General features: G+C 71.4%; 149 protein-coding genes and 1 pseudogene (1 of these 150 only partly in view). 80 read left to right on the top strand and 70 right to left on the bottom strand.

Annotation, left to right across the window (positions count from 1 at the left end):
- Positions 1 to 193: 193 nt before the first annotated feature.
- On the bottom strand, positions 194 to 883 hold the full coding sequence (locus tag BT98_RS24045) for a TVP38/TMEM64 family protein (protein ID WP_019460958.1): 690 nt from the start codon (positions 881 to 883) through the stop codon (positions 194 to 196).
- Positions 880 to 1,758, bottom strand: coding sequence for a glycosyltransferase family 2 protein (locus BT98_RS24040; protein WP_019460959.1), 879 nt, complete (start codon positions 1,756 to 1,758; stop codon positions 880 to 882). The genes BT98_RS24045 and BT98_RS24040 overlap by 4 nt, the downstream gene beginning before the upstream one ends.
- 93 nt (positions 1,759 to 1,851) lie before the next feature.
- Between BT98_RS24040 and BT98_RS0110910 the strand changes: the two genes are divergently transcribed.
- The 7 genes and pseudogenes from BT98_RS0110910 to BT98_RS0110885 all read left to right on the top strand — a co-directional run bounded on the left by BT98_RS0110910 (position 1,852) and on the right by BT98_RS0110885 (position 11,107).
- The gene (locus BT98_RS0110910) at positions 1,852 to 3,039 is read left to right on the top strand and encodes a COX15/CtaA family protein (RefSeq protein ID WP_019460960.1); all 1,188 of its coding nucleotides are present in this window, start codon (positions 1,852 to 1,854) and stop codon (positions 3,037 to 3,039) included.
- Positions 3,039 to 3,410: pseudogene (locus tag BT98_RS28595) on the top strand (PAS-domain containing protein); the annotation flags it as partial. The gene BT98_RS0110910 and the pseudogene BT98_RS28595, both read left to right, overlap by 1 nt.
- 82 nt (positions 3,411 to 3,492) lie before the next feature.
- Positions 3,493 to 5,493, top strand: coding sequence for a PAS-domain containing protein (locus tag BT98_RS26105; RefSeq protein WP_026033154.1), 2,001 nt, complete (start codon positions 3,493 to 3,495; stop codon positions 5,491 to 5,493).
- Positions 5,490 to 6,929, top strand: coding sequence for a metalloprotease TldD (gene tldD, locus BT98_RS0110900; RefSeq protein WP_019460961.1), 1,440 nt, complete (start codon positions 5,490 to 5,492; stop codon positions 6,927 to 6,929). The genes BT98_RS26105 and tldD overlap by 4 nt, the downstream gene beginning before the upstream one ends.
- Before the next feature lie 447 nt (positions 6,930 to 7,376).
- Complete coding sequence (locus BT98_RS0110895) at positions 7,377 to 9,707, top strand: FdhF/YdeP family oxidoreductase (protein ID WP_019460962.1); 2,331 nt, start codon at positions 7,377 to 7,379, stop codon at positions 9,705 to 9,707.
- Positions 9,708 to 9,750: 43 nt separating this feature from the next.
- On the top strand, positions 9,751 to 10,212 hold the full coding sequence (locus BT98_RS0110890; protein ID WP_019460963.1) for a GNAT family N-acetyltransferase: 462 nt from the start codon (positions 9,751 to 9,753) through the stop codon (positions 10,210 to 10,212).
- 70 nt (positions 10,213 to 10,282) lie between these two features.
- The gene (locus BT98_RS0110885; protein ID WP_019460964.1) at positions 10,283 to 11,107 is read left to right on the top strand and encodes an alpha/beta fold hydrolase; all 825 of its coding nucleotides are present in this window, start codon (positions 10,283 to 10,285) and stop codon (positions 11,105 to 11,107) included.
- 402 nt (positions 11,108 to 11,509) lie between these two features.
- Here the strand turns inward: BT98_RS0110885 and BT98_RS24030 are convergent, their stop codons facing one another.
- Positions 11,510 to 13,495 carry an AI-2E family transporter gene (locus tag BT98_RS24030; protein ID WP_051544272.1) on the bottom strand — a complete coding sequence of 662 codons (1,986 nt, stop codon included), beginning with the start codon at positions 13,493 to 13,495 and terminating at the stop codon, positions 11,510 to 11,512.
- A 238-nt stretch (positions 13,496 to 13,733) separates the two neighbouring features.
- Between BT98_RS24030 and accD the strand changes: the two genes are divergently transcribed.
- Both accD and BT98_RS0110870 read left to right on the top strand, forming a co-directional pair.
- Positions 13,734 to 14,717 carry an acetyl-CoA carboxylase, carboxyltransferase subunit beta gene (gene accD, locus BT98_RS0110875; protein ID WP_019462836.1) on the top strand — a complete coding sequence of 328 codons (984 nt, stop codon included), beginning with the start codon at positions 13,734 to 13,736 and terminating at the stop codon, positions 14,715 to 14,717.
- Positions 14,718 to 14,767: 50 nt separating this feature from the next.
- Positions 14,768 to 16,111: a bifunctional folylpolyglutamate synthase/dihydrofolate synthase gene (locus BT98_RS0110870; protein ID WP_115359318.1), complete on the top strand. Its 1,344-nt coding sequence runs from the start codon at positions 14,768 to 14,770 to the stop codon at positions 16,109 to 16,111.
- Positions 16,112 to 16,133: 22 nt separating this feature from the next.
- Here BT98_RS0110870 and BT98_RS0110865 read toward each other — a convergent pair whose 3' ends face one another.
- Together BT98_RS0110865 and trxA are read right to left on the bottom strand one after the other, a co-directional pair.
- Positions 16,134 to 16,367, bottom strand: a complete 234-nt coding sequence (locus tag BT98_RS0110865) for a hypothetical protein (protein ID WP_019462838.1) — start codon at positions 16,365 to 16,367, stop codon at positions 16,134 to 16,136.
- A gap of 25 nt (positions 16,368 to 16,392) precedes the next feature.
- Positions 16,393 to 16,722 carry a thioredoxin TrxA gene (gene trxA, locus BT98_RS0110860; RefSeq protein ID WP_026033517.1) on the bottom strand — a complete coding sequence of 110 codons (330 nt, stop codon included), beginning with the start codon at positions 16,720 to 16,722 and terminating at the stop codon, positions 16,393 to 16,395.
- A gap of 194 nt (positions 16,723 to 16,916) precedes the next feature.
- On the opposite strand from trxA, the gene BT98_RS0110855 reads away from it, so the two are divergent.
- The 5 genes from BT98_RS0110855 (at position 16,917) to BT98_RS27260 (ending at position 21,081) form a co-directional block, all read left to right on the top strand.
- A complete protein-coding gene (locus BT98_RS0110855) occupies positions 16,917 to 17,270 on the top strand; it encodes an ArsR/SmtB family transcription factor (RefSeq protein WP_037250496.1) in 354 nt (117 codons plus the stop codon).
- 289 nt (positions 17,271 to 17,559) lie between these two features.
- Positions 17,560 to 18,348 carry a cytochrome c oxidase subunit II gene (gene coxB, locus BT98_RS0110850; RefSeq protein ID WP_314209667.1) on the top strand — a complete coding sequence of 263 codons (789 nt, stop codon included), beginning with the start codon at positions 17,560 to 17,562 and terminating at the stop codon, positions 18,346 to 18,348.
- A gap of 25 nt (positions 18,349 to 18,373) precedes the next feature.
- On the top strand, positions 18,374 to 19,972 hold the full coding sequence (gene ctaD, locus BT98_RS0110845) for a cytochrome c oxidase subunit I (RefSeq protein ID WP_019462842.1): 1,599 nt from the start codon (positions 18,374 to 18,376) through the stop codon (positions 19,970 to 19,972).
- Between the two features lie 10 nt (positions 19,973 to 19,982).
- Entirely contained in the window at positions 19,983 to 20,933 is a 951-nt protein-coding gene (locus BT98_RS0110840; protein ID WP_019462843.1) for a heme o synthase, read from the top strand.
- On the top strand, positions 20,926 to 21,081 hold the full coding sequence (locus tag BT98_RS27260) for a hypothetical protein (protein WP_155985200.1): 156 nt from the start codon (positions 20,926 to 20,928) through the stop codon (positions 21,079 to 21,081). Before BT98_RS0110840 ends, BT98_RS27260 begins: the two co-directional genes overlap by 8 nt.
- A 341-nt stretch (positions 21,082 to 21,422) precedes the next feature.
- Here BT98_RS27260 and BT98_RS27255 read toward each other — a convergent pair whose 3' ends face one another.
- On the bottom strand, positions 21,423 to 22,235 hold the full coding sequence (locus tag BT98_RS27255; RefSeq protein ID WP_027297214.1) for an OmpA family protein: 813 nt from the start codon (positions 22,233 to 22,235) through the stop codon (positions 21,423 to 21,425).
- Positions 22,236 to 22,815: 580 nt separating this feature from the next.
- Between BT98_RS27255 and BT98_RS0110825 the strand changes: the two genes are divergently transcribed.
- The 3 genes from BT98_RS0110825 (at position 22,816) to BT98_RS0110815 (ending at position 25,015) form a co-directional block, all read left to right on the top strand.
- Positions 22,816 to 23,463 (top strand): cytochrome c oxidase assembly protein, encoded by a 648-nt coding sequence (locus tag BT98_RS0110825; protein WP_019461710.1) that lies wholly within the window; start codon positions 22,816 to 22,818, stop codon positions 23,461 to 23,463.
- Positions 23,464 to 23,589: 126 nt separating this feature from the next.
- Positions 23,590 to 24,462 (top strand): cytochrome c oxidase subunit 3, encoded by an 873-nt coding sequence (locus tag BT98_RS0110820; RefSeq protein ID WP_019461711.1) that lies wholly within the window; start codon positions 23,590 to 23,592, stop codon positions 24,460 to 24,462.
- A gap of 106 nt (positions 24,463 to 24,568) precedes the next feature.
- On the top strand, positions 24,569 to 25,015 hold the full coding sequence (locus tag BT98_RS0110815; RefSeq protein ID WP_019461712.1) for a pyridoxamine 5'-phosphate oxidase family protein: 447 nt from the start codon (positions 24,569 to 24,571) through the stop codon (positions 25,013 to 25,015).
- Positions 25,016 to 25,206: 191 nt separating this feature from the next.
- On the opposite strand, the gene BT98_RS0110810 is transcribed toward BT98_RS0110815, so the two are convergent.
- Positions 25,207 to 26,286, bottom strand: a complete 1,080-nt coding sequence (locus BT98_RS0110810; protein ID WP_019461713.1) for a class I SAM-dependent methyltransferase — start codon at positions 26,284 to 26,286, stop codon at positions 25,207 to 25,209.
- A gap of 166 nt (positions 26,287 to 26,452) precedes the next feature.
- Between BT98_RS0110810 and BT98_RS0110805 the strand changes: the two genes are divergently transcribed.
- A complete protein-coding gene (locus tag BT98_RS0110805; protein WP_019461714.1) occupies positions 26,453 to 27,268 on the top strand; it encodes an SURF1 family protein in 816 nt (271 codons plus the stop codon).
- Complete coding sequence (locus tag BT98_RS0110800) at positions 27,265 to 28,761, top strand: carboxypeptidase M32 (protein ID WP_019461715.1); 1,497 nt, start codon at positions 27,265 to 27,267, stop codon at positions 28,759 to 28,761. Before BT98_RS0110805 ends, BT98_RS0110800 begins: the two co-directional genes overlap by 4 nt.
- Positions 28,762 to 29,001: 240 nt before the next feature.
- Here BT98_RS0110800 and BT98_RS0110790 read toward each other — a convergent pair whose 3' ends face one another.
- The 4 genes from BT98_RS0110790 to BT98_RS0110775 all read right to left on the bottom strand — a co-directional run bounded on the left by BT98_RS0110790 (position 29,002) and on the right by BT98_RS0110775 (position 33,011).
- Positions 29,002 to 29,724 (bottom strand): acid phosphatase, encoded by a 723-nt coding sequence (locus BT98_RS0110790; RefSeq protein WP_019461716.1) that lies wholly within the window; start codon positions 29,722 to 29,724, stop codon positions 29,002 to 29,004.
- Positions 29,725 to 29,896: 172 nt separating this feature from the next.
- Entirely contained in the window at positions 29,897 to 30,886 is a 990-nt protein-coding gene (gene lpxK / locus BT98_RS0110785) for a tetraacyldisaccharide 4'-kinase (RefSeq protein ID WP_019461717.1), read from the bottom strand.
- 8 nt (positions 30,887 to 30,894) lie between these two features.
- Complete coding sequence (locus BT98_RS0110780; RefSeq protein WP_019461718.1) at positions 30,895 to 32,223, bottom strand: 3-deoxy-D-manno-octulosonic acid transferase; 1,329 nt, start codon at positions 32,221 to 32,223, stop codon at positions 30,895 to 30,897.
- Positions 32,220 to 33,011 (bottom strand): lysophospholipid acyltransferase family protein, encoded by a 792-nt coding sequence (locus tag BT98_RS0110775; protein ID WP_019461719.1) that lies wholly within the window; start codon positions 33,009 to 33,011, stop codon positions 32,220 to 32,222. The genes BT98_RS0110780 and BT98_RS0110775 overlap by 4 nt, the downstream gene beginning before the upstream one ends.
- 214 nt (positions 33,012 to 33,225) lie before the next feature.
- On the opposite strand from BT98_RS0110775, the gene ilvD reads away from it, so the two are divergent.
- Positions 33,226 to 35,064 (top strand): dihydroxy-acid dehydratase, encoded by a 1,839-nt coding sequence (gene ilvD / locus BT98_RS0110770; protein ID WP_019461720.1) that lies wholly within the window; start codon positions 33,226 to 33,228, stop codon positions 35,062 to 35,064.
- A 116-nt stretch (positions 35,065 to 35,180) separates the two neighbouring features.
- Here ilvD and BT98_RS0110765 read toward each other — a convergent pair whose 3' ends face one another.
- Complete coding sequence (locus tag BT98_RS0110765) at positions 35,181 to 36,206, bottom strand: Tim44 domain-containing protein (protein WP_019461721.1); 1,026 nt, start codon at positions 36,204 to 36,206, stop codon at positions 35,181 to 35,183.
- A gap of 327 nt (positions 36,207 to 36,533) precedes the next feature.
- On the opposite strand from BT98_RS0110765, the gene BT98_RS0110760 reads away from it, so the two are divergent.
- Positions 36,534 to 38,639, top strand: a complete 2,106-nt coding sequence (locus BT98_RS0110760; RefSeq protein WP_019461722.1) for a prolyl oligopeptidase family serine peptidase — start codon at positions 36,534 to 36,536, stop codon at positions 38,637 to 38,639.
- Between the two features lie 371 nt (positions 38,640 to 39,010).
- Here the strand turns inward: BT98_RS0110760 and BT98_RS0110755 are convergent, their stop codons facing one another.
- Positions 39,011 to 39,922 (bottom strand): bestrophin family protein, encoded by a 912-nt coding sequence (locus BT98_RS0110755; protein ID WP_019460745.1) that lies wholly within the window; start codon positions 39,920 to 39,922, stop codon positions 39,011 to 39,013.
- 17 nt (positions 39,923 to 39,939) lie between these two features.
- On the bottom strand, positions 39,940 to 40,488 hold the full coding sequence (ddpX, locus tag BT98_RS0110750) for a D-alanyl-D-alanine dipeptidase (protein WP_026033118.1): 549 nt from the start codon (positions 40,486 to 40,488) through the stop codon (positions 39,940 to 39,942).
- 115 nt (positions 40,489 to 40,603) lie between these two features.
- On the opposite strand from ddpX, the gene BT98_RS0110745 reads away from it, so the two are divergent.
- Positions 40,604 to 41,095: a hypothetical protein gene (locus tag BT98_RS0110745; protein ID WP_019460747.1), complete on the top strand. Its 492-nt coding sequence runs from the start codon at positions 40,604 to 40,606 to the stop codon at positions 41,093 to 41,095.
- 148 nt (positions 41,096 to 41,243) lie between these two features.
- Here the strand turns inward: BT98_RS0110745 and BT98_RS0110740 are convergent, their stop codons facing one another.
- Positions 41,244 to 42,323 carry a YeiH family protein gene (locus BT98_RS0110740; RefSeq protein WP_019460748.1) on the bottom strand — a complete coding sequence of 360 codons (1,080 nt, stop codon included), beginning with the start codon at positions 42,321 to 42,323 and terminating at the stop codon, positions 41,244 to 41,246.
- A gap of 128 nt (positions 42,324 to 42,451) precedes the next feature.
- Here BT98_RS0110740 and BT98_RS0110735 point away from each other — a divergent pair, with 128 nt between their 5' ends.
- The gene (locus BT98_RS0110735; protein WP_027297213.1) at positions 42,452 to 43,729 is read left to right on the top strand and encodes a NupC/NupG family nucleoside CNT transporter; all 1,278 of its coding nucleotides are present in this window, start codon (positions 42,452 to 42,454) and stop codon (positions 43,727 to 43,729) included.
- A gap of 126 nt (positions 43,730 to 43,855) precedes the next feature.
- Here BT98_RS0110735 and BT98_RS24020 read toward each other — a convergent pair whose 3' ends face one another.
- The 3 genes from BT98_RS24020 to BT98_RS0110720 all read right to left on the bottom strand — a co-directional run bounded on the left by BT98_RS24020 (position 43,856) and on the right by BT98_RS0110720 (position 46,252).
- Positions 43,856 to 44,254, bottom strand: a complete 399-nt coding sequence (locus BT98_RS24020) for a hypothetical protein (protein WP_019460750.1) — start codon at positions 44,252 to 44,254, stop codon at positions 43,856 to 43,858.
- A 111-nt stretch (positions 44,255 to 44,365) separates the two neighbouring features.
- On the bottom strand, positions 44,366 to 45,079 hold the full coding sequence (locus BT98_RS24015; RefSeq protein WP_019460751.1) for a ParA family protein: 714 nt from the start codon (positions 45,077 to 45,079) through the stop codon (positions 44,366 to 44,368).
- A 105-nt stretch (positions 45,080 to 45,184) separates the two neighbouring features.
- Positions 45,185 to 46,252, bottom strand: a complete 1,068-nt coding sequence (locus tag BT98_RS0110720) for an alpha/beta fold hydrolase (RefSeq protein WP_027297212.1) — start codon at positions 46,250 to 46,252, stop codon at positions 45,185 to 45,187.
- Between the two features lie 350 nt (positions 46,253 to 46,602).
- On the opposite strand from BT98_RS0110720, the gene BT98_RS0110715 reads away from it, so the two are divergent.
- The 7 genes from BT98_RS0110715 (at position 46,603) to BT98_RS0110685 (ending at position 55,364) form a co-directional block, all read left to right on the top strand.
- Entirely contained in the window at positions 46,603 to 48,258 is a 1,656-nt protein-coding gene (locus BT98_RS0110715; protein WP_027297211.1) for an amidohydrolase, read from the top strand.
- Between the two features lie 61 nt (positions 48,259 to 48,319).
- Positions 48,320 to 49,261, top strand: a complete 942-nt coding sequence (locus BT98_RS0110710; protein ID WP_019460754.1) for an ABC transporter permease — start codon at positions 48,320 to 48,322, stop codon at positions 49,259 to 49,261.
- A complete protein-coding gene (locus BT98_RS0110705; RefSeq protein WP_019460755.1) occupies positions 49,258 to 50,169 on the top strand; it encodes an ABC transporter permease in 912 nt (303 codons plus the stop codon). Before BT98_RS0110710 ends, BT98_RS0110705 begins: the two co-directional genes overlap by 4 nt.
- 35 nt (positions 50,170 to 50,204) lie before the next feature.
- Complete coding sequence (locus BT98_RS0110700) at positions 50,205 to 51,809, top strand: ABC transporter substrate-binding protein (RefSeq protein ID WP_019460756.1); 1,605 nt, start codon at positions 50,205 to 50,207, stop codon at positions 51,807 to 51,809.
- A gap of 13 nt (positions 51,810 to 51,822) precedes the next feature.
- Positions 51,823 to 53,256, top strand: coding sequence for an amidohydrolase family protein (locus BT98_RS0110695; protein ID WP_019460757.1), 1,434 nt, complete (start codon positions 51,823 to 51,825; stop codon positions 53,254 to 53,256).
- A gap of 9 nt (positions 53,257 to 53,265) precedes the next feature.
- On the top strand, positions 53,266 to 54,276 hold the full coding sequence (locus BT98_RS0110690) for an ABC transporter ATP-binding protein (RefSeq protein WP_019460758.1): 1,011 nt from the start codon (positions 53,266 to 53,268) through the stop codon (positions 54,274 to 54,276).
- Positions 54,273 to 55,364, top strand: coding sequence for an ABC transporter ATP-binding protein (locus tag BT98_RS0110685; RefSeq protein WP_019460759.1), 1,092 nt, complete (start codon positions 54,273 to 54,275; stop codon positions 55,362 to 55,364). Before BT98_RS0110690 ends, BT98_RS0110685 begins: the two co-directional genes overlap by 4 nt.
- A 167-nt stretch (positions 55,365 to 55,531) precedes the next feature.
- Here BT98_RS0110685 and BT98_RS0110675 read toward each other — a convergent pair whose 3' ends face one another.
- Positions 55,532 to 56,164: a glutathione S-transferase family protein gene (locus BT98_RS0110675; RefSeq protein ID WP_019460761.1), complete on the bottom strand. Its 633-nt coding sequence runs from the start codon at positions 56,162 to 56,164 to the stop codon at positions 55,532 to 55,534.
- A gap of 165 nt (positions 56,165 to 56,329) precedes the next feature.
- Here BT98_RS0110675 and BT98_RS0110670 point away from each other — a divergent pair, with 165 nt between their 5' ends.
- Positions 56,330 to 56,788, top strand: coding sequence for a DUF3237 domain-containing protein (locus BT98_RS0110670; protein ID WP_019460762.1), 459 nt, complete (start codon positions 56,330 to 56,332; stop codon positions 56,786 to 56,788).
- Between the two features lie 111 nt (positions 56,789 to 56,899).
- The gene (locus BT98_RS0110665) at positions 56,900 to 58,189 is read left to right on the top strand and encodes an MFS transporter (RefSeq protein WP_019460763.1); all 1,290 of its coding nucleotides are present in this window, start codon (positions 56,900 to 56,902) and stop codon (positions 58,187 to 58,189) included.
- Between the two features lie 126 nt (positions 58,190 to 58,315).
- Here BT98_RS0110665 and BT98_RS0110660 read toward each other — a convergent pair whose 3' ends face one another.
- The 3 genes from BT98_RS0110660 to mutS all read right to left on the bottom strand — a co-directional run bounded on the left by BT98_RS0110660 (position 58,316) and on the right by mutS (position 64,194).
- The gene (locus BT98_RS0110660; RefSeq protein ID WP_019460764.1) at positions 58,316 to 58,582 is read right to left on the bottom strand and encodes a hypothetical protein; all 267 of its coding nucleotides are present in this window, start codon (positions 58,580 to 58,582) and stop codon (positions 58,316 to 58,318) included.
- 63 nt (positions 58,583 to 58,645) lie between these two features.
- Positions 58,646 to 61,396, bottom strand: coding sequence for a [protein-PII] uridylyltransferase (locus BT98_RS24010; RefSeq protein ID WP_019460765.1), 2,751 nt, complete (start codon positions 61,394 to 61,396; stop codon positions 58,646 to 58,648).
- 53 nt (positions 61,397 to 61,449) lie between these two features.
- Positions 61,450 to 64,194: a DNA mismatch repair protein MutS gene (mutS, locus tag BT98_RS0110650; protein WP_019460766.1), complete on the bottom strand. Its 2,745-nt coding sequence runs from the start codon at positions 64,192 to 64,194 to the stop codon at positions 61,450 to 61,452.
- A 138-nt stretch (positions 64,195 to 64,332) separates the two neighbouring features.
- On the opposite strand from mutS, the gene BT98_RS0110645 reads away from it, so the two are divergent.
- Positions 64,333 to 65,925 carry an ABC transporter substrate-binding protein gene (locus tag BT98_RS0110645; protein ID WP_019460767.1) on the top strand — a complete coding sequence of 531 codons (1,593 nt, stop codon included), beginning with the start codon at positions 64,333 to 64,335 and terminating at the stop codon, positions 65,923 to 65,925.
- 67 nt (positions 65,926 to 65,992) lie between these two features.
- Here BT98_RS0110645 and BT98_RS0110640 read toward each other — a convergent pair whose 3' ends face one another.
- From BT98_RS0110640 to BT98_RS0110630, 3 genes are read right to left on the bottom strand one after another with little or no spacing between them, the layout of a single operon-like run.
- Positions 65,993 to 68,251, bottom strand: coding sequence for a xanthine dehydrogenase family protein molybdopterin-binding subunit (locus tag BT98_RS0110640; RefSeq protein ID WP_019460768.1), 2,259 nt, complete (start codon positions 68,249 to 68,251; stop codon positions 65,993 to 65,995).
- A gap of 13 nt (positions 68,252 to 68,264) precedes the next feature.
- Positions 68,265 to 69,278, bottom strand: a complete 1,014-nt coding sequence (locus BT98_RS0110635) for an FAD binding domain-containing protein (RefSeq protein WP_019460769.1) — start codon at positions 69,276 to 69,278, stop codon at positions 68,265 to 68,267.
- Positions 69,275 to 69,736, bottom strand: a complete 462-nt coding sequence (locus BT98_RS0110630) for a (2Fe-2S)-binding protein (RefSeq protein WP_019460770.1) — start codon at positions 69,734 to 69,736, stop codon at positions 69,275 to 69,277. The genes BT98_RS0110635 and BT98_RS0110630 overlap by 4 nt, the downstream gene beginning before the upstream one ends.
- Before the next feature lie 558 nt (positions 69,737 to 70,294).
- On the opposite strand from BT98_RS0110630, the gene BT98_RS0110625 reads away from it, so the two are divergent.
- A complete protein-coding gene (locus BT98_RS0110625) occupies positions 70,295 to 72,775 on the top strand; it encodes a recombinase (protein WP_115359209.1) in 2,481 nt (826 codons plus the stop codon).
- A gap of 436 nt (positions 72,776 to 73,211) precedes the next feature.
- Positions 73,212 to 74,234, top strand: a complete 1,023-nt coding sequence (locus BT98_RS0110620; protein ID WP_019460772.1) for an amidohydrolase family protein — start codon at positions 73,212 to 73,214, stop codon at positions 74,232 to 74,234.
- A gap of 169 nt (positions 74,235 to 74,403) precedes the next feature.
- On the opposite strand, the gene BT98_RS0110615 is transcribed toward BT98_RS0110620, so the two are convergent.
- The gene (locus BT98_RS0110615) at positions 74,404 to 74,862 is read right to left on the bottom strand and encodes a MaoC family dehydratase (RefSeq protein ID WP_019460773.1); all 459 of its coding nucleotides are present in this window, start codon (positions 74,860 to 74,862) and stop codon (positions 74,404 to 74,406) included.
- A gap of 210 nt (positions 74,863 to 75,072) precedes the next feature.
- Between BT98_RS0110615 and BT98_RS0110610 the strand changes: the two genes are divergently transcribed.
- The 4 genes from BT98_RS0110610 (at position 75,073) to BT98_RS0110595 (ending at position 79,812) form a co-directional block, all read left to right on the top strand.
- Entirely contained in the window at positions 75,073 to 75,828 is a 756-nt protein-coding gene (locus BT98_RS0110610; RefSeq protein ID WP_019460774.1) for a GntR family transcriptional regulator, read from the top strand.
- A 2-nt stretch (positions 75,829 to 75,830) separates the two neighbouring features.
- Complete coding sequence (locus BT98_RS0110605; RefSeq protein WP_019460775.1) at positions 75,831 to 76,754, top strand: NAD(P)-dependent oxidoreductase; 924 nt, start codon at positions 75,831 to 75,833, stop codon at positions 76,752 to 76,754.
- A complete protein-coding gene (locus tag BT98_RS0110600) occupies positions 76,751 to 78,403 on the top strand; it encodes a thiamine pyrophosphate-binding protein (protein ID WP_019460776.1) in 1,653 nt (550 codons plus the stop codon). Before BT98_RS0110605 ends, BT98_RS0110600 begins: the two co-directional genes overlap by 4 nt.
- Before the next feature lie 146 nt (positions 78,404 to 78,549).
- On the top strand, positions 78,550 to 79,812 hold the full coding sequence (locus BT98_RS0110595; RefSeq protein ID WP_026033122.1) for an NAD(P)/FAD-dependent oxidoreductase: 1,263 nt from the start codon (positions 78,550 to 78,552) through the stop codon (positions 79,810 to 79,812).
- A 60-nt stretch (positions 79,813 to 79,872) separates the two neighbouring features.
- On the opposite strand, the gene BT98_RS0110590 is transcribed toward BT98_RS0110595, so the two are convergent.
- A complete protein-coding gene (locus BT98_RS0110590) occupies positions 79,873 to 80,088 on the bottom strand; it encodes a hypothetical protein (RefSeq protein WP_019460778.1) in 216 nt (71 codons plus the stop codon).
- 77 nt (positions 80,089 to 80,165) lie between these two features.
- Positions 80,166 to 80,642 carry a TlpA family protein disulfide reductase gene (locus tag BT98_RS24005; protein ID WP_019460779.1) on the bottom strand — a complete coding sequence of 159 codons (477 nt, stop codon included), beginning with the start codon at positions 80,640 to 80,642 and terminating at the stop codon, positions 80,166 to 80,168.
- 136 nt (positions 80,643 to 80,778) lie between these two features.
- Here BT98_RS24005 and argH point away from each other — a divergent pair, with 136 nt between their 5' ends.
- The 4 genes from argH (at position 80,779) to BT98_RS24000 (ending at position 84,081) form a co-directional block, all read left to right on the top strand.
- The gene (argH, locus tag BT98_RS0110580) at positions 80,779 to 82,167 is read left to right on the top strand and encodes an argininosuccinate lyase (protein WP_019460780.1); all 1,389 of its coding nucleotides are present in this window, start codon (positions 80,779 to 80,781) and stop codon (positions 82,165 to 82,167) included.
- Positions 82,164 to 82,292: an LPS translocon maturation chaperone LptM gene (gene lptM / locus BT98_RS28040; RefSeq protein ID WP_019460781.1), complete on the top strand. Its 129-nt coding sequence runs from the start codon at positions 82,164 to 82,166 to the stop codon at positions 82,290 to 82,292. Before argH ends, lptM begins: the two co-directional genes overlap by 4 nt.
- Before the next feature lie 241 nt (positions 82,293 to 82,533).
- Positions 82,534 to 83,517: an SAM-dependent methyltransferase gene (locus BT98_RS0110570; RefSeq protein ID WP_126281895.1), complete on the top strand. Its 984-nt coding sequence runs from the start codon at positions 82,534 to 82,536 to the stop codon at positions 83,515 to 83,517.
- Between the two features lie 213 nt (positions 83,518 to 83,730).
- Complete coding sequence (locus BT98_RS24000; RefSeq protein WP_051544271.1) at positions 83,731 to 84,081, top strand: septal ring lytic transglycosylase RlpA family protein; 351 nt, start codon at positions 83,731 to 83,733, stop codon at positions 84,079 to 84,081.
- A 139-nt stretch (positions 84,082 to 84,220) separates the two neighbouring features.
- Here BT98_RS24000 and BT98_RS0110560 read toward each other — a convergent pair whose 3' ends face one another.
- A complete protein-coding gene (locus BT98_RS0110560) occupies positions 84,221 to 86,527 on the bottom strand; it encodes an NADP-dependent malic enzyme (protein WP_019460784.1) in 2,307 nt (768 codons plus the stop codon).
- 379 nt (positions 86,528 to 86,906) lie between these two features.
- Between BT98_RS0110560 and pncA the strand changes: the two genes are divergently transcribed.
- Positions 86,907 to 87,569, top strand: coding sequence for a bifunctional nicotinamidase/pyrazinamidase (gene pncA / locus BT98_RS0110550; protein WP_019460786.1), 663 nt, complete (start codon positions 86,907 to 86,909; stop codon positions 87,567 to 87,569).
- A gap of 171 nt (positions 87,570 to 87,740) precedes the next feature.
- Here pncA and BT98_RS0110545 read toward each other — a convergent pair whose 3' ends face one another.
- Positions 87,741 to 88,907 carry an MFS transporter gene (locus BT98_RS0110545; RefSeq protein WP_019460787.1) on the bottom strand — a complete coding sequence of 389 codons (1,167 nt, stop codon included), beginning with the start codon at positions 88,905 to 88,907 and terminating at the stop codon, positions 87,741 to 87,743.
- Positions 88,908 to 89,006: 99 nt separating this feature from the next.
- On the opposite strand from BT98_RS0110545, the gene BT98_RS0110540 reads away from it, so the two are divergent.
- Positions 89,007 to 89,918, top strand: coding sequence for a LysR family transcriptional regulator (locus BT98_RS0110540; RefSeq protein ID WP_026033124.1), 912 nt, complete (start codon positions 89,007 to 89,009; stop codon positions 89,916 to 89,918).
- Positions 89,919 to 90,441: 523 nt separating this feature from the next.
- Here BT98_RS0110540 and BT98_RS0110535 read toward each other — a convergent pair.
- From BT98_RS0110535 to BT98_RS0110485, 11 genes are all read right to left on the bottom strand, one after another.
- A complete protein-coding gene (locus tag BT98_RS0110535; RefSeq protein WP_019460789.1) occupies positions 90,442 to 91,431 on the bottom strand; it encodes a branched-chain amino acid ABC transporter permease in 990 nt (329 codons plus the stop codon).
- A gap of 3 nt (positions 91,432 to 91,434) precedes the next feature.
- Complete coding sequence (locus BT98_RS0110530) at positions 91,435 to 92,319, bottom strand: branched-chain amino acid ABC transporter permease (RefSeq protein ID WP_075821363.1); 885 nt, start codon at positions 92,317 to 92,319, stop codon at positions 91,435 to 91,437.
- 75 nt (positions 92,320 to 92,394) lie between these two features.
- The gene (locus tag BT98_RS0110525; RefSeq protein ID WP_019460791.1) at positions 92,395 to 93,633 is read right to left on the bottom strand and encodes an ABC transporter substrate-binding protein; all 1,239 of its coding nucleotides are present in this window, start codon (positions 93,631 to 93,633) and stop codon (positions 92,395 to 92,397) included.
- A 91-nt stretch (positions 93,634 to 93,724) separates the two neighbouring features.
- Positions 93,725 to 94,474 carry an ABC transporter ATP-binding protein gene (locus tag BT98_RS0110520; RefSeq protein WP_019460792.1) on the bottom strand — a complete coding sequence of 250 codons (750 nt, stop codon included), beginning with the start codon at positions 94,472 to 94,474 and terminating at the stop codon, positions 93,725 to 93,727.
- The gene (locus BT98_RS0110515) at positions 94,464 to 95,243 is read right to left on the bottom strand and encodes an ABC transporter ATP-binding protein (protein ID WP_019460793.1); all 780 of its coding nucleotides are present in this window, start codon (positions 95,241 to 95,243) and stop codon (positions 94,464 to 94,466) included. The genes BT98_RS0110520 and BT98_RS0110515 overlap by 11 nt, the downstream gene beginning before the upstream one ends.
- A 106-nt stretch (positions 95,244 to 95,349) precedes the next feature.
- A complete protein-coding gene (locus tag BT98_RS0110510) occupies positions 95,350 to 97,056 on the bottom strand; it encodes an AMP-binding protein (RefSeq protein ID WP_019460794.1) in 1,707 nt (568 codons plus the stop codon).
- Between the two features lie 72 nt (positions 97,057 to 97,128).
- A complete protein-coding gene (locus BT98_RS23995; protein WP_019460795.1) occupies positions 97,129 to 98,067 on the bottom strand; it encodes a hydroxymethylglutaryl-CoA lyase in 939 nt (312 codons plus the stop codon).
- Complete coding sequence (locus tag BT98_RS0110500) at positions 98,067 to 100,073, bottom strand: acetyl-CoA carboxylase biotin carboxylase subunit (RefSeq protein ID WP_019460796.1); 2,007 nt, start codon at positions 100,071 to 100,073, stop codon at positions 98,067 to 98,069. Before BT98_RS0110500 ends, BT98_RS23995 begins: the two co-directional genes overlap by 1 nt.
- 10 nt (positions 100,074 to 100,083) lie before the next feature.
- Complete coding sequence (locus BT98_RS23990) at positions 100,084 to 100,899, bottom strand: enoyl-CoA hydratase/isomerase family protein (protein ID WP_019460797.1); 816 nt, start codon at positions 100,897 to 100,899, stop codon at positions 100,084 to 100,086.
- An 8-nt stretch (positions 100,900 to 100,907) separates the two neighbouring features.
- Positions 100,908 to 102,515, bottom strand: coding sequence for a carboxyl transferase domain-containing protein (locus BT98_RS0110490; RefSeq protein ID WP_019460798.1), 1,608 nt, complete (start codon positions 102,513 to 102,515; stop codon positions 100,908 to 100,910).
- A gap of 10 nt (positions 102,516 to 102,525) precedes the next feature.
- Positions 102,526 to 103,695, bottom strand: coding sequence for an isovaleryl-CoA dehydrogenase (locus tag BT98_RS0110485; protein ID WP_019460799.1), 1,170 nt, complete (start codon positions 103,693 to 103,695; stop codon positions 102,526 to 102,528).
- Positions 103,696 to 103,803: 108 nt separating this feature from the next.
- On the opposite strand from BT98_RS0110485, the gene BT98_RS0110480 reads away from it, so the two are divergent.
- A complete protein-coding gene (locus BT98_RS0110480; protein WP_019460800.1) occupies positions 103,804 to 104,418 on the top strand; it encodes a TetR/AcrR family transcriptional regulator in 615 nt (204 codons plus the stop codon).
- Positions 104,419 to 104,652: 234 nt separating this feature from the next.
- Positions 104,653 to 105,183 (top strand): DsrE family protein, encoded by a 531-nt coding sequence (locus BT98_RS0110475; RefSeq protein WP_019460801.1) that lies wholly within the window; start codon positions 104,653 to 104,655, stop codon positions 105,181 to 105,183.
- A gap of 26 nt (positions 105,184 to 105,209) precedes the next feature.
- On the opposite strand, the gene BT98_RS0110470 is transcribed toward BT98_RS0110475, so the two are convergent.
- Entirely contained in the window at positions 105,210 to 106,559 is a 1,350-nt protein-coding gene (locus BT98_RS0110470; protein WP_019460802.1) for an amidohydrolase, read from the bottom strand.
- A 191-nt stretch (positions 106,560 to 106,750) separates the two neighbouring features.
- On the opposite strand from BT98_RS0110470, the gene BT98_RS0110465 reads away from it, so the two are divergent.
- The 3 genes from BT98_RS0110465 (at position 106,751) to BT98_RS0110455 (ending at position 109,880) form a co-directional block, all read left to right on the top strand.
- Positions 106,751 to 107,542 carry a class II aldolase/adducin family protein gene (locus tag BT98_RS0110465; RefSeq protein ID WP_019460803.1) on the top strand — a complete coding sequence of 264 codons (792 nt, stop codon included), beginning with the start codon at positions 106,751 to 106,753 and terminating at the stop codon, positions 107,540 to 107,542.
- A 150-nt stretch (positions 107,543 to 107,692) separates the two neighbouring features.
- The gene (locus BT98_RS0110460; protein ID WP_019460804.1) at positions 107,693 to 108,538 is read left to right on the top strand and encodes a creatininase family protein; all 846 of its coding nucleotides are present in this window, start codon (positions 107,693 to 107,695) and stop codon (positions 108,536 to 108,538) included.
- 169 nt (positions 108,539 to 108,707) lie between these two features.
- Positions 108,708 to 109,880, top strand: a complete 1,173-nt coding sequence (locus BT98_RS0110455; RefSeq protein WP_019460805.1) for a YncE family protein — start codon at positions 108,708 to 108,710, stop codon at positions 109,878 to 109,880.
- A gap of 1,057 nt (positions 109,881 to 110,937) precedes the next feature.
- On the opposite strand, the gene eutC is transcribed toward BT98_RS0110455, so the two are convergent.
- Positions 110,938 to 111,666 (bottom strand): ethanolamine ammonia-lyase subunit EutC, encoded by a 729-nt coding sequence (gene eutC / locus BT98_RS0110445; RefSeq protein WP_019460807.1) that lies wholly within the window; start codon positions 111,664 to 111,666, stop codon positions 110,938 to 110,940.
- 2 nt (positions 111,667 to 111,668) lie between these two features.
- Positions 111,669 to 113,078 (bottom strand): ethanolamine ammonia-lyase subunit EutB, encoded by a 1,410-nt coding sequence (locus BT98_RS0110440; RefSeq protein ID WP_019460808.1) that lies wholly within the window; start codon positions 113,076 to 113,078, stop codon positions 111,669 to 111,671.
- Positions 113,079 to 113,649: 571 nt separating this feature from the next.
- On the opposite strand from BT98_RS0110440, the gene BT98_RS0110435 reads away from it, so the two are divergent.
- The 4 genes from BT98_RS0110435 to BT98_RS0110420 all read left to right on the top strand — a co-directional run bounded on the left by BT98_RS0110435 (position 113,650) and on the right by BT98_RS0110420 (position 118,376).
- The gene (locus tag BT98_RS0110435) at positions 113,650 to 115,419 is read left to right on the top strand and encodes an IlvD/Edd family dehydratase (protein WP_019460809.1); all 1,770 of its coding nucleotides are present in this window, start codon (positions 113,650 to 113,652) and stop codon (positions 115,417 to 115,419) included.
- A gap of 89 nt (positions 115,420 to 115,508) precedes the next feature.
- On the top strand, positions 115,509 to 116,273 hold the full coding sequence (locus tag BT98_RS0110430) for a 2-keto-4-pentenoate hydratase (protein ID WP_019460810.1): 765 nt from the start codon (positions 115,509 to 115,511) through the stop codon (positions 116,271 to 116,273).
- A gap of 257 nt (positions 116,274 to 116,530) precedes the next feature.
- The gene (locus tag BT98_RS0110425; protein WP_019460811.1) at positions 116,531 to 117,478 is read left to right on the top strand and encodes a 2-hydroxyacid dehydrogenase; all 948 of its coding nucleotides are present in this window, start codon (positions 116,531 to 116,533) and stop codon (positions 117,476 to 117,478) included.
- Positions 117,479 to 117,581: 103 nt separating this feature from the next.
- A complete protein-coding gene (locus BT98_RS0110420; RefSeq protein ID WP_019460812.1) occupies positions 117,582 to 118,376 on the top strand; it encodes a YdcF family protein in 795 nt (264 codons plus the stop codon).
- Positions 118,377 to 118,391: 15 nt separating this feature from the next.
- On the opposite strand, the gene BT98_RS28415 is transcribed toward BT98_RS0110420, so the two are convergent.
- Positions 118,392 to 118,778, bottom strand: coding sequence for a MucR family transcriptional regulator (locus BT98_RS28415; protein ID WP_058389965.1), 387 nt, complete (start codon positions 118,776 to 118,778; stop codon positions 118,392 to 118,394).
- Positions 118,779 to 119,171: 393 nt separating this feature from the next.
- On the opposite strand from BT98_RS28415, the gene BT98_RS27240 reads away from it, so the two are divergent.
- Positions 119,172 to 119,369, top strand: a complete 198-nt coding sequence (locus BT98_RS27240; RefSeq protein WP_155985199.1) for a hypothetical protein — start codon at positions 119,172 to 119,174, stop codon at positions 119,367 to 119,369.
- Positions 119,370 to 119,930: 561 nt separating this feature from the next.
- Here BT98_RS27240 and BT98_RS0110410 read toward each other — a convergent pair.
- Together BT98_RS0110410 and BT98_RS0110405 are read right to left on the bottom strand one after the other, a co-directional pair.
- Positions 119,931 to 120,683: a glucose 1-dehydrogenase gene (locus BT98_RS0110410; RefSeq protein ID WP_019460813.1), complete on the bottom strand. Its 753-nt coding sequence runs from the start codon at positions 120,681 to 120,683 to the stop codon at positions 119,931 to 119,933.
- A gap of 18 nt (positions 120,684 to 120,701) precedes the next feature.
- Positions 120,702 to 122,138, bottom strand: coding sequence for an aldehyde dehydrogenase family protein (locus tag BT98_RS0110405; protein ID WP_019460814.1), 1,437 nt, complete (start codon positions 122,136 to 122,138; stop codon positions 120,702 to 120,704).
- Between the two features lie 330 nt (positions 122,139 to 122,468).
- Between BT98_RS0110405 and BT98_RS0110400 the strand changes: the two genes are divergently transcribed.
- A complete protein-coding gene (locus BT98_RS0110400) occupies positions 122,469 to 123,164 on the top strand; it encodes a winged helix-turn-helix domain-containing protein (protein ID WP_026033129.1) in 696 nt (231 codons plus the stop codon).
- 40 nt (positions 123,165 to 123,204) lie between these two features.
- Here BT98_RS0110400 and BT98_RS0110395 read toward each other — a convergent pair whose 3' ends face one another.
- On the bottom strand, positions 123,205 to 124,260 hold the full coding sequence (locus BT98_RS0110395) for an Ldh family oxidoreductase (RefSeq protein WP_019460816.1): 1,056 nt from the start codon (positions 124,258 to 124,260) through the stop codon (positions 123,205 to 123,207).
- A gap of 414 nt (positions 124,261 to 124,674) precedes the next feature.
- On the opposite strand from BT98_RS0110395, the gene BT98_RS23985 reads away from it, so the two are divergent.
- The 4 genes from BT98_RS23985 (at position 124,675) to zwf (ending at position 131,140) form a co-directional block, all read left to right on the top strand.
- Positions 124,675 to 126,036, top strand: coding sequence for a sensor histidine kinase (locus BT98_RS23985; RefSeq protein ID WP_019460817.1), 1,362 nt, complete (start codon positions 124,675 to 124,677; stop codon positions 126,034 to 126,036).
- Between the two features lie 105 nt (positions 126,037 to 126,141).
- On the top strand, positions 126,142 to 127,686 hold the full coding sequence (locus BT98_RS23980) for a DegQ family serine endoprotease (RefSeq protein ID WP_019460818.1): 1,545 nt from the start codon (positions 126,142 to 126,144) through the stop codon (positions 127,684 to 127,686).
- A gap of 143 nt (positions 127,687 to 127,829) precedes the next feature.
- A complete protein-coding gene (gene edd, locus BT98_RS0110380; RefSeq protein WP_019460819.1) occupies positions 127,830 to 129,641 on the top strand; it encodes a phosphogluconate dehydratase in 1,812 nt (603 codons plus the stop codon).
- Between the two features lie 35 nt (positions 129,642 to 129,676).
- Positions 129,677 to 131,140: a glucose-6-phosphate dehydrogenase gene (zwf, locus tag BT98_RS0110375; RefSeq protein WP_019460820.1), complete on the top strand. Its 1,464-nt coding sequence runs from the start codon at positions 129,677 to 129,679 to the stop codon at positions 131,138 to 131,140.
- 25 nt (positions 131,141 to 131,165) lie between these two features.
- On the opposite strand, the gene BT98_RS27235 is transcribed toward zwf, so the two are convergent.
- On the bottom strand, positions 131,166 to 131,861 hold the full coding sequence (locus tag BT98_RS27235; RefSeq protein WP_019460821.1) for a GntR family transcriptional regulator: 696 nt from the start codon (positions 131,859 to 131,861) through the stop codon (positions 131,166 to 131,168).
- 155 nt (positions 131,862 to 132,016) lie between these two features.
- Between BT98_RS27235 and BT98_RS0110365 the strand changes: the two genes are divergently transcribed.
- From BT98_RS0110365 to BT98_RS0110355, 3 genes are all read left to right on the top strand, one after another.
- Positions 132,017 to 132,859, top strand: a complete 843-nt coding sequence (locus BT98_RS0110365) for a fumarylacetoacetate hydrolase family protein (protein ID WP_019460822.1) — start codon at positions 132,017 to 132,019, stop codon at positions 132,857 to 132,859.
- Between the two features lie 127 nt (positions 132,860 to 132,986).
- The gene (gene kdgT, locus BT98_RS0110360) at positions 132,987 to 134,000 is read left to right on the top strand and encodes a 2-keto-3-deoxygluconate transporter (RefSeq protein ID WP_019460823.1); all 1,014 of its coding nucleotides are present in this window, start codon (positions 132,987 to 132,989) and stop codon (positions 133,998 to 134,000) included.
- Positions 134,001 to 134,132: 132 nt separating this feature from the next.
- On the top strand, positions 134,133 to 134,864 hold the full coding sequence (locus BT98_RS0110355; protein WP_019460824.1) for an SDR family oxidoreductase: 732 nt from the start codon (positions 134,133 to 134,135) through the stop codon (positions 134,862 to 134,864).
- A gap of 333 nt (positions 134,865 to 135,197) precedes the next feature.
- Here the strand turns inward: BT98_RS0110355 and hrcA are convergent, their stop codons facing one another.
- The gene (hrcA, locus tag BT98_RS0110350; protein ID WP_019460825.1) at positions 135,198 to 136,244 is read right to left on the bottom strand and encodes a heat-inducible transcriptional repressor HrcA; all 1,047 of its coding nucleotides are present in this window, start codon (positions 136,242 to 136,244) and stop codon (positions 135,198 to 135,200) included.
- A gap of 606 nt (positions 136,245 to 136,850) precedes the next feature.
- On the opposite strand from hrcA, the gene aspT reads away from it, so the two are divergent.
- Both aspT and BT98_RS0110340 read left to right on the top strand, forming a co-directional pair.
- On the top strand, positions 136,851 to 138,542 hold the full coding sequence (gene aspT / locus BT98_RS0110345) for an aspartate-alanine antiporter (RefSeq protein WP_019460826.1): 1,692 nt from the start codon (positions 136,851 to 136,853) through the stop codon (positions 138,540 to 138,542).
- Between the two features lie 49 nt (positions 138,543 to 138,591).
- Positions 138,592 to 140,310 carry a bifunctional aspartate transaminase/aspartate 4-decarboxylase gene (locus BT98_RS0110340; protein ID WP_019460827.1) on the top strand — a complete coding sequence of 573 codons (1,719 nt, stop codon included), beginning with the start codon at positions 138,592 to 138,594 and terminating at the stop codon, positions 140,308 to 140,310.
- Between the two features lie 47 nt (positions 140,311 to 140,357).
- Here the strand turns inward: BT98_RS0110340 and BT98_RS0110335 are convergent, their stop codons facing one another.
- The 4 genes from BT98_RS0110335 to BT98_RS0110320 form a co-directional block, all read right to left on the bottom strand.
- The gene (locus BT98_RS0110335) at positions 140,358 to 141,974 is read right to left on the bottom strand and encodes a M20/M25/M40 family metallo-hydrolase (protein ID WP_019460828.1); all 1,617 of its coding nucleotides are present in this window, start codon (positions 141,972 to 141,974) and stop codon (positions 140,358 to 140,360) included.
- An 11-nt stretch (positions 141,975 to 141,985) separates the two neighbouring features.
- The gene (locus tag BT98_RS0110330) at positions 141,986 to 143,584 is read right to left on the bottom strand and encodes an ABC transporter substrate-binding protein (RefSeq protein ID WP_019460829.1); all 1,599 of its coding nucleotides are present in this window, start codon (positions 143,582 to 143,584) and stop codon (positions 141,986 to 141,988) included.
- A gap of 163 nt (positions 143,585 to 143,747) precedes the next feature.
- The gene (locus BT98_RS0110325) at positions 143,748 to 145,028 is read right to left on the bottom strand and encodes an ArgE/DapE family deacylase (RefSeq protein WP_019460830.1); all 1,281 of its coding nucleotides are present in this window, start codon (positions 145,026 to 145,028) and stop codon (positions 143,748 to 143,750) included.
- A 60-nt stretch (positions 145,029 to 145,088) separates the two neighbouring features.
- The gene (locus tag BT98_RS0110320) at positions 145,089 to 146,009 is read right to left on the bottom strand and encodes a LysR family transcriptional regulator (protein ID WP_019460831.1); all 921 of its coding nucleotides are present in this window, start codon (positions 146,007 to 146,009) and stop codon (positions 145,089 to 145,091) included.
- Between the two features lie 152 nt (positions 146,010 to 146,161).
- Here BT98_RS0110320 and BT98_RS0110315 point away from each other — a divergent pair, with 152 nt between their 5' ends.
- Complete coding sequence (locus BT98_RS0110315; protein WP_019460832.1) at positions 146,162 to 147,721, top strand: ABC transporter substrate-binding protein; 1,560 nt, start codon at positions 146,162 to 146,164, stop codon at positions 147,719 to 147,721.
- Positions 147,721 to 148,437, top strand: coding sequence for a glycerophosphodiester phosphodiesterase (locus BT98_RS0110310; RefSeq protein WP_019460833.1), 717 nt, complete (start codon positions 147,721 to 147,723; stop codon positions 148,435 to 148,437). The genes BT98_RS0110315 and BT98_RS0110310 overlap by 1 nt, the downstream gene beginning before the upstream one ends.
- 55 nt (positions 148,438 to 148,492) lie before the next feature.
- Here BT98_RS0110310 and BT98_RS0110305 read toward each other — a convergent pair whose 3' ends face one another.
- Positions 148,493 to 151,600, bottom strand: coding sequence for an efflux RND transporter permease subunit (locus tag BT98_RS0110305; protein ID WP_019460834.1), 3,108 nt, complete (start codon positions 151,598 to 151,600; stop codon positions 148,493 to 148,495).
- The gene (locus BT98_RS23970) at positions 151,597 to 152,844 is read right to left on the bottom strand and encodes an efflux RND transporter periplasmic adaptor subunit (protein ID WP_226945948.1); all 1,248 of its coding nucleotides are present in this window, start codon (positions 152,842 to 152,844) and stop codon (positions 151,597 to 151,599) included. Before BT98_RS23970 ends, BT98_RS0110305 begins: the two co-directional genes overlap by 4 nt.
- A 445-nt stretch (positions 152,845 to 153,289) precedes the next feature.
- On the opposite strand from BT98_RS23970, the gene BT98_RS0110295 reads away from it, so the two are divergent.
- The 10 genes from BT98_RS0110295 to BT98_RS27230 all read left to right on the top strand — a co-directional run bounded on the left by BT98_RS0110295 (position 153,290) and on the right by BT98_RS27230 (position 160,321).
- Positions 153,290 to 154,171, top strand: a complete 882-nt coding sequence (locus BT98_RS0110295) for an urease accessory protein UreD (protein ID WP_019460836.1) — start codon at positions 153,290 to 153,292, stop codon at positions 154,169 to 154,171.
- Positions 154,172 to 154,286: 115 nt separating this feature from the next.
- A complete protein-coding gene (locus tag BT98_RS0110290; protein WP_019460837.1) occupies positions 154,287 to 154,778 on the top strand; it encodes a GNAT family N-acetyltransferase in 492 nt (163 codons plus the stop codon).
- 94 nt (positions 154,779 to 154,872) lie between these two features.
- Entirely contained in the window at positions 154,873 to 155,175 is a 303-nt protein-coding gene (locus tag BT98_RS0110285) for an urease subunit gamma (RefSeq protein WP_019460838.1), read from the top strand.
- Between the two features lie 12 nt (positions 155,176 to 155,187).
- Positions 155,188 to 155,493 carry an urease subunit beta gene (locus BT98_RS0110280; protein WP_019460839.1) on the top strand — a complete coding sequence of 102 codons (306 nt, stop codon included), beginning with the start codon at positions 155,188 to 155,190 and terminating at the stop codon, positions 155,491 to 155,493.
- A gap of 2 nt (positions 155,494 to 155,495) precedes the next feature.
- Positions 155,496 to 157,208, top strand: coding sequence for an urease subunit alpha (ureC, locus tag BT98_RS0110275; RefSeq protein ID WP_019460840.1), 1,713 nt, complete (start codon positions 155,496 to 155,498; stop codon positions 157,206 to 157,208).
- 9 nt (positions 157,209 to 157,217) lie between these two features.
- On the top strand, positions 157,218 to 157,820 hold the full coding sequence (locus BT98_RS0110270; protein WP_019460841.1) for an urease accessory protein UreE: 603 nt from the start codon (positions 157,218 to 157,220) through the stop codon (positions 157,818 to 157,820).
- Entirely contained in the window at positions 157,720 to 158,499 is a 780-nt protein-coding gene (locus tag BT98_RS0110265) for an urease accessory protein UreF (RefSeq protein ID WP_314209527.1), read from the top strand. Before BT98_RS0110270 ends, BT98_RS0110265 begins: the two co-directional genes overlap by 101 nt.
- Positions 158,496 to 159,209 (top strand): urease accessory protein UreG, encoded by a 714-nt coding sequence (ureG, locus tag BT98_RS0110260; RefSeq protein WP_019460843.1) that lies wholly within the window; start codon positions 158,496 to 158,498, stop codon positions 159,207 to 159,209. Before BT98_RS0110265 ends, ureG begins: the two co-directional genes overlap by 4 nt.
- The gene (locus BT98_RS0110255; protein WP_019460844.1) at positions 159,209 to 159,781 is read left to right on the top strand and encodes a HupE/UreJ family protein; all 573 of its coding nucleotides are present in this window, start codon (positions 159,209 to 159,211) and stop codon (positions 159,779 to 159,781) included. The genes ureG and BT98_RS0110255 overlap by 1 nt, the downstream gene beginning before the upstream one ends.
- A gap of 372 nt (positions 159,782 to 160,153) precedes the next feature.
- Positions 160,154 to 160,321: a hypothetical protein gene (locus BT98_RS27230; protein WP_019460845.1), complete on the top strand. Its 168-nt coding sequence runs from the start codon at positions 160,154 to 160,156 to the stop codon at positions 160,319 to 160,321.
- Between the two features lie 10 nt (positions 160,322 to 160,331).
- Here BT98_RS27230 and BT98_RS0110245 read toward each other — a convergent pair whose 3' ends face one another.
- The 6 genes from BT98_RS0110245 to BT98_RS0110220 form a co-directional block, all read right to left on the bottom strand.
- On the bottom strand, positions 160,332 to 161,060 hold the full coding sequence (locus tag BT98_RS0110245; protein WP_226945946.1) for a Crp/Fnr family transcriptional regulator: 729 nt from the start codon (positions 161,058 to 161,060) through the stop codon (positions 160,332 to 160,334).
- Between the two features lie 272 nt (positions 161,061 to 161,332).
- The gene (locus tag BT98_RS0110240; protein ID WP_026033134.1) at positions 161,333 to 161,914 is read right to left on the bottom strand and encodes a hypothetical protein; all 582 of its coding nucleotides are present in this window, start codon (positions 161,912 to 161,914) and stop codon (positions 161,333 to 161,335) included.
- A 66-nt stretch (positions 161,915 to 161,980) separates the two neighbouring features.
- Positions 161,981 to 163,381 carry a gluzincin family metallopeptidase gene (locus BT98_RS23965; RefSeq protein WP_019460847.1) on the bottom strand — a complete coding sequence of 467 codons (1,401 nt, stop codon included), beginning with the start codon at positions 163,379 to 163,381 and terminating at the stop codon, positions 161,981 to 161,983.
- A gap of 3 nt (positions 163,382 to 163,384) precedes the next feature.
- The gene (locus BT98_RS23960; RefSeq protein ID WP_019460848.1) at positions 163,385 to 164,779 is read right to left on the bottom strand and encodes a TfuA-like protein; all 1,395 of its coding nucleotides are present in this window, start codon (positions 164,777 to 164,779) and stop codon (positions 163,385 to 163,387) included.
- Positions 164,776 to 166,017 (bottom strand): YcaO-like family protein, encoded by a 1,242-nt coding sequence (locus BT98_RS27605; protein ID WP_027297209.1) that lies wholly within the window; start codon positions 166,015 to 166,017, stop codon positions 164,776 to 164,778. The genes BT98_RS23960 and BT98_RS27605 overlap by 4 nt, the downstream gene beginning before the upstream one ends.
- 23 nt (positions 166,018 to 166,040) lie before the next feature.
- Positions 166,041 to 169,370, bottom strand: coding sequence for an AAA family ATPase (locus BT98_RS0110220; protein WP_019460850.1), 3,330 nt, complete (start codon positions 169,368 to 169,370; stop codon positions 166,041 to 166,043).
- A 254-nt stretch (positions 169,371 to 169,624) separates the two neighbouring features.
- Here BT98_RS0110220 and BT98_RS0110215 point away from each other — a divergent pair, with 254 nt between their 5' ends.
- On the top strand, positions 169,625 to 171,007 hold the full coding sequence (locus tag BT98_RS0110215) for a helix-turn-helix transcriptional regulator (protein WP_085977405.1): 1,383 nt from the start codon (positions 169,625 to 169,627) through the stop codon (positions 171,005 to 171,007).
- Positions 171,008 to 171,020: 13 nt separating this feature from the next.
- On the opposite strand, the gene mutL is transcribed toward BT98_RS0110215, so the two are convergent.
- From mutL to BT98_RS0110175, 8 genes are all read right to left on the bottom strand, one after another.
- Positions 171,021 to 172,952: a DNA mismatch repair endonuclease MutL gene (gene mutL / locus BT98_RS0110210; protein ID WP_019460852.1), complete on the bottom strand. Its 1,932-nt coding sequence runs from the start codon at positions 172,950 to 172,952 to the stop codon at positions 171,021 to 171,023.
- Positions 172,953 to 173,055: 103 nt separating this feature from the next.
- Complete coding sequence (locus BT98_RS0110205; protein WP_019460853.1) at positions 173,056 to 173,301, bottom strand: DUF2171 domain-containing protein; 246 nt, start codon at positions 173,299 to 173,301, stop codon at positions 173,056 to 173,058.
- Positions 173,302 to 173,435: 134 nt separating this feature from the next.
- A complete protein-coding gene (locus tag BT98_RS0110200; RefSeq protein WP_019460854.1) occupies positions 173,436 to 174,218 on the bottom strand; it encodes a succinate dehydrogenase iron-sulfur subunit in 783 nt (260 codons plus the stop codon).
- 17 nt (positions 174,219 to 174,235) lie between these two features.
- Positions 174,236 to 176,050 carry a succinate dehydrogenase flavoprotein subunit gene (gene sdhA, locus BT98_RS0110195; RefSeq protein ID WP_019460855.1) on the bottom strand — a complete coding sequence of 605 codons (1,815 nt, stop codon included), beginning with the start codon at positions 176,048 to 176,050 and terminating at the stop codon, positions 174,236 to 174,238.
- Between the two features lie 202 nt (positions 176,051 to 176,252).
- Positions 176,253 to 176,648 carry a succinate dehydrogenase, hydrophobic membrane anchor protein gene (gene sdhD, locus BT98_RS0110190; RefSeq protein ID WP_019460856.1) on the bottom strand — a complete coding sequence of 132 codons (396 nt, stop codon included), beginning with the start codon at positions 176,646 to 176,648 and terminating at the stop codon, positions 176,253 to 176,255.
- A 19-nt stretch (positions 176,649 to 176,667) separates the two neighbouring features.
- Positions 176,668 to 177,117, bottom strand: coding sequence for a succinate dehydrogenase, cytochrome b556 subunit (sdhC, locus tag BT98_RS0110185; protein WP_027297208.1), 450 nt, complete (start codon positions 177,115 to 177,117; stop codon positions 176,668 to 176,670).
- A 212-nt stretch (positions 177,118 to 177,329) separates the two neighbouring features.
- Entirely contained in the window at positions 177,330 to 177,602 is a 273-nt protein-coding gene (locus BT98_RS23955; protein WP_037250410.1) for a hypothetical protein, read from the bottom strand.
- A gap of 217 nt (positions 177,603 to 177,819) precedes the next feature.
- Positions 177,820 to 178,851, bottom strand: a complete 1,032-nt coding sequence (locus BT98_RS0110175; protein ID WP_019460859.1) for an aspartate-semialdehyde dehydrogenase — start codon at positions 178,849 to 178,851, stop codon at positions 177,820 to 177,822.
- A 131-nt stretch (positions 178,852 to 178,982) separates the two neighbouring features.
- Between BT98_RS0110175 and BT98_RS0110170 the strand changes: the two genes are divergently transcribed.
- On the top strand, positions 178,983 to 180,398 hold the full coding sequence (locus BT98_RS0110170) for a M16 family metallopeptidase (RefSeq protein WP_019460860.1): 1,416 nt from the start codon (positions 178,983 to 178,985) through the stop codon (positions 180,396 to 180,398).
- Positions 180,395 to 180,944 carry the beginning of a M16 family metallopeptidase gene (locus tag BT98_RS0110165; protein WP_019460861.1) on the top strand. Its footprint extends 770 nt past the window's final position, so only the first 550 of its 1,320 coding nucleotides appear in the window; it begins with the start codon at positions 180,395 to 180,397; its stop codon lies beyond the right edge, outside the window. Before BT98_RS0110170 ends, BT98_RS0110165 begins: the two co-directional genes overlap by 4 nt.

Raw genomic sequence — 180,944 nt, 5'->3', positions numbered from 1 at the left:
GGGAGCAGGTGGAAGCGCGGGGCTCCCGGAAAGAAGAAAAGCAACGTGTCCGCGCTGGCGGCACCCGCGATCCGGCATCAGTGAGCGCCAACGAACGGGAGGTCCAGGACCCTCAGGGTCCTGGCGGATAGGGGGTCCGGGGGAAAGGCGGCGCCTTTCACCCGGGGCAGCGCAACGGCAAGCCGTTCCCGGATCAGCCCTCGATCGCCCGGCCAGCGCGGTGGCGGCGCAGGAGCCACCAGCCGAGCAGGGCGGAGAGTGCGAAGAGCGCCACGCCGAGGGCGATCTGGGTGGACTGGTTCACCGCCACGCCTTCGCCCAGCAGCACGAAGACCGCTGTCTGCGGCACGTAGCCGATGGCCGAGCCGAGCAGGAAGGGGCCCGCCGCGACGCCGGACAGGCCGGCGAGGAGATTGAGGGCGAGGTTGTTGCCGACGGGCAGCAGGCGCAGCGCCAGGGTGGCGCCGAAGGGGGAGCCGGCGAGGACGTCGTGCATGGGCTTGAGGCGCCGGCCGAAGCGCCCGGCGAGGCGGCGGGCGGCCCATTCGCGCCCGATCAGCCGGGCCCAGCCATAGCCCAGGGCGCAGCCCAGCACCTGGGCCAGCATGGAAAGGCCGCCGCCGGCCAGGGCGCCGAAGGCGCTGCCGCCAAGGAAGGCCACCGCCTGGCGCGGCGCGCCGACGGCGGTGGCGGCGGCGCCGACCAGCACGAAGAGGGCTTCCGCCCAGAGGCCGCCACCGCGCATCTGGGCGCTCATGAAGGCGATGCCGTGGTCCTCGCCCAGTTCGCGCAGCACCCAGCCGGCCAGGGCAAGTCCCAGGGCCAGCAGCAGCAGGCGGAGGATGGAGCGCAGCGCGCCGCGCGAACGGTCGGGCAGCGTCACGGCTGCGCGGGGGCGCCCGGGGGCGTGACGGCAGGCGTGATGACAGGCGTGGCGGCGGGTGGTGGCGGGGGGGCGGCGTAGGCCAGCCGGGGCCGCTTCCAGCGCCGTTGCAGCCACATCACGCCCAGCAGGTCCACGATCCCCACCGCGAGGCGGTCCAGCGTGCCGTAGTTGGAGACGCCGCGCGTGCGGGGGCGGTGGTTCACCGGCTCGCTCACCACGCGGCCGCCCTGGCGGATGGTCAGGGCGGGCAGGAAGCGGTGCATGTGGTCGAAGGGCGGCAGCTCCAGGAAGAGCGCGCGGGGGAAGACCTTCAGCCCGCAGCCGGTGTCGGGCGTGGCGTCGCCCAGCAGGCGGGCGCGGACGCGGTTGGCGACGCGGCTGCTCAGCCGCTTCACCGCCGTGTCCTTGCGCGTGGTGCGCCAGCCGGCGACCAGCACGGCCTGCCCCGGGGCGCCTTCCGCCGGGTTCTCCTGCCGCGCCCTGGCCCAGAGCCTGGGGATGTCGGCCGGGTCGTTCTGGCCGTCGCCGTCCAGCGTGGCGATCCAGGGGGCGCGGGCATGGCGCACGCCGGTCACCACCCCGGCGGACTGGCCGCAGGAGCGGGCATGGCTGAGCCGCCGTACCGCGAGGCCGGAGGCGGCGGCGGCGTCGATCCGGGCCGCCGTGTCGTCGGAGGAGCCGTCGTCCACGCAGAGGATCTCGTGCGGCACCCCGGCGAGGGCGGCGGCGATCTCGGCCGCCAGAGGGGCGACGTTCGGCCCCTCGTTGCGCATGGGGACCACCACGGAGATCACGGGGGCCGGGCCCGCCGGGAAGCCCATGGGAAGGTCCAGGGGGAGGCCGTTCGGCGCGGCGGGGGGGCTGGCGGTCATGGCGGGGGCGGCCCTGGGATTGGCGTGTTGAGCCGGGGACATGGGGGCTGCGGCCTAGCAGGGGGTCGGCACGCGGTCCAGGGGAAGACTATAATGCCCGCCATGCCCTTCGATCCGCACGCCCCGTCCCGCGAGGATGTCCTGGCCCGGAACCGCCGTGCCGTCGCCCTCTGGCTGATCCTGGTCGCCGCCATGGTTTGGGTCATGGTGGCCCTCGGCGGCGCCACGCGCCTGACCGGCTCCGGCCTTTCCATCATGGAATGGGCGCCGATCCGCGGCATCCTGCCGCCGCTGAGCGAGGCGGAGTGGCAGCGCCTCTACGATCTCTACCGCACCATTCCGCAATACGAGCTGGTGAACCAGGGCTTCGGGCTGGCGGGCTTCAAGGGGATCTTCTGGCTGGAATGGACCCACCGCTTCTGGGGGCGGATGATCGGGCTGGTCTTCGCCGGCGGGCTGGCCTGGTTCTGGGCGCGGGGGCGCATCCCCGCCGGGCTCGGTGGCCGGCTGGTGCTGCTGCTGGCGCTGGGCGGGCTGCAGGGGGCGGTGGGCTGGTTCATGGTGGCCTCGGGCTTCGAGGCCGACCGCACCGCCGTGTCGCCCTGGCGGCTGGTGATCCATCTGACGCTGGCGCTGGTGCTCTATGCGGTGCTGGTCTGGACCGCGCTCGGGCTTCTGCATCCGGAGCGCGAGGCGCCGTGGGGTGAGGCACCGGGGGGCGGGCGGGCGCTGCGGCGGCTTGCCCACGCCACGGCGGGGCTGGCCGGGCTGACGATGCTGGCCGGCGGCTTCGTGGCCGGGATCAAGGCGGGCTTCGACTACAACACCTTTCCGCTGATGGCGGGCCAGTGGGTGCCGGACGGCTACCTCTTCCTTTCGCCCGCCTGGAGGAACCTGTTCGAGAACGTGGCCTCGGTGCAGTTCAACCACCGGCTCCTGGCCACGCTCACCGGCCTGCTGGCCATCGGCACCGCCTGGTACGGGCTTTCCGTCCTGCCGCGCGGCACGGCCGGGGCGCGGCGGGCGCGCTGGTGGGTCGGCGCGCTGGCCCTGGCCACGATCGCGCAATACGCGCTGGGGGTGGCGGCGCTGGTGAACGTGGTGCCGGCCTGGCTCGGCACGCTGCACCAGGCCATGGCGGTGGGGGTGCTGACGGCGGCGCTCGGCACGCTGCATGCCCTGCGCCGCCCGCGCGGCGGTGCCGGCGCGCCGCGTGACGGGCGCGCCCCCGTTGCCGGACAGCCCTCGGCTGGGCAGCCCCTGGCCGGACAGGCCATGTGATGGGGGAGGAGCCGGTCGGTCCGCCGGCAAACGCCCTGGCGCTGCTCGGGGGGCTGCCGGTCGGCGTCGTGGCCGTCGATACGGCGGGGCGGCTGGGCTTCGTCAATCCCGCCTTTCTGGCGCTGGCCGGCCTGCCGCCCGAGGCGCTGCCCGCCGGCCTGCCGATGACCGAGGTCCGCCGCGTGCTGGCCTATCGCGGCTTCTATGGCCCGGGCGACCCGGAGGAGCGGGCGGCGGGGATCGGGCAGATCGACCATTCCCGCCCGCAGCGGCGCCTGTTCCGCACCATGCGGGGGCAATGGCTGCAGGTGCAGGTCACGTCTCTGCCGTGCGGGGCGCGGATCAACACCGTCTCGGACATGACGGCGATCCGCGAGGCCGAGGCGATGGCGCAGGACCGGAGCCGGATGCTGGACGGCCTGTTGCAGAACCTGGAGACCGGGGTGGCGCTCTATGGCGCCGACGGGCGGCTGCTGCTGGTCGAACCGGGCCTATGCGGCGCTGAACGGGCTTCCGCCCGGGACGCTGCGGGAGGGGATGAGCTTTCTCCAGGTGCTGCGCCTGATGGAGGCGCAGGGCGAGTTCGAGAACCTGGAGGACGACGACTATCCCGCCCGCTGCACGGCCGAGGTGCATCGCCTGCCCTTCAGCGACCAGCGCGAAAGGCCGTGCGGACAGGTGCTGCGCATCCAGCGCCGGCCCTCCGGCGATGGCGGGATGCTGGTGGAGGTGGACGACGTCACCGGCCTGCGCCGGGCCGAGGGCATGGCGAGCCACCGGGCGGCCATGCTGGACGGCATCCTGACCGCGCTGCCGCAAGGGGTGCTGGTCTATGGGCCGGACCAGCGCGTCTCGCTGGTCAACGAATCCTTCCGCCGGGCCATGCCGGACCTGACGCACGGGGTCGGGGATTCCCTGGCCGAGATCATCGCGCGCCACGGCGCGGCGGGGGACAGGAGCGAGCCCCCGGGAGCCATCATGCTGACCTCCGCCGTGACCTGGCAGCAGCGCGGGAGCCGGAGCTACACGCTGCACCGCCATGACGGGCGGGTCTTCGACATCCAGACCTCCGCCCTGCCGGATCTGGGGCGGGTGGCCGTCTTCACCGACGTCACCGCGCGCCACCGGGCCGAGGCGGAGGCGCGGCAGCAGGAGGAGCTGCTCCGCACCACGCTGAACCACCTGCGCTATGGCATGGCGATCTTCGACCGGCAGGGGCGGCTCGTCGCTTCCAACCCGCTGACGGCCCGGCTCTGCGGGTTGCAACCGGAGCAGGTGGTGCTGGGCACCCATGCAGACGACCTGCTGCACGACCAGATCGCGCGCGGCGAGTTCGGCCCGCCGGGGGACGGGACGGACGCGCTGATCCGCCGTGCCGCGGCCACGCCGCGATCCGGCCCCGGCCGCTATGTCCGCACCCGCGCGGACGGGACGGTGGTGGAGGTCACCACGGACCTCACGCCCGACGGGGGCTTCGTGCGGACCTTCGTGGACATCACCGAGCAGCACCGCGCCAGCGCCGAGCTGGCCGCGGCGCGCGATGCCGCCGAGGCCGCGCACCGGGCCCAGGCGCGATTCCTGGCCAATATGAGCCATGAGCTGCGCACCCCGCTCAACGCGGTGATCGGCTTCTCGGAGGCGCTGCTGGACGGGCTGGGCGGGGGGCCGGGCCGGGGCCTGGAGGCCGGGTGGCCCGAATGGGCCCCGGAGGGGGAGCCCGCGGGGAGGCCAAGGCCTGGCATGGCGGCGGACCTGGCCACGAGGCAGATCTTCCTGACGGCCATCCGCGATGCCGGCCGCCACCTGCTGGGGCTGATCGACGAGCTGCTGGATACCGCGCGCTCGGACACGGCCGAGCAGGCGCTGGAGCTGCGGCCGGTGGAGCCGGAGCTGCTGCTGCGCGAGGCACACCGCATCCTGCTGGGCGCCGCGCGGCGCGGCGGCACCGATCTGGTCCTGGACCTGCCCGATGCCCTGCCGCCGGTGCCGGCCGATGCCCGGCGGTTGCGCCAGGTGCTGCTGAACCTCATCTCCAATGCGGTGAAGTTCACCCCGGCGGGGGGGCGGATCACGCTGGCCGCCCGACTTCTGCCCATGGGGGCGGTGGCGGGCGGGGAGGCGGCGGCGATGGAGATCAGCGTCACGGACACCGGAATCGGCATGGCGCCGGAGGACATCCCCCGCGCCTTCGAGCCCTTCACCCAGCTGGAGGATGGCCATGCCCGGCGCTATGGCGGCTCCGGCCTCGGCCTGTACCTCGCCCGTACGCTGAGCGAGGCCATGGGCATGCGGCTGTGGCTGGACAGCACCGCCGGGCAGGGCACCACCGCCCGGCTGCTGATCCCCCTTCCCGCCGGGGAGGAGCGCCGCGCCCGGCCCGGAGGCGGTGCCGGTCCCGGCGGCATCCCCGGTTCCCCCCTGCCCGCCGGCCCCCTTTCGGAGATCCTGCCATGAGCGCCGCCACCGATGCCATGGCCGCCACCGAGCGGCTGTTCTTCCGCGACCTCGACCCGAACCGGGCGGCGCGCATCGTGGCCGATGCCCTGGCCGGGGCGGAGGATGGCGAGCTCTTTCTCGAATACCGGGAAAGCGAGGCGATCAGCCTCGACGACGGGCGCATCCGCGCGGCCAGCTTCGACACGTCCCGGGGATTCGGCCTGCGCGCCGTGCGGGGAGAGGGGGCGGCCTATGCCCATGCCGGGGAGATCGGCGAGGCCGCGCTGAAGCGCGCCGCCGAGACGGTGCGCGGCCTGCCGGGCGACCGGATGGCGGCGCTGGACGAGGCGCCGCGCCGCACCAATGCGCGGCTCTACGACAGCGCCAACCCGCTGGCCGCCATGGGCTTCGCCGGAAAGACCGCGCTGCTGGCCGCCATCGATGCCTATGCCCGGTCCCGCGACGCGCGGGTGCGGCAGGTGATGGCGACGATCAGCGGCGAATGGCAGGCGGTGCGCATCCTGCGCCCCGACGGGCGCGGCGTGGCGGACCTGCGGCCGCTGGTGCGGCTGAATGTCGCGGTGGTGGTGGAGGATGGCGGGCGGCGCGAGACCGGCTCCTTCGGCACCGGCGGGCGCTTCGCCTATGAGCGTGTGCTGAACGAGACGAGCTGGAAGGGCGCGGTGGACGAGGCGCTGCGCCAGGCGGTGGTGAACCTCGACAGCCGCCCGGCGCCGGCGGGGGAGACAGTCGTGGTGCTCGGCCCCGGCTGGCCCGGCATCCTGCTGCACGAGGCCATCGGCCACGGGCTGGAGGGCGATTTCAACCGCAAGGGAACCTCGGCCTTCGCCGGGCTGATGGGGCAGCGGATCGCCGCGCCCGGCGTGACCGTGGTGGATGACGGCACCATCCCGGACCGGCGCGGCTCGCTGACCGTGGATGACGAGGGCACGCCGACCTCCCGCACCGTGATGATCGAGGACGGCATCCTGGTGGGCTTCATCCAGGACCGGCAGAATGCCCGGCTGATGGGCGTGGCGCCGACCGGCAACGGGCGCCGCGAATCCCATGCCCATATCCCCATGCCGCGCATGACCAACACGGTGATGACCGGCGGGGAACATGCGCCGGAGGAGATCATCCGCTCGGTGAAGCGTGGGCTCTACGCGGTGAATTTCGGCGGCGGGCAGGTGGACATCACCTCGGGCAAGTTCGTCTTCTCCGCCTCCGAGGCCTATCTGATCGAGGATGGGCGCGTCACCGCGCCGGTGAAGGGCGCCACGCTGATCGGCAGCGGCGCCGATGCGCTGACCCGCATCGGCATGGTCGGCAACGACTTCGGTATGGACCCGGGCATCGGCACCTGCGGCAAGGATGGGCAGGGCGTGCCGGTGGGCGTCGGCCAGCCGACGCTGCGCCTCGACGGGCTGACGGTGGGCGGCACGGCGGTGTGATGTTGCGCCCGCGGCCCGGTGGGAAGGCTCCGCCTTCGCCCCCGTAACCCCCCCATCCGCCAGGACGCTGCGCGCCCTGGACCCCGTTCATTGGTTCTTTCTGCGACCGGATCGCGCTGGAGGGCCATACTCTCCGGCGGCTGCCGGTGCCGCCAGCGCGGATAAGGTGTCTTCCTTCCTTCCGGGCGCCTCGCCGGTCCAGCTGCTCCCAGGGATCGGACCATGGGCCGACGGCTGCCACGGGCACCAGCGAAAGCCCGGGGTTCGGGGACCGGCTTCGGTCCCCGGCGGAGAGGGTGTGTGAGAGGCGGCGCCTCTCCCGCGAGGGTGGCCGCGAAGAGCGCTGCCTGATCCTCCCCGATGAAGCAGCTGTCATCGCGCCCAGCGGCAACCGTGCCCGGGCTCCGCCGGTTCTCCTGTCACCGGCTGGGCGCGGAGGGCTTTTCCATGAGTGATGATGTCAGGATCGGCCCTTATGACGGCCCCTCCGGCGGTTGGGGCTCGGCGAAGTCACTGGGCGAGATCATGCTGCGCGAGAAGGTCACGCCCGGCATCGGCGAGGCGCTTTTGCGGCAGAACAAGGCGGATGGCTTCGCCTGTGTTTCCTGCGCCTGGGCCAAGCCCGCTTCCGCGCATCCCTTCGAGTTCTGCGAGAACGGTGCCAAGGCCACGGCCTGGGAGCTGACCTCGCTCCGCACCCCGCCGGACTTCTTCGCGAAGCACACGGTGACGGAGCTGCTCAGCTGGTCCGATTACGCGCTGGAGCAGCAGGGACGGCTGACGCATCCGATGCGCTACGACGCCGCCAGCGACAGGTATGTGCCGGTGGCGTGGGAGGAGGCCTTCCGCATCATCGGGGAGGAGCTGAAGGCGCTCGACCCGAAATCCGTGGTCTTCTACGCCTCGGGCCGCGCCTCGCTGGAAACCTCCTACATGTACAGCCTGCTGGCGCGAATGTACGGCTGCAACAACCTGCCCGACAGTTCCAACATGTGCCACGAGACGACCTCGGTGGCGCTGAAGGAGGTGCTGGGGTCGCCGGTCGGCACCATCACCCTGGCCGATTTCGACCATTGCGACGCCATCTTCTCCTTTGGGCAGAATGTCGGCTCCAACAGCCCGCGCATGCTGCACCAGTTGCAGGAGGCGGTGCGGCGCGGCGTGAGGATTGTCACCTTCAACCCCCTGCGCGAGCGTGGCTGGGAGCGCTTCACCAACCCGCAGAGCCCGCTGGAGATGGGCACCGGGGCGGAGACGCGGATCAGCGAGCAGTACCACCAGGTGAAGGCGGGCGGCGACATGGCCGCGCTGATGGGGCTGTGCAAATGGCTGATCGAGGCGGATGACCGGGCGCGGGAAAGTGGCGGCGCGCCGGTGCTGGACCATGGCTTCATCCGCGAGCACACCAGGGGCTTCGAGGAATTCGCGAAGGCCGCGCGCGAGACGGGGTGGAAGCGGATCACCGAGGAATCCGGCCTGACGCGCGTGGCGCTGGAAGCGGCGGCGGAGCTGTACAGCCAGTCCAAGGCCGCGATGTTCATCTATGGCATGGGGCTGACGCAGCAGGTGCTGGGCGAGCAGAACCTGCACATGCTGGTGAACCTGCTGCTGCTGCGCGGCAATATCGGGCGGCAGGGCGCGGGGATCTCGCCGGTGCGGGGCCATTCCAATGTGCAGGGCCAGCGCACCGTCGGGATTTCGGAGAAGCCGGCGCTGGTGCCGCTCGACCGGCTGGCGGAGCTGTACGGGTTCGAGCCGCCGCGCGAGAAGGGGCTGAACACGGTGGAGGCCTGCGAGGGCGTCCTCAAGGGCGAGGTGAAGGGCTTCATCGGCTTGGGCGGCAATTTCGTGCGCGCCATCCCGGACCGTGACCGGATGGAGCCCGCCTGGCGGAAGATGCGGCTGACGGTGCAGATCGCGACGAAGCTGAACCGCTCGCACCTGGTGAACGGCGAGGTCGCGCTGCTGCTGCCCTGCAAGGGACGGATCGAGCGCGACAGCCAGGCGACGGGCGACCAGACGCTGTCGATGGAGGACAGCACCGCCACCATCCATGCCTCCTTCGGCAAGCGCGAGCCGGCGAGCCCCGATCTGCTGTCCGAGCCCACGATCGTCGCCGGTATCGCCAAGGCCACGCTGCCGCCGAACCCGAGGCTGGACTGGGACACGTGGCTCGCCGACTACGGCCTGATCCGCGATGCGATCGAGCGGACCTATCCCGAGGAGTTCCGTGGCTTCAACGACCGCATGGCGATCCCGGGCGGCTTCCACCGGCCGATCCCGGCGCGCGACCGGGTGTGGAAGACCAAGAGCGGCAAGGCGGAGTTCCGCGTGCCGGAGAAGCTGACTGCCACCGGCTTCGAGGACCGGCCGGAGCAGTACCGGCTGATCACGCTGCGTTCCAACGACCAGTTCAACACCACCGTCTATGGCTATCACGATCGTTTCCGGGGCGTGAAAGGCACGCGCATGGTGGTCTTCATGAACCCGGAGGATATCGTGGAGGCGGGGTTGTCGGACGGGGACGAGGTGACGCTCGCGACCGTCTATGGCGACGGCGTGCGGCGGGAGTTCGGCGGGTTGCGCGTCACCGGCTTCGACATCCCCCGCGGCTGCCTCGCGGCCTACTACCCCGAGTGCAACACGCTGATCCCTGTCGCGCACCATGCGGAGGAGAGCAAGACGCCGGCGGCGAAGGCCGTGCCCGTGCGCATCAGCGCGCGCGTGCCGCACCATTCCGGGCGCAGCGTGCCGGCGGAGGGGCTGCCGCCCGGCTGATTGCTGCTTCCCCGGCCGGGGCGCTGCAGGCAGGATGCGGGGCATGTCCGGTCCCGATCATGTCCTCCGCCCCGCCCTGCCGGGGGAGGCGCCGCTCCTCGCCGCCCTGGCGGAGCGTGCCTATGCCCATTACGTCCCGGTGATCGGGCGGCGCCCGGCGCCGATGGACGACGACTACGCCGCCCGCATCGCGGCGGGGCAGGCGCATGTGCTGGAACGCGGCGGCCGAATCCTGGGCCTTGTGGTGATCGAGGACCGGACGGGCCATCTCTGGCTCGACAACATCGCCGTGGAGCCGGAGGCCAAAGGGCAGGGCCTCGGCGGCGTGTTGCTCGATTTCGTGGAGGCGGAGGCGCGGCGGCGGGGTTTCCGCGAGCTGCGGCTGCTGACCAACGAGAGGATGGAGGCGAACCTCGCCCTTTACCAGCATCGCGGCTTCACGGAGGCCGAGCGGCGGGAAGAGAAGGGATTCCGGCGGGTCTACCTGCGCAGGACGCTGTCCTGATGCGCGGCGGGCGGCCAACCAGGGCCGCCTCCAGCCGTTCCTGAAGGCATCCAGCAACAGCGAGAATGCGATGTCCTTCATCGAGGCCCGGGACGGAACACCCCTGTTCTACAAGGACTGGGGCGCCGGCAAGCCGGTCGTGCTGATCCATGGCTGGCCGGTCAACGCGGATATGTGGGAATACCAGGCGCCTTTCCTGGCGGAGAACGGCTGCCGCGTGATCGCCTATGACCGGCGCGGCTTCGGGCGCTCCGGCCAGCCCTGGTCCGGCTATGACTACGACACCATGGCCGACGACCTGGCCGCCATCCTCGACGCGCTGGACCTGCGCGACGCGACGCTGGTGGGCTTCTCCATGGGCGGCGGGGAGGTCGCGCGCTACCTCTCGCGCCATGGCGGATCGGGGCGGGTGAGCAAGGCCGTCCTGGTTGCCGCCGTCACGCCCTTCCTGCTGCGGACGGAGGACAATCCCGAGGGCGTGGACCGTTTCGTTTTCGACGACATGGTCGTCAACCTGCAGGCGGACCGCCCGGCCTTCCTGGCGAGCTTCGGCAAGCAGTTCTTCGGCGCCGGGCTGCTGAGTTTCTCCATCAGCAGCGAGCTGCTGCAATGGGCAGGCAACCTCGCCCTCATGGCTTCGCCCAAGGCGACGCTGGACTGCGTGCGCGCCTTCTCGGAAACCGACTTCCGCGCCGACCTGCCGCAGATCCGCGTGCCGGTGCTGGTGATCCATGGCGATGCCGACAACACCGTCCCGATCGACGCCGCCGGGCGCCGCGCCGCTGCGATGATCCCCGGCGCGCGGCTGGTGGAATATCCGGGCGCGCCGCATGGGCTGTTCTTCACCGAGAAGGACCAGTTGAACCAGGACCTCTTGCGCTTCATCAACGAATAGGCGCGCCGGTTCCGCGCTCCGGGAGGGCGTTGCGCTTCGTGGCCGGCCGCCGGGGGAGAGGCGCTGCCTCTCGCCCCGGACCCCCTCTCCGCCGGGGACCGAAGCCGGTCCCCGGACCCCGGGCCCGAGCTGGTGCCGGTGGGTGACGTGAGCCTGTGGGTTGATCCCTGGGAGTAGGTGGAGACGCGGGGCTGCTGGCAAAGATAAGGAACACCGGCTCCGCGCTCGTGACACCGGCAGTCGCCGGGAAGCCATGCTTCCCGGTGCGGTCCGATCACAGGAAGAACCGACTCATCGGGTCCAGGGCCCGCAGGGTCCTGGCGGATGAGGGGGGCGGGGGAAAAGGCGGAGCCTTGTCCCCCGGGACAGCGCAACGCCGGAGGTTGGAGAGCCGTCCTCCGCTCAGGGTTTCGCGGCCTGGGTTTCCCGTGCTTCCGTGGCGCTCCGTGTTGCCGGGCTGGCTTGCAGCAGGGTGTCCAGCGCGTCCTGGAGCCGTCGGACGAACCGCACCGTACCGTCGCCGAGGATTTCCGGCGGCAGGGCGTCGCGCAGGGCCTGTTCCTGCGATGCTTCGGCCTCGCCCCAGATCCCGATCACCAGCGGCAGGGCGGGGAAGTCCCGCCGCAGGCGCAGCACCGCGTAGCGCAGGCTGGCGCCGCTGGTGCCGCCGTCCACCACGGAAAGGCAGAGCGCCCGCACCGTGCCGCCGGGGGCGGTGGTCATCGGCTCCGGCTTCCGCAGGGCGGCGTTGGGCAGCATCCCGGCGCCGAAGCCGCGCTGGCGCAGGGCCTGGACCAGCATGCAGGCGGCCTGGCCATCGAAGCGGCCGCGCCCGGGAACGCAGAGGATGCTGCCGGGGGCCTCCCAGCCGTCAGGCACGGAAGCCGGCGGGGCTGGGGGCGGGGCTTCCGGGGCCCTGTCGTCGCCGGTTGCTCCGGCAGGGGCCACGGGGCCTTCCATGAGGGGGGCCTCGTCCTCCCCGGCATCCTCGTGGTCCGCCAGGTCCTCCAGCAGCGCGTCCACCTTGTCGCGCACCCATTCGACGCGCCGCCGGCTCAGGGCGCCGCGCCCGGCATCGGCCTGGGCCAGCGCCAGGCCGGGCAGCGCCACCTCGTCGTAATAGGCGCGTAGGGAGGTGCCGTTGAGGCGCAGCTCGGCCTGCTCGATCAGCCCGTCCGCGTCCCCGGCCAGGGCGCGCTGATAGAAGGCCTCGGGCGGCGCCAGGGCCTCCCGGTCCCCCAGCAGGACGTCGAGGAATTCGAGCTGCTTCACGTGCCGGCCGAGGACCACGAGGCAGAGCGTCAGCGGCATCGCCATCAGCAGGCCGAGGGGCCCCCAGAGCCAGGTCCAGAAGGCCGTGGCCAGCAGCACCGCGATCGGGGTGAGGCCGGTGCTGTGGCCATAGACCAGGGGTTCCACCGCCTGAGCCTGCAGCCCCTCGGCCACGGCGAAGAGCGCCACGGTCCAGAGCAGGGTGGCCCAGCCCGGATCCACCGCCAGGGCCAGCAAGGCGGGGAAGGCGACGGAGATGATCACGCCGACGAAGGGGACGAAGCGCATCAGCCCCGCCAGCACGCCCCAGAGCGCCGGGTTGGGGATGCCGACGGCCCAGAGGCCCAGGCCGATGACCGCGCCGAAGCAGGCGTTCAGCATCACCTGGGCCAGAAAGAAGCGGCTGAGGCGCGTCGTCGCCTCGTCCAGCGCGGCGGTGGTGCGCTGCAGGTCGCCGGAGCCGACCAGCTTGATGACGCGGTCGCGCATGTCCTCCCGGTACAGCAGCAGGAAGACCACGAAGACCGCGACGATGCCGGTGGTGGCGACCGGGCCGACCAGGGGGGCGATCACGCTCTGGATCAGCTCCAGCGTTCCCGGTTCGGGCGTGTGGACCTCGACCGGCAGGGGGCGGACGGAGGTTCCGGCCTCGGCGGCGGGGCCGGCGGAGGCCGAGGAAGAGGTGGAGGCGTGGGGGCGGGGCACGACGTTCTCGCCCAGGCGCTGGAGCAGGCCGGAGACACGCTCCACCATGCCGCCGCTGGACAGATGCCCGACCTTCTCCATCACCGCGGCCTGGTAGCGGGGCAGGTCGGTGGCGAGCTCGGCCATCTGCCGCCCCATCACCACGCCGCCCGTGGTCAGCAGGCCGAAGGCCAGGAAGACGGTCAGCAGCACGGCGGGGATGCGCGGCACCCGCCAGTGCCGTAGGCCCCGCACCACCGGCGCCAGGACGAAGGCGAGCAGCGTCGCCAGCACCAGCGGCACCAGGAGTTCCCGCGTGACGTAGAGGATGCTGACCACCGCCACGATGGCGTAGAGCGTGCCGGTGCCGCCGCTGGGCAGTCCGGCGGCCCGGATGCGGGCGCGGGCGCCGGAGCTTTCGGGAAGACGCATGCTGCTCCGTCTCGGCCGGGCCAGGGGGACGGGCGGCCCCGGCCTGTGATGGCGCGCCCGGCCTTTCGCCAACGCCAGGAAGTGGACGGGGTTTTTCGCTTTCTGCGACGTTTCTCCGGTGGTGAGTTCCGGTGCCGCGAACAGGGGAGGCGAGGGCGGAAGGCAGCCTTGCCGCACTCGCCTCTTGCGCAGGGGGCTGGGAGATGCCTACTCCCGCCCCGCGCGGAGGAGTTGAGCGATGAACTGGATTTCCGACTGGGCTCTGCCGAAGATCCAGACCCTGTTCGGCAGCAAGCGGGACGTGCCGGAGAACCTCTGGCACAAGTGCCCGTCCTGCGAGCAGATGATCTTCCACCGCGACCTGGAGCGCGGGCTGCATGTCTGCCCGCATTGCGGCCATCACCTGCGCATCGGCGCGCTGCGGCGGCTGGACTACACGCTGGATGCCGGGTGGCAGCGCATCGAGCTGCCCAAGGCGCCGCTCGACCCGCTGCGCTTCCGCGACCAGCGCCGCTATGTGGACCGGCTGAAGGAGGCCCAGGCCAAGACCGGGCTGGACGAGGCCGTGGTGGTCGCGCATGGCACGATCGAGGGCAAGGCGGCGGTGGTCGCGGCCTTCGACTTCAACTTCCTCGCCGGCTCGATGAGCGCCGGGGTGGGCGAGGCGCTGGTCGCCGCCGCCCGGCTGGCCGTGCTGCAGGATGCGCCGCTGATCGTCTTCAGCGCCTCCGGCGGGGCGCGGATGCAGGAGGGCGCGGTCAGCCTGATGCAGATGCCGCGCACGGTCATCGCCTCGCTGATGGTCAAGGAAGCCGGGCTGCCCTTCATCACCGTGCTCTGCGACCCGACCACGGGCGGCGTCACCGCCTCCTTCGCCATGCTGGGCGATATCCAGATCGCCGAGCCCAGGGCGCTGATCGGCTTCGCCGGGGCGCGGGTGATCGAGCAGACGGTGCGCGAGAAGCTGCCCGAGGGCTTCCAGCGGGCGGAATACCTGCTGGAGCACGGTATCCTGGACATGGTGGTCAGGCGCGGCGACATGAAGGTCACGCTGGCGCGGCTGATCTCCCTGCTGCGCGAGCGCCTGCCCCCTGGGCTGGAGGTGGAGGAAGCGGAGCTGCCGATGCCGCCGCCGCCCGACATCGCCGCGCCCAAGCCGCAGCCGCGCCCCACCGTGGTGGCCCGCACGGCGCCGACCGAGAATCCGGCGAACGGCGACTGAGGCCGCCGCCCATGCCCGGCCCCACGCGCTCCTCCCCCGTGGCGCCCTCCATGGCGCCGGGCCAGCTCGACCCCTCGCTGCGCCTGCCCACCGGCATCGAGCCGGGGCGGGCGGAGCGGATCGTGGACCGGCTGCATGCGCTGCATCCGAAGCTGATGGACCTCAGCACCGGCCGGATCGAGCGCTGCCTGGCGGCGCTCGGCCATCCGGAGCGGCACCTGCCGCCGGTGCTCCATGTGGCGGGCACCAACGGCAAGGGCAGCACCTGCGCCTTCGCCCGCGCCATCGCCGAGGCGACGGAGAAGCGCGTCCATGCCTATACCTCGCCGCATCTGGTGCGCTTCCACGAGCGCATCCGGCTGGCGGGGACGCTGGTGGAGGAGGAGGTGCTGGCCGCCGCGCTGGAGGAGGCCGAGCAGGCCAATGCCGGGGAGGGGATCAGCGTCTTCGAGATCACCACGGCCACCGCCTTCCTGCTCTTCGCCCGGGTGCCGGCGGATCTGCTGGTGCTGGAGGTCGGGCTCGGCGGGCGATTCGACGCGACCAATGTCGTGCCGCGCCCGGCGGCCTGCGCCGTCGCCTCGGTCTCGATGGACCATATGGAGTTCCTGGGGAACAGCCTGGCCGGGATCGCGGCGGAGAAGGCGGGCATCGCCCGTCCCGGCGTGCCGCTGGTGACCGGCTTCCAGGCGCCGGAGGCGATGGCGGCGATCGAGCGCGTCGCCGCCGAGGCCGGGGCGCCGCTGCTGCGCCGGGGACGGGACTGGGAGATCGGGCCGGAGGGCGAGGGGCTGCTCTACCGCGATGCCGCCGGGGTGCTGCGCCTGCCGCGCCCGGGCCTGCCGGGGCCGCACCAGATCGACAATGCCGGGCTCGCCCTGGCGGCGCTGCGTGCCTGGAACCCGGACTGGCTGGACGAGGCCACCGCCGCCGGGGGCTTCCGCGAGGCGCGCTGGCCGGCCCGCCTGCAACGCCTCGACAGCGGGCCCCTGGCGGCAATGCTGCCGCCAGGCTGGGAACTGTGGCTGGATGGCGGCCACAATGCCGGCGCCGGGGAGGTTCTGGCCGAGCATCTGCGCACCTGGGGCGACCGGCCGGCGCATCTGCTGGTGGGGATCAAGAAGTCCAAGGCCGCCGACGACTTCCTGCGCCCGCTGCTGCCGCGGGCCAGCTCGGTCTGGGCCGTGGCCGAACCGGGCCAGCACCTGGCGATGACGCCGGAGGAGATCGTGGCCGCCAGCGGCGGCATGGCCCGCATCGGCCCCCATGTGGCGGATGCGCTGGAGGCCCTGCTGCGCGAGGCCGATCCCGGCCGCCCGGCTCGGGTGCTGATCTGCGGCAGCCTCTATCTGGCAGGCGAGATCCTGAAGGCGAACGGCACGCCGCCGGCCTGACGACCGCGCCCCGCAGCCTGCTTCAACACCCGGTGATCCGGCCGGAGCCGATGCAGTCGCTGTAGTTCACGATCCGCATCAGGGCCGGGAAGATCCACCAGATGGCGAGGATGGCGGCAACCACCCCCAGCAGCACGCCCATGCCCAGATAGTCCGGCCCGTGCCGCCGCGCCGGGCCATGGGGCCGGGCGGGCGGGGCCGCGGGCGGGGAAGGAGCGGGCGAGGGGACCGCCGGGGTGCCAGGGGTCTCGTTCATGCCGCGCCTTCCCCCGGTTCCTGGATCAGCCCAGGTTGCTGTCCAGCCATTCGCGCAGCTTGCTGCGCGGCTGCGCCCCGACCAGCGTGCCCACCGGCTTGCCGTCGCGGAACAGGATCATGGTGGGGATGCCGCGCACCGCGTAGTCGTTCGGCGAGCCCGGATTCTCGTCGATGTTCACCTTGGCCACGGTGAGCTTGCCGGCATAGTCCCGCGCCACCTCGTCGAGGATCGGGGCCACCTGGCGGCACGGGCCGCACCATTCGGCCCAGAAATCCACCAGCACGGGGCCCGGCGCCTTCAGCACATCGGCCTGGAAGGTCTCGTCGCTCACAGCCTTGGTCAGCTCGCTCATGGCCGCCATCATCTCCAGAGATACTGCCGGAAAAGGTCGTGGCGCCGCCCCTTCCGGTCAAGGCCGCCGGCGCGGGGGCATGGGCGACGCGGCCGCATGGGTGCCGCGGGCGGGCCGGGGGGCAGGCCGGGGGGAACGGGCCGAGGTTCGGCCGGTGCTTGCGCGAAAGCCCGGCGCGGACGAAGCTGCGCGCCATGCGACAATTTCGTGGGCGTATCGGTGAGGACCAGGTGGTGGAGCTCGCCGAGACCTTCCGGCTGATGAGCGATCCCACGCGCCTGAGGATCATTCTTTCCTGCCTCGATTCGGCGGTCGCGGTAGGGGATATCGCGGATCGCCTGGGGATCTCCGGCAGCCTCGTTTCCCACCACCTGCGCCTGCTGCGCGCCGCGCGGCTGCTGCAGGCCGAGCGGCGGGGGCGGCAGGTCTTCTATGCCGTGGGGGACGAGCATGTGCGCTCGATGCTCACCGACATGACGGACCATGTGAGCGAGGAGGTGGAGACCGAGGTGGAGGGGGAGCCGGCGGCCCCCGATCTGCCCGGCTGACGCCGCCGCACCTTGTCACTCCCGCTGGCGCGTGATTTACCCATGGTTCAAGGACCGGGCACCGGTCCGGAAACAAAGGCGCGGCACCGCCCCCCGTGGCGGCAGCGGCGCGAGGGACCGGAACGGCGGCCGGCATAAGTATCCGGCAATGGGATCATCGGGGCGGGGCATGCGGCGGACAATCGCGACGGCACTGGCCGGAGGGCTCATGGGGGCCGTGCTGGCCTCCTTGACCCCCGGGGCCACGGCATGGGCACAGCGAACGGGCGCCGCCGCGCCGGAGGCCGCCGTGCCCGGGGCCACCGGGGCGCCGACCCCTTGGGGCCTCGGCCTCCAGGCCGCCGCGGGGCCGGTGAAGGAAGCGATCCACGACTTCAACAACCTAGTGCTGTGGATCATCGTCATCATCACCGCCTTTGTGGCGGGGCTGCTGGGCTGGGTGGTTTTCCGTTACCGCGCCTCGGCCAATCCGACGCCGTCGCGCACCAGCCACCACACGGTGCTGGAGATCGCCTGGACGGTGATTCCGGTGGTGATCCTGCTGGTGATCGCCATCCCCTCCTTCCGCCTGATCTATTACGAGGACCGGGCGGTGGACCCCGACATCACCATCGGCGTGCAGGGGCGGCAGTGGTACTGGCACTACAGCTATCCCGACAACGGCAACTTCGCCTTCGACAGCTATCCCATCGCCGAGGCCGACCTGAAGCCCGGGCAGCTGCGCAACCTCGCGGTGGACAATCCGCTGGTGGTGCCGGTGGGCGCGAAGGTGCGGGTGCTGACCACCGGGCACGACGTGATCCATTCCTTCTTCGTGCCCTCGCTGGGCGTGCAGAAGTACACCATCCCCGGCCGCGCCATGGAGACCTGGTTCGAGGCCGACCGGGAGGGCACCTTCTATGGCCAGTGCAACCAGATCTGCGGCACCAACCACTGGTTCATGCCGATCGCCGTGCGCGTGGTGCCCCGGGCGGAGTTCGATGCCTGGGTGGAACAGGCGAAGACGAAGTTCGCCGAGGGCAGGGGCCCCGGCTGGCCCGACGAGATGAAAACCGAAGTCGCGGAGGCTCGCCCGTAAGGGCGGAGAGGACGGAAGAGAAGCCATGGCCACCGTCACGGACGCCCATACCCATCACGACGACCACCACGACCACAAGCCCGGCTTCGTGTCGCGGTGGTTCTTCAGCACCAACCACAAGGATATCGGCACCCTCTATATCGGCTTCGCCCTGGTCTCGGCGATCGTCGGCATCGGGCTGTCGATGATCATGCGGCTGGAGCTGCTGGAGCCCGGGCTGCAGTTCTTCGCCGACGGGCAGAGCTGGAACATCGCCGTCACCGCCCATGGCGTGCTGATGGTGTTCTACGTGGTCATGCCCGCGCTGATCGGCGGCTTCGGCAACTGGTTCGTGCCGATCATGATCGGCGCGCCGGACATGGCCTTCCCGCGGCTGAACAACATCTCCTTCTGGCTGCTGGTGCCGGCCCTGGCGCTGACGGTCGCCAGCCTCTTCGTCGGCGGGGCCGGCACGGGCTGGACGCTGTACCCGCCGCTGTCCGACAGCCAGTACCAGCCCAGCATGGGCGTGGACATGGCGCTGTTCGGCCTGCACCTGGCCGGCGCCTCCTCGATCCTGGGGGCGGCCAACTTCATCACCACCATCTTCAACATGCGCGCCCCGGGCATGACGCTGCACAAGATGCCCCTCTTCGTGTGGTCGATGCTGGTGACGGCCTTCCTGCTGCTGCTTTCGGTGCCTGTGCTGGGCGGCGCGATCACCATGCTGATCACCGACCGGAACTTCGGCACCTCCTTCTTCAAGCCGGAAGGGGGCGGCGACCCGGTGCTGTTCCAGCACCTGTTCTGGTTCTTCGGCCACCCCGAGGTCTACATCATGATCCTGCCGGCCTTCGGGATCGTGTCGCACGTGCTGTCCACCTTCAGCCGCAAGCCGATCTTCGGCTATCTCGGCATGGCCTATGCCATGGTGGCGATCGGGGTGGTGGGCTTCGTGGTCTGGGCGCACCACATGTTCACCTCCGGCATCTCGGTGGACACGCGGGCCTATTTCATGGCGGCCACGATGATCATCGCGGTGCCGACAGGCATCAAGATCTTCTCCTGGATCGCCACGATGTGGGGCGGCTCCATCGAGTTCAAGACGCCGATGCTCTTCGCCGTGGGCTTCATCTTCCTCTTCACCGTCGGCGGCGTGTCCGGCGTGAAGCTGTCCAATGCCTCGGTGGATGTGATCCTGCACAACACCTATTATGTTGTGGCGCACTTCCATTATGTTCTTTCGCTGGGCGCCGTCTTCGGCATCTATGCCGGGTTCTACTACTGGATCGGCAAGATGAGCGGCTACCAGTACCCGGAATTCTGGGGGAAGGTGCATTTCTGGATGACCTTCATCGGGGTGAACCTGACCTTCTTCCCGATGCACTTCCTGGGCGCCCAGGGCATGCCCCGCCGCTACCCGGATTATCCGGACGCCTTCTGGGGCTGGAACGCGGTCGCCTCGGTCGGCGCCTTCATCTCCGGCATCTCGCTGCTGCTGTTCCTCTACGTGATCTACCTGACCTTCGCGCGGAAGGAGCGGGCGGCGGCCAATCCCTGGGGCGAGGGGGCCACGACTTTGGAATGGCAGGTCAGCAGCCCGCCCCCCTTCCATACCTTCGACGAACTGCCGAGGATCCGCTAAAGAGCCCGGCATGAGCCAGAGCGCTGTCGGCGAGGAGGGGGCTGCGGCCCCCTTCGACGCATCCACCCCCGGTTTTTCCGAGATCCGCGACTGGTTCGCCCTGCTGAAGCCGCGGGTGATGACCTTGGTCGTCTTCACCGGCTTCATCGGGATGCTGGTGGCGCCGGGCTCCATCAACCCGCTTCTGGGCTCGGTCGCGGTGCTGTGCATCGCCGTCGGAGCCGGGGCGGCGGGGGCCATCAACATGTGGTACGACCGCGACATCGACGCGGTGATGCGCCGCACCGCCAACCGCCCCATCCCCGCCGGGCGCATCCGGGCGGAGGAGGCGCTGGCTTTCGGCGTGGTGCTGGCCATCGCCTCGGTCGTGGTGATGGGGCTGGCCACCAACTGGATGGCCGCCGGCTGGCTCGCCGGCTCGATCCTCTTCTACGTCTTCGTCTATACGATGTGGCTGAAGCGCCGGACGCCGCAGAACATCGTCATCGGCGGCGCCGCCGGGGCCTTCCCGCCGGTGATCGGCTGGGCCGCCGTGACCGGCTCGGTGGACCTGCTTCCTCTGCTGCTCTTCGCCATCGTCTTCGCCTGGACGCCGCCGCATTTCTGGTCGCTCTCCCTCTGGGCACATGGCGACTACCAGCGCGCCGGGGTGCCGATGCTGCCGGTGGTGGCGGGGGCGAAGGAAACGCGGCGCCAGATCATGCTCTACACGCTGGTGCTCTTCCCGCTGGCGGTGTCGCCCTGGCCGCTCGGCCTCGCCGGGCCGATCTATGGCGTGGCGGCGGTGCTGCTCGGGCTGGGCTTCGTGTTCTGCGCCTGGAAGGTGCTGCGCGACGACCAGGACCCGCAGGGCCACAGCCTGACCAAGGACGCCCCGGCCAAGCGCTGCTTCCGCTTCTCCCTGCTGCACCTCGCTTTGCTCTTCGCCGCCCTGGCGGCCGACCGGCTGATCCTTGGCTGAGCCCGAACCCGTCCGCATGACCCCGGAGGAGAAGGTGGATTTCCACCGCCGCCGCCGGGTACGGAACTGGGCCATCCTGGCCGCCCTGCTGGGGCTCGTGCTGCTCTTCTACCTGATCGCCATCGCCCGGATGTCACAGACCTCCTGAGCCTCCGGTCCTGACCCCCGGGGGAAAGGCGCTGCCTTTCCCCCGGGCCCCCTATCCGCCAGGACCCTGCGGGCCCTGGACCCGATGGTTGGCTCTGGCTGCCGGCCGGATCGCGCCGGAGAGCCAGGCTCTCCGGCGGACTGCCGGTGCCACCAGCGCGGACAAGGTGTCTTTGCTTTCTCTCGGGAGCCCCACCTCTCCATCTGCTCCCAGGGATCAACCCGCAGGCTGACGGCCACCACGCAGGGCCAACGCAAGCCCGGGGTCCGGGGACCGGCTTCGGTCCCCGGCGGAGAGGGGCCGGGAGAGGCGGCGCCTCTCCCGGGGGGTGGAGGCCGGTGCTACCCGCCCACCCGGTACTCGATGCGGCGGTTGCGGAAGCGGCCGTCCTCGGTCGCGTTGTCCGCCACCGGCTGGCCGCTGCCGTAGCCCTTGGCCACCAGCTGGTCCGCCGGTGCGCCGCCGGCGACCAGGGCGGCGCGCACGGCCTCGGCCCGGCGCTGGGAGAGGGTCCGGTTGATCTCCGGATCGCCGGTGTTGTCCGTATGGCCGCTGACCTCGATCACCGTGCCGGGCGGCAACTGCCGCAGCCGGGTGGCGGCCTCGCGGATCAGGGGCAGGCTTTCCGGCGGGATCTCGGCGCCGGCGGTCGGGAAGTTCACGATGGAGATGTTCAGCGCCTGGACCAGCATGGCGGGGCTGAAGCTGCCCGGCAGGACGGCCAGGGCACGCATCGAGGCCGCCGTGGCATCCTCGACCCGCAGGCCGGTGGCGTCCGGCAGGGGGGCGATTCGGAGGCTGTCCGGCAGCTGCGCGCGCAGGGTGGCGATGGCCCGGTCGCGCTCGGCATCGGGCAGGCTGCCGCCGATGCGCAGCTGGCCGGGCTGGAACAGCGCCCGCAGGCCGGGCAGGCGCAGGGCGGGAAGGGTCTGGCCGAACCAGCCCATCCAGGGCGCGGGCCCGGCGGCGGGGTCGATCACCAGATCGGTGCGGACTGCCGAGGTGCCGAAGGCGCCGTTCAGTGTCTCGGTCACGCGGTGGAGGGTGGCCTCGTCGGGCAGGCGGCCGGTGGCCCGCCAGACGGTGCCGTCATAGTCCAGGAACAGCCGGGCCAGCGATGCCAGGGCCGGGGTTGTGGCGGGGGGCGCTGGCATGGCGGCGGTTGGCGCGGGCGCCGGGCGGACAGCGGGCGGGAGCGGCGCGGTGACAGACGGGGCAGTGACAGACGGGGCAGTGACAGACGGGGCAGTGACAGACGGGGCAGTGACGGGCGGGGCAGTGACGGGCGGGGCAGTGACGGGCGGGGCAGTGACGGGCGGGGCAGTGACGGGCGGGGCGAGGACAGGCGGGACGGAGGGCGGATGCGCCGGCTGGGCGGCGACCGGGATGGGCGCCTCGTGTTCCGCCGGGCCGCGGGCGAGGAGCCCGGCGCCCAGCAGGCCGAAGACCAGGACGGCCGCGGCGGCTGGCCAGCCGGTGCGGTCGGCGCTGTCCTCGCCGGTCCTGATTCTGGGATGGTCGGCCACCATGTCGCTTCCTTCCTGATCGGTGGGGCATCCTGGGGCGATCGGCCAGGCCGGACAATTCCGGCCCATGCCCGTGCGGAACAAGTTTGCGGGACAGATCCGCGGCATCCCGCGCCTTTCCGGGATACGGCGAGGGAGCGGGCACGCGGAGCAGCCATGGGGGCCGGGTTCCGCTTGAGCGGAAGGGGCCAGGGGCGCTACTGCTCCCATGGTCATGCCGAGCGATCGCGCCCCTTCCCCCCGCCCCGCCACGGAGCTCGTGCGCCGCAACCGCCGCCTGGGCCTCGCGGCGCTGGGCGCGGCGGCGGCCATGGTCGGCGTCTCCTTCGCCGCGGTGCCGCTCTATACGCTGTTCTGCCAGGTGACCGGCTACAACGGCACGCCGCGGATCGGCGGGCCGGCGGCCCCCGGGGCGCCGCAGGGGGAGCGTGGCATCACCGTGCGCTTCGACGCCCAGACCCATCCCGGCCTGCCCTGGCGCTTCGAGGCGGCGCAGCGGAGCATGGCGCTGAAGCCCGGGGAGCAGGGTCTGGCCTTCTACGAGGCCGAGAACAGGGCCGCGACTCCGGTGGAGGGCATTGCCCTCTACAACGTCACGCCGGAGGTGATGGGGCCCTATTTCCACAAGACGGCCTGTTTCTGCTTCGACGCGCAGACCCTCCAGCCCGGGCAGAAGGTGGAGATGCCGGTGACCTTCTGGGTCGATCCGGCGATGCTCCAGGACCCGAACACGCGCGACATCCGCACGGTGACGCTCAGCTACACCTTCTTCCGCACGCTGGAGGACGCGCAGCGCGCCGGAGCGCTGGCCCATGCCGGGCCGCATGTGGGCAAGGCGGCTTCCGCCACGCCGTGAGGGGGCGCCTTCCGTCCGGCACCGCGCCTCACCTCTCCCGACTTGATCGGGGCCGGATTTCGCGGGATTGATGGCGTAACCAAAAGCTGCGGCGCCCGGCCGTGGTGAATCCGAACGGGATGCGTAATGGCCAGCACGGAAACGACCATGGGGACCCTCGGCACCGACATTCCCGACGCCCCGCCGCTTCACAAGCATCCCTATCACCTCGTCGATCCCTCGCCCTGGCCGATGATCGCCTCGTTCTCGGCGGGCACGATGCTGCTGGGGATCATTCTTTTCGCGCACAGCAACATCCACTGGGTGCTGGGCCTCGGTATCCTGGGCGTGCTGTTCAGCATGGCTGGCTGGTGGCGCGACGTGATCCGCGAATCGCGCACCCCGGGCGTCTACACCCCGATCGTGCAGATCGGCCTGCGCTATGGCATGGCGCTGTTCATCGCCTCCGAGGTGATGTTCTTCGTGGCCTTCTTCTGGGCCTATTTCCACTTCGCGCTGTTCCCGGAGCATGTGTCCGGCGCCGCCGCGCCCGCCGTCTGGCCCCCCGCCGGGGTGCATACCTTCGACCCCTTCGGCCTGCCCTTCCTGAACACCATGATCCTGCTGCTTTCCGGCACCACGGTGACCTGGGCGCATCATGCGATGCTGGAGGGCGACCGGAAGTCCGTGCTGCAGGGGCTGGGGATCACCGTGCTGCTGGGCCTCAGCTTCTCCTTCTTCCAGTTCTGGGAGTATGGCGAGGCGCCCTTCGCCTTCGTGAACGGCGGCATCTATCCCTCGGTCTTCTTCCTGGCGACCGGCTTCCACGGCTTCCACGTCATCGTCGGCACCATCTTCCTGGCGGTCTGCTGGTTCCGCGCCTATGCCGGCCAGTTCACGCCGCGGCGCCATTTCGGCTTCGAGGCCGCCGCCTGGTACTGGCACTTCGTGGACGTGGTGTGGCTGTTCCTGTTCGTCTTCATCTACTGGTGGGGCGCCGGGCCGGTCGCCGCGCACTGACCGGCCGGGGCGTTCCGGGAGCTCCGTCGGCGGCCGGCGCCGCCGGCACGCGGCAAACATGGGCATCGGCGCGCGTTCATCCCCGGTGAGCTGCCGGAGAGGGCCGATGAACCACACGACCAGCCAGATGAGCCTGGGCGATCTGTCCAGGCTGATGAGCAAGATCGACCACTGCATGTTCTCGACCCATGCCGGGAGCGGCCACATCGCCAGCCGGCCGATGAGCAACAACGGCGATGTCGAGTACAAGGGCGAATCCTGGTTCTTCGCCCTGGACAGCACCCATACCGTCGGGGAAATCGAACGCGATCCGAAGGTGGCGCTGTCCTTCACCAGCAGCCAGGGGCTGCTCGGGCAGAGGCCGCTCTTCATCGCTGTCGAGGGAGAGGCGGAGCTGATCCGGGACAAGGGCGCCTTCCAGGAACACTGGACCAAGGACCTGGACCGGTGGTTCGAGCAGGGCGCGGACACGCCGGGCCTGACGCTGATCAAGGTCCGGGCCAGCCGCATCACCTACTGGGATGGAACGGAAGAGGGCGAGGTCACGGTCTGATCCGAACGGTTGTCCTCCCCTGGCGGTGTCGCGCTTCGTGGTGGCCCGCCGGGGGAAAGGCTCCGCCTCTCGCCCCGGATCCCGGGCTTGAGGGGGCGCCGGGTGGTGGCCTCTGCTTTGCGGCCCGAATCCCAGGAGCAGGTGGAAAAATGGGGCTTCCAAAGAAGGAACGCCTTGTTCGCGCTCCCGGATCAGGCCGGTGGCTGCCCGGGACGGCGGGAAAGCCAGTGCACTGCCCGGCGTAGCGGCCGCGTGGCACGCCAGGTGGTGGAAGCCAGGATGGACTGGAGCAGGGCCTCGTTTTCGCTTCCCGGGATGTCTGGCTGCGGGGATGGGATGTGCCGCCCGGCCGCCTGAGGCGCCTCGCCCCCTGCCGCCGGGGTCAGGACATAGAGGTTGGCCCGGCCGCAACCGGGGAAGGAGTGGAACACCACCTGCCATCCGGCGCGCCGTGCCGCCTCCAGAAGGAAATCCTGCGAGAAGCCCAGCTCCATCCAGCCGAAGCGGCGCATGCAGAAGACCGACAGCGCATCGAGACGCGGGCCCCAGGCATAGGGAACGTCAGGGCGGGGAGCCTCGACCACGGGTTCGCCGCATAGCAACAGCCGCCCCCCTGGCTTGATCCGGTCGTGCAGGCTCCGCAGCAGCGCCTGGAAGTCGATCGCGTGGTGGAAGGCTTCGTAGAACATCACCGCGTCGAAGCGCTCCGTCCCGAATCCCTCGCCGAAGCGGGCCTGCTCCACCTCGATGGGCAGGCTCATCCTGGCCGCCTGCTGCCGGATCACCTCCACGGCGACCCGGTCGATGTCGACGCCACATGCGCGGTAGCCCATGCGGGCCAGCATGAGCAGCAACTGGCCGCTGCCCGGGCCGTATTCGAGGACCGAGCCACCCGGTTCGAGGCCGAGATGCCGCAGAATGTGTCCCCAGGCATAGAGATGCTCGCCCGTCATGGCTGCGTCACGGAAGCTCCAGGGCACGAGGCCGGTCCAGATCGCCTCCGGAACGTCGTAGGAGGGTGCCTCGTCGCGCTCAGGGGTGTAGCCGCCCGCGCCTTCCTCGTCCGGGCGCGAGCGCAGCGCCAGATACAGGTCGAGGACTCCCCGGTGGTAGTCGTCCGAGAAGGGATCGAGCCCGTTGAGCCGCGCCGCATCGGGCATGTCGAGCACGAACTTCGTCAACCGGACGTATTCGGCGGCATCCGGAACGCCTCCGCCGAGCCTGTCGAGCACAGCGTCGAACTCCGCCGGCGACACCCGGGCCTGGACCATCGGAACCCCCCCTTCCCGCTGTCGCCGGGCAGTCTGCCTCATTGCGGAAGCGAGGGAAAAGGTCATTGGGCCTGGCGCGACGGGTGGGACCGGTGCGGGACCCGGGATGGCTGGACGTCGCGTGGTGGAGAGGGCAGGAATTTCCCGGCTCAACCTGAAGCGCCTCATGACACGTTTTCGCCGCCTGCTGATTCCTCTCCTCTGCGTCCTGCCTGTCCTCGTGGTGCTGGTGGAACTCGGGAACTGGCAGGTCCGGCGCCTGCACTGGAAGACCGATATCCTGGCCCGTGTCGATGCCGCCGAGGCGGGCCCACCCCGGGTCCTGCGCGACCCGCCGGAGGAACTTTCCAGGGTCGTCGCCACCGGGCGCTTCCTGCATGACCGGGAGGCGCTGGTCGGGCTGGAGGTGCGGAACGCCGTGCTGGGTGCCTTCCTGGTCACGCCGCTGGAACGGGCGGACGGCCCGCCCGTGCTGGTCAACCGCGGCTGGGTGCCGCTGGAGCGCAGGGCGCCGGTCGGCCATCCGGAGGGGGTGGTGAGCGTCACCGGCTGGGTCCGCCCCGCCGATGGGCACAGCCTCTTCGCCGCCAGCGACGATCCCGCCGGGCGGCGCTTCTACACCTTCGATCCGGCGGTGATCGGCCCGGCCCTGGGGTTGCCGCGGGTGGCGCCCTATGCGCTGGTGGCCCTGGCCGCGCCATCGGCCGCCCCATCATCGTCCGGCACCGGCCCGGCGCCCGGAGGCCAGGCCAACGGGAATGCTCCCAGCCTGCCGGGGGGCTTGCCTGGGGTGGCGGCGGGTCTTGCCCCGGCCACGCCATCCGGAGCCGCTCCGGTGGGCTCCCTGCCGCAGCCGGCCCGCGCCATGCCGCGCCCCGACAACCCGCATCTCGGCTATGCCATCACCTGGTACGGCACCGCCCTGGCCCTGGCCGGCGTCTTCGCCGCCTTCGCCTGGCGCCGCTTGAAGGACCTCGCATGACGAACGACCCCTATCTCCGCCTGAAGTCCCGCTTCAACCGCATCGGCGCGCTGGGCGAGGCGCACGCCATGCTGGGCTGGGACGCCTCCGCGATGATGCCCGAGGGAGGCGGCGCCTCGCGCGGCGAGCAGCTCGCCGTGCTGGCGGGGCTGTCGCACGAGCTGCTGACGGCACCCGTGGTGGCGGAGGACCTCGCCGCCGCCGAGGCGAGTCCTCCGGCGGAGGCCTGGGATGCCGCCAACCTGGCCCTGATGCGCCGGACCCATACCCGCGCCGCCTGCCTGCCGGGGGATCTGGTGGAGGCGGTCTCGCGCGCCAACAGCGCCTGCGAGAAGGTCTGGCGCCGGGCGCGTGCCGCTTCCGACTTCGCCATGGTGCGGCCGTATCTGGAGGAGGTGGTGCGCCTGCAGCGCGAGGAGGCCGCGGCGCTGTCCGAGGCCACGGGCCTCGCCCCCTATGACGCGCTGATGGACGGGTTCCAGCGCGGCATCGGGGCGGCGGATGTGGAGCCGGTCTTCGCCGCCTACGAGGCCTTCCTGAAGGAGGCGCTGCCCGAGGCGGAGGCGATCCAGGCCCGCCGCCCGGCGCCGCTGGAGCCTGCCGGGCCTTTCCCGGTGGAGATCCAGAAGAGGCTCTGCCGCCAGCTTTCCGAGCGGATCGGCCTGGACTTCACCCATGCGCGCCTGGACGAGAGCGCGCATCCCTTCTCCGGCGGCACCCCCGCCGATGCGCGCATCACCACGCGCTACGACGAGGCGAACTTCGCCCAGGCGCTACTCGGCGTGGCGCATGAGACGGGGCATGCCCTCTACGAGCGCGGGCTGCCGGACGCCTGGGAGCGCCAGCCGGTGGGCGAGGCGGCGGGCATGGCGGCGCATGAATCGCAATCCCTGCTGATCGAGGTGCAGGCCTGCCGTTCCGACGCCTTCCTGTCCTGGCTGGGGCCGCAGCTCCATGCCGCCTTCGGGGGCGCGGCGGAGGCTTACGACGGTGCCAATCTGGGCCGGCTCTGGCGGCGGGTGGCGCGCGGCTTCATCCGCGTGGATGCCGACGAGATGACCTATCCGGCACATGTCATCCTGCGCTTCCGGCTGGAGCGCGCGCTGATCGGCGGCACCCTCGCCGTGGCCGACCTGCCGGGCGCCTGGAACGAGGGGTTCCGCGACCTGCTCGGCATCGTGCCGCCCGACGACCGGCGCGGCTGCCTGCAGGACATCCACTGGTATGACGGCGCCTTCGGCTATTTCCCGTCCTACACGCTCGGCGCCATGGCGGCGGCGCAGATCATGGCGGCCGCCCGCGCCGCCGTGCCGGGGATCGACGCGGCGCTGGCCCAGGGCGATTTCGCACCGCTGCTCGGCTGGCTGCGGCCCAACATCCATGCCAAGGCCGCGAGCCTCGGCTTCCAGGACCTGCTGCGGGAAGCGACCGGCGGGCCGCTCGATCCCGCGGCTTTCACCCGGCATCTGCGGGCGCGCTACCTGCAGGGCTGATGCCGCCCGCCCGGGGGCGCGCGGCGCTGCTGGCGCTGCGCTCCCCCAGGGGATAAAGCCCTGCCTTTCCCCCGGACCTCCTATCCGCCAGGACCCTGCGGGCCCCGTACCCGGTTCGTTGGTCCTTGCTGGCGCCCGATCGTGCCGGAGAGCCTGGCTTTCCGGCGGTGGGGGTTCCGGGGGGGCAGGCGGGGCCTCCCCAGGGGCCAGCCATTGAGCGCAACGCCGGAAAGCCTGGCGTCAGAGGTGCATGGCGCTCCGCAGCTCGGCCCTGGCGGCCGCGAAATCCGCCTGGAAGGCCGGATCGGCGAGGAGGACCGCCGCCATGGCGGTGCCGGCGCGTTGTCCGGCGTCCAGGTCGCTCGGGTAGTGCATGCCGCCGATCACGCGGCTCCAGGCATAGCCCCGCGCCCGCTCCCAGATCGCCTCGCGCTGCTCCGGCAGCATGGCGGCCAGGACGATGGCGCTCATGGTCACCCGGGTCGTGTGGCCGGAGGGCCAGGAGCCGCTCTTCGAGGCCGGCACCAGGGCCTTCACCCGCGGATCGGCCAGGTAGGGCCGCACCCGGCCGAAGAAGGGCTTGGCCGGGTCCACCGTGGCATCCTCCGAGGCGCCGATCCGGTCGAAGAGCAGGGCCGTGCGGGGCAGCGTCGCCCGGTCCAGCGAGGCGCCGAGGATGCCGCCGAACATGTCGAACAGGGCTTCCTTCGCATCCGCCACGGCCTGGGCGATGCGCTCGGGGCTGGCTTCCGCCTGCACCGCGATGATCCGGTCGATCTCGATCCTCTGCACCGCCGCGTCCGGCGGCGGGGCGAGGAGCACCGTCAGGTCGAGCTGCCGGGCGGTGACATAGGGGGGTGCTTCCTCCGCCCAGGCAGGGGGCCAAGCGGGCAGGGCGAGGCCGAGCAGCAGCGAGGAGGCCAGCAGAAGGGTGCGGCGCCCGGTGGCGTGACGATGCGGCATGGGGGAATCGGCGGGTTGTTGCGGCTGCATCCGAGGTGAATGGCCCAGCCGCGGCAAATGAAACCCTGGCAACCTGGGCCGGGGTGCTCCCTGCCGGATCCCGGTCGCGGCGCACCACGTGGCAAGGGCTGGGCGGCCTTTGCCGATGGCCTGTGGGGGGCGCCCTTTTCGCTCAGGCCGGGATCGGCACCTGCTGGGCCAGGGGGTCGATCAGCGCCTCGATGGTGGCCGGCTCCTCCCAGGCGAGGGTGATGTTCAGCACCGTGATCCGGGCGCGGAAAGCCTGGGGCAGGCGGACGAAGTCCTTGCGCGTGGTGACGGGGATGGCGCGCAGCCGGTCGGCCTCGGCCAGCAGCTCCCGCAGGTCGCCGGCGTCGAAGGGGTAGTGGTCGGCATAGGCGGCGCGGCCGGCGATGACCGCCCCGGCCTCCTGCAGGCTGGCGAAGAACTTCAGCGGGTTGCCGATGCCGCAGAAGGCGAAGACCGGCTGCCCGACCAGCATCCTGGCCTCCGGGCCCGGCACCAGCTTGCCGCGCAGCACCGGCATCCTCGGTGGCAGCTTCGCCAGCGCCCCGGTGCGGTCCTCGCCGATCAGGATCGCGGCGCGGCAGCGCGCGGCGGCGGTCCCGACGGATTCGCGCAGCGGCCCGGCCGGGATCACGTGCCCGTTGCCGAAGCCGTAGGAGCCGTCGATGGTCAGCAGCGACAGGTCCTTCTCCAGCGTCGGGTTCTGCAGCCCGTCATCCATGACGATGGCCTGCGCGCCGCCCTCGATCGCCGCGCGGGCGCCGGCGGCGCGGTCGCCGGAGATCCAGGCCGGGCGCTCGGCGGCCAGCAGCAGGGCCTCGTCGCCCACGTCATGGCTGTCGTGCTTCGCCGGATCGACCCGCAACGGGCCCTTCAGCTTGCCGCCATAGCCGCGCGAAAGGAAATGCACGTTGATGCCGCGATTGGCCAAGCGCCGGCCGAGGTCGAGCGCCAGCGTCGTCTTGCCGGCGCCGCCGGCGGTGACGTTGCCGCAGCAGATGACCGGCACCGGGGCCTTCCAGCCCGGCTTGGCGACGCGCTTGGCCGTCGCCTGAGCGTAGAGCGCGGCCAGGGGAGACAGGAGCAGGGGCAGCACTCCCCCGCCGTCCCCGCTCCAGAACTCGGGGGCACGCATCGGCTCGGTCAGGTCCTCTCTTCCTGGCACTCCCGGGGGGTTCCCGGGGTGGGCGGCTGGGGCAGCAGCTCCGCGATCGTCCGGGCGACGTCCTCCGCCAGACCCGATGCCCCTTCCGCGACGCGGGCGGCACCCTGCCGCAACAGATCCGCCCGCCGCGTATCGGTTAGCACGCCGTGCGCGGCATCCGCCAGCATGGCCGGATCGGCGGCCGGGGCGGGGGGAAGCTGCACTGCCCCGCCCGCGGCCAGCAACCGGGCGGTGACGTCGGCGAAGTTGCCCATATGCGGCCCCAGCAGGATCGGGCAGCCGAGCCGCGCCGGTTCCAGCGGATTCTGCCCGCCGCCGGGCGCCAGCAGGGACTTGCCGATCACCGCCGCCCCCGCCAGCCGGTAGAAGAGGCCGAGCTCGCCCAGCGTGTCGACGAGGTAGAGGCCGGTTTCCGGCCCCGGCTCGCCGCCCGCGCCGCGCCGGACCGCGCCGGGCAGGCTGGCGGCCAGCTCCGCGCCGCGTTCCGGGTGGCGCGGGGCGATCACCGTGAGCAGCCCGGGCAGGCGCCGGGCGAGTCGCTCATGCGTCAGGGCGAGGATTCCCTCCTCCCCGGCATGGGTGCTGGCGGCGAAGAGCACGGGCCGGTCGCCGACCAGCCGGCGCAGGCGGGCCAGCTCCGCCGCATCGGCGGGCAGGGGGGAGGCCGCGTATTTCAGGTTGCCGGCGACCCGCACCTCCCCGGCCCCGGCGGCGCGCAGCCGCGCCGCGTCGGCCTCGCTCTGCGCCAGCACCAGCCGGAAGGTGGAGAAGGCCTCCCGCGCCAGGCCCGGCGCCCAGCGCCAGCCCCGGGCCGAGCGTTCCGAAAGGCGGGCATTGACCAGCAGCATCGGAATCCGCGCCCGGCGCGTGGCGGCCAGCAGGTTCGGCCAGATCTCGCTTTCCACGAAGACCCCGGCATCCGGGCGCCAGCCCTGCAGGAAGCGGTCCGCCCAGTCCGGCACGTCCAGCGGCACGAAGCGGTGCTGCAGCCGGGGGCGGAGCGTTTCCGGCAGGCGGCGCATCAGCAGTTCCGCCGAGGTCACGGTGCCGGTGGTGACCAGGAAGCGCAGCGCCGGGTCGCGCCGGGCCAGCGCCTCGATCAGCGGCAGGATGGACAGGCTCTCCCCCACGCTGGCGCCGTGCAGCCAGAGCAGCCGCCCCGGAGGCCGGGCCGCGCCGCCGCCCTCGCGCTCCTGCAGGCGGGCGGGGATCTCCTTGTTCCGCCGGGCGCGCCGCCGCAGGTGCAGGCGCCAGAACGGCGCCGTCAGCCGCGCGGTGGCATCCCAGGCCAGGCTGCCGGGCGTCATCCCGGCCGGAGCCCGTCATGCGGCGCGTCCGCCCGGCCGCCCGCCTGCCGGTCCACCGGCCCATCCGGCTGTGCTTCCCCATGCCGGCCAGCCGGGGGCAGCGGGCGGCCCGCCACCCAGGCATCGGCGATGGCGCAGGCCTCGTTCATCCCGGCGGCGATGGCCTGCCGCCCGCCCTCGATATCGTCCCGCGACACGAGGACCGCCGGAAGCACCACCACCACCCCGCGCCCGAAGGGCAGGGGCAGCATCATCCGGTCCCAGGAGCGCAGCATGTGGCGCCGTGTCGTGGCGGCCGCGCAGGGGATGACCGCGGCCCGCGCCGTGGCGCCGAGCTGCGCCACGCCCGGCGCCGCCTCCCGCCTCGGGCCGCGCGGGCCGTCGGGGGTGATGGCCGCGAGGTCGCCGCGCGCCAGCAGGCGCAGGATGCTCATCATCCCCGAGGCCCCGCCGCGCGAGGTGGAGCCGTGGACGGTGTCGAGCTGGAAACGGGCGATGATGTCGCCGATGAAGCGACCATCCCTGTGGCGGGAGACCAGCACATGGGTCCGGCGCGGGCGCAGCACCGGGAAGTGCTCCCGCGCCAGGCGCCAGAGCATGGGCATCATCGGCAGGCGCTCATGCCAGAAGGAGACCATCAGCGGCCGGCCCGTGGCCACGGCCTCCGTCATGTCGTCCCGGCCCAGGAAGGTCCAGCGCGTGGTCGCGTAGACGAAGGCCAGATACAGGCCGATCAGGCGCGCCGCCGCCGTGAGCGTCGCAGGATGCCGCAGCAGGCGCTTGAACATTGTTGCGCGGGGCTAGCATGTCCGGCGGTTCCGGTCACGCGGCCGTCAGATGAGGCTGGCATGCGCCGGTGGTCCGGGCGTCGCGCCGTCCCCCGGGGGGGGGAGCCCCATGCTCAGCCCGGAGCAGCCCTGAGGATGGGGTGCGTTGAACTCCCTTCCGGTGCGTGGGAAAGGTCGGGGAAACGGCTCCGACGTTCGAGGAAGACGCAAGTCCATGCCTGCCTATCGTTCCCGCACCACCACCCATGGCCGCAACATGGCCGGCGCCCGCGGCCTTTGGCGCGCCACCGGCATGAAGGACGGCGATTTCGGCAAGCCGATCATCGCCGTGGTCAACTCCTTCACCCAGTTCGTCCCGGGCCATGTCCACCTGAAGGACCTCGGACAGCTGGTGGCGCGGGAGATCGAGCGCGCGGGCGGCGTGGCCAAGGAGTTCAACACCATCGCGGTGGATGACGGCATCGCCATGGGGCATGACGGGATGCTCTATTCGCTGCCGTCGCGCGAGCTGATCGCCGACAGCGTGGAATACATGGTCAACGCGCACTGCGCCGATGCCATGGTCTGCATCTCCAACTGCGACAAGATCACGCCGGGCATGCTGATGGCCGCGCTGCGGCTGAACATCCCCGTGGTCTTCGTCTCCGGCGGGCCGATGGAGGCGGGCAAGGTCGTCGCCCACGGCGTGACAAAGAAGTACGACCTGATCGATGCCATGGTGGCCGCCGCCGACGACCGCGTCTCGGACGAGGAGGTGAAGGTCATCGAGCGTTCCGCCTGCCCGACCTGCGGCTCCTGCTCCGGCATGTTCACGGCCAATTCGATGAACTGCCTGACCGAGGCGCTGGGCCTGGCGCTGCCGGGCAACGGCTCGACGCTGGCGACCCATGCCGACCGCCGCCGTCTCTTTGTCGAGGCGGGGCACCTGATCGTCGATCTCGCCCGCCGCCACTACGAGCAGGACGACGCGTCCGTGTTGCCGCGCAACGTCGCCTCCTTCGCCGCCTTCGAGAACGCGATGACGCTCGACATCGCCATGGGCGGCTCGACCAACACCGTGCTGCACCTGCTCGCCGCCGCGAACGAGGGGGAAGTCCCCTTCACCATGGCGGATATCGACCGCCTGTCCCGCCGCGTGCCGGTGCTGTGCAAGGTCGCGCCCGCCGTGTCGCAGGTGCATATGGAGGACGTGCACCGCGCCGGCGGCATCATGGCCATCCTGGGCGAGCTGGACCGCGCCGGTCTGGTGGACACCAGCACCGGCAACGTGGCCGAGGGCACGCTGGGCAAGGCGCTGGCACGCTGGGACGTGCGGACCACCGAGAGCGCGGCGGTGAAGGAGTTCTACCGCGCCGCGCCGGGCGGCATCCCGACCCAGGTGGCCTTCAGCCAGGAATCCCGCTTCGACGAGCTGGACCTGGACCGCGGGAAGGGCGTCATCCGCGACCTGGAGCATGCCTATTCCCGCGACGGCGGGCTGGCCGTGCTGTTCGGCAACCTGGCCCTGGACGGCTGCATCGTGAAGACCGCCGGGGTGGACGAGAGCATCCTGAAGTTCTCCGGCCCCGCCCATGTCTTCGAGAGCCAGGACGCCGCCGTGGAAGGCATCCTCGGCAACAAGGTGAAGCCGGGCGAGGTGGTGCTGATCCGCTACGAGGGGCCGCGCGGCGGGCCGGGGATGCAGGAGATGCTGTACCCGACCAGCTACCTGAAGTCGAAGGGGCTCGGGAAAGCCTGCGCCCTGGTGACGGACGGGCGCTTCTCCGGCGGTTCCTCGGGGCTTTCCATCGGCCATGTCTCGCCCGAGGCGGCCGAGGGCGGGCTGATCGGCCTGGTGGAGCAGGGCGACCGGATCGAGATCGACATCCCCAACCGCCGCATCCACCTCGCCGTCGATGAGGCGGAGCTGGAGCGCCGCCGCGCCGCCCGCGAGGCGATCGGCTGGAAGCCCGCCGCGCCGCGCGCACGCAAGGTCAGCGCCGCGCTCCGGGCCTATGCCATGCTGGCGACCAGCGCCGCCAAGGGCGCGGTGCGGCAGGTCCCGCAGGAGTAATGCCAGGGTGATGCCGGCGGGGGCGGCCACGCCCCTGCCGATCCCGGGATACAGAAAAGGCCGGGTCCCGTCAGGACCCGGCCTTCTTTGTCATGCCCCGAGCGGGGCCGGCGGGATCAGGCCGCCTGCTGGATCGCGGAGAGCAGCCAGTCCTGGCCCGGCTGGCGGGTGAAGGTCCAGATTTCCGTCACGGTCTGGCGGGCCTGCGGGTCTCCCTCCACCACCGCGCCGCTGCTGTCGCGGGTCACGTCGATCAGGCTGAAGCGCATCGCGACCGTGGCGAATTCCTGGCCGTTCTCGCCCCAGGCCTCGGCGAGGTCACCGGATTCCAGCCGGACGTCACGGGTCTCGTTGCGCCAGCCGCGCGCCTTCAGGTCCTGCAGGTCGTTGGTGAAGTAGCGCAGCATCTCCGGCGTGGAGAGGCGGGCCAGGGCCTCGGCGTCACCACGCGACCAGGCGGCGTTCACCGCCTGCAGGTTGCGCTCGAAGGCGGCGAAATCGGCCTGGCCGACCTGCACCGCGGCGCTGGCCGGCGCGACGGGACGGCCCGAGGCCGCACCGCGCATGGCGCCGCCCAGCGGGCCGGGGCGGTTGCCCATCGGGTCCTGCGTTTCACGGGCATAGCCCGGGGCGTTCCCGGCCATGGCCATGCCGCCCCGGGGCGTTCCCCCTTGGGCCATGCCGGTCTGGCGGCGGCGGAGGAAGCGCATCAGCAGCATGATGCCGCCGACAACCAGGGCGATCTGCAGCAGCAGGCCGATCACACCGGCAAAGCCGGAAATGCCGCCGAAGCCGAAGCCGAACAGCATGCCGAGCAGGCCGGCGCCGAACAGGCCGCCCATCATGCCGCCCATGAAGCCGCCGCCGAAGCGGCTGCCCGCCGGGGCGGGGGTGTAGCTGGGCGGCCGGGCCGGGGTGGCCTGGTTGACGCCGCCGCGCGACATGTCGCTGCGGTCGAAGGTGTTCGTGCCGCCGCCCGGTGCGGTGCGGGTGGCTGGGGGCGCGTTGAAGCTGCGGCTGCCGCGGCTGCCCGAGGAGAAGCCGCCACCGGGGCGCGCTTCGGCGAGGGCCGGCGCCAGGGCCAGGGCAAGGGCGGCGAAGCCCGCGAGGAAGCGGGCCTTGCGGACGGTCCGGCGATGCATGGGACGGTTCTCCCGGGCGGATGATTCTGTCATGGCTGTAATATAAGAAGCCTGGACGGCGATGCCATGTCCAGCGGTCATTCTGAGAACGAGGATGCTGCATAAAGGTTTTGCAACGATCCGAAACGGATGGCGGCTGCATCCTTGAGGGTTGGCGCAGGGATTTCCTTGCGCTTCGGCAATACGAAACGAAATCGGAACATTCGCGGGCGGCCACGCTGTTTTGGCGCGGGGCTGCCCTGGCTCTATCCTCGCCGGGTCGTCCCCGCCACCCTGTGCCCCTTTTCCACTCCTGGCCTCGTCCCGGCCGTTCAGAGGATGCCCGCCATGCCGGAACCCGATTCCCGCCCGACTCTCGCCGCGCCGGACGAGGACCCCTGGCTCTGGCTGGAGGAGGTGGAGGGCGCCCGTGCCCTGGAATGGGTGGAGGCGCGGAATGCCGCGCTGCTCGCCGACCTTGCCGATTCCCGATTCGAGGCCGATCGCGACGCGCTGAAGGCGGCGATGGACCGGCCGGACAAGTTGCCCTTCGTCACCCGCCGGGGCGGGCTACTGTACAATTTCTGGCAGGATGCCGGACGGCCGCGCGGGCTCTGGCGGCGGACGACGCTGGAATCCTACCGCACCAGCGATCCGGCCTGGGAGGACCTGCTCGACCTCGACGCCCTGGCGGCGGCGGAGGGGGAGGATTGGGTCTGGCAGGGGGCGCGCAGCCTGCCGGGCGCGCATGACCGGGCGATCCTGTCGCTGTCGCGCGGCGGTGGCGACGCGGCGGTGCTGCGGGAGTTCGACCTTCCCGGCCGGTGCTTCGTGGAGGGCGGCTTCGCCGTGCCGGAAGCCAAGGGGATGGTGGACTGGATCGATCGCGACGCGCTGCTGCTCTCCACCGCGCTGGGCGAGGGGAATGCCACCCAGTCCGGCTATCCCCGCCGCATCCGGCTCTGGCGCCGGGGCGAGGCGCCGCTGGCGGCGGAGGTGCTGTTCGAGACCGCGCCGGAGAGCATGGGGCTCTGGGGCACGGTGGACCGCGAGACGGGCCATCTGGTGTTCCGCGAGCAGATCGGCTTCTACGATGCGCGCTACCACCTGGCGAAGCCGGGCGGGGCGGTCAGGACGCTCGACCTGCCGACCGACATGCGGCTGGACTGGCACCATGGCGGCACCGTCCCGGCCGGCGGCGCGGAGCTGGAGGGCTGGCTGGCCCTCTGGCCGCGCACGCCCTGGACGGTGGCGGGGAAGACCCACGCGCCGGACACGCTGCTGGGCATCCGGCTGGCGGATTTCCTGGCGGGGAGCCGGGACTTCGCCACGCTTTTCGTGCCGGGCGAGCGGCGGGCGCTGCAGGGCTTCTTCTGGTGCCGGGGGCGGCTCGTGCTGTCGGTGCTGGACGACCTGCGCCCGGTCTTCACCCTGCGGACCCCGCCCGGCGACGGCGGCGTGGAATGGCACGCCGCGGAGATCCCGGGCCTGCCGCGAATCGGCGTGGTCGGCGTCTGGCCGCTGGATGCGGAGGAGGCGGAATCCGACGGCACGCTGATGGTCAGCGCCCAGGACCCCGTCACCCCGCCGAGCCTGATGCTGTCCTCCCTGGAGCTGCCCATGCCGGCGCTGCTGAAGCAGGCGCCGCGCGTCTATGACGCGGCCGGGCTGGCGGTGACGCGGCACGAGGCGGTCTCGGTGGATGGGGAACGCATCCCCTATGTGCAGGTCGGGCCGGAGGGGCTGACCGGCGACGCGCCGGTGCACATGACGGGCTATGGCGGCTTCCAGGTCACCACCCAGCCCTATTACGCCCTGCGCACGGGCAAGCTCTGGCTGGAGAAGGGCGGCACCACCGTGCTCGCCAACATCCGCGGCGGCGGCGAGTTCGGCACGCGCTGGCACGAGGCCGGGCGGCTGGCCAACAAGATCCGCTCGCACGACGATTTCGCCGCCGTGGCGGAGGATCTGGTGCGGCGCGGCGTCACCCGGCCGGAGCGCATCGCGGCGGAGGGCGGCTCGAACGGCGGGCTGCTGATCGCGAACATGCTGACACGCTATCCGGAGCGTTTCGGGGCGCTGTTCTGCACCATCCCGCTGGTGGACATGCGCCGCTATACGAAGCTGCTGGCCGGGGCGAGCTGGATCGCGGAATACGGCGACCCGGAGAAGCCGGAGGACTGGGCCTTCCTCCGGCACATCTCGGCCTACCACACCGCCGAGCCGGGCCGGCGCTACCCGCCCATCCTGCTCGCCACGGCACGCAAGGACGATCGCGTCCATCCCGGCCATGCCCGCAAGATGGCGGCGAAGCTCCAGGCCATGGGCTACGACGCGCATTTCTACGAGCCCGGCGCGGGCGGCCATGGCTATGGCAAGGACAGCGGCGAGATCGCCACCTTCTCGGCCCTCGGCACCGCCTTCCTGCGCCGCGCCATCGGCTGGGAGGAATAGCGCCCTCCCTCCGATCGTGGCGCTCCGTGGCTCGCCCCGGGGGAGAGGCGCCGCCTCTCCCGCCGGACCCCCTCTCCGCCGGGGACCGGAGCCGGTCCCCGGACCCCGGGCTTTCGCTGGCTCCGCTTGGTGGCCGTCAGTCTGCGGCCCGATCCCCGGGAGCAGGTGGAAAGGCGGAACTCCCGAAAAGAAAGACACCCTGTCCGCGCCCGTGGCACCGGCAGTCCGCCGGAGAGCCATGTTCTCCGGCGCGATCCGACCCCAGCAAGCACCAACTCACCGGGTCCAGGGCTCGAAGAGTCCTGGCGGATAAGGGGGCCGGGGGAAAAGGCGGAGCCTTGTCCCCCGGGGACAGAGCCACGCCGGGCGCATCAGCGCAGGAGGTAGCGGGTGGGGCGGAGGGGTTCGGGCAGGTCGGTTTCGCCCAGGGCCTCCAGGAGATCCGTTTCGATCACCCGCACCATGGCGTCGAGGGCGAGGTCGTTGGCCTCGTCGCCGAAGGGATCTTCCAGCTCGTCGCCCAGGGCGTCGAGGCCGAAGAGCGTATAGGCCAGGATCGCCACCACGACCGGCGTGCCGAAGCCGAGCGTGCCGACGAAGCCGAAGGGCATCAGCAGGCAGAAGAGCCAGGCCGAGCGGTGCAGCAGCAGCGAATAGGCATAGGGCAGGGGCGTGTTGTGGATGCGCTCGCAGCCGGCCTGGATGCCGGTCATCTCGGCCAGCGGGGCGGAGATCTGGGCGTGCAGGATGTCGCTCAGCGTGCCGGCGCGCAGCAGCGCGGCCAGTTCCGCCGATTGCGCGCGCAGCACGGCGTCCGGGCGGTTGCGCCGCGCGGCCAGGGCGGCGGCTTCCCCGGCCGGCAGCCAGGGGCGGGCCCGTTCCAGCCCGTCCCGGCCGCGGAGCTGCGTGGCCAGCAGATGCGCGAAGCCTGCCACCCGCCGCAGCAGCCGCGTGCGGGAATCGCCTTCCGGCAGCAGGCTCGTCGCCAGCCGGGCGAAGATGCGGTTCTCGGTGATCAGCCGGCCCCAGAGCTGCCGCCCCTCCCACCAGCGCGCGTGGCAGGCGTTGTTTCGGAAGCTGAGGAAGATCGAGAGCGTCAGGCCCAGCACGGTGAAGGGCGCTGCGCTGAACTCGGGGAAGATGCCGGGATAGCGCCGGTCCAGCAGCGCCAGCAGCAGGGCGATGCCGGTCACCAGCAGCACGCGCGGGGCCACCAGCGGCACCACGGAGCCGCGCAGGGCGAAGAGGAGGTCCAGCGTGCCGGGGCGGGAGCGGACGATCATGGCGCCTCAGCCCGCCGTCACATGGGGCCGGCCGGCACGGCGCTGGCGCAGAGCGCCGGATGCCGCCGGGCGCCGAAGAGCTGGTAGTGCCACCATTCGAGGCTGTAGTGGTCCCAGCCGGCCGCTGTCATGATGCCCAGCAGGATGGCGCGGTTGCGCTGGTCCTCCGCCGGGATGGCCAGGCTGCCATGGGCGGAGGCTTCCTCCACCGCGTCGAAGCCGGTGCCCATCGGCAGTTCGGTGCCGCTCGCCGCCTCCACCAGCGTCAGGTCCACCGCCGCGCCGCGCGGATGCACGCCGCCCTGGCGCGGGTCGGAGACGAAGCGCTTGTCCTCCACCGCGTGCCACAGCGCCCATTGCGCCTCGACCGGGCGGAAGGCGTCGAAGACCTTGATCCGCAGGCCCAGCGCGAGTGCCAGCGCGTTGGCCCGCAGCAGGCGCTCGCGCGCCTCCGGTAGCAGCAGCGCCACCGGGCGCGCGTAGATCGGGCGGCCCGTCAGGTTGTCGGTTGTGGCGTAGCGGATGTCGAGGAGGAGGCCGTCTTCCTCGCGGATCGGGATCAGCATGGGGCGGTTATAGCCATGCCCGTTGCTGGCCGCTGCCCGGCGCCGGAGCAACACGACGCAACCCAGCCCTGCTCCGCCGCGTTCGCGGCTCTCCGACGAAGAGGGAATCCGACCGATGCGCGGCACCGCTTTCACCCTGGCCCTGGCCCTGATTGCCACGCCGCTCTGGGTCCAGGACCTCCGGGCGCAGAATATCGGACAGGGCAATGGCCGCGGGGGCGCGACGAGCGGCTCCCCGGCCGGAGGCTCCAGCGAGGCGCCCGACCTCGCCAGCTATGAGAAGCTGCTGCAGGACAGCCTCGGCAAGCTGCGCGCCGCCGCCAGCCAGCCGGGCGTGAAGGACGAGTTCAGCAAGGACGAATCCGTGGGCACCGCGCGGCGCGAGGTGCTGACCGTGCTGCAGGACAGCCTGGGCATCGTCCGCCGCGCGCCCGCCTCCTACAAGGAGCGTCCCGTCTACAAGCAGGCCGAAAGCCAGATCCAGGCGGCCAGCCACAAGGTCCAGGGCCAGCAGCAGGACGCCGCCCTGGCCGGCCCGATGCGCGAGGCCGTCCAGGCGGTGGAGTCCCTGGTGCGCGACGTCGGCGCCTCGCACGGGCGGGGCTGAGGGCTGGGTTGCCGCTGTCGTCCGGCCAGCCTGTCCTGAGCTGTTCCGGCGGAGCGCCTGATGGCCGGCTCCCGGGGAAAGGCAGGGCCTTTCCCCCGGGACAGCGTAGCGCCAGGCGTCTGGCCCGGGCGCCGAAGAGGGGGGGCTGTCAGGCTAGGGGCAGGAGGTGGATCAGGCCCAGGCTGATCGCACCCAGCACCAGCAGCGAGCCGATCACGGCCGCGACGACCGGGGCGCCGGCGCGGGCGACCATGCGAACATCCACGCCCAGGCCGAGGGCGGCCATGGAGACCACCGTCAGCAGCGTGGTCAGGCTGGCGATGGGGGCGAGCGCCGCCTGCGGGATCAGGCCCAGGGAGCGGAGGACGGCGCAGCCCAGGAAGCCCAGGATGAACCAGGGCACCAGCCGGCCCAGGACCCTGGGGCGGGCAGCAGGCTGGGCCGCGTCGCGGCGGCGCGCCGACAGCAGCGACAGGACCAGCACCACCGGCCCCAGCATCAGCACGCGCACCAGCTTGACCAGCGTGCCGAGCTGCACGCTCAGCGCCCCGACCGGGGCGGTGGCGGCCAGGACCTGCGGGACGGCATAGACGGTGAGGCCCGCGAGGACGCCATACTGCGCCTCGTGCAGCCCGAGCAGCGGCACGGCCAGCGGCAGGGACAGCACCACGACGATGCCCAGGACGGCGGTGAAGGCGATGGAGGCGGCGATGTCGCGGCTTTCGGCGCCGATCACCGGCGCCACGGCGGCGATGGCGGAATTGCCGCAGATCGAGTTGCCGCAGGCCACCAGCATCGCCATCCGCCGCGGCAGGCCGAGCAGGCGGCCGATGCCGTAGCTGGCCGGGATGGCCACCGCCACCACGGCGGCGATGCCCAGCACCAGCGCCGGGCCGACCGCCAGGATCGCCTGCGCGCTCAGCGCCGTGCCCAGCAGGATGATCGCGACTTCCAGCAGCACCTTGGCGGAAAAGGCGATGCCGGGAGCGAAGGCCTTGGGCGGCGTCCAGGCGGTGCGCAGCGCCGTGCCGAGCAGGATGGCCAGCACCACCGGTTCCAGCCAGTCGCGGCCCAGGAGGGCTTCCTCGGCGCGGCCGATGCCGGCCGCCAGCGCGGCGATGGCGGCGCAGAGCAGCACGCCCGGCCCGAGCCGCCGCAGCGCGCCGCTGCCCTGCACCCCGGCCGGTTGCGGCTTGGCGAGGCTGGCGGCGGGGGCTGGGGTGGTCATGGGGGCTCGGCGTCCTGGGATTGGCCCCTATGATGCAACGCGGCGACACATCGGACAAACGCAATGGTTCGATCGGACCGATCTGGATTCGTGAACGTTCCTGCCGCGCCGTGGAAAGCGGGCGGCGCATGAGCCCGCTTCAGCTCCAGGCCGGGGCGGGCCTCGCCGCGCTCTGCCTGCTGGCCTGGGTGGCCGGGGTGCTGGGGGAGGGGGTGCGGGGCGGGCGCCTCGCCCGGAGGCCCGTTCCCTGGCGGATCGTGCTGGCCGGGCTGCTGGCGCAGGTGCTGGCCGCCGCGCTGCTGCTGCATGTGCCGCCGCTCCGCCGGGCCTTTGCCTGGGCAGGGGCGGGGGTTGATGCCCTGTCCCGCGCGACGCGGGAGGGGACGAGCTTCGTCTTCGGCTATCTGGGCGGGGCGCCGCTGCCCTATGCGGAGCTGCGGCCGGGCGGCTCCTTCGTGCTGTTCTTCCAGGCGCTGCCGCTGATCCTGGTGGTGGGGGCGCTGTCGGCGCTGCTCTACCACTGGCGCATCCTGCCGCTGGTGGTGCGGGGGCTTTCCGTGCTGCTGCGGCGGGCCTTCGGCATCTCGGGGGCCTGCGGCTTCTCGGTCGCCGCCAATGTCTTCGTCGGCAGCGTCGAGGCGCCGCTGCTGATCCGCTCCTGGCTCGCCACCATGCCGCGGGCCGAGCTCTTCGCCGTGATGGTCGCGGGACTGGCCACCATCTCCGGCAACATGCTGGTGGTCTACGCCACGATCATCGCGCCGGTGGTGCCGGATGCGGCGGGACAGCTCCTGGCCGCCAGCCTGGTGGGCGCCCCGGCCTCGATCCTCGCCGCCATGCTGATGATCCCGCCGGACCCGGCAGCCGCCGTTGCCGGTGGCGAGCCGGAGATGCCGCCGCTCTATGACAGCAGCATGGAGGCCATCGTGCGCGGCACGGCGGACGGGCTGCAACTGCTGCTCGGCATCATGGCCTCGCTGATCGTCTTCGTGGCGCTGGTGGCGCTGCTCGACATGATCCTGCAGCCGCTGACCGGGCTGACACTGCGGGGGATCGCGGGCTGGCTGATGTGGCCGCTGGCCTTCGCCATGGGCATTCCCGCCGCCGAGGCCGCGACGGTGGCATCCTCGCTCGGCGTGAAGCTCGTGGTGAACGAGTTCGTCTCCTATCTGGAGCTCGCCACCTCCGGCGGGGCGGGCCCTTCGGAGCGGTCGCGCGTCATCCTCACCTGGGCGCTCTGCGGCTTCACCAACTTCGCCTCGGTCGGGATCATGGTGGGCGGCATGTCGCTGATGTGCCCGGAGCGGCGCGGCGAGATCGTGCGGCTGGGCCTGCCGGCCCTGGCGGCCGGCACCATCGCCTGCTGCATGATGGGGGCCACGGTGGGGCTGCTGTCGCCGGGGTGATCCCGGCGGCTGCCAGTGACCGTGTTGCGCTTTGTGGCCGGCCGCCGGGGAAAGGCAGCGCCTTTCACCCGGGATGGCGCAACGCCGGACGTGACGCGCGGCGGCCAGGGAAAGCCGCTGCCCGGATCAGCCGGGGTTGCGGGCCTGCCAGTCGGCGAAGATGCGTTCGAGCAGGTCGACCTTCTTGCAGTCCTGTGCCGCGGCGGCGCGCTTGAAGGCCCTCCGGAACTCCGCGGTGACGCGGAAGTTGAGCGGCTCGGTGCGTTCCTTGGAAGGCTTCGCGGGCTTGCTCTTGCCCTTCCTCGGGGCCTCGGGAGCCGGTTCGGCGGGCGGTTCCGCGATGGGTCTGGCGGTCTTGGCCGGCTTTGCGGTCTTCGCGGAGGCGGGCGGGGTATCGCCCAGGGCGCCGAGCACGCTGTTCTGCGGCGGCGGCGCGCCCTTGGTGCCGCGGCGCCGCGGCGGTGTGGCGGCCCGGGTTTCGGGGGCCTGGGTTTCGGGGGCGGAGGGCTGGTCTGATTCGGGCATGCTCTGTTCCAGGATTCCGGAGCCCTGCCGGGCGGGAGGGCTGGCGGGGCGGCTTTCACGGCTGGCCAAGGCCCGGCCCCTCCCGCCGTGATGAGGAAAGGGCTGGGGGTCTCAGTGCTTCTGCTTCGCCCCGGGCTTCTGCTTCGCCTGGGGCTTCTGCTTCGCCTCGGGAGGCGGCCCGGCGGGGGCGCGGCTGGTGACGAAGGCAACGGCGTCCCGGGCGAAGGCTTCGGCCTTGTGCCGCAGCGAGGCGTGCGTGACCTCGGTGGCGGCGCGGCCCTCGTCATGCGCGCGGCGGTAGCCGGCCTTTTCCGGCCAGGCATGCGGCAGGCAGTGATAGCCGGCCTCGCGCACATAGAGCGCCGCCTCCTCGATCTCGCTCGCGGAATCGCCGGCGCGGCAGAGGGCGATGGCGATGCGTTCCGCCGGGATGCCCTGGCCGAGCAGTTCGTGCGCCAGCCGCACGGTCGGCAGCAGGTCGTCCACCGCCAGTCCGGAGGGGATCAGCAGCGCATCGGCGGCGTGGGCGAGTTCCAGCGTCTGGGCATCGGCGAAGCCGCGCGCATCGAGCACGAGGCAATCGGCGAGATCGCGGCGCGCGGCGCGCAGGGCCGGCTCCAGCCCGTCGAAGCATTCCGCCCGCACCACCGGCTTCCGCCCCGAGGCGGCGCGGCGGCGCGCCCATTCGACGGAGGTGGCCTGCAGCACGTCCAGGTCGGCGAGCAGCACGCTGCGGCCCTGGGCGGCCAGTTCCCGCGCCAGCAGGCGGGCCAGCGACGACTTCGCCACCCCCCCTTTCTGCGACACGCAGCCCACGACGAGCATGATGGCCCGGACCCTCCGCCCTGCCCGGGCCACGGCGGTCCGGTGAGTGCCGATTTTGCGTGCAATCGTGCAATCGTGCAAGCATGTCCGGGGGCGGCGCGGCGTTCAGTCCAGCCAGAGCCGCACGGCCTCCCGCAGGAAGGCGGTGCCGGCGGCGTTGCCGGCGGGATTGCCGGCGCGGTGGCCGTGGATGCCCGGGATGGGGAGGAGCTTCGCGTCGCGCAGATGCGGCAGCTCCGCCTCGTTGTCGGCGACGCGGAAATACAGGTCCGTCGCGCCGGGCATCAGCAGGACGCGCGCCCGGATCGCCGCCAGGGCGCGGGGCAGGTCGCCTCCGTGGAGCGGGTTGTCGCTGATGTCGCCGGCATCCCAGCAACGCAGCTGCGCCAGCAGGTCGGCGGCGGGCTTCGCGTCGTAGCGTGTCTCCCAGCCGCGCAGATAGGCGGCGAGATCGGGCGTTTCCGGCGAAAGGTGCAGGCCGGCGCGGTAGAAGTCCTGGCTCAGCGCCCAGCCGGCATAGATCCGCCCGAAGGCGCGCTTGGCCAGGGCGGGCTCGGCGGCGAAGCGGCCCTCCCCCCGGTGTTCCGGCGCGGCCTCCAGCACCGCCATCAGCCCGCGCAGGAAGACCTGGTTGTGCGCCGCGGTGCGGGCGCTGCCGCAGTTGATCACCACGCGCTCCACCGCCTCGGGGAAGCAGGCGGCCCAGTGGTAGGCCTGCTGCGCGCCCATCGACCAGCCATAGGCGGCGTGCAGCCTGTCGATGCCGAAGACGTCGCGCAGCAGCTGCCGCTGTGCCTGCACATTGTCCCAGGCGGTGACGAGCGGCGGATAGTCCGCCGTGTTCGAGGGCGAGGAGGAGATCCCGTTGCCGAACATGTCGACCTGCACGACGAACCAGCGCGTGGGATCGAGCACGCCGTCCGGCCCGATCAGCCATTCCAGTTCCGGATGCCGTGCGCCGTAGCTGGTGGGATAGAGCACGGCGTTGTCGCGCGCGGGCGAGAGCGTGCCATGCGTCTTCCAGCCGAGCATCGCATCGGCGATCGCGCCGCCATGCAGCATCCGGCGCGTGCCGAGGCGGATGCGCCCGCTGGCCGTGGGCCAGCCGGGAGGCCGGGTGGCGGGACGGCCGGGGGACGGTGCCTGCTCCGGGCGCATGTTCTTCGTGGCCATCCATCGCCCTTTCCACCGGCAGGGAGATGTGAAAGGCGAATGCGGGGACGGTCAAGCGGAAGGCCATGCCGCCGCTTCTGCCGCGGGCGAGGCGTGCTGCCGCCTGTGCAAACAGCCATGCCCAAGGATGAAGCAAGGCGGCAACGCGCGCTGCGCCGCGGCATGGGAAGCACCCATTCGGTGTGTTGACGCGCTCGGTATACCGGATGACAGTCTGCACGCTTCCGCATGGGGGAAGCCAGGTGGCGAATGCCACGCTGGCCGGTTTCGGCCATACCGAATCCGCGCGAGCCCATGCGCGCCACGGGACGATGGCGGGAAGCGGCAGGATGTTTGCTGGGGGCGGAAGCATGGGCGGCGATCTTCTTCTGACGGGCGGGCGGATCTTCCGCGGGCTGGCGCAGGGGAACACGGGTGGCTTCGCCGAGGCGCTGCTGCTGCGCGACGGCAAGGTCGCGGCGGTCGGCACGCGGACGGATGTCGAGGGTGCCGCCGCGCCGGGCACGCGGCGTGTCGATCTCGCAGGCCGTGCGGCGATCCCCGCCTTCAACGAGGCGCACATGCACCTGCTGCCCTATGGCCTCGGCCTGGTGCAGGCGAACCTGCGGCCGGATGACGGCGTGAAGACGCTGGACGAGCTGCTGTCCCGCCTCCGTGCCGCCGCGGCGCACACGCCAAAGGGCGAATGGGTGGTCGGGCGCGGCTATGACCATCTCGTGCTCGATGTCGGGCGGCATCCGACGGCGGAGGAACTGCAGGCCGCCGCGCCGGAGCATCCCGTCTACATCGTGCGCACCTGCGGCCATATGGGCGTGGCCTCCACCGCCGCGCTGAAGCGCGCGGGGATCGGCCACAACACGCCCGACCCGCAGGGCGGCGCCATCGAGCGGAAGGGCGGCGCGCTGACCGGGCTGTTGCAGGAACGCGCGCAGGGGCTGCTGAAGCAGGCGATCCCCGAGCCCTCCGAGGACATGATGGTGGCGGCGATCGAGCGCGCCGGGCGCGACCTCGCCGCGCGCGGCTTCGCCTCGGCCAGCGACATGAATGTCGGCATGACCGCCGGCATGGCGGAGATCGCCGCCTATCGCCGCGCGCTCGCCGAGGGGCGGCTGATGCAGCGCATGTGGCAGGTGCTGGCGGGCAATCCCGAGGGCATCGCGGCGGAGGCCTGGGAGGCCGGGCTGCGGCCCGACCACAGGCACGACATGCTGGCCTGGGGCGCGGTGAAGACCTTCGCCGACGGCTCGGCGGGCGGGCTGACCGCGGCCTTCTTCGAGCCCTATCTCGCCTCCGCCGGCGGAGGCACCGGCATCCTCTGCTTTTCCGAGGCGGAGCAGCACGCGCTGCTGGCGAAGTACCACCGCCAGGGCTGGCAGCTCGACATCCATGCCATCGGCGATGCGGCGATCGAGCAGATCCTCTCCGGCATGGAGGCCGCCGACACGCCGGACATGCCGGTGCCTGGCCGGCGCCATCGCATCGAGCATTGCGGCTTCCTGAACGCGGACCAGCGGCGGCGCATGAAGGCGCGCGGCATCATCCCGGTGCCGCAGCCGACCTTCATCTACGAGTTCGGCGAGGTCTATCTGAAGGTTCTGGGCATGGAGCGTTCCGCCGCCTCCTATCCCATGCGCACCTGGCTCGACGAAGGGCACAACCCGCCCGGTTCCTCCGACAGCCCGGTCTGCACCGTCGATCCCTTCGTCGGCCTCTATCCCATGCTGACGCGCCAGACGGTGAAGGGCACGGTGATCGGCCCCGACCAGCGCCTCACCATCGAGGAGGCGGTCCACTGCTACACTTGGTGCGGCGCGCATTCGCAGTTCGCCGAGGACCGGCGCGGCACGCTGGAAGTGGGGATGCAGGCCGACGTGGCGGTGCTGTCCGCCGACATCTTCGCGCTGGAGCCCGAGGCGGTGCGGGAGGTGAAGGCCGACCTGACGCTGCGCGGCGGCGAGGCGATCTTCGACCGGCACGGCGCGCTGATGGCCGAGGCGGCCCAGTGAGGGGCAGCGCAGTGAGGGGCGGCCCAGTGAGGGGCCGGCCGGGCGATAGCGGGGCCGGCTGATGCTCCGGCACGCGCTGCAACGGCTGCTGCTGGCCATTCCCGTCCTGGTCGGCGTGCTGCTGGTCGGCTTCCTGCTGATGCAGGTGGTGCCGACCGATCCCGCCACGGTGCGGGCCGGCCCGACCGCCACACCGGAGGTGATCGCCGCGATCCGGCAGGACCTGGGCCTGGACAAGCCGCTCTGGTGGCAGTTCGGCGCCTATGTCGGGCGGCTGGCGCAGGGCGACCTGGGCGTTTCCATCATCAACAACATGCCGGTGACGCAGGAGCTGGGCGACACGATCGGCCCGACGCTGGAGCTGATGTTCGCCTGCCTGGTCTGGTCCATCCCGCTCGGCATCGCCATGGGCACGGCGGCCGCCTACTGGCGCGGCACGCTGTTCGACCGGACGGTGATGGCCTTTGCCGTGGCCTGCGCCACGCTGCCGGTCTTCTTTATCGGGCTGATGCTGATCTGGGTGGTGGGCTTCCAGTGGCAGCTCCTGCCCTTCACCGGGCGGGGCGGGCCGCTCTGGACGATGGACGGGCTGCTGGCCATCGCCATGCCCGCCATCACCCTGGGCATGGCCTTCGTCGGGCCGGTGGCGCGGATGACGCGTACGGCGGTGCTGGACGTGATGGGGGCGGAACACGTCCGCACCGCCCGGGCCAAGGGGCTCGGCGAGTTCGCGGTGGTGATGCGGCACGGGCTGCGCAACGCGCTGATCCCCATCGTGACGCTGATCGGGCTGCAGATCGGCTTCCTGCTCGGCGGCGCGGTGGTGACGGAGACGGTATTCTCCTGGCCCGGCGTCGGGCGGCTGGCGGTCGGCGCCATCCTGTCCTCCGACTTTCCCATGGCGCAGGGGACGATCCTGGTGCTCTCCCTCGGCTTCATCCTGATCAACCTCGCCGTGGACGTGCTCTACGTCGCGCTCGACCCGCGGATGCGCGCGGCATGAGCGCCGTCCTGCCCGAGGCGGCCATCAAGGTCGCCGAGCCGGAGCTCGCCGCCATCGACGCCCATGTGGCGCGCGGCCCCGGCCTGTTCCGCCGCCTGCTGCGCGATCCGGTCGGCGCCGCCGCGCTGGTGCTGGTGGTGCTGCTGGTCGGTGCCGCGGTGCTGGCGCCCTGGCTCGCGCCGACCGATCCCTATGACAACGACCTGTCGCTCGCGATGCAGCCGCCGGGCGCGGCACCCGGCCTCTGGCTGGGGGCGGACGCGCAGGGGCGCAACATGGTCACGCGCCTGCTCTACGGCTTGCGGATGAGCCTGCTGATGGGCCTGGCCTCGGTCGTGCTGGGCGGGGTGACGGGAATGGTGGTGGGCTTCGCCGCCGCCTTCTGGCGCCGCATCGACGGGTTGCTGATGCGGCTGATGGACGTGCTGCTGTCCTTTCCCGCCATCCTCTTCGGCCTGGCGCTGGCGGCGATCTTCGGGCCGGGCATCTGGGCCGTGGTGCTGGCGCTGTCGGTCGCGACCGTGCCGCTGATGGCGCGCATCACGCGCGGCGCGGCGCTGGGCGTGATGCAGCAGGACTACATCGAGGCGGCGCGGGCCACGGGCATGTCCGATACGCGGCTGATCCTGCGGCATCTCGCGCCCAACTGCCTGTCGCCGATCTTCGTCTTCACCACGCTGCGCTTCGGGCAGGTGATCCTGCTCGGCGCCGCGCTGTCCTTTCTCGGCCTGGGGGCGCAGCCGCCGCTGGCGGAGCTGGGCGCCATGGCGAGCGAGGGGCGGAACTTCCTGTTCTTCGCGCCGCATATCGCGGTGATCCCCTGTGTCCTGATCTTCCTGGTCGGGCTGGGCTTCAACATCCTGGGCGATGCGCTGCGCGACGCGCTCGATCCCCGGCTGCGCCGCTGACACCCCTTTCCACCTTGTTTCCGGGAGTTCCCAGCATGCGTCCGACCCTCCGCGCCGCGCTTCTCGGAAGCGCCTTCGCCCTTTCGGCCCTGATGCCCGTGGCGGGGGCCTGGGCGCAGGCCGCGCCGCGCGACACGCTGGTGGCGCTGCGCGAGATCGACGCCGACAACTACGACCCGGCGCGCACCACCTCGCAGTCGGCGGGCTGGGCCATCTACATGATGGCCGACACGCTGGTCTCCATGGACTGGGACCAGAAGACGGTGAAGCCGGGCCTCGCCGAAAGCTGGACGGTCAGCCCGGACGGCAAGCTCTACACCTTCAAGCTGAAGCAGGGCGTGAAGTTCTGCGACGGCAAGCCGATGACGGCGAAGGACGTGGTCTATTCCATCAACCGCTGGATCGACCCGGCCACGCGCAGCCCCTCGAAGTGGCGCGCCGGGCAGGTGAAGGAGGTCCGTGCCGTCGATGACCACACCGTCGAGTACGAGCTGAAGGAGCCCTTCTCCGAGCTGCTGACCCAGCTCACCATGTATTTCGGCTCCGTCGTCGATCAGGCGACGGTGGAGAAGCTCGGGCAGAATTTCGGCGTGCAGGGCTTCAACGGCACCGGCCCCTATTGCTGGGGGAGCTGGACGCCGCGGCAGGACCTCGTCCTGAACAGGCATGAGGGCTACAACTGGGGCCCGCCGATCTACAGGAACCCCAGCCCGCAGATCGGCAAGGTGATCTGGCGCGTGATCCCGGAGGCCAATACCCGCCTCGCCGCCTTGCAGACCGGGCAGGCCGATGTGGTGCAGGAGATCCCCTTCTTCGCGCTGGAAGGGCTGAAGAAGATCCCGACCGTGAAGCTGCAGCAGCAGCCGGTCTATTTCTGGGACTACTTCGTCGGCTTCAAGGTGGACAAGCCGGTGGTCAGCGACCCGGTGATCCGCAAGGCCATCAACATGGCGGTGGACCGCGGCCCGATCGCCAAGGCCGTCTTCTTCTCCGCCGGCGAGCCCGCCAACACCCTGCTGAACCCCAAGGTGCAGGATTTCGACCCTGACGCGGCGAAGCTGCAGCCCTCCTTCGATGTCGATGGCGCGCGCAGGCTGCTGGACGAGGACGGGTGGAAGGCCGGTTCCGACGGCATCCGCGAGAAGAACGGGCAGCGCGCGAGCTTCCTGCTCTACGGCATCCAGAACGGCACCAACAACAGCATGATGCAGGCGATGCAGGCCGATCTGCGCCGCATCGGCATCGAGATGAAGATCCAGCTCTGGGACGCCACCGTGGCCTGGGGCAAGCTGGCGACGCAGGAATTCGACGCCTTCACCATGTCCTATCCCTATCTCTCGGCGACGGACGCGCTGTCCCTCTATTTCCCCAGCGCCAACCGTCCGACGCCGAACCGGATGAACTGGGTGAACGAGGAGACCGACAGGAACCTGCTCGGCGCCCGCACCGCCACCGACCCGGCCAACCGCGCCAAGCTGATCGGCGAGGTGCAGGAGCAGATCACCGCGGCCAATGTCTGGGTGCCGTTGGTGCGCCAGCAGCTCTGGCTCGCCACCTCGCAGCGCGTGGATGGCGCGCGGCCGCACGGCGTCTATGGCGCGGCCCTGTACAAGGGCCTCGACATCAGGCTGACACGCTGAGGAGCATCCGGGCATGGCCGTCACGCTGATCCGCAACGCCGATGTCGTCCTGGCCTGGGACGAGGCCGCGAAGACCCATGCCTACCTGACCGGCGGCGACGTCGCCTTCGAGGGCGGCGCGCTGCGCTTCGTCGGCCGGGGCTATGACGGGCCGGCGGAGGAGGTGATCGACGGGGCGGGGCTGATGGTCATGCCCGGCCTCGTCAACATCCACACGCACCCGTCCAGCGAGCCGATGAACAAGGGGCTGCTGGACGAGATCGGCTCGCCCGGCCTCTACAACTCCTCGCTCTACGAGTTCATGCCGATCTTCCGCGCGGGCGAGGATGCGGTGCCCGACTGCGCCCGCGTGGCGCTGAGCGAGCTGCTGCTGTCCGGCGTCACCACCGTGGCCGACCTGTCCGTGCCCTATGACGGATGGCTCGACCTGCTGGCGGAAAGCGGGCTGCGCGCCGTCGTGGCACCGATGTTCCGCTCCGCCCGCTGGTACACGAAGAACGGCCATGTGGTGGAGTACGAGTGGGACGAGGCGGGTGGCGAGAAGGCCATGGCGGAGGCGCTGCGCCTGGTGGACCGCGCCGCGCAGCATGAATGCGGCCGCCTGTCCGGCATGGTGATCCCGGCGCAGATCGACACCGTCTCGCCCGGGCTGATGCGGGAAAGCCAGCAGGAGGCGAAGGCCCGCGGCCTGCCCTGGCAGATCCATGCCGCGCAGTCGGTGGTGGAGTTCCACGAAATCACCCGCCGCCACGGGCTGACGCCGATCGGCTGGCTCGACAGCATGGGGCTGCTGAACGGGCGCGCCATCATCGGCCATGGCATCTTCCTCGACGACCATCCCTCGACGCGCTGGCACACGGACACCGACCTGAAGCGGCTGGCGGAGACGGGCACCAGCGTGGCGCATTGCCCGACCGTCTTCGCGCGGCGCGGCATCACCATGAAGAACTTCGGCCGCTACCGCCGTGCCGGGGTGAATATGGGCCTGGGCACCGACACCTATCCGCACAACATGCTCGACGAGATCCGGCTGGCCGCCTATCTCGCCCGCACCCAGGCGACCGACCCGCGCGCCGTCACCACGCAGGAGCTGTTCGAGGCCGCCACCACCGGCGGGGCGAAGGCGCTGGGGCGGGAGGATATCGGCCGCCTCGCCCCCGGCTGCCGGGCCGATTTCGTGCTGGTGGACGTCACCCACCCGCTGATGCAGCCGCGCCGCGACCCCCTGCGCTCCCTGGTCTATGCGGCCTCCGAGCGTGCGCTGCGCGCCGTCTACGTGGACGGGACCTGCGCCGTGCGCGACGGCAAGGTGCTGACCATGGATTTCGCCGGGGCCGCCGAACGGCTGAACGAGGCGCAGAAGCGCGTGGTGGCCGAGGCCCCCGGGCGCGACTGGGCGCACCGGCCGGTGGAGCAGATCTCCCCGCCAACCTTCCGCTGGTCCTGAGGAATCCGCATGCCCAGGGAAGAATCCCAGGACCTTCTTCGCATCGAGGGGCTGCGCACCAGCTTCCGCACCGGCCAGGGGCTGGTCTCGCCCGTGGACGGGGTGGACCTCGCCGTGCCGCGTGGCCGCACGCTCGGCATCGTGGGGGAGAGCGGCTGCGGCAAGTCGATGCTCTCGCTCTCCATCATGGGCCTCGTGCCGCCGCCGGGGCGGATCGGCGCCGGGAAGATCCTGCTGGAGGGCAGGGACCTCGCCGCGCTCTCCCAGTCCGAGATGCGGAAGATCCGGGGCGGGGAGATCGCCATGATCTTCCAGGACCCGATGACCTCGCTGAACCCGGTGCACAGCGTCGGCAGGCAGATCACCGAGGCGATGCGCGTGCATGACCGCACGGCCTCGGACCGCGCGCTGCGCGACGCCGCCATCGCGGCGCTGCGCCAGGTCCGCATCCCGGCGCCGGAACGGCGCTTCGAGCAGTATCCGCACGAGCTGTCGGGCGGGATGCGGCAGCGGGTGATGATCGCCATGGCGCTGGCCTGCCGCCCGCGCCTGCTGATCGCCGACGAGCCGACCACCGCGCTCGACGTCACGGTGCAGGCGCAGATCCTCGACCTGCTGCGGAACCTTCAGGCCGAGACGGGGATGTCGATCATCCTGATCACCCACGACCTGGGCGTCGTCGCGGAAATGGCCGACGAGGTGGCGGTGATGTATGCCGGGCGGGTAGTGGAGCGCTGTTCCGCCGCGAGCCTGTTCAACGACCCGCAGCACCCCTACAGCATCGGGCTGCTCGGCAGCGTGCCGCGGCTGGACGAGGAGCGCGACCGGTTGCTCGCCATCGACGGCGCGGTGCCGCCGCCCTTCGCGCTGCCCAAGGGCTGCCGCTTCAACCCGCGCTGCCCCTTCGTGCTGGAGATCTGCCGCAGCGCCGATCCGCCGCTGCGCGACGTGGCGCACCGTCACCATGCCGCCTGCCTGCGCGCGCCGCTCGACGCGCTCGCCACGGAACTGGCGGCATGACCGCGCCGCTGCTGGAGGTTTCGGGCCTCGCCAAGCACTATCCCATCCGCAAGGGCATCGTGCTCGCCCGCCAGATCGGCGCCGTCCGCGCCGTGGATGGCGTCGGATTCCGCCTGAACCGGGGCGAGACCCTGGCGCTGGTGGGGGAATCCGGCTGCGGCAAGTCCACCACCGCGCGGCTGGTGATGCGGCTGATCGAGCCCAGCGCCGGCACGATCCGCTTCGACGGCCAGGATGTCACGACGGCCTCCGGCACCGCGCTGCGGGCGCTGCGCCGGCGGATGCAGATCGTGTTCCAGGACCCTTTCGCCAGCCTCAACCCGCGCCTGACCGTGGGCGACGCCATCGCCGAGCCGATGGCGGTGCACGACATGGGCAACGGCGCCGCACGGCAGGCGCGGGTGCAGGAGCTGCTCTCGCTGGTCGGGCTGCGGCCCTTCCATGCCGGGCGCTACCCGCATGAATTCTCCGGCGGGCAGCGGCAGCGCATCGGCATCGCCCGGGCCCTTTCCGTGCGGCCAGACCTGCTGGTCTGCGACGAACCCGTCTCGGCGCTCGACGTCTCGATCCAGGCGCAGGTGGTGAACCTGCTGAAGGACCTCCAGGCGCGCTTCGGGCTGAGCTATCTCTTCATCGCGCACGACCTGGCGGTGGTGAAGCACATGGCCGACCGCGTGGCGGTGATGTATCTCGGCCGCATCGTCGAGGTCGCCGAGAAGCGCGCCCTCTTCGCCGCGCCGCGCCACCCCTATACGCGGGCGCTGCTGTCCGCCATCCCGCGCCCCGACCCGGCTCTGCGCGGCTCGGTCACGCCCCTGGGCGGTGACCTGCCGAGCCCGGCCAACCCGCCCTCCGGCTGCCGCTTCCACACCCGCTGCCCCCATGCCGAAGCGGTCTGCCGGGAGCAGGACCCGGAGCTGCGCGCGCCCACCGGACCGCTGGGGGGCGATCCGGGCCACCTCGCCGCCTGCCATCTCGCGGACCGCCTGCCGCCGGTGGAGAATGTCGCCGAACATGGGTTGGCGCCGAATGCGGCGCGGCGGCTGGCGCTCTACACCGCCGCGCGGGAGATCAGGCTGGCGGGGTGAGGAGCCCGCCCGGAGGATCGGATCAGGGCGTCCCCTTTTCCTGCCCCAGCGGCGGGAATACCGCGACCACCGGCTGGACTGGATGATCCGTTCCGGCGGCATCGAGGTCGTGCTGGCCGGGCTGCGCGACAACAACATCCGCTTCTCCTGGCCGGAATAGCCGCGGCTCAGCGCTTCGGCGGATCGAAGACCTGCACGACGCCCGCGAAGGCATCCAGTGCCTCGCAACGCGCCGCATGGGCCGCCAGGCTGGGCCACGCGCCGCCGTCGCCATGGATCGCCGGATGCGCCTCGGCGAGGAAGCGCAGCGCGCAGCCCAGGGCGATATCGGCATGGCCCGGTGCCACGCCGTTCCAGAAGGGCGCGGGCTCGCGCGCCCGCTCCGCCTCCAGTACCGCGAGCACGTCGCGGATCTGCGCCTCGCAGCGCGCCACCCAGCGTTCCGAGACCGTCTCGTGCAGGATGCGTTCGTAGATCAGGCTGACCATCTTGTCGCAGAGGCCGGTGGCCAGGGCGCAGAGGCGCAGCATGCGCCGCCGTTCCGCGCCGGAGGCGTGGATCAGCCGCGTGTCCGGCGATGCCTGTTCGTCTAGGTGGTCCAGGATCGCGCCGCTCTCGATCAGCGCCTCGCCATCGTCGAGCAGCAGCACGGGGACGCGGCGCAGCGGGTTGATGGCGGCCAGCCGCTCCGCATCGCCGAAGGTGGACCAGGGCTGGTGCTCGTAGCCCAGCCGGTAGAGGCGCAGGGCCACCGCCACGCGGCGGACGAAGGGCGAATCGTACTGGCCGATCAGGATCATTCGGATGGTCTCCCTTGCCGGGCCTGCCAGGGCGCATCCTTGCCCCTGAGCGGCGTGGGCGCCAAGTGCCGGCCTTGGGGGGGCACCCCGGTTCTCGCGTCTTGTGGATCGGGCCGGGCGGGCGGATGACGGCGGGACGGAAACATCCCCTGCGAGGACAGGACCATGACGCCACCCGCCCTGAACCATGTCGCCGATATCGCGGTGGAGGTGGGGGAGCCCATCGCCGTGGGCGAGACCGGCGAGGGGCTGCGCCGGGTCGTGCCGATCTTGGGCGGCTCGGTCCGGGGGCCACGCCTGTCCGGCCGCATCCTGCCGGCGGGGGCGGATTTCCAGGTGATCAGGGCGGACGGCTACACCACGCTGGAGGCCCGCTATGTGGTGGAACTGGATGACGGGGCGCTCGTCTATGTCGTGAACACCGGCGTGCGGCATGGCCCGCCCGAGGTCATGGCCCGCATCACGCGGGGCGAGCCGGTGCCACCGGAGCAGGTCTATTTCCGCACGGCGCCACGCTTCGAGACCGCCGCCGCGGCGCATGCCTGGCTGACCCGGCCTCTCTTCCTGGCCACCGGCATCCGCCGGCCGGATCGGGTGGAACTCGCGGTCTTCGTGGTGGAGTAGCCACCAGCCGCATCCCGCTGACGCTCCGGATGCGGGCGCAACGGGCGGAAGGCGGGGCGGGCGCTCCGCCGCCTAGGGTCCCTCTCCGTCATCCAGGAGATCACGGGACCCGTGCCAGATCATCGCCCAAGCCATGACCCCGGCCATGGCCCGGACCAGCGTTCCGGCCCCCTGCCCGCCGGCTTCCGGCGCCTCGCCCTGTCCAGCCTTCCGGCCCAGTTCTCCGAACAGATCGCCCTGTCCGCCGCGCCGCTCGCCGCCGTGCTGCTGCTGGGGGCGGGAGCGACACAGACCGGGCTGCTCCAGGCCGCACAGACATTGCCCTTCCTGTTGCTGTCGCTGCCCGCCGGGGTACTGGCGGACCGTACCTCCCGCCGTTGCCTCATGCTGGGGGCGGAGGTGCTGCGCGCGGCCGCGCTGCTCGTCATCCTGCTCCTGCTGCTCGGTGGGGCGCTGACCCTGCCCTGGCTGGCGGTGCTGGGCTTCCTGGGGGCCGCCGGCACGGTGGCCTACAGCGTCGCCGCACCGGCCCTGGTGCCGTCCCTGGTGCCGGCCGGCAGGTTGGCCATGGCCAACCGCTGGCTGGAACTGACGCGCAGCACCGCCTTTGCCGCCGGTCCCGCCCTGGGCGGCGCGGTGGTAGGCTGGGCCGGGGCGGCGCCGGCCTATGCCCTGGCCACGGCGCTGTCGTTGCTGGCGGCACTGCTGCTCCGCGGTCTGCCGGACGGCACGGGGCAGGGCAGGGGCCAGCGGAAACGGCGCCATCCCCTGGCCGAGCTACGAGAGGGGGCAGGCTTCGTGCTGTCGCATTCGCTGCTGCGCCCGGTGCTGGTCACGGCGACGCTGTTCAACACCGCCTGGTTCCTGCTCCAGGCCGTCTATGTGGTTTATGCGGTGGAACGGCTCGGGCTGGGGGCCGGGGGAGTCGGCCTGACCCTGGGCCTCTATGGGCTAGGCATGGTGGCGGGTGCCGTGGTCGCGCCCCGGCTGATGCACAGGCTGACCTTCGGGGCGACCATCGCCCTGGGGCCATTGGGGGCGCTGCTGGCCTCGCTGCTGATGCTGGCGACCCTGGCCTGCCCGCCGGGCACCTGGCCCGGCGCCGCGCTGGCGGGGATGTCCTGCCTGCTTTTCGGCGCGGGGCCGATCCTCTGGACCATCGCCACCACCACCCTGCGGCAATCCGTCACGCCACCCGGGCTGCTGGGCCGGGTCTCGGCCACGATCGTGACGGCGACCTTCGGCGCCCGTCCGCTTGGCGCGGCACTGGGGGCCCTGCTGGCGAGCCAGGGCGGCATGGAAGCCTGTCTCTGGGCTTCGTCGCTGGGTTTCGCCGCGCAGTTCCTGGTGCTGTCACGCTCGCCGGTGCCGCGCCTTGCCCGTCAGCCCGACATGGCCTGACACGGACAGGAGCCCGGTCCGGCTCTGGGCGAGAGGCGCTGCCTCTCGCCCAGGGGTAAAGCCCGATCCAGGTTCCGGTGAACGAGGGGGCTATGGCAAGGCCCGGCCGGGGCCTTCGCCCCGCGATCAGTCCTTCCCGCCCGGGGAATCCTTCTGACCCTCGCCGGCCGTGTCCTGGCGGACGCCGATATTCACCGGGCCGCTGCTCTTCTCGCCCGGCTTCCCGGCGACCGAATCCTCCGTCTCGCGCTCGTAGTCGGCTGGGTTCACGCCCTTGCTCTTCGGGTCGTGCTGTTCGTCATTGGGGTCGTGCGGCCCGACATTGGACGGGCGCGCGGTCTTGGTGCCGCCGCCCCAGTTCTTGAATTCCTCGCTCAGGGTCTCTTCGGCCATGGATGAAGCCTCCTCAAAGGAGGACAACGCCGGGCGGGGGTGCGGGTTGTGGGGGAGGGGGCATCAGGAAGCGGCGCCCACCACCGCCACGGGGCCTTCCGCGATCCGCTCCGCCACCGGGGAGAGAGCGCCCAGCAGAGCGGAACGCAGCGAGGCCAGCTTGCGCTCGTTCTCCACCTTCAGGCCGAACACGTCCTTCACGTAGAAGACGTCCACCGCCCGCACGCCATAGGTGGTGATATGGGCCGAGGCGATCTGCAGCCCCTGCTCGCTGATCGCGGTGGTGACGTCGTGCAGCAGGCCGGGCCGGTCGCGCGCGTTCACCTCGATCACGGTGTGGGAGGCGCTGGCGTGGTTGTCCAGCACCACGCGCGGCGGGACGGTCACGGCGCGCAGGCGCGAGGGTTCGCGCCGCACCTTGCGGATCTCGTTCAGCAGGCGGATCTGGCCGGACAGCGCCTGCTCGATGAGGACCGAGAGCCGGGCCAGGCGGTGCGGCGCCTCCAGCATCCCGCCATTGGCGTCCTGCACCCAGAAGGTGTCGAGCGCCATGCCATTGGTCATGGTGTGGATGCGGGCGTCCACGATGCTCGCCCCGCCCAGCGCCAGCGCGCCCGCGACCTGGGCAAAGAGGCCCGGATGGTCGGCGGCATAGACCGTCACCTCGGTCACGGCGCGGGATTCCAGCACGCGGGTACGCACCGTCAGGGGGGCGCCGGTCGCCTCGGCCTCCCGCATCATGGTGGCGTGCCGGGCATGGGTGGCGGCGTCGAAGGAAAGCCAGTAGCCCGGATAACCGGCGCCCAGGAAGCGTTCCACCGCCTCCTTCGGCCATTCGGCGAGCAGCGAGGCGGCGGCCTGCTTGGCCCGGGCCACGCGCACGTCGCGCTCCGGCACGGAAAGCCCGCCGGCCAGAACCTCGGCCACGCGCCAGTAGAGCTCGCGCAGCAGGGTGGCCTTCCAGCCGTTCCAGACCTTGGGGCCCACGGCGCGCATGTCGGCGACGGTGAGCACCAGCAGCAGGCGCAGCCGCTCGGGCGACTGCACCACCTCGGCCAGGTCGAGGATGGTCTTGGGGTCGTCGATGTCGCGCTTGAAGGCGGTCTGGCTGACCAGGAGATGGTTCAGCACCAGCCAGGAGACGGTCTCCGTCTCCTCCGGCGTCAGGCCCAGGCGCGGGCAGATGTCGAGGGCGATGGCGGCGCCGAGCTCGGAATGGTCGCCGCCCCGGCCCTTGGCGATGTCGTGCAGCAGCGTCGCGACATAGAGCGCGCGGCGGGACTGGATCTGCCCGATCAGCTCGGAGGCCACGGGGGCGATGTTGTCCAGCCCGCCCTCGTCGAGCCCGTTGAGGACGCGCAGCGCCTCGATCGTGTGCTCCTCGACCGTATAGACGTGGTAGGTGTCGAACTGCATCAGCCCGACGATGCGCGCCCAGTCCGGCAGGTAGCGGGACAGGAAGCCGACCTCGTTCAGCACGCGGGTCCAGCGGGCGGAATGCGGGCCGGTCAGCAGGTTCAGGAACAGGTCCCCCGCCGCCGGGTCGTCGCGCAGCTTCGAGGCATGCCGGGCCGAGCGGATCAGCGCCCGCTGGGTGAGGGGGTGCAGCTCCAGCCCATGGTCGCGGGCGGCGCAGAGCAGGCGGAGCATGATCGCCGGGTCGGCGGCGATGTCGTGGCCGGCGGCGAAGATCGCCTTGCCGTCCGCCAGCGCCACGCCGGCGGCCGCGAGATCCGGGCTGCCGGCGGGGACCAGCGCCGGCGGCCCCATCGTGGCGCGCTCGATCGCCGGTTCCAGCAGGCGCGACAGGCGCACCACGTCCCGCGCGGTGAGGAAGAAGTGCTTCATGAAGCGCTCCACCCCGTCCTGCTTGCCGTGCCGGGTATAGCCCATGCGGGCGCCCACCACCGGCTGCAGGTCGAAGGTCAGGCGTTCCTCGGCACGGCCGGTGACGTAGTGGAGGTGGAAGCGCACCGTCCAGAGGAAGCTCCAGGCGCGGCGGAAGGCGCGGGCCTCGTCGGCCGTGAGCAGGCCGCCGCCCGGGCTGTCCTTGCCGACGAGCTGCCACATCTTCTGCGTGCCGAAGGCATAGCTGGCGAACCAGTACATGGTCTGGAGGTCGCGCAGGCCCCCGCGCCCCTCCTTGATATGAGGCTCCACCAGATAGGGGCTGTCGCCGTAGCGCTTGTGGCGCTGCTGCCGCTCCGTCCGCTTGGCGGCGAAGAACTGGCCGATGCCCCATTCCCGCCGGGCCGTGGCGAAGCCCTCGGCGAACTCGGCGAAGATCGGCTGCTCGCCGGACAGGAAGCGGGCCTCCAGCAGCGCCGTCTGCACCGTGGCGTCGGCGCGCGCATCCTCCAGGCATTCGGCGATGGAACGGGTGGCGTGGCCGACCTTCAGCCCCAGGTCCCAGAGCAGGTAGAGCATGAACTCCACCATCCGCTGCCCGCTGGCGCCCAGCGGCTGGCGGGAGACGAAGAGCAGGTCGATGTCGCTGAAGGGCGCCAGCACGCCGCGGCCATAGCCTCCGGTGGCGGCCAGGGCGAAGGCGGGCTCGCCCTCCGCCTGTCCCACCACGGCGAGACTGTAGTCGTGGATCGAGCGGATCAGCCCGTCCATCAGCGCGCCGAGGCGGCGGCCGGCGATCAGCCCGGGCAGGGCGCCCGCCTCGAACTCCTCCTGCACGCTGGACTGCACCCGGCCGAGGCGGCGGCGCAGCAGCAGCAGCGCGGCGTCGCGGGGAACGGGAGTGCGCGCCTCCATCCCGCCGCCGGAGCCCGCCGGGGGAAGCAGAGCATCGATCAGGGCCTGCATGTCCTCAGGGGAGCAGGCTGCCGCGGTGTCCTGGCTGTCGCCGAAGAGTTTCATCAACGTGAAGATAGGATGGGCTGGGGCGACTTGACAGTCACCTCCGCTGCACCTGCGAGGCTTTTGAGCCGGTAGAGGGCCTCCAGGGCCTCGCGCGGGGACATGGCATCGGGGTCCATCGCCTCCAGGCTCTCGCGCAGGGCCTTGTCCGGGGCCGCTGGTTCCGGGTCCGTATGGAATCTCCCATCCCATGCAACACCCGGCGAAAAATGCTGCGGTGCCGGGTCCACGGGGTCCGGCCGAGCGGCCCGCAGCAGCGGCAGCTCCTCCTCCAGTGGGTCGAGGCCCTTCGCCCGGGCCTCCAGCGCCGCCAGCACCGATTCGGCCCGCGCCACCACCGCGCGCGGCACGCCGGCCAGCCGGGCCACGTGCAGGCCCCAGGAGCGCTCCGAGGCCCCCGGCGCCACGGTGTGCAGGAAGACCACCCGGCCCCGGTGCTCGCGCACCTCCATCCGGGCGGGGGCGAGGTCCGGCAGCTTGCCGGACAGTGCCGTCAGCTCGTGGAAATGGGTGGCGAAGATGGCGCGGCAGCGCAGCCGGTCGTGCAGCGCCTCCAGCACCGCCCAGGCGATGGCGAGGCCGTCCCAGGTGGCGGTGCCGCGCCCGACCTCGTCCAGGATCACCAGGGAGCGGGGGCCGGCCTGGTTCAGGATCACCGCCGTCTCGCTCATCTCCACCATGAAGGTGGAGCGGCCGCCGGCGATGTCGTCCGCGGCGCCGACGCGGGAGAAGAGCCGGTCCACCAGCCCGATCCGCGCTTCCTCGGCCGGGGCGAAGAGCCCCGCCTGGGCCAGCACCACCAGCAGCGCGTTCTGCCGCAGGAAGGTGGACTTGCCCGCCATGTTCGGCCCGGTCAGCAGGCAGAGGCGGCGGCCGGGGGAAAGATCGGCGTCGTTGGGCACGAAGGCCGGGCCCCGGGCCTTGCGCAGCGCGGCGTCCACCACCGGGTGGCGGGCCCCCCGCACGCGGAAGCCGGTGCCCTCCGAGATCTCCGGCCGGCACCAGCCGCCTCCGGCGGCGAGCTCGGCCGCCGCCTGCTGCACGTCGATCTCGGCCAGGGCCGTGGCGGCGGCGGCGATGCCCGGGGCGGCGTCGAGGCAGAGCTGGCGCAGATGCGCCACCACCCGCGCCTCGCGCCGCGCCGCCTCCTCCCGCGCCGAGGAGAGCTTGCGGTCCAGCTCCGCCAGGGCGGCGCAGGTGAAGCGATGGGCATTGGCCATGGTCTGGCGGTGGATCGGGGCGTGCGGCCCCTCCTGGGCCTTCGCGCGGAGCAGGGCCTCCCCGGCGGCGGCGGGGACCTCCACCAGATGGCCGAACTGCTGGTGGTGCCTGATCTTCAGGCTGGCCACGCCCCAGGCCTGGGCCAGCTCGCGCTGCATCTCCAGGATCGCCTCGCGCGCGCCGTCGCGCAGCCGGCGCAGCCCGTCGAGCTGCCCGTCATAGCCGGTGGCGATGGCGTTGCCGTCCTCGAAGCGGGAGGGGAGGTCCTCCGCCAGGGCACGGGCCAGCTCCGCCCGGGGGGAGTTCCCCGGCAGCAGGGCCTTCGCCGCGCGCAGCAGCAGCAGGGGCACGCCCTCCGCCCGGTCCAGCGCCTGGCGGATGCTCTCGGCCCGGCCCAGCCCTTCGGCCATGGCGGCGAGGTCGCGCGGAAAGAAGCGGCCGACCGAAAGCCGGGCCAGGGCGCGCTGCATGTCCGGCGCGCCGCGCAGGCCCTGCCGCAGGGCGGCGCGCAGGCGGCTGTCGTTCAGGAGGAACCCGACCGCCTCGTGCCGCTCGCGGATCGGCTCCGCCTCGGCCAGCGGGGCGGCGAGGCGGGCGGCGAGCTCCCGCCCCCCCGCGCCGGTCAGCGTCCGGTCCACCGCGGCGAAGAGGCAGCTTTCGGCATCGCCGCGCTCGGAGCGCAGGATCTCCAGCGAGCGGCGTGTCGCAGCGTCCATCCGCAGCAGGCGGGATTCGCCGCAGCATTCCGGCGGCGCGAGGCGGGGCAGGGTGCCCCCCTGGGTGGCGCGCACATAGTCGAGCGCCATGGCCAGCGCCGCCACCTCCTCCTCCGAGAAGGCGCCGAAGCCGTCCAGGCTGGCGACCTCCCAGGCGGCGCGGGCGATGCGGGAGGGGTCGCGGGGCGGGGCCGTCTCGCGCAGCCGCTCGCCGCAGCCGGCCAGCGCGCCGCTGGCGACCAGGGCAGGCGGGGCCAGGATCTCCGCCGGCTCCAGCCGTGAGAGCAGCGTCGCCGCCTCGGCCGGCAGGACGGATTCGGTGCAGACCATGCCGGTGGAGATGTCGAGCCAGGCGGCGCCCAGGCGTTCTCCCCCTCCCTCCGCCAGGGCGAGCAGCCAGGAGGGGCGGCCGCCTTCCAGCAGGGAATCCTCGGTCACCGTACCGGGGGTGACGATGCGCACCACCTCCCGCCGGATGGTGCTGGCCTTGCGCGCCTTGGCCTGTTCCGGCGTCTCCATCTGGTCGCAGAGCGCGACGCGGTAGCCGCGCCGCAGCAGCCGGGCGAGATAGGCCTCGTGCGCATGGGCCGGCACGCCGGCCATGGGGATGGGCTGGCCGTTGTGCTCGCCCCGGTGGGAGGTGGCGAGGCCCAGCACCTCCCCGGCCAGGATGGCGTCGTCGAAGAACATCTCGAAGAAATCGCCGAGCCGGAAGAAGACCAGCGCGTCCGGATGCGCGGCCTTGGCGGCGAACCACTGGGCCATCGCCGGGGTGGCGCCCTCGGCGGCGGGAAGGTTGCGATTCATCCATCCTTCCTAGGGCGCCGCGCCGGGGGCGGTCCAGAGCGGATCGGGCATGGGGCGGGTGCGGCGGGCGATGCCCTTCCGCTTGGCATCCCGGCCGCCCCGTCGCACTCTCCCGCGCGTCAGCCAGGGAGCCACGCCATGAATCGCCGCAACCTCCTCAAGGGCGCCGCCGGGCTGGGGGGCGCCGCCCTGGCCGGCGGCGTCGCCGGGCCCGCCCTGGCGCAGAACAGCCGGGCCAGCACGCTGCGCTTCGTGCCGCAGGCGAATCTGAGCGCGCTGGACCCGATCTGGACCACCGCCACGGTCACCTCGAACCACGGCTACTACATCTTCGACACGCTCTTCGCCGTGGATGCGAACAACCGCGTGCAGCCGCAGATGGCCGAGGGGCACGAGGTCGCCGATGGCGGCAGGCTCTGGCGCTTCCGCCTGCGGGAGGGGCTGAAGTTCCATGACGGCACGCCGGTGCGGTCCGCCGACTGCATCGCCAGCGTGAAGCGCTGGGCCTCGCGCGATCCCTTCGGCCAGCTCATCACCGGCATCACCGAGGAATGGAAGGTGGTGGACGACCGGAACTTCGAGCTCCGGCTGAACCGTCCCTTCCCGGCGCTGCTGGAGGCGCTGGGCAAGGCCGAGGCCAACGTGCCCTTCATCATGCCGGAACGGCTGGCGAAGACCGACGGCGCCACGGCGATCACCGAGATGGTGGGCTCCGGCCCCTACCGCTTCGTGGCCTCCGAGTTCAATTCCGGCTCCCGCGCCGTCTATACGAAGTTCGACGGCTATGTGCCGCGCCATGAGGCGCCCTCGGCCGCCGCCGGCGCCAAGATCGCGCATTTCCAGCGCATCGAGTGGCACATCATCACCGATCCCTCGACCGCCGCGGCGGCCCTGCTGGCGGGCGAGATCGACTGGTGGGAGCGTCCGCTCGCCGACCTGCAGCCGATGCTGGCCCAGAGCCGCGACGTCAGGCGGGAGATCCTGGACAAGGCCGGCCGCATGGCGCTGGCGCGGCTGAACTGCCTGCAGCCGCCCTTCGACAACGTGAAGCTGCGCCAGGCGGTGCTGAAGTCGGTGGTGCAGGAGGACTACATGCGCGCCGCCCAGGGGGACGACCAGTCCACCTGGAACACGATGCGCAGCCTGTACCCGCAGCGCACGCCCTACTACGTGGACCAAGCCGACCTGATGCCGGGCAGCATCGATGCCTGCAAGGCGGCGCTGAAGGAGGCGGGCTATGCGGGGCAGAAGCTGGTCATCATCAACCCGACCGACTTCCCGGATATCGGCCCGCTCGGCCAGGTGACGGCGGATGCGCTGCGCCGCGCCGGGATGAACGTGGAGCTGGCCGAAAGCGACTGGGGAACCGTCATCCAGCGCCGCAACTCGCGCGAGCCGGTGGAGAAGGGCGGCTGGAGCATGTTCCACACCACCGGCGGCTCCAACCTCTATGGCAGCCCGGCGACCTCGCCCCTGCTGCGGGGCCAGGGCGAGAAGGGCTGGTTCGGCTGGTGGAAGAGCGACAGGGCCGAGGCCCTGACGCAGGAATGGCTCTACGCCTCGGATGCCGATGCCCAGCGCCGCGTCGCCCTGGAGCTCGGCCGCCACGCGCTGGAGGAAGCCGGCACCCTGCCGCTCGGCCAGTTCACCGTCCGCACCGCCTTCCGCAAGGATCTCACCGGCTTCGTGGAGGGTTCCTCGCCCTTCCCTTGGGGGGTGCAGCGGAGCTGAAGGCGGCCGCCTTCCATGACTGGGGTGGAGACATGGCCTCCACCCCGCCTGGGTTGCGGGCGGGGGCCTATTCCGCCGGAACCGCGACATCCCCCAGCAGCTTGTCGACGGTGATCGGCAGGCTGCGGATGCGCTTGCCCGTGGCATGGAAGACGGCGTTGGCGATGGCGGCGGCGGTGCCGCAGATGCCGATCTCGCCCAGGCCCTTCACGCCGAGCGGGTTGCCCTTGTCGTTGTCCTCCTGCACGAAGATCACGTCGATGTCGTGGACATCGGCGTTCACCGGCACGTGGTACTCGGCCAGATTGTGGTTCATGAAGCGGCCGAGATTGTGGTCCTGCAGCGACTCCTCGGTCAGCGCCATGCTCATGCCCCAGACCACGCCGCCGATGATCTGCGAGCGTGCGGTCTTGGGGTTGATGATCCGCCCCGCGGCGACGGCATCGACGATGCGGGTGACGCGGATGACGCCCAGCTCCTCGTCCACCCGCACCTCCGCGAAGACGGCGGAGTGCGTGTAGGAGGAATACGTCTTCTGCATTTCCTTGGAGGGGGAGGCGGTCTGCTCCTCCTCGATCCGGTCCAGCCCGGCGGCGCGCATCACCTCGGTGATGGGCAGGGAGCGCAACGGGTCCGCGCTCAGGCCGATGCGGCCATTGGCGAAGCTGACATCCTCCATCGCCGCGCCGGCGAGCGGGGAATCCGGCAGGCCGCGCGCGGCGCCGAGCAGGCGGGCGCGCACCATGTCGCAGGCCGCCAGCACCGCGGAGCCGGCCGAGGCGGCGGTCCAGGAGCCGCCCTCGACGGGCGAGGTGGGCAGGGAGCTGTCGCCGATCTTCGCCGTGACATCCTCCATCCCCAGCCCCAGCGCGTCGGCGCCGATCTGGGTCAGGATGGTATAGGTGCCGGTGCCGATATCGGCGGTGGCGGTGGCGACTTCCAGCTTGCCATCGGCGGTGAGGGTGGCGCGGGCGCTGGTCTTCATCATCTGCGCCTCCCAGACGCCAGAGGCCACGCCCCAGCCGATCAGCTCGCGCCCCTCACGCATCGAGCGGGGCTCGGGGCTGCGCCTGCTCCAGCCAAAGCGCTCGGCGCCCTCGCGATAGGCGGCGCGCAATTCCTTGGAGGTGAAGGGCTTGCCCTCGTTCTCGTCCTTTTCCGCATAGTTCCGCAGGCGAAGCTCCAGCGGGTCGGCCTTCAGCGCGTAGGCCAGCTCATCCAGCGCGGATTCCAGGGCGAAGAGGCCGGTTGGTGCGCCCGGGGCGCGCATGTCGCAGGGCGTGTAGGTGTCGATCTTCGCCAGCTTGTAGTCCAGCGCCACGTTCTCGCAGTGGTAGAGCAGGCCGGACCAGTTCACCACGACCTCCTGGTAGTCCTCGAACTGCGAGGTGCCGGAGATCGCCTCGTGCCGGATGGCCTGCAAGACGCCATCCGCATCGGCGCCGATGCTGACGTCCTGCAGCACGTCGGGCCGGTAGCCGAAGGTGAACATCTGCTCGCGCGACAACACGACGCGCACCGAACGTTCCAGCTCCAGCGCCGCCATCACGGCGAGGAAAAGCTGGTACTGCGGCCGCAGCCCCGAGCCGAAGGCGCCGCCCACGAAGGGCGAGATCACGCGCACCTTGTCGGCGGACAGTCCGAAGACGTTGCTGACATACTTCTGGCTGTTCTGCGCGCCCTGGATCTTGTCGTGGACGGTGATCCTGCCGTCGCCTTCCCAGACCACGGTGGTGGCATGGGGCTCCATCGGGTTGTGGTGCTCGATGGCGATGCGGTACTCGCCCGCGACCTTGTGCGGGGCGGCCTCCAGGGCCTTCTCCGCATCGCCGCGCGGCGGGGGAGGGGGCGCGATGCCGGAACGCTTCTTCGGCGGCACATAGGCCGCGCCGCGCACGGCGGCGACATCCGTGGCATGCGGCGCTTCCTCGTAGCGCACCTGCACCAGCATGGCGGCATGGCGCGCGGTGGAGAAATCCTCCGCCACCACCAGCGCCACGGGCTGGCCGCTGTAGTGGATCTCGGCATCGTAGAGGGCGCGGAAGGGCGAGCCCGGCGGCGCCACGTCATCCTGGTAGTTCTTGCTGCGCCAGGCGGTGCGCGGCCGGTTCTCATGGGTGAAGACCTGCACCACGCCAGGCACGGCCAGCGCCGCCGCGGTGTCGATCACGGCGATCTTGCCCCGGGCGATGCCGCTGGACACGACGACGCCGTGCAGCAGGCCGGGGGCGGTGAACTCGGCGGCGTACTTCGCCTCGCCGGTCACCTTGGCCTTGCCGTCCACGCGGCTCTGCGGGGAACCGAAATAGGGGGTGTTGCTGCTCATCGGACGTGTCCCCTCACTGGATCCGCTTGTCGGCGACGGGCTGCGGCGTGCCGGCCGCCGCCTGGGACAGGGCGCGCAGGATGGCCTGCCGCGCCATGGGAATCTTGAAATCGTTCTGCCCGTGGCCCCGCGCGCCCTCGATCAGCGCCTCGGCGGCGGGCAGGAAGCTTTCCAGCGTGGCAGGCCTGCCGCGCAGCAGCGCCTCCGCCTCGGGCCGGCGCCAGGGCTTGTGCGCCACGCCGCCCAGGGCGATGCGCGCCTCCTTCACCGTGTCGCCTTCCATCTCCAGCCCCACGGCGACGCTGACCAGGGCGAAGGCATAGGAAGCGCGGTCGCGGAGCTTGAGATAGGTGTGGTGTTCCGTGAAGCCCTGCGGTGGCAGGTCGATCGCGGTGATCAGCTCGTCCGCACCGAGATTCGTGTCGCGCTCCGGCGCATCGCCGGGCAGGCGGTGGAACCCGGCGAAGGGGATCTCGCGTTCGCCCTGCGGGCCGGTGACGCGCACCACCGCCTCCAGCGCCGCGAGTGCCACGCACATGTCGGAGGGATGGGTGGCGATGCAGCTCTCGCTGGCGCCGAGGATGGCATGGATGCGGTTCACGCCGGTCCTGGCCGGACAGCCGCTGCCGGGCACGCGCTTGTTGCAGGGCGTGCCCGTATCATAGAAATAGTAGCACCGTGTCCGTTGCAGCAGGTTGCCACCGTTCGTGGCCATGTTGCGGAGCTGTGGCGAGGCGCCGGACAGGATCGCCAGGTTCAGCAGCGGGTAGCGTTCGGCGACGCGGCTGTCATAGGCGGTCTGGGCATTGGTCACGAGGGCGCCCAGGCGCAGGCCGCCTTCCGGCGTTTCCGTGATCTCGCGCAGCGGCAGATGGGTGACATCCACCAGATGATCCGGCCGCTCCACATTCTCCTTCATCAGGTCGAGGAGATTGGTGCCGCCCGCGATGAATTTCGCCGCGCCGGCGGCGTGGCTGCGGACCGCGCCCGCGACGTCCGCGGCGCGAGTGTAGTCGAAGCGGTTCATTGCGCTTCCTCCCCGGCCTGCAGCGCCTGCTCGATCGCCGCCACGATGTTGGGATAGGCGCCGCAGCGGCACAGGTTGCCGCTCATCAGCTCGCGGATCTCGGCCGGGTTCTTCGCCCGCCCCTCGCGGATCAACCCGACGGCGGAACAGATCTGCCCGGGCGTGCAGTAGCCGCACTGGAAGGCGTCGTGGTCGATGAAGGCCTGCTGCACCGGATGCAGGTGGCCGTTGGACAGCCCCTCCACGGTGCGGATCTCGCAGCCTTCCTTCATCACGGCCAGGGTCAGGCAGGAATTCACCCGCACCCCGTCCACCAGAACGGTGCAGGCACCGCACTGGCCCTGGTCGCAGCCCTTCTTGGTGCCCGTCAGGCCGATATGGTCGCGCAGGGCATCCAGCAGGGTCGTCCAGGGTGCCAGCGGCACGGTGTGGTCCTGGCCGTTGACCCTCAGGGTCACGTCGCGTGCCTCATGGCCGGGTCTGGCCCCGGCGGGGGCCTCGGTCGCGGTCTCACTCAATGCCAAGCCCTCCGGCTTCGTTCGCTTATGGCGTCGGAACGGAACGAACCGTCCCCGTGCCGAGGGCCTCGGGGCGGAATTCCGGCGGTTCATTCCATGGCCGCTCAACGCCTCCGGGGAGGAGCCGGTTGCCGGAAGGGCGAGGCGCGCGGGAGGCTCACGCCAGAAGTGAGGCGATGGCCCGCATCCGGCGGTTGCGGTATGACGCCGTGACGGCCAGAACCGGCCTGGCCCGGCCCGCCCGGCCGCCGGAATCAGGGCTGCGGTAAGCCTGCACCGCTCGCCATAGCGTGAATCCCGGGGCGGCTTCTCAACAGGGCCGCCCAAGCGCCTGATCCGTGGCGGAAATGCCCCAGTCCTGATTCGGATGCGTAAGCTCCTCCACCAGATATTGTGTGAAACCGAGGGTCTGATAGCCATATATATGGTCACTGAGCCCGAGGCGCCGAATCCGACGCGCCCCGGGCAGGCCCCTGATTTTCCTGACCGAGGTTGCTGATGGACGGCTACGCGCAGACTCTCGCCCCTGGATTCGCCCCCCGCCATGGCGGGGTGGCGGCCCGGCCGGATGCTGTGCGGAAACAACCCGGCGGCGTCCCGGCGCAGGTTTCGGTGGGGGCGGGCTTCGGCACGCATCCCGTGCCCGGCCGCCGTCTGGATGCCGGGATGGGCTTGGCCGTGGGCCGCCGCACCGTCTTCCGCCCGGAGGACGCCGAGGACTTCGGCCGAGTGGCCGAGCGCGTTTCCGCTGGCAACACCGCCCTGGCGCCCACCGCCCCGGGCGAGCGCGAGGCGCTGCGCAACGCCATCGCCACCGGGGCGCTGCTGACCTCCGGCCGCCACCTCCAGCACGGTGATGCCGAGCAGCCGAAGCGCAACATGGAGGTCTTCACCAACTGCGCCACGGCGATCACCTCCTTCGCCGAGTTCTACCTGCTGCTGAACGGCTCCGGCGTCGGGCGTGCCTATGACGACGAGCTGGCGGTGGTGGACTGGGCCAGCGCCCCCGATCTGCGGCTGCATCTTTCGCCCGAGCATCCGGACTTCCCCGCCACCCGCGACACGCTGCGCCGCTTCGGGGTGGAGATGGGGCTGCTGCCCTGGGGCACGGACGATGCCGGCTTCGACGCGGCGGCGGAGGCGGCGGTGCGCGCCTTCCTCGATGCGGAGCTGGTGAGCGACCTCGCCGCCATTCCGGCGGGCGCCGTGGTCCACCGCGTGGCCGACAGCCGCGAGGGCTGGGCCAAGGCGGTCGAGGTGCTGGAGGCCATGGCCTTCCGTGGCGAGCGGGGGAAGACCCTGCTGCTCGACCTCTCCGATGTCCGCCCCGCCGGGGCGCCGATCCGCGGCATGCAGGGGCGCCCGGCCTCGGGGCCGATCTCGCTGCTGCGCGGGCTGATCAACATCCGCCGCCATGTGATCGAGCCCGCCCGGGCGCGGGACCCGCAGGGCGAGGCGCTGCAACCCTGGGAGCAGGCGCTGCTGGTGGACCACCACCTGTCCGTGGAGGTGCAGGTGGGCGGTGCCCGCCGCGCCGCGCGCATGGCCACCAAGTCCTGGCGCGACCCGGGCATCCTGCGCTTCGTGCGCGCCAAGTCGGAAGGCGGGCTCTGGACCGCCAACAACTCCGTCATGGTGGACCGCGAGTTCTGGCAGCGCGTCCGGGAGGGCGACGCGGCCGACCCGCTGACCCGCCATGCCCGCACGGTCTTCGACGAGGTGACGCGCTGCGCCTTCGTGAACGGCGAGCCCGGCTTCATCAACGGCGACCTGCTGGAGGACCACCGCACCGGCGCCGCCTGGGACAAGCCGGTCTTCGAGGATGGGCGCGACTTCCGCTCCGACCGCTACCAGGTGACGGAGGCCGAGGGGCTGCTGGCCGAGACGGCGCGCCGCGCCTCCACCGCGCGCTTCCCGGTCACCACCAATCCCTGCGGCGAGATCACCCTGCACGTCACGGGCGGCTATTGCGTCATCGCCGATTTCGCGCCGCTGCTGGCCTGCCCCGTCAGCCTCGACGACGTCACCCCCGGCGCGGCGCCGGAGGAGATCGCCGGGGAATGGGACCGGCGGGTGGAGGATTCCGTGCGTCTCGGCGTGCGCTTCCTGATCCGCGCCAACCGGATGGACGCGCTCTATGGCGAGGAGGTCGCCCGGACCAACCGCATCGGCATCGGCCCCACCGGCCTGCACGAATGGGCCTGGATGCGCTTCGGCCTGGGCTTCCGCGAGATGCTGGACGAGACCCGTTCCGCCGGTTTCTGGGCGATGCTGGACCGGCTTTCCGCCATCGCCAAGGAGGAGGCCAATGCCTATGCCGCCGAGCTCGGCATGGCGCGGCCGGTCACCGTCACCACGGTCAAGCCGGCGGGCACCACCAGCAAGCTCTTCGCCCTGACCGAGGGCGCGCACCTGCCGGCGCGGCGCCAGTATCTCCGCTGGGTGCAGTTCAAGGGCACGCGCGACGAGGCCACCGGCGAGTGGCTGCCCGGCTCCGACCCGCTGCTGGCGGATTACGAGGCGCGCGGCTACCCGCTGCGGGCGCTGCGCTCCTTCCCCGGCATGACCATCGTCGGCTTCCCCACCGTGCCGCTGTTGCAGCGCCTGGGTCTGGAGGACGGGCTGGTCACCGCACCCGAAGCGACGCCGGAGGAGCAGTACCAGTATCTCCGCCTGCTGGAGCGCCACTGGATCGGCCGCGACCAGGGCAACCAGGTCAGCTATACGCTGAAGGTCTATACCGACCAGCACGACCTCGACGCCTTCCGCGCCATGGTGCGGGAGCACCAGCCCTCGGTGCGCTGCTGCTCCGTCCTGCCCAGCCGCCCCGACTCCGAGCTCGGCTACGAGTACCTGCCGGAGGAGGAGATCTCCGCCGGACGCTTCGCCGCCATTGTCGAGGGCATCGACGACAGTGCGGTGCGCGAGGCGGTGGACTGGGCGCATCTCCAGTGCGCCAGCGGCGTCTGCCCGATCTGACCGGCGGGGGGCGCACTTCGCGGCTTTGACGTCGCGCCGTCCCGGGGGAAAGGCGCTGCCTTTCCCCCGGACCCCCTATCCGCCAGGACCCTGCGGGCCCTGGACCCGATGGGTTGGCGCCCGCTGACGCCGGATCACGCCGGAGAGCATGGCTCTCCGGCGGGCTGCTGGTGCCGCCAGCGTGGACAAGGTGTCTTTCTTCTTTTCGGGAGCCCCGCCTCTCCACCTGTTCCCAGGGATCAACCCGCAGACGGCTGCTATGCCGTCCGGTGATAGGAACGCCGGGAAAACCGATAGCACGGCCCTCCCTGGCCTCCTGTAGAAGTTCCGCGACAGCCCGGTGCGGGACGCGGCCATGGGGAGGAACCACGCCTTCCGTGGCGGACCGGGCCTTTGGCGCCGCCGAAACGAAGCAGGGGTTCCGGGAGGACCGCGCATGATCATCGACTGCCATGGCCACTACACCACGGCGCCGGCCGCCCATGACCGCTGGCGCGAGGCGCAGACAGCGGCCTTCAAGGCCGGGGGCGATGTCGATCCCGCCTATCCCGATATTTCCGACGACGAGATCCGCGAGACGGTGGAGAAGAACCAGTTGCGCCTGCTGCGCGAACGCGGCGCCGACCTGACGATCTTCAGCCCGCGCGCCTCCACCATGGCACACCATGTCGGCGACGAAGCGGTGAGCCAGGCCTGGACGCGGCGCTGCAACGACCTGATCAAGCGCGTGGTGGACCTCTTTCCGCAGCACTTCGTGGGCGTCTGCCAGTTGCCGCAGTCGCCGGGTGTGTCGATCACCCATTCCATCGCGGAGCTGGAGCGCTGCGTGACGGAGCTGGGCTTCATCGGCTGCAACCTGAACCCGGACCCGTCGGGCGGGCACTGGGCCGGGCCACCGCTCACCGACCGGGCCTGGTATCCGTTCTTCGAGAAGATGGTCGAGCTGGACGTGCCGGCGATGATCCACGTCTCCGGCTCCTGCAACTGCAACTTCCACGCGACCGGCGCCCACTACATCAACGCCGACACCACCGCCTTCATGCAGTTCCTGGAGGGCGACCTGTTCCGGGACTTCCCGGCGCTGCGCTTCGTCATCCCGCATGGCGGCGGCGCGGTGCCCTATCACTGGGGCCGCTACCGCGGGCTGGCCGACATGCTGAAGCGCCCGCCGCTGGCCGAGCACGTGATGCGGAACGTGTTCTTCGACACCTGCGTCTATCACCAGCCGGGTATCGACCTGCTGTTCCGGGTGATCGACATCGACAACATCCTGTTCGGGTCGGAAATGGTCGGGGCGGTGCGCGGGATCGATCCGGAAACCGGCCACTACTTCGACGACACGAAGCGCTACATCGACGCGCTGCCCATCCCGGCGGCGGACAAGCACAAGGTCTTCGAGCTGAACGCCCGCCGCGTCTATCCGCGCCTCGATGCCATCCTGCGGGACCAGGGTCGGTAGCGGCAGCCTTCCGGCGCGATCCGGCATCAAGGTGAGCCAGCGAAAGGGAGCCAGGGCCCGCAGCGTCCTGACGGAGTGGGGCCGGGGGAAAGGCGGCGCCTCTCCCCCCGGGGCGGCGCAACGTCAGGACCGTGAAGCGCGGACCGGCTGCCAAGGGGAGCCGCCCGGATCAGCCAGCCGCGCGGCGCGGGACCAGGGCCGAGGTGACGGTGGATTGGACCACTTCCTCCGCCTGGTTCTTCGTGATGATGCGGGCCTTCAGGATGCCCTGGTCGGGGCGGGAGCGTGAGGGGCGCATCGACAGCACCTCCACCTCCACATGCAGCTCGTCGCCGGGCTTCACCGGGCGCACCCAGACCAGGTTCTCCAGTCCCAGCCCCTGGCCGCCCCTGGCGATGGGCGGCAGGGCGTCCTGGATGAACAGCCGCATCGAGACGGCGGCGGTGTGCCAGCCGCTGGCCACGAGTTGTCCGAACTGGCTGCGGGCCGCTTCCTCCTCGCCCAGGTGCTGCGGCTGCGGGTCGAATTCCCGGGCGAAGGCGATGATGGCGTCCCGCTCCATCCGGTAGGGCCCCGAGCGGAAGACCTGCCCATCCGCGAAATCCTCGAAGTAGTGTGGCTCCCTCATGCCGGGTGCCCCTTCGCGTGGTCCGGCTGTGGGGAGGGGCGGGGGGATGGAGGCATGGCGGGGCCCTTGTCATCGGTCGCGGAGGAGCCGCCTGTCGGGCGGCGGGTCGGGATGTGCCGATCCTGGGCCGCCAGGAAGGGCTTGTCAGGTGGTCCGTAAATGTATTCACTTCTGGATGCAGACAGACACACCCTCAGGACCGCCTGGCCCGTGACGCTTTCCACCGCCATCCAGCGGTCGGCCGACCGCCTTCACGAGCGGCTGAAGGCGATGGTGGCCGCCTATCACCTGCGCCCGGGCGAGCGGATCAACGAGGTCGAGCTGGCGCGCCGCTTCGGTGTCAGCCGCACGCCGCTGCGGGAGGCGCTGAACCGCCTGGCCTCGGAAGGCTTCCTGCTGGCCACGGCCAACCGCGGCTACCATGTCCGTCCGCTGGACGCGGCGCAGGTGCTGCGGCTGTACGAATACCGCGCCGTGCTGGAGGCCGGGGCGCTGCGCCTGTCGGCGGAGCGCGCCACGCCGGAGGCGCTGGAGGCGCTGCGGGATTTCGCCCGGCGCAGCCGCGACGAGCCGGAGGACGATGCCCAGGCGCTGCGGCTGCTTTCGCTGGACGAGGAGTTCCACGAGCGGCTGGCCGCGCTTTCCGGCAACGGGGAGCTGGTGCGGGCGCTGCGCGGACTGAACGAGCGCATCCGCTTCGTGCGCTGGATCGACATGCAGAACCGGCGCGGCGGCACGCAGGGCGAGCACCTGGAGATCCTGCGCCTGCTGGCGGGCGGGGAAGGCGAGGCGGCGGAGGCGCTGCTGCGCCGGCATATCGGCCGTCGGCTCGACCAGATCACCGAGGTCATCAAGGCGGGCTATGCCGAGATCTACACCGGCAATGCCCTGGCGGCGCATGTGATGGGGGCGGAAGGAATGGCACGGGCCGGACCGCTGCCGCTCGCCGAGGAAGCAGGAGGTTGAGGATGCGTGCGGTCTTCGTGGATGCCAGCGACGCGCTGGCGGATGTGGCGGAGCGGCTGAATGCCGGTGGCGGGGTGGATCTGCGCATCCATCGCGACGTGGATGTGACGCCGGACCGGATTCCGGCCGTGCTGGGCGATGCGGAGGTCGCCATCATCGACCACACGCACCTGCCGACCGATATCGCCCTGAAGTGCAAGGGGCTGAGGCATGTCGTCTTCCTCGGCACCGGGGCCCGGTCCTACATGAATCCGGAGGAACTGGAGGCGGCGCGCGGAATCTCCGTGCACATCATCAAGGGCTATGGCGACACCGCCGTGGCCGAGATGGCCTTCGCCCTGATGTGGGCGGCCGCCAAGAGCCTGGCGGCGATGGACGGCGCCATGCGCGGCGGCCAGTGGCTGCGGATGGAGGGCATGCAGCTCACCGGCAAGACGCTGGGCCTGCTGGGCTATGGCGGCATCGGGGCGGAGATGGCGCGGCTGGCACGCGGCATCGGCATGAAGGTGATCGCCTGGAACCGCACGCCGCGCGACGGCGAGGGGGTGGAGTTCGTGCCGCTGGAGCGGCTGCTGGCCGAGAGCCACGTGCTTTCCGTGCATCTGCTGCTGAACGACGGCACGCGCGGCTTCCTGTCGCGCGAGCGGATCGCCGCGATGCGCGACGGCGCCATCCTGGTCAACACCGCGCGCGGCGCCGTGGTGGACGAGAACGCGATGATGGACGCGCTGGGCTCGGGCAAGCTCGCCCATGCCGGGCTCGATGTCTTCGCCGTCGAGCCGCTGCCGCCCAACCATCCCCTGACGAAGCTGCCGAACGTGACCCTTTCGGCCCATTCCGCCTTCCGCACGCCGGAGGCCAGCGACAACCTGATCGAGGCGGCGCTCGAACATTGCCGCCGTATCCAGCGGGAGAACCGGAAATGAGCGCGCGGACCGGAGGACAGATCCTCGTCGACCAGCTCGTGGCCCAGGGCGTGGAGCATGTCACCTGCGTGCCGGGCGAAAGCTACCTCGCCGTGCTGGACGCGCTGCACGGTGCCAGCATCGACGTGATCACCTGCCGCCAGGAAGGCGGTGCGGCGATCATGGCCGAGGCCTGCGGCAAGATGACGGGGCGGCCCGGCATCTGCTTCGTGACGCGCGGGCCGGGTGCCACCAACGCCTCCTGCGGCGTGCACATCGCCATGCAGGATTCGACGCCGATGATCCTGTTCGTCGGCCAGATCGCACGCGAGATGCGGGAGCGCGAGGCCTTCCAGGAGCTCGACTACCGCGCCGTCTTCGGCACCATGTGCAAATGGGCGACCGAGATCGACACGCCCGACCGCGTGCCGGAGATCGTGTCCCGCGCCTTCCGCGTGGCGATGCAGGGCCGCCCCGGCCCGGTGGTCATCGCCCTGCCAGAGGACATGCTGGTCGAGACGGCCGACGTGCCCGACGCGCCGCGCGTGGAGCCGGCCCAGGCCGCGCCGCTGCCCGCCGACATGGAGCGGCTGGGCGGGATGCTGCGCGCGGCGAAGCGGCCGCTGGCCATCCTGGGCGGCACCGGCTGGGACCAGGCGGCGGTGGACGCCTATGGCGACTTCGCCGGGCGCTGGAGCCTCGCCACCTGCACCTCCTTCCGCCGCGCCGACCGGATGCGCTGGGACCATCCGTTCTATGTGGGCGATCTCGGCATCGGTCCCTCGCCGAAGCTGGCGGCGCGGGTGAAGGAGGCCGACCTGATCCTGCTGCTGGGCGGGCGGATGTCGGAGATGCCGTCCTCTTCCTACACGCTGCTCGACATTCCCGTGCCGAGGCAGGCGCTCGTGCATGTGCATCCGGGCGCGGAGGAGCTCGGCCGCGTTTATGTGCCCACGCTCGCCGTCCAGTCCGGCCCGCGTGCCTTCTGCGCCGCGCTGGGCGATCTCGCGCCGCCCGCCTCCATCCCCTGGGCGGAGGATGCGCGCCAGGGCCATGCCGACTACCTCGCCTGGTCGGAAACGCCGCGCCGGCTCCCGGGCGACTTCCAGTACGGCGAGGTGATGGCCTGGCTGCGCGAGCGCCTGCCGGGCGACAGCGCGCTGTGCAACGGCGCCGGCAACTTCGCCGGCTGGATGCACCGGCACTACCGCTTCTCGCGGCTCGGCACGCAGCTCGCGCCCACCTCCGGCTCCATGGGCTATGGCGTGCCGGCGGCGATCATGGCCAAGCGCGTGCGGCCCGATGCGATCGCGCTCTGCATCGCGGGCGACGGCGACTTCCTGATGACGGGCCAGGAGATCGCGACCGCCGTGCAGCACGGCATCGCCAGCATCACCGTGGTGGTGGACAACGGCATGTACGGCACCATCCGCATGCATCAGGAGCGCGAGTATCCCGGCCGCGTTTCCGCGACGAAGCTGCGGAACCCGGACTTCGCCGCCTATGCCCGCGCCTTCGGCGGCCATGGCGAGACGGTGCGCAGCACGGCGGAATTCGCCCCGGCCTTCGAGCGTGCCCTGGCCTCCGGCCTGCCGGCGGTGATCCACTGCTTCCTCGACCCGCGGGCGCTCTCGGTCGGGCGCGACATGCCGGAAGGGGCGCCGCTCTGACGCGGGTGGTCCGGTGAAGGACGATTGATCGGGCATGGCGCCGTGTGGTGCCCGCAACCGCCGGCGGCGGGAAGCGCCACGAGTGGAAGGTCCGGGGGAAGGCGGAGCCTTCCCCCGAGAGAGCGACGGATGGAAGTGCGAGACCGATGAGTCGACATGTCGTGGTGATCGGGGCGGGGATCGTGGGCGCGGCCTCGGCGCTGGAGCTGCTGCGCGACGGGCACCGCGTGACGATCCTGGAGCCGGGCGATCCGGGCGGGCCACAGGCGGCGAGCTACGGCAACGGCTGCTGGCTCTCGGTGCAGTCGGTGATCCCGCCGGCCGGGCCGGGGGTGTGGCGCAAGGTGCCGGGCTATCTGCGCGACCCGCTGGGGCCGCTGGCGATCCGCTGGAAGTACTTCCCGAAGGTGGCGCCCTGGCTGGCGCGCTACCTGGCGGCGGGCTGGACGGAGGAGCGCGTGCTGCGCGTGGCGCGGGCGATGGCGCCGCTGCTGCATGACGCGCCGGCGCTGCACCGGCGGCTGGCGGAGGAATCCGGGGTCGGCGGCCTCGTGCAGCAGCGCGGCGACATCTACATCTACCCGTCGCGGGCCGAGTTCGAGGCCGAGGCGATGGGCTGGCGCATCCGGCGGCAGGTCGGCATCCGGTGGGTCGAGCTCTCGGCGGAGGAACTGCACCAGCGCGAGCCCGAGCTGTCGCACCGCTACGGCTTCGGCGTGCTGGTCGAGGAGGGCGGGCACTGCACCGACCCCGGCGGGCTGGTGGCGGCGCTGGTGGCGCAGGCCCAGGCGCAGGGCGCGGCACTGCTGCGAACCTGCGCCACGGGCTTCCGCATCGATGGCGAACGGCTGACCGCGGTGGGCACGCCGGCGGGCGAGATCGCCTGCGACGCGGCGGTGATCAGCGCGGGCGCGCGTTCCCGGCGCCTCGCCGCGGCGGTGGGGGATTACGTGCCGCTGGAAACGGAGCGCGGCTACCACGCCGTGCTGCGCGATCCGGAGGTGTCGCCACGCCATCCGCTCATGCCCTCGGACGGCAAGATGGCCATCACCCTGACGCGCGGCGGGCTGCGCTGCGCCGGGCAGGTGGAGATCGCGGGGCTGGACGCCGCCCCCGACTGGCGGCGCGCGGAGATCCTGCGCGATCACCTGCTGAAATCCTTTCCCGGCCTGCCGCGCGACCTGCCGGCGGAGCGGGTGGAGGTCTGGATGGGCCACCGCCCCTCGACGCCGGACGGCATGCCCTGCCTCGGCCCCTCGCGCCGCTCGCCGGATGTGATCCATGCCTTCGGCCATGGCCATGTCGGGCTGGTGGCCGGGCCGCGCACCGGGCGGCTGGTGGCGCAGATGGTGGCCGGACGAGCGCCGGAGATCCCGGTCGCGCCTTTCTCCCCGGCGCGCTTCCGCTGATTCCGGGGGCCTCTCCACCGCCGCACGGTTCCGGCTGATCCCCGCGGGCGCCGGGAGGGCTCAGCCCTCCCTGGCTTCCTCCTCCCCGTCCTCTTCCTCGTCCTCGTATTCGACCTCCGCCCCGTTCACGACGGCGAGGCAGTCGGCATAGGTGGACAGGATCCAGTCCCGGTCGCAGCGCGACGGGTCCGGCTCCGATTTCATGATGAGCTGCAACAGGACCAGGGCCACGGCGGCCTCGCTGTCGCCCTCGACCTTCACCTCGGGTTCGGCCATCGCCTCGCCTTCTCCTTGCGTGGTTGTCGTCATGAAGACGTTCGCCCGCCCGCCGGGATGCCGGGGCGGAGGGTGCCTCACGTGGAAGTGGGGCGTTCCGGTGCCGGGGCGGCGAGCAGGCGGCGTATGGCTTCCAGCTTCTCCGGCGCGCTCCAGTCGGCGGAGCCTTCCAGCCGGGCCACCTCCCGCCCCTGCCGGTCCAGCACCAGCGTGGTCGGCAGCCCGCGCACGCCGAGCGCCCGCCCGGCGGCCCCCTGCGGGTCCAGCCAGATATCCAGGTTCCTCACCCGCGTCCGGGCATAGAAGCCGCGCACCTGGGACGCGCCGCCCCGGTCGGAGGACAGCGGCAGGACCAGGATGCCTTCCCGCTCCACCAACTCCTGGAGGCGGTCGAGGGAGGGCATCTCCTCCACGCAGGGGGCGCACCAGGTGGCCCAGAAATTCACCACCAGCCCCTTGCCGGCGAAATCGGCCACGCTCTTCCGCGTGCCCTCCTCATCGGTGAAGGAAAGCTCCGGCAGCGCCCGGGGCGGCCCCTCGACCAGCTGGCCCAACAGGGCCGATCCTTGCGCGGAGGCTGGACGGGGCGGGAGGGCCATGCTCAACACTGCCCCTGCCGAGGTCCCGGCCGTCAGCGTGGCGAAAAGGGCTTGGCGGCGTCCGATCCTCAGCACGGGAAGTCCTCCACTCGTGTCCAGCAACAGCAACAGTCAGTGGGGCGGCCGCTATGCGGGCGGGCCCTCGGCGGTCATGCAGGCCATCAACGCCTCGATCGGCTTCGACCGGGAGATGTGGCGCCAGGACATCCGCGGCAGCCTCGCCCATGCCGCCATGCTCGCCCATGTGGGAATCATCTCCCCGGAGGACGAGACTAGCATCCGCGACGGGCTGGAGGCCATCGCCGGGGAGATCGAGCGCGGCGAGTTCCCCTTCTCCGAGGCGCTGGAGGACATCCACATGAATGTGGAGGCCCGCCTGACCGAGCGCATCGGCGAGGCCGGCAAGCGCCTGCATACGGCCCGGTCGCGCAACGACCAGGTGGCGCTGGATGTCCGGCTCTGGACCCGCGACGCCATCGACGGACTCGATGCGCAGATCGCCGACACGATGCGGGCGCTGGTGGAACGGGCCTCGGAGCACGCCGCCACGGTGATGCCGGGCTTCACCCATTTGCAGCCGGCGCAGCCCACCACGCTGGGGCACCACCTGCTGGCCTATGTCGAGATGCTGTCGCGCGACCGCTCGCGCCTCGCCGACTGCCGCGCCCGGATGAACGAAAGCCCGCTCGGCGCCGCCGCGCTCTGCGGCACCGGCTTCCCGATCGACCGGCACATGACGGCGGCGGCGCTGGGCTTCGACGGGCCGACCCGCAACAGCCTGGATTCGGTGGCCTCGCGCGACTATGCGCTGGAGTTCCTCTCGGCTTGCGCCATCTGCGCCGTGCATCTCTCGCGGCTGGCCGAGGAATTCGTGATCTGGACGAACCCGTATTTCGGCTTCGTCCGCCTGACCGACGCCTATACGACCGGCTCCTCGATCATGCCGCAGAAGCGCAACCCGGATGCGGCGGAGCTGGTGCGGGCCAAGCCGGGCCGCATCACCGGGGCGCTGGTCGGGCTGCTGACGGTGATGAAGGGCCTGCCGCTGACCTATGGCAAGGACATGCAGGAGGACAAGGAAGGCATCTTCGACGCCGCCGCCTCGCTGTCCCTGTCGCTGGCCGCCACCGCCGGCATGGTGCGGGACATGCGGCCGGACATGGCGCGGCTGAAGGCGGCCGCCGGGGCGGGGTTCTCCACCGCCACCGACCTTGCCGACTGGCTGGTGCGGGAACTGAAGCTGCCCTTCCGGGACGCCCACCACGTCACCGGCCGCCTCGTCGCCCTGGCGGAGCAGAAGGACGTGGACCTCGCCGGGCTCTCGCTCGAAGACCTGCGCAGCGCCGAGCCGCGCATCCACCAGGGCGTCTATGACGTGCTGAGCGTCGAGGCCTCGGTGAACTCCCGCACCTCCTATGGCGGCACGGCCCCGGCCAATGTCGCGGCCATGGCGGCGGAATGGAAGGCGCGGCTCGCATGATGCGGGCCGCCCTGCTCCTGCTCGCAGCCTCCCTGGCGCTCGCCGCCTGCGGCCGCAGCGGCCCCATCCGCGCGCCGGGCCCGCCGGACCAGATCACCTATCCCCGGACCTATCCGAGCCGCTGATCCCCGGACGGCGTCCTGCGGAGGCAAGGCGGCCGGGGCGGTGCCCCGGCCCTGCCAGGCCCCTCTGCCTGCCATGGCCAAAAGCGCCATGGCCGCGCACCGCGGCGGGGAGGCAAGCGCCATGACGGAAAAGACGCCTCCAGGTGCCAAGTCGCGCTGCGCGAGGAGGAAGGGGCAGACTTTCCCGGCCTGCGCGAAACGGGCACACAGGCTCTTCTGACGGAGCGAGGGCGGGCCACGGGTGTTTCGCTGGTTGTCGATGGGGCGGGTGCGCCGGCGCGAGGCCGCGCTGGCTGCCTGGAACACCAAGATCCTGGGCTCCCTGCTGGCGCGCCGGGCCTATGAGGCGGGGCTGGCCGGCTATGGCATGGCGGCGCCGGGCGAGCCCCGGCCTGCCGGGCTGACCGGGCGCCTCTGCCGCCAGGCTGACGTCGAGGCGCCCTGGCTGCACCACTGGTGCGCCCGGCAGCACATCGCGCCCCTCTATCACCGGAAGGTCTGGGAGGACTGCTTCGTGCCCCAGGCACTCTGGGAGGCCGGGATGCTGGCGCCGGGGCGGCGCGGCCTGGGCTTCGCGGTGGGGGAGGAACTGCTGCCCTGCATCTTCGCCGCCGACGGGGTGGAGGTGCTGGCCACCGACCTGCCGGCGGGCGACCCGCGCGCGCGGGAATGGATCCGGACCGCGCAGCACATGTCGGCGCGGGAGCACCTGTTCCACCCGCATCTGATCGGGCGCGAGGATTTCGAGGCGCGCGTGGCGTTCCGGCCGGTGGACATGGCCCATATCCCGGCCGAGCTGATGCGGGGCGAGTTCGACTTCGTCTGGTCCGTCTGCTCCTTCGAGCATCTGGGTACGGTGGAGGCCGGGCTGGACTTCGTGCTGCGGGCCATGCGCTGCCTGAAGCCCGGGGGCGTGGCCGTGCATACCACGGAGTTCAACCTGCTCGACGACGGGCCGGGGGTGGAGAAGGGCAAGACCGTACTATTCCGGCGCCGCCACCTGGAGACGCTGATGCGGCGCCTGGAGGCGGCCGGGCACGCGCCGCTGCCGATGGACTACGAGCCAGGGAGCGGCTTGCTCGACCGTTTCGTGGACCTGCCGCCCTTTGCCGGTCAGGGGATCTGGCCCCTGCCGATCGACCCCGGCGACACCCCCCATCTGAAGCTCTCGGTGCGCGGTTGCATTTCAACCTCCGCGGGAATCATCATCCGCGCCGCTCAATGATCCGGTTTCCATATTAAAAACGGATCAGAAACAGTTTTGCGTTTCAAGATTGCGCGAAAAATTTAAACCCGCCATGCCCGCCCCTGCGCGACAGAGGAGCGGCGTAGGGGCGTGAGGGGTAAGACAGTGCTGGCAGCGTGCCTGGGTCTGGGGGTGGCCCTGTCGGTTGCGCCGGGTATGGCCCGGGCGAACGAAGGGCCCGAGGAAGTGGTGATGCGCCTTGAGCCCGCCGTTTCCGCCAGGAAGGGGATGAAGGTCCAGCGTGGTCCCGCCTCCTATTACGCCGACCGGTTCCATGGCCGGAAGATGGCCAATGGCGAGCGTTTCGACCGGGATTCCAATTCCGCGGCGAGCCGCACCCTGCCGCTCGGCACGACCGTGCAGGTGACGAACCTGCAGAACGGGCGCACCGCGACGGTGAAGATCGAGGATCGTGGCCCCTATGTCGGCAACCGCGTGATCGACCTGAGCCCGGCCACCGCCGAGGCGCTGGGCATGATCGATGCCGGTGTCGTCATGGTCGAGGTCCGGCCCGTCCAGATGGCGAGCCTGCAGAACTTCTGACCCCGCCCTGTCCGGCTGGCGGCGCCCTTCGCGGCGAGGGGCCGGGAGGCGGACGGAAGACGAAAAACCCCCGGCCTGGATCTTCCAGGCCGGGGGTTTTCGCGTGGGCGGGCCTGATGCCCGCCCGGAGCCCCCTTGCCTACCGGCCGATGGCGTCGTGCGCGGCCAGGCAGGCCATGTCCAGGATCTGGTTCACGCCCGCCGAGATCGGCACGATCTGGGCCGGCTTCTCCAGCCCCATCAGCACCGGGCCGATGGTGGTGGCGCTGGTCAGGCGCGGCACCGCCTTGCTGAGGATATGGGCGGCGTGCAGCCCCGGCATGATCAGCACGTTCGCCGGGCCGTTCAGCCGGCAGAAGGGGTAGAGGGAGCGCAGCGCGGGGTCGAGCGCCACGTCGGCGGTCATCTCCCCGTCATACTCGAAATCCGCCCCGCGCTCGTCCAGCAGCTTCACGGCATCGCGGATGTTGGTGGGGATGGAGGTGCGCGCGTCGCCGAAGTTCGAGAAGCTGAGGAAAGCCACGCGCGGCTCCAGCCCCAGGCGCTTGGCCGCCGCGGCGGACTGGGTGGCGATGGCGGCCAGGGTCCCCGCCTCGGGGCGCGGATGGATCGCCGTGTCGGCGATCAGCACCGTGCCGCGGGCACGGGTCAGCATCAGGGTCAGGCCGAAGAGCACGCTCTCCTCCGAGCCTTCCGGCACGGCGGCCTTGCCCAGCGCCATGGTCACGCCCTTCAGCGTCTCGATGTAGGAGCGGGTGGTGCCCGTCACCATGGCATCGGCGTCGCCCAGCGCCACCATGCAGGCGGCGAAGACGTGGCGGTCCTGGTTCACCGCGCGCTGGCAGTCGCGGAACAGGAAGCCCTGGCGCTGCTTGCGCTCGTACAGGTACTCGGCATAGCGGCGGTTGCTGTCGGACAGCGCGGCGTTGTGGATCTCCACGCCCTCCGGGAAGGGCAGGCCGAGGGCGCCGGCGGTGGCCATGATGCGGTCCTCCCGCCCCACCAGCACCGGCGTGCCATAGCCCGCGTTGCGGAAGGCGATGGCGGCGCGCAGCACCTTCTCCTCCTCGCCCTCGGCGAAGACAACGCGCTTCGGGTTGGCGCGGACGCGCTCGGTGATCGCCTCCAGCGCCCCCGCCGCCGCATCCAGCCGCCCGGTCAGGCCGCGGGTGTAGCGGCGCAGGTCCTCGATCGGGCGGCGCGCCACGCCGCTCTCCATCGCCGCCTTGGCCACGGCGGGCGAGACATGGGAGATCAGGCGCGGGTCGAAGGCGTTGGGGATGATGTATTCCGGCCCGAAGCGCAGCGCGCTGCCGGCGGCCACCTCCTCCGGCACGTCCTCGCGCGCCAGCATGGCCAGCGCCTCGGCGGCGGCGACCTTCATGCTGTCGTTGATGGTGCTGGCCCGCACGTCCAGCGCGCCGCGGAAGATGAAGGGGAAGCCCAGGACGTTGTTGACCTGGTTCGGATAGTCGGAGCGGCCGGTGGCGACGATGGCGTCGGGCTTGGCGGCCTTCGCCTCGTCCGGGGTGATCTCCGGGTCCGGGTTGGCCATGGCGAAGATGATCGGCTTGTCCGCCATGGAGCGGACCATGTCCTGCGTCACCGCGCCCTTCACGGACAGGCCGAAGAAGGCATCCGCCCCGGCCATGGCATCCGACAGGGTGCGGGCCGCGGTGTCGATGGCATAGGCCGACTTCCACTGGTTCATGCCGTTGGTGCGGCCCCGGTACAGCACGCCCTTGGTGTCGCACATGGTGATGTTCTCGGGGCGCATGCCCATCGCCTTCACCAGCTCGGCGCAGGCGATGGCGGCGGAGCCGGCGCCGTTGATCACCAGCCTCGTGGTCCTCAGGTCGCGGCCCGTCAGGTGGCAGGCGTTGATCAGCCCGGCGGCGGCGACGATGGCGGTGCCGTGCTGGTCGTCATGGAAGACGGGGATGTCCATCAGCTCGCGCAGCCGCTGCTCGATGACGAAGCACTCGGGCGCCTTGATGTCCTCCAGGTTGATGCCGCCGAAGGACGGGCCCAGGAAGCGCACGCAGTTGACGAACTCGTCCACGTCCTCGGTGTTCAGGCACAGGTCCACCGCGTCCACGTCGGCGAAGCGCTTGAACAGGGCGGCCTTGCCCTCCATCACCGGCTTGGAGGCGAGCGCGCCCAGGTTGCCCAGGCCGAGCACGGCGGTGCCGTTGGAGATCACCGCCACCATGTTGCCCTTGGCCGTGTAGTCATAGGCCAGCGCCGGGTCGCGATGGATGTGCAGGCAGGGCTCGGCCACGCCGGGGGAATAGGCGAGGCTCAGGTCGCGCGCCGTGATCAGCGGCTTGGTGAGCCGGATCTCCAGCTTGCCCGGCTTGCCCTCGGCATGGAGGGCGAGAGCCTCCTCCGCCGTGACACGCGCGGTGCGCGAATCCTTGGGCGTCATCTTGGCCACGTCGTCCATCGTCCGAACCCCTCAACCGGTAACCTCGCCTCCCTTCCTATTGAGGTCCGCGCGGGTGCGAAAGCCAGCCGCTTCGCGCATGCGGCATGGCACGGATGCGATCCTGGGCCTGGACGGGGGCTTCCGGTTCTTGCGGGTGCGGCATGAGTGCCGCGATGGAAAATTCCGCTGACAACCGGAATGTCGCAATTTGCGTGCGCCCGGGGCCGCGGAAGAAGCCCAGGCATTGCTTCAGGCCGTCGCAAGGGCTGGCTGGCCGTGAAGAGCAGCAAGGTGTCCGGCGCCACGGGGCGGACAGGGTCCCGCCGCCGGGGCGGCTCTCTCCGGGCATCCGGGGCGAAGGCTGGACGGCGGGGGCCGTGCGCGGGAAGCTGTCGGCATGTCCGCGACGCCGCTCTCGCCGAACCCGGAAACCGATGTCCTGATCGTGGTGGACGTGCAGCCCGATTTCATGCCGGGCGGCGCGCTTCCCGTCCCCGATGGCGACGCGATCCTGCCGCTGGCCAATGCGCTGATGCCGCGCTTCGGCCGGGTGGTGGCGACGCAGGACTGGCATCCGCCGGACCATCTCTCCTTCGCCAGCCGGCATCCCGGCCGCGCGCCCTTCGAGATGGTGGATTTCCCCTATGGCCCGCAGACGCTGTGGCCGGACCACTGCGTGCAGGGCACGCCCGGTGCGGCCCTGCATCCGGCGCTGGAGACGCGGTCCTTGCAGGCGATCTTCCGCAAGGGGATGCGGCGGGAGGTGGACAGCTACAGCGGCTTCACCGAGAACGACCGCGAAACCGGCACGGGCCTCCCCGGCTATCTGCGCGCCCTGGGCGTGCGGCGCGTCTTCCTGTGCGGCCTGGCCACGGATTTCTGCGTCGCGGCCACGGCGCGGGATGCGGTGGCGCTGGGTTTCGAGGCGGTGGTGATCCTTGATGCCTGCCGTGGCATCGCCGCGCCGCTGCCCGGGGGCGGGGACACGCTGGAGGTCGCCTTGGAGGGGTTCCGGGATTCCGGGATCGCCACCCTGGGCAGCATCGCCCTGCTGGGCTGAGGCGGCGCCCCGCGTTTCCACCTGTTCTTCGGGGGGGGGCAGGCCACGGACGGACGGTGATCGCACGGAGTCGATGCAAGCCCCGGGGTCCGGGGATCGGCTTCGGTCCCCGGCGGAGAGGGAGCGGGGCGAGACTCCCCCGGGGATGCCGCCGGAGGAACGCGGCCCGGATCAGCCGCAGGCCATGGCGGGAACCGGACGCCGGCGCCGCAGAAGGAGCATCATGGCGAGGCCGGACGCCGCCATGGCCGCCCCGGCGACCGAGATCGCCGGATAGCCGAGTCCGGCATCGAGCACCCCGCCACCGAGCGCCGCGCCGATGGCATTGCCCAGGTTGAAGGCACCGATGTTCATCGCCGAGGCGAGGTTCGGCGCCTCGGCGGCGGTGGCCACGACCCGCATCTGCAACGGCGGGACGATGGCGAAGCTGGCCACGCCCCAGAGGAAGATCAGCGGCGCCGCAGTCGCCTCCCAGCGCATCCCGGCGGCGAAGAGCAGCAGCAGGACCACCAGCGCGGCCAGGGAACCGATCAGCGTGCCGTCCATGGAACGGTCGGCCAGGCGGCCTCCCAGCCAGTTCCCGGCGGCGAGGCCGAGGCCGTAGACGATCAGCATCGCCGTCACGAAACCCGCGCCCGCCCCCGTCTCGCCGCGCAGGATGGGGGCGATATAGGTGAAGACGGTGAACATGGCGCTGGCGCCCAGCACGGTCAGGCCCAGCGCGGCCAGCACCGGCCCGCGCCGCAGCACCCGAAGCTCCGCCCGCATGTCGGCCCCGGCCTCGGCCGGCAGCGGCGGCAGGGAGAGGCGCAGCGCGATCATGGCGAGGACGCCCACCGCCGCGATGCCCCAGAAGGCGATGCGCCAGCCCACCGCCTCGCCAGCCCAGGTGGCCAGCGGCACGCCGCCGATCGTGGCGATGGTCAGGCCCGAGAACATGGCGGCGACGGCCGCCGCGCGCCGCTCGGGCGGGACGAGGCCGGCCGCCACCACCGCACCCACGCCGAAGAAGGCGCCATGGTTGAGGGAGGTGACGATGCGGGCGAGAAGCAGCATGCCGTAGCCGCCCGCCAGGGCGGACAGGATGTTGCCGAGGGTGAAGATGCCCATCAGCCCGATCAGCAGGCGCCGGCGCGGCATCCGGGCGAAGGCGAGCGTCATCAGGGGCGCGCCGAGGAGCACGCCCATCGCATAGGCGCTGACCAGCAGCCCCGCCCTGGGGATGGAAACGCCGAGGTCGCCGGCGATCACCGGCAGCATGCCCATCGGGGCGAATTCCGTGACGCCGATGCCGAAGGCACCGATGGCCAGCGCCAGGAGCGGTGGGTTGAGACTCATGGGACAGGGTCCGGGATTGTTCCGCCGCGGCACTTGGTCGGCTTTGGTGCATCGCGGTAGTAGGGATGGCGGACCAGGATCTTTGCGCCGGAGGCACAGATGCCGCGTGAAAGGACAGATCGGGCGGGGGAGATGGAGGCCTTCGCCACGGTGGCGCGGGAAGGCAGCCTGTCAGGCGCCGCCCGTACGCTGGGCCTCACCCCCTCGGCCGTCAGCCGCATCGTCGCCCGCATCGAGGCACGGCTGGGCGTGCGCCTGCTGGTGCGCACGACGCGCCGGCTGCGGCTGACCGCCGAGGGGGAGGCCTATCTCCGTGCCGCGACCCGCATCCTGGCCGACCTCGACGAGGTGGAAAGCGGCATCGCCGACCAGGCCTCGCCACGCGGGCGGGTGCGGGTCAGCACCTCCATGGCGCATGGGCGGATGGTGATCGTGCCGCTGCTAGGGACCTTCGTGGAGCGCTATCCCGGCATCAGCGTGGAGATCGACATCAACGACCAGATCGCCGACGTGCTCGGCGGCCGCGCCGATGTCGCCGTCCGCTTCGGGCCGCTGGCCGACAGCCCGCTTTCCGCCCGGAAGCTGGGGGATACCGGGCGCAGCGTGGTGGCCTCGCCGGAATACCTCGCCCGCGCGGGGGTGCCGCGCCGGCCGGCCGATCTCGCCCGGCACAACTGCCTCGATTTCAGCTTCCGCCGCATCGAGCCCGGCTGGCCCTTTCGCGAGGGTGGGCGGGACTATCTGATGCGGGTTTCCGGCAACATGACCGCGAACAACGGCGAGACCCTGGTGCAGCTCGCCCTGCAAGGCGTCGGCATCACCCGCGTCGGCCATTTCCATATCGATGACGAGATCGCCGCCGGACGGCTGGTGCCGCTGCTGGAGAAATACAATCCGCAGGACCGGGAAAGCATCCACGCGGTCTTCGTCGGCGGCGCCACCATGCCAGCCCGCATCCGCGTCCTGGTGGATTTCCTGGCGGAGCATCTGCGGCCAGGGGCGCGGGGATGAAGGCGGCGTCGTGCCCCTTGGCCTGCCCCCGGGGGAGAGGCTCCGCCTCTCGCCCCGGAACCCCCTCACCGCCAGGACGCTGCGCGCCCTGGACCCGATGAACTGGCACGCGCGGTGACCGTCAGCCCGAAGGTTCGATCCCGCCGCGCGCCCAATGTCTCTTGCTTCCCAGGCCCGGCTCAGGATATAGGAATATAATCAACACCACACCGCTCTGGCCCGGTCCCTGGAGGTGCGAACCCAGGCGACATCCGCTCGCGCCACGGGGCGAGGCCCAACATCCATCCGGACGGATAAAGGGCTAAAAACCTAAAGTCCTAAAACCCTAAAGCCCGGGATGGCAGGCAGGGCGGAAGACCCTGGCCCATGCAGGCGCAGGGAGTGGCCAGCACCGGCACCGGACCGTGACGCCGCCGATGATCCATGCACCCCGCCGTTCGTATCCGCCGCCGGAAAGCATGGCTCCCCGGCGCGATCCGGTGTCAGCAGGCACCTTGTCCCCCGGACGACGCAAGGCCCAGCCTCAGAGCTTCGTCTTCAGCAGTCGCCCGATCTCGCCGACGATGCCGGCGCGGAAGGCGACGACGCAGATGACAAAGATGGCGCCCTGGATCACCGTCACCCAGGCGCCGAAGGGGGCGAGGTAGTTCTGCATCGCCACGATCACCGCGGCGCCGACCACCGGGCCGAACAGCGTGCCGAGGCCGCCGAGCAGGGTCATCAGCACCACCTCGCCGCTCATCGACCAGTGGACATCGGTGAGGGTGGCGATGCCGAAGACCAGCGACTTGGTGCCGCCCGCGACGCCGGACAGCGCCGCCGAGAGCACGAAGGCCATCAGCTTGTAGTCGTCGGCGCGGTAGCCGAGCGAGGTGGCGCGCGGTTCGTTCTCGCGGATCGCCTTCAGCACCTGGCCGAAGGGGGAATGGACGATGCGGTGGATCAGCAGGAAGCCGATCAGGAAGACCGCGGCCACCAGCCAGTACATGGCCATGTCCGGCGCGAGGTCGACCACCCCGAAGAGGCGCCCCCGCGGAACGGACTGGATGCCGTCCTCGCCATGGGTGAAGGGCGCCTGGAGGCAGAAGAAGAAGACCATCTGCGCCAGGGCCAGGGTGATCATGGCGAAGTAGATGCCCTGCCGCCGGATCGCCAGCCAGCCGAAGGCGAGGCCCAGCACGGCGCCGACGCCGCCGCCGGCCAGGATCGAGACCTCCGGCGTCAGCCCCCAGACCTTGGCCGCGTGGGCGGCGAGGTAGCCGCCCATGCCGAAGAAGGCGGCATGGCCGAAGGAGAGCAGGCCGACATAGCCGATCAGCAGGTTGAAGGCGCAGGCGAAGAGGGCGAAGCAGAGCAGCTTCATCAGGAAGACGGGATAGAGGACGAAGGGCCCCGCCAGCAGGAAGGCGACCAGCAGGATCAGGGCGATGCCCTGGCCCCGGCTGAAGCCGAGCAGGCCCGGCATGGTGGGCGGCGCGCTCAGGTCGCGCGGCGCGGTGGAACTGGCGGACATGGTTCAGGCCCTCCCGAACAGGCCGGCGGGCCGCACCAGCAGCACGATCGCCATGACGACGAAGATCACGGTGGAGGCGGCCTCGGGGTAGAAGACCTTGGTCATCCCCTCCACCAGCCCCAGGCCGAAGCCGGTGACGACCGAGCCCAGGATGGAGCCCATGCCGCCGATCACCACCACGGCGAAGACGGTGATGATGAGGCTGGAGCCCATCTGCGGGTTCACCGAGTAGATCGGCGCCGCCAGCACGCCCGCCAGCGCCGCCAGCGCCACGCCGCCGGCATAGGTCAGGGTGACGAGGCGCGGCACGTTCACGCCGAAGGCCTGCACCAGCGCGGCGTTCTCGGTGGCGGCGCGCAGATAGGCGCCGAGGCGCGACTTCTCGATCACCAGCCAGGTGCCGAGCGAGAGGATCAGCGCGGCCACCACAACCCAGGCGCGGTACACCGGCAGGATCATGAAGCCGAGATCGAGCGGCATGCCGGTGAGCGAGGCGGGCGGGGCGTAGGGCATGCCGGAAGAGCCGAAATACTGCCGGAAGACGCCCTCGATCATCAGGGCGAGGCCGAAGGTCAGCAGCAGGCCGTAGAGCGGGTCCGCCCCCTGAACCCGGCGGATCAGCAGGCGCTCGATCACCACGCCCAGCACGCCCATGATGAGGGGGGAAAGGATCAGCGCGGGCCAGTAGCCGATGCCCAGCCAGTTCAGCAGCATCCAGGCGACGAAGGCGCCCATCATGAACTGCGCCCCATGGGCGAAGTTGATGACGTGCAGCATGCCGAAGATCACCGCCAGGCCCAGCGAGAGAAGCGCGTAGAAGGCGCCGTTCACGAGGCCCAGGACGATCTGCGGCAGGCCCATCTCCAACTGGAACAACAGGTCTTCCATCTTGTGCCTCTCAGTGCGGGCAGGCGGGGGAGGGCGGCGCGCCGCCCTCCCGGCCAGCCCTCCCTCTCGGGGGGATCAGGAGCGGACGAGCGGGCAGCCCCCGGCCGAGAGCGGCCGCCAGGCATCCTCGGCGGAGGTGGTCTCCAGCAGCTTGTAGTAGTCCCAGGGTCCCTTGCTGTCGCCGGGTGCCTTCACCTCGAAGAGATAGGCCGGGTGCAGCTTGCGCCCGTCCTCGCGGATCTTGCCCGCGCCGAAGCAGTCGTCGTCGGTCGGCATGGCCTTCATGCGCTTCACCGTCTCCACGCCCGAGGCCTTGGCGGCGGCGGCGCCCATCTCGGCCACCACCTTCAGGTAGTGCAGCGCCCCGGCATAGCAGCCGGCATGCGACATGGCCGGCATGTTGCCGTTCAGCGAGCCCTTCACCCGGTTGGTGAAGGCGCGGGTGCGGTCGTTCAGGTCCCAGTAGAAGCTTTCCGTGCAGACCAGCCCCTGGGCGGCGTTCAGCCCCAGGCCATGCACGTCGTTGATGAACATCAGCAGCACGGCGATCTTGGTGCCACGGCGGGTGACGCCGAACTCGGCGGCCTGCTTCACCGCGTTGATCGTGTCCGTCCCGGCGTTGGCGAGGCCGATCACCTTGGCCCGGCTCTGCTGCGCCTGGAGAAGGAAGGAGGAGAAGTCCGTGCTCTGCAGCGGGTGGCGCACCGAGCCCAGCACCTTGCCGCCGGCCTCCTTCACGAAATTCGTGGTGTTCCTTTCCAGGTCATGGCCGAAGGCATAGTCGGCGGTGATGAAGTACCAGCTGTCGCCGCCCTGCTTCACCATCGCCCCGCCGGTGGACCTGGCGAGCATGTAGGTGTCATAGGTCCAGTGGACGGTGTTGGGCGAGCACTGGCCGCCGGTCAGCTCCGTCGTGCCACCGGTGGAGTTGACATAGACCTTGTTCTTCTCCTTCACGACGCTGTTCACCGCCAGCGCCACGGCACTGTTGGGCACGTCGATGATCATGTCCACGCCGTCCTGGTCGAACCACTGGCGGGCGACGTTGGCGCCGACATCCGGCTTGTTCTGGTGGTCGGCGGCCACGACCTCGACCTTCACGCCCTTGGCCTCGATGCCGCTGTCCTGCACCGCCTGGCGCACGCAGGCGACGGAGGTGGGGCCGGAAATGTCGCGGTACACGCCGGACATGTCGTTCAGCACACCGATCTTGATCGTGCCCCCGGCCTGTGCCCGGGCCGGGCGGAAGGGCAGCAGCCCCAGGGCGGGCAGGGTCGCTGCGCCGAGAAGGGTCGTGCGGCGGGATAGGGTCATTCCTGGGGTTTCCCTGGCTTTCGTTGGTTTCCGGCGGCGTTGCCGCCCGTTTCCTGCATCCGCCCCGCCGGAAAGCCGGGCGGGGCGGGGGTCAGACGCCGAGATATTCCTGCAGCCGCTCCGCCGCGCTGGCGAGCTCGTCGTTGCGGAAGCCGTCCACCACCCGCCCATGCTCGACCACGTAGTGCCGGTCGGCCACGGTCTGGGCGAAGCGGAAGTTCTGCTCCACCAGCAGCACGGTGAAGCCGCGCGCCTTGATCTCGCGGATCGTGGCGCCGATCTGCTGCACGATCACCGGCGCCAGCCCCTCGGTCGGCTCGTCCAGCAGCAGCAGCGGCGCGCCGGTGCGCAGGATGCGCGCGATGGCCAGCATCTGCTGCTCGCCGCCCGAGAGCTTCGTGCCGGGGCTGTTCGCCCGTTCCTTCAGGTTCGGGAAGAGCGTGTGGATGGTCGGGATGTCGAGCCCGCCCGGCCGCACCACCGGCGGCAGCATCAGGTTCTCGGTGACGTTCAGCGCGGCGAAGATGCCGCGCTCCTCCGGGCAATAGGCGATGCCGGCGCGGCCGATCTCGTCTGGCCGGGCGCGGATCAGCTCCCGCCCCTCGAAACCCACCGAGCCGCTGCGGCGCCCGACGAGGCCCATGATGCTGCGCAGGGTGGTGGTCTTGCCGGCGCCGTTGCGGCCCAGCAGCGTCGCCACCTCGCCTGGCCGCACGTCGAAGTCCATGCCGTGCAGCACGTGGCTCTCGCCGTACCAGGCCTGCAGATCGCGCACCTTCAGCAGCGCCTCGCCGGAAGAGGCGGAGCCGGGGCGTTCCTCCAAGAGGGCCTCAGGCGGCATGGGCGGTGCCTCCGGCGATGGTGGGGTCGGTGCCGAGATAGGCGGCCACGACCTCCGGGTTGCGCGAGACCTCGGCATAGGGACCTTCCGCCAGGATGCGCCCGCGTGTCAGCACGGTGATCCGGTCGCAGAGCCCCTCCACCACCTTCAGGTTGTGCTCCACCATCAGCACGGTGCGGCCCGCGGCCACGCGCTTCACCAGGGCGGTGACGCGGTCCACGTCCTCGTGCGTCATGCCGGCGGTAGGCTCGTCCAGGAGCATCATCTCCGGTTCCAGCGCCAGGGTGGTGGCGATCTCCAGCGCCCGCTTGCGGCCATAGGAAAGCGAGCCCGCCGTCAGCCCGGCGGCATTGGCCAACCCGACCTCGGCCAGCAGCTCCATCGCCCGGGCGTCGTAGCGGGTGAGCACGGATTCGCGCCGCCAGAAGTCGAAGGAGCCGCCGCGCTCCCGCTGCAAGGCCAGGCGGACGTTCTCCAGCACCGTCAGGTGGGGAAAGACCGCCGAGATCTGGAAGGAGCGCACGAGGCCCAGCCGGGCCACCTCGGCGGGCTTCATCGCGGTGATGTCGCGGCCGTTATAGCGGATGCGGCCGCGTGTCGGCTGGAGGAACTTCGTCAGCAGGTTGAAGCAGGTCGTCTTGCCCGCCCCGTTGGGGCCGATCAGTCCATGGATGCTGCCGCGTTGCACGCGCAGGTTCACCCCGGAGACCGCGGCGAATCCGCGGAACTCCTTGGTCATGTCCTCGGTCTCCAGGATGTAGTCGGCCACCCGGATGCTTCCTCGTTCTTTTCAGTCTTGCACAGGAGTTAAGGCGAAGCCGCCCCCCGGCGCAAGCGGGATCGTGGCATCCCCCACCAACCCGCCCGCCCCGCCCTCAGGCGGTCTCCTGGCGCGTCAGGCCCAGCTCCTCCTCCATCTGCCGGCGCATGAGGAATTTCTGGATCTTGCCGGTCACGGTCATGGGAAATTCGTTAACGAACTGCACGTATCTCGGGATCTTCTGGTGCGCGATCTGCCCCTCGCAGAAGCCGCGCACCTCCTCCACCGTCAGCATCTCGCCCGGCCGGATGCGGATCCAGGCGCAGAGCTCCTCGCCATAGCGTGGGTCGGGCACGCCGAAGACCTGCACGTCCTGGATCTTCGGGTGGCGGTAGAGGAACTCCTCGATCTCGCGCGGATACAGGTTCTCGCCGCCCCGGATCACCAGGTCCTTGATCCGGCCGACGATGTTGCAGTAGCCCTCCTCGTCGATGGTGGCGAGGTCGCCCGTGTGCATCCACCGCGCCGGGTCGACCGCCTCCGCCGTCCGCGCCGCCTCGTCCCAGTAGCCCAGCATCACCGAATAGCCGCGGGTGCAGAGCTCGCCCGGCTGCCCGCGCGGCACGATCCGCCCCTCGGTGTCGATGATCTTCACCTCCAGATGCGGGTGGATGCGCCCGACGGTGGAGACGCGCCGTTCCAGCGGATCGTCCACCGCGCTCTGGAAGCTGACCGGGCTGGTCTCGGTCATGCCATAGCAGATGGTGAGGTCGCGCATGTTCATGCGACTGGTGACGCGCTTCATCACCTCGATGGGACAGGGGGAACCCGCCATGATCCCCGTGCGCAGCGAGGACAGGTCGAACTCCGCGAAGCGCGGGTGGTCGAGCTCGGCGATAAACATGGTCGGCACGCCATAGAGCGCGGTGCAGCGCTCCGCCTCGACGGCCTCCAGCGCCGCCACCGGGTCGAAGCCCTCGCCCGGATAGACCAGGCAGGCGCCGTGCGTCAGCGCGGCGAGGTTGCCCATCACCATGCCGAAGCAGTGGTAGAGCGGCACGGGCACGCAGATCCGGTCCTCTTCGGTCAGGCGCATCGCCTGCCCGACGAAATAGCCGTTGTTCAGGATGTTGTGGTGCGACAGCGTGACGCCCTTCGGCGTACCGGTGGTGCCACTGGTGAACTGGATGTTGATGGGGTCGTCGAACTGCAATGCCGGGCCCAGTTCCCGCAGTGCCGTGCGTTCCCGCTCCCCGCCCAGGGCCAGCACATCGGCGAAGGGCAGGGCACCGGCCAATGGGGCGGAGGAAACGGGGCCGCCGAGCTGGATCACCACCCGCAGCGCCGGCAGCCGTGCCGCGCGCAGCTTCCCCGGTGGGCCGCTGTCCAGCTCCGGCGCGATCTGCCGCAGCATCCCGGCATAGTCGCTGGTCTTGAAGGACGTGGCCGTCACCAGCGCGGCGCAGCCCACCTTGTTCAGCGCGAACTCCAACTCGTGCAGCCGGTAGGCCGGGTTGATCGTCACCAGCACCAGGCCGGCGCGCGCCGCGGCGAACTGGGTCAGCGCCCATTCCACCCGGTTCAGCGACCAGATGCCGACCCGCTCGCCCCGCCGCAGCCCGAGCGCCAGGAAGCCCGCCGCCAGCCGGTCCACCTGCTCCCGCAGCTCCGTCCAGTTCCAGCGCACGCCCTGGCCCCGGTCGATCAGCGCCGGCCGGCCCGGCCAGGTCTCCGCCGTGCGGTCCAGCCGCTGCCCGATCGTGTCGCTCAGCAGCGGCGTCTCGCAGGCCCCATGGACATAGCTGAGTTCCCCGGCACCCATCCTGTCTGTCCTCCCTTGGCTTCTTCCGGAGGGCCTCCCGGGAGGAAAGGCGCCGCCTTTCCCCCGGACCCCCTATCCGCCAGGAACCTGAGGTTCCTGGACCTCCCATTCATTGGTTCTGGCGGCGAGCGCCCGTGCCACCCTGGAAGCCGGCTCACGTTCCAGCGCTGCGCAGATCATGCGCCCCGCCGCGGCGAGGCGGGGGAGGTCCACGCCGGTCCCGATGCCCATGCCGTCGAGCATGTAGACCACGTCCTCCGTCGCGACATTGCCCGAGGCACCCTTGGCATAGGGGCAACCGCCCAGCCCGGCCACGGCGCTGTCCACCACCGAGACGCCAAGCTCCAGGCAGGCCAGGATATTCGCCAGCGCCTGGCCATAGGTGTCGTGGAAATGCAGCGCCAACCGTTCCAGCGGCACATGCTCCGCCACAACCTCGACCATCCGCCGCGCGGCGAGCGGCGTGCCCGTGCCGATCGTGTCGCCGAGCGAGACCTCGTAGCAGCCCATGCCGGCCAGCGCGGCCGCGACGCGCGCCACGGCCTCCGGCGACACGGCGCCTTCATAGGGGCAGCCGAGCACGCAGGAGACATAGCCGCGTACCCGCAGTCCGGCGGCGAGCGCCCGCTCCACCACCGAGGCGAAGCGCTCCAGGCTCTCGGCGATGGAGCAGTTGATGTTGGCGCGCGAGAAGCTCTCCGAGGCCGCGCCGAAGACCGCGATCTCTCGTGCCCCGGCGGCCAGCGCCGCTTCCAGCCCCTTCAGGTTCGGCACCAGCACGGGATAGTCCACGCCGGGGCGCGGCGTGAGCCCGGCCAGCACCTCCGCCGTGCCCGCCATCTGCGGCACCCATTTCGGAGAGACGAAGCTGCCCGCCTCGATGCTGCGGAGGCCGGCATCGGCCAGGGCTTCGACCAGCGCGATCCTCGTGGCGACGGAAACGGGCCGTGCCTCGTTCTGCAGCCCGTCGCGCGGACCCATCTCCACGATGCGGACATGACCGGGGAACATCACGCCGCCTCCGTTGCGAAGGTCACGAGCTGCGTGCCTTCCTCCACCATCTCGTCCACGCCATGGCGGATGCTCTCCACCACGCCCCCGGCGGGGGCGGAGAGGGTGAGCTCCATCTTCATCGCTTCCAGGACCAGCAGGGGCGTGCCCTTGGCCACCTTGTCGCCGGGGGAAACCAGGACGCGCGTCACCCGGGCGGGGATCGGGGCGATCACGCGGTCGCCGCCGGCGGCCTGGCTTTCGGGCGGCGCCAGCGGATCGAGCACGCGCAGCCGCACGCCGAGGCCGCCGCGCAGCACGGTCAGCATGTCGCCCTGCCGTGCCACGGCCATCCGGTGCTGCACGCCGTCGAGGCGCAGGCGCAGCCCGTCCTCCGTCTCCTCCGCCGCCACATGCGCGCTGTTGCCGCCGGGCAGGGCGAGGTCCAGCGATCCGTCCCGGCGCAGCGCCGCGCGCAGCGCCACGCGCTCGCCCCCGGCCTCGAAGAGCAGATCCTGGTAGCCCGCCCCGTTCATCCGCCAGGCATCGGCACAGGCCCAGGGCGAGAAGGGATCGCCCGACCCCCGCGCCGCCGCCCCGGCGGTCCGTGCTTCCTCCTGCAGCACCGTCCAGGCGGCCGCCGCCCAGGCCGGCGTGTCCGGCACGGGCTCGGCGGAACCTTCCAGCACCTCCGGGTGCCGGGCGATGAAGCCGGTGTCGAGATCCGCCGCCAGGAAGGCGGGATGCGTGGCCAGGGCGCGCAGCAAGGCGAGGTTGGTGCGCACCCCCACCACCTCGTATTCCGCCAGCGCCGCCGCGAGGCGCTGCGCCGCCGCGTCACGGTCCTCGCCATGCACGATCAGCTTGGCGATCATCGGGTCGTAGTTCGGCGTGATCGCGTCGCCCTGGCGCACGCCGGTATCGACGCGCACGCCGTCGCTCTCGCGTGGCTGGCGCAGATGCGCCAGCGTGCCGGTGGAGGGCAGGAAGTCGCGCGACGGGTCCTCGGCATAGATCCGCGCCTCGATGGCGTGTCCCTGGATGCGGAGGTCTTCCTGCCGCAGCGGCAACGGCTCGCCGGCGGCGACGCGGAGCTGCCACTCCACGAGGTCCTGCCCGGTGATCGCCTCGGTGACGGGATGCTCCACCTGGAGGCGGGTGTTCATCTCCATGAAGAAGAAGCGCCCGTCTTCCGCGATGAACTCCACCGTGCCGGCGCCGACATAGCCCACGGCCCGCGCGGCGGCGATCGCAGCTTCGCCCATCGCGCGCCGCTGCGCCTCGTCCAGCCCCGGGGCGGGGGCCTCCTCGATCACCTTCTGGTGCCGGCGCTGGATGGAGCAGTCGCGCTCGAAGAGCGAGACGGCGTTGCCCTGCGTGTCGGCGAAGACCTGGATCTCGATATGGCGGGGCCGGGTCAGGTACTTCTCGATCAGCACATGGTCGTCGCCGAAGGAGGCCCTGGCCTCGCGCTTGGCGCCCTCGATGGCCGCCTCCAGATCGCCAGCCGCCTCGACCACGCGCATGCCCTTGCCGCCACCGCCCGCCGAGGCCTTGATCAGCACGGGATAGCCGATCCGTGCCGCTTCCTCGGCCAGCAGAGCCATCTCCTGGCGCTCGCCGTGATAGCCCGGCACCAGCGGCACGCCGGAGCGTTCCATGATCGACTTGGCGGCGGATTTCGAGCCCATGGCGCGGATCGCCGCGACTGGCGGGCCAATGAAGGCGATCCCGGCCGTCGCGCAGGCCTCGGCGAATTCCGCGTTCTCGGACAGGAAGCCGTAGCCGGGATGGATCGCCTCCGCCCCGGAGCGCCGCGCGGCATCAAGGATGCGGGGGATGGAGAGATAGCTTTCCCGCGCCGGGGCCGGGCCGATGGGATAGGCCTCGTCGGCGAGATGGACGTGCCGCGCCGCGCGGTCGGCCTCGGAATAGACCGCGACGCTGCCGATGCCGAGACGCCGCGCGGTGCGGATCACCCGGCAGGCGATCTCGCCGCGATTGGCGATGAGGATCTTGCGGAACATCGCCTCGTCCTCAGTTCATGCGCTCGGGCGGCATACGTTGGAGGATGCGCCAGGACGGAGGGCGCTTGCCGAGGAAGGCGCCCAGTCCCTCGCGCCCTTCCTCCGAGGCGCGCCGCTCGGCGATGCGCCGGCCGGTTTCGGCGGACAAGGCCTCGTCCACCACGCGTCCCTCGCAGAGGAAGACGAGGTCCTTGGCCGCCGCCTGCGCACCCGGAGCCCCTTGCAGCAGCGCCTCCAGCACCTTCTCCGCCTCTGCTTCCAGCTCCGCCGCCGGCACCACCTCATGCACCAGCCCGATCTCCAGCGCCCGGTGGGGTGGGATCACCTCGGCGGTGGTGAAGTAGCGGCGCGCCTGCCGCGCCCCGATGGCGGCGACGACATAGGGGCTGATGGTGGCAGGTGTCAGGCCCAGCCGCACCTCGCTCAGGCAGAAGCGAGCCGTGTCGGCGGCCAGCACCACGTCGCAGCAGCAGGCGAGCCCGACGCCGCCGCCATAGGCCGCGCCCTGCACCAGCGCCAGGGTCGGTTTCGGCAGGCGGGCGAGCAGGTGCATCAGCCGCGCCAGCTTCGCCGCGTCGGCGAGGTTGTCCTGGTGCGAATGTTCCGCCATGCGCCGCATCCAGTCGAGGTCCGCCCCGGCGGAGAAGGAGCGCCCGGCGCCGGTCAGCACCACGGCGCGCACGCGCGGGTCCTCGCCCAGCTCCTCCAGCGCCGCGGACAGCCCGGCGATCAGCGCGTCGTCGAAGGCATTGTGCCGCTCTGGCCGGTTCAGGGTGAGCCGCGCCACGCCGCGCGGGTCGATCTGCAGCAGGATGGTGTCGTTCATGGCGGTCCTCACATCCGGAACAGGCCGAAGCGCGTCGGCTCGATCGGCGCGTTGAGGCTGGCCGAAAGGCCCAGCGCCAGCACGCGGCGCGTCTCGGCCGGGTCGATCACGCCATCGTCCCACAGCCGCGCGGAGGAATAGGTGGGGTGGCCCTGCGTCTCGTACTGCGCGCGGATCGGTGCCTTGAAGCCTTCCTCCTCCGCCGCGCTCCAGCTTCCGCCCCTGGCCTCGATGCCGTCGCGGCGGACGGTGGCGAGGACGGAGGCAGCCTGCTCCCCGCCCATCACGCTGATGCGGGCATTGGGCCACATCCAGAGGAAGCGCGGCGAATAGGCGCGGCCGCACATGCCGTAATTGCCGGCGCCGAAGCTGCCGCCGATGATCACGGTGAATTTCGGCACGGCGGCGGTGGCCACGGCGGTCACCATCTTGGCGCCGTCCTTGGCGATGCCGCCGGTCTCGTACTTCTTGCCGACCATGAAGCCGGTGATGTTCTGCAGGAAGACCAGCGGGATGCCGCGCTGGGCGCAAAGCTCGATGAAATGCGCCCCCTTCTGCGCGCTCTCGCCGAAGAGGATGCCGTTGTTGGCCACGATTCCCACCGGATAGCCCCAGATATGGGCGAAGCCGCAGACCAGCGTGGCGCCATAGAGGCGCTTGAACTCGTCGAACTCGCTGCCGTCCACCAGCCGCGCGATCACCTCCCGCACCTCGAAAGGCTTGCGCCGGTCGGCGGGGATCAGGCCGTAGAGGTCCTCCGCCGGATAGAGCGGGGCGCGGGGCTCGCGGATCGCCAGGGAAGGGCGCTTCGTGGCGTTCAGGTTGGCGACGATGTTCCGGGCGATGCCCAGCGCATGGGCGTCGTTCTCGGCATAATGGTCGGTGACGCCGGAGGTGCGGCTGTGGACATCGGCGCCGCCCAGCTCCTCCGCCGTCACCACCTCCCCGGTCGCGGCCTTCACCAGCGGCGGCCCGGCCAGGAAGATGGTGCCCTGGTTGCGGACGATGATGCTCTCGTCGCACATGGCGGGCACATAGGCGCCGCCTGCGGTACAGCTTCCCATCACCACCGCGATCTGCGGGATGCCCTGCGCCGACATGCGTGCCTGGTTGTAGAAGATGCGCCCGAAATGGTCGCGGTCGGGAAAGACCTCGTCCTGCTGCGGCAGGTTGGCGCCGCCGGAATCCACGAGGTACAGGCAGGGCAGGCGGTTCTGCTCGGCGATCTCCTGGGCGCGGAGGTGCTTCTTCACCGTCAGCGGGAAATAGGTGCCGCCCTTCACCGTCGCGTCGTTGGCGACGATCATGCATTCGCGCCCCGAGACGCGGCCGATCCCGGCCACCATTCCGGCCGAGGGCACCTCGCCGCCATACATGCCCTGCGCTGCGAGCTGGCCGATCTCCAGGAAGGGAGAGGCCGGATCGATCAGCGCCCGGATGCGATCGCGCGGCAGCAGCTTGCCACGCCCCAGATGCTTCTGCCGCGCCGCCTCGCCGCCGCCGAGGCGGACCTGCTCGGCCAGGGCGCGCAGCTCGTCGGTGACGGCGCGCATCGCTTCGGCATTGGCGCGCGCCTCGGCGCCGCGGGGATCGAGGGCGGTTTCCAGGACTGGCATGGCCCGCGCCTCACGCCGTTTCCCGGAAGAGTTCCCGCCCGATCAGCATCCGGCGGATCTCGCTCGTCCCGGCGCCGATCTCGTAGAGCTTGGCATCGCGCAGCAGGCGCCCGGTCGGGTACTCGTTGATGTAGCCATTGCCGCCCAGGCACTGGATCGCCTCCAGCGCCATCCAGGTGGCCTTCTCGGCGGCGTAGAGGATCGCGCCCGCCGCGTCCTTGCGCGTTGTCTGTCCCCGGTCGCAGGCCTGCGCCACGGCATAGACATAGGCGCGGCAGGCGCTGAGCGTGCTGTACATGTCGGCCAGCTTGCCCTGCATGAGCTGGAACTCGCCGATCGCCTGGCCGAACTGCTTCCGCTCGTGCACATAGGGGAGCACGACATCCATGCAGGCCTGCATGATGCCCAGCGGCCCGGCGGCGAGCACGGCGCGCTCGTAGTCCAGCCCGCTCATCAGCACGTTCACGCCCCGGCCGAGGCCGCCCAGGATGTTCTCCTCCGGCACCTCGCAATCCTGGAAGACCAGCTCGCAGGTGTTGGAGCCGCGCATGCCGAGCTTGTCCAGCTTCTGCGCCGTGGAGAAGCCCCGGAAGCCCTTCTCGATCACGAAGGTGGTGATGCCGCGCGGCCCGGCCTCGGGGTCGGTCTTGGCATAGACCACCAGCACATCCGCATCCGGCCCGTTGGTGATCCACATCTTGTTGCCGTTGAGCACGTAGCGGTCGCCGCGCTTTTCGGCTCGCAGCCGCATGCCCACCACGTCCGATCCGGCGCCGGGCTCGCTCATCGCCAGGGCGCCGATATGCTCGCCGGAGATCAGCTTCGGCAGGTAGCGGCTCTTCTGCGCCCCGCTGCCGTTGCGGCGGATCTGGTTGACGCAGAGATTGGAATGCGCGCCGTAGCTGAGCCCGACCGAGGCGGAGGCGCGGCTGATCTCCTCCAGCGCCACGACGTGGTCGAGATAGCCCATGCCGGCGCCGCCCAGCTCCTCCGGCACGGTGATGCCGAGCAGGCCGAGATCGCCGAACTTGCGCCAGAGATCGTTGGGGAAGGCGTTCTCGCGGTCGATCTCCGCGGCGCGTGGAGCGATCTCCCGCCGTGCGAAGGCGGAGACCTGCTCGCGCAGGGCCTCGGTGGTCTCGCCCAGGCCGAAATCCAGCCCCTGGAAGCCACTGGACATGCGTAACCCTCCCCTGAACGCGCACGCTTGGACATGGGGCCACTGACGGGCCTCGTTGCAAACGAACATACGTAAGTTTATGCTGGCTGGGAAGAGGTCAAGGAAACGATGGCGCGTATCGCAGGCTCGAACGGCCCCCGCACGGCGGCGCTGATCCGCGAGGTCGGGCTGACCCTGATCCACGAGCATGGCTTCGAGGCGATGAGCCTGCGCGACCTCGCGGCGGAGGTCGGAATCCAGCCTGCCTCGCTCTACAACCATATCTCCTCGAAGCAGGAACTGCTCTTCGGCCTGGTGCGCGAGCATATGGAGGCGCTGCTCGCCAGCACGGAGGCCGCGCTGGACGCCGCGCCGCCCGATCCCCGGGGGCAGGTGCGCGCCTTCGTGGCGCATCACCTGCTCTACCACATGGACAAGAAGCGCGAGGTCTATGTGGCGAATTTCGAGCTGCGCGCGCTGGAGCCGCGGAACCGCGACGCCATCCTGGCCCTGCGCCGGGGCTATGAGGGCCGGCTCATCGCCCTGCTGGACGCGGGCGTCGCGGCGGGGGGATTCGCCCTGGCCGATACGCGGGTCGCCGCCTATGCCATGCTGGCCATGCTGACCGGCGTCTGCACCTGGTACCGCCCGGACGGTCGCCTGACGCCGGAGGAGGTGGTGCGGCTGCACACCGACCTCGTTCTCGAAGGCTGCCGTCGCCCGGAGGAGGCATTGCCGGCCTGACCGCTCCGACACCATGCCGGGGCTGGAATCGGGGTGCTGTCCGGCGCATTCGTGTCATGGGGGAAATGACGCGATTTATGCACGCATGAAGATAATCTCAAGGGATACACAAACTCACTGCGTGTGGAAAACCCATGCCGGGTCCGTAGTCACGCGCAACCATGACGAATTCTGTTTCCCGTTGCGTTGCAGCATATTACGCAGATCGGCAAGTTTTCCGAGGCAAGGACAGGAATGAAAGCCGTCGCGACACTCTTTTCGGCCCTGATGCTGGCGGCATGGGCCTGCCCGGCAAGGGCCGCGCCCACCGGGTCGGCGCCCGAGGTGATCCAGAAGGTCGTCTACCACAACAACGGCGGCAGCGCGGATATCTCGATCTTCATCAAGGCGGAGATCTTCTTCCGCCGCCATGTGCTGGGCGAGGATGTGACGGGCGAGGCGAACGCGCCCTACTTCAACGGGCTGCTCGACAATATCCGCAACCACATCAATGCGGTCGGCAAGGAGCATGTGCGCATCGCCGTGGTGGACCATTCCGCCGGCGTGGATATGCTCAAGCTCGCGATCACCGACAAGGCGATCGCGGGCAAGCTGGATGCCCTGCGCGCGGATGGCGTGCGGTTCCTTATCTGCGCGAACACGCTCAACGCGCGGCACATCTCCCTGGGCCAGCTTCATGGGGCGAAGCCCGAGGATGTCGTGCCGAGCGGCGTGGCCGAGATCGCGGCGCTGGAACAGGTGGGCTACGTCTATATCCATCCGTGAGGCCATGCGGACCGCGGAGCCGGAGCTCAGGCCTCGCCGCCGTCCCGGTGGTGTGGCCGGTCCTGCCCCAGCAGGCGCTCCGCGATTCCGGCGAAGAGATCCACTCCCTGCGGCAGGGCCGCCTCGTCGAAGTCGAAATCCACCGCGTGGTGGATGCCCTTGAGATCGGCCCCCAGCAGGAAGTAGGTCGCGCTGCCGCCCTGCTCCTGCACCCGGCGCAGCATCAGCGTGGCATCGTCGCCGCCGCCGATCGGCCATTCCGGCTCGATCCGAGCGATCCCCGGCACGGTGCGCGCCACCTCCGCCACGATGGCGGCGGCCTCCGGGCTCGGCGTGGCGCCGATGCTGCCGCCCATCTCCTCGATGCGCAGCGCGACATCCTGCATCGCCGCCGCCCCGGCCAGCACTTCCCGCGCCCGGTGGTCCATGTAGTCCAGTGCCGCCTGCGAGCCGCCGCGTACCTCCAGCACGAGGTGGCAGGAATCGGCGATCACGTTGCGGCCGCTGCCCGCCACCATCCTTCCGACATTCACCAGGGTCGGTGCCTCGGCATGGCGGCTGATGGCGTGCAGGTTCAGCGCCGCCGTGGCCCCGGCCAGCAGGGCGTTGCGCCCTTCCTGCGGTCCCATCGCGGCATGCGCGGCGCGGCCTTCCAGGAAGGCATCCAGCTTGTTGGAATAGAGGAAGCCCGTGGCCACCGGCGCCACCGTGCCCGAGGGCAGCAGGCAGCCGAGATGCCCGGCGAAGAAATGGTCGACCCCGTCCACGACGCCGGCAGCCACCATGGGCCGGGCGCCGCGTCCGCCTTCCTCGGCGGGCTGGAAGATCAGGCGGATCGTGCCCCGCCAGCGCGCGGTCGGCGATGCGAGGCGGGCGGCCAGGGCCAGGCCGATGGCGGTGTGCCCGTCATGGCCGCAGGCATGCATCACCCCGGCGCGGCGCGAGCGGAAGCCCTCCCGGTTCGGCGCATGGTCCAGCACCTCCGTCTCCCGCACCGGCAGCGCGTCCATGTCGAAGCGGAAGGCGAGCACGGGGCCGTCGCCGCGCCGCAGCTCCGCCACCACCCCGGTCTGGCCGCCCGGCATGCGCGCCACCCATTCCGGCGGCGCGCCGGCCGCCAGCGCCGCCTCACGCGCCGCCACGGTCTCGGCCGGGGAGGGGCGGCCGGGCATCTCGCCCTCCACCATGACCTCCGGCCCCGCCTTCACCGACCAGCCGAGCCGTTCCAGCGTGACGGCCACCTTCGCGGCGGTGCGGTATTCCAGGAAGCCCAGCTCCGGGAAGCGGTGCAGGTCGCGCCGGATCCGCACCACGCCGCCATCGTTGGCGCCGGTCGCCGCGGCGAAATCCAGATCCGTTCCCATTTCCGGCTCCATGCCTGGTTCCTTCCGCCTCTGCCCATGTGCGGGGCAAGCCTGCCCGCGATACGGGCCGAAAGACACCCGCGCCCACGCCGGGGCAAGGGTCCGGGCCCCGCCGGCGGTTGACGCGCCGCTGCCGGGGGGCGGAAAGTCGCGGCCCGCCGATCATCCCCGTTCCGCCAGAAACGCCCGATGGGAGAAGCCCGATGAACGTGACCACGCCGCCCTCCAGCCTCCCGCCCGCCAGCCTACGGGGGATCAGCGAGGAGGAATGGAAGATCCGCTGCGAGCTCGCGGCGCTCTACCGGCTCGTCGCCTATCACCGGATGACGGACCTCATCTACACCCATATCAGCGCCCGCCTGCCGGGGCCCGACCACCACTTCCTGATCAACCGCTACGGCGTGATGTTCCACGAGATGCGGGCCAGCGACCTGGTGAAGATCGACCTGGAGGGCAACGTGATCGAGGAGGACGCTTCCTCCAAGCCGGTCAATGCCGCGGGCTTCACCATCCACTCCGCGATCCACATGACGCGGGATGACGCGGCCTATGTCGTCCATACCCATACCAGCGCCGGCATCGCCGTCTCGGCGCAGAAGGAGGGGCTGCTGCCGATCAGCCAGCACGCGCTGAAGTTCCATGGCCACCTCTCCTATCACGGCTACGAGGGCATCGCGCTGGACCTCGACGAGCGCGAGCGGCTGGTCGCCGATCTGGGGCAGCACAAGGCGATGATCCTGCGCAACCACGGGCTGCTGGTCACGGGCCGCACGGCGGCGGAGGCCTTCAACAACATCTACTACCTGGAGCGCGCCTGCCAGGCGCAGGTGGCGGCGCTCTCGGCCGGCATGGACCAGATCGTCTTCCCGCCGGAGGAGGTGCGCCTGCGGACCGCGGAGCAGTTCAACCGCTCCGACTCCCCGCATATCTACGACCTCGCCTGGACCGCCGCGCTGCGCCTCGTCGATGGCGACAAGGTGGATTATCGTTCATGAAGTGAGCCGGGCCGCGCCCGGCCGGAGGAAAGCGAGGTTTTCCGCGCTTTTCCGTGGAATGGGCGCGGCCTCCGCTGCGGGCGCGAAGGCTGGGCAGGGGGGCGGGGAGGGGAGTAGACAGGAACTCATTGCCGGAGTTGCCTGGTTCCCATGTTCCGCCGATCCGCTTTCCGGAAGCGACACCTGGCCCTTCTCCAGGTCCCGATCCTCGCCGGGTTCCTGGTTCTCGCCCCTCTCGCCTGGGCGCAGCCGCCCGATACGGTCTGGCTCGACCAGCTCACCTGGACGGAGATCCGGGCCGCCACCCAGGCCGGCAAGCGTACCGTCATCATCCCCGTGGGCGGCACGGAGCAGAGCGGCCCCTTCATCGCCGTGGGCAAGCACAATGCCCGCGTGGCGGTGCTCGGCGAGCAGATCGCCCGGCAGCTCGGCAATGCCCTGCTCGCCCCGGTGATCGCCTATGTGCCGGAAGGCAACATCAACCCGCCCAGCTCGCACATGCGCTTTCCCGGCACGATCAGCATCCCGCCCGAGGTCTTCGAGGGCCTGCTGGCCTCCGCCGCCGAAAGCTTCGCCGCGCATGGCTTCACCGACATCGTGCTGATCGGCGACCATGGCGGCTACCAGAAGAACCTGCGGCATGTGGCCGACCGTCTGAACCGCCAATGGGCCAAGGGCCCGGCGCGGGCGCACTACATCGCGCAGTACTACGACACCATCGAGAGCAGCTTCGCCCCGGCCCTGCGCGCCCGTGGCCTGGGCGACGACATCGGCACCCATGCCGACCTCATGGACACCGCCCTGACGCTCGCCACCCGCCCCTCCCTGGTGCGGCAGCAGGCCCTCCAGGCCGCGACCGAGAAGCCCGGCGCGGCCCAGGGCGTCTATGGCGGCGACCCGCGCCCGGCCACGGCGGAGCTCGGCCAGATCGGCACCGGCGCCATCGTCGCCCAGACCGTGGCCGCCATCCGCCAGGCCACCGCGCCGCGCCGCTGACCCGCCTTCCGCAGCCGGGAGCATGCCGGTTCACATGCTCGCGTCCCGGCCCCGCCACCCCCTTCGCCCGAGGCGCGGCTTCGTGTTCACGAACCGCACCGCCCCCGGGCGCCCCACCCCGGAAACGGCCCCCGTGACCATGGGCCCGTATCGAGGAATACGCCTGCCGATGTCCCGTTCCGCCTCCCGCCTGCTGCTCCTGGCGATGCTGGCCGCTCCCGCTGTTCTGGCCCGGCCGGCCCTGGCCCAGAACACGGCCCCGGCCGCCGTGCAGACCGTGCCCGGCATGCCGCCCGTGACCGTGCCCGGCAACATCTACAGCGAGACCACCAGCGACAAGCTGGCGCCGGTGGTGCGCAGCGACCTGCCGCGCGTCTATGTGCCGAACCTGCGCTCCAACGATGTCTACGTCATCGATCCCGGGACGATGAAGGTCGTGGACCGGTTCAAGGTCGGCCGCGGGCCGCAGCATGTCGTGCCGTCCTGGGACCTGCGCACGCTCTGGGCGACAAACAATGCCGAGGGCAAGGAGGATGGCAGCCTCACGCCCATCGACGCCGCCACCGGCAAGCCGGGTGAGGCCATCCCGGTGGACGATCCCTACAACATGTACTTCACGCCGGACGGCAAGTCGGCGATCGTGGTGGCCGAGGCCCGCAAGCGCCTCGACTTTCGCGACCCGCACACGATGGCGATGCAGTTCTCCATCGACACGCCGGACTGCCGTGGCATCAACCACGCCGATTTCTCCGCCGACGGGCGCTACGCCATCTTCACCTGCGAGTTCGGCGGCCGCCTCGCCAAGATCGACATGGTGGAGCACAAGGTCGTCGGGTACCTGAAGCTGTCCAAGGGCGGCATGCCGCAGGACATCCGCGTGGCGCCGGACGGCCGCACCTTCTATGTCGCCGACATGATGGCCGATGGCGTCTTCGTCCTCGACGGCGACCGCTTCGTCGAGACGGGCTATGTCCCGACCGGCGTCGGCACGCATGGCCTCTATCCCAGCCGCGACGCCAAGGTGCTCTACATCGCCAACCGCGGCTCCCATAAGGTGCATGGCGCGCGCAAGGGGCCGGGCAGCGTCTCGGTGCTCGACTTCGCGAGCGGCAAGGTCGTCGCCAACTGGCCCATCCCCGGCGGCGGCAGCCCCGACATGGGCAATGTCAGCGCCGACGGGAAGACGCTCTGGCTCTCGGGCCGCTTCGACGACGTGGTCTATGCCTTCGACACCACCACCGGCGCGGTGAAGCAGATCAAGGTCGGCGCCGAGCCACATGGCCTGACCGTCTGGCCGATGCCGGGCCGCTACTCGCTGGGTCATACCGGCATCCTGCGCTGAGGGCGCCGTCCCACCCCGGGTGGCTTCGTGGGTTGCGGCGGGCTGGCGCCTGATACGGCTGGCGGGGCTCGCCGATCCGCGGGCGTGCCCCCCGTGGGCGCGTGGGGGTCCGAGGCGGGATTCGTGGGGTTGGCTGAGCGGCACGGCGCGGGAGGCATGTGCCGCCCCATTCCTGCGGGGCAGGGCATCCGGCCATGCGGGCTGTTTTATCGCTTTAGCATTTTAGGATTTTAAGGCTTTTCCGGCTGAAAGGACGTGGGTTTCAACCGGCGTGCCGGATGATGGCTGATCCGACTTCTGTTCCGGAACAGGTGACGCCGTGGCGGGCGGTGTGCGAGGCGCGCTCAGCCTGAAGCCCCTGGAAGGGCCCGGTGGGACAGCGTATGCCGGCGCTGTCGGCCAGGCTTGGGCGGGACGCTGTCCGGCCAGCCGGGGATTGCCCGGAGGGCGCTGTGGAGTGCTCGGTTGCGGCGTGTGAGTTGACTTTATTCCTATACGGAGGAATGGGTGGAGAAGCAAGAGGTGTTTGCGGTGGCTGTGTCCCCCCCCGGCCGGCGGCGTGTGCCAGGGAAGGGGAGGTCCAGGACCTTCAGGACCCTGGCGGATAGGAGGCTGGGGAAAGACGCCGCCTTTCCCCAGGGCAGCGGGAACCATCCGCCCGGGCGTCCAACGAAACCTCCTGAGCGGCGTTGGTGGGGCATTGCTGAAGCAGCAGTTTTGAGGTAGCGCTCCTGACGATAGATAGTGTCATAGCCTGGAAATATTCGAAATGTGGGATTGGTTCCCCATAATCTTCTTTCCATTCAAGATTCTCGTGTTGGGCACGGGCATGTTCTTCTCTATCAAGTGGCATCACGATCAAGCGAAGAAGAAAAAAGAAACCAGCGGATCATAAGTGCCCGCCGGACACACCTTTGACGCCTCAGATGGGCCGTCCGATATCCAGTGATGCAGCAGCAGTTCACCAGGGCGGCTATTGGGCAGCGTCGGCAGGCGGGTCGGCACGTCCTGGAAATCGGCACAAGGCCGGTTCATGGTGGATGCCGGCGCGACGTTCCTAGCCCCCCGGCAGGGCCACCGGCGCCTCGTCCTTGAGGCCGATGCCGCTCAGCTTGCGCTGCCGGGCCTCGCGCATCAGCCAGGCCAGCTTCTCCGCCGCGCCCTCGTGCGACAGGCCGCCATGGCCGTGGATGTTGGAGATGCAGTTGCGCCCGGAATCCTGGCAGCCGGTGCGCGGCGCGTAGGTCAGGTAGACGCCCAGGCTTTCCGCCACGCTGAGGCCGGGCCGCTCGCCGATCAGCATGGCGCAGAGGGTGGCGCCGAGCGTCTCGCCGATCTCGTCGCCCAGCGCCACCCGCGCCTGGATCGCCACCACGACGGGCGCGATGCGCCAGCCCTTCAGCCGAGCCAGCGTGGCGCGGAGGACGGCGGCCGCGTGCTTCTGCACCGCCAGCGCCGAGAGCCCGTCGCCGATCACGAAGACCGCGTCGTACTCGCCGCGCGACAGCAGCGCCCGGCTTTCCGGTGCCAGCCGCCGGCCCAGATCCGGCCGCCGCAGATAGGTGCCGCGATCCCCCGCCGCGCTCCGGACCTCCACCGCCTCCAGCGGTGACAGGGCCGCCCGCAGCGCCGCCGTGTCGAGCGGCGTGTGCACGGCATCGCGGGCCAGCGCATGGGCCATCTGGAAATCCAGCACATCGGCCAGCCGCATGGCATCGCCGCTGCGCCCCAGCCCGACACGTGCCCGCGTGGCGAGGCGCAGGCGTTCCCAGAAATCCTCCGCCATGTTCAGCCGCCTTCCTCGCGGTCCTGGGCCATGGCGAGCAGCCGTGCCGCCTGCGGGCTCTGCGGCAGGGGCGGGCGCATCCGCCCGTCGGCGCCCAGCATCTCCATCCGCTCCAGCCAGGCCTCGAATTCCGGCGCGGGCCGCAGGCCCAGCATGGAGCGCAGCGCGAGGATGTCGTGGAAGGAGAGGCTCTGGTAGTTCAGCATGATGTCGTCCGCGCCCGGCACGGCGATCAGGAAGTTCACCCCCGCCGCGCCGAGCAGCACCATCAGCGCGTCCATGTCGTCGCCATCGGCCTCGGCATGGTTGGTGTAGCAGGCATCGACCCCCATCGGCAGGCCGAGCAGCTTGCCGCAGCAATGGTCCTCCAGCCCCGCCCGGGCGATCTGCTTGCCGTCATAGAGGTATTCCGGCCCGATGAAGCCGACCACCGTGTTCACCAGAAGCGGCCGGAAGGCGCGGGCCACCGCATAGGCGCGGCATTCCAGCGTCTGCTGGTCCACCCCGTGATGCGCCTCGGCGGACAGGGCCGAGCCCTGGCCGGTCTCGAAATACATCACGTTGTCGCCCGCCGTGCCGCGCCCGAGCGACAGCGCCGCCTCCCGCGCCTCGCGCAGCGTGGCGAGATCGACGCCGAAGCCGCGATTGGCGCCCTCCGTCCCCGCCACGGACTGGAAGACGAGATCCACCGGCGCGCCCAGCTCGATGGCGCGGATGGCGTTCGTCACATGCGTCAGCACGCAGGTCTGGGTCGGGATCCCGTAGCGTTCGCGCAGCGCATCCAGCATCCGCAGCAGCTCCACCGCGTTGCGGACGCTGTCCGTCGCCGGGTTGATGCCGATCACCGCGTCGCCCGAACCGTGCAACAGCCCGTCCAGCACGGAAACGGCGATGCCACGCGCGTCGTCGGCCGGGTGGTTCGGCTGCAGCCGGCTCGCCAGCCGCCCCTCCAGCCCGATCGTGTTGCGGAAGGCCGTCACCACCCGGCATTTCCGCGCCACGGCGATCAGGTCCTGGTTCCGCATCAGCTTCGACACCGCCGCCACCATCTCCGGCGTCAGCCCCGGCGCCAGCGCGGCCAGCGCCGCCGCATCCGCCTCGTGCGACAGCAGCCAGTCGCGGAAATCGCCCACCGTCATGTGCGACACGGCCGCGAAAGCCATGGCGTCATGCGTGTCGAGGATCAGCCGCGTGACCTCGTCCGCCTCGTAGGGGACCACGCTTTCCGACAGGAAGGCCTTCAGCGGCAGTTCCGCCAGCACCCGCCGCGCCGCCACCCGTTCCGCATCCGACCCGGCGGCGATCCCGGCCAGCTCGTCGCCCGAGCGCCTGGGCGTCGCGGCCGCCAGCAGGTGCCGCAGATCCTCGAAGCGGTGGCGCTCCCCGCCCGCCAGCCCGGCCCGGCCCGTCATCCGCCCGCCTCCTCTCGCCCGAACCCGGCCAGCACAGCCGGGGCGCCGCCCGGCGGCAAGCGATTTCCGTGCCCGGATGGTTCTGGCCTTGGCGTGGGTGGCTCTCCCCGGGGGAAAGGCGCCGCCTTTCCCCCGGACCCCCTATCCGCCAGGACCCTGCGGGCCCTGGACCCGATGAGTTGGTCCTGACGGATGCCGGATCGCGCCGGAGATCCATGCTCTCCGGCGGGCTGCCGGTGCCGCGAGCGCGGAGACGGTGTCTTTCTTCTTTTCGGGAGCCTCGCGTTTCCACCTGTTTCGGGGATCAGGCGGCAGGGTAACGGCCGCCACAGGCGCCAACGAAAGGCGGGGCCCGGGGACATAGCATGTCCCCGGCGGAGAGGGGGGCGGAGCCTCTCTGCCGGGGGCTGCCCCGGGCGCCGCGCCCCGCCTTTCCCCGAGGACGGAACGGCCCGCGAAAGCCGGGGCGGGAGGCTGGACAGGGGCGGGAGCCGGTCGTTTGATGCCCGCCCTGAGGAGCGGTGATCCGGGAACCGGACGCCAGCGACGGATGACAGGGCAGGAGTGCATCATGGCCACGCTACGCAGCCAGAACTGGTTCAACGACCCCTCCGACCCGGATATGACGGCGCTCTATCTGGAGCGCTACCTGAACTACGGCCTGACGCCGCAGGAACTGCAATCCGGCCGCCCGATCATCGGCATCGCCCAGACCGGCAGCGACCTCGCCCCCTGCAACCGCCATCACATCGAGCTGGCGGAACGCACGCGGGCCGGCATCCGCGACGCCGGGGGCATCCCGCTGGAATTCCCCTGCCACCCGATCCAGGAGACCGGCAAGCGACCCACCGCGGCGCTGGACCGCAACCTTGCCTATCTGTCGCTTGTCGAGGTGCTCTACGGCTATCCGCTCGACGGGGTGGTGCTCACCACCGGCTGCGACAAGACCACGCCCGCCCTGCTGATGGGCGCCGCCACGGTGAACATCCCGGCCATCGTCCTGTCCGGAGGCCCGATGCTGGACGGGCACTACAAGGGCAAGCTGGCCGGCAGCGGCACCATCATCTGGGAGGCGCGGCGCCGCATGGCGGCGGGCGAGATCGGCTACGAGGAGTTCATGGCGCTGGCCGCCGCCTCCGCCCCCAGCGTCGGCCACTGCAACACCATGGGCACGGCGCTGTCGATGAACTCGCTGGCCGAGGCGCTGGGCATGAGCCTGCCCGGCTGCGCCTCCATCCCCGCCCCGTACCGGGAGCGCGGGCAGATGGCCTACGTCACCGGCAAGCGCATCGTGGAGATGGTCCACGAGGACCTGACGCCGCGCAAGGTGATGACCAAGGAGGCCTTCGAGAACGCCATCATGGTGGCCTCGGCGCTGGGCGCCTCCACCAACTGCCCGCCGCACCTGGTCGCCATCGCGAAGCATGTCGGCGTCGAGCTCAGCCTCGACGACTGGCAGCGTGTCGGGCACGAGCTGCCGCTGCTGGTCAACTGCCAGCCCGCCGGCGCCTATCTCGGCGAATCCTTCCATCGGGCCGGCGGCGTGCCGGCGGTGATGCGGGAGCTGCTGGATGCCGGCGTGCTGCATGGCGGGCCGGTGGGCGTCAGCGGCCGCCCGATCGCCGAGAGCCTGGCCGGCGTGACGGTGGAGGACCGCGACGTGATCCGCCCCTTCTCCGCGCCGCTGATGCCGGAGGCGGGGATGCTGGTGCTGCGCGGCAACCTCTTCGATACCGGCGTGATGAAGACCTCGGTGATCTCCAGGGAGTTCCACGACCGCTACCTGTCCAACCCCGAGGACCCGGATGCCTTCGAGGGCCGCGCCATCGTCTTCGAGGGGCCGGAGGACTACCACAAGCGGATCAACGACCCGGCGCTGGAGATCGACGAGTACTGCATCCTCTTCATCCGCGGCTGCGGCCCGGTCGGCTATCCCGGCTCGGCGGAGGTGGTGAACATGCAGCCGCCCGACGCGCTGATCCGGCGTGGCGTCAACGCGCTGCCCTGCATCGGCGACGGGCGGCAGAGCGGCACCTCGGCCAGCCCCTCCATCCTCAACGTCTCGCCCGAGGCGGCGGTGGGCGGCGGCCTCGCCCTGCTGAAGACGGGCGACCGCGTGCGCTTCGACCTGCGCGCCCGGCGGGTGGACCTTCTGCTGCCGGAGGAGGAGATCGCGGCGCGGCGCGATGCCCTGCAGCCCTATGTGCCGAGCAACCAGACGCCCTGGCAGCAGCTCTACCGCGAGCGGGTGGGGCAGCTCTCCGACGGCGCCTGCCTGGACTTCGCCACAGCCTATCAGGATGTGGTCCATACCAAGGGGATGCCCCGGCACTCGCACTGAGGCGCATCGCCCGTCCTGTTCCTGACCACCCCAGCGCCGTCCCCGGGCCGGTCCCCGTGCGGACGGCCCGACTGACGGAAACGAGTTTCATGACAGATCCGCGCGCCGCCACCGAGGCGCTGCTCCAGGCCCGCCGCAGCCGCGACTGGATCGCCGTCCTGCCCGACGGCGCCCGGCCGCAGGACGAGGCCGAGGCCTATGCCATCCAGGACGCGGTGGCGGCGGCGCTGGCGCCGGAGCAGGGCGGCATCGCCGCCTGGAAGGTCGGTGCCGCCAACCCCGAGGCCCCGCCCTTCGCCGCGCCGATCCTGGCCGGCACGCTGCGCTTCGACGACAGCCCCTTCGCCCCCGGCTTCTTCCAGGTGATGGGGGTGGAGGCCGAGCTCGCCTACCGCATGGGCCGCGACCTGCCGCCGCGCGCCGAGCCCTATGCGCCGGAGGAGGTGCTGGACGCGGTGGCCAGCCTGCACCCGGCCATCGAGATCGCCGACACCCGCTTCATGGGGCTGAACACCACCGACAGGCTGAGCCACCTGGCCGACCAGCAGAGCCATGGCGCCCTGATCGTCGGCCCGGCGCTGGCGGACTGGCGCGGCGTCGTGCCCACGGCGCAGCCCTTCATCCTGCGCCTGAACGGCCAGGTGGCGGCGGAGGGCAGGGGCGGCAACCCGGGCGGCGACCCGGCGCGGCTGCTGCACTGGATGGCGAACCATGCCGCCGCGCGCACCGGCGGGCTGAAGGCGGGCGACGTGGTCACCACCGGCTCCTGCTGCGGCGCCATCCCCGTGCCGCCGGGCACGGCGGTGGAGGCGGAGTTCCCGGGTATCGGCACGGTGCGGACCGCCATCGGCTGAACGGGGCGCCCCCAATCGGCGGGCCGGCCCGTACCCGGAGCGGACCGCCGTGGGGCGCATCGCCCGGGAACGCGGACGCCGCGCCCGGGACGATGAGCCGGTGCCCTGGCGAGGCGGATGCGGACGGGCCGGGAATGCCCTGGCCGGACCTGTGCGGAGGGCCGGAACGGGCAATGGCCCTCCCTCGGCCGGATGTTGAAACGCTGCCGGAGTGACCATGTGAGGCGTGTGGGCACGGAGCCACAGGGAGGAAGAAGATGAGCCAGAAGCCGGCGATCCTGGTGATGTCGAAACTGATGCCGGCCATCGAGGCCAAGCTCGAGGCGTCCTTCGAACTGCACCGCCTGCCCCCGCCGGGTGAAAGGGATGCCTTCCTGCGCGAGACGGGGCCGCGCATCCGTGGCGTTGCCACCAGCGGCACCGCCGGACTGCCGGGCGCGGTCATGGAGGCGCTGCCGGCGCTGGAGATCGTCGCGGTCAACGGCATCGGCGTGGATGCGGTGGACACGGAGCAGGCCAGGCGGCGCGGCATCCCCGTCACCGCGACGCCCGGCGTGCTCACCGACGATGTCGCCGATCTCGGCATGGCGCTGATGCTCGCCGTGTCGCGCAACCTCTGCAACGCCGACCGCTTCGTGCGCGAGGGGCGCTGGGAGCGCGAGACCATGGCGCTCGGCCACAAGGTCAGCGGCAAGCATCTGGGCATCCTGGGCATGGGCCGCATCGGCCGCGCCGTGGCGCAGCGTGCCGCGGGCTTCGGCATGACCATCGCCTACAACGACCTGCATCCGGTAGAGGGCCTGCCGGATTACCGCTTTGTCGGCTCGCTGGTGGAGCTGGCGCGGGAATCCGACTTCCTGGTGATCACCGCCTCGGGCGGGCCGGAATCGCGCGGCCTGGTCAATGCCCATGTGCTCGACGCGCTGGGGCCGGAGGGCATCCTGGTCAACATCGCCCGCGGCTCCATCGTCTCGGAGCCGGCGCTGATCGCGGCCTTGCAGGAAAGGCGCCTGGGCGGCGCCGGGCTCGACGTCTTCGCCGAGGAGCCGCATGTGCCCGAGGCGCTGCGCCGCATGGAGAACGTGGTGCTGCAGCCGCACCGCGCCAGCGCCACGGTGGAGACCCGGCTGGCCATGGGCAACCTCGTGGTGGAGAACCTGCGGGCGCATTTCGCCGGGCAGCCCCTGCCGACGCGGGTGGCCTGACGCTCCTTCGGGGGGGCGTGCAACGGGCGGCGGGGGGGGGCCATCGCCGGCCCGGGAGCGGCCATGCTAGCCTGCCCGGGCAACGGGATGCAGGCAGGGCCGCTTGAGCTTCCAGATCACGAAGTCCCTTTCGCTGCTCGCCCAGCCGAGCTTCCTGCTGTTCCTCTGCCTCCTGTTGGGGACCCTGCTGGTGTGGCGCCGCTGGCGGCGCAGCGGGCTCACGCTTCTCGGCCTGGCGTCGGGGTTCCAGTTGCTGCTGATCCTGCTGCCGATCGATTCCTGGCTGCTGGCACCGCTGGAGAACCGCTTCCCGCAGCCCAATCCGCCCCCGGCCCATGTGGATGGCATCATCGTGCTGGGCGGGGCGGTGCGGACGGAGATGACCGAGGTGCACGGCACCCCCTCGCTCAACGGTGCGGCGGAGCGGATGACCGCCTTCGTGGGGCTGGCCCGGCGCTATCCCGGGGCGAGGCTGGCCTTCACCGGCGGCAGCGGGCGGCTGGTGGCCGGGCATGTCACGGAATCCGAGGTGGCGCGCCGCCTCTTCGAGGAGCTGGGCCTGACCCAGCCGGTCATCTACGACGAGGAGTCCCGCACGACCTACGAGAACGCGGTCTTCCTGCGGCAGAAAGTGCGGCCCGCGCCGGGGGAGACCTGGCTGCTGGTGACCTCCGCCTGGCACATGCCGCGTTCGGTCGGCGCCTTCCGGCGGGCCGGGTGGGAGGTCCTGCCCTGGCCGGTCGATTACCGCAGCGGGGCGTCCTATGGCGAGACGCTGGAGAACAGCCTGCCCGATAAGCTCGGCAACCTCGACGGCGCCGTGCATGAATGGCTGGGCCTGCTCGGCTACCGGCTCATGGGGCGTAGCGCCACGCTTTTCCCGGGGCCGGGGGAGTAGGCGCGGCCGCCGGGTTCAGCCCTTCCCGGCACCTTTCTGCGCGCCCTCGGCACGGCGCCGGGTCAGGGAGGCCGCCACGGGCGGCGGGCGGCCCGGCTCCGCCCCGTTCGCCGTGCCCATCGGCCCCGTCAGGGCGCGATGCACCTCGGCGATCAGGTTGGGCAGGTCGGTGGTCTGCACCGCGTTGTTCGAGACATGGGCCGCCACGATCTGCACGGTCAGCGACACCGGATCGCGCTTCTTCGGGGCCAGCAGCCCGGGGATCTGCTTGCGGGGACGCTTCCGCGCCAGGGCCCCCGGCTGCAGCAGGACGCCGAGGCTGCCCAGCCCGGCGCCGGCCAGGAGGGCGGCGGCGGCATCGGCGCGGACTTCCTCGCTCCCGGCCTGCGCGGACGCCGCCACGGGCTCGGGTTCCGGGGGCGCGACGGGCTGCGCGGCAACTTCCCCGGGCGTGGCTTCCGCCTGGCTGTCCGTGGTGCCGCGTGGGGTGTCCGGGGAAGCCTCCTGAAGGGCCAGGGCGGGCTGCTCCGGCGCAGGAGGGTGTGCCCTGCCACCGGCCCGGCGCGGTTTCGCAACGCTGCCCGCCGGCGGGGCGGCGGCCGGGGGAGGCGAGGCCGGAGCATCCTGCGCAGGAGGTGCCTCCACGGCCGGGGGTGTCTTTTCCCGGGGCGCGGCATCCTGGGGCAACGAAGCCTGAGGGGCCGGCGCCCGGGCTGCCCCGGCCGGCGGCGCATCGGTGGGCGGAGCCGCGGCATGGCCGCCGGAAGGCCCTTCGGAAAGGCCGGGGGCGAGCGCATGCGCGAGAAGGCGGCGCAACGTGCCGGCGGTTTCGTGGAAGCCGTCCCGGCGGCTCACGACAAAGGCCTTTCCGTCCAGCCAGAAGATCCGCTGCTGCATGGACAAGCGATGGATCTGGGATTCGGTCGCCGGCAGGAAACGACAGCCGAGCGATTCCGCGATCGCATACTGCTCGCGCGTCAGTTGCACCGATGAGTTCTCATAATATCTGTAGAACCTGTGCGAAGGGCAGGTGGGACAGGGCTTGGCGGAGACTTGTCACCGGCTGTCAAACCCTGCGTTCCAATCTGTCTTCCGTCACGAAGTTCCTGGCCAAACAACGATTGCGAATGCCTTTCAGGCCCTCTGCGGAAACCGGTCCCGCCTGAGTCAACCCTGCGCTTCTTCCCGGTGCCCATCCGGATCATGGATAGGGGCGGGTTTTGCCCGCTTCCATCCACAGAGGCAATCCATGGATGCCGATGCCCATGGGAAAGCCGGACTGCGGACCGGCGGGCGCGATAACGCGAAGTCCTGTCCGCCACGGCATTCTGCGCGCAAGTGGCACGGGATGCCAGCGCATTTTCCGGAACCCGGCCCGCGCCGGGGGGCCATGGCGGGGCGGGGCGCACGGCCTTGCGCTGCGGTCGTTCCGGCCGGCGCAAGGAAAGCGGCCTTTCCGTGCCGGCCCGTGCAAGCCTTCCCTCGCGCGCCGCGGGCCGGTCAACACGGCGCGCGCGAGAGGTCCGCGGAAGTCCTGTCTTCCGCGAACCGGTGTCAGACGGTGCGCCCGCCATCCACGGGCAGTTCCACGCCCGTGATGAACTCGGCCTCGTCGGAAGCGAGGTAGAGCGCCGCGTTGGCGATGTCCTCCGCCCGCGACATGCGGCCGAGCGGGATGGTGGAGACGAATTTCGCGCGGTTCTCGGGCGTGTCGGGCACGCCCATGAACTCGGTGAGCAGTCCCGTCGCCCCCATCACCGGGCAGATCGCGTTCACGCGGATCTTCCACGGCGCGAAGTCGAGCGCCAGCGACTTCGACATCACGTTCACCGCGCCCTTGGTGGCGTTGTACCAGGACAGGCCCGGCCGTGGCCGCAGCCCGGCGGTGGAGCCGATGTTCAGGATCACGCCGCCGCCCGCGTCGCGCATCACCGGCACGACCTCGCGCGCGAAGAGGTAGATCGACTTCACGTTGACGCGGAAGACGCGATCGAAGGTCTCCTCGTCCACATCCAGCACCGGCTGGTTGCGGTGCGTGGTCCCGGCATTGTTCACCAGGATGTCGATCCGCCCGCCGAAGGCCGCGCGCACCTGCTCCACCGCGCCGTGCACGGAGGGGCCGTCGCCCACATCCGCCGTGACGGCGATGGCGTCGCCGCCGATCTCGCGCGCCACGCGCTCCGCCGCATCGGCGCGCAGGTCCAGCACGGCGACCTTCGCGCCCTCCTGCGCGAAGCGCTTCGCGATCCCCTCGCCGAAGCCGCCGCCCGCGCCGGTGACCAGCGCGACCTTGTCCTTGAGCCTCATCCTGTTCCCTCCCTGGAATCACGCGCCGTGCCGGATCGCGATGGTCTTCAGCGTGGCGAAGCCGTGGAGCGCGGCGAAACCCTTCTCGCGCCCGTGACCGGAGCGCTTCATGCCGCCGAAGGGCAGTTCCACGCCACCCGCCGCGCCATAGTTGTTGACGAAGACCTGCCCGGTGCGCACGCGACGCGCCAGCCGCATCGCGCGGCCGACATCGCGCGTCCAGATGCCGGACACCAGGCCGAACGCCGTGCCGTTGGCCACGCGCAGCGCATCCGCCTCGTCGCGGATGCGGATGGCGACGAGAACCGGGCCGAAGATCTCCTCCTGCGCCAGCACATGGTCCGGCGGCACGTCGCCGATCAGCACCGGCCGCACGTAGAAGCCGTCGCGCGGCAGGTTCGGGCCGAGCTCGCCCTGCGCCAGGATGGGCAGCCCGTCGCGCTCCGCGATGGCGAGGTAGCGCTCGATCCGCTCCTTCTGCGCCGCGTTCACCACCGGGCCGAGATCGAGGTCCTGCGACGCGGCGCCGACGCGCAACTCGCGGAAGCGCGCGGCGAGGTCGGCGGTGAAGCTGTCGTAGATGGAATCCTCGATCAGCACGCGCGATCCGGCGGAGCAGGTCTGGCCGGCATTCTGGATGATCGCCTTCACCACGGTCGGCGCCGCTTCCGCCAGATCGGCATCGGCGAAGACGATCTGCGGCGACTTGCCGCCCAGCTCCAGCGTCACGGGGATGGTGTTCCGCGCCGCCGCCGCCTGGATCAGCGTGCCGACCTCGGGCGAGCCGGTGAAGCTGATATGGCTGATCCCCGGATGCGCGCTCAGCGCCGCGCCGACCTCCTCGCCCAGGCCGGTGACGACGTTGAACGATCCGGCCGGGAAGCCCGCCTCGTCCGCCAGCCGCGCCAGGGCCAGCGCGGTCAGCGAGGTGTCCTCCGCCGGCTTCAGCACCACCGCGTTGCCCATGGCCAGCGCCGCGCCGACCGAGCGACCGGTGATCTGCAGCGGATAGTTCCACGGCACGATATGGGCGGTGACGCCATGCGGCTCCCACATCGTCAGGACGGTGTAGCCTTCCTGGAAAGGGATGGTCTCGCCATGCACCTTGTCGGCGGCGCCGCCATAGAACTCGAAGTAGCGCGCGCAGGCGGCCACGTCGGCCGCCGCCTGGGCCAGCGGCTTGCCGACATCCTCGCTTTCCATCCGGGTCAGCGCCTCGGCGTCGCGCCGCACCAGCCCGGCCAGGCGCAGCAGCAGCCGGCCGCGCGTGGCGGCGTCCAGCCGGCCCCAGTCGCCCTCCATCGCCGCCTGTCCGGCGGCCACGGCGGCGTCCACGTCCTGGGTGGTGCCGCGCGCGATCCGGGCCATCACCTGCCCGTCCGAGGGATTGGCCACCGGCAGGTACTTGTCCGGACCGGTCCAGCGGCCGCCGATGAAGTGCTTGTGGGTTTCCAAGGGCAAGTCCTTCCCATCCTCCGAGCAGGCGTCGCCGCGGCCGCGACGGAAAGGGTGCCGGTGGCGCCGCCGCCGGGGCGGGCCGCTTCGCCGGGTGTTTCCTCCGTTCCGGCCGCTCCCGCGACTCTTGGCCGCCAAGACTGGCACCGCCGCCGCCCGAGGTCCAACCCCGGCCGGACTTTCGCCGGCCCCGCAACGACCCGCCGGCCCCTCGTCATTCCCTTGGGGCCGCGTTGTCGCCTGGCCCGATCTGCGTCACAACCGGGGGCCGTCGCCCCGGCCCGTAGGCACCACATGGGAGGGATGACGGCGGCGGAAGGTGACGGCGGCATGCGCATCCTGGTGATCGAGGACGATACGGTCACGGCCGACTACATCGCCAAGGGCCTGGGCGAGGACGGGCATGTCGTGGATGTCGCGCGCAACGGCAGGGACGGGCTGTTCCTGGCGCTCAACGAGCCCTTCGACGTGATCGTCACCGACCGCATGCTGCCCGGGCCGGACGGAGTCGCCATCGTGCGGGCCCTGCGCGCCTCGAACATCGCCACGCCCGTCCTGATGCTCACAGCGCTGGGGGAGGTGGACCGCAAGGTGGAGGGGCTGGAGGCGGGCGCCGACGACTACCTCGCCAAGCCCTTCGCCTTCGCCGAGCTGCGCGCCCGGCTGCGCGCCCTGGCCCGCCGCCCCGCCGCCAGCACGGAATCCACCGAGCTGTCCCTGGCCGACCTGCGCATGGACCTGCTGCGCCGCACCGTCACGCGCGGCGCCCGGCCCATCGAGCTGCTGCCGACCGAGTTCCGCCTGCTGGAGTACATGCTGCGCCATCCGGGCGAGGTGCTGACCCGCACCATGCTGCTGGAGAAGGTCTGGGACTTCTCCTTCGACCCCACCACCAACGTGGTGGACGTCCATGTCAGCCGCCTGCGGCGCAAGCTGGAGGCGGGCGGCGAGCCGCCGATGATCCGCACCGTGCGCGGCGCCGGCTATGCGCTGGAAGCACCGGAGCGGGCCGGCGCCGAGGGGTGAGCCCGGCCCGTGTGCCTGTCCGCGGCCGGCACGACGCCCCTCAGGGCATGGCGACGCCCAGCTTTTCCGCCCAGGGGCGCAGCGCGTCGAGGATGCCCGCCCGCAGCGCGAGCCCGTCGCGTTCCGCCGCCGCCCGCCGGCGCAGCCCCGCCTCGCCGGGCAGGCGCACCGGGCCGAAGCCCGGGCGCGGCGGGCTGGCGCGGCAGTTGCCGGTGATCGCGTCGGCCTGCCGGGTGAAGGCGTCCAGCCCGGCGAAGGCGCCGGGGTCGATCATCTGGAGGAAGACGGCGTTCGACATGCCCGGCGCCCCGTCGGCGCGGCCATGGCCGGACAGGCCCTGGCTCAGCGCCTCGGCGGTCAGGGCCCAGCCATAGCCTTTCTGCCCGTGGTCCTGGCCGCCTGCCGGCAGGACCGTGCCGCCGCGCTGGACCACGGTGGGATCCTCCGTCACCTGCCCCTCCGCATCCATCAGCCAGGGACGTTCGTAGCGCCGCCCTTCGCGGATCAGGCGCAGCGCCATGTTGTTGGTGGTGATGGAGGCGCTGACATCGATCATCACCGGGTCGCCGCCGGTCGGGAAGCCGAAGGCGAAGGGGGCGAGGGAGAGCGTGCCCTTCACCCCGCCGAAGGGTGCCACCGAGGCCGCGCCGGGCGCCGAGGAATGGATCGAGAGCACCAGCCCCCGTTCCGCCGCGCGCTGCAGATAGGCGGCGAGGCAGCCGGTGTGGTGGCAGTCGCCGATGGCGATGCTGGCGATGCCGAATTGCGCCACGCGTCCATAGGCGGCCTCCAGCGCCCGCAGCACCAGCCAGGCGCCCGGCAGCCGCCTGCCGCGCCAGGCCATCACCGCGCCCCGGTCGGAAAGGATCTCCGGCTCGCCCCGTAGGGCCATGGTCCCGGCCTCGATCTCGCCCAGGTAGCGCGCCGCCAGTTCCAGCCCGTGCGTGTCGTGGCCGAGCATGTCGGCCTCGACCAGGATATCGGCGACGGCCCCGGCCTTGTCCGCCTCCATGCCCGCCGCGCCGAAGAGTTGGGCGGCGAAGGCGCGCAGCGCCTCGGGCCGGTGGCGCGGGGCGGTGGATGCGGACGCGCTCACGCCTGCGCCCCGGTGGAGGTGGCCGGAGCGGGGAGGGGGGTGTCGGTCTTCATGCGCGGATGTTCCTTCCTGACCTGTTGTTCCGGGGTCCCGGGGACGGGGCCCCGAGGGCGGGGCTCTGCGGGACAGCCTGCCACGGTCCGCGCCGCTCCGGCACCGGGCCCGCCGCGGGGAGGGCCTTTGCGGTGAGCGGCGAAGGGGAGGGCGGACCGGGAGAGCGCCCCCCGACCCGCCGCCATACGGACTCGCCTCGCGGGCCGGTTTCGCCCTACAGCCATCGCCGCCGGCGCCCGCGCGCCGGGAATCGCGGTGCCGGAATGGCGCCGCCCGCCGCATGATCCGCTTCCGGGCTCCGCGCGCCCGGCCCGGTGCCCCCCGGCACCGCGTTTCCTGGAGCCCGGTTCCCCAAGCCCCATGCGCCTGCGCCGCCATTTCCGCTGGACCCGCTCCTTCGCCCCGCGCGCCGCGCTGCTGATCGCCGCGGTGGTGATGCTCGCCTCCGGCCTTGGCGCCGGCTGGGGCTGGCTGCGTGCCCAGGCGGCGCTGAACCAGCAGCTCGACCTGATCCTGGCCGCCGAGGCCGAGGGGTTCCTGCGCGAATACGAGGCTGGCGGCCTGTCCGGCCTCGCCACCGTGGCGCAGTCCTATGTCCGCCGCAGCGGCCCGCTGCGTGTGCAACTGCAGACCGCCGATGGCCGCCCCCTGCTGGGCGACCTGCCCGGCGTGCCGCCCGGCCTGCGCGGCTTCGCCACGTTGCGGGGGCAGGACGGCACCCGGCTGCGGGCCCTGGGCACCGTGCTGCAGGGCGGGGTCGGCCTCGTCCTCGCCACCGACCTCGCCCCGGCCGAGCGCGCCGCCGCCGCCCTGGCCTGGACGCCCTGGATTTCCGGCGCCTTGGGGGCCGTGCTCGCGCTGGCCCTGGGCTTCCTGGCGGCGCGCAGCCTGGAGCGCCGCCTGGCCGGGGTCAGCACCGCCGCTCGCGCCGTGATGGCCGGCGATCTCGGCCGGCGCCTGCCCGCCTCGGGGCGCGGCGACGAGTTCGACCGCCTCGCCGCCACGATGAACGCCATGCTGGAGCGCATCGAGCGCCTGGTCGCCGAGGTGCGGCAGGTCACCGACGACGTGGCGCACGACCTCCGCTCGCCGCTTTTCCGCCTGCGGCAGCGGCTGGAAACGGCCCTGGCCGGCGCCCGCGAGCCGGAGGCCGATGCCGCCACGCTGGAGGCCGCGATCGGGGAGCTCGACGGCATCCTCGCCACCTTCTCCGCCCTGCTGCGCATCGCCCGCACCGAGGCGGGGGCGGGGCGGGACGACATCGCCCCGCTCGACCTTTCCGCGCTCGCCGCCCAGGTGGCGGAGGTCTATGCCCCCGTGGCCGAGGAGGCCGGGCGCCGGCTGGAGGCCGGGATCGCCCCCGGCCAGCGCATCGCCGGCCATGCCACCCTGCTGCGCCAGGCCCTTGCCAACCTGCTCGACAACGCCCTGGCCCATGGCGCCGGCACGCTGCGCGTCACGCTGCGCCCCGGCCCGGTGCTGGAGGTCTCCGACGACGGTCCCGGCATCCCGGCGGAGGAGCGGGAGAAGGTGCTCCGCCGCTTCTACCGGCTGGACCGCAGCCGCAACACGCCGGGGACCGGCCTGGGCCTCGCCCTCGTGGCCGCGGTCGCGCGCCTGCATGACAGCCGCCTCGAACTCCATGACGGGCCGGGGGGGAGGGGGCTCACCGTCGCCCTGGACCTTTCCGCCGCCGCGCCTGAGCCCGGTCCGGAACCCTGAAAACTCTTTCATGATCCTGTCGGAGCGTCTCCAGCGGCGCGGGTCCAGATGGCATCCATCGCGGTGGCATCACCACCGGCCGCAGTCCTGAGAGGAACCGCTCGGATGTCGAATCCCTTCCGTAACCGCCGTCGCAACGCCGCCTTCGCCGCCGTGCTGCTGGCCGGCACGGCCCTGGGTGGCGTCGCCACCGGCTGGGCGCCCGCCTTCGCCGAGGGTGCCGTCCAGGCTCCGCAGGGCGGCCAGATCCAGCCCGCCGCCGCCGTGGTGGCCCCGGCCATGCAGGGCCTTCCGGGCTTTGCCGATCTGGTCGCCAAGGTCCGCCCGGCGGTGGTGACCATCACCGCCATCGAGAAGCCGCAGCAGCAGGCCGAGGCCGGCTCGCCCTTCCCGCCGGGCTCGCCGCAGGACCGCATGTTCCGCCGCTATTTCGGTGCCCCCGAGGGCGGGCCGCGCGGCGGCGTGGCCGAGGCGCTGGGCTCCGGCTTCCTGGTCGATGCCGAGGGCCATGTCGTCACCAACAACCATGTCGTGAAGGACGCCGCCTCGGTGAAGGTGACGCTGGATGACGGGCGCGAGCTGCCGGCCCGGATCGTGGGCCGCGACGAGCGCACCGACCTGGCGCTGCTGAAGATCGATGCCGGCGGCAACCTGCCCTTCCTGAAGCTGGGCGATTCCGACAAGGCCCGCCCGGGCGACTGGGTGGTGGCGGTGGGCAATCCCTTCGGCCTCGGCGGCACCGTCACGGCGGGTGTGGTCTCGGCCCGCGGCCGCGACATCGGCGCCGGCCCCTATGACGACTTCCTGCAGGTCGATGCCCCGATCAACCGCGGCAATTCCGGTGGCCCGCTCTTCGCCCAGGACGGCACGGTGATCGGCGTCAACACCGCCATCTTCTCGCCCAGCGGCGGCTCGGTCGGCATCGGCTTCGCCATCCCCTCCAACATCGTCCAGACGGTGGTGGCGCAGCTGGAGAAGAACGGCCATGTCGAGCGCGGCTTCCTTGGCGCCAGCACCCAGCCGGTGACCGCCACCATGGCGAAGGCGCTGCAACTGCCCGAGGCCCAGGGCGCGCTGGTGGCCCAGGTCGAGCCCGACAGCCCCGCCTCCCGCGCCGGGCTCAAGGCGGGCGACGTGATCACCGCCGTGGACGGCACCGCGATCCACAGCCCGCGCGAGCTGGCCCGGGTGATCGCCGACCACCACCCCGGCGCCGAGGCCACGCTGACCGCGCGCCGCGACGGGGAGGACCAGAAGCTCCCGGTGAAGCTCGCCTCGCTGCCCGCCCAGGACGGCGCCCAGGCCCAGGCCGGCCATGGCGAGGATGACGGCCAGCCGCGCTTCGGCATCGGCCTGGCCAGCATCCGCGAGGCCGAGCAGCAGGGCCTGGACCTGCCGCGCGGCACCAAGGGCGCCGTGGTTTCCGCCGTGGAGCCCGACGGCCCCGCTGCCCAGGCCGGGTTGCAGGCGGGCGACGTGATCACCAGCGTCGCCGGCAAGCCGGTGGCCAGCCCCGAGGACGCCGCGAAGGCGATCCGCGAGGCCGCCCGGAGCCATGGCGGCGCGGTGGCGCTGCGGGTGCAGCGCGACGGCCACGGGGCCTTCGTGGCGATGCAGGCGCCGCAGGCGGGCAAGTCCCACCAGGGCTGACCCCCCCCTGGGGCCAGGGATGGAGAGGGCGAGGGCGGCTCCCGCAGGGGTCGCCCTTTCCTGCGTTCCGGCCCCGCATAATCGGCTTGCGGCGGCGCCGCACAATGCGCAGTTTGCTGGCCGGGTTCCGACGGATCGAAAACATGACGTTGCAGGCACGGATTGGCGAAGTCACCGAACGCATCGTGGAGCGCAGCCGCCCGGCACGCTCCCGCTACCTCGACCGCATCGAAGCCGCCGCGGCGAAGGCCCCGCGCAAGGCGCTCGGCTGTGCCAACCAGGCGCATGCCTTTGCCGCCTGCGGCGCGGCCGACAAGGAACGCATCTATGGCAGCGACGCGCCGAATCTCGGCATTGTCACCGCCTATAACGACATGCTTTCGGCGCACCAGCCCTATGAGCGCTTCCCCGGGCTGATCCGCGAGGCCGCGCGCGCCGCCGGCGCCACGGCGCAGGTGGCGGGCGGCGTGCCCGCCATGTGCGACGGCGTCACGCAGGGCGAGGCGGGAATGGAGCTCTCGCTCTTCTCGCGCGATGTCATCGCGCTCGCCACCGCCGTCGCGCTGTCGCACCAGACCTTCGATGCCGCCGTCTATCTCGGCATCTGCGACAAGATCGTGCCCGGCCTCGTCATCGGCGCGCTCTCCTTCGGCCACCTGCCCAGCGTCTTCATCCCCGCCGGGCCGATGACCTCCGGCCTGCCGAACGACGAGAAGACGCGCATCCGCCAGCTCTTCGCCGAGGGCAAGGTCGGGCGCGAGGCGCTGCTGGAGGCGGAGACGCGGTCATACCACGGCCCCGGCACCTGCACCTTCTACGGCACCGCCAACACCAACCAGATGCTCATGGAGATCATGGGCCTGCACCTGCCGGGCGCCAGCTTCGTCAACCCCGGCACCACGCTGCGCGACGCGCTGACGAAGGAGGCCGTGCGCCGCGCGCTGGCCATCACCGCCTCCGGCAACGAATTCATGCCGGTCGGCCGCATCCTGGACGAGCGCGCCTTCGTCAACGGCATGGTCGGGCTGCACGCGACGGGCGGTTCCACCAACCACACCATCCACCTCGTCGCCATGGCCGCCGCCGCCGGGATCACCTTGCGCTGGGACGATTTCAGCGACCTCGCGGAGGTGACGCCGCTGCTCTGCCGCGTCTATCCCAGCGGCAAGGCGGATGTGAACCAGTTCCACGCTGCCGGCGGCATGGGCTTCGTGATCCGCGAGCTGCTCGATGCCGGGCTGCTGCACGAGGATGTGAACACCGTCTGGGGCACCGGGCTGCGCGGCTATGTCGCCGACCCCGGCGTGGCGGAGGACGGCACGCTCACCTGGCGCGAGGTACCGGCGGAAAGCGCCGATCCGAAGATCATCAGCAAGGCCAGCGCGCCCTTCCAGCCGACCGGCGGGCTGCGCGTGCTGGAAGGCGATCTCGGCCGCGCGGTGATCAAGACCTCCGCCGTGGCCGAGGAGCGCCATGTCATCGAGGCCCCCGCCCGCGTCTTCCACGACCAGTCCGAGTTGCAGGCGGCCTTCAAGAAGGGGGAGCTGAACGGCGATGTCGTGGCCGTGGTGCGCTTCCAGGGCCCCAAGGCCAACGGGATGCCGGAGCTGCACAAGCTGATGCCGCCGCTGGGCGTGCTGCAGGACCGGGGGCATCGCGTCGCCCTGGTCACCGACGGGCGGCTTTCCGGCGCTTCCGGCAAGGTGCCCGCCGCGATCCATGTCACGCCCGAGGCCGCCGAGGGCGGCGACATCGCCAGGATCCGCGACGGCGACATCGTCCGCGTCGATGCCGTGGCCGGGCGCCTGGAGGTGAAGGTGCCGCCCGCGGAATGGGCCGCCCGCCGCCCTGCCGAGGCCGATCTGGCGCATTACCACAGCGGCGTCGGGCGCGAGCTCTTCACCGCCTTCCGCGCCAGCGTCGGCTCCGCCGAGAACGGCGCCAGCGTCTTCTGACCGTCACCGCCAGGAAAGAGACCCGAGAGACCGTGATGGCCAAGATCGTTCCCGTTCCGCAGTTCGACTATGTCGTCTTCGGCGCCACCGGCGACCTGACGATGCGCAAGCTGCTGCCCTCGCTCTATCACCGCTTCCGCGACCGGCAGTTCGACGACCGCTGCCGCATCGTCGCCGCCGCGCGCACCGAGATTTCCGACGACGGCTACCGCGCCCGCGCCGAGGAAGGCCTGCGGCAGTTCGTGAAGGCGGATTTCGACGCCGCCACGGTGCAGGACTTCCTGCGGCTGGTCGTCTACAACCGTGTGGACGGCGCCGGGGAGGAGGGCTGGCCCGAGCTGATGGAGCGGCTGAACGAACGCCCCGATGTCGTGCGCCCCTACTACCTCGCCACCTCGCCCGACCTCTATGGCCCGATCTGCCGCAACATCGAAGCCCATGGCGGCCTGACGCCGAAGTCGCGCGTGGTGCTGGAGAAGCCGATCGGGCGCGATCTCGCCTCGGCCCGGGCGATCAACGACGCGGTCGGCGCCGTGGTGCCGGAGGCGCAGCTTTTCCGCATCGACCATTATCTCGGCAAGGAGACGGTGCAGAACCTGATGGCGCTGCGCTTCGCCAACACCATCTTCGAGCGCCTGTGGAACGCGGACATGATCGACCATGTCCAGATCACCGTGGCCGAGACGGTGGGCGTGGAAGGGCGCGGCGGCTACTACGACAGGTCCGGCGCCATGCGGGACATGCTGCAGAACCATATCCTGCAGCTTCTCTGCCTGCTCGCCATGGAAAGCCCGGTCTCGCTCGACGCCGATGCGGTGCGCGACGAGAAGCTGAAGGTGCTGCGCGCCCTGCGCCCGCTGGTGCCGTCGGAATTCGCCGGCACCATCGTGCGCGGCCAGTACACGGCCGGCGCGGTGAACGGACAGCCGGTCGCGGGCTACCTCGCCGATCTGGGCGACGGCGCCAGCACCACCGAGACCTTCATCGCCATGAAGGCCTATGTGAACACCTGGCGCTGGGCCAATGTCCCCTTCTATCTCCGCACCGGCAAGCGCCTGCCGCAGAAGGTCTCGGAGATCGTCATCCAGTTCCGCTCGCCGCCCTTCACCATCTTTCCCGGCGAGGCCGGCAACCTGGAGCCCAACCGCCTGCTGATCCGCCTGCAGCCGGAGGAAGGCATGCGGCTGGAGATGATGACCAAGGAGCCCGGCCCCGGCGGCCTGCATCTGCGCCCCACCGGCCTCGACATCTCCTTCGAGAAGGCCTTCAACAGCCGCTACCCGGATGCCTATGAGCGGTTGCTGATGGATGTGGTGCGCGGCAACGCCACGCTCTTCATGCGCCGCGACGAGGTCGAGGCCGCCTGGAACTGGGTCGAGCCCCTGCTGGAAAGCTGGGAGGACAAGCCCGAGACCCCGCGCCCCTACGCCGCCGGAAGCTGGGGACCCACCGCCGCCATCGCCCTGATCGAGCGCGACGGCCGCACCTGGTACGAGTGAGACGGGCGGGGCCGGGGGGGCTGCCTTACCCCGGCTCCTGCCGCCGGTCGAAGAACAGGCGGACCGCATCCGCCGTCCGCTGGTAGTGCTCCCGCAGGGCCTGCACCGCTTCCTCCGGCCGCCGTGCGAGCGTGGCGTCGAGGATGTCCCGGTGCTCGCGCACGACATCGCGCTTCACGCCCGGGATGCTGACCGACATGCGGCGGTAGAGTTCCGCCCGCGCCAGCAGCGCCCCGCACAGGCCGGTCAGGATCGGTGAGCCGCAGGCCGAGAGAAGGCTGGTGTGGAAGACCGTGTGCTTCTGCTCCCAGTCGTCCCGCATTGCCGAGGGGATGTCGTCGCGCTCGCGCGGCAGGCGCGCCATCAGGTGATGCGCCGCCAGCACGCGGCTTTCCCATTCCGCGTCCCCGTGCAGGATCGACAGCCGCAGGGCCTCGCCCTCCAGCAGCTGCCGGTTGTGCACGATGTCCATCATCTCGGCGGCGGAAACCGGCGCCACCCAGAAGCCGCGGTGGTTGTCGGCCAGGGTGAAACCTTCCGCCGTCAGCCGGACCAGCGCCTCCCGCACCGGGGACACGCTGGTGCCGCAGAGCGTCTGGAGGTCGGCGAAGCGCAGACGCTGGCCCGGCGGCAGCGATCCCCGGCGGATCGCGTCCAGGATGGTGGCATAGGCATCGCCCGCCAGCGTGCGCGTTTCGGCCCGTTCCTTCACCTGCTGCACTTCGGTCGCGCTCCGTATTTTCGAAAATCGACGTCGAATTCGAATGATATTGACATTTCGTAAGTTCAGCGGGAAGCCTGCACCAAGGTTCCAGACTCGTGAAAAGAGCGGCCGACGGTCCTGGCCAGGGGCCGCTTGTTCAGGGAGACAGCGTCTTGAAGCTCGTTCGTTTCGGTTCACCCGGCGCCGAGAAGCCCGGCCTCGTCGATGCCGATGGCCGCATCCGTGACCTTTCCGCCGTGGTGCCCGACATTGGCGGCCCGGTGCTGTCCCGCGATGGCCTCGCCCGCCTGCGCGACCTCAGCCCCGCCGACCTGCCCCTGGCCCCCGAAGGCGTCCGTCTTGGCGCCTGCGTCGCCGGCACGGGCAATTTCATCGCCGTCGGGCTGAACTATGCCGACCATGCGGCCGAGAGCGGCATGGCGGTGCCCAGCGAGCCGGTTCTCTTCAACAAGGCTCCCTCCTGCATCGTCGGGCCGGACGACACCGTGCTGCTGCCGCCCGGCTCCACGAAGTCCGACTGGGAGGTGGAGCTCGCCGTGGTGATCGGCGAGCGCGCCTCCTATGTCTCCGAGGCCGAGGCGCTGGACCATGTCGCCGGCTACTGCGTCTGCAACGACGTGTCCGAGCGGGAATACCAGCTTGAGCGCGGCGGGCAGTGGACCAAGGGCAAGGGCTGCCCGACCTTCGGCCCGCTCGGCCCCTGGCTGGTGACGAAGGACGAGATCGGCGATGTCCAGGACCTGCGCATGACCCTCGCCGTGAATGGCGAGACGGTGCAGGACGGCTCCACCCGCACCATGGTCTTCCAGGTGCCCTTCCTCGTCTCCTACATCTCGCGCTTCATGGCGCTGATGCCGGGCGACGTCATCACCACCGGCACCCCGCCGGGCGTCGGCATGGGCATGAAGCCCCCCCGCTACCTGCGCGGCGGCGACAGGATGCGCGTGGAGATCCAGGGCCTGGGCGCGCAGCAGCAGCGCGTCTCGGCCGGCTGAGCCACCCGGCTCCGGCCAACCAGCAGACCCGGCCACCGACCCGGAGAAGGGCGGGGCCGGAGGGCAGGAGCGGCGCCCGCGGACCGGGCGCCCCCGCCCCGCAACCAGGAAGCGTGAGGCTACGTCCATGAGAATCAAGGATACGATCGACAGGATCCCCGGCGGGCTGATGCTGATGCCGCTCCTGCTCGGCGCGCTGTGCAAGACCTTCGCCCCCGGGGCGCCGCTCTACTTCAAGGGCTTCACCCAGGGCATCATGACGGGCGTGATCCCGATCCTGGCCGTGTGGTTCTTCTGCATGGGCGCCTCGATCAAGCTTTCCGCCACCGGCACGGTGCTGCGGAAATCCGGCACCCTGGTCCTCACCAAGCTGGTCGCCGCCTGGATCATCACCCTCGTCGCCTCGATGTTCATTCCGGCCGAGGGCATCCAGACGGGCTTCTTCGCGGGCCTCTCCATCCTGGCCATCGTCTGCGCCATGGATATGACGAATGGCGGCCTCTATGCCTCGCTGATGCAGAGCTACGGCACGAAGGAGGAAGCGGGCGCCTTCGTCCTCACCTCCATCGAATCCGGCCCGCTGATGAGCATGATCATCCTCGGCGCCTCCGGGGCCGCGCATTTCGAGCCGCAGATCTTCGTCGGCGCCGTGCTGCCCTTCCTGGTCGGCTTCGCCCTCGGCAACCTCGATCCCAAGCTGCGCGCCTTCTTCGCGCCCGGCGGCCAGCTGATGATCCCCTTCTTCGCCTTCTCGCTCGGCAATACGATCGACCTGAACACGCTGCTCTCGCCGCTGGCCGGCCTTGGCGTGGTGCTCGCCCTGGCGGTCATCGTGCTGACCGGCATCCCGCTGATCCTGGCCGACCGGATCATCGGTGGCGGCACCGGCACGGCCGGCATCGCCGCTTCCTCCACCGCCGGTGCCGCCGCGGCCAATCCGCTGGCCATCGCCGCCGTCGCCCCGCAGTTCATGCCGGTGGCCCAGACCGCCACGGTGCTGGTGGCGATCTGCATCATCGTTACCTCCCTCCTGGTGCCGATCCTCACCGGCCTCTGGTACCGGCAGTTCGGCCAGGGCATGGCGGAGAAGGGGCGGGCGGACGACCCGATGCCCGCCCTGCACATGCATCCGGCGGACTGAGCGCGGCCGCCCCTTCACGACGGCATGGCCCGCGGGGCGCATCCCGCGTGCCATGCCGTGACATGCGGGAGCCGGCTCCACGCCCCGACGGAATGGGCCAGGCTCCACAGGTATTCGAGCGGGAGAAGACACATGACTCTCAGTCTGGACGGCAAGACCGCCGTGATCACCGGCGCGGCGCAGGGCATCGGCCGCGCCACGGCGGAGCTTTTCGCCCGTGCCGGCGCGAAGGTCGTCGCCACCGATGTCAACGCGGCGAAGCTGGAGGAGCTGGAAGGCCCGGGTATCGAGCGCCGCGTGCTGAACGTGCTCGACGATGCCGCCGTGCGGGACGCCATGGCCGCGATCGGCCGCGTGGACGTGCTGTTCAACTGCGCGGGCGTCGTCCATGGCGGCACGATCCTGGAGATGCCGGACGCGGATCTGGACTTCGCCTTGGACCTGAACGTGAAGGCCCTGGTCCGCACCAGCCGCGCCGTCCTGCCCGGCATGCTGGAACGTGGCGACGGCTGCATCATCAACATGTCCTCGGTGGCCTCCAGCGTGAAGGGCGTGCCCAACCGCTTCGCCTACCAGACCAGCAAGGCGGCCGTGGTCGGCCTCACCAAGTCCATCGCCGCCGACTATGTGACGCGCGGCATCCGCTGCAACGCCATCTGCCCCGGCACGGTGGAAAGCCCCTCGCTGCAGCAGCGCCTGGCCGCCGGCGGCGACTACGAGGGCGCCCGCGCCGCCTTCATCGCCCGTCAGCCGATCGGCCGCATCGGCCAGCCGGAGGAAATCGCCGATCTCGCCCTCTATCTGGCCACCGCCACCTATACCACCGGGCAGATCCACGTCATCGACGGTGGCTGGACGATGTAGCTTCGGCGGCGCGTCGCGTCGGGCGCTGCGCCGTCCCGGGGGACAAGGCTCCGCCTTTTCCCCCGCGCCCCCTGATCCGCCAGGACGCTGCGCGCCCTGGCCCCCGTTCGTTGGCGCCTGCTGCGGCCGGATCGCGCCGGAGAGCCACGCTCTTTGGCGGCTGCGGGCGCCAGCAGCGTGGACAGGGTGTTGTTCTTTTTCGGGAACGCGCCGATCCAGCTGCTCTGCCGGATCGGGCCGCAGGCTGGGCTTGCCATCGGTGCCAGCGAAAGGCGGAGCTTCCCTCGGGGATGGGACACAGCTGCCCAGGGCAGGGGATCGGGCAGATCCCTTTCAGCCCAGCAGGCGGCCGATCACCCCGGCGGTGTAGTCCACCACCGGGATGATCCGGCGGTAGTTGATCCGCGTCGGCCCGACCACGCCGACCGCGCCGACGATGCGTTCCTGGGAGTTGCGGAAGGGGGCCACGATCATCGAGACGCCGGAAGCATCGAACAGCCCGCTTTCCGCACCGATGAAGATCTGCACGCCCTCGCCGCGCTGTACCAGCTCCAGCAGGCGCAGCATGGTTTCCTGCGCCTCCAGCTGGTCGAACAGCGCCTGGATTTCCCCGATCTTCTGCGTCTGGTCCAGGTTCTCCAGCAGCCGCGACTGCCCGCGCAGGATCAGCGACCCGCCGCCGCCGCCGGACCAGATGCCGAGGCCGGATTCCACCACCTGCGCCGTCAGCTCGTCGAGTGCGCTGCGGTTCGCCGTGATCTCGCGGTTCACCTCCTCGCGCGTCTCGTCCAGCGTGCGGCCGTTCAGTCGGTGGTTCAGGTAGTTGGTGGCCTGGGTGAGCGAGCCGGTCGGCAATCCGGCCGGCACCTCGATCACCCGGTTCTCCACCTGCCCGTTCTCGCTCACCAGGATCACCAGCGCCCGGCCGGGACCCAGCGCCACGAACTCGATATGCCGCACCGGGCTGTTGGTCTTGGGCGCCACGACCAGGCCCGCCGCCCCGGCCAGGCCGGACAGCATCCGCCCCGCCTCGCCCAGCGTGTCGTGCAGCGAGCGTCCGGAGGCCGCGCAGCGGGCGGTGATGGCCTCCCGCTCCTGCTCGGTCAGCTGGCCGAATTCCAGCAGCCCGTCCACGAAGAGGCGGAGGCCCCGCTCGGTGGGCAGCCGCCCGGCGCTGGTATGCGGGGCGAAGAGCAGGCCGGCTTCCTCCAGATCCGCCATCACGTTGCGGATGGTGGCGGGGGAGAGGGCATGCGGCAGGCGGCGCGACAGGGTGCGCGAGCCCACCGGCTCCCCGGTTTCCACGTAGAGCTCCACGATCTGGCGCAGGACCGCCGCGCCGCGCCCGTCCAACGCCTTTTCCAGGTTGCTCGAGATCATGCCTCCCGGGTTCCGGTGCGCTCGGCCCTCAGGGGACATGTCCCAGCAGGCAGCAAGAAATGTTCCAGCACGGTAGGAAGGTAGGTAGGCTCCCCCACCGGGTCAATCGCCGCCCATGGCGGGGCGGGCGGAGATGGGGCCGGCGCGCGATGTTTGCCACGGCCCATGGCGGGTCTGGCGGGAACCTGCGGCTCGCCGTCTCTCAAGGCGGGCGGCTGGCGGGTTGCCGCCTGGGCTCGCTGGAAGTTGAACCGGTATCGAAACGTAGACTGCTCCTCCTGCTGCGCCGGCAAGTCATTGTTCCTGCTGCAAGGCAAGGTTTGCCCAGCACGGTCCCACCCATGCCGCGCCCGGGCCCCCGCCGGGGGCCGCACACCGGGAATTGGGTTGGCAGACGCGCGGGCTTCCCCATGATCCGCCAGGAGAAACGCAGGGGCCCCGCAAGCCCGCTGCGCTGGCCATGCGCCACCGGTGCCGCTCCCTGGACGGGGCGACGCCGCGGGCGGGAAAACTCCGGCCCAGCGTCCTCCGTGGCGCCGGGCCTTCGATGGCCCGCAGGGACAATCCTGTCCCGAAGGCCAGCCTTCGTCCGGGAGTCCCTCGCCGATGTGGACGTGGCTCGTCGAGACGCTCCGGACCTATCCGGAGATCGCCGTCTTCCTTTCCCTGGCGATCGGCTATTATGTCGGTGCTTTCAGCATCCGGGGGATCGGCCTCGGCGCCGTCACCGCGACGCTGCTCGCCGCGATCCTGATCGGCCAGCTCGGCATCACGATCTCGGCCAACGTGAAATCCATCTTCTTCCTGATGTTCCTCTTCGCCATCGGCTATGGTGTCGGGCCGCAATTCGTTCGCGGCATCGCCCGGGACGGCGTGCCGCAGGCGGTCTTCTCGGCGGTGGTCTGCCTTCTCTGCCTTGGCGCCTCCTGGCTGGCCGCCCGCATCGCCGGCTACGACCTGGGCTTCTCGGCGGGGCTCTTCGCCGGCTCCCAGACCATCTCCGCCTCGCTCGGCCTCGCCACGGACGCGGTGAACCGGCTGGGCCTGCCGCCGGAACAGGCCAAGCCGCTGCTGGATGCCATGCCGGTCGCCTATGCCGTCACCTACATCTACGGCACCATCGGCTCCGCCCTGATCCTGGCGCTGCTGGGGCCGAAGCTGCTGGGCTTCGACCTGGAGGCCGCCTGCAAGGCCTATGAGGCGCGCATGGGCGGCAAGCCGGAACCGGGCGGGGAGGGCAGCGCCTGGCACCATTACGTGCTGCGCGCCTATCGGCTGGAGGCGGGCATGCGGGTGGTCGGGCAGACCGCCGCGGCGGCCGAGGCCAGCTATCCGCAGGCCCGCCTCTTCGTGGAGCGCCTGCGCCGGGACGGGAAGGTCGTCGAGGCCAGGGCGGACACGGTGCTGCAGGCGGGCGATGTCGTGGCCGTCTCGGGGCCGCGTGGCGTGATGGTCGATCTCCTGGGCCACGCGGCCACGGAGGTTGATGATCCGGAGCTGCTGAGCGTCCCGATGGAGGGCGTCGATGTCGTCGTCACGCAGAAGGCCGTCGACAACAGGACCCTGGCGGAGCTGAGCCACCAGCCCGCGGCGCATGGCGTCTTCCTGCGCCGCATCCGCCGCGGCGCCACCGGCACGGAGATCCCCGTCCTGCCCGCCACGCGGATCCATCGCGGCGACGTCCTGACGCTGGTTGGCCGCACGCAGGAGATCGCGGCCTCGGCCCGCGCCCTCGGCCATGCCGACCAGCGCGGCAACACCGCCGACGTCGCCTTCATCGGCGCCGCCATTGCCCTCGGCACCCTGGTCGGGGCCCTGGTCTGGCGTGTCGGCGCCGTGCCGCTCACCCTCTCCACCGCTGGCGGCGCGCTGATCTCCGGGCTGTTCTTCGGCTGGCTCCGCTCGATCCATCCCACCTTCGGGCGCATCCCGCCCGCCACGGTCTGGTTCATGAACTCGGTCGGGCTGAACGTGTTCATCGCCGTGGTCGGGATCACCGCCGGGCCCGGCTTCGTCGCCGGCGTGCGGGAACTGGGGATCAGCCTCTTCCTCTGGGGCATCTTCGCCACCTCGGTGCCGCTGATCCTCGCGCTCTATATCGGCAAGTACGTCTTCCGCTTCGACGATGCGCTCGTCCTCGGTTGCTGCGCCGGGGCGCGCACGACCACCGCCGCCCTCGGCATGATCACGGACCGCGCGAAGAGCCAGGTCCCGGCCCTCGGCTACACCGTGACCTATGCCATCGGGAACACGCTGCTGACCATCTGGGGCATGGTCATCATCATGCTGCTCGCCTGACGCCCCCGCAGAAGCCCGATCCCTCCCTCTCTCCCACCGGGGAAGTGCCATGACCGAGATCGACTATGCCAGGCTCGCGCAGCTCAGCCCCTTCGAGCTGAAGGACACGCTGATCAGCCTCGCCTCCAGCCAGGCCAGCCGCACCATGCTCAATGCCGGGCGCGGCAACCCGAATTTCCTTGCCACCCTGCCGCGCCGGGCCTTCTTCGCCCTGGGCCGCTTCGCGGTGGAGGAATCGGAGATGTCCTTCTCCTACATGCCGGAGGGCGTGGGCGGCCTGCCGCACCTGGATGGCATCACCGGCCGTTTCGAGAGCTTCGTCGCCCGCCACCGCGACGATCCCGGCGCCGCCTTCCTGCGCCGCGCCGTCTCCTATGTGCGGGACCAGATCGGGCTGCCCGAGGCGGAGTTCGTCCACGAGATCACCGAGGCCATCCTCGGCTGCGAATACCCCGTGCCGCCGCGCATGCTGAAACTGACCGAGAAGGTGGTGCGCGAATACATCGTGAAGGAGATGGTGGGCGGCCTGCTGTCCTCCGCCGATGTCGATCTCTTCGCGGTGGAGGGCGGCACCGCCGCCATGACCTACATCTTCAACTCGCTGCGGGAGAACCGGCTGATCGCGCCAGGCGACAAGGTCGCCATCGGCATGCCGGTCTTCACCCCCTATATCGAGATCCCGGAACTCTCCGATTACCGGCTCGTCGAGGTGCCGGTGAATGCCGATCCGGAGATGGGCTGGCAGTTCCCGCAGGCGGAGCTGGACAAGCTGGCCGATCCGGCGGTGAAGGTCTTCTTCGTCACCAACCCCAGCAACCCGCCTTCGGTGAAGATCGACGCGAAGGGGCTGGAGGCCATCGCGGCCATCGTCTCGGAGAAGCGGCCGGACCTGATCATCCTCACCGACGATGTCTACGGCACCTTCGCCGACGATTTCGAATCCCTCTTCGCCCGCTGCCCGCGCAACACCGCGCTGGTCTATTCCTTCTCCAAGTATTTCGGTGCCACCGGCTGGCGCCTCGGCGTGATCGCCATGCACCGCGACAACGTGCTCGACCGCGCCCTGGCCAGCCTGCCGGAGGAGGACAGGAAGGCGCTCGACGAACGCTACCGCTCGCTCACTCCCGATCCGCGCAATCTCGCCTTCCTCGACCGCCTGGTGGCGGATAGCCGCAGCGTCGCGCTGAACCACACGGCGGGGCTCTCCACGCCGCAGCAGGTGCAGATGCTGCTCTTCTCGCTCTTCGCGCTGATGGACGGCAAGGACAGCTACAAGGCCGCGCTGAAGAAGGTCATCCGCAGCCGCAAGAAGGCGCTCTACCGCGAGCTTGGCGTGCCGATCGACGACGACGCGAATTCGGTGGACTACTACACGCTGATCGACCTGGAGAAGGTGACGCTCGGCCTCTATGGCCGCGACTTCGCCGACTGGGTGCGCGACACGCAGAACCCCACCGAGATCCTGTTCCGCGTCGCCGCCGAGACCGGCATCGTCCTGCTGCCCGGCAAGGGCTTCGGCGCGCCGCATCCCTCGGGCCGCGCCTCCCTCGCCAACCTGAACGAGTACCAGTACGCCGCCATCGGCCGGTCGCTACGGGGCCTCGCCGCCGAGTTGCACGGGACCTTCCTGAAATCCGGCGGGCGGCGGGACGCCGCTCCACAGGCATCCCCGATCGCCGGGACCAGGACCTCCAAGGGGGAGGGGCCGGGAGAGGAGCGGGGCGCCGGCATCACATCCCATGCGGGCATGACGAAAGAAGAACCCTGAATCGGGGACTCGGCGAGAAGGGATGACGGCGCGTCGGTCGCCAGGGGTCAGAGCGGCTCCCCGGCTCCCGTCCCGGCATGGGGGGTCGGGAAGCACCATTCCTCGCCCCGTGCCGTGGTGACGTATTCCGGCCAGCGCAGGTCCACCGGCGGATCGAGGCCGGGCGGCAGCAGCGGCCCCACCCAGCGCGTGCCGCCGACCCCGCCGCCCGTGCGCTCGCGGAATTCCGCCTGCGCCGCTTCCAGCAACTCCGGCCGTCCGGCGAGGTCGAGCAGCGTCAGTGCCATGGTGCGCGCCGCCGCGAACATCCCCGGGTCCATGGCCGCCGGCAGCCCGCCCAGCGCGTTGTAGGCCCAGGCCGGGTAGCTGTAGCCCGGCGAGGGCGGCCGCAGCCGGGGGCGCGCCGCCAGCAGCCGCACCGTGGGCGCGTGCCAGGAATATTCGACATAGTCGTCGGCGCTCAGGTGCTTCTGCCAGGAGGGGAGGCCGGCGCGCTGCGCCACCTCGTATTCCTCGGGCGGCGTCAGCTTCGTGACCCCCGCGATGAAGGGATCCTCCATCGGCGCCAGCCCTAGGTTGCGCTGGATCTCCCGCCCGAATTCCAGCGCCTCCCGGGAATAGGCGGGGGCGCCGACGGCCTGGAGGTTGCGCCAGGTGATCTCCGTCATCGCGCTGTTCGGCAGCCCGACGCGCGTCTTCGTCACCCAGCGCACGAAGGCGCGGCAGCCCGTGGCCGCCGCCGCCTGCCGCGCGTTGTTGGCCAGCACCCGCCAGATCTGCTCCTGGATCTCCAGCGCCGAACTGCGCCAGGAATACTGGATCTGCGAGAAGCGCGGGGTGAGGTTGTCCGAGGTCGCGCCCGCATCGCCGAGCACGAACTCGTTCAGCGTCCAGGAGCCGGCATGGGGGAACATCGCCTCCTTGGTGTACTTCGTCATCGTGTACATCAGGCACATCGCATCCAGCGCGCCGGGCGAGCGTGCCACCGCATGGGCCGCGTCGATCGGCATCAGCGCGGGATCGACCCAGCGTTCCGGCGCCTCGGATTCGAAGCTGATCACCGCGCTCCAGTAGGCGCCGAAATGCGTTTCCCCGGTCACCGTGTTCAGCGGCCAGGGATGCCAGACCACCGCCGCGTCCAGCCCGTCGTAATAGCCCCGCGCGGCGTGGAAGGGCTTGGAGCCGCAGACCTTCTCCGCCGGCTCGCCGAACAGCTTCAGCGTGCCCGGTGTCCCCTGTGCCTGCATCGCCGATTTCGCCGCTAGCATCGCGGCGAGCGAGGCGGTGCCCAGCACCGAATGCGGGTCGGTGTGCCCGGCGGCATAGGGGTGCAGGCCCTCGCGCGGGGCGGGGTAGGGGACGGCCTGCTGCGAGTTCCCCGGCACCGCGTCGTATTCCGAGAAGCCGGCCAGCACCGGCCCGCCTTCCCCCTGGCCTTCCCCTTGCGTCCAGCGCGCGGCGAAGGCGGTGGGCATGCCGCCCGAGCCTTCCTCGACCTCGAAACCCTCGGCGCGGAGGATCTCCACGTAGTCCCGGACCGAGCGGTACTCGCGCCAGGCGGGTTCCGCATGTGCCCAGATCCGTGCGTTGAAAGCGGAAAGCCGCGCCTCGTTCGCGGCGATCCAGTCCAGCGCGTGCCGGCGCAGCGCCTCGTGCTTTTCCATGCGACGTCTCCTCAGGCCGGCCGGACGTTCCAGAAGGTCGGGAAGCCGTTCAGCACCCCGGTGATCGACTTGCGATAGGCGGTGGGCTGGATGTACTGGCCCAGCGGGTAGAAGGGCACGTCGACCAGGCACTGCTTCTGGATCTCGGTGCAGATCGCCTTCTGCGCCGCCTCGTCCGGCGCCTGGAACCAGGCGTCGCGCAGCTCCTCCGTGCGCGGGCTGGTGGACCAGCCGGCATAGCCCGCCTCGCCATTGCCGCGCAGGGCGATATGCCCTGCCGGATTCAGCCAGTCCGTGCCAGCCCAGCTCGTGACGAAGGCATTCCAGCCGCCCTGCTCGGCCGCGTCCTTGCGGTTGCGCCGGGTCAGCATCGTGCCCCAGTCCAGCGCCAGGTAGTCCACGTTGAAGCCGGCCTGCTTCAGCATGTCCGCGGCGACATCGCCCTGCGACTTCAGCGTCGGGCGGTCGGCCGGCACCATCAGCACCACCTTCTCGCCCTTGTAGCCGGCGGCGGCCAGGTCGCTCTTCACCTTGGCGAGGTCGTGCGGCGGGCTGAACACCTCCAGCCCCGTCTCGCTCGCCATCGGCGTGTTCGGGCAGAAGAAGCCGAGCGGCACATGGAACAGCGCCGGGTCGCCGCCGGTCAGCGCCTGCATGTAGGAGGTCTGGTCGATCGCGCGCAGCAGCGCGCGGCGGATCGCGGGATTGTCGAAGGGCGGCTGCAGGTGGTTGACCCGCAGCATGGTCACCATGCCGGTCGGGTCCGGCACCTGCACCGTCACGTCCTTCATGCTCCGCAACAGGGGCAGCATGTCGTGGTAGGCGTATTCCATCCAGTCCTGCTCGCCGTTCTGCAGGGCGGCGGTGGCGGTGCCGATATCCGGCATGGTGTTCCACACCACGCGGTCGTAGTGGACGATCTTCGGCCCGGCCGTCCAGTCCGGCGTGCCGCCTTCCCGCGGCTTGTAGCCGGCGAACTTCTCATAGACGTTGCGCGCCCCCGGCACGCGCTCATCCGCCTTGAAGCGGAAGGGCCCGCTGCCGATCAGCTCCGGCACCTGCTGGAAGGCATCCGTCCTTGCCAGCCGTTCCGGCATCATCGCGCACATCAGCGAGGGCGTCTTGCCCAGCGCCGCCGGCAGCAGCGGAAAGGATCGCTTCAGCCGGAAGCGGATGGTGCGGTCGTCGGGCGCGGAAAGCTCGTCCGTGGTGGCGATCAGCGTGGCGCCGAAGGGGTCGCGCTTCGCCCAGCGCCGGATCGAGGCGACGCAGTCCCGCGCCAGAACCTTCTCCCCGTCATGCCAGAGCAGCCCGGGACGGAGCGTCAGGTCCCACTGCTTCCCGTCCTGGGCGATCCGGTGCCCCTCCAGCATCTGAGGCTGCGGCTGGAAGTTGCCGTCCATGCCGTAGAGCGTGTCGAAGACCAGGTAGCCGTGGTTCCGCGACACATAGGGCGTGGTGTAGACCGGATCGAGATAGACGAGGTCGATCTGCGGGATGAAGCGCAGCGTGGTCTGCGAGGCCGCGCGCAGCTTCGCCGGCGCGGCGAGCGACGCCACCGCTCCTCCCAGGATCGCGCCACTTCCCTTGAGCAGGCTGCGTCTCTGCATGTTCCGTCGTCCTTCTGCGCCTGGCGGCTTGGCCCGCCAGCCTGTCACGATGCCATGCCCGGCGCCCTGGGGCGCCCGGCGTCCCGGTTCCGCCGTATGACCCCCGGGTGGAAAGGCGCCGCCTTTTCCCCGGGCTCTTTGTCCGCTCCCAGGCAGCGCGGTTCTAGCTTCGCCCGGCGCCGCACCATCCCGCCACGAAGGCGGCGATGCTCTTGGTGGTGCCGCGGATGGATTCGATCTCCACCCGCTCGTTGAAGCCATGCACCTGTTCCGCCTTCGGCCCATAGCAGAAGGCCGGGATGCCGTAGAACAGGCTGTAGAAGCGGGCATCGTTCAGCCCGGTGCCGGCCCGGCTCCTCAGCTCGCCCCCACCGAAGGCCGCGTTCGCCTCGCGCAGCAGCGCCACCGGCGCCTCGGCATTCTCCAGCACGTAGCCGCGCGAGAGATAGCCCGACCAGACCACCTCCGGCGGGTTGTTGGCAAGGAAGGCATCCTTCTGCGCCGTGGCCGCCACGCAGTCGGCGATCTCCTTGCGGCAGGCATCGACGTCCCAGCCGGGCAGGATCGCGATACGGCAATCCACGTCGCACCAGGCGGGCACGGAGGAGGCCCAGTCGCCGCCCTTGATGATGCCCGGGTTGAAGTTCAGCGGGTGCTCCATGGCGCCGTAATGCGGGTCGCTCTTCGCCCGCCGGTTCCAGTCCTCCTCCAGCCCCTCCAGGCCCTGGATCAGCCGGTAGGCCGCCTTGATGGCGTTGGAGCCGTCGCTGGCATAGGCCACATGCGCCGGGATGCCGCGCACCTTCAGCCGGAACCAGAGCACGCCGACGCAGACATCGGTGATCGTCCGGTTGCTCGGCTCCGGCAGCAGCGCGCAATCGGCGCGGTAGCCGCGTTGCAGCGTCGAGAGCGCGCCGACCCCGGTGCTTTCCTCCTCGATCACCGACTGGAAATGCAGCCGCCCCTTGAGGCTGTAGCCCGCTTGCCGCACCGCCTCGACCGCGTAGAGCGCGGCGATGGTGCCGGACTTCATGTCGCCCGCCCCGCGCCCGTACATCCAGCCATCCTTCACCACCGGGCTGAAGGGCGGCGTGTCCCACATGTCCAGCGGACCCGCCGGCACCACGTCGCAATGCCCCTGCAGGATCAGCGAGCGGCCCGTTTCCTGCGCCGGGCGCAGCGTGCCCACCACGGTCCGGGCCTGGGAGAAGTCGTGCTCGATCACGCCGCAATCGGGCAGGCCGGCGAGATCCTCCATGCGGATCGTCCAGTCATCGACCGTGTAGCCGCGCTCGCGCAGCAGGTCGGCCATCATGTCCTGGGCCGGGCCCTCGGCGCCGCGCGTGCTGGGGATGGCGGAGAAGCGCTTCGTCGTCTCGATCTGCGCGTCGAAGTTCCGGTCCACCGCCTCGGCGATGCGGGCGGCGAGTTCGGGGTCGATCATGCGGGAACCTCCTTTGCGGCAGGGCGCGATGATCGCGCGCCGGTGAGGCGGCACAATCAGCTATTTGGCGAGGACCGGTGCCTTTTCCGCACCGGTGCGTCCGGCCCGCCCGCACATGCCGTGCAGCCAGTCCCGCACCGTGACGATCTCCTCCTCCTCCCAGCGGCGCGTATCGGCCAGGACGTGATAGGATTTGGGCCGCACCTCGGAGGGGAAGGGCTCCACCAGCCGCCCTTGCCGCAGGTCCTCCTCCACCAGCAGCTCGTTGGCCAGCGCCACGCCCTGGCCCAGCCGCGCCGCCTCCAGCGCCAGGTGCGCGGTGCCGAGGCAGGAGCCGAAGGGCTGGCGGCGGCAGCGCATGGCCCGCAGCCAGTGCCGCCAGAGGTCCATGGATTCGTCGTGCAGCATCGGCAGGCGCAGCAGGTCGTCCACGTCGCGGATGCTCTGCCGTGCCAGCAGGGCCGGGCTCATCACGGGAAAGACGCGCGGCTGCGCCATTTCCTCGCTCCGCAGCGGCGGCAGCACGGCGAGGTGCTCCAGGTACACCATCTCCACATCCACCTCGACGCCCTCGGGTCTGCCGCGGGACAGGCGCGGCTCCAGCATCACCTCGCGCCCGGGCAGCAGCCGCTGCAACTCCGGCAGGCAGGGCAGCACGCGCACGTTGGAGAAGCCCGGCACGCAGCGGATGGTCAGCGGCCGCCGCTGCCGGCGCAGGTCCGCCGCCGCCTCCGCCAGCCCGGCCAGGTGCGGCGCCACCCGCGCCGCGAAACGCGCGCCCTCCGCCGTCAGGGCCAGCCCGCGTCCGGAGGGGCCGACCAGCGGCACGCCCAGCGCCCGCTCCAGGTTGTGGACATGGCGGGACACCACCGTGTGGCTGACCCCCAGCGCCTCGCCCGCCGCCCGCACGCTGCCGGTGCTGGCCAGCGCGTGGAAGGCGCGCAACGCCACCAGGGGAGGGAGCTTCAGCAGGATCTCCACCTTTGGAAAAGCGGGATCATATCGTGCCCCGGCCGGTTGCGAAGGGCCGGGCACCCGCCCGATCATCATCCACCTGACGCCTGCCTGTCATCGCCCTGTCACCGATCCGCCGCAGTTTCCGCCGCGCACCGGATCAGGGGAGTCGGGGGAACATGCGATCGACGCGGCGTCACCTTCTGGGCGGCGGCCTCGCGGCCGTCCTTCCCGGCCTGCCGGCCGCCGCCAGCGCCCAGGCGGCTGGCACCGACACGCGCCCCGTTCTGCGCATCGGGGTCGCCGACCTGCCGCCGACGCTGGAGCCGGCCAAGGAGCTCAGCAATGTCGGCACACGCATCACCTATTCCGTTTTCGACACGCTGATCCGGCGTGACTTCCTGTCCTCCCCGGATGGGGGCGGTGCCCGCCTCGTGCCGCATCTGGCCACGGCATGGCGGCGCGAAGGCGATCGCGACCTGCTCGTCACGCTGCGCCCTGGCGTGCGCTTCCACAACGGTGACACGCTTGCCGCCGAGGACGTGGTCTTCACCTTCGGCCGCATGATGGGCGACCAGCCGTTGCTGGTGGAGGCGAAGTCCTATTTCCCCACGCTGGAATCGGTGACCGCGGAAGGGCCGCTCGCCGTCCGCTTCCGCACCCGCGTGCCCGATATCCTGCTGGAGCAGCGCCTCGCCTCCTGGTGCTCCTGGATCGTCAACAAGCGCGCCTATGAGGAGCTCGGCCTGCAGGGCTTCGGCCAGGCCCCGGTCGGCACCGGCCCCTACCGCCTGCGCAGCCTCCGCCGCGACCAGGCGATCGTGCTCGACGCCTTCGACGATTACTGGATGGGCCGCCCGACTGCCCGCGCGGTGGAGTTCCGCGGGATTCCGCAGGTCGCCGGCCGCACCGCCGCCCTGCTCGCCGGTGATATCGACCTCGCCACCAATATCCCGCCCGACCAGGTGGAGGAGCTTCAGGGCCGCTCCGGCATCGATCTGCGCAGCGTGGTGCTCGCCAATGTCCATGTCCTGGTCTTCGACCAGCGCGGCGCCGGCCTCTCCGACAAGCGCGTCCGCCAGGCGCTGGGTCTCGCCATCGACCGCGAGTTGCTGGTGAGGACGCTCTGGAACGGCGCCGCCCTGGTGCCGCACAGCCACAACTTCCCCGAATACGGCGACATGTACCTGCCGGGCCGCAGCCTGCGCTATGACCCGGACCGCGCCCGCGCGCTGCTGCGCGAGGCGGGCTATGACGGTACCGAGATCACCTACCGCACCCAGGCCAACTACTACACCAACGCCCTCCCGGCAGCGCAGGTGCTGGTTGAGATGTGGAAGGCGGTCGGCGTCAATGTCCGCCTGCAGGTGGTGGAGAATGCCGCGCAGCTCCGCCCGGCGGCCGGTGGCCAGATCAGCAACTGGTCCAACTCCACCCGCCTGCCGGACCCGCTCGGCGCGATCTGGATCGGCTGGGGGCCCGGCAGCACGCCCCAGGTCTCGAAATCCTGGACCTCCACTGCGGCCTTCAACCGCGCCGGCCATGCGCTGGAGGCAGAGACCGACCCGGCGAGGCGCCGCGCCCTCTTCGCCACCATGCTCGATGCCTGGGAGGACGAGGCGCCGGGCACCATCCTCTACCAGCCCGCCGAACTCTATGCCGTGCGCTCCAACATCCGCTGGCGTCCCTATACCTTCTACTTCATGGACCTGCGTCCGGATAACCTGAGCTTCGCCTGATGCCCGATCCGCGTATCGTCGCGCATCGCGGCTGTTCCGCCTTCCACCGCGAGAACTCGCCCGCCGCCTGGCGCGGCGCGATGGAGGCGGGTGCCGATCTGGTCGAGGTCGATCTCCGCCTGACCGCGGATGGCGAGATCGTCTGCTGCCACGATGCCGACCTGCGCCGCCTCGCCGCGCAGCCCTTGCTGCTGCGCGAGACAGCCGCCACGGTCCTCGCGCGTATCACCGTCCAGGGTGCCCCGGCCGCGCCGCCGCTCGCGCTGCTCTTCGACACGCTGCCCGAGGCGCAGCCGATCCTCTTCGACGTGAAGGACGAGCGACCCGAGGCGCTGGACGCCATCCTCGACGCCTTGCACGGCGTGCCCGCCCGTCCTGTCACCCTCGGGCTGCATGCCCTGGCCTCCGTCGCCCGGGTCTGCGCGGCGGGCTGGGGTGGCGCCATACTGGGCTTCCTCAGCCCCGGAAGCGACGAGGAGGCCTTCTTCGCCGCCGGGGGCACCCATCTGCGGCTCTGGGAATGGGACACCGCCTCGGGACGTATCGCCGCCCATGCGGAACGCGGCCGGCCGGTCTGGATCACCACGGGCGAGGGTGCCACCGATCGCAAGGTCGGCGACTTCGACCCCGCCGCCCTGCGCCGCATGGCCGGGGAGGGGGCCAGCGGCTTCCTGGTGAACGATCCCGCCGCCGCGCGCCGCGCGCTGGCTGCCTGAAGGGGGACAGGCCCCGGGGGCAGGGCTTTCCGCCTGTTCCCCCGGGGCGCGCTCCTTACTCCGCCGGCTGGGTCGCCGGCCCGATGCGTGGCCCGGCGCCGCTCCCGCGCAGCCGCTTCGCCCACTGGCCGAGCGCCTCGAAGCCCAGGTACAGCACCGGGGTCACGAAGAGCGTCAACGCCTGGCTGACCGCGAGGCCGCCGACGATGGCGAGGCCCAGCGGCTGACGCAGCTCCGCCGCCGCACCCCAGCCCGCCGCGATCGGCACCGCGCCCGCGGCGGCGGCCAGGGTGGTCATCAGGATCGGGCGGAAGCGCAGCAGGCAGGCCGCGCGCACGGCGGAAAGCGCGTCCTCGCCCTCCCGCTGCCGGACCAGTGCCACATCCACCACCATGATGGCGTTCTTCTTCACCAGCCCGACCAGCAGCAGCACGCCGATCACCGCGATCACCGACAGGTCCAGGCCGAACCACCACAGCGTCGCCAGCGCGCCGAGCGCCGCCGCCGGCAGGCCGGACAGGATGGTCAGCGGATGCACGAGGCTCTCGTAGAGCACGCCGAGGACCACATACATCACCAGCACCGCGGCCAGGATCAGCATCCCCTGGCCCGCCAGCGCCTGCTGGAAGACCTGCGCCGTGCCGGAGAAGCTGCCTATCACCCCGGCGGGCAGGCCCAGCTCCTCCTCCGCCTGCTGGATCGCCGCCGTGGCGTCGCCCAGCGCCACGCCCGGTGCCACGTTGAAGCCGATCGTCACCGCCGGAAGCTGCCCCTGGTGCCCCACGGTCAGCGGCCCGGTGGAGCGCGTCACCTTCGCCAGGGTGGAGAGCGGCACCAGCTTGCCGCCGCTGGCGCGGAGATAGATCTTGTCCAGCCCGTCCTCGTTGCGCTGGTCCTCCGGCAGTGCCTCGACGATCACCGGATAGGCATTGGCCTGGGCATAGATGGTCGAGATCTGCCGCGCGCCGAAGGCGGAGTAGAGCGCCTGCCGCACCTGGTCGATGTTCACGCCCAGGGCCGCCGCGCGCTCCCGGTCCACCTGCACCGAGACCACGGGCGCGTCCAGTGTCAGGTCGGTGTTCACGTCCTGGAGCTGCGGCAGCCGCCGCAGCCGCGCCGCGAGCTTCTCCGAGAAGTCGTAGAGCGTGTCGGAATCGAGGCCCTGGAGGGTGTAGATGTAGAGCGTGCGCGCCTGCCGCGCGCCGAAGGACAGGTTCTGGATCGGTTGCAGATAGACGCTGAGCCCCGGCACGCGGGCCGTCGCGCGGCGGAGCTGCTGCACCACCTCGCCGATCGGCGGCCGCTGGTCGCGCGGCTTCAGCTCCACATACATGCGCCCCTGGTTGATCGACAGGCTGTTGCCCACGGCGCCGACGGAGGAGTTCACCATCTGCACGGCGGGGTTGGCCTGGATGATCTTCGCCGCCTGCCCCTGGAGGTCGAGCATCGCGTCGAAGGAGGCGTCGCGCGGCCCTTCGGTGGAGACGGAAAGCAGCCCCGTGTCCTCGATCGGGAAGAAGCCCTTTGGCATCGCCACGGCCATCCAGCCCGCCGCCGCCAGCGAGGCGATGAAGAAGAGCCAGACCACGGCCCGCCAGCGCAGGGCGATGTCCAGCGCCCAGGCATAGGCCCGCTCCACCGCGCGGAAACAGCCCTCCAGCGCCGCATCGACCCGCGACGGCTTGCTGTGCGCGGGCAGCCAGGAGGACATCATGGCGGTCAGCGTCAGCGAGACGATGCAGGACACCGCGACGGCCAGCGACACGGTGGCGGCGAAGGCGTTGAACACCCGTCCCACCACCCCGCCCATCAGCAGGATCGGCAGGAAGACCGCGATCAGCGAGCAGGTGATCGAGACGATGGTGAAGCCCACTTCGCGCGAGCCGCGCAGCGCCGCCTCCAGGGGGTGCATCCCTTCCTCGACATGGCGGACGATGGCCTCCAGCATCACGATCGCGTCGTCCACCACGAGGCCGACCGCGAGCGTCAGCCCCAGCAACGTCACGTTGTCGATGCCGTAGCCCAGCAGGTACATCAGCCCCAGCGTGCCGGCAAGCGAGACGGGCACCGCGACCACCGGGATCAGCGTCGCCATCATCCGCCGCAGGAAGAGCCAGACCACCAGCACCACCAGGCCGACGGCGATCAGCAGGCTTTCCTGCACGTCATGCACCGCCGCCCGGATCGAGACGGAGCGGTCCAGGTTCACGTCCAGCGTCGCGCCCGGCGGCAGCGCCGCCTGCAGCGCGGGCAGGGCCGCCCGCACACCGTCCACCACATCCACCGTGTTGGCGTCCGGCTGCCGCTGCACCGCCAGCGTCAGTCCGCGCGTGCCGTTGCGGAAGGAGGCGATGCGGTCGTTCTGCACCCCGTCCACCGTGTCGGCGATGTCGGACAGCCGCACCGGCGCGCCGGCGCGCCCCGCCACGATCAGGTGCCCGAAGGCATCCGCGTCGGGCGGCTGGTCGTTGGCCCGCAGCACGAGTTGCTGGCGCGGCCCGCTCAGCGTGCCGACCGGCGTGTTGGAATTGGCGGTGGCGATGGCGTTGCTCACCTGATCGAGCGTGAGGCCCATCGAGGCCAGCCGCTCCGGCCGCATCCGCACCCGCACGGAATAGAGCTGCTCGCCGAAGGTCACCACCTGCGCCACGCCGGGCACGCGCGACAGGGCGGGGGAGATCAGCGTCGAGGCGATGTCGTTCAGCTTGTACAGCGGCACGTCGCCGCCCGAGAGCGTCAGCAGCAGCACCGGCGCATCCGCCGGGTTCGACTTGCGGTAGGATGGCGGCGTCGTCATCTCCGTCGGCAGCCGCCGCTGCGCCCGGGTCAGCGCCGCCTGCACGTCCTGCGCCGCCGCGTCGATGTTGCGGCTCAGCACGAACTGCAGGGTGATCTGCGTCGTGCCCTGGCCGGAGGTGGAGGAGATGCTGTCGATCCCGGCGATGGTCGAGAATTCCCGCTCCATCGGCAGTGCCACCGAGGTCGCCATGGTTTCCGGGCTCGCCCCCGGCAACTGGGCGGAGACGGTGATCACCGGGAAGTCCACCCGCGGCACGGCGGCCACCGGCATGGAGAAATAGGCCAGGATGCCCGCCAGCACCGCCGCCACGGCGAGCAGCCCGGTCATCACCGGGCGGCGGATGAAGGGTTCGGAGAGGTTCATCGCGCCGCCGCCTCACGCTGCGCGCGGCCCGGTTCCGCGCCGCCGACCTTGGGGGCGCCTCCGGCGGCACCGTTGCGGATCGTCACGCGCGTGCCGTCCTGCAACCGCTGCGCCCCTTCGGTCACCACCGGTTCCCCATCCGCGAGCGCGGCATCGGCCAGGACCGCCCGGCCGGAGGCATAGCGCACCACGCTGACCGCGACCCGCCGGGCGGCGGCGTTGTCGCCCTCCCCCTTCACCGCGTACAGGAAGCTGCCCTGCTGCCCGCGCTGCACCGCCGCCGCCGGGACCGACAGGGCCTTCGGGTCGGTGCGCGGCACCAGCACCACCTCCAGGTACTGGCCCGGCCAGAAGCGCGCCGGGGCATTGGCGAAGCGGCCCTTCATGCGGATCGTGCCGGTGGTGCTGTCCACCGTGCTGTCCACGAAGACCAGCTCGCCCTCGGCGCGCGGCCCCTGATCCTCCGGCGCCCGCGCCAGCACCCGGGGTGCGGCGGCCTGGCCGGCGGCGGCGCCCTGCTGCGCCGCGTGCACCACGGAAAGCCAGCGTTCCGGCACGGCGAAGGTGACCAGGATCGGGTCCGTCTGGGTGATGGTGGCCAGCACCACGCCCTCCGAGGCCCGCACGAAGTTCCCGGCCTTCACCGGCAGCGCGCCCAGCCGCCCCGGCGCCTCGGCGCGGATCGTGGCGAAGTCCAGGTTCAGCCGGGTCTGCGCCAGCAGCGCCTCGTCCGCCCGCACCACCGCAGCCGCCGCGGTGGCGTCGGCCTGCGCCTGCTCCAGCCGCTGCTGCGAGGCATAGGCGCCCGATTGCAGCGAGGCATAGCGCCGCGCGTCCTCCTGCGCCCGCGTCAGCGTCGAGCGGTCGCGGTCCAGGTTCGCCTGCTGCTGCGCGAGCTGGGCCTGGATGAGGCGGCTGTCCAGCGTGAACAGCACCTGCCCCGCCTGCACCCGGTCGCCCTCGTTGACCCAGACCTTCTCCACCTGCCCATCGACGCGGGAGCGGACGGAGATGACCGAGGGCGCCTCGGCATTGCCGTTGGTCAGCACCTCCACCGCCACCGGTCCCACCGTGGCCGCGGCCACCGCGACCGAGACGGCCGGTGCCCCGCCGCCGCGTTCCTGCGCCCCCGCCGGCGCGCCGGGCAGGCACAGGGCCGAGGCCAGCAGGATTCCGGGCAGCGGCCCGGATGGAAACGGGAAGGACGCCCCCGGAAGGGATCGGGCACGAAGCGCGAAGGGCATGGACGAGACCCGCAGGAGGAGGGGACAGCAAGCTTTGATGCTGCCTTTTCTGCAATGATCATACCGGAAACATTACGCTCACCGAGGCGCGAACTTCGCGCTGTGATGCTTTGTCACCGGAAGACCGGGCGTCCGCCGCGCCGGATGAACGGGGCGCAAGCCGGCGGACGTGCCCGGCACCCGGCGGCCAAGGCAGCCGTCGCGGATGGCGCGCCTCGCTTCCACCGGCGAAGCGCCGCTGCCGCGACCTTTTGCGCCGGCCGCCACGCCGCTCCCGCCATCGCGTGATGACGCTGGAAGGATGACGAGGACTTCATCTTCCGTGTTCCGGCCGGTCTCCCTGGATGTGGGCCGTCACCACGCTTCCACGGCCGCCCCTGACCGGCGGGAGGGCGTCCTGCCCCGCTTATGGACCGCGCCTGCCCATGGCATAGCGGTCGGGCCCATGACGCCGCCCGAATCCCTGCTGCCCTCCCCACCTGCCGCCATCCGTCACCAGCGGGCCGAGGGCACGGCGGAACTCGCCTTCGCCCTGGCCGCTTCCGGTGGCGCCGCGCCCCGTACCGTGCTGCGCCATCTCCATCAGGCCGCCCCGCTGCGCGTCCTCTTTCCCAGGCCCGAGCCCGGCGAGCCGCCGCTCGCCGCCCTGGTCAACACCGCCGGCGGCCTGGCCGGCGGCGACGCACTGCGCATCGCGGCACGGCTGGGGGAGGGCGCCACCGCCACGCTCTGCACCCCCGCCGCCGAGAAGCTCTACCGCTCCCTCGGCCCCGATACCCGGATCGCCACGACCCTCCGGGCGGAACCCGGCGCCACCCTCGAATGGCTGCCGCAGGAGACCATCCTCTTCGACGGCGCCCGCCTGCGCCGCGGTCTCGACATCGAGCTCGCCGCCAGTGCCCGCCTGCTGGCCGCCGAGATGCTCGTCTTCGGCCGCCATGCCAGGGGCGAGCGCTTCGCGACCGGCTTCCTGCACGACCGCTGGCGCCTGCGCCGCGATGGGCGCCTCGTCTGGACCGATGCCCTGCGCCTTGATCCGCCTGGGGAGTCCCTCGCCGACCGCTTCGCCTTCGGCGGCGCGGGCGCCTATGCCACGCTCCTCTACGCCGCCCCGGACGCGGCCGCGCACCTTTCCGCCTTCCGCGATCTCGCCGCGTCCACGGGGCCTCTCCAGGGCGCCGCCACCATGCCGCGCGAGGGCATTCTCCTGCTCCGCTGGCTCGGCCCCGCCGCGCCGGTCCGTGCCGCGCTCGCCAGCGCCATTCCCGCCTGCCGCGACGGGCTGCTCGGCCTGCCGCGCGCGCTGCCACGGCTATGGATGACCTGAATCCGGCCCCCGGTGCTTTCGGGCCGGAGGAGAGCCCGCTACCTCTGCCTGCTCTCTGCCCCTCTGGCCGCGGCGATGGCCTCGGCGCCCGCTTCGGCGGAAAGGAGTCCGGAACATGATCCGATGCCTGCAGCCCGGTGACGAGGAGGTCTTCCGCCGGATCCGCCTGGAGGCCCTGCGCGCCGAGCCCGCCGCCTATGCCAGCACCGCGGCGGACTGGGAGGCGTTGCCGCCGGAGGAATGGCGCCGCCGCCTGACCGCGAACCCGGTCTTCGTCGCCTTCCAGGGCGCGGAGCCCGTCGGGATCATGGGCCTGATGGCCCAGTCCTCCAGCAAGACCGCCCATCGCACCATGCTCATCATGGTCTATCTGCGCCCGGAGCAGCGTGGCACCGGGCTGGCGGGCCGCCTCCTGCGCCATGCCGTCGACCACGCCCGGCGGCTGGGCCACCGGCAGGTCGAGCTCATGGTGAGCGCCGAGAACCCCGTGGCGCGCCGCTTCTACGAGCGTGAGGGCTTCCGCCAGATCGGCTGCATCCCCGGCGGCTTCCTGCACGAGGGCCGGGAGGTGGACGAGATCATGATGGTCCGGCGCCTGCTTCCCTGAACGGCGGCGCCCGGCCCGCCGCGTCGTGCTCTCCCCCCCCTGGACCCCCGCCGCGCCCCGCCCGCATACTCCGCCGCACCGAACGGAGCCGCCCATGCACCTGACGCCGCGCGAAAAGGACAAGCTGCTGATCGCCATGGCCGCCCATGTCGCGCGCCGGCGGCTGGAGCGGGGCGTGAAGCTGAACCACCCCGAGGCCGTGGCCCTGGTCACCGACTTCGTGGTCGAGGGCGCCCGCGACGGCCGCAGCGTTTCCGAGCTGATGCGCGACGGCGCCACCGTCCTGACGCGCGATCAGGTGATGGAGGGCGTCGCCGAGATGATCCACGAGATCCAGGTCGAGGCGACCTTTCCCGACGGCACCAAGCTCGTCACCGTCCACGAGCCGATCCGCTAGGGGAGAACGAAGGTGATTCCCGGAGAACTCTTCCCCGCCAGCGGCGAGATCGAGCTGAACGCCGGCCGCCCGGTCACGGAGCTGGAGGTCGCCAATACCGGCGACCGCCCGGTGCAGGTCGGCAGCCACTACCACTTCGCCGAAACCAATCCCGAGCTGCGCTTCGACCGCGACCGGGCGCGCGGCCAGCGCCTGGACATCGCCGCCGGCACGGCGGTGCGCTTCGAGCCGGGCCAGACCCGCACCGTGCGCCTCATCCCCTTCGCCGGGGATCGCGTGGTCCACGGCTTCCGTGGCGCGATCGAAGGAAAGCTCTGACCATGCCCGCCCGGATCTCCCGCTCCGCCTATGCCGGCATGTACGGCCCCACCACCGGGGACCGGCTCCGTCTCGCCGACACCGACATCGTCATCGAGGTCGAGCGCGACCTCACCACCTATGGCGAGGAGGTGAAGTTCGGCGGCGGCAAGGTCATCCGCGACGGCATGGGGCAGTCCCAGACCGGGCGCGACGGCGGCACCATGGATACCGTGATCACCAATGCGCTGATCCTCGACCACACCGGGATCTACAAGGCCGATGTCGGGCTGCGCGACGGCCGGATCGCCGCCATCGGCAAGGCGGGCAATCCGGACACGCAGCCGGGCGTCGATATCGTCATCGGCCCGGGCACCGAGATCATCGCGGGGGAGGGCCGCATCCTCACCTCCGGCGGCATCGACGTGCATATCCACTTCATCTGCCCGCAGCAGATCGAGGAGGCGCTGGCTTCCGGCGTCACCACCATGTTCGGCGGCGGCACCGGCCCGGCCCATGGCACGCTCGCCACCACCGCCACGCCCGGCGCCTTCCACCTCGCCCGCATGATCCAGGCGGCGGAAGGCTTTCCGGTGAACCTCGGCTTTCTCGGCAAGGGCAATGCCGCCCTGCCGAAGGGGCTGGAGGAGCAGATCCATGCCGGCGCGGCGGGCCTGAAGCTGCACGAGGACTGGGGCACCACGCCGAAGGCCATCGACACCTGCCTCGCCGTGGCCGATGCGCTGGACGTGCAGGTCGCCATCCACACGGACACGCTGAACGAGAGCGGTTTCGTCGAGAGCACGATCAGGGCCATCGGCGGCCGCACCATCCAGGCCTTCCACACCGAGGGCGCGGGCGGCGGCCATGCCCCCGACATCCTGCGGCTGGTGGGCGAGCCGAACGTGCTGCCCAGCTCCACCAACCCCACCATGCCCTATACGGTGAACACGCTGGACGAGCATCTCGACATGCTCATGGTGTGCCACCACCTGGACCCGAGAATCCCCGAGGACGTGGCCTTCGCCGAGAGCCGCATCCGGCGCGAGACCATCGCGGCCGAGGACATCCTGCACGACCTCGGCGCCATCTCGATGATGAGCTCCGACAGCCAGGCGATGGGGCGTGTCGGCGAGGTGATCATCCGCACCTGGCAGACCGCCCACAAGATGAAGCAGCAGCGTGGAAGGCTGAAGGAGGAGGTGGGCGACAACGACAACTTCCGCGCCCGCCGCTACATCGCCAAGTACACGATCAACCCCGCCATCTCCCAGGGCATCGCCGAGCATGTCGGCAGCGTCGAGGTCGGCAAGCTGGCCGATCTCGTGCTCTGGAGCCCGGCCTTCTTCGGCGTGAAGCCGGAGATGGTGCTGAAATGCGGCACCATTGCCATGGCGCCGATGGGCGATCCCAACGCCTCCATCCCGACGCCGCAGCCGGTCCATTACCGCCCGATGTTCGGCGGCTTCGGCCGTGCCCTGCCTGCGATCGGCGTCACCTTCACCTCCGCCGCCGCGCTGGAGGCCGGGCTCGGCGAGCGCCTGGGCGTGACCCGGCCCCTCGTCGCCGTGCGCAACACGCGTTCCGGCATCAGCAAGCGCAACATGGTGCTGAACGACCTCTGCCCGCGCATCGAGGTGGATGCCGAGACCTATGAGGTCCGCGCCGATGGCGAGCTGCTGGTCTGCGAGCCCGCGAAGGTGCTGCCGATGGCGCAGCGCTATTTCCTGTTCTGAGAAGCCCCGATGACCGACAGCACCCTGCCGCGCGCCACCACCATCCTTCCCGCCGGGCAATGGGACCCGGCCGGAGCGCGCGACAGCATCACGCTCGATTTCGACGACCGCCATCGCCGCCGCCGCCGCTACACGGGCGGGAAGGGGCTTTCCTTCCTGCTCGACCTGCCGGAAGCCACGGTGCTCTATGACGGCGACGGGCTGCGCTGCGAGGACGGCACCATCATCGCCGTCCATGCCGCGCCGGAGCCGCTGGTCGAGGTGACCTCCGCCGATCCCGCGCATTTCGCGCGTCTCGCCTGGCATCTCGGCAACCGGCACCTGCCGGCCGAGATCGATGCGAAGCGCATCCTGATCCGCGACGACCACGTGATCACCGCCATGCTGCGCGGCCTCGGCGCCACGCTCCGGCAGGTCCAGGCGCCCTTCAACCCGGAAGGCGGCGCCTATGGCGAACACAACCGCCACACCGCCCACCATCATGGGCCGCAGGAAGGTCATGGGCACGCGCATGACCACGATCACGATCACGGGCACGGGCACAGCCACGACCATGGCCACGACCACCACCATGGCGACGGCCACACGCATCACGGCCACCGGCATGGCTGAGGGCGACGCCGCCCTCTACCGCCTGCTGGCCTGGATCTCCCCGGCCTATCCGGTCGGCGCCTATACCTACAGCCACGGGCTGGAGGCCGCGGTGGAGGAGGGCGCCGTGCGCGACCGCCAGGGCCTCGCCGACTACATCGCCGCCGCGCTGACGCGGGGGGCCGGGGCGGTGGACGGGCCGCTCCTCGCCGCCGCCTGGCGTGCCGCGCGGGACGGCGACGAGGGGGGGCTCGACGAGGTGGCCGAACTGTCCCTGGCCTGGCGCGGCACGGCGGAGACCGCGCTGGAAAGCACGGCCCAGGGCAATGCCTTCGCCAGTGTCACCGCCGCCGCCTGGCCCGATCCCCGCTTCGCCGCCTTTGTCGCGCGTCACCCGCGCCGCATGACGCATCCCGTGGCTTTCGGCGCGGCGGCGGCCTGGAACGGCGTCGCGCTCCGCCCGGCGCTTTTCGCATGGCTCTCGGGCTTCGCCGCCAACCTCGTCAGCGCCGGCGTTCGCCTCGTCCCGCTGGGGCAGACGGACGGGCAGATCGCCACCACCACGCTTCTGCCCGTGGTGGAGGCCGCCGCCGACGCCGCCCTGGCCGCCGATCCCGAAGAGATCGGCACCGCCGCCCCGGTGCTCGACCTCTTCTCCATGCGTCACGAGACCCAGTATACGAGGCTCTTCCGCTCATGACCGAAATCGTTTCTGGCCAGCTGATCCAGGCCTCCGCGTCCGCAGGACGCTCCGGTCATCGGCAGGCGAACGGCCCCTTCCGCGTCGGCATCGGCGGCCCCGTCGGCTCCGGCAAGACCGCGCTGACCGACCGCCTGTGCAAGTACCTGCGCGCCACGCACGACATCGCCGTCATCACCAATGACATCTACACGCGGGAGGATGCGGAGTTCCTCACCCGCTCCGGCGCGCTGGAGCCGGAGCGCATCACCGGCGTCGAGACGGGCGGCTGCCCGCACACCGCGATCCGCGAGGACGCCTCGATCAACCTCGCCGCTGTCGGCGAGATGGTGGAGCGTTTCCCGGCGCTGGAGATCCTCTTCATCGAGAGCGGCGGCGACAACCTCGCCGCCACCTTCTCGCCGGAACTGGCGGACCTGACGATCTACGTCATCGACGTCTCGGCGGGCGACAAGATCCCGCGCAAGGGCGGGCCGGGCATCACCCGCTCCGACCTGCTGGTGATCAACAAGATCGACCTCGCCCCACTGGTCGGCGCCGATCTCGGCGTGATGGACCGCGATTCCCGCCGGATGCGTGGCCAGCGCCCCTTCCTCTTCACCAACCTGAAGGAGAACCGGGGCGTGGCCGAGATCGCCGCCTTCATCCTGGAGGCCGGCGGCATTCCCGCCCGCGGCCTTTCCGCCACCGCCCGAGGAACCCAAGCCTGATGCGCCGCCTCCTTCCCGTCGCCGCCGCGCTGCTCCTGCCGCTGCCGGCCCTGGCCCATACCGGCATCGGCCCGGTGGATGGCTTCACCGCCGGCTTCGCCCATCCGCTGGGCGGGCTCGACCATCTGATGGCCATGCTGGGAATCGGCCTCTGGGCCGGGCTGCTGGGCGGCCGCGCGACCTGGGCGCTGCCCGCCGCCTTCCTCGGCGCCATGGCGCTGGGCGGCGCGCTGGGCATGGCGGGCCTCGGCCTGCCGATGGTGGAGGCCGGGATCGCCGCCTCGGTGATCGTGCTCGGCGCCGTGGTCGCGCTCGCCGCCCGCCTGCCGCTGGCCGCGGCCCTGTCCCTGGCGGCGCTCTTCGGCCTCTTCCACGGCCACGCCCATGGCGCGGAGATGCACCCCGGGGCCGGGGCCGCCGCCTATGCCGCGGGCTTCCTCCTGGCCACCGCCGGCCTGCACGCGCTGGGCCTGGGGCTCGGCCGCTGGCGCGCCCCGGCCGGCCGCGCCGTGGCCCGCTCCGCCGGGGCCGCCATGGCGGTGGCCATGCTGGCGCTGCTGCTCCAGGGCTGATCCCGCCACCCTGGCACTGCCTTTCCGGCGACATCCGGCATTGCGCCGTCCCGGGGGACAAGGCTCCGCCTTTTCCCCCGGTCCCCCTTATCCGCCAGGACACTGCGTGCCCTGGACCCGATGAGTTGGTTCTCGCTGACGCTGGATCACGCCGGAGAGCATGGCTCTCCGGCGGACTGCCGGTGCCACAAGCGCGGACAGGGTGTTTCTTCCTTTTCAGGAGCCCCGCTTGTCCACCTGCTCCCGGGGATCGGGCCACAGACCGTCGGTTATCACGCAGAGCCAACGCAAGCCCTGTGTCCCGGCACACAGCCATGGGAAGCGGCGATCCTTCAGGATGCTGCCATGGCAAGGAACGGGGAGGGGCCCGCAATGTCGAATCCGGCGCAGCACCTTTTCGCGCGGGTCGGGCGGAGGCTGGAAGGGCTGGACAGGCGGCGGGCCCTGGGGGCCGCGCCGCTCAGCCTGGGGGAGCATCTCGTCTGGCGTGCCTGGCGCTGGCTGCGCGGCCTGCGCTACGGCAGGCCGAGCCGCGCCTGACGCGGGTGCGTCAGGACAGGTTCAGCGCGTTCACCGCACGCTCGGCGCCGCGCAGCGCCGCGTCGAGCTCGGCGCGCATCGCCTCGGGCCGGCGCAGCACGATGCCGCTCCGGCTCGCATCGATCAGCCCGGCCTTTTCCATGTCGGACAACTGCCGCGACACGGCCTCGCGCCGGGCGCCGATGCGGGCGGCCAGCACGTGGTGCGGCGGCGGTGGGCTGACCACGCGCTCGGCCGTCTGGCCCGGCTTGCCGCGCCCGCGCGACAGGCGCAGGAGTTCGGCATAGAGCCGCTGCCGCACCGGCAGGGCCGCCAGCTCGAACAGCCTTTCGCTGCGCGAGCGCACGAGGTCGGCGAGATAGCGCATCAGCCGCAGCGACACGGCGGGCGAGGCCAGCACCAGTTCCATGAAGGCCGGCCCCGGCAGGACGCAGAAGCGCGAGCGGTGCAGGGCGGTGACATTGGCGGAACGCGGCTGCCCGGTGATGGCCGCCAGCTCGCCGAAGGCCTCGCCGGGCGACAGGTCGCCCAGGATCATCTCGTAGCCCTCCCCGGTGCGCGCCACGACCCGCGCGGCGCCTTCGAGAAGGAAGTACACGTCGTCCGACAATTCGCCGAAATCGATCAGGACCGTGCCGGGCTCGCAGGAACGGCAGCGCGCGTGTCGTGCGGCCTTTTCCAGCGCGGCCGGGTCGGCGCCTTGCAGGAGGGCCAGGCGCCCCAGACTCTCGGTTTCCACTCCATGGCTCCACATGCCCCAGGCTTCCTTCTCCGGAATATCGGAACGGTGCCGGGACCAGTGCAGCGGTTATCCGGAGCCACGGCATTCCGCCAGGGGCAATCGCCCGGGCGGAATGCCGTGGCCGGAGCCGTGGCGGCTTCCTCGGCGGCTTCCTCGAATAGGCTCCGGGTGGCTGCGGCCCGGCTCCGCCTGCTTCGCTGGCCTCCCTGTTCCGGTTTCCCTGCTTCCTCCAGCCTTTCCGGGGGCGAGGCCCGGACGGCGCCCCGCGCTCATCGTCCGCCCAGATTGGCGCGGCCGAAGACCTCGGCCCGTCCCGTCACCTCCGCCCGGCCGGTGACCTCGGCCCGGCCCATCAGCGTGTCGGCGCGGCCGCCATGCAGCAGGGATTCGATGCTGCCGGTGCTGATATCGATGCGCAGCCCCATGTCGCCGCGGTCGAAGAGCCAGACCCGCAGCCCCTCCATGAAATGCCCGGAGTCCCGGATGAAGCCGGTCGTCGCGACACTGCCATGTTCCGGGACGGCGGTGCCTTCGCCTTCCACCAGGAAGACGGCGGGTGCGGGCAGCGGCACGTACTGCCCGTCGTAGCTGTAGCCGAAGATCCGGGCCAGCTTCGGCGGCGGCTCGGCACCCGGTGCCAGCCGCGCCATCAGCGGGTCCCGGAACCCGCCGGCCCGGTCATAGGGCGTGCGGGACGCGTCGGTGATGGCGAGGCCCGGGAACGGCACGCCGAAGAGGCGGATCGCGGCCGGGGCGAGGAGGGTTTCACCGAGCCGCGCCGCAGGGGTGGGCTTCGCTTCGGACTCTCCGGCCTCCGCGCCGGGCTGTGTCGCTTCAGGGTTGTCCGACATGCTTCATCTCCATTCGCGAGACGCTTCGCGGCATTATATCCATTCGGGAACGATACGTGAGTGTTTTCAACCGGCCGATGCGCGCGATCCGTGCGGCATCATCCGGCGTGTGGCGATGATGTCGCCGTGGCAGCCGCAGGGCCTTGCCCAGGACCGGTGCGGAAGGGCCGCCCCCGGCCCGGCCCAGGCGGCGCGGGACATGGGCGGCAGGGGAGCGGAGAGGGCCATTCCGGCGGAGGCCCCCGCCAGGAAGGGGCGGGGATCGATGTCCCGCTCGTCGAAGATATCGAGCAGCGCGCCCATCGCGATGCGCGGGGTGGCGCCCGGCTCCGCCAGCGCCTCGATCAGCAGGGCCGCGACCTGGCCGAAGCTCAGCGTTTCCGGGTCCAGCCGCAGGATGGTCTGCGCCATGGCCAGCCCGACCCGGTCGCGCGCCCTGTGCAGGCAATGGCGGAAGACGCCCTCGAAACGCGCCAGCGCCTCGGCCGAGGCATGGCGCAGCGGCGCCATCGCGGCCGTGACCGCCGCTGGCGTCCAGCTCCGCGTGTCGCGGTCCGGCGGGATGATGCCTTCCGCCACCAGCCCTTCCTGGAACAGCTCCACCAGGATGTCCCAGACCGCGCCGGTCAGCGGCGCCGCCAGCACGTGCGCGTTGCGGCCGAGGTTCAGCGGGTCGCGCCAGGTGCCGTCCTCCAGCAGGCGCAGCCCTTGCAGGTCGCGGAGCCGGACGGTGTTGTCCACCACCCGCACCTGCTCGACATCCGAAAGCTCGCCCAGCCGGCTGACCAGGTTCAGCTCGTAGAGATTGCCCGAGGTCTGGGCGAGCAGCCGCATCACCACCGAGGGGAAGTGGAGCACGGAAAGGGTCGAGATCAGGTCGGCGAAGGCTTCGTGAAAGGCCAGGAAGGTGCCGCCCACCGCGCCGGATTCCGGCACCCCCATCGTGGAGAAGAGGATGGCGTGGCCGACCTCGTGCGCCACGACGTCGAAGCTGAGGCAGAGCGGCAGCGCCTGGCCGAAGCGGGTCCAGCGCAGTCCGGCCTCCAGGAAGCCGAAGCCGGACTGGGCATTGGCCCAGTACACGACCGGCTGCAGCTCCAGCCGCGGCAGCACGTCCGCATGCCACCACCGGACCGGCTGGCCCAGATAGTCCTCCCAGATCTCCAGCACGAGCCGGGTCACGCCGTAGAGATGCGCCGACAGGAATTCCGGCGTGCCGAAGGGGATGTGGTCGAAGTTCCCGGCCCCGTCCGGCTGGGCAGGCGGCAGCAGCGCGCCCCGGTAGGGCGGCAGCCAGGCCGGCGGGTCATAGGGCTCGCGCTTGTCCACCGCATGGGCGACATACATCCGGGAATCCGACGGGCCGGGCCCGATGCTGCCGGGGGCGGCGGCCAGTTCCACCAGCTCGGGCTCGGCATAGCCCTGCGCCCATTGCGGAAAGAGCCGGAACAGCGTGCCGCCGGCCATGCCTCAGCCCCCGCCCCGGGGCGGGGCGCCGTCGGGGGCGGCGGTCCCGTCGGTGGCCGCCGCATCCTCCGTGGCCATGGCGGCGCGGTATTCCCGCCAGATGGCGGCCCGGAAGCCGCCCGCATCGGGGAAGCCATGAGCCCGAGCCTCGGCCTCCTCCTCACCCAGTGGCGGGGGCGGCAGGCCCGCCCGGGTCTCGAACCACCAGCGCAGCGCCGCATCCAGCACGGCCTCGCCGGGCAGGTCCCGGTCCTCTCCCTCCCGGTCCTCCTGCCGCCCGGCCAGCCGCGCCTTCAGCCCGGCATAGCGGCCGGACAGGCGCAGGGCATCGAGCATGGCGTCCCGGGAGGCCGGGGCAAGGGGGCGCCGCAGCCGCTCCCGGATCGCCGCCTCGCGCGCCAGCAGCCGGTGCAGCCCGGCCTCGTCGAGGTCATGCGCCGCCAGCCAGGCCTCCAGCGCCGAGCGCCGCCACAGACCGTGGCGATGCCGGAAATCCTCCAGCGCGGCGGCATCGGGCGCACCGGGCACGGACAGGCCCGGATGGCCCTCCGCCGTCAGGCGCAGTTCCCGCCATGCGACCGGATCGGAGACCGCCAGTTCCCGCAGCAATGCGCCTCCCCCCTGTTTCTCCCCTTGTTCCTCCCCCTGTGGCGGCACTGCCGCCTGCGTGGCGAGGAAGCTCTCCCAGGCCAGGCTACGGGTGAAACGGAAGCCCGGCGCCCTCCGATCGGGGGAGGCGCGGACGATTCGCGCCAATAATTCCTCGGCATCGCGGCGTTTCTGGGCGACCGGGTGGCGCCGCAGCCATTCCAGCGCCTCCGGACCGGGGCACGGCAGGGACGCGGCTTCCGCGAGGAGGCGGGCATGGCTCCTTTCGGGGAAGGGCAGGCGCTTGAGCGCATGGGCCAGGGCCTCGCAGCCTTCCGGCCCGATCGCCCCGGCGCTCCATGCGGTCGCGAGGGTGGCGCGCAGGTCCACCATGGCGTCGGAGGCGGCGATCCACCCAGCCTCGGCGGGCGCGTGCAGGATGGCGACCTCGTCGTCATCCTCGAAGGGACCGGCAAAGGGCGGAAAGCGCCCGTCGCGATAGGCGCGGTAGACGGCACCGACCCCTTCCATCCCGAAGGCGCCGCATTCGGCGGCACGCAGGGCGCCCATGCTGGCGGCGCCCAGCACGGGGATGCCCTCGGAAAGTGCCCAGAGGATCTCCCGATGCCAGACCGCCGGAGCCTCCCGGAACAGCCCGTCCACCAGCCCGATCGCACGGGGGCGCAGGGAGCGCGCCGCGCGGTAAAGGTCGCCCTGCCGCGCCGGGGGCAGCAGGATGGCCTCCGGCGCGATGGCCCGCGCGGCCTCGCGCGGCAGGCTGGGGCCGAGGAAGACGACGGGCGCGTTCATGCGTGTGCCCGTGTACGCGCCCGGGCCCGGGCGCCGGGTGCATAGCCGCCGCCGGCCGGGCCCGGGGTGCCCTCCAGCCCCGCCACCACGGCGCGGACCACCGGGATGCCGATCTCCTCCCGGGTCATGTCCACCCAGGCCGCCGGCCCCAGGCCGGCCGCCCCGATCCGGGACAGCAGCAGGGCGAGGTCGCCATGGATCGTGGGCGCCGCGCAGCCCCGGACGGCCTCGAAGCGCCGCCGGGGCGGCACCGCCTCGGACAGGGCGCGCAGCGCGGCGGCGCGGCGGGCGGCACGGGCGGGGGCGGCATAGGATTCCGGCGCGAAATCGTCCCGGGCGCCGGAGATGCGGGTGACGCGGGACTGTGCGGCCTCGGTCAGGGCGCGGGACAGGGCCACGCCGGGGTCGGGATGGCAGCCCAGGCCGAGCTCCGCCTCCACCCCCGGCTCCTCCCGCCCCGGCAGGGCCAGGACGCGGAAGGCGGGGATGCCGAGGTCGGAGGTGATGTCCCAGATCGCCAGGGCGATGCCGGCTGCGGCAAAGCAAGCCAGGAGATCGGCGCAGAGCGGGTCGGCGATGCTGGCGGGATCGATCGCCGTTTCCGCCCGCGCCGCCGGGGGGAGGGCCAGCCAGAGGGCATGGGCGTCGCGTTCCACCAGCTCGGCTAGGGCATGCACCAGCGCCTCCCCGCGCGTGTTGCCGGAGGCGAGGCCGTTCGTGGTCGCCTGGAGGAAGCCGGAGGAAGGCGGCCCGTCCAGCGCGTAGTCGGCGGTCACCAGGTCCAGCGGCACCCAGAGCGGCGAGCCGTCGGCGAGGTCACGGCCCTCCACCCAGAGCATCGGCGCCTCCCGCGCCGACAGGTCCGGCGCGGCGGCGCTGTGCGGCAGGCGGGCCGGGTCCAGGGGCGCGAGGCCGCTTTCCCGCAGCCGGTCATGGCTGCCCCAGCGCAGCGGCGCTGCCAGGGTCTCGGCATGCCAAGCCTCCACAGCCTCCATCACCGCCGAGGCCTTGGCCGCCGCCAGGGTCGCGCCCTTGCCCTGGAAGACCGAGAGCGAACGCGCGTTGGGCCGCACCGCCGCGGCGACCGGGATGCCGGTCACGTCCAGGCCGGTCAGCACCGCCACCCTTGTCAGGCCGAAGCGCCCCGCATGGCGCAGCGCCCGTTCCAGCGTCTCTTCGGGGTCGCGGACCCGGTGCGCGCCGAGGCGGAAGCGCTTGGCCTCGTCCTCGGGCGGCAAGCCGGGGAGGAGGCCGGGGCCGGTCACGGCGCGAGGGAGATGGCGCTGCGCCGAAGGGCCGCCAGCAGGCGCTCGACCTCGCCGTCTCCCTCCCGTTCCGCCCGCTCCGCCAGGCCGGCCAGCCTTTGCAGCATCTCCGCATCGCCGAGGCGGCCGAGCCGCAGGTCGAGGCTCGCGAGGCTCAGCCGGGCGCGCAGCGCCAGCATCCAGGCGCCCTGCGCCTCGGCCAGCCGCAGCGCCTCGCGCAGCGAGGCCTCGGCGGCGGCCTCCGACCCGGGGCCGCCCGCCTGCAGGCGCAGCAGGCCCAGCACGCGCCAGACCTCCGGCATCCAGATCCGCAGCCCGACGCGCCCGAACAGCTCGCGCGCCTCGTCGAGCTCCGCCACCGCGCGCCGCACCTGCCCCGCGGTGGTCTGTGCCTCCGCCAGCAGGGTGTGGAAGATGGGGAAGTCCTCGATCGTGCCGACCTCGCGCTGCACGGCGAGCCCCGCCTCGATCGAGCGCAGCCCCTCCGCCGCCTCGCCGCGCGCCGAGGCCGCCCAGCCGCCGAAGATCATCCCCTTGGCGCGGTAGTCGGGCAGGTCGTGCGTTTCCGCGGCCTCCATCATGCGCCGCGCCGCCTCCGCCATCTCCGCCGGGTCGCGCCGGTAGGCGCGGTGCATGGCGTGGATGTCCAGCGCGTGCAGGACGCTGCCCAGGTGGTCGATCTCCAGCGCCCAGCCCCGGGCCTGGGCCTCGGCGCGCAGCGCCGCCTCGGGGCGGCCTTCCAGCCATTCCAGCAGCGCCGTCTCGCCCAGCGCGCAGACCTTGGCGTCGTGGTTGCCGTAGATCGTGGCGTGGTGCCGGTACTCGCCGGCCTCGTAGATGGCGAGCCCGGCCTCGATATCGCGGCGGCAGCCGCAGAGGTCGCCCAGGCCGAAGCGCGTGCCCCAGCCGCAGTGATGCGCCTGCAGCAGGCTGCCCGGCTCGCCGCGCCGGGCGGCCCGCTCGGTCAGGGCGTCGGAGCGCAGCCGCTTGATGTTGTAGTCGCGCGACACCCGCCACCAGCCCCAGGCGATGGGGAAGTGCGCACTCTCGTCGGCGGCCGTGTCGTTCAGCACGGCGTAGCTCTCGGCATAATGGTCCTGCGTCTCGGCGGCGCCCGGCCCGTGCAGGGCGATCAGCGCCGGGCCGAGCAGGGCCAGGAGCTCCAGCCTCTGCGCGCGCAGCGCCGGGGTGGGTGGCACCGTGTCGATCGCCCGCAGCGCCCGCCGCAGCAGGCGCGTCGCCTCGGGATAGGCGGAGCGCGCCAGGCTGCGGCGCGTCGCGGCGAGCCAGAGCGGCACGCTGTCCGCCACCCGCCCGGCCTCGGCGAGGTGATGCGCCAGCACTTCCGGCTCCGTGGCGACCCGGTCCGCGTCGAGCCTCGGCAGCGCCTGGGCGAGCCGCGCATGCAGCAGGCGGCGCCGGTCGCGCACCAGGCTCTCGTAGGCGGCGTCGCGCAGCAGCGCGTGGTGAAAGGTCCAGCCCTCGCGGCCCGGCAGGCTGCGCCGCTGCAGCACCCCGGCCAGTTCCAGATGCGACAGGGCGGCGTCCAGCTCCTCCTCCGGCAGTTCCGTGACCGCCTGGAGCAGGTCGCGCGGCACGGAGCGCCCGGCCACCGCCGCCGCCTGCGCCACCGCCTTGGCCGATTGCGCCCGGTCGAGCCGCGCCACGAGGCATTCCCGCAGGCTGGGCGGCACCTCCGCCTCGGCCTCCACCGTGCCGTCCAGGATGGCGCGCGCCAGTTCCTGCGCGTAGAGCGGCACGCCTTCCGTGCGCGACGCCACCAGCCGGCTGATCCGCCGTGTCAGGTGCGGGCCGCCGGCGGCGGAGCCGGCGACGCTTTCCACCAGCTGCACCATGTCGGGCTCGCTCAGCGGGCGCAGATCCAGCAGCTCGACATCGTTCCAGGTGGGCGTGGCGGGCGGGGCGAAGGCCTCGCGCGAGGTGAGCAGGAGCAGGCAGCGGCCCGGCAGCCGGGACAGGGCGCGTTCGAGCAGCTCCATGGAGCTGGGGTCGAGCCAGTGCAGGTCCTCCACCACCAGGCAGAGCGGCTGCCGCGCCGAGAGGCGGGTGAGCTGGTCGAGCAGCGCCGCGAGGGTCAGGCCGCGCAGCCGGCGCGGCGCCATGGCGGCCAGCGCCGCCGGCTGCGCGCCCGCCTCGCCGCTGCCGCCGAGCAGCAGCTCCGCCAGCGCGGCCGCGCGTTCGTCGATCTCCGCGCCCTCGTCGCCCAGCCAGTGCCGCAGCCGGATCAGCGCATCCGGCCAGTCCTGGCCGGGGGCCAGGCGGGCAAGGCCGCGCAGCGGCGACACCAGGGGATAGAAGGGCGTGTCCGTGTGGAAGGGGGAGGCGATGAAGGTCAGCGTGGCGGAGCCGATGCGGTCCCGCCGCGTGGCCAGGAAGCGGCGCAGCAGGCTCGACTTGCCGATTCCGGCCTCGCCCCGCAGCAGCACCGTCCGGCTGGCGCCGGCCAGCACGCTTTCCCAGGCCTTTTGCAGCCGCGCGAGATCGGTCAGCCGGTTGACGAAGGCGTCGGGGCGGGCGAGGCGCCGGCGCTGGCCGCTGCGCTGGACCTCGCGGCGCACCAGGAAGGCGGGGCAGGGCTCGCTGAAGCCCTTCAGCACCTGCGGGCCGAGGTCGCGCATCTCGAAGATCGGGGTCAGCCGGGCCCGGGTCTCGCCGGAGACGATGACCCCGCCGGGCGGCGCCAGGGCCTGGAGCCGCGCCGCGAGGTTGGGGGTGGAGCCGATCGCCATGCTGTCGCCCGGCGCGTCGCCATGGCCCAGCAGGTCGCCGATCACCACCTGTCCCGTGGCGATCCCGGCCCGGGCGCGCAGCGGCTCCTGCCCCGACGGCAGGTTCGGCAGCGGCACGCGCAGCCGCCGCACCGTCTCCACGGCTTCCAGCGCGGCGCGGACGGCGCGTTCCGGGTCGTCCTCATGCGCGGCGGGGAAGCCGAAATAGGCGAGCACGCCATCGCCCAGGAACTGCGCGATGCGCCCGTCATAGCGCGCGACCGGGCCGGCGCAGGCCTCGCGGTAGCGCTGCATGATCCGCATCAGGTCCTCGGGCTCCAGCAGCTCCGCGAGGCGGGAGGAGCCGACCAGGTCGAGGAACAGCACGGAAAGCGGCCGGCGCTCGGCACCGCTGCGGGCGCCCCGGGTCCGCAGCGCCCGGCGGAGCTGCTTGCGGGCGCCGATCGGCAGGCCCAGCTCGCGCAGGTCCGCCTCGCTGAGCTCCGGCAGATCGGACAGGCTGATCCCGTGCTGGGCGAAGTCCGGCGCGTACTGGGCAAGGCCCACCGACTGCAGCCACCGGAGCACGTCATCCATGCTGAATTCCGCCCATGATCCTGCCGCAACCTAACGGATTCAGCGTCTTGGTGAAGGCGTGTCGGCGGTCCGGGAGCGTGACGGCGGGGCAGTGCGGCATTTCCGTGCGTTGACGAACGCCATCCCGGGGAAAAAGCGGCGGCCGATGAGCGGTGTGACCTGCCGCACAGCCCGGCGGGCCCGTGCCCGGCAGGATGTCCTCAGACGAATCAGCCATATGCCGGGCGGACCCAGCCTGGCCGAGAGGATAGACCATGCTGGAAGGCCAAGCGTCATCCGTTCGGACGACTCCGGAGGCCGGTGCCCAGGTCAGCCGGTCCCCCCTGCTGCCGTTGACGGCGCCGGCCGAGGATCCGGTCTCCACCGTGATCGGACTGATCTACGAGGCCGGCATGGCGCCGGAGCGCTGGCCCGAGGCGCTGGGCCGGCTTGCGGACCTGTTCGGCAGCGCCGCGGCGGCGCTGCATGTCGGCGAGACGGGGGTGCCGGCCCGGATCACCATGGCCTATGGCCTTTCCGAGGAGGCGGTGCGCGGCTATGGCGGCTGCTACAACGCGCTCGACCCGGTGACGCCGGCCGTGCTGGCCGGCGCGGCCTGGAAGGCGCCGGCGACCCTGCGGCAGATCGCGCCGGCGCTGGAGCGCACGCGCTTCTTCACCGACTGGATGCGGCCGCACGGGATGGAGGACGGGCTGTGCCTCGCCCTCTGCCCGCCGGACCTGCCGCAGCAGGCCACGCTGCGCCTGCTGCGGCCGCGCCGCGCCACGCGCTTCGGCCCGCCGGAAACGGCGCTGCTGATGCGGCTGGCCCCGCATCTGCGCCGCGCCACGGAGATGCACCACCGGCTGGCCTCCCCCCATGCGCGGCCGGACGGGCCGCTGGTGGAGATCCTGAACCGGCTCGCCTGCGGGCTGATGCTGGCGGATGCGCGCGGCGCCCTGATCTGGGCGAACCGTTCCGCCAGCCGGATGCTGGAGGAGGCCGACGGCATCGGCACCGAGCGCCAGGGCAACCTGCGCGCGGGGTCGCCGGGCATGACGCGCCTGCTGCGGGACCTGGTGAACCGCGCGGCCCTGGGCCAGCACGCGGCGCTGCCGCTGCCAAGGGCTTCGGGAAAGGTGTCCCTGGCCCTCCAGGCCATGCCGCTCACGGTGCGGGAGGTGGAGCGCCACCGCCAGGTCCTGCCGGCCTCGCCGAGAGCCAGCGTGCTGCTGCTGCTGACCGATCCGGCACAGGGTGCCATGCCCACGCCGGAGCTCTGCCAGCAGCTGCGCGAGATCTACGGGCTGACCACGGCCGAGGCGGGGGTGGCGGCCTGGGCGGCGCAGGGGATCGGCCTGCCGGAGGTGGGACAGATCCTGGGCATCACCGTCAACACGGTGCGGACCCATGTGCGCCGCGTCTTCCACAAGACCGGGGTGCGCAGCCAGGCGGAGCTGGCGCGGCAGGTGGAGCGGCTGGGCCCGCTGCTGGCGGAGCCTGCCGAGGCGCGGCCGGTGCGCGCCGCCGTGCCGGAGCGGGGCGCGGAAAGGCTCGCGGCCGGGGCCGGGGCCGGGGCTGGGGCTGGGGCCGGTGCCGGGCTGCCGCGCGCCCGGGCGGCCTGGGCCGCCGCGGGGGATCTGCGGAACGGCGCCTGAGGGGCGGAACGGCTCACCGCCGGCCGAACATCTTCTCCAGCATCGGCTTGTCCATGCGCAGGAAGGTCGGGCGGCCATGGGAGCAGGTGGCGGCGCGGGGCGTCGCCTCCATGGCCCGCAGGAGGGCCGACATCTCGGCGGTGTTCAGGCGGCGCCCGGCCCGCACGCTGCCGTGACAGGCCAGGCGCGCGATGGCGGCGTCGATGCGGGCCTCCAGCGCCTCGGCGCCCTTCCATTCCGCCAGCCCGTCGGCCAGGTCCTCCAGCAGCGGGCCGGGTTCCGGCGCCCCCAGCAGCGCAGGCAGGGCGCGCACCATGACCGCGCCGGGGCCGAAGCCCTCGATCTCCAGCCCCAGGCGCAGCAGCGCCGGCGCATGGTCCAGCAGCCGGGCGGCGCGGGCGGGCGGCATGTCCACCACGGCGGGCAGGAGCAGCGGCTGCATCCGCACGCCGCCGGCCACGAACTGGGCGTGCAGCCGTTCCTGGGTCAGCCGCTCATGCGCCGCGTGCTGGTCCACCAGCACCAGCGCGCCATCCGGGGCCTCGGCCAGGACGTAGGTGTCCAGCAGCTGGGCCAGCGGGCGGCCCAGGGGACCGTCGGCCAGGGGGGCTTCCTCCTCGCCGATGGCTCCCGCCGGGCCGGGGGTGGGCGGTGCGACGCGTTCCGGCGCGGCTTCCGCCACGGTCCAGGCGCCCCCGGAACTCCCCATGCCGGCGCCGGCATCGGCGGGCCAGGACGTGGCGGGCAGGCGGCGCGGCGCCAGCGGCAGGCCCGGCTGGAGCGGCGGCGGCGCAGGGAAGGCGGCGCGGCTTTCCGAGAAGCCGCTCCAGCCTGGCCCCTCCGCGGGCGGCGGGGAAGGGGCTTCCGGCCGGGGCGGGTTCCAGCCACGCACCGTTTCCGCGAGCCCGCCGCGCAGCCCGGCCGCCAGGCTGTTGCCGCCGGACGTGTTGCCCGCCCCGTTGCCGGCCCCGATCCCCAGGGCGCGGCGCAGCGCGACGATCACGGCGCCCCGCACCGCGTTCGGGTCGCGGAAGCGCAGCTCCGCCTTCATCGGATGCACGTTCACATCCACCGTCGCCGGGTCGATCTCCAGAAAGAGCGTGGCCATGGGATGCCGGCCGGATACCATCACGTCACGATAGGCCGCGCGCAGTGCCGCCTTCAGCACCGGGTCGCGCACCGGCCGGCGGTTGACCACCAGGTGCTGCTCCGCCGCCGTGGCGCGGGACAGGCTGGCGGGGCCGGTCAGCCCGTCCACCCGCAGGTCGTCCCAGGCGCCGCCGACCCGCAGTGCGGCGGCGGCGAATTCCTCGCCCATGATGGCCGCCACGCGGCCGAGGCGGTCGTCCGGCGCCACGTCCAGCACCACGCGGCCCTCGGCCTCGACCCGGAAGCCGGTTCCGGGCCAGGCCATGGCGAGGCGCCGCACAGCCTCGGCCGCATGCTCCGCCTCGGTGCGGGGCTGGCGCAGGAACTTGCGGCGGGCCGGAGTGGCGAAGAACAGGTCGCGGACCTCGACCCTTGTGCCGGGGGCGCCAGAGGCCGGGGTGACCTCGCCCTTGCGCCCGGCCTCCACCGCGATCGCATGGGCCGGGCCTTCCGCCGGACGGGAGGTGATGGAAAGCCGCGCCACGGCGCCGATCGAGGGCAGCGCCTCGCCCCGGAAGCCCAGCGTGGCGATGCGGAAGAGCGTGTCCTCCTCGGGCAGCTTGGAGGTGGCGTGGCGCTCGACGCAGAGGGCCAGGTCCTCCGGCCCCATGCCGCAGCCATCATCCTCCACCAGCAGCCGGTCGATGCCGCCGCCCTCGATGGTCACGGCGATGCGGGTGGCGCCGGCATCCAGAGCGTTCTCGACCAGTTCCTTCACCGCCGCGGCCGGGCGCTCGACCACCTCGCCCGCGGCGATTCGGTCGGCGGTGACAGCGGGAAGAAGGCGGATGCTCATGCCTGGCTAGATGGGGCAGGGGGGCCGGGTCTGGCCAGACCCCCGCGCCGCATTCCGGCCATCCCCGGCGGAGGGTGGGGCGGCTCCGGCGCGTGGGCCGGTCTCAGGCTTCGGTGTGACTTTCCCGATCCGGACGCTGCTCCAGCCGCTGCACCTCGGAGCGGCTCAGTTGCAGCACCACGGCCTCGCCACGGACCTCGGAAACCTCGGAGAGCGAGATGGGGCGGACAGGTCCCGCGCCCTGCCGCAGCAGGAGCCGTCCGGCATCCAGGTGATCGACGGAGCCGAGGGCCTCGCCCTGGCAATCGACCACCGCCATGCCTTCCTGGATCATCGTGGTATCGACCATGGATCGTCCTCCTCCGGCAAGGATAGGGACAACGCAGCGTGCCCCCGCCGGGCTGCATGATCCGGGGTTCAAGGCGGCCGGAACGGAAAAGGGGGCCCGTAGGCCCCCTTCCATCCGTGTGCGGCGCGAAGCGTTCAGCCGTCGCGCTCGACCATCATCTTCTTGATCTCGCCGATCGCCTGGGCCGGGTTCAGGCCCTTCGGGCAAGTGCGGGCGCAGTTCATGATGGTGTGGCAGCGATACAGGCGGAACGGGTCCTGCAACTGGTCCAGGCGGTCGCCGGTATGCTCGTCGCGGCTGTCCGCGATCCAGCGATAGGCCTGCAGCAGCACGGCCGGGCCGAGATAGCGGTCGCCGTTCCACCAGTAGGAGGGGCAGGCGGTGGAGCAGCAGAAGCACAGGATGCACTCCCACAGCCCGTCCAGCTTGGCGCGCTCGTCCTTGGACTGCAGGCGCTCGGCATCGGGCGGCGGCGGGGTGTCGGCCTTCAGCCAGGGCTCCACCGAGCGGTACTGCGCGTAGAGCTGGTTCAGGTCGGGCACCAGATCCTTCACCACCGGCATGTGCGGCAGCGGGTTGATCTTCACGTCGCCCTTCACGTCCTCGATCGGCTTGAGGCAGGCGAGGGTGTTCAGCCCGTCGATGTTCATCGCGCAGGACCCGCAGATGCCCTCGCGGCAGGAGCGCCGGAAGGTCAGCGTGGTGTCCACCTCGTTCTTGATCTTGATCAGCGCGTCCAGGACCATCGGCCCGCACTGCTCCAGATCGATCTCATAGGTGTCGTAGCGCGGGTTCTCGCCCGTGTCCGGGTCCCAGCGATAGATCTTGAAGGAACGGACGTCCTTGGCGCCCGGCTCGGCCTTGTGGGTCTGGCCGACCTTGACCTGGCTGTTCTTGGGAAGCTGGAAATTGGCCATGATGCTCTGTCCGTCCCTCAGTACACGCGCGGCTTGGGCGGGAAGACCTGGACCTCGTTCGTGAGGGTGCGCATCTTCACGTCGCGGTAGTCGAGCTTGACGAGGCCGTTGCTGTCGCAGGTGGCGATGGTGTGCTTCAGCCAGTTCACGTCGTCACGCTCGGGATAGTCCTCATGCGCATGGGCACCGCGGCTCTCGTGCCGCGCCTCGGCGCTCACCATGGTGCACATGGCGTTGCCCATCAGGTTGTGCAGCTCCAGCGCCTCCATCAGGTCGCTGTTCCAGACCAGGGAGCGGTCGTGGATGCGGATGTCGGACAGGCCGTCATAGACCGTCTGCATCTTGTCCACGCCTTCCTTCAGGCTCTCGGAGGTGCGGAACACCGCCGCATGGCCCTGCATGGTGCGCTGCATGCGCTCGCGCAGCGCGGCGACGCTGGTGCCGCCCTTGGCGTTGCGCACGCCGTCCAGGCGGGACAGCGAGGCCTCGCCCGCATCCGGCGGCAGCGGCGCCTGGGTCGCGCCCGGCTTGACCGTCTCGGCGGCGCGGTGCGCGGCGGCGCGGCCGAAGACCACGAGGTCGAGCAGCGAGTTGGTGCCGAGGCGGTTGGCACCGTGCACGGAGACGCAGGCGGCCTCGCCCACCGCCATCAGGCCGGGGACCACGCGGTCCTGGTCCTCGGCGGTGGGGTTCAGCACCTCGCAATGGATGTTCGTGGGGATGCCGCCCATGTTGTAGTGCACGGTGGGCAGCATCGGGATCGGCTCCTTGGTCACGTCCACGCCGGCGAAGATCTTCGCCGTCTCGGAGATGCCCGGCAGGCGCTCGTGCAGCAGGTCGGCGCCCAGGTGCTCCAGGTGCAGGTGGATGTGGTCCTTCTTCGGGCCGACGCCGCGGCCCTCGCGGATCTCCATCGACATGGCGCGGGACACCACGTCGCGGGAGGCGAGATCCTTCGCCGTGGGCGCGTAGCGCTCCATGAAGCGCTCTCCCTCGGAATTGGTGAGGTAGCCGCCCTCGCCGCGCGCGCCCTCGGTCACGAGGCAGCCGGAGCCGTAGATGCCGGTCGGGTGGAACTGCACGAATTCCGGGTCCTGCAGCGGCAGGCCGGCGCGCAGCACCATGCCGCCGCCGTCGCCGGTGCAGGTATGGGCGGAGGTGCAGGAGAACCAGGCGCGGCCATAGCCGCCGGTGGCGAGCACCACGGTCTGGGCGCGGAAGCGGTGGATGGAGCCGTCCTCCAGGCACCAGGCCATGACGCCGCGGCAGACGCCTTCCTCCATGATAAGGTCGAGGGCGAAGTACTCGACGAAGAATTCGCAGTTGTGCTTCAGCGACTGCTGGTAGAGCGTGTGCAGGATGGCATGGCCGGTGCGGTCCGCCGCGGCGCAGGCGCGCATCGCGGGCGTCTTGCCGTAGTTCTGCATGTGGCCGCCGAAGGGCCGCTGGTAGATCTTGCCGTCCTCGGTGCGGGAGAACGGCACGCCGTAATGCTCCAGCTCGATGATCGAGGGCACGGCCTCGCGGCACATGTACTCGATGGCGTCCTGGTCGCCGAGCCAGTCCGACCCCTTCACGGTGTCGTACATGTGCCAGCGCCAGTCGTCCTCGCCCATGTTGCCCAGCGCGGCGCCGATGCCGCCCTGCGCCGCCACGGTGTGGGAGCGGGTGGGGAAGACCTTGGTGATACAGGCCGTCTTCAGGCCGGAGGCGCCCATGCCGAAGGTGGCGCGCAGCCCGGCGCCGCCGGCCCCCACCACCACGACGTCATAGGTATGGTCCACCACCCGGTAGGCCGCGCCGCCGATTCCCGGCTTGCTGATCGCGTTCATCTCAACCGCCTCGTCCGAAGCTCGTCCGCGCGGTCAGTGAGCTGGGCAGAAGGAGTGTTCCGCCCGTCCCGGCGCCGCCCGGCACCAAATTCCTGGGAAAGCCGGCCCCGGGGCCGGCCCATGCAGTCTAAATTGGCCCTGCGCCGCGATTTCGCCAGCCAAAAAGGCCGGGGATGCCGCCGGGCGCAGGGCATCGGCCCGTTCAGACCGCGATCCGCAGCACCGCCAGCGCGGCGAAGAGGGCCAGGATCAGGCAGACCGCCTTCTGCAGCAGGTCCACCAGCTTGCGCCGGCTCTCGGGGCGGACATAGTCCTCGATCACCACCTGCAGCCCGGCCGCGGTGTGGTGGAAGCCGATGCCGATGTAGAGCAGCAGCAGCACGGCGTGGAAGGGATGCCCGATCCAGGCCAGCACCCGCTCGTAGGGCGCGCCGGCGAGGCCGGCGACGCCGAAGGTGAACCAGATGGTCAGCGGCAGCAGGGCCATGGAGGTGACCCGCTGCAGCCACCAGTGATGCGTGCCGCCCTTGGCGGAGCCCAGGCCGCGCACCCGGCCGAGCGGGGTCTGCAGGCGAAGTGCTTCGTGATGTTGGCTCATGCTCGTCGCGTCCCTTCGCTCAGCGGATCCAGGCCACCAGGGCGACGATCCAGGTGACCGCCGTCAGTGCCGCGGTGGCGATCAGCACCAGGCGGCCGGTGCGGTAGGTGGTGGGGATGTCGTAGCCGTGGCCGGAATCCCAGACGAGGTGGCGGATGCCATTCAGCGTGTGGTACCAGGCCACGGCGGTCAGCCCCATCAGCACGATCACGCCGACAAAGGAGCCGGCGAACCACTGCACCCAGGCGAAGGCCCGGGGGCCGGAGGCGGCGGCGGCCAGCCACCAGACCATAAAGAGCAGCCCCGCCACCCAGGCGCAGCCGGTGATGCGGTGGCTGATGGACATGGCGCTGGTGATCTGCAGCATGTCGTAGACCTGCAGATGGGGGGAAACCGGGCGGCGGACGGGCTTGCCATCGGAACGCCGGCCGTTGAACATCGCCTCGCGTGCGTCTTGTCCGCTCGCCATGCCGCTCCTCGTCCTCATGTCACCGAGTCCGGGCGGCCTGAACTGCCGGCGCGGCCGGGCCTCGTGTTGCAGTGATCCGTAACCGGGGCCTTTTAGGTTACGGCTTCGCACAACGTCAACGCGGCCCGGAATAACCTTCCTGAAGCGGGACAAAAAAGAAAGGGGAGGCCAAGCCTCCCCGCAAGTAAAATGCGAATGCTTCGCAATACAAATCACCAGCCGCGATAGTAGCCTCGCGGGGGGCCGTAGCCGCCGTAATAGGGCCGCTGCGGCGTGGTGACGGCGCCGCCCACCGCGCCGATCGCGCCGCCCAGCAGGGCGCCGGTGGCCGCATTGCCGCCGGTCAGCCCCGCCACGGCCGCGCCGCCGCCGGCGCCGAGAAGGCCGCCGCCCAGGGCGCGCTGGCCAGGGCTGTAGGGGTCGCTGCAGGCCGCGAGCCCCAGCAGAACCGCGGCGGCCATGCCGGTTCGCAGAACGCGACGCATCTGGTCATCCTCCTTCGCAGACTTCCGTACTGCCGGGGAGGCTGGTGTCCGCTCGCGGCGCCTTTGCGGCACCTGCCGGGCGTCAAAGAGAAGAATTGCGGCGGTTCCGCCCTTTTGGGCGGCCCTCCTTCCACCTCCTCTTCCCGCCCGGAGCGCATGCCTGGATTGTGCTGCGGTGCGGGATGGGCGGGTGCCCATCCCCTCCGACTCGGCCGGTTCAGGTGGCGCCGTGGCCGAGCAGGCCCTGGCGGTGCATCTCCTCGGCGATCTGCACGGCGTTCAGCGCCGCGCCCTTGCGCAGGTTGTCGGAGACGCACCAGAAGGCCAGGCCGTTCTCTACCGTCGGGTCCTGGCGGAGACGGGAGACATAGACCGCATCCTCTCCGGCGCATTCGATCTGGGTGACGTAGCCGCCATCCTCCCGCTGGTCGTGGACGATGAGGCCCGGGGCCTCGCGCAGCGCCTCGCGCGCCTGCTCCACGGTGACCGGGCGCTCGAACTCCACATGCACCGCCTCCCCATGGCCGATGAAGACGGGCACGCGCACGGCGGTGGCGAAGACCTTGATGTCCGGGTCGAGGATCTTGCGGGTCTCGACCGCCATCTTCCACTCCTCCTTGGTGGCGCCGTCGTCCATGAACCGGTCGATATGCGGGATGCAGTTGAAGGCGATGGGCTTGGTGAACTGCTCCGGTGCCGCGGCATCGTTCACGAAGACGCCGCGGGTCTGGGCGAAGAGCTCATCCATCGCCTCCTTCCCCGCGCCGGAAACGGACTGGTAGGTCGAGACCACCACGCGGGTGATCCGCGCCAGGTCGTGCAGCGGCTTCAGCGCCACCACCATCTGGATGGTGGAGCAGTTGGGATTGGCGATGATGCGGCGCTTGCGGAAGCCCTTCAGCGCCTGCGGGTTCACCTCCGGCACCACCAGCGGCACGTCCGGCTCCATGCGGAACTGGCTGGTGTTGTCGATCACCACGCAGCCGGCCTCGGCGGCGCGGGGGGCGTGGATGGCGGAAACCGAGGCGCCCGGGCTGAACAGGGCGAGGTCGGTGCCGTGGAAGTCGTACTTGTCCAGGCTCTGGACCTTGAGGACCTTGTCCTCCCCGAAGGAGACCTCGGCCCCGGCGGAGCGGCCGGAGGCGAGCGCCACCACCTCGCCCACCGGGAACTGGCGCTCGGCCAGGGTCTTGAGCATCTCGCGGCCCACCGCCCCGGTGGCGCCGACGACGGCGACCTTGTAGCTCATCTCTGTTCCAGTCCCTCTGTGTTTCGCGCGATCGGCGGGAAAGGCGGCACTTAGGGCGCCGCTCCGGGCCGCCGCAACCCCGGGGAGTTGATCCCTCTCCGGGTGGCCACCGGGGCATGGTGGAAAAATCAATGACCTTCCGCCATCTTGGGATGGACATGTCCCTGACCCGACGTGCCGCGCTCGCCGCGGCGGCCAGCCTGCCCCTCGCCCCGCCCGCCCTGCGGGCCCAGCCCCCGGAAGGCGCCCCCGCCGGGGAGAAGCGCCTGTTCGATGCCGGGCTCTGGCGCCTGCCCAACGGGCTGCGCGTGGCCCATATCGAGAACCGCCGGGCGCCGGTGGTGGCGCATTACCTCTATTATGGCGTCGGCGCGGGGGACGACCCGGCCGGGCGTTCCGGCACCGCCCATTTCCTCGAGCACATGATGTTCAAGGGCAGCCCGAAGGTCGCCTCGGGCGAGTTCAACCAGCGCGTGGCGCGGGAGGGCGGGCAGGACAATGCCTATACGTCCCGCGACGTGACCGCCTATCACCAGACGGTCGAGGCCTCCCGCCTCCAGCTCATGGCGATGATGGAGGCCGACCGGATGCGCGAGGTGACGCTGCCGGAGGCGGAGGTCGAGCCGGAGCGCAACGTGATCCTGGAGGAGCGGCGGCAGCGCACCGACGCCAATCCGCGCGCCCGGTTCCAGGAGGCCTATGGCGCCGCGATGTGGGGGCCGCAGCACTGGCACGGGCGGCCGATCATCGGCTGGCAGGAGGATATCCGGGCGATCACGCGGCAGGACCTGCTGGATTTCCACAGCCACTGGTATGCGCCGGGAAACGGCGTGCTGGTGGTCTGCGGCGCGGTCGGTGAGGATGAGCTGCGCCGGGTGGTGGAGGCCGAGTATGGCGGTATCCCTGCCCGCGAGCTGGCGACCCAGGCGCCCGGCCGTGGCCGCGCCGCGCCGCCCGAGGCACCGCTGGAGGCACGGCTGGTGCGCAACGACGCCCAGGTGCGGGAGGCGCAGTACCTGCGTTCCTGGATCGCGCCGACCCTGACCTGGGGCGAGACCGGCCTGGCCGAGCCGCTGGAGGTGCTGGCGCATCTCTTCGGCGGCGGCGCGGGATCGCGGCTGCACCGGGCACTGGTGGAGACGGGGATCGCCGTCTCGGCCGGATGCTACTACGACTCCGACGATCTCGGCGCCGGCACGCTGATGCTCTATGCCACGCCCCGGCGCGACGTCGCCCCGGCGAAGCTGGAGGCGGCGATGGAGGCCGAGGTGGCCAGGCTGCTGGACCAGGGCGTGACCGAGATGGAGGTCGCCCGCTCCAGGCGGCAGGTGACGGCGGGCGCGCTGCTGGCGCTGGACGGGCTGGGCGCCGCGCCGCGCATGTTCGGCCATGTGCTGTCCGTCGGGCTGGGGCCGGAGGTGGTGGAGTTCTGGCCCACCCGCATCCGCGCCGTGACCGAGGCCCAGGTGGCCGCCGCCGCCCGTTCCGTCTTCACCCATCCCTCCATCACGGGCTGGCTGCTGCCCGAGGGCGTGAGCGCATCGTGACCTCCTCTTCCCTGACCCCGCCGCCCTCGCACCCGCAGGCCGGCTTCTCCCTGCCGATCCGCGAGGTCACGGCGCCGGGCGGGCTTTCCGCCTGGCTGGCCGAGGATCATTCCGTGCCGGTGGTCTCGCTGGCCTGGAGCTGGTCGGGCGGCGCCTCGCTCGATCCCGAGGGGCAGGAGGGCGCCGCCGCCCTGGCCGCCGCCCTGCTGACCGAGGGGGCGGGCGACCTGCCCGCCGCGCAGTTCCAGGATGCGCTGCGCGATGCGGCGATCGGGCTGTCCTTTCACGGCGACCGCGACGGCTTCGAGGGTGGCTTCCGCGCGCTGGGCGACGCGCTGCCGGAAGCGGTGCGGCTGGCGCGGCTGGCCATGCTCTCGCCGCGCTTCGATGCTGAGGCGGTGGAGCGGGTGCGGGCCCGGGCCATCGCTGGCGCCCGGCAGCAGCTCGAGGGGCCGCGCGGGCAGGCGAACCGCGCCTTCTGGGCGCAGGCCTTTCCCGGCAGCCCCTATGGCCGGCCGCCCGGCGGCACGGCGGAAAGCCTCGCCG

Source organism: Roseomonas mucosa ATCC BAA-692 (assembly GCF_000622225.1).
Classification (GTDB): domain Bacteria; phylum Pseudomonadota; class Alphaproteobacteria; order Acetobacterales; family Acetobacteraceae; genus Roseomonas; species Roseomonas mucosa.
Note: the sequence above shows the minus strand (reverse complement) of the source record. Positions and strands in the feature narration are given on the sequence as shown.

What these genes read in the sequence shown, in the direction of transcription:
- BT98_RS0110675 (WP_019460761.1), bottom strand. Translation starts at nt 56,164, where the DNA reads ATGATCCTGATCGGCCAGTACGATTCGCCCTTCGTCCGCCGCGTGGCG.
- BT98_RS0110690 (WP_019460758.1), top strand. Translation starts at nt 53,266, where the DNA reads ATGCCCAGGGAAGAATCCCAGGACCTTCTTCGCATCGAGGGGCTGCGC.
- BT98_RS0110465 (WP_019460803.1), top strand. Translation starts at nt 106,751, where the DNA reads ATGAACGTGACCACGCCGCCCTCCAGCCTCCCGCCCGCCAGCCTACGG.
- BT98_RS0110685 (WP_019460759.1), top strand. Translation starts at nt 54,273, where the DNA reads ATGACCGCGCCGCTGCTGGAGGTTTCGGGCCTCGCCAAGCACTATCCC.
- BT98_RS0110600 (WP_019460776.1), top strand. Translation starts at nt 76,751, where the DNA reads ATGAGCGCGCGGACCGGAGGACAGATCCTCGTCGACCAGCTCGTGGCC.
- BT98_RS0110500 (WP_019460796.1), bottom strand. Translation starts at nt 100,073, where the DNA reads ATGTTCCGCAAGATCCTCATCGCCAATCGCGGCGAGATCGCCTGCCGG.
- BT98_RS0110620 (WP_019460772.1), top strand. Translation starts at nt 73,212, where the DNA reads ATGATCATCGACTGCCATGGCCACTACACCACGGCGCCGGCCGCCCAT.
- BT98_RS0110455 (WP_019460805.1), top strand. Translation starts at nt 108,708, where the DNA reads ATGTCCCGTTCCGCCTCCCGCCTGCTGCTCCTGGCGATGCTGGCCGCT.
- BT98_RS0110870 (WP_115359318.1), top strand. Translation starts at nt 14,768, where the DNA reads ATGGCGCCGGGCCAGCTCGACCCCTCGCTGCGCCTGCCCACCGGCATC.
- BT98_RS0110410 (WP_019460813.1), bottom strand. Translation starts at nt 120,683, where the DNA reads ATGAGGCTCAAGGACAAGGTCGCGCTGGTCACCGGCGCGGGCGGCGGC.
- BT98_RS23985 (WP_019460817.1), top strand. Translation starts at nt 124,675, where the DNA reads ATGCGCCTGCGCCGCCATTTCCGCTGGACCCGCTCCTTCGCCCCGCGC.
- BT98_RS0110605 (WP_019460775.1), top strand. Translation starts at nt 75,831, where the DNA reads ATGCGTGCGGTCTTCGTGGATGCCAGCGACGCGCTGGCGGATGTGGCG.
- edd (WP_019460819.1), top strand. Translation starts at nt 127,830, where the DNA reads ATGACGTTGCAGGCACGGATTGGCGAAGTCACCGAACGCATCGTGGAG.
- BT98_RS0110215 (WP_085977405.1), top strand. Translation starts at nt 169,625, where the DNA reads ATGCTGGAAGGCCAAGCGTCATCCGTTCGGACGACTCCGGAGGCCGGT.
- BT98_RS0110755 (WP_019460745.1), bottom strand. Translation starts at nt 39,922, where the DNA reads ATGATCGTCCGCTCCCGCCCCGGCACGCTGGACCTCCTCTTCGCCCTG.
- hrcA (WP_019460825.1), bottom strand. Translation starts at nt 136,244, where the DNA reads ATGATCTCGAGCAACCTGGAAAAGGCGTTGGACGGGCGCGGCGCGGCG.
- BT98_RS24040 (WP_019460959.1), bottom strand. Translation starts at nt 1,758, where the DNA reads ATGACCGCCAGCCCCCCCGCCGCGCCGAACGGCCTCCCCCTGGACCTT.
- BT98_RS0110765 (WP_019461721.1), bottom strand. Translation starts at nt 36,206, where the DNA reads ATGCATCGCCGGACCGTCCGCAAGGCCCGCTTCCTCGCGGGCTTCGCC.
- BT98_RS0110205 (WP_019460853.1), bottom strand. Translation starts at nt 173,301, where the DNA reads ATGGTCGATACCACGATGATCCAGGAAGGCATGGCGGTGGTCGATTGC.
- BT98_RS0110910 (WP_019460960.1), top strand. Translation starts at nt 1,852, where the DNA reads ATGCCCGCCATGCCCTTCGATCCGCACGCCCCGTCCCGCGAGGATGTC.
- trxA (WP_026033517.1), bottom strand. Translation starts at nt 16,722, where the DNA reads ATGAGCGAGCTGACCAAGGCTGTGAGCGACGAGACCTTCCAGGCCGAT.
- BT98_RS0110175 (WP_019460859.1), bottom strand. Translation starts at nt 178,851, where the DNA reads ATGAGCTACAAGGTCGCCGTCGTCGGCGCCACCGGGGCGGTGGGCCGC.
- BT98_RS0110440 (WP_019460808.1), bottom strand. Translation starts at nt 113,078, where the DNA reads ATGACGGGCCGGGCCGGGCTGGCGGGCGGGGAGCGCCACCGCTTCGAG.
- BT98_RS0110315 (WP_019460832.1), top strand. Translation starts at nt 146,162, where the DNA reads ATGCGATCGACGCGGCGTCACCTTCTGGGCGGCGGCCTCGCGGCCGTC.
- BT98_RS0110545 (WP_019460787.1), bottom strand. Translation starts at nt 88,907, where the DNA reads ATGAGTCTCAACCCACCGCTCCTGGCGCTGGCCATCGGTGCCTTCGGC.
- BT98_RS0110255 (WP_019460844.1), top strand. Translation starts at nt 159,209, where the DNA reads ATGCGCCGCCTCCTTCCCGTCGCCGCCGCGCTGCTCCTGCCGCTGCCG.
- BT98_RS0110700 (WP_019460756.1), top strand. Translation starts at nt 50,205, where the DNA reads ATGCGTCCGACCCTCCGCGCCGCGCTTCTCGGAAGCGCCTTCGCCCTT.
- BT98_RS0110840 (WP_019462843.1), top strand. Translation starts at nt 19,983, where the DNA reads ATGAGCCAGAGCGCTGTCGGCGAGGAGGGGGCTGCGGCCCCCTTCGAC.
- BT98_RS0110890 (WP_019460963.1), top strand. Translation starts at nt 9,751, where the DNA reads ATGTCCGGTCCCGATCATGTCCTCCGCCCCGCCCTGCCGGGGGAGGCG.
- BT98_RS0110480 (WP_019460800.1), top strand. Translation starts at nt 103,804, where the DNA reads ATGGCGCGTATCGCAGGCTCGAACGGCCCCCGCACGGCGGCGCTGATC.
- BT98_RS0110520 (WP_019460792.1), bottom strand. Translation starts at nt 94,474, where the DNA reads ATGCCGCCTGAGGCCCTCTTGGAGGAACGCCCCGGCTCCGCCTCTTCC.
- mutL (WP_019460852.1), bottom strand. Translation starts at nt 172,952, where the DNA reads ATGAGCATCCGCCTTCTTCCCGCTGTCACCGCCGACCGAATCGCCGCG.
- BT98_RS0110855 (WP_037250496.1), top strand. Translation starts at nt 16,917, where the DNA reads ATGCGACAATTTCGTGGGCGTATCGGTGAGGACCAGGTGGTGGAGCTC.
- BT98_RS0110815 (WP_019461712.1), top strand. Translation starts at nt 24,569, where the DNA reads ATGAACCACACGACCAGCCAGATGAGCCTGGGCGATCTGTCCAGGCTG.
- mutS (WP_019460766.1), bottom strand. Translation starts at nt 64,194, where the DNA reads ATGAATCGCAACCTTCCCGCCGCCGAGGGCGCCACCCCGGCGATGGCC.
- sdhD (WP_019460856.1), bottom strand. Translation starts at nt 176,648, where the DNA reads ATGAGCCAACATCACGAAGCACTTCGCCTGCAGACCCCGCTCGGCCGG.
- BT98_RS0110540 (WP_026033124.1), top strand. Translation starts at nt 89,007, where the DNA reads ATGCCGCGTGAAAGGACAGATCGGGCGGGGGAGATGGAGGCCTTCGCC.
- BT98_RS0110490 (WP_019460798.1), bottom strand. Translation starts at nt 102,515, where the DNA reads ATGCCAGTCCTGGAAACCGCCCTCGATCCCCGCGGCGCCGAGGCGCGC.
- BT98_RS0110720 (WP_027297212.1), bottom strand. Translation starts at nt 46,252, where the DNA reads ATGGCCACGAAGAACATGCGCCCGGAGCAGGCACCGTCCCCCGGCCGT.
- BT98_RS0110305 (WP_019460834.1), bottom strand. Translation starts at nt 151,600, where the DNA reads ATGAACCTCTCCGAACCCTTCATCCGCCGCCCGGTGATGACCGGGCTG.
- BT98_RS0110290 (WP_019460837.1), top strand. Translation starts at nt 154,287, where the DNA reads ATGATCCGATGCCTGCAGCCCGGTGACGAGGAGGTCTTCCGCCGGATC.
- BT98_RS0110695 (WP_019460757.1), top strand. Translation starts at nt 51,823, where the DNA reads ATGGCCGTCACGCTGATCCGCAACGCCGATGTCGTCCTGGCCTGGGAC.
- BT98_RS23990 (WP_019460797.1), bottom strand. Translation starts at nt 100,899, where the DNA reads ATGAACGACACCATCCTGCTGCAGATCGACCCGCGCGGCGTGGCGCGG.
- zwf (WP_019460820.1), top strand. Translation starts at nt 129,677, where the DNA reads ATGGCCAAGATCGTTCCCGTTCCGCAGTTCGACTATGTCGTCTTCGGC.
- tldD (WP_019460961.1), top strand. Translation starts at nt 5,490, where the DNA reads ATGAGCGCCGCCACCGATGCCATGGCCGCCACCGAGCGGCTGTTCTTC.
- BT98_RS0110760 (WP_019461722.1), top strand. Translation starts at nt 36,534, where the DNA reads ATGCCGGAACCCGATTCCCGCCCGACTCTCGCCGCGCCGGACGAGGAC.
- BT98_RS0110475 (WP_019460801.1), top strand. Translation starts at nt 104,653, where the DNA reads ATGAAAGCCGTCGCGACACTCTTTTCGGCCCTGATGCTGGCGGCATGG.
- BT98_RS0110170 (WP_019460860.1), top strand. Translation starts at nt 178,983, where the DNA reads ATGACCTTCCGCCATCTTGGGATGGACATGTCCCTGACCCGACGTGCC.
- sdhC (WP_027297208.1), bottom strand. Translation starts at nt 177,117, where the DNA reads ATGGCGAGCGGACAAGACGCACGCGAGGCGATGTTCAACGGCCGGCGT.
- BT98_RS0110510 (WP_019460794.1), bottom strand. Translation starts at nt 97,056, where the DNA reads ATGGGTGCCGGGGAACTCAGCTATGTCCATGGGGCCTGCGAGACGCCG.
- ctaD (WP_019462842.1), top strand. Translation starts at nt 18,374, where the DNA reads ATGGCCACCGTCACGGACGCCCATACCCATCACGACGACCACCACGAC.
- BT98_RS0110200 (WP_019460854.1), bottom strand. Translation starts at nt 174,218, where the DNA reads ATGGCCAATTTCCAGCTTCCCAAGAACAGCCAGGTCAAGGTCGGCCAG.
- lptM (WP_019460781.1), top strand. Translation starts at nt 82,164, where the DNA reads ATGATGCGGGCCGCCCTGCTCCTGCTCGCAGCCTCCCTGGCGCTCGCC.
- ureG (WP_019460843.1), top strand. Translation starts at nt 158,496, where the DNA reads ATGACCGAAATCGTTTCTGGCCAGCTGATCCAGGCCTCCGCGTCCGCA.
- BT98_RS0110645 (WP_019460767.1), top strand. Translation starts at nt 64,333, where the DNA reads ATGAATCGCCGCAACCTCCTCAAGGGCGCCGCCGGGCTGGGGGGCGCC.
- BT98_RS27230 (WP_019460845.1), top strand. Translation starts at nt 160,154, where the DNA reads ATGTCGAATCCGGCGCAGCACCTTTTCGCGCGGGTCGGGCGGAGGCTG.
- BT98_RS0110715 (WP_027297211.1), top strand. Translation starts at nt 46,603, where the DNA reads ATGGGCGGCGATCTTCTTCTGACGGGCGGGCGGATCTTCCGCGGGCTG.
- BT98_RS23980 (WP_019460818.1), top strand. Translation starts at nt 126,142, where the DNA reads ATGTCGAATCCCTTCCGTAACCGCCGTCGCAACGCCGCCTTCGCCGCC.
- BT98_RS0110825 (WP_019461710.1), top strand. Translation starts at nt 22,816, where the DNA reads ATGGTCATGCCGAGCGATCGCGCCCCTTCCCCCCGCCCCGCCACGGAG.
- ilvD (WP_019461720.1), top strand. Translation starts at nt 33,226, where the DNA reads ATGCCTGCCTATCGTTCCCGCACCACCACCCATGGCCGCAACATGGCC.
- accD (WP_019462836.1), top strand. Translation starts at nt 13,734, where the DNA reads ATGAACTGGATTTCCGACTGGGCTCTGCCGAAGATCCAGACCCTGTTC.
- BT98_RS0110805 (WP_019461714.1), top strand. Translation starts at nt 26,453, where the DNA reads ATGACACGTTTTCGCCGCCTGCTGATTCCTCTCCTCTGCGTCCTGCCT.
- BT98_RS0110635 (WP_019460769.1), bottom strand. Translation starts at nt 69,278, where the DNA reads ATGAACCGCTTCGACTACACTCGCGCCGCGGACGTCGCGGGCGCGGTC.
- ureC (WP_019460840.1), top strand. Translation starts at nt 155,496, where the DNA reads ATGCCCGCCCGGATCTCCCGCTCCGCCTATGCCGGCATGTACGGCCCC.
- BT98_RS23970 (WP_226945948.1), bottom strand. Translation starts at nt 152,844, where the DNA reads ATGCCCTTCGCGCTTCGTGCCCGATCCCTTCCGGGGGCGTCCTTCCCG.
- BT98_RS0110270 (WP_019460841.1), top strand. Translation starts at nt 157,218, where the DNA reads ATGACCGACAGCACCCTGCCGCGCGCCACCACCATCCTTCCCGCCGGG.
- BT98_RS0110435 (WP_019460809.1), top strand. Translation starts at nt 113,650, where the DNA reads ATGGCCACGCTACGCAGCCAGAACTGGTTCAACGACCCCTCCGACCCG.
- BT98_RS0110590 (WP_019460778.1), bottom strand. Translation starts at nt 80,088, where the DNA reads ATGGCCGAACCCGAGGTGAAGGTCGAGGGCGACAGCGAGGCCGCCGTG.
- kdgT (WP_019460823.1), top strand. Translation starts at nt 132,987, where the DNA reads ATGAGAATCAAGGATACGATCGACAGGATCCCCGGCGGGCTGATGCTG.
- pncA (WP_019460786.1), top strand. Translation starts at nt 86,907, where the DNA reads ATGTCCGCGACGCCGCTCTCGCCGAACCCGGAAACCGATGTCCTGATC.
- BT98_RS23955 (WP_037250410.1), bottom strand. Translation starts at nt 177,602, where the DNA reads ATGCGTCGCGTTCTGCGAACCGGCATGGCCGCCGCGGTTCTGCTGGGG.
- BT98_RS0110885 (WP_019460964.1), top strand. Translation starts at nt 10,283, where the DNA reads ATGTCCTTCATCGAGGCCCGGGACGGAACACCCCTGTTCTACAAGGAC.
- BT98_RS0110530 (WP_075821363.1), bottom strand. Translation starts at nt 92,319, where the DNA reads ATGGAAGACCTGTTGTTCCAGTTGGAGATGGGCCTGCCGCAGATCGTC.
- BT98_RS24020 (WP_019460750.1), bottom strand. Translation starts at nt 44,254, where the DNA reads ATGCCCGAATCAGACCAGCCCTCCGCCCCCGAAACCCAGGCCCCCGAA.
- BT98_RS23960 (WP_019460848.1), bottom strand. Translation starts at nt 164,779, where the DNA reads ATGAACGCGCCCGTCGTCTTCCTCGGCCCCAGCCTGCCGCGCGAGGCC.
- BT98_RS0110330 (WP_019460829.1), bottom strand. Translation starts at nt 143,584, where the DNA reads ATGCAGAGACGCAGCCTGCTCAAGGGAAGTGGCGCGATCCTGGGAGGA.
- BT98_RS0110295 (WP_019460836.1), top strand. Translation starts at nt 153,290, where the DNA reads ATGACGCCGCCCGAATCCCTGCTGCCCTCCCCACCTGCCGCCATCCGT.
- BT98_RS0110535 (WP_019460789.1), bottom strand. Translation starts at nt 91,431, where the DNA reads ATGTCCGCCAGTTCCACCGCGCCGCGCGACCTGAGCGCGCCGCCCACC.
- BT98_RS0110595 (WP_026033122.1), top strand. Translation starts at nt 78,550, where the DNA reads ATGAGTCGACATGTCGTGGTGATCGGGGCGGGGATCGTGGGCGCGGCC.
- BT98_RS24015 (WP_019460751.1), bottom strand. Translation starts at nt 45,079, where the DNA reads ATGCTCGTCGTGGGCTGCGTGTCGCAGAAAGGGGGGGTGGCGAAGTCG.
- BT98_RS0110355 (WP_019460824.1), top strand. Translation starts at nt 134,133, where the DNA reads ATGACTCTCAGTCTGGACGGCAAGACCGCCGTGATCACCGGCGCGGCG.
- BT98_RS23965 (WP_019460847.1), bottom strand. Translation starts at nt 163,381, where the DNA reads ATGGCCGGCGGCACGCTGTTCCGGCTCTTTCCGCAATGGGCGCAGGGC.
- BT98_RS0110735 (WP_027297213.1), top strand. Translation starts at nt 42,452, where the DNA reads ATGAGCCCGCTTCAGCTCCAGGCCGGGGCGGGCCTCGCCGCGCTCTGC.
- BT98_RS0110800 (WP_019461715.1), top strand. Translation starts at nt 27,265, where the DNA reads ATGACGAACGACCCCTATCTCCGCCTGAAGTCCCGCTTCAACCGCATC.
- BT98_RS0110775 (WP_019461719.1), bottom strand. Translation starts at nt 33,011, where the DNA reads ATGTTCAAGCGCCTGCTGCGGCATCCTGCGACGCTCACGGCGGCGGCG.
- BT98_RS0110220 (WP_019460850.1), bottom strand. Translation starts at nt 169,370, where the DNA reads ATGGATGACGTGCTCCGGTGGCTGCAGTCGGTGGGCCTTGCCCAGTAC.
- BT98_RS0110240 (WP_026033134.1), bottom strand. Translation starts at nt 161,914, where the DNA reads ATGTCGGACAACCCTGAAGCGACACAGCCCGGCGCGGAGGCCGGAGAG.
- BT98_RS26105 (WP_026033154.1), top strand. Translation starts at nt 3,493, where the DNA reads ATGGCGCCGACGGGCGGCTGCTGCTGGTCGAACCGGGCCTATGCGGCG.
- ddpX (WP_026033118.1), bottom strand. Translation starts at nt 40,488, where the DNA reads ATGCTGATCCCGATCCGCGAGGAAGACGGCCTCCTCCTCGACATCCGC.
- BT98_RS0110865 (WP_019462838.1), bottom strand. Translation starts at nt 16,367, where the DNA reads ATGAACGAGACCCCTGGCACCCCGGCGGTCCCCTCGCCCGCTCCTTCC.
- BT98_RS0110340 (WP_019460827.1), top strand. Translation starts at nt 138,592, where the DNA reads ATGACCGAGATCGACTATGCCAGGCTCGCGCAGCTCAGCCCCTTCGAG.
- BT98_RS0110780 (WP_019461718.1), bottom strand. Translation starts at nt 32,223, where the DNA reads ATGACGCCCGGCAGCCTGGCCTGGGATGCCACCGCGCGGCTGACGGCG.
- BT98_RS27240 (WP_155985199.1), top strand. Translation starts at nt 119,172, where the DNA reads ATGCGCGAGAAGGCGGCGCAACGTGCCGGCGGTTTCGTGGAAGCCGTC.
- BT98_RS0110820 (WP_019461711.1), top strand. Translation starts at nt 23,590, where the DNA reads ATGGCCAGCACGGAAACGACCATGGGGACCCTCGGCACCGACATTCCC.
- BT98_RS0110470 (WP_019460802.1), bottom strand. Translation starts at nt 106,559, where the DNA reads ATGGAGCCGGAAATGGGAACGGATCTGGATTTCGCCGCGGCGACCGGC.
- BT98_RS0110335 (WP_019460828.1), bottom strand. Translation starts at nt 141,974, where the DNA reads ATGGAAAAGCACGAGGCGCTGCGCCGGCACGCGCTGGACTGGATCGCC.
- BT98_RS0110325 (WP_019460830.1), bottom strand. Translation starts at nt 145,028, where the DNA reads ATGATCGACCCCGAACTCGCCGCCCGCATCGCCGAGGCGGTGGACCGG.
- BT98_RS0110745 (WP_019460747.1), top strand. Translation starts at nt 40,604, where the DNA reads ATGCGCGGCACCGCTTTCACCCTGGCCCTGGCCCTGATTGCCACGCCG.
- BT98_RS0110810 (WP_019461713.1), bottom strand. Translation starts at nt 26,286, where the DNA reads ATGGTCCAGGCCCGGGTGTCGCCGGCGGAGTTCGACGCTGTGCTCGAC.
- BT98_RS0110560 (WP_019460784.1), bottom strand. Translation starts at nt 86,527, where the DNA reads ATGGACGACGTGGCCAAGATGACGCCCAAGGATTCGCGCACCGCGCGT.
- BT98_RS24000 (WP_051544271.1), top strand. Translation starts at nt 83,731, where the DNA reads ATGCGCCTTGAGCCCGCCGTTTCCGCCAGGAAGGGGATGAAGGTCCAG.
- BT98_RS0110790 (WP_019461716.1), bottom strand. Translation starts at nt 29,724, where the DNA reads ATGCCGCATCGTCACGCCACCGGGCGCCGCACCCTTCTGCTGGCCTCC.
- BT98_RS0110460 (WP_019460804.1), top strand. Translation starts at nt 107,693, where the DNA reads ATGTTCCGCCGATCCGCTTTCCGGAAGCGACACCTGGCCCTTCTCCAG.
- BT98_RS24010 (WP_019460765.1), bottom strand. Translation starts at nt 61,396, where the DNA reads ATGCAGGCCCTGATCGATGCTCTGCTTCCCCCGGCGGGCTCCGGCGGC.
- eutC (WP_019460807.1), bottom strand. Translation starts at nt 111,666, where the DNA reads ATGGCGGAGGATTTCTGGGAACGCCTGCGCCTCGCCACGCGGGCACGT.
- BT98_RS0110310 (WP_019460833.1), top strand. Translation starts at nt 147,721, where the DNA reads ATGCCCGATCCGCGTATCGTCGCGCATCGCGGCTGTTCCGCCTTCCAC.
- BT98_RS0110625 (WP_115359209.1), top strand. Translation starts at nt 70,295, where the DNA reads ATGGACGGCTACGCGCAGACTCTCGCCCCTGGATTCGCCCCCCGCCAT.
- BT98_RS0110640 (WP_019460768.1), bottom strand. Translation starts at nt 68,251, where the DNA reads ATGAGCAGCAACACCCCCTATTTCGGTTCCCCGCAGAGCCGCGTGGAC.
- BT98_RS0110525 (WP_019460791.1), bottom strand. Translation starts at nt 93,633, where the DNA reads ATGACCCTATCCCGCCGCACGACCCTTCTCGGCGCAGCGACCCTGCCC.
- aspT (WP_019460826.1), top strand. Translation starts at nt 136,851, where the DNA reads ATGTGGACGTGGCTCGTCGAGACGCTCCGGACCTATCCGGAGATCGCC.
- BT98_RS23995 (WP_019460795.1), bottom strand. Translation starts at nt 98,067, where the DNA reads ATGTTCCCCGGTCATGTCCGCATCGTGGAGATGGGTCCGCGCGACGGG.
- BT98_RS0110425 (WP_019460811.1), top strand. Translation starts at nt 116,531, where the DNA reads ATGAGCCAGAAGCCGGCGATCCTGGTGATGTCGAAACTGATGCCGGCC.
- BT98_RS0110895 (WP_019460962.1), top strand. Translation starts at nt 7,377, where the DNA reads ATGAGTGATGATGTCAGGATCGGCCCTTATGACGGCCCCTCCGGCGGT.
- BT98_RS0110615 (WP_019460773.1), bottom strand. Translation starts at nt 74,862, where the DNA reads ATGAGGGAGCCACACTACTTCGAGGATTTCGCGGATGGGCAGGTCTTC.
- BT98_RS0110660 (WP_019460764.1), bottom strand. Translation starts at nt 58,582, where the DNA reads ATGGCCGAAGAGACCCTGAGCGAGGAATTCAAGAACTGGGGCGGCGGC.
- BT98_RS0110400 (WP_026033129.1), top strand. Translation starts at nt 122,469, where the DNA reads ATGCGCATCCTGGTGATCGAGGACGATACGGTCACGGCCGACTACATC.
- sdhA (WP_019460855.1), bottom strand. Translation starts at nt 176,050, where the DNA reads ATGAACGCGATCAGCAAGCCGGGAATCGGCGGCGCGGCCTACCGGGTG.
- lpxK (WP_019461717.1), bottom strand. Translation starts at nt 30,886, where the DNA reads ATGCGTGCCCCCGAGTTCTGGAGCGGGGACGGCGGGGGAGTGCTGCCC.
- BT98_RS0110430 (WP_019460810.1), top strand. Translation starts at nt 115,509, where the DNA reads ATGACAGATCCGCGCGCCGCCACCGAGGCGCTGCTCCAGGCCCGCCGC.
- BT98_RS0110285 (WP_019460838.1), top strand. Translation starts at nt 154,873, where the DNA reads ATGCACCTGACGCCGCGCGAAAAGGACAAGCTGCTGATCGCCATGGCC.
- BT98_RS0110740 (WP_019460748.1), bottom strand. Translation starts at nt 42,323, where the DNA reads ATGACCACCCCAGCCCCCGCCGCCAGCCTCGCCAAGCCGCAACCGGCC.
- BT98_RS0110705 (WP_019460755.1), top strand. Translation starts at nt 49,258, where the DNA reads ATGAGCGCCGTCCTGCCCGAGGCGGCCATCAAGGTCGCCGAGCCGGAG.
- BT98_RS0110485 (WP_019460799.1), bottom strand. Translation starts at nt 103,695, where the DNA reads ATGTCCAGTGGCTTCCAGGGGCTGGATTTCGGCCTGGGCGAGACCACC.
- BT98_RS27255 (WP_027297214.1), bottom strand. Translation starts at nt 22,235, where the DNA reads ATGCCAGCGCCCCCCGCCACAACCCCGGCCCTGGCATCGCTGGCCCGG.
- BT98_RS0110670 (WP_019460762.1), top strand. Translation starts at nt 56,330, where the DNA reads ATGACGCCACCCGCCCTGAACCATGTCGCCGATATCGCGGTGGAGGTG.
- BT98_RS0110710 (WP_019460754.1), top strand. Translation starts at nt 48,320, where the DNA reads ATGCTCCGGCACGCGCTGCAACGGCTGCTGCTGGCCATTCCCGTCCTG.
- BT98_RS24030 (WP_051544272.1), bottom strand. Translation starts at nt 13,495, where the DNA reads ATGCGTCTTCCCGAAAGCTCCGGCGCCCGCGCCCGCATCCGGGCCGCC.
- BT98_RS0110265 (WP_314209527.1), top strand. Translation starts at nt 157,720, where the DNA reads ATGACCACGATCACGATCACGGGCACGGGCACAGCCACGACCATGGCC.